Annotated in this window: 207 protein-coding genes, 3 tRNA genes and 2 pseudogenes (2 of these 212 only partly in view); 98 read left to right on the forward strand and 114 right to left on the reverse strand. The window is 65.1% G+C overall.

All coding sequences use genetic code 11. The features are described from left to right. Together U5A57_RS00505 and sap1 are read right to left on the reverse strand one after the other, a co-directional pair. A protein-coding gene (locus U5A57_RS00505; protein WP_321907254.1) for a YaeQ family protein crosses the window boundary here: on the reverse strand, positions 1–101 show its start. 454 nt of this gene lie to the left of the window's left edge; the window shows 101 of its 555 coding nt (coding positions 1–101); it begins with the start codon at positions 99–101; its stop codon lies off the left edge, out of view. Between the two features lie 316 nt (positions 102–417). Then, entirely contained in the window at positions 418–759 is a 342-nt protein-coding gene (gene sap1, locus U5A57_RS00510; protein WP_321907255.1) for a surface attachment protein Sap1, read from the reverse strand. Positions 760–1,254: 495 nt separating this feature from the next. Here sap1 and U5A57_RS00515 point away from each other — a divergent pair, with 495 nt between their 5' ends. The 4 genes from U5A57_RS00515 (at position 1,255) to U5A57_RS00530 (ending at position 2,991) form a co-directional block, all read left to right on the forward strand. Further along, a complete protein-coding gene (locus tag U5A57_RS00515; protein WP_321907257.1) occupies positions 1,255–1,881 on the forward strand; it encodes a LysE family translocator in 627 nt (208 codons plus the stop codon). Positions 1,882–2,068: 187 nt separating this feature from the next. Continuing rightward, a complete protein-coding gene (locus tag U5A57_RS00520; protein WP_176732878.1) occupies positions 2,069–2,233 on the forward strand; it encodes a hypothetical protein in 165 nt (54 codons plus the stop codon). A 43-nt stretch (positions 2,234–2,276) separates the two neighbouring features. Beyond that, a complete protein-coding gene (locus U5A57_RS00525) occupies positions 2,277–2,444 on the forward strand; it encodes a hypothetical protein (protein WP_321907260.1) in 168 nt (55 codons plus the stop codon). Between the two features lie 136 nt (positions 2,445–2,580). Next, a complete protein-coding gene (locus tag U5A57_RS00530; RefSeq protein WP_321907262.1) occupies positions 2,581–2,991 on the forward strand; it encodes an ecotin precursor in 411 nt (136 codons plus the stop codon). A 59-nt stretch (positions 2,992–3,050) separates the two neighbouring features. Here U5A57_RS00530 and U5A57_RS00535 read toward each other — a convergent pair whose 3' ends face one another. The 5 genes from U5A57_RS00535 to mnmE all read right to left on the reverse strand — a co-directional run bounded on the left by U5A57_RS00535 (position 3,051) and on the right by mnmE (position 7,266). Beyond that, positions 3,051–4,076 (reverse strand): S1C family serine protease, encoded by a 1,026-nt coding sequence (locus U5A57_RS00535; protein WP_415774566.1) that lies wholly within the window; start codon positions 4,074–4,076, stop codon positions 3,051–3,053. Between the two features lie 331 nt (positions 4,077–4,407). Then, positions 4,408–4,644, reverse strand: a complete 237-nt coding sequence (locus U5A57_RS00540; RefSeq protein WP_321907264.1) for a hypothetical protein — start codon at positions 4,642–4,644, stop codon at positions 4,408–4,410. A gap of 145 nt (positions 4,645–4,789) precedes the next feature. Next, entirely contained in the window at positions 4,790–4,978 is a 189-nt protein-coding gene (locus U5A57_RS00545) for a hypothetical protein (protein WP_321907266.1), read from the reverse strand. Between the two features lie 424 nt (positions 4,979–5,402). After that, positions 5,403–5,714, reverse strand: a complete 312-nt coding sequence (locus tag U5A57_RS00550) for a DUF4148 domain-containing protein (RefSeq protein ID WP_321907268.1) — start codon at positions 5,712–5,714, stop codon at positions 5,403–5,405. A gap of 151 nt (positions 5,715–5,865) precedes the next feature. Next, positions 5,866–7,266, reverse strand: coding sequence for a tRNA uridine-5-carboxymethylaminomethyl(34) synthesis GTPase MnmE (gene mnmE / locus U5A57_RS00555; RefSeq protein WP_321907269.1), 1,401 nt, complete (start codon positions 7,264–7,266; stop codon positions 5,866–5,868). A gap of 365 nt (positions 7,267–7,631) precedes the next feature. On the opposite strand from mnmE, the gene U5A57_RS00560 reads away from it, so the two are divergent. Further along, positions 7,632–8,051: a transcriptional regulator gene (locus tag U5A57_RS00560; RefSeq protein WP_321907272.1), complete on the forward strand. Its 420-nt coding sequence runs from the start codon at positions 7,632–7,634 to the stop codon at positions 8,049–8,051. A gap of 135 nt (positions 8,052–8,186) precedes the next feature. Here U5A57_RS00560 and yidC read toward each other — a convergent pair whose 3' ends face one another. The 4 genes and pseudogenes from yidC to rpmH form a co-directional block, all read right to left on the reverse strand. Beyond that, positions 8,187–9,863, reverse strand: coding sequence for a membrane protein insertase YidC (gene yidC, locus U5A57_RS00565; RefSeq protein WP_321907275.1), 1,677 nt, complete (start codon positions 9,861–9,863; stop codon positions 8,187–8,189). A 30-nt stretch (positions 9,864–9,893) separates the two neighbouring features. Beyond that, a complete protein-coding gene (yidD, locus tag U5A57_RS00570) occupies positions 9,894–10,124 on the reverse strand; it encodes a membrane protein insertion efficiency factor YidD (protein ID WP_091999750.1) in 231 nt (76 codons plus the stop codon). 203 nt (positions 10,125–10,327) lie between these two features. Beyond that, positions 10,328–10,750: pseudogene (rnpA, locus tag U5A57_RS00575) on the reverse strand (ribonuclease P protein component); the annotation flags it as partial. Between the two features lie 91 nt (positions 10,751–10,841). Further along, the gene (gene rpmH / locus U5A57_RS00580; RefSeq protein ID WP_026120950.1) at positions 10,842–10,976 is read right to left on the reverse strand and encodes a 50S ribosomal protein L34; all 135 of its coding nucleotides are present in this window, start codon (positions 10,974–10,976) and stop codon (positions 10,842–10,844) included. A gap of 423 nt (positions 10,977–11,399) precedes the next feature. Between rpmH and dnaA the strand changes: the two genes are divergently transcribed. From dnaA to gyrB, 3 genes are all read left to right on the forward strand, one after another. Beyond that, a complete protein-coding gene (gene dnaA, locus U5A57_RS00585; protein WP_321907278.1) occupies positions 11,400–12,968 on the forward strand; it encodes a chromosomal replication initiator protein DnaA in 1,569 nt (522 codons plus the stop codon). Between the two features lie 285 nt (positions 12,969–13,253). After that, positions 13,254–14,357, forward strand: a complete 1,104-nt coding sequence (dnaN, locus tag U5A57_RS00590; RefSeq protein ID WP_028203240.1) for a DNA polymerase III subunit beta — start codon at positions 13,254–13,256, stop codon at positions 14,355–14,357. A gap of 113 nt (positions 14,358–14,470) precedes the next feature. Beyond that, positions 14,471–16,942 carry a DNA topoisomerase (ATP-hydrolyzing) subunit B gene (gene gyrB / locus U5A57_RS00595; protein WP_321907280.1) on the forward strand — a complete coding sequence of 824 codons (2,472 nt, stop codon included), beginning with the start codon at positions 14,471–14,473 and terminating at the stop codon, positions 16,940–16,942. A gap of 488 nt (positions 16,943–17,430) precedes the next feature. Here gyrB and U5A57_RS00600 read toward each other — a convergent pair whose 3' ends face one another. The 3 genes from U5A57_RS00600 to adh all read right to left on the reverse strand — a co-directional run bounded on the left by U5A57_RS00600 (position 17,431) and on the right by adh (position 20,019). Beyond that, positions 17,431–17,910 (reverse strand): GyrI-like domain-containing protein, encoded by a 480-nt coding sequence (locus U5A57_RS00600; RefSeq protein ID WP_321907281.1) that lies wholly within the window; start codon positions 17,908–17,910, stop codon positions 17,431–17,433. A gap of 104 nt (positions 17,911–18,014) precedes the next feature. Beyond that, positions 18,015–18,395 carry a DUF779 domain-containing protein gene (locus tag U5A57_RS00605; RefSeq protein ID WP_321907282.1) on the reverse strand — a complete coding sequence of 127 codons (381 nt, stop codon included), beginning with the start codon at positions 18,393–18,395 and terminating at the stop codon, positions 18,015–18,017. A 103-nt stretch (positions 18,396–18,498) separates the two neighbouring features. Continuing rightward, positions 18,499–20,019 (reverse strand): aldehyde dehydrogenase, encoded by a 1,521-nt coding sequence (adh, locus tag U5A57_RS00610; RefSeq protein WP_321907283.1) that lies wholly within the window; start codon positions 20,017–20,019, stop codon positions 18,499–18,501. A 329-nt stretch (positions 20,020–20,348) separates the two neighbouring features. Here adh and U5A57_RS00615 point away from each other — a divergent pair, with 329 nt between their 5' ends. Next, entirely contained in the window at positions 20,349–20,543 is a 195-nt protein-coding gene (locus U5A57_RS00615) for a hypothetical protein (protein WP_069264575.1), read from the forward strand. Positions 20,544–20,553: 10 nt separating this feature from the next. Here the strand turns inward: U5A57_RS00615 and U5A57_RS00620 are convergent, their stop codons facing one another. Further along, a complete protein-coding gene (locus tag U5A57_RS00620; RefSeq protein WP_321907286.1) occupies positions 20,554–20,874 on the reverse strand; it encodes a hypothetical protein in 321 nt (106 codons plus the stop codon). Between the two features lie 353 nt (positions 20,875–21,227). Between U5A57_RS00620 and U5A57_RS00625 the strand changes: the two genes are divergently transcribed. Beyond that, positions 21,228–21,485: a hypothetical protein gene (locus U5A57_RS00625; protein WP_158756626.1), complete on the forward strand. Its 258-nt coding sequence runs from the start codon at positions 21,228–21,230 to the stop codon at positions 21,483–21,485. Between the two features lie 70 nt (positions 21,486–21,555). Here U5A57_RS00625 and U5A57_RS00630 read toward each other — a convergent pair. Beyond that, positions 21,556–21,631 (reverse strand) — tRNA-Lys (locus U5A57_RS00630). A gap of 269 nt (positions 21,632–21,900) precedes the next feature. Here U5A57_RS00630 and U5A57_RS00635 point away from each other — a divergent pair. Then, positions 21,901–22,305, forward strand: a complete 405-nt coding sequence (locus tag U5A57_RS00635; RefSeq protein ID WP_321907289.1) for a PaaI family thioesterase — start codon at positions 21,901–21,903, stop codon at positions 22,303–22,305. Positions 22,306–22,353: 48 nt separating this feature from the next. Next, on the forward strand, positions 22,354–23,232 hold the full coding sequence (locus U5A57_RS00640; RefSeq protein ID WP_321907290.1) for a patatin-like phospholipase family protein: 879 nt from the start codon (positions 22,354–22,356) through the stop codon (positions 23,230–23,232). A 74-nt stretch (positions 23,233–23,306) separates the two neighbouring features. On the opposite strand, the gene U5A57_RS00645 is transcribed toward U5A57_RS00640, so the two are convergent. Continuing rightward, entirely contained in the window at positions 23,307–24,320 is a 1,014-nt protein-coding gene (locus U5A57_RS00645; RefSeq protein ID WP_321907291.1) for a D-2-hydroxyacid dehydrogenase family protein, read from the reverse strand. Between the two features lie 427 nt (positions 24,321–24,747). On the opposite strand from U5A57_RS00645, the gene U5A57_RS00650 reads away from it, so the two are divergent. Both U5A57_RS00650 and U5A57_RS00655 read left to right on the forward strand, forming a co-directional pair. Then, positions 24,748–26,598, forward strand: a complete 1,851-nt coding sequence (locus tag U5A57_RS00650; protein ID WP_321907293.1) for a phosphoenolpyruvate carboxykinase (GTP) — start codon at positions 24,748–24,750, stop codon at positions 26,596–26,598. Between the two features lie 315 nt (positions 26,599–26,913). Beyond that, complete coding sequence (locus tag U5A57_RS00655; RefSeq protein ID WP_321907294.1) at positions 26,914–28,023, forward strand: LysR family transcriptional regulator; 1,110 nt, start codon at positions 26,914–26,916, stop codon at positions 28,021–28,023. Between the two features lie 113 nt (positions 28,024–28,136). Here the strand turns inward: U5A57_RS00655 and U5A57_RS00660 are convergent, their stop codons facing one another. From U5A57_RS00660 to dprA, 3 genes are all read right to left on the reverse strand, one after another. Next, positions 28,137–30,794, reverse strand: coding sequence for a DNA topoisomerase III (locus U5A57_RS00660; protein WP_321907295.1), 2,658 nt, complete (start codon positions 30,792–30,794; stop codon positions 28,137–28,139). Between the two features lie 257 nt (positions 30,795–31,051). Next, positions 31,052–31,429 carry a thioredoxin family protein gene (locus U5A57_RS00665; protein ID WP_321907297.1) on the reverse strand — a complete coding sequence of 126 codons (378 nt, stop codon included), beginning with the start codon at positions 31,427–31,429 and terminating at the stop codon, positions 31,052–31,054. 105 nt (positions 31,430–31,534) lie between these two features. Further along, positions 31,535–32,773 carry a DNA-processing protein DprA gene (gene dprA / locus U5A57_RS00670; RefSeq protein ID WP_321907299.1) on the reverse strand — a complete coding sequence of 413 codons (1,239 nt, stop codon included), beginning with the start codon at positions 32,771–32,773 and terminating at the stop codon, positions 31,535–31,537. A gap of 284 nt (positions 32,774–33,057) precedes the next feature. Here dprA and def point away from each other — a divergent pair, with 284 nt between their 5' ends. The 4 genes from def to htpX all read left to right on the forward strand — a co-directional run bounded on the left by def (position 33,058) and on the right by htpX (position 36,370). After that, on the forward strand, positions 33,058–33,561 hold the full coding sequence (def, locus tag U5A57_RS00675) for a peptide deformylase (protein ID WP_158756635.1): 504 nt from the start codon (positions 33,058–33,060) through the stop codon (positions 33,559–33,561). A 66-nt stretch (positions 33,562–33,627) separates the two neighbouring features. Next, on the forward strand, positions 33,628–34,623 hold the full coding sequence (fmt, locus tag U5A57_RS00680; RefSeq protein WP_321907301.1) for a methionyl-tRNA formyltransferase: 996 nt from the start codon (positions 33,628–33,630) through the stop codon (positions 34,621–34,623). A 111-nt stretch (positions 34,624–34,734) separates the two neighbouring features. Then, complete coding sequence (locus U5A57_RS00685) at positions 34,735–35,385, forward strand: LysE family translocator (RefSeq protein WP_321907303.1); 651 nt, start codon at positions 34,735–34,737, stop codon at positions 35,383–35,385. A 130-nt stretch (positions 35,386–35,515) separates the two neighbouring features. After that, the gene (gene htpX / locus U5A57_RS00690) at positions 35,516–36,370 is read left to right on the forward strand and encodes a zinc metalloprotease HtpX (RefSeq protein ID WP_321907305.1); all 855 of its coding nucleotides are present in this window, start codon (positions 35,516–35,518) and stop codon (positions 36,368–36,370) included. A 47-nt stretch (positions 36,371–36,417) separates the two neighbouring features. On the opposite strand, the gene U5A57_RS00695 is transcribed toward htpX, so the two are convergent. After that, positions 36,418–37,614, reverse strand: a complete 1,197-nt coding sequence (locus U5A57_RS00695) for a hypothetical protein (protein ID WP_321907307.1) — start codon at positions 37,612–37,614, stop codon at positions 36,418–36,420. A 231-nt stretch (positions 37,615–37,845) separates the two neighbouring features. Between U5A57_RS00695 and rsmB the strand changes: the two genes are divergently transcribed. The 10 genes from rsmB to U5A57_RS00745 all read left to right on the forward strand — a co-directional run bounded on the left by rsmB (position 37,846) and on the right by U5A57_RS00745 (position 47,320). Then, on the forward strand, positions 37,846–39,381 hold the full coding sequence (rsmB, locus tag U5A57_RS00700; RefSeq protein WP_321907309.1) for a 16S rRNA (cytosine(967)-C(5))-methyltransferase RsmB: 1,536 nt from the start codon (positions 37,846–37,848) through the stop codon (positions 39,379–39,381). Further along, positions 39,378–39,971, forward strand: a complete 594-nt coding sequence (locus tag U5A57_RS00705; protein WP_321907311.1) for a DUF4390 domain-containing protein — start codon at positions 39,378–39,380, stop codon at positions 39,969–39,971. The genes rsmB and U5A57_RS00705 overlap by 4 nt, the downstream gene beginning before the upstream one ends. Continuing rightward, positions 39,961–42,402 carry a PAS domain-containing sensor histidine kinase gene (locus U5A57_RS00710; protein WP_321907312.1) on the forward strand — a complete coding sequence of 814 codons (2,442 nt, stop codon included), beginning with the start codon at positions 39,961–39,963 and terminating at the stop codon, positions 42,400–42,402. The genes U5A57_RS00705 and U5A57_RS00710 overlap by 11 nt, the downstream gene beginning before the upstream one ends. Continuing rightward, entirely contained in the window at positions 42,403–43,107 is a 705-nt protein-coding gene (gene esaR / locus U5A57_RS00715) for a response regulator transcription factor EsaR (protein ID WP_321907313.1), read from the forward strand. Between the two features lie 87 nt (positions 43,108–43,194). Continuing rightward, positions 43,195–43,270 (forward strand) — tRNA-Phe (locus U5A57_RS00720). A gap of 269 nt (positions 43,271–43,539) precedes the next feature. Beyond that, positions 43,540–44,271 (forward strand): 7-cyano-7-deazaguanine synthase QueC, encoded by a 732-nt coding sequence (gene queC, locus U5A57_RS00725; protein ID WP_321907315.1) that lies wholly within the window; start codon positions 43,540–43,542, stop codon positions 44,269–44,271. 149 nt (positions 44,272–44,420) lie between these two features. Beyond that, positions 44,421–45,053: a 7-carboxy-7-deazaguanine synthase gene (queE, locus tag U5A57_RS00730; RefSeq protein ID WP_321907317.1), complete on the forward strand. Its 633-nt coding sequence runs from the start codon at positions 44,421–44,423 to the stop codon at positions 45,051–45,053. 31 nt (positions 45,054–45,084) lie between these two features. Beyond that, positions 45,085–45,528, forward strand: coding sequence for a 6-carboxytetrahydropterin synthase QueD (gene queD / locus U5A57_RS00735; RefSeq protein WP_321907800.1), 444 nt, complete (start codon positions 45,085–45,087; stop codon positions 45,526–45,528). A 248-nt stretch (positions 45,529–45,776) separates the two neighbouring features. Beyond that, the gene (locus U5A57_RS00740; RefSeq protein ID WP_321907319.1) at positions 45,777–46,559 is read left to right on the forward strand and encodes an HpcH/HpaI aldolase family protein; all 783 of its coding nucleotides are present in this window, start codon (positions 45,777–45,779) and stop codon (positions 46,557–46,559) included. Further along, positions 46,556–47,320 (forward strand): tetratricopeptide repeat protein, encoded by a 765-nt coding sequence (locus tag U5A57_RS00745; protein ID WP_321907320.1) that lies wholly within the window; start codon positions 46,556–46,558, stop codon positions 47,318–47,320. Before U5A57_RS00740 ends, U5A57_RS00745 begins: the two co-directional genes overlap by 4 nt. 100 nt (positions 47,321–47,420) lie before the next feature. Here U5A57_RS00745 and rodA read toward each other — a convergent pair whose 3' ends face one another. From rodA to U5A57_RS00770, 5 genes are all read right to left on the reverse strand, one after another. Beyond that, on the reverse strand, positions 47,421–48,587 hold the full coding sequence (gene rodA / locus U5A57_RS00750; RefSeq protein WP_158756648.1) for a rod shape-determining protein RodA: 1,167 nt from the start codon (positions 48,585–48,587) through the stop codon (positions 47,421–47,423). A gap of 9 nt (positions 48,588–48,596) precedes the next feature. Then, positions 48,597–51,062, reverse strand: a complete 2,466-nt coding sequence (gene mrdA, locus U5A57_RS00755) for a penicillin-binding protein 2 (RefSeq protein ID WP_321907323.1) — start codon at positions 51,060–51,062, stop codon at positions 48,597–48,599. 100 nt (positions 51,063–51,162) lie between these two features. Next, entirely contained in the window at positions 51,163–51,675 is a 513-nt protein-coding gene (gene mreD / locus U5A57_RS00760; protein WP_321907324.1) for a rod shape-determining protein MreD, read from the reverse strand. Further along, positions 51,675–52,817 carry a rod shape-determining protein MreC gene (gene mreC, locus U5A57_RS00765; RefSeq protein WP_321907326.1) on the reverse strand — a complete coding sequence of 381 codons (1,143 nt, stop codon included), beginning with the start codon at positions 52,815–52,817 and terminating at the stop codon, positions 51,675–51,677. The genes mreD and mreC overlap by 1 nt, the downstream gene beginning before the upstream one ends. Before the next feature lie 191 nt (positions 52,818–53,008). Beyond that, positions 53,009–54,052, reverse strand: a complete 1,044-nt coding sequence (locus U5A57_RS00770) for a rod shape-determining protein (RefSeq protein ID WP_004189550.1) — start codon at positions 54,050–54,052, stop codon at positions 53,009–53,011. Positions 54,053–54,482: 430 nt separating this feature from the next. On the opposite strand from U5A57_RS00770, the gene gatC reads away from it, so the two are divergent. The 5 genes from gatC (at position 54,483) to U5A57_RS00795 (ending at position 59,798) form a co-directional block, all read left to right on the forward strand. Beyond that, positions 54,483–54,782, forward strand: coding sequence for an Asp-tRNA(Asn)/Glu-tRNA(Gln) amidotransferase subunit GatC (gatC, locus tag U5A57_RS00775; protein WP_028203206.1), 300 nt, complete (start codon positions 54,483–54,485; stop codon positions 54,780–54,782). A gap of 193 nt (positions 54,783–54,975) precedes the next feature. Next, positions 54,976–56,466 (forward strand): Asp-tRNA(Asn)/Glu-tRNA(Gln) amidotransferase subunit GatA, encoded by a 1,491-nt coding sequence (gene gatA, locus U5A57_RS00780; protein WP_321907328.1) that lies wholly within the window; start codon positions 54,976–54,978, stop codon positions 56,464–56,466. 2 nt (positions 56,467–56,468) lie between these two features. Continuing rightward, complete coding sequence (gene gatB, locus U5A57_RS00785) at positions 56,469–57,944, forward strand: Asp-tRNA(Asn)/Glu-tRNA(Gln) amidotransferase subunit GatB (protein WP_321907330.1); 1,476 nt, start codon at positions 56,469–56,471, stop codon at positions 57,942–57,944. A gap of 142 nt (positions 57,945–58,086) precedes the next feature. Beyond that, positions 58,087–58,923 carry a polyphosphate kinase 2 family protein gene (locus U5A57_RS00790; protein ID WP_321907332.1) on the forward strand — a complete coding sequence of 279 codons (837 nt, stop codon included), beginning with the start codon at positions 58,087–58,089 and terminating at the stop codon, positions 58,921–58,923. 95 nt (positions 58,924–59,018) lie between these two features. After that, positions 59,019–59,798, forward strand: coding sequence for an exodeoxyribonuclease III (locus U5A57_RS00795; RefSeq protein ID WP_321907334.1), 780 nt, complete (start codon positions 59,019–59,021; stop codon positions 59,796–59,798). Between the two features lie 30 nt (positions 59,799–59,828). Here the strand turns inward: U5A57_RS00795 and U5A57_RS00800 are convergent, their stop codons facing one another. The 8 genes from U5A57_RS00800 to argB all read right to left on the reverse strand — a co-directional run bounded on the left by U5A57_RS00800 (position 59,829) and on the right by argB (position 67,645). Further along, on the reverse strand, positions 59,829–60,992 hold the full coding sequence (locus U5A57_RS00800) for a M48 family metallopeptidase (RefSeq protein ID WP_415774567.1): 1,164 nt from the start codon (positions 60,990–60,992) through the stop codon (positions 59,829–59,831). After that, complete coding sequence (locus U5A57_RS00805) at positions 60,989–62,395, reverse strand: AmpG family muropeptide MFS transporter (RefSeq protein WP_321907804.1); 1,407 nt, start codon at positions 62,393–62,395, stop codon at positions 60,989–60,991. Before U5A57_RS00805 ends, U5A57_RS00800 begins: the two co-directional genes overlap by 4 nt. Before the next feature lie 81 nt (positions 62,396–62,476). Next, positions 62,477–63,085 (reverse strand): methionine biosynthesis protein MetW, encoded by a 609-nt coding sequence (metW, locus tag U5A57_RS00810; protein ID WP_112170109.1) that lies wholly within the window; start codon positions 63,083–63,085, stop codon positions 62,477–62,479. After that, the gene (metX, locus tag U5A57_RS00815) at positions 63,082–64,227 is read right to left on the reverse strand and encodes a homoserine O-succinyltransferase MetX (protein WP_321907337.1); all 1,146 of its coding nucleotides are present in this window, start codon (positions 64,225–64,227) and stop codon (positions 63,082–63,084) included. Before metX ends, metW begins: the two co-directional genes overlap by 4 nt. 312 nt (positions 64,228–64,539) lie before the next feature. Beyond that, positions 64,540–65,130, reverse strand: a complete 591-nt coding sequence (locus U5A57_RS00820) for an HdeD family acid-resistance protein (protein WP_321907339.1) — start codon at positions 65,128–65,130, stop codon at positions 64,540–64,542. Between the two features lie 60 nt (positions 65,131–65,190). Next, positions 65,191–65,877: a nucleoid occlusion factor SlmA gene (slmA, locus tag U5A57_RS00825; protein ID WP_321907341.1), complete on the reverse strand. Its 687-nt coding sequence runs from the start codon at positions 65,875–65,877 to the stop codon at positions 65,191–65,193. A 30-nt stretch (positions 65,878–65,907) separates the two neighbouring features. Continuing rightward, positions 65,908–66,693 (reverse strand): pyrimidine 5'-nucleotidase, encoded by a 786-nt coding sequence (locus tag U5A57_RS00830; RefSeq protein ID WP_321907343.1) that lies wholly within the window; start codon positions 66,691–66,693, stop codon positions 65,908–65,910. Positions 66,694–66,745: 52 nt separating this feature from the next. After that, a complete protein-coding gene (argB, locus tag U5A57_RS00835; protein WP_233878880.1) occupies positions 66,746–67,645 on the reverse strand; it encodes an acetylglutamate kinase in 900 nt (299 codons plus the stop codon). A gap of 334 nt (positions 67,646–67,979) precedes the next feature. Here argB and U5A57_RS00840 point away from each other — a divergent pair, with 334 nt between their 5' ends. Further along, positions 67,980–68,216: a cysteine-rich CWC family protein gene (locus U5A57_RS00840; protein WP_415764966.1), complete on the forward strand. Its 237-nt coding sequence runs from the start codon at positions 67,980–67,982 to the stop codon at positions 68,214–68,216. On the opposite strand, the gene U5A57_RS00845 is transcribed toward U5A57_RS00840, so the two are convergent. Next, positions 68,206–69,879 (reverse strand): hypothetical protein, encoded by a 1,674-nt coding sequence (locus tag U5A57_RS00845; RefSeq protein WP_321907345.1) that lies wholly within the window; start codon positions 69,877–69,879, stop codon positions 68,206–68,208. The genes U5A57_RS00840 and U5A57_RS00845 overlap by 11 nt on opposite strands. A gap of 117 nt (positions 69,880–69,996) precedes the next feature. Between U5A57_RS00845 and U5A57_RS00850 the strand changes: the two genes are divergently transcribed. Continuing rightward, on the forward strand, positions 69,997–71,442 hold the full coding sequence (locus U5A57_RS00850; protein ID WP_321907346.1) for an ATP-binding protein: 1,446 nt from the start codon (positions 69,997–69,999) through the stop codon (positions 71,440–71,442). An 18-nt stretch (positions 71,443–71,460) separates the two neighbouring features. Then, a complete protein-coding gene (locus U5A57_RS00855) occupies positions 71,461–72,003 on the forward strand; it encodes a response regulator transcription factor (RefSeq protein WP_321907348.1) in 543 nt (180 codons plus the stop codon). A 67-nt stretch (positions 72,004–72,070) separates the two neighbouring features. Here U5A57_RS00855 and hslU read toward each other — a convergent pair whose 3' ends face one another. The 9 genes from hslU to U5A57_RS00900 form a co-directional block, all read right to left on the reverse strand. Next, positions 72,071–73,420 (reverse strand): ATP-dependent protease ATPase subunit HslU, encoded by a 1,350-nt coding sequence (hslU, locus tag U5A57_RS00860; protein WP_321907350.1) that lies wholly within the window; start codon positions 73,418–73,420, stop codon positions 72,071–72,073. Between the two features lie 36 nt (positions 73,421–73,456). Continuing rightward, positions 73,457–73,993, reverse strand: a complete 537-nt coding sequence (gene hslV, locus U5A57_RS00865; protein ID WP_321907352.1) for an ATP-dependent protease subunit HslV — start codon at positions 73,991–73,993, stop codon at positions 73,457–73,459. A gap of 378 nt (positions 73,994–74,371) precedes the next feature. Beyond that, positions 74,372–74,791 (reverse strand): RNA polymerase-binding protein DksA, encoded by a 420-nt coding sequence (gene dksA, locus U5A57_RS00870; RefSeq protein WP_028203189.1) that lies wholly within the window; start codon positions 74,789–74,791, stop codon positions 74,372–74,374. A gap of 604 nt (positions 74,792–75,395) precedes the next feature. Next, positions 75,396–76,484, reverse strand: coding sequence for a GTP-binding protein (locus tag U5A57_RS00875; protein ID WP_321907807.1), 1,089 nt, complete (start codon positions 76,482–76,484; stop codon positions 75,396–75,398). A 231-nt stretch (positions 76,485–76,715) separates the two neighbouring features. After that, positions 76,716–77,918, reverse strand: a complete 1,203-nt coding sequence (locus tag U5A57_RS00880) for a class I SAM-dependent rRNA methyltransferase (protein ID WP_321907354.1) — start codon at positions 77,916–77,918, stop codon at positions 76,716–76,718. 75 nt (positions 77,919–77,993) lie between these two features. Next, positions 77,994–78,896, reverse strand: coding sequence for a tyrosine recombinase XerC (gene xerC, locus U5A57_RS00885; protein ID WP_321907808.1), 903 nt, complete (start codon positions 78,894–78,896; stop codon positions 77,994–77,996). A 57-nt stretch (positions 78,897–78,953) separates the two neighbouring features. Beyond that, on the reverse strand, positions 78,954–79,637 hold the full coding sequence (locus tag U5A57_RS00890) for a DUF484 family protein (protein ID WP_321907356.1): 684 nt from the start codon (positions 79,635–79,637) through the stop codon (positions 78,954–78,956). Positions 79,638–79,774: 137 nt separating this feature from the next. Next, entirely contained in the window at positions 79,775–80,641 is an 867-nt protein-coding gene (gene dapF, locus U5A57_RS00895) for a diaminopimelate epimerase (RefSeq protein WP_321907358.1), read from the reverse strand. Positions 80,642–80,699: 58 nt separating this feature from the next. Continuing rightward, complete coding sequence (locus U5A57_RS00900) at positions 80,700–81,587, reverse strand: lipid A biosynthesis lauroyl acyltransferase (RefSeq protein ID WP_321907360.1); 888 nt, start codon at positions 81,585–81,587, stop codon at positions 80,700–80,702. 262 nt (positions 81,588–81,849) lie between these two features. On the opposite strand from U5A57_RS00900, the gene metK reads away from it, so the two are divergent. After that, positions 81,850–83,040 (forward strand): methionine adenosyltransferase, encoded by a 1,191-nt coding sequence (metK, locus tag U5A57_RS00905; protein WP_321907362.1) that lies wholly within the window; start codon positions 81,850–81,852, stop codon positions 83,038–83,040. A gap of 153 nt (positions 83,041–83,193) precedes the next feature. On the opposite strand, the gene U5A57_RS00910 is transcribed toward metK, so the two are convergent. Continuing rightward, positions 83,194–83,562 (reverse strand): hypothetical protein, encoded by a 369-nt coding sequence (locus U5A57_RS00910; RefSeq protein ID WP_321907364.1) that lies wholly within the window; start codon positions 83,560–83,562, stop codon positions 83,194–83,196. 539 nt (positions 83,563–84,101) lie between these two features. On the opposite strand from U5A57_RS00910, the gene U5A57_RS00915 reads away from it, so the two are divergent. Continuing rightward, a complete protein-coding gene (locus U5A57_RS00915; RefSeq protein WP_321907365.1) occupies positions 84,102–84,863 on the forward strand; it encodes a phytanoyl-CoA dioxygenase family protein in 762 nt (253 codons plus the stop codon). 34 nt (positions 84,864–84,897) lie between these two features. On the opposite strand, the gene U5A57_RS00920 is transcribed toward U5A57_RS00915, so the two are convergent. After that, positions 84,898–85,104, reverse strand: a complete 207-nt coding sequence (locus tag U5A57_RS00920) for a DUF3185 family protein (RefSeq protein WP_201698297.1) — start codon at positions 85,102–85,104, stop codon at positions 84,898–84,900. A gap of 242 nt (positions 85,105–85,346) precedes the next feature. On the opposite strand from U5A57_RS00920, the gene mgrA reads away from it, so the two are divergent. Continuing rightward, on the forward strand, positions 85,347–86,390 hold the full coding sequence (gene mgrA / locus U5A57_RS00925) for an L-glyceraldehyde 3-phosphate reductase (protein ID WP_321907368.1): 1,044 nt from the start codon (positions 85,347–85,349) through the stop codon (positions 86,388–86,390). Positions 86,391–86,550: 160 nt separating this feature from the next. After that, a complete protein-coding gene (locus U5A57_RS00930) occupies positions 86,551–87,588 on the forward strand; it encodes a fatty acid desaturase family protein (RefSeq protein ID WP_321907370.1) in 1,038 nt (345 codons plus the stop codon). 86 nt (positions 87,589–87,674) lie between these two features. On the opposite strand, the gene U5A57_RS00935 is transcribed toward U5A57_RS00930, so the two are convergent. The 5 genes from U5A57_RS00935 to U5A57_RS00955 form a co-directional block, all read right to left on the reverse strand. Further along, positions 87,675–87,860, reverse strand: coding sequence for a hypothetical protein (locus tag U5A57_RS00935; protein ID WP_028203177.1), 186 nt, complete (start codon positions 87,858–87,860; stop codon positions 87,675–87,677). A gap of 333 nt (positions 87,861–88,193) precedes the next feature. Further along, a complete protein-coding gene (locus U5A57_RS00940; protein ID WP_321907372.1) occupies positions 88,194–89,435 on the reverse strand; it encodes an MFS transporter in 1,242 nt (413 codons plus the stop codon). Positions 89,436–89,528: 93 nt separating this feature from the next. Then, complete coding sequence (locus U5A57_RS00945) at positions 89,529–91,070, reverse strand: efflux transporter outer membrane subunit (RefSeq protein ID WP_321907373.1); 1,542 nt, start codon at positions 91,068–91,070, stop codon at positions 89,529–89,531. Beyond that, positions 91,067–92,305 (reverse strand): efflux RND transporter periplasmic adaptor subunit, encoded by a 1,239-nt coding sequence (locus tag U5A57_RS00950; RefSeq protein WP_321907374.1) that lies wholly within the window; start codon positions 92,303–92,305, stop codon positions 91,067–91,069. Before U5A57_RS00950 ends, U5A57_RS00945 begins: the two co-directional genes overlap by 4 nt. 10 nt (positions 92,306–92,315) lie before the next feature. Beyond that, the gene (locus tag U5A57_RS00955; protein ID WP_321907376.1) at positions 92,316–95,489 is read right to left on the reverse strand and encodes an efflux RND transporter permease subunit; all 3,174 of its coding nucleotides are present in this window, start codon (positions 95,487–95,489) and stop codon (positions 92,316–92,318) included. A gap of 547 nt (positions 95,490–96,036) precedes the next feature. Here U5A57_RS00955 and U5A57_RS00960 point away from each other — a divergent pair. Both U5A57_RS00960 and U5A57_RS00965 read left to right on the forward strand, forming a co-directional pair. Next, entirely contained in the window at positions 96,037–96,249 is a 213-nt protein-coding gene (locus U5A57_RS00960; RefSeq protein WP_321907377.1) for a hypothetical protein, read from the forward strand. A gap of 126 nt (positions 96,250–96,375) precedes the next feature. Further along, positions 96,376–97,437, forward strand: coding sequence for a serine/threonine protein kinase (locus U5A57_RS00965; RefSeq protein WP_415765062.1), 1,062 nt, complete (start codon positions 96,376–96,378; stop codon positions 97,435–97,437). 22 nt (positions 97,438–97,459) lie between these two features. Here the strand turns inward: U5A57_RS00965 and U5A57_RS00970 are convergent, their stop codons facing one another. Next, on the reverse strand, positions 97,460–99,418 hold the full coding sequence (locus U5A57_RS00970) for a DUF3857 and transglutaminase domain-containing protein (RefSeq protein WP_321907382.1): 1,959 nt from the start codon (positions 99,416–99,418) through the stop codon (positions 97,460–97,462). A gap of 449 nt (positions 99,419–99,867) precedes the next feature. On the opposite strand from U5A57_RS00970, the gene U5A57_RS00975 reads away from it, so the two are divergent. From U5A57_RS00975 to U5A57_RS00985, 3 genes are all read left to right on the forward strand, one after another. Next, positions 99,868–101,268: an OFA family MFS transporter gene (locus U5A57_RS00975; RefSeq protein ID WP_321907384.1), complete on the forward strand. Its 1,401-nt coding sequence runs from the start codon at positions 99,868–99,870 to the stop codon at positions 101,266–101,268. Between the two features lie 13 nt (positions 101,269–101,281). Further along, positions 101,282–101,410 carry an MFS transporter small subunit gene (locus U5A57_RS00980; protein ID WP_321907385.1) on the forward strand — a complete coding sequence of 43 codons (129 nt, stop codon included), beginning with the start codon at positions 101,282–101,284 and terminating at the stop codon, positions 101,408–101,410. Between the two features lie 183 nt (positions 101,411–101,593). Then, positions 101,594–102,982 carry a DUF308 domain-containing protein gene (locus U5A57_RS00985; protein ID WP_321907386.1) on the forward strand — a complete coding sequence of 463 codons (1,389 nt, stop codon included), beginning with the start codon at positions 101,594–101,596 and terminating at the stop codon, positions 102,980–102,982. A 19-nt stretch (positions 102,983–103,001) separates the two neighbouring features. On the opposite strand, the gene U5A57_RS00990 is transcribed toward U5A57_RS00985, so the two are convergent. The 14 genes from U5A57_RS00990 to U5A57_RS01055 form a co-directional block, all read right to left on the reverse strand. Then, positions 103,002–104,024 carry an XdhC family protein gene (locus U5A57_RS00990; protein WP_321907387.1) on the reverse strand — a complete coding sequence of 341 codons (1,023 nt, stop codon included), beginning with the start codon at positions 104,022–104,024 and terminating at the stop codon, positions 103,002–103,004. Then, positions 103,997–104,569 carry a carbon monoxide dehydrogenase subunit G gene (locus U5A57_RS00995; RefSeq protein WP_321907389.1) on the reverse strand — a complete coding sequence of 191 codons (573 nt, stop codon included), beginning with the start codon at positions 104,567–104,569 and terminating at the stop codon, positions 103,997–103,999. Before U5A57_RS00995 ends, U5A57_RS00990 begins: the two co-directional genes overlap by 28 nt. Then, positions 104,560–105,792, reverse strand: coding sequence for a VWA domain-containing protein (locus tag U5A57_RS01000; protein WP_321907391.1), 1,233 nt, complete (start codon positions 105,790–105,792; stop codon positions 104,560–104,562). The genes U5A57_RS00995 and U5A57_RS01000 overlap by 10 nt, the downstream gene beginning before the upstream one ends. A gap of 5 nt (positions 105,793–105,797) precedes the next feature. Next, positions 105,798–106,685, reverse strand: a complete 888-nt coding sequence (locus tag U5A57_RS01005; protein ID WP_321907393.1) for a MoxR family ATPase — start codon at positions 106,683–106,685, stop codon at positions 105,798–105,800. A gap of 78 nt (positions 106,686–106,763) precedes the next feature. Beyond that, positions 106,764–107,561, reverse strand: a complete 798-nt coding sequence (locus tag U5A57_RS01010; protein WP_321907394.1) for a xanthine dehydrogenase family protein subunit M — start codon at positions 107,559–107,561, stop codon at positions 106,764–106,766. Positions 107,562–107,574: 13 nt separating this feature from the next. Further along, on the reverse strand, positions 107,575–109,965 hold the full coding sequence (locus tag U5A57_RS01015) for a xanthine dehydrogenase family protein molybdopterin-binding subunit (protein ID WP_321907395.1): 2,391 nt from the start codon (positions 109,963–109,965) through the stop codon (positions 107,575–107,577). A gap of 14 nt (positions 109,966–109,979) precedes the next feature. Then, positions 109,980–110,477: a (2Fe-2S)-binding protein gene (locus U5A57_RS01020; RefSeq protein WP_321907397.1), complete on the reverse strand. Its 498-nt coding sequence runs from the start codon at positions 110,475–110,477 to the stop codon at positions 109,980–109,982. Between the two features lie 436 nt (positions 110,478–110,913). Then, positions 110,914–112,332 carry an amino acid permease gene (locus U5A57_RS01025; RefSeq protein WP_321907399.1) on the reverse strand — a complete coding sequence of 473 codons (1,419 nt, stop codon included), beginning with the start codon at positions 112,330–112,332 and terminating at the stop codon, positions 110,914–110,916. Between the two features lie 300 nt (positions 112,333–112,632). Continuing rightward, a complete protein-coding gene (gene rqpR / locus U5A57_RS01030) occupies positions 112,633–113,289 on the reverse strand; it encodes a response regulator transcription factor RqpR (protein WP_321907401.1) in 657 nt (218 codons plus the stop codon). Further along, positions 113,286–114,251, reverse strand: a complete 966-nt coding sequence (locus tag U5A57_RS01035) for a sensor histidine kinase (RefSeq protein ID WP_321907403.1) — start codon at positions 114,249–114,251, stop codon at positions 113,286–113,288. The genes rqpR and U5A57_RS01035 overlap by 4 nt, the downstream gene beginning before the upstream one ends. Positions 114,252–114,668: 417 nt before the next feature. Continuing rightward, the gene (locus tag U5A57_RS01040; RefSeq protein ID WP_321907404.1) at positions 114,669–115,439 is read right to left on the reverse strand and encodes a ferredoxin--NADP reductase; all 771 of its coding nucleotides are present in this window, start codon (positions 115,437–115,439) and stop codon (positions 114,669–114,671) included. 660 nt (positions 115,440–116,099) lie between these two features. Further along, positions 116,100–116,744 (reverse strand): LysE family translocator, encoded by a 645-nt coding sequence (locus tag U5A57_RS01045; protein WP_158756696.1) that lies wholly within the window; start codon positions 116,742–116,744, stop codon positions 116,100–116,102. A 132-nt stretch (positions 116,745–116,876) separates the two neighbouring features. Further along, the gene (locus U5A57_RS01050) at positions 116,877–117,677 is read right to left on the reverse strand and encodes an endonuclease/exonuclease/phosphatase family protein (protein WP_321907407.1); all 801 of its coding nucleotides are present in this window, start codon (positions 117,675–117,677) and stop codon (positions 116,877–116,879) included. A 94-nt stretch (positions 117,678–117,771) separates the two neighbouring features. Next, positions 117,772–118,359, reverse strand: a complete 588-nt coding sequence (locus U5A57_RS01055; protein ID WP_415765063.1) for a hypothetical protein — start codon at positions 118,357–118,359, stop codon at positions 117,772–117,774. 392 nt (positions 118,360–118,751) lie between these two features. Between U5A57_RS01055 and U5A57_RS01060 the strand changes: the two genes are divergently transcribed. From U5A57_RS01060 to U5A57_RS01070, 3 genes are all read left to right on the forward strand, one after another. Further along, positions 118,752–119,069: a DUF4148 domain-containing protein gene (locus tag U5A57_RS01060; protein WP_321907410.1), complete on the forward strand. Its 318-nt coding sequence runs from the start codon at positions 118,752–118,754 to the stop codon at positions 119,067–119,069. A gap of 189 nt (positions 119,070–119,258) precedes the next feature. Then, positions 119,259–120,365 (forward strand): NAD(P)/FAD-dependent oxidoreductase, encoded by a 1,107-nt coding sequence (locus U5A57_RS01065; RefSeq protein ID WP_321907411.1) that lies wholly within the window; start codon positions 119,259–119,261, stop codon positions 120,363–120,365. A 203-nt stretch (positions 120,366–120,568) separates the two neighbouring features. After that, complete coding sequence (locus U5A57_RS01070) at positions 120,569–120,880, forward strand: high-potential iron-sulfur protein (RefSeq protein WP_028203157.1); 312 nt, start codon at positions 120,569–120,571, stop codon at positions 120,878–120,880. Positions 120,881–120,950: 70 nt separating this feature from the next. Here the strand turns inward: U5A57_RS01070 and U5A57_RS01075 are convergent, their stop codons facing one another. After that, positions 120,951–122,465, reverse strand: a complete 1,515-nt coding sequence (locus U5A57_RS01075; RefSeq protein WP_321907412.1) for an amidase — start codon at positions 122,463–122,465, stop codon at positions 120,951–120,953. Positions 122,466–122,647: 182 nt separating this feature from the next. Further along, on the reverse strand, positions 122,648–123,346 hold the full coding sequence (locus tag U5A57_RS01080; RefSeq protein ID WP_321907414.1) for a dienelactone hydrolase family protein: 699 nt from the start codon (positions 123,344–123,346) through the stop codon (positions 122,648–122,650). A gap of 266 nt (positions 123,347–123,612) precedes the next feature. On the opposite strand from U5A57_RS01080, the gene U5A57_RS01085 reads away from it, so the two are divergent. Continuing rightward, positions 123,613–124,779 carry a nitronate monooxygenase gene (locus U5A57_RS01085; protein ID WP_321907415.1) on the forward strand — a complete coding sequence of 389 codons (1,167 nt, stop codon included), beginning with the start codon at positions 123,613–123,615 and terminating at the stop codon, positions 124,777–124,779. A gap of 569 nt (positions 124,780–125,348) precedes the next feature. Beyond that, on the forward strand, positions 125,349–126,494 hold the full coding sequence (locus tag U5A57_RS01090) for a branched-chain amino acid ABC transporter substrate-binding protein (protein WP_321907416.1): 1,146 nt from the start codon (positions 125,349–125,351) through the stop codon (positions 126,492–126,494). Between the two features lie 115 nt (positions 126,495–126,609). On the opposite strand, the gene U5A57_RS01095 is transcribed toward U5A57_RS01090, so the two are convergent. Further along, a complete protein-coding gene (locus tag U5A57_RS01095) occupies positions 126,610–127,830 on the reverse strand; it encodes an MFS transporter (RefSeq protein ID WP_321907417.1) in 1,221 nt (406 codons plus the stop codon). A gap of 149 nt (positions 127,831–127,979) precedes the next feature. Here U5A57_RS01095 and U5A57_RS01100 point away from each other — a divergent pair, with 149 nt between their 5' ends. The 3 genes from U5A57_RS01100 to U5A57_RS01110 all read left to right on the forward strand — a co-directional run bounded on the left by U5A57_RS01100 (position 127,980) and on the right by U5A57_RS01110 (position 130,856). Beyond that, complete coding sequence (locus tag U5A57_RS01100) at positions 127,980–128,657, forward strand: HugZ family protein (protein ID WP_321907418.1); 678 nt, start codon at positions 127,980–127,982, stop codon at positions 128,655–128,657. A 414-nt stretch (positions 128,658–129,071) separates the two neighbouring features. After that, positions 129,072–129,380 carry an H-NS family nucleoid-associated regulatory protein gene (locus U5A57_RS01105; protein ID WP_069265202.1) on the forward strand — a complete coding sequence of 103 codons (309 nt, stop codon included), beginning with the start codon at positions 129,072–129,074 and terminating at the stop codon, positions 129,378–129,380. Between the two features lie 294 nt (positions 129,381–129,674). Then, positions 129,675–130,856: a cation diffusion facilitator family transporter gene (locus U5A57_RS01110; protein ID WP_321907421.1), complete on the forward strand. Its 1,182-nt coding sequence runs from the start codon at positions 129,675–129,677 to the stop codon at positions 130,854–130,856. Positions 130,857–130,914: 58 nt separating this feature from the next. Here the strand turns inward: U5A57_RS01110 and U5A57_RS01115 are convergent, their stop codons facing one another. From U5A57_RS01115 to U5A57_RS01125, 3 genes are all read right to left on the reverse strand, one after another. Continuing rightward, positions 130,915–131,385 (reverse strand): Lrp/AsnC family transcriptional regulator, encoded by a 471-nt coding sequence (locus U5A57_RS01115; protein ID WP_174479506.1) that lies wholly within the window; start codon positions 131,383–131,385, stop codon positions 130,915–130,917. A gap of 77 nt (positions 131,386–131,462) precedes the next feature. After that, positions 131,463–132,095 carry an exonuclease gene (locus U5A57_RS01120; RefSeq protein WP_321907423.1) on the reverse strand — a complete coding sequence of 211 codons (633 nt, stop codon included), beginning with the start codon at positions 132,093–132,095 and terminating at the stop codon, positions 131,463–131,465. Between the two features lie 14 nt (positions 132,096–132,109). After that, positions 132,110–132,754, reverse strand: coding sequence for an MBL fold metallo-hydrolase (locus U5A57_RS01125; RefSeq protein WP_321907425.1), 645 nt, complete (start codon positions 132,752–132,754; stop codon positions 132,110–132,112). Positions 132,755–133,539: 785 nt separating this feature from the next. Here U5A57_RS01125 and U5A57_RS01130 point away from each other — a divergent pair. Continuing rightward, positions 133,540–134,139 (forward strand): septal ring lytic transglycosylase RlpA family protein, encoded by a 600-nt coding sequence (locus U5A57_RS01130; protein ID WP_321907427.1) that lies wholly within the window; start codon positions 133,540–133,542, stop codon positions 134,137–134,139. Positions 134,140–134,294: 155 nt separating this feature from the next. Here U5A57_RS01130 and rsmI read toward each other — a convergent pair whose 3' ends face one another. Beyond that, the gene (gene rsmI, locus U5A57_RS01135) at positions 134,295–135,197 is read right to left on the reverse strand and encodes a 16S rRNA (cytidine(1402)-2'-O)-methyltransferase (protein ID WP_321907430.1); all 903 of its coding nucleotides are present in this window, start codon (positions 135,195–135,197) and stop codon (positions 134,295–134,297) included. Between the two features lie 37 nt (positions 135,198–135,234). Between rsmI and U5A57_RS01140 the strand changes: the two genes are divergently transcribed. The 9 genes from U5A57_RS01140 (at position 135,235) to U5A57_RS01180 (ending at position 142,179) form a co-directional block, all read left to right on the forward strand. Next, positions 135,235–135,711, forward strand: coding sequence for a YraN family protein (locus U5A57_RS01140; RefSeq protein WP_415765065.1), 477 nt, complete (start codon positions 135,235–135,237; stop codon positions 135,709–135,711). A gap of 113 nt (positions 135,712–135,824) precedes the next feature. Continuing rightward, the gene (locus tag U5A57_RS01145; protein WP_233878971.1) at positions 135,825–136,412 is read left to right on the forward strand and encodes a phosphoheptose isomerase; all 588 of its coding nucleotides are present in this window, start codon (positions 135,825–135,827) and stop codon (positions 136,410–136,412) included. Between the two features lie 28 nt (positions 136,413–136,440). Then, the gene (locus U5A57_RS01150; RefSeq protein ID WP_321907435.1) at positions 136,441–137,220 is read left to right on the forward strand and encodes a BON domain-containing protein; all 780 of its coding nucleotides are present in this window, start codon (positions 136,441–136,443) and stop codon (positions 137,218–137,220) included. After that, positions 137,220–137,567 (forward strand): c-type cytochrome, encoded by a 348-nt coding sequence (locus tag U5A57_RS01155; RefSeq protein ID WP_321907437.1) that lies wholly within the window; start codon positions 137,220–137,222, stop codon positions 137,565–137,567. Before U5A57_RS01150 ends, U5A57_RS01155 begins: the two co-directional genes overlap by 1 nt. 67 nt (positions 137,568–137,634) lie before the next feature. Beyond that, positions 137,635–137,710 (forward strand) — tRNA-Ala (locus U5A57_RS01160). Positions 137,711–138,018: 308 nt separating this feature from the next. Further along, positions 138,019–139,233, forward strand: a complete 1,215-nt coding sequence (locus U5A57_RS01165) for a tyrosine-type recombinase/integrase (RefSeq protein WP_321907439.1) — start codon at positions 138,019–138,021, stop codon at positions 139,231–139,233. A 199-nt stretch (positions 139,234–139,432) separates the two neighbouring features. Beyond that, entirely contained in the window at positions 139,433–139,642 is a 210-nt protein-coding gene (locus U5A57_RS01170; RefSeq protein WP_321907441.1) for a helix-turn-helix transcriptional regulator, read from the forward strand. Between the two features lie 432 nt (positions 139,643–140,074). Continuing rightward, positions 140,075–141,715, forward strand: coding sequence for a YfjI family protein (locus tag U5A57_RS01175; protein ID WP_321907443.1), 1,641 nt, complete (start codon positions 140,075–140,077; stop codon positions 141,713–141,715). Beyond that, a complete protein-coding gene (locus U5A57_RS01180) occupies positions 141,712–142,179 on the forward strand; it encodes a hypothetical protein (protein ID WP_321907444.1) in 468 nt (155 codons plus the stop codon). Before U5A57_RS01175 ends, U5A57_RS01180 begins: the two co-directional genes overlap by 4 nt. A gap of 372 nt (positions 142,180–142,551) precedes the next feature. Here the strand turns inward: U5A57_RS01180 and U5A57_RS01185 are convergent, their stop codons facing one another. From U5A57_RS01185 to U5A57_RS41640, 3 genes and pseudogenes are all read right to left on the reverse strand, one after another. Next, entirely contained in the window at positions 142,552–144,882 is a 2,331-nt protein-coding gene (locus U5A57_RS01185; RefSeq protein ID WP_321907446.1) for a hypothetical protein, read from the reverse strand. Between the two features lie 3 nt (positions 144,883–144,885). Beyond that, positions 144,886–146,841: a site-specific DNA-methyltransferase gene (locus U5A57_RS01190; RefSeq protein ID WP_321907449.1), complete on the reverse strand. Its 1,956-nt coding sequence runs from the start codon at positions 146,839–146,841 to the stop codon at positions 144,886–144,888. A gap of 444 nt (positions 146,842–147,285) precedes the next feature. Further along, a pseudogene (locus U5A57_RS41640) lies at positions 147,286–147,516 on the reverse strand (integrase core domain-containing protein); the annotation flags it as partial. 547 nt (positions 147,517–148,063) lie between these two features. On the opposite strand from U5A57_RS41640, the gene U5A57_RS01195 reads away from it, so the two are divergent. The 5 genes from U5A57_RS01195 to ggt all read left to right on the forward strand — a co-directional run bounded on the left by U5A57_RS01195 (position 148,064) and on the right by ggt (position 152,888). Further along, complete coding sequence (locus U5A57_RS01195; RefSeq protein ID WP_321907451.1) at positions 148,064–148,741, forward strand: GntR family transcriptional regulator; 678 nt, start codon at positions 148,064–148,066, stop codon at positions 148,739–148,741. A gap of 68 nt (positions 148,742–148,809) precedes the next feature. Further along, entirely contained in the window at positions 148,810–149,628 is an 819-nt protein-coding gene (locus U5A57_RS01200; RefSeq protein ID WP_321907453.1) for an ABC transporter substrate-binding protein, read from the forward strand. Between the two features lie 15 nt (positions 149,629–149,643). After that, a complete protein-coding gene (locus tag U5A57_RS01205) occupies positions 149,644–150,411 on the forward strand; it encodes an amino acid ABC transporter permease (protein ID WP_321907456.1) in 768 nt (255 codons plus the stop codon). Positions 150,412–150,424: 13 nt separating this feature from the next. Then, positions 150,425–151,225, forward strand: a complete 801-nt coding sequence (locus U5A57_RS01210) for an amino acid ABC transporter ATP-binding protein (protein WP_321907459.1) — start codon at positions 150,425–150,427, stop codon at positions 151,223–151,225. A 70-nt stretch (positions 151,226–151,295) separates the two neighbouring features. After that, positions 151,296–152,888, forward strand: coding sequence for a gamma-glutamyltransferase (ggt, locus tag U5A57_RS01215; protein ID WP_321907461.1), 1,593 nt, complete (start codon positions 151,296–151,298; stop codon positions 152,886–152,888). Between the two features lie 46 nt (positions 152,889–152,934). Here the strand turns inward: ggt and U5A57_RS01220 are convergent, their stop codons facing one another. Continuing rightward, positions 152,935–153,381: an SRPBCC family protein gene (locus U5A57_RS01220; RefSeq protein ID WP_158756736.1), complete on the reverse strand. Its 447-nt coding sequence runs from the start codon at positions 153,379–153,381 to the stop codon at positions 152,935–152,937. A gap of 149 nt (positions 153,382–153,530) precedes the next feature. Between U5A57_RS01220 and U5A57_RS01225 the strand changes: the two genes are divergently transcribed. Beyond that, entirely contained in the window at positions 153,531–153,824 is a 294-nt protein-coding gene (locus tag U5A57_RS01225) for a hypothetical protein (RefSeq protein WP_158756737.1), read from the forward strand. 253 nt (positions 153,825–154,077) lie between these two features. Here the strand turns inward: U5A57_RS01225 and U5A57_RS01230 are convergent, their stop codons facing one another. Continuing rightward, a complete protein-coding gene (locus U5A57_RS01230; protein WP_233879016.1) occupies positions 154,078–154,386 on the reverse strand; it encodes a DUF4148 domain-containing protein in 309 nt (102 codons plus the stop codon). Positions 154,387–154,659: 273 nt separating this feature from the next. On the opposite strand from U5A57_RS01230, the gene U5A57_RS01235 reads away from it, so the two are divergent. From U5A57_RS01235 to U5A57_RS01260, 6 genes are all read left to right on the forward strand, one after another. Then, positions 154,660–154,914, forward strand: a complete 255-nt coding sequence (locus U5A57_RS01235) for a DUF2282 domain-containing protein (RefSeq protein WP_321907464.1) — start codon at positions 154,660–154,662, stop codon at positions 154,912–154,914. Positions 154,915–154,933: 19 nt separating this feature from the next. Then, entirely contained in the window at positions 154,934–155,803 is an 870-nt protein-coding gene (locus U5A57_RS01240; RefSeq protein ID WP_321907465.1) for a DUF692 domain-containing protein, read from the forward strand. Further along, a complete protein-coding gene (locus tag U5A57_RS01245) occupies positions 155,800–156,579 on the forward strand; it encodes a putative DNA-binding domain-containing protein (RefSeq protein WP_321907467.1) in 780 nt (259 codons plus the stop codon). Before U5A57_RS01240 ends, U5A57_RS01245 begins: the two co-directional genes overlap by 4 nt. A gap of 335 nt (positions 156,580–156,914) precedes the next feature. After that, positions 156,915–158,429 carry a sensor domain-containing diguanylate cyclase gene (locus U5A57_RS01250; protein WP_321907469.1) on the forward strand — a complete coding sequence of 505 codons (1,515 nt, stop codon included), beginning with the start codon at positions 156,915–156,917 and terminating at the stop codon, positions 158,427–158,429. Between the two features lie 91 nt (positions 158,430–158,520). Next, the gene (locus U5A57_RS01255) at positions 158,521–159,144 is read left to right on the forward strand and encodes a DUF2239 family protein (RefSeq protein WP_321907470.1); all 624 of its coding nucleotides are present in this window, start codon (positions 158,521–158,523) and stop codon (positions 159,142–159,144) included. 395 nt (positions 159,145–159,539) lie between these two features. Continuing rightward, a complete protein-coding gene (locus tag U5A57_RS01260; RefSeq protein ID WP_321907472.1) occupies positions 159,540–160,844 on the forward strand; it encodes a solute carrier family 23 protein in 1,305 nt (434 codons plus the stop codon). Between the two features lie 75 nt (positions 160,845–160,919). On the opposite strand, the gene U5A57_RS01265 is transcribed toward U5A57_RS01260, so the two are convergent. Then, complete coding sequence (locus tag U5A57_RS01265; protein WP_321907473.1) at positions 160,920–162,587, reverse strand: Na+/H+ antiporter; 1,668 nt, start codon at positions 162,585–162,587, stop codon at positions 160,920–160,922. A 533-nt stretch (positions 162,588–163,120) separates the two neighbouring features. On the opposite strand from U5A57_RS01265, the gene U5A57_RS01270 reads away from it, so the two are divergent. Then, complete coding sequence (locus U5A57_RS01270) at positions 163,121–164,386, forward strand: EAL domain-containing protein (protein ID WP_321907476.1); 1,266 nt, start codon at positions 163,121–163,123, stop codon at positions 164,384–164,386. Between the two features lie 48 nt (positions 164,387–164,434). After that, a complete protein-coding gene (locus U5A57_RS01275) occupies positions 164,435–165,148 on the forward strand; it encodes a copper homeostasis protein CutC (protein WP_321907479.1) in 714 nt (237 codons plus the stop codon). Positions 165,149–165,211: 63 nt separating this feature from the next. On the opposite strand, the gene U5A57_RS01280 is transcribed toward U5A57_RS01275, so the two are convergent. The 7 genes from U5A57_RS01280 to U5A57_RS01310 all read right to left on the reverse strand — a co-directional run bounded on the left by U5A57_RS01280 (position 165,212) and on the right by U5A57_RS01310 (position 174,596). After that, entirely contained in the window at positions 165,212–168,817 is a 3,606-nt protein-coding gene (locus U5A57_RS01280) for an indolepyruvate ferredoxin oxidoreductase family protein (protein ID WP_321907481.1), read from the reverse strand. A gap of 213 nt (positions 168,818–169,030) precedes the next feature. Continuing rightward, positions 169,031–169,969 carry an ion channel gene (locus tag U5A57_RS01285; protein WP_321907809.1) on the reverse strand — a complete coding sequence of 313 codons (939 nt, stop codon included), beginning with the start codon at positions 169,967–169,969 and terminating at the stop codon, positions 169,031–169,033. Positions 169,970–170,256: 287 nt separating this feature from the next. Continuing rightward, the gene (locus U5A57_RS01290; RefSeq protein ID WP_042265602.1) at positions 170,257–170,502 is read right to left on the reverse strand and encodes a hypothetical protein; all 246 of its coding nucleotides are present in this window, start codon (positions 170,500–170,502) and stop codon (positions 170,257–170,259) included. A 157-nt stretch (positions 170,503–170,659) separates the two neighbouring features. Next, positions 170,660–170,881 carry a hypothetical protein gene (locus U5A57_RS01295; protein WP_028201740.1) on the reverse strand — a complete coding sequence of 74 codons (222 nt, stop codon included), beginning with the start codon at positions 170,879–170,881 and terminating at the stop codon, positions 170,660–170,662. A 261-nt stretch (positions 170,882–171,142) separates the two neighbouring features. Beyond that, positions 171,143–172,126 (reverse strand): carbohydrate kinase, encoded by a 984-nt coding sequence (locus U5A57_RS01300; protein ID WP_321907482.1) that lies wholly within the window; start codon positions 172,124–172,126, stop codon positions 171,143–171,145. A gap of 16 nt (positions 172,127–172,142) precedes the next feature. Further along, a complete protein-coding gene (locus U5A57_RS01305; RefSeq protein ID WP_321907484.1) occupies positions 172,143–173,468 on the reverse strand; it encodes an AGE family epimerase/isomerase in 1,326 nt (441 codons plus the stop codon). Positions 173,469–173,531: 63 nt separating this feature from the next. Then, a complete protein-coding gene (locus U5A57_RS01310; RefSeq protein WP_321907485.1) occupies positions 173,532–174,596 on the reverse strand; it encodes a LacI family DNA-binding transcriptional regulator in 1,065 nt (354 codons plus the stop codon). Between the two features lie 230 nt (positions 174,597–174,826). On the opposite strand from U5A57_RS01310, the gene U5A57_RS01315 reads away from it, so the two are divergent. Beyond that, positions 174,827–174,982 carry a DUF3309 family protein gene (locus tag U5A57_RS01315; protein ID WP_042296285.1) on the forward strand — a complete coding sequence of 52 codons (156 nt, stop codon included), beginning with the start codon at positions 174,827–174,829 and terminating at the stop codon, positions 174,980–174,982. Positions 174,983–175,090: 108 nt separating this feature from the next. Here U5A57_RS01315 and U5A57_RS01320 read toward each other — a convergent pair whose 3' ends face one another. Together U5A57_RS01320 and U5A57_RS01325 are read right to left on the reverse strand one after the other, a co-directional pair. Then, positions 175,091–176,947 (reverse strand): phosphodiesterase, encoded by a 1,857-nt coding sequence (locus U5A57_RS01320; protein ID WP_321907486.1) that lies wholly within the window; start codon positions 176,945–176,947, stop codon positions 175,091–175,093. Positions 176,948–177,169: 222 nt separating this feature from the next. After that, the gene (locus tag U5A57_RS01325; RefSeq protein ID WP_321907487.1) at positions 177,170–178,222 is read right to left on the reverse strand and encodes a bile acid:sodium symporter family protein; all 1,053 of its coding nucleotides are present in this window, start codon (positions 178,220–178,222) and stop codon (positions 177,170–177,172) included. Positions 178,223–178,813: 591 nt separating this feature from the next. On the opposite strand from U5A57_RS01325, the gene U5A57_RS01330 reads away from it, so the two are divergent. From U5A57_RS01330 to U5A57_RS01340, 3 genes are all read left to right on the forward strand, one after another. Continuing rightward, positions 178,814–179,368 carry a hypothetical protein gene (locus tag U5A57_RS01330; RefSeq protein WP_321907488.1) on the forward strand — a complete coding sequence of 185 codons (555 nt, stop codon included), beginning with the start codon at positions 178,814–178,816 and terminating at the stop codon, positions 179,366–179,368. A gap of 534 nt (positions 179,369–179,902) precedes the next feature. Beyond that, positions 179,903–181,000: a porin gene (locus U5A57_RS01335; protein ID WP_321907490.1), complete on the forward strand. Its 1,098-nt coding sequence runs from the start codon at positions 179,903–179,905 to the stop codon at positions 180,998–181,000. A gap of 193 nt (positions 181,001–181,193) precedes the next feature. Next, positions 181,194–182,168 carry a LysR family transcriptional regulator gene (locus U5A57_RS01340; protein WP_321907491.1) on the forward strand — a complete coding sequence of 325 codons (975 nt, stop codon included), beginning with the start codon at positions 181,194–181,196 and terminating at the stop codon, positions 182,166–182,168. Between the two features lie 12 nt (positions 182,169–182,180). Here the strand turns inward: U5A57_RS01340 and U5A57_RS01345 are convergent, their stop codons facing one another. Then, positions 182,181–183,152: a nitronate monooxygenase family protein gene (locus U5A57_RS01345; RefSeq protein ID WP_321907492.1), complete on the reverse strand. Its 972-nt coding sequence runs from the start codon at positions 183,150–183,152 to the stop codon at positions 182,181–182,183. 293 nt (positions 183,153–183,445) lie between these two features. Between U5A57_RS01345 and U5A57_RS01350 the strand changes: the two genes are divergently transcribed. Next, positions 183,446–184,339 carry an alpha/beta hydrolase gene (locus tag U5A57_RS01350; RefSeq protein ID WP_321907494.1) on the forward strand — a complete coding sequence of 298 codons (894 nt, stop codon included), beginning with the start codon at positions 183,446–183,448 and terminating at the stop codon, positions 184,337–184,339. A gap of 33 nt (positions 184,340–184,372) precedes the next feature. Here U5A57_RS01350 and U5A57_RS01355 read toward each other — a convergent pair whose 3' ends face one another. After that, the gene (locus U5A57_RS01355) at positions 184,373–184,846 is read right to left on the reverse strand and encodes an Lrp/AsnC family transcriptional regulator (RefSeq protein ID WP_321907495.1); all 474 of its coding nucleotides are present in this window, start codon (positions 184,844–184,846) and stop codon (positions 184,373–184,375) included. Positions 184,847–185,005: 159 nt separating this feature from the next. Here U5A57_RS01355 and U5A57_RS01360 point away from each other — a divergent pair, with 159 nt between their 5' ends. Both U5A57_RS01360 and U5A57_RS01365 read left to right on the forward strand, forming a co-directional pair. Then, entirely contained in the window at positions 185,006–185,914 is a 909-nt protein-coding gene (locus U5A57_RS01360; RefSeq protein ID WP_321907496.1) for a DMT family transporter, read from the forward strand. A 101-nt stretch (positions 185,915–186,015) separates the two neighbouring features. Beyond that, positions 186,016–187,317 carry a DUF445 domain-containing protein gene (locus U5A57_RS01365; protein ID WP_321907497.1) on the forward strand — a complete coding sequence of 434 codons (1,302 nt, stop codon included), beginning with the start codon at positions 186,016–186,018 and terminating at the stop codon, positions 187,315–187,317. A gap of 198 nt (positions 187,318–187,515) precedes the next feature. On the opposite strand, the gene U5A57_RS01370 is transcribed toward U5A57_RS01365, so the two are convergent. Genes U5A57_RS01370 through U5A57_RS01395 form a run of 6 tightly spaced genes read right to left on the reverse strand, consistent with a single transcriptional unit; the run spans position 187,516 to position 191,623 of the window. Next, positions 187,516–188,448 carry an MBL fold metallo-hydrolase gene (locus tag U5A57_RS01370; RefSeq protein ID WP_321907498.1) on the reverse strand — a complete coding sequence of 311 codons (933 nt, stop codon included), beginning with the start codon at positions 188,446–188,448 and terminating at the stop codon, positions 187,516–187,518. Beyond that, a complete protein-coding gene (locus tag U5A57_RS01375; protein WP_321907499.1) occupies positions 188,445–188,894 on the reverse strand; it encodes a MaoC family dehydratase in 450 nt (149 codons plus the stop codon). Before U5A57_RS01375 ends, U5A57_RS01370 begins: the two co-directional genes overlap by 4 nt. After that, on the reverse strand, positions 188,891–189,139 hold the full coding sequence (locus U5A57_RS01380; RefSeq protein WP_321907500.1) for a DUF1289 domain-containing protein: 249 nt from the start codon (positions 189,137–189,139) through the stop codon (positions 188,891–188,893). The genes U5A57_RS01375 and U5A57_RS01380 overlap by 4 nt, the downstream gene beginning before the upstream one ends. Before the next feature lie 2 nt (positions 189,140–189,141). Next, entirely contained in the window at positions 189,142–189,648 is a 507-nt protein-coding gene (locus U5A57_RS01385; RefSeq protein WP_321907503.1) for a YbaK/EbsC family protein, read from the reverse strand. A 47-nt stretch (positions 189,649–189,695) separates the two neighbouring features. After that, on the reverse strand, positions 189,696–190,619 hold the full coding sequence (locus U5A57_RS01390) for a hydroxymethylglutaryl-CoA lyase (RefSeq protein ID WP_321907504.1): 924 nt from the start codon (positions 190,617–190,619) through the stop codon (positions 189,696–189,698). A gap of 56 nt (positions 190,620–190,675) precedes the next feature. Then, positions 190,676–191,623, reverse strand: coding sequence for a glyoxylate/hydroxypyruvate reductase A (locus tag U5A57_RS01395; protein WP_321907505.1), 948 nt, complete (start codon positions 191,621–191,623; stop codon positions 190,676–190,678). A 235-nt stretch (positions 191,624–191,858) separates the two neighbouring features. On the opposite strand from U5A57_RS01395, the gene U5A57_RS01400 reads away from it, so the two are divergent. Continuing rightward, positions 191,859–192,470 (forward strand): alpha/beta hydrolase, encoded by a 612-nt coding sequence (locus tag U5A57_RS01400; RefSeq protein WP_321907507.1) that lies wholly within the window; start codon positions 191,859–191,861, stop codon positions 192,468–192,470. A gap of 39 nt (positions 192,471–192,509) precedes the next feature. Here U5A57_RS01400 and U5A57_RS01405 read toward each other — a convergent pair whose 3' ends face one another. Both U5A57_RS01405 and U5A57_RS01410 read right to left on the reverse strand, forming a co-directional pair. Continuing rightward, positions 192,510–193,766, reverse strand: coding sequence for an acetate/propionate family kinase (locus U5A57_RS01405; protein ID WP_321907509.1), 1,257 nt, complete (start codon positions 193,764–193,766; stop codon positions 192,510–192,512). Beyond that, a complete protein-coding gene (locus U5A57_RS01410) occupies positions 193,763–194,704 on the reverse strand; it encodes a bifunctional enoyl-CoA hydratase/phosphate acetyltransferase (RefSeq protein WP_321907510.1) in 942 nt (313 codons plus the stop codon). Before U5A57_RS01410 ends, U5A57_RS01405 begins: the two co-directional genes overlap by 4 nt. 516 nt (positions 194,705–195,220) lie before the next feature. On the opposite strand from U5A57_RS01410, the gene U5A57_RS01415 reads away from it, so the two are divergent. The 3 genes from U5A57_RS01415 to U5A57_RS01425 all read left to right on the forward strand — a co-directional run bounded on the left by U5A57_RS01415 (position 195,221) and on the right by U5A57_RS01425 (position 200,072). Beyond that, a complete protein-coding gene (locus U5A57_RS01415) occupies positions 195,221–197,968 on the forward strand; it encodes a DUF3141 domain-containing protein (RefSeq protein ID WP_321907512.1) in 2,748 nt (915 codons plus the stop codon). A gap of 150 nt (positions 197,969–198,118) precedes the next feature. Further along, on the forward strand, positions 198,119–198,898 hold the full coding sequence (gene fabI / locus U5A57_RS01420) for an enoyl-ACP reductase FabI (RefSeq protein ID WP_321907514.1): 780 nt from the start codon (positions 198,119–198,121) through the stop codon (positions 198,896–198,898). Positions 198,899–199,061: 163 nt separating this feature from the next. Next, positions 199,062–200,072: a sulfate ABC transporter substrate-binding protein gene (locus U5A57_RS01425; protein WP_321907516.1), complete on the forward strand. Its 1,011-nt coding sequence runs from the start codon at positions 199,062–199,064 to the stop codon at positions 200,070–200,072. 87 nt (positions 200,073–200,159) lie between these two features. Here U5A57_RS01425 and U5A57_RS01430 read toward each other — a convergent pair whose 3' ends face one another. The 6 genes from U5A57_RS01430 to argS form a co-directional block, all read right to left on the reverse strand. Beyond that, on the reverse strand, positions 200,160–200,468 hold the full coding sequence (locus U5A57_RS01430) for a hypothetical protein (protein ID WP_321907517.1): 309 nt from the start codon (positions 200,466–200,468) through the stop codon (positions 200,160–200,162). 255 nt (positions 200,469–200,723) lie between these two features. Beyond that, the gene (locus tag U5A57_RS01435) at positions 200,724–202,370 is read right to left on the reverse strand and encodes an ABC transporter substrate-binding protein (RefSeq protein ID WP_321907519.1); all 1,647 of its coding nucleotides are present in this window, start codon (positions 202,368–202,370) and stop codon (positions 200,724–200,726) included. 223 nt (positions 202,371–202,593) lie between these two features. Next, positions 202,594–203,370, reverse strand: coding sequence for an SDR family oxidoreductase (locus tag U5A57_RS01440; RefSeq protein WP_321907520.1), 777 nt, complete (start codon positions 203,368–203,370; stop codon positions 202,594–202,596). An 11-nt stretch (positions 203,371–203,381) separates the two neighbouring features. After that, the gene (locus U5A57_RS01445) at positions 203,382–204,035 is read right to left on the reverse strand and encodes a thiol:disulfide interchange protein DsbA/DsbL (protein ID WP_321907522.1); all 654 of its coding nucleotides are present in this window, start codon (positions 204,033–204,035) and stop codon (positions 203,382–203,384) included. 201 nt (positions 204,036–204,236) lie between these two features. After that, the gene (locus tag U5A57_RS01450; RefSeq protein WP_321907523.1) at positions 204,237–205,082 is read right to left on the reverse strand and encodes an SPOR domain-containing protein; all 846 of its coding nucleotides are present in this window, start codon (positions 205,080–205,082) and stop codon (positions 204,237–204,239) included. Positions 205,083–205,161: 79 nt separating this feature from the next. Then, on the reverse strand, positions 205,162–206,946 hold the full coding sequence (gene argS, locus U5A57_RS01455; protein ID WP_321907524.1) for an arginine--tRNA ligase: 1,785 nt from the start codon (positions 206,944–206,946) through the stop codon (positions 205,162–205,164). A 349-nt stretch (positions 206,947–207,295) separates the two neighbouring features. Between argS and U5A57_RS01460 the strand changes: the two genes are divergently transcribed. Next, positions 207,296–207,622 (forward strand): DUF1840 domain-containing protein, encoded by a 327-nt coding sequence (locus U5A57_RS01460; RefSeq protein ID WP_321907526.1) that lies wholly within the window; start codon positions 207,296–207,298, stop codon positions 207,620–207,622. A gap of 170 nt (positions 207,623–207,792) precedes the next feature. On the opposite strand, the gene U5A57_RS01465 is transcribed toward U5A57_RS01460, so the two are convergent. From U5A57_RS01465 to U5A57_RS01495, 7 genes are all read right to left on the reverse strand, one after another. After that, a complete protein-coding gene (locus tag U5A57_RS01465; protein ID WP_321907527.1) occupies positions 207,793–207,996 on the reverse strand; it encodes an acid-shock protein in 204 nt (67 codons plus the stop codon). A gap of 286 nt (positions 207,997–208,282) precedes the next feature. Further along, positions 208,283–211,093 carry a methionine synthase gene (gene metH / locus U5A57_RS01470; RefSeq protein WP_321907810.1) on the reverse strand — a complete coding sequence of 937 codons (2,811 nt, stop codon included), beginning with the start codon at positions 211,091–211,093 and terminating at the stop codon, positions 208,283–208,285. Next, positions 211,063–212,133, reverse strand: a complete 1,071-nt coding sequence (locus U5A57_RS01475; RefSeq protein ID WP_321907528.1) for a homocysteine S-methyltransferase family protein — start codon at positions 212,131–212,133, stop codon at positions 211,063–211,065. Before U5A57_RS01475 ends, metH begins: the two co-directional genes overlap by 31 nt. Positions 212,134–212,347: 214 nt before the next feature. Continuing rightward, on the reverse strand, positions 212,348–212,605 hold the full coding sequence (locus U5A57_RS01480; protein WP_158756783.1) for a DUF3567 domain-containing protein: 258 nt from the start codon (positions 212,603–212,605) through the stop codon (positions 212,348–212,350). Between the two features lie 189 nt (positions 212,606–212,794). Beyond that, the gene (gene pcaD, locus U5A57_RS01485) at positions 212,795–213,583 is read right to left on the reverse strand and encodes a 3-oxoadipate enol-lactonase (protein WP_321907530.1); all 789 of its coding nucleotides are present in this window, start codon (positions 213,581–213,583) and stop codon (positions 212,795–212,797) included. 417 nt (positions 213,584–214,000) lie between these two features. After that, positions 214,001–215,401: a DUF3108 domain-containing protein gene (locus tag U5A57_RS01490; protein ID WP_321907532.1), complete on the reverse strand. Its 1,401-nt coding sequence runs from the start codon at positions 215,399–215,401 to the stop codon at positions 214,001–214,003. A 120-nt stretch (positions 215,402–215,521) separates the two neighbouring features. Further along, positions 215,522–216,427 carry an IclR family transcriptional regulator gene (locus U5A57_RS01495; RefSeq protein ID WP_321907534.1) on the reverse strand — a complete coding sequence of 302 codons (906 nt, stop codon included), beginning with the start codon at positions 216,425–216,427 and terminating at the stop codon, positions 215,522–215,524. Positions 216,428–216,544: 117 nt separating this feature from the next. On the opposite strand from U5A57_RS01495, the gene U5A57_RS01500 reads away from it, so the two are divergent. The 7 genes from U5A57_RS01500 (at position 216,545) to rfaE2 (ending at position 223,963) form a co-directional block, all read left to right on the forward strand. Further along, positions 216,545–217,537 (forward strand): fumarylacetoacetate hydrolase family protein, encoded by a 993-nt coding sequence (locus U5A57_RS01500; protein ID WP_321907535.1) that lies wholly within the window; start codon positions 216,545–216,547, stop codon positions 217,535–217,537. 226 nt (positions 217,538–217,763) lie between these two features. Then, positions 217,764–218,894 (forward strand): ABC transporter substrate-binding protein, encoded by a 1,131-nt coding sequence (locus U5A57_RS01505; RefSeq protein ID WP_415774568.1) that lies wholly within the window; start codon positions 217,764–217,766, stop codon positions 218,892–218,894. Between the two features lie 59 nt (positions 218,895–218,953). After that, positions 218,954–219,778: an enoyl-CoA hydratase/isomerase family protein gene (locus tag U5A57_RS01510; RefSeq protein ID WP_321907539.1), complete on the forward strand. Its 825-nt coding sequence runs from the start codon at positions 218,954–218,956 to the stop codon at positions 219,776–219,778. A gap of 131 nt (positions 219,779–219,909) precedes the next feature. Further along, positions 219,910–220,659 carry a PhaM family polyhydroxyalkanoate granule multifunctional regulatory protein gene (locus U5A57_RS01515; protein WP_321907541.1) on the forward strand — a complete coding sequence of 250 codons (750 nt, stop codon included), beginning with the start codon at positions 219,910–219,912 and terminating at the stop codon, positions 220,657–220,659. A 97-nt stretch (positions 220,660–220,756) separates the two neighbouring features. Then, positions 220,757–221,962, forward strand: a complete 1,206-nt coding sequence (locus tag U5A57_RS01520) for a patatin-like phospholipase family protein (RefSeq protein WP_321907543.1) — start codon at positions 220,757–220,759, stop codon at positions 221,960–221,962. A 484-nt stretch (positions 221,963–222,446) separates the two neighbouring features. Beyond that, on the forward strand, positions 222,447–223,316 hold the full coding sequence (locus U5A57_RS01525; RefSeq protein ID WP_028201777.1) for an acyl-ACP desaturase: 870 nt from the start codon (positions 222,447–222,449) through the stop codon (positions 223,314–223,316). Between the two features lie 155 nt (positions 223,317–223,471). Next, positions 223,472–223,963, forward strand: coding sequence for a D-glycero-beta-D-manno-heptose 1-phosphate adenylyltransferase (rfaE2, locus tag U5A57_RS01530; RefSeq protein WP_321907545.1), 492 nt, complete (start codon positions 223,472–223,474; stop codon positions 223,961–223,963). A gap of 120 nt (positions 223,964–224,083) precedes the next feature. Here the strand turns inward: rfaE2 and U5A57_RS01535 are convergent, their stop codons facing one another. From U5A57_RS01535 to U5A57_RS01545, 3 genes are read right to left on the reverse strand one after another with little or no spacing between them, the layout of a single operon-like run. Beyond that, on the reverse strand, positions 224,084–224,323 hold the full coding sequence (locus tag U5A57_RS01535) for a hypothetical protein (RefSeq protein ID WP_321907546.1): 240 nt from the start codon (positions 224,321–224,323) through the stop codon (positions 224,084–224,086). Between the two features lie 53 nt (positions 224,324–224,376). Then, entirely contained in the window at positions 224,377–225,168 is a 792-nt protein-coding gene (locus tag U5A57_RS01540; RefSeq protein ID WP_321907547.1) for a type III pantothenate kinase, read from the reverse strand. Continuing rightward, entirely contained in the window at positions 225,165–226,076 is a 912-nt protein-coding gene (locus U5A57_RS01545; protein ID WP_321907549.1) for a biotin--[acetyl-CoA-carboxylase] ligase, read from the reverse strand. The genes U5A57_RS01540 and U5A57_RS01545 overlap by 4 nt, the downstream gene beginning before the upstream one ends. Positions 226,077–226,416: 340 nt before the next feature. On the opposite strand from U5A57_RS01545, the gene U5A57_RS01550 reads away from it, so the two are divergent. Both U5A57_RS01550 and U5A57_RS01555 read left to right on the forward strand, forming a co-directional pair. Continuing rightward, on the forward strand, positions 226,417–227,550 hold the full coding sequence (locus U5A57_RS01550; protein WP_321907550.1) for an ABC transporter permease: 1,134 nt from the start codon (positions 226,417–226,419) through the stop codon (positions 227,548–227,550). Positions 227,551–227,600: 50 nt separating this feature from the next. Further along, a protein-coding gene (locus U5A57_RS01555) for an ABC transporter ATP-binding protein (protein WP_321907811.1) crosses the window boundary here: on the forward strand, positions 227,601–228,379 show its 5' portion. The gene runs 103 nt beyond the window's last position; 779 of the gene's 882 nt are visible here — the first part of the coding sequence; the start codon lies at positions 227,601–227,603; its stop codon lies off the right edge, out of view.

Here is a 228,379-nt window from a genome sequence, read left to right on the forward strand (position 1 = left end):
GAAGGATGGCGCGCGATCGTGAGCGCATGGTCGGCGTAATAGTGCCGGTCCATGTCCGCGATCTGCAGTTCTGCCTTGTAGATGGTTGATTTGAGTGCCATACCGAATTCCGGGCGCGCGAAAGCCGCACATGATAGCGAAGTTTCAAGCAAGCGACGTGCCGGTCGAGTCGACATGCAGCGTGTGTCGAACGCGACGACGCAATGCGGATGGTCTGAGGAGAACGTGACGGGGGTTTGACAGCGGCGCGCGACGCGTTGGATCACGTCACGGCAGCGTGCCCCTCAATCACGATGGCCCGGCGCACGTGCGTCGGGCCACCTTGCGAGGGGCGCGTTGACACTTCACGAATATCTTCCGGGTGCGACTCGCACGCTTCGCGGGTGAGCGCAATCTCCGGCAGATGGGGATGCGAGCTTATTGCTTGATGAAGCGGTCGCTGGTCCAGAGACCTTGCTCATCGGCGTTCGCCGCGTTGACGAATTCGACGTCATGACCCACCACCTGTACGACGCGGAACGACTGGTTGTCGGGCGTGGACAGACACTGGAATCCGGTGAAGTACTCCTGCATCTGCTGACGCTCGCCCGCCTGCTCGTGCTGCGCGACGGCGTCGAGCTTGTCCTTCGAGAGGCAGCCATAGGAACCCGGCTTGAGCTGCACCGTTTGCTGCGGCTTCACGCCGACATCCTGAGCCTGAACCGCAAAGGCGCAAGCAAAGCTGGCCGCCACGGCGGCGATACCGGATAGCATTTTCATGTTTGCCTCCTGCGGGATTTTAGTCAGGTTAGCTATGTATTTAACTCTCATGCCGGACCCGCGTCTTTAAACATAGAAAACGGTTGAAAGACTGCAAGACCGACTTGTGTGCGCTTGCAACAGGCGTGGATGCTTGCAGCATGAAGTCGAGCGGCGCGATGGCATTCGGCTCGACGTCAAAGGGCGTCCAGCCGCACTCCGAAGCGTTGATTACAAGGCACCGTGCCTTATCCAACAAGCCGCAGCAGGTTATAGCCGGAATAGGACAATCGAACCGGCTTTGATTTAAGCGGTTTAGTAGACGCTTGAATGCGTAATGACGCGGCGCACCCAAAGTCGCCTGAGCACCAATTGCTAGCGGGCGCATTAATGGATTGGCGACAGAATAAAATCGATGCCAGGGCGCGCCTGAAGCTATCGAAAAAAGGTCGCACGCCCTGCTTGCGTACCGCAAAAGTTCGTGGATAAATCGGGCTTCCCAACGGAGGAACCCCCATGACTTTCGCTCACTGGCTGCCGTTCGCGATTGCTTCGGCCATTCTCGTTGCCATTCCCGGCCCCACCGTGCTGCTGGTCGTTTCCTACGCGCTCGGCCACGGCCGACGCTACGCGCTCGCCACCACGGCTGGCGTTGCGCTCGGCGACTTCACGGCGATGACCGCGTCCATGCTCGGGCTTGGCGTGGTCCTGGCGGCCTCCGCCACGCTGTTCTCGGTGCTGAAATGGGTGGGCGCGGCCTATCTGATCTACCTCGGCGTGAAGCTCTGGCGCGCGCCGGTTGGCGAAGGCGCCGCGCCGGACACGTCGGAGACGCGCACTGGCCGCATCTTCGCGCACGCGTATGCGGTCACCGCGCTCAACCCGAAGAGCATCATTTTCTTCGTCGCCTTCGTGCCGCAGTTCATCGACCCGCATGCGGCCATGACGCCGCAGATCGTCGTGTTCGAGGCCACGTTCCTCGTGCTCGCAACGCTCAACGCCGTCTTCTACGCACTGCTCGCAGCGGCCGCGCGCAAGGTCGTGCGCAGCCCGCGCGTGCAGCGCGCGATCAATCGCACCGGCGGCACGCTGCTCATCGGCGCTGGGCTCTTTGCCGCCGCGTGGAGAAAGTCGGCGGCATAACGGCCTCCTTTTTTGGCGCGATTGCGGCCGTGACGCGGGCCAGGTTTCGCGGCCCGCGAACCGGGCACGCAGGCTGCTCAGGCTGGCTTGTGATGGTTGGCGAACATTGTTTTGCGCACTGGATGTGCAAACTGTCGCGTCCCGGCTACAATGCAGTTGCAAACCGCTTGACAACCAGGAGGTTATCGTGATCGAACACGTAATACTGGGCGCGTTTCTGGTGATTCCCCTCGTCATTGTCGTCTTCCTGTTTTCCGACGAAATTCTCGAGGAGCATCGACAGCGCGTGGAAGCGGGCGACGGACACCATATGGACTGGCGTCATCCGTTGCGCAGCCTTTTGCATCACTGAGCGGGCGTACGCATCGCGCGGATGAACGCGCCGAAGCCTATGGGTGGCACTCGTGGAATTCGAGTTCTCCTGGATGGCGTACTTCGTCGCATTGTTCGTGCTGATGGTGCTATCCATTGCGCTCACCCTTCTCTGTCCGTCTGCTGGGCAGCGCGGCAGCACACCGCGCTCGCAGGAGGCCGACGCGCACGACGGCGAGCACGCACGCTGACGGGACTCGCTCCCGGCCAGCGCGCGCTGCCAGGCCACATCTTCCCGTAATTCGGCGTTACCACTTGCAGCACCTGTATCCAGTATTCGGGCTGACAATCGGCCGCATGTTTTCAAAGGTTCTCAGGGAGAACGACATGCGAAAGATGGCGGCCGTTTTGGTGCTGGCGGGGTGTGCGGTGGCGGCAGGCCCCGCGAGCGCGCACGATCACGGCGGTGATGTGGTGGGTGCGCTGGTGGGCGGTGCGTTGATTGGCGCCGCGGTCGGCGCCGTGCTGAACAGCGGCCCGGCGGTGGTGTACCCGGCTCAGCCGGCCTATGTGCAGCCCGCGCCAGTGTATGCGCAGCCCGCGCCAGTGTATGCGCAGCCCGCGCCGGTCTATGCCGCCGCTCCGGCCGGCGCGGCATGCTACGACCAGTATTCGGGCCGCTATGTACCCTGCGCGCCGGCGCAACCCGCGCCGCCTCCGCCGCAATACGACGACGGCTACGTGCAGTCCGGCTATGGACAACAGCCGGTTTATGCGCAGCCCGGCGGCGGCTGGTAATTCAGGCAGCGGCGCGTGTACCAAGGCGCGCCGCGCTTCACGCGGATCGTTGCCTGCGCTTAGCCCGTTTGCTCGACGGGCGTGACCCTCAGGTCAAGCCGCTGCGTCAAGCGGATCACACCGATATCCACGGCGCGATCAATGCGCGAAACGTCGAAGAGACGCTGCAGCGTGTCGATGCCGTCCACGGGCAGGCCGTCGATCGTCACGATCGTGTCGTCCACGCGCAGGCCGCCGAGCGCGGCTGGACTGCCCTTGACGATCTCCATCACCCGCACGCCGGTAGTTGCGCTCAGGTCGAAATAGCGCTGCACCCTGCGCGCGATCGGCACCGTGGTGCCGGCAATGCCGATATAGGCCCGGCGCACCCGGCCGTGCGCGAAGAGCTGCGTGATGACCCACTTTGCCGTGTCGATGGCCGTGGCGAAGCAAATGGCCTGCGCACCCGGAATGATCGCCGTATTCACGCCAATCACTTGTCCCGCCGAATTGATCAGCGGTCCACCCGAGTTGCCCGGATTGAGCGCGGCATCGGTCTGGATTACGTCGTAGATCATGCGGCCGGACTCGGAGCGTAGCGAGCGGCCGAGCGCCGACACGACGCCCGTCGTCACCGTTTGCGCGAGGCCCAGCGGGCTGCCCACGGCGATCGCGATCTGTCCGACGCGCAGGCCCGCCGAATCGCCCAGCTGCGCATGCGGCAGCGCCTCTGGCGCGCCGATGCGCAACACGGCGAGGTCTGTGCTCGGGTCGTCGCCGACCAGGTCTGCACTCTGCGTCGAGCCGTCCGCGAGCGTGACGCTGAGCTTGCTTGCTCCGTGCACCACGTGGCTATTCGTCAGCAAGTAGCCGTCCGGGGTGAACAGGAAGCCCGAGCCGCTGCCGCCGCGTGCGGGCGCTTGGCCCGATGCGCGCCGCTCGACAGCAATGTGCGCGACGGCCGGCTGCACGCGCTCCAGCGCGCCGATCACAGTGCGCGAATAGGCGTCGAGGAGCGCGCCGTCGTCGATGCCCGCACGCTGGCCCGCGCCGTCGGGAGGGACGCCGCGAGCCAGATCGTCAATGAAGGAAGGTCGTCTGCCCACGATTCTCAATCTCCGAAAAAGTGGGCTGTACATGCAGGGGGCGCGCGGCGTTTTCAAGAGCGCGAGCCGGACCCGTCAAAAGGTTAGGGATTGTTAAATCGGGGCGCAAACCGTTGCTGTGCAAGGGGCTGGCCGCGAGAATGGTGAGGCGGCGACAACCCCTCGGCGCCGCGTAGGATGCCTAATGGCAAGCTCTTGACCGCGGCCCCTGCCGCGGTCTTTTTTGTGCCTGCCGTCCCGGAAAAGAAAAAAGCCCGCTTGCGCGGGCTAATCCATGCTCGGGTGACATGGCGAGGTTAAGCGGGGCGAAGCAAAGTCGTGAACCGGCGAGTCATGCGGCCAGCGCCTCTCGTGCCTTCGTGCCGAAGGCAGCCTGGCGCGTTTCGAGCTCGAGCATGAGCGCGTCGACTGTACGGAACTGGGATGGCGTGATCTGGGCGAGGTCGAGCAGCGCGGAAAGGCGCTCGTACCAGTAATCGAATGAAAAGACGGCCGGTGTCGTGCCAGCGGATAACGAGGGCGCCATTGCGCGCGTGATGTGCGCGATCTCGTCGTCGATGAATCTCATGGTTGCCCCCGAGTGCCGGCCCAGCGTCTTGTGAAAGCGTGTCTCGCCACTTTAGTTCGGCGGTGGCGCGTGTACAGCTATCACATCGGATAGGTCAAGTTCAAAGATCAGACGTCAACCTTTCAAGGGCCTTGTTATGGTCCCCTTAATGTCGCCAGCCGTGACCGTAATAGCCGCCCAGGCCAACCCCGATATCCACCGAAGGCGCCGCATAGTAGCCCGGCGCGTAACCATAGGCTGGCGCAGGCGCGTACGCGTATGGCGGCGCCACCACACAACCCGTGAGGCCAGCCGACAAGGCAACCAGAGCCATTGCGCAGAAGAGTGTTTTCATAGTCGTTCTCCTATGGCACCGATTGTCGACGAGGCACGCCGGGGCAATGGTTTGGAAAAGCAACGATGTGTGTCCACAAATTACAGCCGCCCGCAATGGACGCCGTGGTTTGATGGTGGGAAGAGGGTCGTGTTAGCGAGCGGAAGAGACGGGGCGCGCCCGTTAAAGAATCGATTGTCAGTGAATCGCCAAATGAATCGCACTACGAAGTAAATGACGTTGCAGTTAGCTCGTAGTGCGCAAAGGAGAGGCTGAACAAGCGTTGCTTATGAGCGCGTCGCCAGGTTGCCTGACGGTCGCCGGAAAAAGCGCCCAGGCCGTGAGGCCCGAGCGAAGCCGTCGAGTCAACGACGGCGGAGGTATTCATTCAGGTATGCGAAGTGATTGCCGTGGATCATGCAAGCGTCTTAGCGGTATTGCTGTGTTACGGATGGTTATACATTGCGTTCCAGTCGGACTTGGGCACCGCCGGGCGGCCCGCATCCGAGTTGCCTGCTGCCGCGCCGCCATAGCCGCTCGTTGCGCCGTTCGCGGCGGCCACCTTGGCTTCGGCGGCGAGAAGGTCGTCGGGGTAGTGCGGGTCGGCCCCTGCGCCCGGACGCCAGCCTGCCTTCTCGAGCTGCACGAGCTCGGCGCGCACCTGGGCGCGGGTAATGGGCGCATTCGACTGCGCGAACGATGCCACCGGCACGACGAGGGCAACGGCAACGGCTACGGTCTGGATCAGGGACTTCATGCTAACTACCTCCTTTGGCTTTTGGTTCGGCGCGACAACATGTCTGCATCCGATGAGCGAAAGTCTAGGAGGATTGCCGCCGAGGGTTAACCCTCGTGCTTCGAAGGGATTGTTCCAGGCGGCGGAAGAATGGGTGGGGCGCGATGCGGGGTTACTTCCCGATACAAAACCGGCTGAAGATCACACCCAGCAGGTCATCGGACGTGAATTCACCGGTGATCGAATTCAGCGACTCCTGCGCGAGGCGCAGCTCTTCGGCGAACAGATCGAGCAATTGTGAATTCTGGTCGGCGTGCGCCGCCGCATGCGCGAGATGCTCGCGCGCAGCGCGCAGCGCGATGAGATGCCGCTCGCGTGCGAGATAGACGCTCTGCGCGTCCGCCTGCCAGCCTGCAATGCGCAGCAGCTCCGCGCGCAGCAGCCCGATGCCGTCGCCCTGTTTCGCCGAAAGACGCAACTCGCAGACTTCACTACCGCTAACCGCGCGACGCATCGCCACTTCGGGCGCTACGCCCGTCAGGTCGGTCTTGTTGAGCACGCGGACGACCGGCACACCGGCAGGAAAGCGCGCGGCGATCGCCTCGTCTTCGGCGTTCATGCCCGTGCGCGCATCGAGCAGATGCAGCACCACATCCGCGCGGCCGATTTCGCTCCACGTGCGCTCGATGCCGATCTTCTCGACCTCGTCCTCGGTGTCGCGCAAACCTGCTGTGTCGATCACATGCAGCGGAATGCCTTCGACCTGGATGGTTTGGGAAATCTTGTCGCGCGTCGTGCCGGCAACGGGCGTCACGATCGCGAGTTCTGCGCCTGCCAGCGCGTTCAGCAGCGACGACTTGCCCACGTTGGGCTGTCCTGCGAGCACGACGGAAAGTCCTTCGCGCAGCAAAGCACCCTGGCGCGCCTCGGAGAGCACGTGGTCGAGTTGTGCTCGAATGCGCGCGAGCTTGCCACGCGCGTCGGCAGCCTCGAGGAAGTCGATCTCCTCTTCGGGGAAATCGAGCGTCGCCTCAACGAGCATGCGCAACGTGACGACGTCGTCCACGAGCGCGTGGATGTCACGCGAGAATGCGCCGTCGAGCGAGCGGCCGGCCGAGCGCGCGGCCGCTTCCGTACTCGCCTCGATCAGGTCGGCCACGGCTTCCGCCTGGGCCAGATCGAGTTTGTCGTTGAGGAACGCGCGCCGCGTGAATTCGCCAGGCTCGGCGAGGCGTAATCCGAACTCGCGGCCGGCTTCGATACAGCGCTGCAAAACGAGCTGCAGCACGATCGGGCCGCCGTGCCCCTGCAGTTCGAGCACATGCTCGCCAGTGTACGAATGCGGCGCGGGAAAGGACAACGCGATACCGCGATCGAGCACGGTGCCAGCGCCGTCGAGGAAGGGCACGTAGCTCGCATGGCGCGCAACCAGGTTCTGGCCGGTGAGGGCCTGCATCAACGCTGCGGTCGCCGCCGCGCCCGCGCGGCCGGCCGAAACCCGCACGACGCCGATCCCGCCGCGTCCGGGCGCAGTTGCGATGGCGACGATGGGATCGGTATCGGTGGCGAGCATGATGGGTGTGGACCGTGGAGCAGGGCTGAAATCAGGACTAAGTGCGGGGACCGACTACGGTCGCGTGAGCACTCTCAAAACGCGAGGCATTGTAACGCGCCAGACAAAGCGCTTTCCGGCTGGGCAGCTAGCCGAGACTTCTCTGTTTTTATCTTGAATTAGATAAGATTGATCTCAACAAATTCTGTCAGAATTTGGATAACTGGAGCGGCAGAAGCCGCCAATGCCATGTACATAAGGGAATTTGCGAGGATCTCGACCGAAATCATAAGGCCGTCAGAAGCAGGCGAATTCTCCCCTAATTACGCTAAATATAGCCTAACTGGTTGTCATCTTCGCCGATTTCGGGCTGCACAATCTGGCCCATGCCGACATCCGACGAAAAAGCCGCCTTTGCCGAACGTCTCAAGTTCGCCATGAAGCGCGCGCCCGAAAAACTGCGCGGCAGTACCGACCTGGCTAACCGGTTCAACCTGCGCCATCACGGCGAGCATCCGGTGTCGCCGCAAACCGCTCACAAGTGGCTCAGCGGCCGCACGATACCCACGCACGACAAACTGGAGACGCTGGCGAAGTGGTTCGACGTGGATATTCACTGGCTGCACTATGGTCCGCCGGGCAACTCGGGTTCGACCGTGCCGCGGCCCCGCAAGCCTGACGACAAGTATCCGGTTTCCGAGGAAACGCTCGAACTGGCCTCGAAGATCGAGTCGCTCAGCGCCCATCACCGCTATCTCGTGCAGGAACTGGTCGCCCAATTTTATGGCGACGCGGAGAAGAACTAACGCGCGAGCGCGAACGCTGCGCTTTGCGGCGTCAAGGAAACGGCAATCCACTCAAGCAAAAAGCCGTCCGGTTCACACCGGACGGCTTTTTTTCGAGCCTTGATTCAAGTGGCGGCGTCACCGCCGCCACTGCACTCAGGCTGCCTTCTTCTTGTTTTTGCCCATCATGCGCGTGATGTAGTACTGCTGCGCGATCGAGAGCACGTTGTTCACGACGTAGTACAGCACGAGGCCCGCCGGGAAGAAGAAGAACATGACCGAGAACGCGATCGGCATGAACATCATCATCTTGGCCTGGACGGGGTCCGGCGGCGTCGGGTTCAGCTTCGTCTGCACGAACATCGAGACGGCCATCAGCACCGGCAGGATGAAGAACGGGTCTTGCTGCGAAAGGTCGTGAATCCAGAGAATCCACGGCGCGCCGCGCATTTCCACCGACGAGAGCAGCACCCAGTACAGCGAGATGAACACCGGAATCTGGATCACCACCGGCAGACAGCCGCCGAACGGATTCACCTTCTCGGTCTTGTAGAGCTCCATGAGCGCCGCGTTCATCTTCTGCGGGTCGCTCTTGAAGCGTTCGCGCAGCGCCTGCATGCGCGGCGTGATCTCCTTCATGCGCGCCATCGACTTGTAGCTGGCGGCGGAGAGCGGGAAGAACACGGCCTTGATGAGCAGCGTGAGCAGCACGATCGACCAGCCCCAGTTGCCCACGTAGCTGTGGATCTTCTCGAGCAGCCAGAAGAGCGGCTTGGCGATGATCGTCACCCAGCCGTAGTCCTTCACGAGTTCCAGACCCGGTGCGATGCCTTCGAGCATGCGCTCTTCCTGCGGACCCGCGAAGAGGCGCGCCTGCACGTTGTCCGTCGCACCCGGTGCGATCGTGCCGAGCGGCTGCTTCACACCCACGCGGTAGAGCGAGTTGTCGAACTTCTCGACGTAGATGCTGCGCTTGGCGCCTTGCTGCGGAATCCACGCGGTCGCGAAGTAGTGCTGCACCATCGCGATCCAGCCGTTGTCGGCCTGGGTCACGAAGTCAGCCTTGTTCTTGTCGATGTCGCCGAACGTGATCTTCTGGAAGTGATGCTCGTTCGAGTACACCGCCGGGCCGATGAAGGTGTGCGAGAAGCGCGGCGTTTCGACCGGCTCGCTGTCACGCACGATTTCCATGTAGAGCGTCGGCGAAACCGGCGCGCCGCTCACGTTCTGCACCTTCCAGTCCACGCCGATCACGTAGCTGCCGCGCGTGAACGTGTAGGTCTTGGTGACCTTCACGCCGCCTTTCTCGGGCGACTGAAGCGCGATCTGGAAGGTGTTGGCGTCGCCGGTCAGTTCGCGCGGGCCGTCGACTGCCGTGAACACGTCGTTGTGGTTCGGGAAGTCGCCGCCGAGCAGGCCCGTGCGTGCCAGGTACGTGTGGTCGTTCGTGTGGTCGAACAGCGTGATGTACTGGTCCGGACCCTTGCCGTCGGCGCTTTCCTTCACGAGCGACAGCTTCACGAGCGAACCGCCGCGCGTGTCGATCACGCCGTCGTAGACGTCGGTGCGGAAGTGGACGAGCTGGGCCGCGGCCGCAGCCGGCTGGGCGGTGTTCGTCGGCGCCTGGCCCTCGGCGGCAGCGGCCGCCGGCAGGTCGGACGCGCCGTTGGCGGCGCTAGCGGGCGCGGAGCCGCCCGCGGCGGTTTGCGTCTGCGTTTGCGTCGCGTTCGGGAAGAACATCGACTGGCGTCCATGGTCGCGCTGCCAGTTGTCGTACAGCATGACAGCTGACATGAAGAAGATGACCCATAGGACGGTGCGTTTGATATCCATGCGTTGTCTCAGTGTCGATGGAATGGCGCGTCAGCGCTTTTTCGGAGATACAGGCGGGACGAGATCGATGCCGCCCGCCGAAAACGGATGGCAGCGGCACAGCCGCCGCGCGGCGAGGTAAGTCCCACGCGCGGCGCCATGATACTGGATTGCCTCGCGCGCGTAATCCGAACAGGAAGGATAAAAACGGCACCGGCTGCCGAGGAGGGGACTCACGGCAAGCTTGTAGAAACGCAGCAGTGCGATCAATACCGTTTGCATGGCGTTGCGGCCTGACTGCGCCGCGCTCGATGACGAACCACGTGCCGCTTGCGCGGCGTCTACGTCGGATAAGCCGGACTCGCGCGCCCCGCTCATGATGTGCGGGAACTGCCGTGGTCCGGCGGCGGAACGCTACCGGCCTGGGCACGCGCCGGCTCCTCCGCTGGTTGCCCACTTGGTGCCGCGGCCTGTGCCGCGCAAGGGGTGCGCGCAGATGTCGCAGGCGTAGCACTGCCACGCCGCGTGACTTCGCGCGCGGCCTTTTCGAGCAGCGTCTCAATCTCGCCGCGGCACAAAGCTTTGAGCCCCGGCGAAGACGCGCCCGGCAGCGCCTTGCGGTCGAACTTCGTATGCAGGCGCAGCAGCAGGTCGAAACCTTCGAACTGCGCACGGCGCACACGAAACGCTTCGCGGGCAATCCGTCGCACCAGGTTGCGCGTTACCGCGCGCGGTGCGTACTTCTTGCCGATCACGAGTCCGAGCCGCGCCTCGTTGCCGGTGGGCCGGCCGTACACGACGAAGTGTTCGGTGCGGCGCCAGGGGCGCAAACGAAAAACGGATGAGAACTCATCCGTTTTCAGTAGCCTTGCGGCTTTCGGAAAAGCGGCTTGCGTTCGCGACGGCATGACGCCCCGATCAGTTACCGGGTTCGTCCTGTTCGCCGTGCTCGCGAGCGGGCCGCTACCCGTGATTTCGCTGATAGCGATGCTGCCCGACTTAGACGGCGAGGCGCTTGCGACCCTTCGCACGGCGTGCGTTGATCACTTTGCGGCCACCAGCGGTCTTCATGCGCACGCGGAAACCGTGGGTACGCTTGCGACGGGTAACGGAAGGTTGGAAAGTACGTTTCATGTTGCTCTCACTGTTGAGTTTTGACCGCGGCGAGCATCGCGGAAAAAGGCAATGGCCGGTGGTACTAGGGATTGGTTTTCGAGGAACCCGCTATTTAAGCCGGTTTTTCGTTGGCCGTCAATAGGTTAGGCGATCGAACCTTTTCAAGCCACCGCATCGCACCTGTAGTGACTGCTGTAAGGGAACGAACGAACGTGCGTTGATCCGTCCCTGTGGATAACTTCCTGGCGAGGGGATTTCGGCGTTAGAATCTCGCCTATCCCAAGAATCCTGCATGCCGCTCCGGCCCGCCTGCTTGCCGCAAGACCCTTGCCGCGCGGGCTTCCGGAGCAATTGCCGTCGCCTCGTCAGGGCCTCGTCGCGTGTGTGCGACAAGAGCGGAGCGACTGCAACGCATGCAAACAAAACGACCACAGCAACTCGATGAACGAATTCTGGCAACACTGTTCCGCACTACTGGAGCGTGAGCTAACGCCCCAGCAGTACGTGACGTGGATTAAACCGTTGGCCCCGGTTGCCTTCGATGCTGCGGCGAACACGCTGCAGATAGCCGCTCCCAACCGCTTCAAGCTCGACTGGGTCAAGAGCCAGTTCTCGGGCCGGATCACCGATCTGGCACGCGACTTCTGGCAGACCCCGGTCGACGTGCAGTTCGTCCTCGACCCGAAGGCGGGCATGCGCGCGCCTCACGTCGCGCCCGCTGCCGCACCGCGTGCGCCTCTGGCCAGTGCGCCTGCATCGGCTGTCGCCGCCGTCGCGCCGCAACCGGCCGCCGTCACTGGCGGTACGGGCCTCGCCGGCATGGTGCAAGCCGCGTCGGCCGCCGTCGCGCAGGCTAGCGCTGAAGACGCCGCCGATCTCGATCTGCCCAGCCTCGACGCCAACGAAGCCGCCGCCGGCCGCCGTACCTGGCGTCCGGGCCAGGGCGCGGCCGCGGCTGCCTCGAACGGCGAACCCGACCCGACCTACGAGCGCTCGAAGCTCAACCCGGTGCTCACGTTCGACAACTTCGTGACGGGTAAGGCGAACCAGCTCGCACGCGCCGCCGCCATTCAGGTGGCCGACAACCCGGGCATCTCGTACAACCCGCTGTTCCTGTACGGCGGCGTAGGGCTTGGCAAGACCCACTTGATCCACGCGATCGGCAACCAGCTGCTGCTCGACAAGCCGGGTGCGCGCATCCGCTACATCCACGCCGAACAGTATGTGTCCGACGTGGTGAAGGCCTACCAGCGCAAGGCGTTCGACGACTTCAAGCGTTACTACCACTCGCTCGACCTGCTGCTGATCGACGATATTCAGTTCTTCTCGGGCAAGTCGCGCACGCAGGAAGAGTTCTTCTACGCGTTCGAGGCGCTCGTCGCCAACAAGGCGCAGGTGATCATCACGAGCGATACGTATCCGAAGGAAATCTCGGGTATCGACGACCGTCTGATCTCGCGCTTCGACTCGGGCCTGACCGTGGCGATCGAGCCGCCCGAGCTGGAAATGCGCGTGGCCATTCTGATGCGCAAGGCGCAGTCGGAAGGCGTGAGCCTGAACGAGGACGTGGCGTTCTTCGTCGCGAAGCATCTGCGCTCGAACGTGCGCGAACTCGAAGGCGCGCTGCGCAAGATCCTCGCGTATTCGAAGTTCCACGGCCGCGAGATCTCGATCGAGCTGACCAAGGAAGCGCTCAAGGACCTGCTGACGGTTCAGAACCGCCAGATTTCTGTCGAAAACATCCAGAAGACGGTGGCTGACTTCTACAGCATCAAGGTCGCCGACATGTATTCGAAGAAGCGCCCGGCCAATATCGCGCGCCCGCGCCAGATCGCCATGTATCTGGCCAAGGAGCTGACGCAGAAGAGCCTGCCGGAAATTGGCGAGCTGTTCGGCGGTCGCGATCACACCACGGTGCTGCACGCCGTGCGCAAGATCGCCGACGAACGCACCAAGGACGCTCAGCTCAATCACGAGCTGCACGTGCTCGAGCAGACGCTGAAGGGGTAACACGCAGGCAAGCAGCACCTGAATGGCGGGGCGAGCGGTCGCATCCCGAACGGTTCGCCCTGTTTATTTCGCGGATCGCCCCCAATTTAGGGAAGTGGTCCGTTTTCAGGCACAATATGGGTTTAACCGCCCGGCGGTCCGGGGCGGGAAACACGCCGCGGCCTGTGCTGCATCAACCGTCTGAGCGGCGCCGAAGCCGCCGCCCACACATGCGATTCGTGGGGTCGCGTCGGCAAAACCGGCGCCAGGCGGGCGCGCAGACCGTCACATCAACGAAGGAACTCTATGCAACTGGTCAAGACCGAACGCGATAACCTGCTGAGGCCGCTGCAAACGGTGAGCGGCATTGTCGAACGCCGCCACACGTTGCCGATCCTCGCCAATCTGCTGATCACCAAAACCGGTTCCGACGTCTCGTTCCTGTCGACCGACCTCGAGTTGCAGATCACCACGACCGCCGACTTCGGCGTTGGCAACGACCAGGTGGCCACGACGGTCGCCGCGCGCAAGCTGCTCGACATCCTGCGCGCCATGCCCGACGGCCAGGTCACGCTCACGCTCGCCGACAAGCGCCTCACGGTGCAGTCGGGCAAGAGCCGCTTCGCCTTGCAAACGCTCGCCGCGGACGAGTTCCCCACGGTGGCGCAGGCCAAGGACTTCGGCGCGAACCTCGCGGTGCCGCAGAAAACGTTCCGCCAGTTGCTCGGCATGGTGTATTTCGCCATGGCGCAGCAGGACATCCGCTACTACCTGAACGGCATGCTGCTCGTCGTGGACGGCGACCAGCTCATGGCGGTCGCGACCGACGGCCACCGCCTCGCGTTCTCGTCGATGAAGATCGAAGGCTCGTTCGCGCGCCAGGAAGTCATCATCCCGCGCAAGACCATTCTCGAACTGCAGCGCCTGCTCGAAGACATCGACGACGTGCTGAAGATCGACATCGGTTCGACGCAGGTGAAGTTCACGTTCGGCCAGGTCGAACTGGTTTCGAAGCTCGTGGAGGGCAAGTTCCCCGACTTCCAGCGCGTGATCCCGAAGGCGCACAAGAACACCTTCCAGATCGGCCGCGAAGAACTGCAGCGCTCGCTGCAGCGCGCGGCGATTCTCACGTCCGACAAGTTCAAGGGCGTGCGCTGCATCATCGAGCCTGGCCAGCTCAAGATCATGTCGACCAACGCCGACCAGGAAGAGGCGCAGGAAGAACTGGAAATCGCCTACCAGGGCGACACCATCGACATCGGGTTCAACGTCACGTATCTGCTCGACGTCCTCGCGAACCTGAAGGTCGACACGCTGGAAGTGAGCCTCGGCGACGCCAGCTCCAGCGCGCTCATCACGATTCCCGAGAACGAGGAATTCAAGTACGTGGTGATGCCGATGCGCATCTAAAAAGCGCGACAGAAGAAGAACACCAGGGGGCGCTGCGCCCCTTTGGCGTTTTTATGGCTTTTTGAAAAAGTCTCGAGCAGTAACACAGGCAGTACGCAGAACCGGAAAATTCCATGACTGATACGAACAACTCGCAACCCGACAACAGCTACGGCGCCTCGTCGATCCAGATCCTCGAAGGTCTGGAGGCAGTGCGCAAGCGGCCCGGGATGTACATCGGCGACACGTCGGACGGCACCGGTCTGCACCATCTCGTCTTCGAAGTGCTGGACAACTCGATCGACGAAGCCCTCGCCGGCTACTGTAACGACATCCACGTGGTGATTCACGCGGACAACTCCATCTCGATCACCGATAACGGCCGCGGCATTCCCACGGACGTGAAGATGGACGACAAGCACGATCCGAAGCGCAGCGCCGCCGAAATCGTGATGACCGAGCTGCACGCGGGCGGCAAGTTCGACCAGAACAGCTACAAGGTCTCGGGCGGCCTGCACGGCGTGGGCGTGTCGTGCGTGAACGCACTCTCGAGCTTTCTGCGTCTGACCGTGCGCCGGGACGGCAAGAAGCACTTCATGGAATTTCACCGTGGCGTGCCGCAGAACCGCGTGCTCGAAGAGCGTGACGGCCACACGGTCTCGCCCATGCAACTGCTTGGCGACACCGAAAATCGTGGCACCGAAGTGCACTTCATGGCCGACGAAACCATCTTCGGCAGCGTGGAGTACCACTACGACATTCTCGCCAAGCGTATTCGCGAACTCTCGTTCCTGAACAACGGCGTGCGCATTCGCCTGACCGACCAACGCTCGGGCAAGGAAGACGATTTCGCCTTCGGTGGCGGCGTGAAGGGCTTTGTCGAGTACATCAACAAGGCGAAGACCGTCCTGCACCCGAACATCTTCTACGTGCAAAGCGAGAAGGACGGCGTGGGCGTCGAAGTGGCGATGCAGTGGAACGACAGCTACAACGAAAGCGTGCTGTGCTTCACGAACAACATCCCGCAGCGCGACGGCGGCACGCACTTGACCGGCCTGCGCGCGGCGATGACGCGCGTGATCAACAAGTACATCGCCGACAACGAAATCGCGAAGAAGGCCAAGGTCGAAACCTCGGGCGACGACATGCGCGAAGGGTTGTCGTGCGTGCTTTCCGTGAAGGTGCCGGAGCCGAAGTTCAGCTCGCAGACGAAGGACAAGCTGGTTTCCTCGGAAGTGCGTGCGCCGGTTGAAGAAGTCGTGGCGAAGGCGCTCGAGGAGTTTCTGCTGGAAACGCCGAACGACGCAAAGACAATTTGCAGCAAGATCGTCGACGCTGCACGCGCACGCGACGCCGCGCGCAAGGCGCGCGAGATGACGCGCCGCAAGGGCGTGCTCGACGGCGTGGGCCTGCCGGGCAAGCTCGCGGACTGCCAGGAGAAAGATCCGGCGAAGTCGGAAGTCTATATCGTCGAGGGCGACTCGGCAGGCGGCTCGGCCAAGCAAGGCCGTGACCGCAAGTTCCAGGCAATCCTGCCGCTGCGCGGCAAGGTGCTGAACGTCGAAAAGGCCCGCTACGACAAGCTGCTGTCTTCCGAGCAGATCGTCACGCTGATCACCGCGCTGGGCTGCGGTATCGGCAAGGACGACTACAACCTCGACAAGCTGCGTTATCACCGCATCATCATCATGACCGACGCGGACGTGGACGGCGCGCACATCCGCACGCTGCTGCTCACGTTCTTCTATCGCCAGATGCCCGAGATGATCGAGCGCGGCTACGTGTATATTGCGCAGCCGCCGCTGTACAAGCTGAAGGCGGGCAAGGACGAGCGCTATCTCAAGGACGATTCGGAGCTGAATGCGCATATGCTGCGTCTCGCGCTGCAGGGCTCGGAGCTCGTGCCGAACGAAGGCGCAACGCCAATCTCCGGTGACGCGCTTGGCGAGCTAGCACGCTCGTATCAGCTTGCACGCGGCGTGGTGGATCGTCTCTCGCGTCTGTACGACGAGCGCGCGCTCGAAGCAATCATGGACGGCGTGGCGATCGATTTGTCGAGTGAAGAATCGACCGAGGCTTCGGCGCGTGCACTCGAAGCGCAACTGCGCGACGATCCGCTCAAGCCGGAAGTGAGCGTGGTGCCGATGTACGACCAGGTGCGCGAGCAACGTTCGCTGCGCGTGGAGCGTCGCCATCACGGCAACGTGAAGGTCTCAGTGATCGACGAGGAGTTCCAGCTCACCGCCGACTATCAGCAGCTCGTGAACACGGCCAATACGTTCAAGGGCTTGATCGGCAAGAACGCCGTGATCAAGCGAGGCGAACGCAGCATGGCCGTGAACGACTTCAAGAGCGCGATGAAGTGGCTGATCGCCGATGCCGAGCGCAACGTGTCGAAGCAGCGCTATAAGGGGCTTGGCGAGATGAACCCCGGGCAGCTCTGGGAAACGACGATGGATCCGACTGTGCGACGTTTGCTGCGCGTGCAGATCGAGGACGCGATCGCCGCCGATGGCATCTTTACGACGCTCATGGGTGACGATGTCGAGCCGCGCCGTGCGTTCATTGAAAGCAATGCGCTGCGGGCGGGGAATATCGACGTTTGATCGTCCGATGCTGCCATTGAAAAGCAAACGCCCGGTTCCCCGGGCGTTTTTATTTGATGCCGCAGTTCGTGCCGCAAAGCCCACCGCGATGCGATGAAAGCGCCCTGAGAGGCGCTATTTTTTTGTCTGGAAGACAGCAAGAACTCGCGCCCGGAAGTATCCACAGCCCTCGGCGGATAACCCTCGGAAAACCCCAGGAAATCACTGTGCATGAATCGGGGATAACTTCGGCAGCGCAAAAAGTGTGGAAAAGTTGCCAGCAGCTGCCTGGCGTTGTCCCGTTAACACCCGCAAGGTTATGTTTTTTCCACAGCCTTGTTTACTCAATGGTTTTCCACGGTTATCCACAGAATACCCAGGGCCTTGTTAACTATTACTACGTTTACGTATACATACGTTATTAAAACCTTAGAACCCTCGCATCGGAAACGAAGATGCCGCCGTAAACCGTCCCGGCGGCATCGTCCTTACCCTGCCAATCGCACGGCTCAAGCCAGCGGGATATAAAGCTCTGTCTTCAGGTCCTCCGGCGCCGCCTCGTCAGGCGTATTCAGATAAACCTCGAACGAAGGCGCCGAAAAGTCCGGCTTGCGCCCGAGCTTCTGCAAGCCTTCGTTGTAAAGCCACATCCACGCTTGCTGCAGCCCCTCATACGGCCCCTTGTGAAGCACCATCGCGTGTTCGCCGCCACGCAGCTGAACCTTCTCGACAGGCGCCAGGATCTCCACATCGGTTTCTTGCCCCAGATGCAGTGCCGCTTTCGAGCGCAGCTTCGATTCTTCGACCGTCTTGGGATCGTCGTAAAAGATGCCAACCATCTTCGAACCGGACGTGCGCACGTTGCGCTCGCCAAGCCATTGCGCGAGCGTGTAGAACGCGTCGCTGATCTTCATGTACGGACCCACGTGGCTGACGGCGAGCAGATCCATTGGCTCGAGGGTGAGGAGCTTCACGTCGCGGTTTTGCATGATGGCGTCTCCAGGTGCACTGGCCACGCGAATGCGCGGCTGCATGCGCCCGAAGATAGCACCGTGCTCCGGTAGACGCCCTCGGCGTGCCGAGGACTCGAGCGTCACAAACTCACACGTGTTACCGGATGCGCCTCGAGCCACGCGTTCTCTTCGTCGTCGTAGAGCCGCGAGCGCGTGAGAAAGCGCAGGCCCGTGGGTCGTTCGAGCGAAAACATGCCGCCGTTGCCTGGCACGGCGTCGATGATGAGCTGGGTGTGCTGCCAGTACTCAAACTGCGCCTCCGTCATATAGAACGGCATCCTGCCGATTTCTCCCAACTGCACGTCGGCATTGCCGACCATGAAGTCACCGACGGGAAAGCACATGGGCGCGCTGCCGTCGCAGCAGCCGCCCGACTGGTGAAAGAGCACCGGGCCATGTTCGCGCGTTAGCTGCTCGATCAGCGCGAGCGCGGCCGGCGTGGCGGTGACGCGTTCGACCATCTCGTGACGCTCCTCAGAGGTTGCAACGAAGCAGGCGTCGCGCGCAGTGGCGGCTTCTGGGCCGCAAAAACACCGCGCGCGACGCGCAGGGCACGCAGTGGGATCAGAAGAACCCGAGCGGCTGCTCGCTATAGCTCACGAGCAAGTTCTTCGTTTGCTGGTAGTGGTCGAGCATCATCTTGTGGTTCTCGCGCCCGATGCCCGACTGCTTGTAGCCGCCAAACGCCGCGTGCGCCGGATACGCGTGGTAGCAGTTGGTCCACACACGCCCTGCCTGGATCGCGCGGCCGAAGCGGTAGGCGCGCGTACCATCGCGCGTCCACACGCCCGCGCCGAGGCCGTAGAGCGTGTCGTTGGCGATTTCCAGCGCTTCCTCTTCGGTCTTGAAGGTCGTGACGGACACGACGGGCCCAAAGATTTCCTCCTGGAAGATGCGCATCTTGTTGTGACCGCGGAAGACGGTGGGCTTCACGTAGTAGCCGTCGCCGAGTTCGCCGGTGAGTGTGTTGCGCTCGCCGCCAATCAGGCATTGCGCGCCTTCCTGCTTCCCGAGGTCGATATACGAGAGGATCTTCTCGAGCTGCTCCTGTGAGGCCTGTGCGCCGATCATCGTCTTCGTGTCGAGCGGGTGGCCTTGCTGGATCGCCGCCACGCGCTTGAGCGCGCGCTCCATGAAGCGGTCATAGATCTTTTCGTCGATGAGCACGCGCGACGGGCACGTGCACACTTCGCCCTGGTTGAGCGCGAACATCGCGAAGCCTTCGAGCGCCTTGTCGAAGTAGCTGTCGTCGTGGTCGAGCACGTCGGCGAAGAAGATGTTCGGGCTCTTGCCGCCCAGCTCCAGCGTCACCGGAATGATGTTCTGGCTCGCGTACTGCATGATGAGGCGGCCCGTGGTGGTTTCGCCCGTAAAGGCGATCTTCGCGATGCGCTTGTTCGAAGCGAGCGGCTTGCCGGCTTCGAGACCGAAGCCGTTCACCACGTTGAGCACGCCGGCCGGCAGCAGGTCCTGGATCAATTCGGTCAGCACGAGGAACGAAGCGGGCGTCTGCTCGGCGGGCTTGAGCACCACGCAGTTGCCGGCCGCGAGAGCGGGCGCGAGCTTCCACGCGGCCATGAGGATTGGGAAGTTCCACGGAATGATCTGGCCGACCACGCCGAGCGGCTCATGGAAGTGATACGCAACCGTGTCGTGGTCGATCTCGGAGATGCCGCCTTCCTGCGCACGCACACAGCCCGCGAAATAGCGGAAGTGGTCCGCGGCGAGCGGAATATCGGCGGCGAGCGTTTCACGCAGCGGCTTGCCGTTATCGATGGTCTCGGCCACGGCGAGCTTGTGGAGGTTCTGCTCGATGCGATCGGCGATGCGGTTCAGAATATTGGCGCGGTCGGTGGGCGAGGTCTTGCCCCATGCGGCTTTCGCTTTGTGTGCGGCGTCGAGTGCGAGTTCGACGTCGGCCTCGCGCGAGCGCGGAATGGACGTGAACGCGTGACCCGTGATGGGCGAGATGTCGTCGAAATACTCGCCGCCGAGCGGCGCCACCCACTCGCCGCCGATGAAGTTGCCATACTGCTTCTTGTACGGGAATTCGGTGGTCAGGAATTGCATGTCCGCGTGATTCATCTCCGTGCTCCTCTGTGTTCTCGATCTCGATATGGACGGGCGCAGCGAGGCCGCGCTACCGCGGGACGCTAACGCGAGAACCATGCCAGCGCGGCGGCGCAGCCGCGTCGCGCCATGCGGTAGCGGCTCGGCGCACGCGTACCCTGAAAATGCGTGATCTGCGGGCCATGCAGGCAATCGGCGGATTGCGTCAGCCCGGAACAGAGGGGCATTCAACTGCTCAAGAAGTGAACAGCCGGGAAGCGCAATATCGACGGGAGTTGGAGATTTGCGGCGCGCGGGCCGCACTTGAGGTAGGCTTTGCACCCGTAACAGTCAGGAGAGTCTGCATGTCGAGTACATTCGTTTGCCGCAACCAGTCGTGCGGCACCCCGTGGGAACAGAGCGAGGTCGTGATCAAGAACGAAGGGCAGGGGCCCTTGTTCCGGTGTCCGCTGTGCGGTGCCCGCAACTACCTTGAGCAGTTCGAAGACGACGATGGCAACGTCGTCTATGAGCAGGTGGACGGCAAGCCCTTCCTCTGAGCGCTGGCGGCTAGAGGATCTGCGTCGCGAGCGTGATGCCGAAGAAGAAGCCGCCAACCAGGCCAAGCGCACGGCCGACCAGTAGCTGGTTCAGATCCTCGTCCAGCATCATGGGGTCGCGCCGGTCGCGCAGCACCGTTTTCAGCAGCAAGGGGCGGATCAGGAGTGCGCAAGCGGCGATCACGACCGGCACTGCAAGGCGGATAGCCAGGCTGACGTGCTTCTCGGGCGGAATATCCAGCCAGACCAGGAGCAGGACCAGAAGCGTTGTGACGAGCGCACCGATGATTGCGCCTGCCACGAGCCGGTCGACAGGATGACCGTGCATCATGATTTACCTCGTTGGAACAGTTGACCTGACTATGATCAGCATTTAGTCAGAAAATCCCTATAGGAAGAGTCCGAAAGTGAGATAGGCTATTCGGGATCAAATCATTCGGATTCCGAAGTTTCTTGCCGCCGATGCCGTTGCGGACCCGGCAAATGTGGAAAGCGAATGGGCGGCTTGCGGGCGAACGAAGAAGCGTGAGAGCCGGGCGGCGAGGCGCCGGTTTCAGCGGCTACCATCCCCAATTTAGTCGGACGATTTGTTACCTATCCATACGGGTAGGCTGGCGAGCGCCCCGGAGCGTCCTACAGTACTTCATACGATAAGAAACCACGGCAGGACCAACGGGGAAAGCCATGACATTCGTCGAACAGGAAATCGCGCACATCGCGCGCGTGATGCCGCCGTCGCTGGCCGGCGATTTCGAGATGCCGGTGATGGGGGTCGCCTACTGGCGCAAGCGTCTGCACGCGCTTCTCAAGCAGAACCACCTGACTCACGTTCAGCTTTCGACCGTCGACACGCTGCTTCGCCAGCTCGACGGCTTCGAGGCGCTCAGCCGCTGGCTGCCGCGTCCGAAGCAGGCGTCGCGTCACGTGAGGCGGGTGAAGTAGCCCAAGAAAGTGCCCGGGGAGAAATGCAAAAAGCCCGATCGCAAGGATCGGGCTTTTTGACTGAATTGGCTGGTGGGGCGTGAGTGACTCGAACACTCGACCTACGGATTAAGAGTCCGCTGCTCTACCAACTGAGCTAACGCCCCCAACAGAAAAAAGATTATGCAGGACTTTTTGGGACTTGGCAAGACCTTTTCGCAAAATTCCTGAGAATAGTGTGTCGACGCGGCGCAAGCCCTGTCTGCGTGTGCGTTTGCGCCGTCACCGCCGGGGCCGTGCTGTCCCGGTATGATGTCGCCACCCCTGGCGTCAAACCAGGTCTCAAGCCAGTCGCTGTGCGCCGCCTGTTCACCGAGCTTGGCTGGTTGGCTGTAATCGGCCGCAATCGTCGCACGGCAATCCACAAAGGCAAACGATGGACGACAACGCAATCGACGCGCTGCTGGAGCGCGTACTGGCCCCGTGGGTGCGCGCGCTCGGGATGAAGCCCGTCGAGGTCTCCGAAGAGAGCGCCACCTTGCGCCTGCCGTTTTCGGGCGAGCTGCGCCACTCGGGCGGCGTGATCTGCGGTCAGGTTTTCATGGCGGCGGCGGATACGGCCATGATCGTCGCGATCACGGCCGCGCTCGGCGGCTTCAAGCCCATGACGACCGTTGCGCTGAACACGAACTTCATGCGCGCGGTGCGCAAGGGCGACGTGCTCGTCACAGCTCGCGTGCTGCGCATGGGCCGCAATCTGGTGTTCGGTGAAATAGAACTCTACGACGAAGATGGCCGGATGGCGGTTCACGCGACCTCGACTTACGCGCTGCTCGATTAAGCTTGGCGCTTCCGATCGTTTTCGGTCGCTTCGAAGGACGTAGAAGGCATGTTCGATCAGGTGGTTTTCGCCGGCGGCGGCAATCGCTGCTGGTGGCAGGCAGGGTTCTGGGACATCGTCCAGCCCGAGCTGCGCATTCGCCCGCGCGTCATTACGGGCATTTCGGCGGGCGCGGCCACCGCGTGCATGCTCTACACGCGCGACGCCGACTGGGTCATGCGCTATTACGAGGAAGCGCTGCGCCACAACAAGCGCAACGCCTACTGGGGCAATCTGCTGCGCGGCGAATCGGTGTTCCCGCATTACCGCATTTATCGGCAGGCGCTGCTCGACATCTACGGCGAGCCGTTCACGCAGCTCCAGAACGCGCCTGAGATCCGCATCGGCGTGTCGCATGTGCCGCGCTGGCTCGGCGCGCGCAGCGCCGTGGCGGCGGGTCTCATCGCGTACAACATCGAAAAGCACATTCGCAAGACGCTGCATCCCACGCTCGGGCGCAAGCTCGGGTTTCATCCGGAGTTCGTGACGGCGCAGGAATGCGCGAGCGTGGAGGATCTGGCTGATCTCATCCTGCAGTCGTCGTGCACGCCGCCGTTCACGCCGGTGCTGCGGCGCGACGGCCGTCCGGTGCTCGACGGCGGCATGGTCGACAACGTGCCGGTCGGCGCGCTCGACGAGACGCCCGGCCGTGTGCTGGTGATGGTGACGCGGCTTTATCCGCGTCCGCAGATGTTCGTGGTGCGGCACCAGGCGGCGCAGGGCGTGCAGCAGCGCCTGTACGTGCAGCCATCGGCGAAGGTGCCGATCTCGAGCTGGGACTACACGAGCCCGCAGCAGATGCAGCACGCCTACAACCTCGGCCGCGTGGACGGCGAGCGTTTCCTCACGCGTTTGCCAGACGTCATGGAATCGGCCGCGCACGCCTGAGCGCACGCGGCCGGATCAAAAGCAGCCGGAAAGATGCAGGAAGGGCGGCGCGCGCCGCCCGCGTGCGGTCGCGCTTACTTGCGGCGGCCGCCTTGCAGCGCTTCGGGGTTCGCGACGTTTGCGTGGTCGCCCGCATCGAACGCGAGGATGTTGCGGAACGCCGCGCCGAAGTACAGCTCGTAGCTCTCGCGCTCCACATAGCCGATGTGCGGCGTGCAGATCACGTTTTCCATGCGCAGCAGGCTGTAGCCCTGCAGGATCGGCTCGCTTTCGTACACGTCGATCGCGACCATGCCCGGCCGGTTTTGCGAGAGCGCGCCGAGCAGCGCGTTTTCTTCCATCAGCTCCGCGCGGCTCGTGTTGACGAGCAGCGACGTGGGCTTCATGCGCAGCAGGTCTTCCTGCTTCACGATCCCGCGAGTGTCATCGTGCAGGCGTAGATGTAGCGACAGCACGTCGCTCTCTTCGAAAATCGCCTCGCGGCTTGCGGCGGCTTCGTAGCCGTCGGCGCGCGCCGCTTCGAGCGAATGCTCGCGGCCCCACACCAGCACGCGCATGCCAAAGGCCTTGCCGTAGCCGGCCACGAGACGGCCGATCTTGCCGTAGCCCCAGATGCCGAGCGTCTGGCCGCGCATCACCGTGCCGAGGCCAAAGTTGGGCGGCATGGCCGACGTCTTGAGGCCCGACTGTTGCCACGCGCCCTGCTTGAGGTTGGCGACGTACTGCGGAATGCGCCGTTGCGCGGCCATGATGAGCGCCCACGTGAGTTCGGCGGGCGCGACGGGCGAGCCGGTGCCTTCGAGGACGGCGATGCCGCGCTCGGTGCAGGCGGGGATGTCGATGTGCGGACCGGCCTTGCCCGTCTGGCTGATCATGCGCAGATGCGGGAGCTTGTCGAGCAGTTGCGAGGTGATGCGGGTGCGTTCGCGAATCAGAACGAGCGCGTCGACTTCGGCGAGACGGCTGGCGAGCTGGCCGAGGCCTCGCACCGTGTTGTTGAAAACCTTGACCTCGTGGTCGGCGAGCAATTGAAAGCAGTCGAGCTTGCGGACGGCGTCCTGGTAGTCGTCAAGGATGGCAATTTTCATGGCGGCGGGTTGTTTTGCGTGTTTTGTATCGCGCCATGCGTGGCGCGACTTCGGTGTTCATCTGGTGGTTATCCCACTATGCAGCGCCGCGAAGGCTGGTATGAATATGGGGAGCCTTCACGTCGCTCGCCGCGTGCAGCATCGGGCATTGCAATTGCACCACCTCAAGGCTACGCACGCAGGATTTTTGACGCGGCAATCAGCCGCGAATTTGCAACTTTTAACAGCTTGTCGGGCTCCGATGCAAGCCGCTTTACAGACGGTTTCGAACCCCAGGCTAAAGGACCTTGACGACCTGCCCAACTGCGCGGACCGATTCGCATGTTGATCTGCCATCAACATTCGGTTCGCATGAGTTGCGCCTCTCGCGTGCAGCGTCTACAAGGGCCGATCCCCTTTTTACAGCCCTAAAAATGGAGACAGCTCGATGAACCATCCCGATTACCAAGCCCAGGCCGCCGCGCAGGTGCCCGCCTGGGTCCGGCACCGGAAATTGATCGATTGGGTGCATAAAATCGCTGCGCATACCCAGCCGGACCACATTGTCTGGTGCGACGGTTCGCAGGAGGAATACGACCGCCTGTGTGCGCAGATGGTCGAGGCGGGCACGATGCGCCGCCTCAATCCGCTCAAGCGCCCGAATTCGTATCTCGCCTGCTCCGATCCCTCGGACGTCGCGCGCGTGGAAGACCGCACCTTCATTTGCTCGCCCAACAAGGAAGACGTCGGCCCCACCAACAACTGGGTCGCGCCTGCAGAAATGCGCACGACGCTCGACGGCCTGTTCGCGGGCTCGATGCGCGGCCGCACGATGTACGTCGTGCCGTTCTCGATGGGCCCGCTCGGCTCGCCTATTGCGCATATCGGCGTGGAGCTTTCCGATAGTCCCTACGTGGCCGTGAACATGCGCATCATGACGCGCATGGGCCGCGCGGTGTACGACGTGCTCGGCGAAGACGGCGCGTTCGTGCCGTGCGTGCACAGCGTGGGCGCGCCGCTCGCGGCGGGCGAGAAGGACGTGCCGTGGCCGTGCAACCAGACGAAGTACATCGTCCACTTTCCGGAAACGCGCGAGATCTGGAGCTATGGCTCGGGTTACGGCGGCAATGCGCTGCTCGGCAAGAAATGCTTCGCGCTGCGCATCGCCTCGACGATGGGCCGTGACGAAGGCTGGCTCGCCGAACACATGCTGATTCTCGGCGTGCGCTCGCCGGAAGGCCGCAAGTACCACGTCGCGGCGGCGTTCCCTTCGGCGTGCGGCAAGACGAACTTCGCCATGCTGATTCCGCCGCCTGCCATGAACGGCTGGGAAATCACCACGATCGGCGACGATATCGCGTGGATCAAGCCCGGCGCCGACGGCCGCCTCTATGCGATCAATCCGGAGGCGGGTTACTTCGGCGTGGCGCCGGGCACCGGTGAAAAGACCAACTTCAACGCCATGGCGACGCTCAAGGAGAACGTGATCTTCACGAACGTCGCGCTCACCGACGACGGCGACGTCTGGTGGGAAGGCATGACCGACGAGCCGCCCGCACACGCAATCGACTGGATGGGCAACGACTGGACGCCTGCCATCGGCAAGGAAACCGGCCGTAAGGCCGCGCATCCGAACGCACGCTTCACGGCGCCGGCTTCCCAGTGCCCGTCGATCGATCCCGAATGGGAGAACCCGAAAGGCGTGGCCATCGACGCGTTCATCTTTGGCGGCCGCCGCTCGACCACGGTGCCGCTCGTGACCGAGGCGCGCGACTGGACCGAGGGCGTCTACATGGCCGCGACCATGGGCTCGGAAACCACGGCCGCTGCGGCGGGGCAGCAGGGCGTGGTGCGCCGCGATCCTTTCGCGATGCTGCCGTTCTGCGGCTACAACATGGCCGAGTATTTCGGCCATTGGCTCGACGTGGGCGAGCGCCTCGCCACGACCGGCGCGACGCTGCCGCGCATTTTCTGCGTGAACTGGTTCCGCAAGGGGCCGGATGGCAAGTTCGTGTGGCCGGGCTTCGGCGAGAACATGCGCGTGCTCGAATGGATGGTGCGCCGTATCGAAGGCAAGGCCACGGGCGACGAGCACGCATTCGGCGTGTCGCCGCGCTACGGCGATCTCGACTGGAGCGGTCTGAACTTCACGCAGGCGCAGTTCGAACAGGTGATCTCAGTGGACGCCAACGACTGGCGTGCCGAACTCGCGCTGCACGCCGAGCTGTTCGACAAACTCGCTCATGGTTTGCCGGAAGTGTTGAAGGACGCTCGCAAGACGCTGGAAGCACGCCTCTAATCATGTGACGTGAGCGCTCACTAACTGAGTGGCCGCCTTCGGGCGGCCATTTCTATTTCCGGGGTCGAATGCATTGGTGCAGTGCAGAGGCCCGTCTGTTCGGCGTCTGACTGGTTATCTCGCTGCGATGCGCAAAATTGTTTCGTTCGAGGTAACAATCGGACCTCTGTTAATGCATTTTGGGGCGCAGTCGCAGAATTCGTAAAGAAAATAAGGGCTTCGGAGGCAACTTCTGCACGATTTCTGCTGTCGTAGGAGAATTCGCGGTTTCCTCCGCTGATTAACAGCGGGGTAGTAACAGGCAGGAGTTGTCTCATGGATCATTTGCAGTCGATGCGAGTATTCGTCAAAGTGGCCGACCTCGGCAGTTTCGCCCGGGCCGCCTCCGCGATGGATATCTCCAACGCGGTTGCGACGCGGCACGTTGCCGACCTCGAAGGTCGGCTCGGCACGCGTTTGCTCAATCGCACGACCCGCAGTCTCTCCCTGACCGAATCGGGTCAGGTCTATCTCGAGCGCGCCCGCCAGATTCTCGATGAGCTCGAGGATGTCGAACAGATGGTCGTCGCGCGCAATCACGAACCCGTCGGCACGCTGCGTATCGTCGCGCCGGTCGTTTTCGGGCTCCACAATCTCGCTCCGGTGCTGCAGACGTACACGCAGCGTTATCCGCAAGTCATTCCCGACGTCACGCTGGTCGACCGTCAGGTGGATCTCGTCGAAGAAGGTTTCGATCTGGGCGTCGTGACCGCGCGCCAGATGCGTAGCGCGAGCATTGTCACGCGACGCCTCACGACCGGCTGCATGACGGTATGCGCGACGCCGGCGTACCTCGAAAAGCACGGTACGCCCACGCGCCCCGAGCACCTCATGGAGCACCCGAGCCTCTCGCTGCCCTCCGAGTACTGGGGCGACGAGCGCGTCTTCACGGGGCCTGAAGGCGAAGTCCGCGTGCGCCCGACCAATGTGATCGTGGCGAACAACACCGAGATGCTGCGCCAGTTCGCGCTGCTCGGCATGGGCATTGCGATCCTGCCGAGCTACCTGATTGGCCGCGACATGACGCGCGGGCGTCTCGTGCGGCTGCTTGGCGACTATCGTCTGCCGCAGGTGGAAATCAACGTCGCGTATCCGAGCCGCCGTCACCTGCCGGCCAAGGTGCGCACGTTCATCGACCACCTTGTCGAGCACTTCAGCCAGACGCCGAACAGCCAGCTTGGCGAGCAGTGGGTCAAGGACGGCCTTGCGCGCCCGGCCGTGGCGGGTCGCAATGGCGTGGCGAGCGACGACTACGACGGCGCGCAGCCCGTGCCGGGTGGGAGCCTGCACGACGGCGAGCACAACGGCGTGGAAGCCGATCGCGCACCGAAGGCGGCGCGCGCTTCGGCGGCGCGTACGCGGACGTCGGCGATCTCGCCGCTATAAGCTCGATATCGCCGGTCATCGGGCGATAAAAAAGGCGCAGCTTCGTGAGAAGCTGCGCCTTTTTGTTTGGCTGCGCCTTGGTCGAGGGCGGCCCCGGCCCTTGAACGGATCGCTTAGGAGCCCGTCTTGCGCGCCGGCGTCTTGCGGGCAGCCGTCTTGCGTGCCGGTGCGGCTTTGGCGGCCGCCGTTTTGCGTGCGGGCTTGGCCTTGCCTTCTTCTGCCGAATCCGCCGCGTCGTTCGCGGCATCGTCCTTAGCCTCAGCCGATGCGGCCGACTTCTTCGCGGCCGTCTTGGCCGCCGTCTTCGCGCTCGGCTCCTTCTTCTCGAACTCGAAGCCGATCTTGCCATCCGGCTGTTTGACGAGGAAAGCCTTGAAGTTGCGGCCCGTACGCGACGACTTGAAGTTCGTCAGCAAGTCGGTCCGGCCTTCGGCCAGCAGCTTCGCCATCTGGTCACGCGTGATTTCCTGCTGGAGGATCACCTTGCCCGAGCGGAAGTCGCAGGTCTTCGGATTCGCGACCGAGTGCTCGCACACATAGCTCATGCCGTGCTCGAACACGTGACCCTTGCACTTCGGGCAGGCACCCACCGGCTCCTGCTGCGAGAAGTCAGGCGCTTCGCCATCTTCGGTCCCCTGGTCCTGGCCGAAATCGAACTCAAGCTTGTAGTTCTTGATTTCGTCGTCGAACGAGAGCTTGAGGATGGCCGAGAACGGCCGGCCCATCTTGCTGCGGAAGCCCGAGAGCGGGCCGATCGTCTTGTTCTGCAGCAGCTCTTCCACTTCGGGGATTTCGAACTGGCGGCCACCCGGAATCTTCGAGATCGAGAACTCGCACTTCGTGCATGCGAAACGGCGATAGTTTTCCTTCACCTGGCCGCCGCAATTCGGGCACGGCGTGGTCAACGTCGCGTAGTCGCCGGGGATCGTGTCCGAGTCGTATTCCTTCGCGCGCTTCACGATGGTCTGCGTCATGCGGGCGATTTCCTGCATGAACGCGTCGCGCGGCAGCTTGCCGCGCTCCATCTGCGAAAGCTTGTACTCCCATTCGCCGGTGAGTTCCGGCGCGGTGAGTTCTTCCACGCCCAAGCCGCGCAGCAGTGTCATGAGCTGGAACGCCTTGGCCGTGGGAATCAGCTCTCGCCCTTCGCGCACGAGATACTTTTCGCCCAGCAGACCTTCGATGATGGCCGCGCGCGTGGCCGGCGTGCCAAGACCCTTGGCGGCCATGGCCTCGCGCAGCTCTTCGTCGTCCACGAGCTTGCCCGCGCCTTCCATCGCCGAAAGCAGCGTCGCTTCGTTGTAGCGCGCAGGCGGCTTGGTCACGAGTTGATGCGCTGCGATCTTGTCGGTCTTGACCTTCTCGTCCTTCTTCACCGGCACGAGGTTGGCGTCGTCGCCGGCCGCGTCGCGGCCATAGACCTGCAGCCAGCCCGGTTCGACCAGCACCTTGCCTTCAGTCTTGAAGTGATGACCGGCGACTTCGGTAATGCGCGTGGTGACGCGATATTCCGCGGCCGGGAAGAACACGGCGAGGAAGCGCTTCACCACGAGGTCGTAGAGCTTCTGCTCAGGCTCGGAAAGCGACTTCGGCGCCTGCAGCGTGGGGATGATGGCGAAGTGATCGCTGATCTTCGAGTTGTCGAAAATGCGCTTGTTCGGCTTCACCCAGCCCTTGTCGAGCACCTGCTTGGCGTGCGGCAGGTAGTTGTTGCTCTCCTTGAGCATCTCGAGCGTTTCTTTCACGGTGCCGAGGTAGTCCTCGGGCAGCGCGCGCGAATCGGTACGCGGGTAAGTGAGCACCTTGTGCTTTTCGTACAGCGCCTGAGCAAGACCCAGCGTGTTCTTGGCCGAAAAGCCGAAGCGGCCGTTGGCTTCGCGCTGCAGGCTCGTCAGGTCGAAGAGCGCGGGCGAGAGCTGCGTGGACGGCTTCGATTCTTCGGTGACCGTGCCTTCACGGCCGTGGCAGGCCGCGACGATGGTTTCGGCGGCCGGCAGGCTCCAGAGGCGCGAGTCGCGCTTTTCCGGATCGAACTCGTCCTTCTTGAATTTCGGGTCGTACCAGCGGCCTTCGTAGAAGCCGCCCGCACAGACGAACTCCGCGCGCACTTCCCAATAGTCGCGCGGAATGAAGCGGCGGATTTTCTCTTCACGTTCGACGACGATCGACAACGTTGGTGTCTGAACGCGGCCAACTGTCGTGAGGAAGAAGCCGCCGCCCTTGCTGTTGAAGGCGGTCATCGCGCGCGTGCCGTTGATGCCGACGAGCCAGTCGGCTTCCGAGCGGCAGCGGGCGGCGTCGGCAAGCGGCTGCATGTCGTGGTCGCTGCGCAGGTTCGCGAAACCGTCGCGAATCGCCTGCGGCGTCATCGACTGGAGCCACAAGCGCTGGACCGGCTGCTTCGCCTTCGCGTGCTGGGCGATGAGGCGGAAGATCAGCTCGCCCTCGCGCCCCGCGTCGCAGGCGTTGATGAGCTGCGTGACATCCTTGCGCTTCATCAGCTTGTTGAGCACCTTGAGCCGCGATTCGCTCTTGGCGATCGGGTTCAGGTCGAAGTGCGGCGGGATCACGGGCAGGTGAGCGAAGCTCCACTTGCCGCGCTTGACCTCGTATTCCTCGGGCGCTGCGATTTCCAGCAGATGGCCGACCGCCGACGAGAGCACGTAATCGTCGCTCTCGTAGTACTCGTCATGCTTGGTAAAACCGCCCAGAGCGCGCGCGATGTCGTTCGCGACGGATGGCTTCTCGGCGATGATCAGAGCTTTGGACATGACTGGTTGCTTGTGGGTGTATCCGGTTGGCGCCCCGGGGCCGATGCCGCCTGAATGGGCGCTTGGGCGCGATGCCCTGCGTTGCCGCCCCGCTCGGGGGGCCGTTCTCGACCGCTTTATAGCACATGGCGCGGCGGCGTCGATTTTTGCGTCATCTCTTGACGACACCTGCGCACGCGCCAGGGCGCCCAATCATAAGGGCGCGCTTGGTCGTGCGGCAAGCGGGGCGTCTGATCGGGGTCAGATGTTGGGTGCGCTCAAACGGCGCTCAGGGCGGGGCGCAGCTTGGGCGCGTCGGCCACGCCCGGTAGCGCCCTGAGGTCCGAGAGCATGCGCTCGACCACGGCGGCATGCGGCAGGACCGTGCCGAAAAAGCGCGTGGCGTGGCCGTCTTCGATCAGGATCGTCGGGAAGTTCTCGACGTCGAGATCGTCGAAGCGGTCGGCATGAGTTTCGATGTCGATGTACGCGAAGCAGACATCGGGATGCGCATCGGCGATACGGTCGAACGTGGCCCGGTAGTCGCGGCACGTCCCGCACCACTGCGCGCACAGGCACGCGACGAACAGCGTGTCCTGATTGCTGACACGCTCTGCGATCTTGTCGGCGTCGGTGTCGAGGTCTAGCGCGGGCATGGTCGTTCCTTGCGTTCTCTTATATATAGAGCGGGGTATTTGGCGCGAATGTATCACGGCGGCGCGCGGGCGGTGATGCTCCCTCAATCCACAGCATGAGCCGGCTCAGTTCTCGCGACTGGCCCGCACGAACCAGCCGCCGGGCAGGGCGTCGAGGTGCCCCGCGAGTTCGAGTTGCAGCAGCGTGCCTTGCAGCACCGCTTCAGCCATGTCGGTGCGTTGGGCAAGGATTTCAACCGTGGCTGGCGCGTGTCCGAGCGCGTGGAGCAGGCGCCGGGCCTCGGCCCCCAAGCTGGCGGGTGGTTTTCGTGCTTCCGCGCGCGGACGTTCGAGCGGCTGCGGTAGCGTCTCACCCGTGTCGCGCCGTGTGCGATCGAACGGAACCGAGACTTTCTGGCGGTGCGGCTCACGCCGTGACGCGAGCGCGCGCCCGGCACCAGAGGGTTGCCCGATGTTCAGCGCATCGAGCACTTCCTCGGGCGATTCGACCAGCTGAGCGCCCTGCTTGATGAGCCCGTGGCAGCCGCGCGTGAGCGGCGCGTGGATCGAGCCGGGCAGCGCGAATACGTCGCGCCCCATCTCGTTGGCGAGCCTTGCCGTGATGAGCGAGCCCGAACGTTGCGCGGCCTCGATCACCACTACGCCCTCCACGAGCGCGGCAATCACGCGATTGCGCTGCGGAAAGTTCGCGGAACGCGCCGGAGTGCCGAGCGGCCATTCGGAGACGAGCGCGCCGTGCGAGGCGATCTCCGTGGCGAGCGGATGATGGGCCGGGGGGTAGACGAGATCAGCGCCTGTGCCGATCACGGCGACGGTGCCGCCATGCTCGTGGAGCGCGCCGCGATGCGCGGCGCCGTCCACGCCGAGCGCGAGCCCCGAGACGACCGTGAGACCCGCCGCGGCGAGTGTGCGCGCGAAGCGCGCTGCGTCGTCGATGGCCTGCGGCGTGGCGCTGCGGCTGCCCACCACGGCTACTGCGCGCGCGTGAAGCAGCTCGAGCCGGCCCTTTGCGTAGAGCAGCGGCGGTGGATCGGGCATGTCGAGCAGGCGTGGCGGATAGGCCGGATCGGCGAGTGTGACGAGCGCGTTGCCGGGTGCCGCGCACCAGGCCTGCAACGCTTCTAGCTGTGCTGTGAAATCCGGGCGGGGCCCGGCCAGTGCAGCGTGCGCGGCTTGTGCTCCAGCCACCGCGGCGAGTGCGACGAACGGTTGAGCCAGCACGTTTTGAGGCAGGCCGAACGCGCCGAGCAGCGCACGCAGCGCAGCGGGCCTCAGGCCAGGCGCGAGGGCGAGGCGCAGCCAGGCGGCCAGTTCCTCGGGAGACAGCGGCAAGGTCGTCGGCATTGCGTTCCCCGGGCGCGGACGGTTTGCCGCACCTCGTGATAAAATTTTCACCATCCGAAATACACCGTGGCGTCTTTACCCGTGGCACTGCGCGCACGCCTTCTGGCGCGGCGCACTCGCACGGGCGAGCGCGCGTTCAACGTTGAATTGCGGCCGTTTCGTCCGAATATGTGTGCATATCCTCCGTATCCGGCATGGGACCCGCAAGCTGGCCGAATAGCCAGGCCGCGCATCGTTCCCTGTTCCTGGCTTTTTCAGGCGCCCAACGAGAAACCCGTTAAATCATGGCTCTACTGAACATTCTTCATTACCCGGACAAGCGTCTGCACAAGGTCGCGAAGCCGGTCGAGGTGGTCAACGACCGCATCCGCAAACTGGTCGCCGACATGGCCGAAACCATGTACGCCGCGCCGGGCGTCGGCCTCGCGGCCACCCAGGTCGACGTGCACGAGCGCGTCGTGGTGATCGACGTTTCCGACGCGCACGACGAGCTGCGCGTATTCATCAACCCGGAAATCATCTGGTCGAGCGCGGAGCGTGAAGTGCATGAGGAAGGCTGTCTTTCCGTGCCGGGCATCTACGACGAAGTCGAGCGCGCGGAAAAGGTGCGCGTGCGCGCGATGAACGAAAAGGGCGAGACGTACGAGGTGGACTGCGAAGGGCTGCTCGCGGTCTGCATCCAGCACGAAATGGATCACCTGATGGGCAAGGTGTTCGTCGAATACCTTTCTTCGCTCAAGCAAACGCGCATCCGCAGCAAGATGAAGAAGCTCGAACGCGCGATGTAATCGCGATTTGATCGCGTTACGTCGCGCCGTCTCTTTCTTCATCAACCAGCCACGCACCGAGCGCCCATGAGCCACACCCTTCGCGTTATCTTCGCCGGCACGCCGGAATTCGCCGCCGCGGCGCTCGCTGCGATTCACGAAGCGGGCTTTGCCGTGCCGCTCGTCCTCACCCAGCCGGACCGTCCCGCGGGCCGTGGCATGAAGCTCCAGGCAAGCCCGGTCAAGCGCTACGCGCAGGAGCACGGCATCGCCGTTGCCCAGCCGCCGTCGCTGCGCCGCACGGGCAAGTATCCGGAGGAAGCGGCCGCGGCGCTGGATCTGCTGCGCGCCACGCCGCACGACGTGATGGTGGTCGCAGCCTACGGGCTGCTGCTGCCGCAGGAAGTGCTGGACATCCCGCCGCGCGGCTGCATCAACATTCATGGGTCTATCCTGCCGCGCTGGCGCGGCGCCGCGCCGATTCACCGCGCGATCGAAGCCGGCGACGACGAGACCGGCATCACGCTCATGCAGATGGACGCGGGCCTCGACACCGGCCCGATGATCTCCGAGGTGCGCACGCCAATCGCGCCGGGCGACACCACGGCGACGCTGCACGACCGCCTGGCGCAACTCGGCGCGAAGCTGATCGTGGATGGGCTCGTCGCACTCGAGCGCGACGGCGCGCTGTCCAACACGCCGCAGCCGGCTGAGGGCGCGACCTACGCCGAAAAGATCGGCAAGCAGGAGGCGGCACTCGACTGGCGCCGGCCGGCCGTGGCGCTCGCGCGCCAGATTCGTGCGTTCGATCCGTTCCCGGGCGGCGCCGGCACGCTGGACGGCGCGCAACTGAAGCTGTGGGCCGGCGAGCCTGTGGAGCGTTTGGCCAGCGCGAGCGCCGAGCCGGGCGAGATTCTCGATGTGAGCCCGGCGGGCGTGGTGGTGGCGTGCGGCGAGGGCGCGCTGCGCCTCACGCAGCTGCAAAAGCCGGGCGGCAAGCGCCTGCCCGCGCGCGAATTCCTGGCCGGCATGCCGCTCGTGGCGGGCCAGCGTTTCCAGTTGCCCGAGGCCCCTGCGGCCTGAATCCGCGCTCGCGCCAGCGCCGGAAAATGGTCTTCAGGGCAAACGCCGCGCGGTGACCAGCGCGCTAGAATCAATGGCGTTTGAAGCGCGTGTTTCGATTTTGAGGTTGTCATGCCTGGCATCACCCATTTCGGTTTTTTCCTCGTCGCCGTGTTTCTCCTGAACGTGACGCCGGGCCCCGATACGGCCTATATCGTCGGCCGCAGCGTGGCGCAGGGCCGCGGCGCGGGCCTGGTTTCCGCACTGGGTATCTCGGCAGGCTGCTGCGTGCACACGCTCGCCTGTGCGTTCGGTTTGACGGCGCTGCTGGCAGCATCGGCCACGGCGTTCACGGTCATCAAGATCGTCGGCGCGATCTATCTCGTGTATCTGGGCGTGCGGCTCGTCCTCACGAAGCACGACGCCAAGCCGGCCGAAGGCGCCGCGCAAGCCACGCCGCCTGCCGCTGCCGCGCGGCCGCTGCGCCAGCTCTTCATTTCGGGTTTCTGCACCAACGTGCTCAACCCGAAGGTGGTGCTGTTCTTCGTTTCGTTCTTCCCGCAGTTCGTCACGACGGGAACTGAGCACAAGGCGCTCGCTTTCCTGACGCTCGGTGCCGTGTTCGTGCTGATGAGCACGGTCTGGAACGGCTTCGTCGCGTGGGTGGCGGGCAGTGTTACGCGGCGTTTTTCGGGCAAGGCTGGCGTGAAGAAGTGGCTCGACCGTACAGTCGGCTCGGCGTTTGTCGGCCTGGGCCTGAAGCTCGCGACGGCCACGCGCTGAGATTGAATTTTTCGCATCTGCCCATATCTAACAAATCGCTTACAATGCGCTCGCCCGCATATGGCTGACTGGCTGGCGGCGGGCGTTCAACGATCGATTGGATCCCCTGGTGGGTGAAGGAGCACAGCACATGTTCAACTGGGTCAAAACCGCGATGTTGATGGCCGCGATTACGGCCCTTTTCATCGTGATTGGCGGGCTGATCGGCGGGCATCGCGGGATGATGCTGGCGCTGTTCTTCGCGCTCGCCATGAACTTCTTCTCGTACTGGTATTCGGACAAGATGGTCCTGCGCATGTACAACGCGCAGGAAGTCGACGAGACCACGGCGCCGCAGTTCTATCGCATGGTCCGCGATCTGGCCACGCGTGCGGGCTTGCCGATGCCGCGCGTCTACCTCATCAACGAAGACGCGCCCAACGCCTTCGCTACCGGCCGCAACCCCGAGCACGCGGCGGTCGCGGCAACCACGGGTATCCTGCGCGTGCTGTCCGAGCGCGAAATGCGCGGCGTCATGGCGCACGAACTGGCGCACGTGAAGCACCGCGACATTCTGATCTCTACGATCTCGGCCACCATGGCCGGCGCGATCTCGGCGCTCGCCAACTTTGCGATGATCTTCGGCGGGCGCGACGAAAACGGTCGTCCGGCGAACCCCATCGCGAGCATAGCGGTGGCGCTGCTCGCGCCGATCGCGGGCGCGCTGATCCAGATGGCGATTTCGCGTGCGCGCGAGTTCGAAGCGGACCGTGGCGGCGCCGAGATTTCCGGCGATCCGCAGGCGCTCGCCTCGGCGCTCGACAAGATCCATCGCTATGCGCAGGGCATTCCGTTCCCGGCGGCCGAACAGCATCCGGCCACGGCGCAGATGATGATCATGAATCCGCTTTCGGGCGGCGGCTTGCAGAACCTCTTCAGCACGCACCCGTCCACGGAAGAGCGCATTCGCCGGTTGATGGAGATGGCCGCGGGCGGCAGACGCTAGTGCGCCAGGCAGTCACAAAAAACGCCTCTTCGGAGGCGTTTTTTTATTCAGCCCGTCGCCGCGGCGTCGCCGTCTACGTGTCGCATCTCTGTTCGAGCCGAAACCCGCAGTGTCCGTTGACGCAAGGAAACCACGAAGAACACGAAGTAGACGCCAACGAACCAGGACACATCGAGCGCGTAGTACACGTGTCCAAACTTGACGACGACCCACGCGGCGATGAACGCCAACGGTACGGCATAGAAGAACACGCGATCCATCCGGTTATCGCGGGTGCTGCTCTGGAATAGCGAAACGTAGCAGCACGCGAAAAACGGCGCGATGTCGTATTCCTTCATTCTTGGATTCAGCGCGAGACAGAATGCGAGGGCATAGAACAGCCGGCCAGGTAGGTTGGCGTTTTCGAGAACCATGAGTCGCCGCCCGCGCAACGGGTTGACCGCATACGCGAATAGCGCGACGACAACCCCTTCGTAGAACAGCACGTCCTCCAGCGTCGACAGCGTGCGGACGTGCTGTTCGAGTATCCCGAACAGCACGAGCCCGGAATCGTTCTGGGCGAGCATCTGCCAGCGCAGCAGGGTTTCGAAGTCGGTCCACAGACGCGGTTCCAGCACGAGCTGCGCGATGGTTGCGAGCGCAACACACAAAGGCACGGCGAAGAAATACCGCATGCCTTTGGGGATAAAAAAGAACACGAGGGCGTACGTGAGGAAGTAGATCTTGATGGAGGCGAAAAGGGCGATGAAAAACGCCAGCGCGCAATACTTCGCTGTCGCGCTAACGCTCGGCTGCGAGGCGTGCTGCGAACTACGCGGCGGTGCGTCCCCGGAAGCCGAATAAAAAAGCGCAATGATCAGCAAGTGACCGAAGATCGCGAAGTTTCCTGTCAGCATGCCTCCCACACCCGCGCCGCCGGTCAGAAAACCCAGCGCACCCGCGACGACGAAATCCGCATGCCTGACGCTCCAGGCGAGACAGATCAGCGACGCCAAAACGAACGCCAGATAGAGCCAGTGAAACGGAATGCGCGAGAAGAGGTTCAGGAAGATGGGCGGATACACGAACGGAAATCCGTGCGGGATATACGGATTTGCGCCGCGCTTGAACTGGTCCAGCGCGTACGCGTACACCTTGTAGTCCCAGAAAGGCGCGAACAGCTTTCCCCGCCCCTGCTGGTACACGGAAAAGAGCGCAACGAAGGCCAGGAACGCGAGGTCGTGTTTCTTCCCGAGTGGTTTCATGATGGCCGCGACGAAGCTTAAGGAGGCGTTTTCTGTCGCCATCATGCGGCGGGCCATTAGTCGGCATCCGCCAATATGTATCCAGACGAATTCATCGCCGCCGCCCTGCGCGCGCGGTGCGCCCAACCCGAATCGAACAGGGCAGGCAGTGTTGCGCGCTCGCCACGCTACAATGGCTCGCTTGTGCATCATTGACGCCGCGATTCACCGCGGCCCGCATCCGGTTTCTTCATGACAGCCAGCCCATCCCGGCGACCCAGCAAGCCGTCTCACGGCAAAAAGAGTTCCGCATCGTCTGCGCGCCAGGGCGCGGCGCCGGCACGCAGCCACGCTGTGCACCTGGCCCCCGATTCGCTCGGCTTCGCGCTCGACCAGGCTGCGCACGCGGTCGGCGCGGTGCGCGCCGGTGCGGCGCTGCCCGCCGCGCTCGCGAGCGCCTTCGCCGCCTTGCCCGCCGACTTCTCGCCACAGGCTCGCGGCGCCGTGCAGGACGTCGCGTATCGCACGATGCGGCGCCTGGGCACGGTCGACTGGCTGATCCGGCAGCGCGTGAGCAAGGCGCCCGCGCCGCACGTTGCGAATCTGCTCGCCTGCTCGCTGGCGTTGCTCGTGGAAGACGAAGCGAGCGCCGCCTACACGCCGTTTACGGTCGTCGATCAGGCCGTGCGCGCCGTGGGCGCGCGCCGCGAGATCGCCTTCGCGAAGGGGCTCGTCAATGCAGTGCTGCGCGGCTTTCTGCGCGAGCGCGACACGGCGCTGGCCGCCGCTCAGGCCGATGAAACCGTGCAGTGGAACTATCCGCGCTGGTGGATCGACGCGGTCCGCGCCGCGTGGCCCACGCAGTGGCAGGCAATTCTCACCGCTGGCAACACGCAAGGCCCGCTCACGCTGCGCGTGAACGCGCGCCGCTCGAGCGCCGCCGAATACGTCCAGCGGCTCGCCGCCGAAAACATCGCCGCCACGCAGATCGGCGAGCACGCCGTGCGTCTCGCCGCGCCGCTGCCGGTGGATCGCATTCCCGGCTTCATGGCGGGCGACGTGTCCGTGCAGGACGCCGGCGCACAGGTGGCCGCGCAAATTCTCGGCGTGCGCGACGGCATGCGCGTGCTCGACGCGTGCGCGGCGCCCGGCGGCAAGAGCGGTCATCTGCTCGAACTCGCCGACATCGATCTGATCGCGCTGGAGAGCGATGCCACACGCGCCGCGCGTATCGGCGAGAACTTCGCGCGCCTTGGCTTCGCGCAAGACGATCCCGCACATCCGGCGCGCCACGCAAGGATCGTGGTCGGCGACGCGGGCAATCCCGCCGCGTGGCACGACGGCGAGCGGTTCGATCGCATTCTCGCCGACGTGCCGTGCTCGGCCTCTGGCATCGTGCGCCGCCATCCGGACATCCGCTGGCTGCGCCGCGAGAGCGACATCGCGGCGCTGGCCGCCGAGCAGCGCCGCATCGTCGATGCGCTGTGGCCGCTCGTGAAGCCGGGCGGCGAGCTGCTCTACGTGACCTGCTCGATCTTCCCCGAGGAAGGCGAAGCGCAGGCGCGCTGGTTTGAAAGCACCCATGCGGATGCGGTACGATTGGACGCCCTGGGGCAACTGCTGCCCGAGGCGCTCGGCGCGCCGGCCCGGGGGCCGGGACGCGGCGCAGCCAAAGAGGCACGGCACGATGCCGATGCAAAGGCCGAAGTGACGGCAACCGGCTGCCCCGCTCCCGATCGCACCGCAGATCACGACGGATTCTTCTACGCGCGCTTTCAGAAACGGTGACCATCAAACGCTTCTTCCCGCTGCGGTTCGCGGCCCTGATCTGGCTGGTGCTCGCCGTCGTTGGCTTCGTGGCCGCAACGCCGGCGCGTGCCGACTCGATCGCGGTGCAGCGCGCGTCGCTCCAGGCCGACAGCAACGGCTGGAGCCTCGACGCCCGCTTCGACTTCGACCTCAACAGCAGCCTGGAAGACGCGGTCAACAAGGGCATTCCGCTCTACTTCACCACCGACTTCGAGCTCACGCGCGCGCGCTGGTACTGGTTCGACGAACAGCCGGTGAGCGTTTCGCAAAGCATTCGCCTGTCGTTCCAGCCGCTCACGCGCGAGTACCGCGTCTCGAGCGGCGGCCTGCAGCTCGGCTTCTCGTCGCTCGCGGAAGCGCTCGCGGTCATCAAGCACGTCACTTCGTGGCACGTGATCGACCCCAAAGACGTGCATGCCGGCGAAACGTACACGGCCTCGGTGCGCATGCAGCTCGACGTCGCGCTGATGCCCAAGCCGTTCCAGATCGACGCCGTGAACAACCGCGACTGGAACCTCGCTTCCGACTGGAAGCGCTTTAACTTCACGGTGACCGAACGTGCTAAATAAAGTGCGCCGCGCCACCAGCTTCAGCAGCGTCGTCGTCAAGCTGCTCGTTTCCACCGTCGCGTTCACCGCGACGCTGCTGCTCGTCCTGCTCGCCGCGGCGAGCGCGAACACCGAGTTCTTCGACCGCTACTACGGCTGGCTCTACGCGGCCAATATCGTCGTCGCGCTGATCTTCCTGTCGGTGGTCACGGCGCTGATGATCGTGATCGTCGTGCGCTTGAGGCGCGGCAAGTTCGGCACGCGCCTGCTGGCCAAGCTCGCGTTCTTCTTCGCGCTCGTGGGCGTGGTGCCGGGCGGCATCATCTATATCGTTTCGTATCAGTTCGTCTCGCGCTCGATCGAGTCCTGGTTCGACGTGAACGTGGAAACCGCGCTCACGGCAGGCCTGAATCTCGGGCGCGGCATGCTCGACGCCTCGCTGTCCGATCTGCAAACCAAGGGCCGTCTGATGGCCGAGCAGATCGCGAGCGGCGACGCCGCGGGCACGACGCTCACGCTGCTGCGCGCGCGCGACCAGTTCGGCGTGCAGGACGCGATGATCGTCGAGCCGGTGCGCAGCATGTCGGGCGCCGCGCCGGAAATGCACGTGGTGGCGCAGGCGTCGAGCAACTTCTCGTCGCTCATGCCCGCCGATATGCCCACCTCGCTCATGATCGATCAGGCGCGTGGGCGCGGCTATGCGGCGATCGAAGGCGAAGTGGACGGTGACCCGCATCAGCTTGGCTCGAAAGGCGCGCTGCGCTTGCGCGTGGTCACGCGCATTCCCGATGCGAACACAACGGATCTGCAGCCGGTCGAGCGCTTCCTGCAACTGGAGCAGCCGGTGCCGGCCGCGCTCGCGCGTAACGCCGACGCCGTGCAGCGCGCGTATCGCGAATATCAGGAGAAGGCGCTCGGCCGCACCGGCCTGCGCAAGATGTATATCGGCACGCTCACGCTGGCGCTCTTTCTCGCCACGTTCGTCGCGATGATGCTGGCGCTCGCGCTCGGCAACCAGCTTGCGAGACCGCTCTTCCTGCTCGCGCAGGGCACGAAGGAAGTGACCGAGGGCGACTACACACCGAAACGCGAGATCAAGTCGCGCGACGAACTGGGCTTTCTCACCCAGTCGTTCAACGCGATGACGCGCCAGCTTTCCGAAGCGCGCCAGGCCGTGGAGAAGAACCGCGTCGCGCTCGAGCATTCGAAGGCGTATCTCGAGAGCATTCTCGCGAACCTCACGGCGGGCGTGTTCGTGTTCGACCGGCAGTTCCGCCTCACGACGGCGAATCCCGGCGCGGAGCGCATCTTCCGTCAGCCGTTCCAGACGCAGCTCGGCGTCGCGCTCGACCATATCGGCGCGCTCACCGAGTTCGGCGCAATGGTGCGCAAGGCCTTCGCCGACCAGGAAGCTTCACGCACGGACCGCGAAGGCGACGATCAAGATCGCGGGCACTGGCAGCAGCAGTTCTCCGTGCCGATTCCGGGCGAGACCGATCCGCTCACGCTGCTCGTGCGCGGCGCGCGCCTCGTGTCCGATACGGGCCGCGACGCCGGCGACATGCAAACCTCGGGCTACGTCGTGGTGTTCGACGACATCTCCGACGTGATCTCGGCGCAGCGCTCGGTGGCGTGGGGCGAAGTCGCGCGGCGTCTTGCGCACGAGATCAAGAATCCGCTCACGCCGATCCAGCTCTCGGCCGAACGCCTGCAGATGAAGCTCTCCGACAAGCTCGCGCCAACCGACGCCGAAGTGCTCAAGCGCGGCGCGACCACCATCGTCAATCAGGTCGCGGCGATGAAGCAGATGGTCGACAACTTCCGCGATTACGCGCGCACGCCGCCTGCGGTGCTCGCGAACCTGCAGCTCAATGAACTCGTGAGCGAAGTGCTCACGCTCTACGGTGCGGGAGAAGGCAAGAGCGCGATCAAGGTCGAGCTCTCCGACTTGCCGGTCATACGGGGCGACGCCACGCAGTTGCGCCAGGTGATCCACAACCTGCTGCAAAACGCGCAGGACGCCGTGGCCGACACGCAGAATCCTCACGTGACGCTCGAGACCCGCGCCGTAGAATACGGAGACCCCGACGCGCAAGGCCGCACGCACGTGGCGGTGCGTCTCACGGTTTCGGACAACGGCCCGGGCTTCCCGGCGCGCATCCTCACGCGCGCGTTCGAACCCTATGTGACGACCAAGGCCAAAGGAACAGGACTCGGGCTTGCGATGGTCAAGAAGATCGTCGACGAGCACGGCGCGCGCATCGACATCCGCAATCGAATGAAAGCGGGCGATGTGATCGAAGGCGCGCAGATCTCGATTCTCTTTCTCCAGTTGGCAGACGACATCCCCCCGGATGCCGCCACGCCAGGACCCGGCCGAGCCGTGGCGGGGCAGGCGCGTGCCGACGCGGAGCAGGGATCAAAAGCAACAGTGCAGACAAGGGCAGCGTAAATGGCAACCATCCTGGTGGTAGATGATGAAATGGGCATCCGGGAATTGCTCTCGGAGATCCTCAGCGACGAAGGGCACGTCGTGGAGCTTGCGGAAGATGCGCAGCAGGCGCGCGACTTCCGGCAGCGCCAGGTGCCGGACCTCGTGCTGCTCGATATCTGGATGCCGGACACCGACGGCGTGACGCTGCTCAAGGAATGGGCCGCGCAGGGGCATCTCACGATGCCGGTCATCATGATGTCGGGGCACGCGACGATCGACACGGCGGTCGAGGCGACGAAAATCGGCGCGCTCAACTTCCTCGAAAAGCCGATCGCGCTGCAAAAGCTGTTGAAGGCGGTCGAGCAGGGGCTCGCGCGCGGCACGGCGGCGCCGGTCGCGCCGGCCACGGCGGCGGCAGCGGGGAAATCGGCGGCGGGCGGCCCGGCGGTCGTGGCATCGGCGGCGGCATTGCCGGTGCTGGGCGCCGACGGCGTGCATGGCATGCAGGCGGGCGCCACGGCCACGCAAACGGCTTCGATCTCGTTCGACATTCCGCTGCGCGACGCGCGCGACGCGTTCGAGCGCGCGTACTTCGAGTACCACCTCGCGCGCGAGAACGGCAGCATGACGCGTGTGGCCGAAAAAACGGGGCTTGAGCGCACGCACCTGTATCGCAAGCTCAAGCAGCTCGGCGTGGATCTCGGCAAGAGCAAGGGCGAGTGAGGGCCCGAGCGGCGTGGCCCGGCTAACGAATTTCGCGAAAGCACTTGGCAAACGCGGAATAGGTCGCTATACTCTTCTTTCTTCGTTGGCCCGGTAGCTCAGTTGGTAGAGCAGCGGATTGAAAATCCGCGTGTCGATGGTTCGATTCCGTCCCAGGCCACCAGAATGCAGCCCCAGGAGATCGTTCGATTCCTGGGGCTTTTTCGTTGTGCGCGCGTTGGGTTCATTGTCTTGCGGTTCGAATTCCCGACGTCGACGGTATCCAGGGTATAAGGGTGCGCCAATGCCCGTGCTGGGACCCCGGCCTATACTGCATGAGCCGGCGCGGGGTTGTCCCTGCCGGTCCGCCCGGACGCATCGAGCAACGCAGGCAAGCAGCGCTGGCAAGCAACGAAAGCATTCGCGCGGAAACCTCATACACGGAGTTTCACGGTGACTCGAACTGAAGCCAAGGGCGCGCTCGTACTGTTTTCCGGCGGCCAGGATTCGGCCACGTGCCTCGCATGGGCGCTCGACCGCTACGAGAGCGTCGAGACGCTCGGCTTCGATTATGGCCAGCGTCATCGCGTCGAACTGGAGTGCCGCGAAGGCTTTCGCGCGGCGATCGCCAGCACGTTCCCCGAGTGGGGCAAGCGTCTCGGCGACGATCACATGATCGATCTTTCGGTGCTCGGCTCGATCAGCGACACGGCCATGACGCGCGAGATCGAGATCGAAACGGCGGCGAGCGGCTTGCCGAACACCTTTGTGCCGGGCCGCAACCTGATGTTCATGCAGATCGCCGGGGCGATCGCGTATCGTCGCGGGCTCAAGGTGCTCGTGGGCGGGATGTGCGAGACCGACTTCTCGGGCTATCCCGACTGCCGCGACGACACCATGAAGGCGCTGCAAGTGACGCTCAATCTCGGCATGGACACGCGTTTCGTGCTGGAAACACCGCTCATGTGGCTCGACAAGGCCGACACGTGGCGGCTCGCCGAAAAGCTGGGTGGCGAAGCGCTGGTGGACATGGTGCGCGTGGAAACGCACACCTGCTACGTGGGCGAGCGCGCCGAGCTTCACCCATGGGGCTTCGGCTGCGGCGAGTGCCCGGCGTGCAAGCTGCGCAAGCGCGGGTATGAAGCGTATCTCGCTGGCGAGAACGTGACGGAAGCACCGGTCTGAGCGTAGGGCTCGGGCCGCGCACGACTTTCGCAGTGAAAATGCTCAGGGCCGCGCACGGGCGGCGCACCCTGCCAGCACGTTGAACACGCGCCCGAGACCAACCGGCTTTGTACGCGCGCTGCGCGCATGAGCCAGAACCAGGCTGCACCATGACTTACGCGGTAAAGGAAATTTTCTACACGTTGCAGGGCGAGGGCGCGAACGCCGGGCGTCCGGCCGTGTTCTGCCGGTTCGCCGGCTGCAATCTCTGGTCGGGCCGCGAGGAGGATCGCGAGGAAGCCGTTTGCCGCTTCTGCGACACCGACTTCGTCGGCACCGATGGCGAGAACGGCGGCAAATTCCGCACGCCTGAAGAACTCGTCGCGAAGATCGCATCGCTGTGGCCTGAAGGTGAAGGCAACCGCTTCGTGGTCTGCACGGGCGGCGAGCCCATGCTGCAGATCGACCCGCCGTTCGTCGACGCGCTGCACGCGGCCGGCTTCGAGATCGCGATCGAAACGAACGGCTCGCTGCCGGTGCTCGACACCATCGACTGGATCTGCGTGAGCCCGAAGGCCGACGCGCCGCTCGTCGTCACGAAGGGCAACGAGCTGAAGGTCGTCGTGCCGCAGGAAAACCAGCGCCTCGCCGAGTACGCGAAGCTCGATTTCGAGTATTTTCTCGTGCAGCCCATGGACGGCCCGTCGCGCGACCTGAACACGAAGCTCGCTATCGACTGGTGCAAGCGCCATCCGCAGTGGCGCCTGTCGATGCAGACCCACAAATACCTGAACATTCCCTGATTCACGCGAATTTTTCTGAAGAAGCGCCGTGCTGACGATCACCCGAAAACTCGAATTCGACGCGGGCCACCGCATCCCCGACCACCGCAGCCAGTGCCGTAACCTGCACGGCCATCGTTACGTGCTCGAAATCACGCTGGAAGGCGACCTCGTCGAAACCGAAGGCGCGCCCGACCGCGGCATGGTGATGGACTTCGCCGACGTGAAGTCGCTCGCGAACCAGCATCTCGTCGATCTGTGGGATCACGCGTTCCTCGTTTTTTCGGGCGACACGCAGGTGCGCGGCTTTCTCGAAACGCTGCCGGGCCACAAGACGGTCGTGATCGACCGCATTCCGACCGTGGAGAACCTCGCGGCCATCGCGTTCAATATTCTTGCGAACGTGTACGACGCGCACTACGGCGTGAATCTGCGCCTGCACAAGCTGCGCCTGTACGAGACGCCGAACTGCTGGGCCGAAGTCACGCGCAACTGACGCCCGCCAGTTCCGCCTAAGCCGCCTCACCGGCGGTCTCACCCTCGCTCCGACGACCCGCGCAAGGCGGGTTTTCCGCGCCGTCCGGCAAGTTTTTGTCGCGGTATGATCATTGCCGCAAGGCCTGCGCATCCCCGCGTGCGGCCCGACAAACACATAACGGAGCGAGACCTGCCGGCTGCTGCGCTGCCGGGCGACACACCGCCCGCGCCTCGCGCGCGCCCCGCAGCCTCGCCGGGAGCACGGCGATGAGCACCTTCACCAATCCCCTCAAGGAACGCCTCAAGGAGGCGGAGCCGCTATTCGGTCTATGGCTTTCGATGGGCAGCGAAACCGCTGCCGAGGCGCTCGCGCACGCCGGTTTCGACTGGCTATTGATCGACATGGAGCACACCCCGAACGACAGCGGCGACACGATCGCCCAACTGCGCGCCATTGCCGCCGCGCATATGCCCACCGAGCCCGTGGTGCGTGTGCCCGACAGCGAGCCGTGGCTCGTGAAGCATGTGCTCGACGCGGGCGCGCGCACGGTGATGTTCCCCAATGTGGCCTCGGCTGAAGAGGCCGCGCGCGCCGTGAGCCTCACGCAGTACCCCGACGCGAGCACCCCCGGCGGCCAGCGCGGCGTGGCGGGTGTGGTGCGCGCGGCGGCCTACGGCATGCGGCGCGATTATCTCCAGGGCGCGAACGCGCAGATCGCGACGATCGTGCAGATCGAATCGGCGGCGGCGCTGGCCGAAGTCGAGAAGATCGCGAAGGTGCCGGGCGTCGACTGTCTGTTCGTAGGGCCTGCCGATCTTGCGGCGAGCCTGGGCCATCTCGGCGACTCGAAGCATCCCGACGTGCTCGCCGCGATGCGGCGCATTGTGGCCGCCGCACGCGACGCGGGGGTGGCTGCGGGCATTTTCGCCATGGATCCGGCTGGCGCGAAGCAGTATCGCGAGATGGGTTTCAGCTTCATCGCTCTTGCCGCCGACGTGATCTGGCTCGTGCGCGCGACGCGCCAGGCGCTTCAGGAGGCGAGGTCATGAGGCATCCGGAAGCCCTTTTTGAGCGGCTACTTGCGCGGTTTTTTGCGCCGCGTTTTGGACGCGCGGCGCGCGCGGTCGCCATCGGCTGTCTGGCGGGCGCGGCGCTCGGCGTGAGCGGCTTCGCCGCAGCGGCCGACGGCGCTAGCGCCACGCCTGGCGCCGAATCCGATCCGCAAACGGCCAACGCCGTTGCCGACTACAACGCGGGCAATCTGAACGCGGCGCGCGCCGAGTTCCAGGCGGCGGCCGAGCGCGGCAACCGGCTGGCGGAGTTCAACTACGCGATGATGCTGGTGAACGGCGAAGGCGGGGCCGCCGACGTGGGCGAGGGCCGCAAGTGGCTGCGCAAGGCGGCGGACGCGAACATGTCGCACGCGCAGTATGTGTACGGGAAGATGTACGACGACGGCGACTTCGTCGAGCGCGATCCGGTCCAGGCGCACCAGTGGTTCCTCAAGGCGGCGAAGCAGGGCCATGTGCAGGCGGAGCTAGCGCTTGCGAATCAGTACCTGGACGGGCGCGGGACCACGCGCGACAACAAGCAGGCGTTCTACTGGTACAAGAAGGCCGCCGAGGGTGGCGACATGACGGCGCAATACGTGACCGGCTCGTTCTACGAGCGCGGCGGCGACGGCGTGCCGAAGAACCTCAACGTCGCGCGCGCGTACTATGCGGCGGCGGCCGCGCAGGGCGATCCCGTCGCGCGACTGAAGTATCAGCAGTTGAGCGCGCAACTGATGAAGTCGGCGCCCACGCAATAAGCACTCAAAAATCGCACGCTGAAACGACAACGCGCCGGACTCTGCCGGCGCGTTGTCATTTGGCGCATCGAAAAGGCGGGCGAGGCGGCCCGCTGCACCACTAACTCTGCATCAACCGCTTCTGGCGTCCCACGCTCATGATGAGCCCGATCGCCACGCCGAGTGTCGTGAGCGCCGTGCCGCCATAGCTCATGAACGGCAGCGGCACGCCCACCACGGGCAGGATGCCGCTCACCATGCCGATGTTGACGAACGCGTAGGTGAAGAACGCCATCGTGAGCGATCCGGCCAGTAATCGCCCGAAGAGCGTCGCGCCATTTGCGGCGATATAGAGCCCGCGCGCGATCAGACACATATAGAGCGTGAGCAGCACGAGGCCGCCCGCCATGCCGAACTCTTCGGAGAACACCGCGAAGATGAAGTCGGTGTGCTTTTCGGGGATGAATTCCAGATGCGACTGCGTACCCTTCAACCAGCCCTTGCCGAGCGGGCCGCCCGAGCCAATCGCGATCACCGCCTGGATGGTGTGGAAGCCCTTGCCGAGGGGATCGGACGTCGGGTCGAGCAGCGTGCAGATGCGGTGCTTCTGGTAGTCGTGCATGAGCGGCCAGTTCACCTGCGGCTGGCAGATCTTGTCCTGGAACGCGGCGATCGAGGCCACCGCGATCACGCCTGCGATCAGCACCGGCACGATCAGCTTGAACGAGAGCCCCGCGAAATAGATGACGAAGAGGCCCGACGCGAACACGAGCACGGCGGTGCCGAGATCGGGCTGCTTGGCGATCAGGCCGACCGGCACGAGCAGAATCACGAAACCGACGACGAAGTCGTACCAGCGCATCACGCCTTCGCGGCGCTGGTAGTACCACGCGAGCATGAGCGGCGTGGCGATCTTGAGGATTTCCGAGGGCTGAATCACCACACCCACGTTGATCCAGCGCTTCGCGCCCTTGCGCGTGAGGCCGAATAGCGCCACGGCAATCAGTAGCGCGATGCCGAAGGTATAGATCGGCACGGCGAAGCGCATGAGCGTATTGGGCGGCACATTGGCGAGCGCCCACATCAGCACGAAGGTGAGCATGATGTTGCGCAGCTGGTCTTCCACGCGGCCCGGCACGTCGAGGCTCGCGCTGTACAGCGTGACGATGCCCACGCACAGCAGCAGGAACACGGTGAGCGCGAGCGGGCGGTCGAAGCCGAGAAACATTTTGCGCAGCGTGTCGAGCACGGCGCGCTTGTCGATCTTGTCGAGCTGGAAGAAAGGCATGGTGACTCCTTACTCGTCGATGCCGCCCGTTGCGGGCTTGGGCGGCGGTGCGAGCGTGGCCGCGTCGCTCGCGCTGGCGGGGCGGCGCGGGCGATGGGGGCCAGGGCCGAAGTGGCGGGGCACGGAGGCGGGCGCGGGGCGGGCGGCGCCCATGCCGTCCGCGCTGGCGGTGCCGCCGTTCACGGCGTCGGTTGCAGAGGGCGCATCGGGGCTGACGTTCTGGCTGGGCTTGCGCGTCTTGCCGGCTGTGCTGCTGGCGGGCATGGGCCGCGCCGCTGCGCCGGCGGCCGAAGCCGGACCCGCAGCGGCCGCGCCCGAGGCTTCAGAGGCAGCCGCTGCAGCCGCTGCAGCCGAAGCCGCCTCGGCCGCCGATGCCGCGCCGGGAATCGGCAACGGCGTGAAACCGGCGGCGACCCGCACAGGCTGGACGACGGGCGTCGCGGGCGTGCCCGGCGCCGCGCCGGATGCCGCGCCGGACGCTGCAGCAGACGCAGCCTCGGGCGGCGCGCCGATCACCGGCGCGGATGCATCCTCCGTGGCCGAAGCCGCCGCAGCCACGGCCGCCTGCTGGACGCCCGGCTTCAGGCGGTCGACGAGATAGTAGTCGAGCACGCGGCGCGCGATCGGGCCTGCGGCCTGTGCGCCCCAGCCGCCGTTTTCGACGATCAGGGCGAGCGCGATCTGCGGCTTTTCGGCCGGTGCGAACGCGATGAAGAGCGCGTGGTCGCGCAGGTTTTCGGCCAGCGCATGCGCCTTGTACTTGCCGCCTTGCAGCGAAAACACCTGCGCCGTGCCGGTCTTGCCCGCCGACGTGTAGGGCGCGTTGCGGAAGACCTGGAACGCGGTGCCCGACTGGTTCATCGTCACGTTTTCCATGCCGCGCTTCACGACGTCGATGTCGGCCTGGCTCACGTTCAGGCGGCCGCTTTGGCTCGGCACCGTGAGACGCTCCTGCTTCGTGATCGGATTCTCGATCTCCTTCACGAGGTGGGGCTTCATGAGCACGCCGTTGTCGGCGAGCGTGGCCGTGGCGTGCGCGAGCTGCAGGATCGTGAACGAGTTGTAGCCCTGGCCGATGCCCAGACTGATCGTCTCGCCCTCGTACCACCTCTGCTGCTCGGGCTTGCGATACGCCTTGCGCTTCCATTCGGTGGAGGGCAGGATGCCGCGCGCCTCGCCCGCGATATCGATACCGGTGAGCTGGCCGAAGCCGAGCGGCTTCATGAAGTTCGCGATGTTGTCCACGCCCAGGTCGTGCGCGAGCATGAAGAAGTAGGTGTCGTTCGACACCATGATCGCGCGGTTCATGTCGACCCAGCCCTGGCCCGAGCGCACGTCGTTGTTGAAGCGGTGGCCGCCGAACATGTAGTAGCCGGGGTCCGAGAAGCCCCACTGCGGCGTGCGCTTGTGCAGCGTGAGCGCGGCGAGCGCCATGAACGGCTTGTAGGTCGAGCCCGGCGGATAGGTGCCGTGCAGCGGGCGGTTCAGCAGCGGGTGATCGGGCGAGTTGTTGAGCTCGTCCCAGGTCTGCTGGTCGATGCCGTCCACGAACGAGTTCGGGTCGAAGCTCGGCGCGGAGACGAACGCGAGAATGTCGCCGGTGGAAGGCTCGATCGCGACGAGCGCGCCGCGTTTGCCCGCGAAAGCCTGCTCCGCCACCTGCTGCAGGGCGATGTCGATCGAAAGCACGAGGTTGTTGCCAGGCGTTGCCTGGGTGCGCGAAAGCGTGCGCACGGGGCGGCCGCCCGCCGTCACTTCCACTTCCTCGAAGCCGGTCAGGCCGTGCAGCTCGGTTTCGTAGCTCTGCTCGACGCCGATCTTGCCGATGTAGTCGGTGCCGTTGTAGTTGTTCGCGTCGAGACGCGGATCGTAGTGCTCCTGATCGTTGTCGTTCTGGTCGCTGGCGTCGTCGATGCGCTCCTGATCGCGCTGCGAAATACGGCCGATATAGCCGATCACGTGCGCGGCCGTCGGACCGAGCGGGTATTGGCGGAACAGGCGCGCGCGCACTTCCACGCCGGGGAAGCGGAAGCGCTGGGCAGTGAAGCGCGCGACCTCGTCGTCGGTCAGGCGCGTGCGGATCGGCAGGCTCTCGAAATTCTTCGAGTCTTCGAGCAGCTTCTTGAAGCGGCGGCGGTCGCGCGCATCGATCGGGATCACGGTCGACAGCTGGTCGATCGTGTTGTCGAGCGTGTCGGTGAGCTTCGAGGGCGTGATTTCGAGCGTGTACGCGGAGTAGTTCTTCGCGAGCACGACGCCGTTGCGGTCCGTGATGATGCCGCGGTTCGGCACGATCGGCGCAACGGAAATGCGGTTTTCGTCCGCCTGCAGCGAGTATTTGCTGTGGTTCCAGACCTGCAGGTAGAGGAAGCGGAACGCGATCAGCCCGAAGCAGACGAACACGAACAGCCCCGCCGCCGCGACGCGCAGGCGGAACTTCGTGAGCTGCTGCTGGGTGTCCTTGAATTCGGTCATGCTGTCAGACCCTGGCCCCACTGTTCCATGCGCGAGGAACGGCGGGCCGGGGTGCGTAAGAGGTAGTCAAGCGAGTCGTCCAGCGGCGAGCGCGCGCCGCTCAAATGGGCCGGGTGTCGTCGGGATCGACGGGGCGGCGCTGCGGCAGGAGCAGCAGCACGCTCGCGACCGGCCAGAGGAGGGCCTCGACGAAGCCGCTGATGAGGTAACCCCAGCCGGGAAACGACGCGCCCATCAGCAGGCGGATCACGAACGGCACGACTTGCGCGCCGACCAGCATGGGCGTGACGGCGAACATTTGCAGGCCGATCGACATCCACAGCACGCGGCGGTGAATGGTGATCGCGCCATACGAAAGCAACGTGTACGCGAGCGCGTGCTCGCCGAGCAGGTTCGCGTTGTGGACGTCCATGAGGAGCCCGAGGAAGAACGCGACGCCCATGCCGACCTTGCGCGGCTGGTGAATGTTCCAGAACAGCAGCACGAGCACGACGAAATCCGGCACGCCGGGCATCTTGCCCCAAGGCAGCAGGTTCAGCAGGAACGCCGCCGCAAGGCTGAAAACGATGAAGTACGGATTGACCGGCTGGAGAATGTATTGCGGACGCGGCATCAATGGCCCCCTTGCTCAACGGCCTTCGCTGCCTCTTCCCGCAGGCTCTCCTTGGGCCTTTTCTCGGGCTGTTTTTTATCCGCCGGCTTCTTGTCGGCGGTGGGTGCGTTTGCTGCGGGCTTTGCCTGCTGCGCGGGGGCGGCCGGCGCCGCGGCGCCCGACGCGCCTGCCGCCGCGGCAGGCTTCGCCTTCGCGTCGTCGGCTTTCTTGTCGGCCTTCTTGTCTGCGGCCTTGGCGGGCTTCTTCTTCGCGTCCTTCGCCTCGGCGGCTGCCGCGGCTTCTTCGGCGATGATCGGGTTGGGCGGCACCTGCGGGACATAGTGCAGTACGAGCACCTGGCGCGCCCCGCGCACGGCGGCGAGCGGCAGGCAGACCACGCGGGCGAATGCCGTATCGGCCTGCTTGTCCACGCGCAGCACCTTCGCGACCGGCAGCCCTTGCGGATACACGCCGTCGAGCCCGCTCGTCACGAGTTCGTCGCCCACTTGCAGATCGGCGCTGATCGGCACGAAGCGCAGGTCGAGCAGGTCGCCCTTCGCCGTGCCGTAGATCACGCTGCGCAGGCCCGTGCGCACGACTTCGACCGGCACGGCCTGGTCTTTGTCGGTGACGAGCGTGACTTCGGATTGCATGGGGAACACGCGCGTGACCTGGCCGATCACGCCGTCTTCGCTCAATACCGGCGAGCCGTTCTGGATACCCTGCTGCGAACCGCCGCCGATCACGACCTTCTGCGTGAACGGGTCGCGCGTGTCGTACTGGATGTCGGCAGGCGTGGTTTGCGCGCCAATGCGCTGCGAGAGCTGCAGCAGCGCCCGCAGGTGTGCGTTTTCGGCTGCGAGCGAAGCGGCCGCGTTGGCCTGCTGCGAAAGCTGGAGATTGCGCACGTGCAGCTGCGTATTTTCGGTGCGCAGCGAGGAACTCGTCACGGCCAGATCGGCGGCGCCCATAAAGAAGTCGCGCGGCACGAGGGCCGCGCGTTGCAGCGGGTACAGGCCCGCGCCGAGCACGCCGCGCACGATCTCGAGCGTCTTGAAGCGCGCGTCTGAGACGAGGAGCGCGAGCGACAGCACGACGAAGAAGATCAGCCGTGCGAGTGCCGATGGGCCCTGTTTAAAGAGGGGCGGCGGACTGTATTCCATGGTCGGCGCCGGGGGCGTGTGCGGTTCGGTGAAACAGAGGGTGTAACGGAGGGCGCAACGAAGTGTGAAACATCGGCGCCCCGAAGGCCGCCCCGTTGCGGGCCCCGTGGCGGCGCGTGCGCCGCCACGCCATCAGTGGCGCAGCGACGCCGAAACCGCGCCGCGGGCGAGCGCAGCGGTGCGCGGCGCGCTTACTCGTACGAGAAGATGCTGCCAAGCTTGTCCATGCGCTCGAGCGCCATGCCCGAGCCGCGCACCACACAGGTGAGCGGGTCTTCGGCCACGAGCACCGGCAGACCGGTTTCTTCGGCGAGCAGGCGATCCAGGTCGCGCAGCAGCGCGCCGCCGCCCGTGAGCATCATGCCGCGCTCGGCGATGTCGGCGCCCAGTTCCGGCGGCGTTTGTTCGAGCGCGATCTTCACCGACGAGACGATCTGGTTCAGCGGGTCGGTGAGCGCTTCGAGAATTTCGTTGCTCGAAATCGTGAAGCTGCGCGGAATGCCTTCCGACAGGTTGCGGCCCTTCACTTCCATTTCCTTGACTTCGGAACCCGGGAAGGCCGAACCGATTTCCTTCTTGATGGCTTCGGCGGTTTGTTCGCCGATCAGCATGCCGTAGTTGCGGCGGATGTAGTTGACGATCGCTTCGTCGAACTTGTCGCCGCCCACGCGCACCGAGCCCTTGTAGACGATGCCGCCGAGCGAGATCACACCCACTTCGGTCGTGCCGCCGCCGATGTCGACGACCATCGAGCCCGTGGCTTCCGAAACCGGCAGGCCTGCGCCGATTGCGGCGGCCATCGGCTCTTCGATCAGGTAGACCTGCGAGGCGCCCGCGCCGTGCGCGGCTTCCTTGATCGCGCGGCGCTCGACCTGGGTCGAGCCGCACGGCACGCAGATGATGATGCGCGGCGACGGCGAGAACATGCGCGACTCGTGCGCCGTCTTGATGAACTGCTTGATCATCTGCTCGGTGACGGTGAAGTCGGCGATCACGCCGTCCTTCATCGGGCGGATGGCTTCGATGTTGCCCGGGACCTTGCCGAGCATCTGCTTGGCTTCCTTGCCGACTGCCTGAATCGTCTTCTTGCCGTTCGGGCCGCCTTCCTGGCGAATGGAGACGACCGAGGGTTCGTCGAGGACGATGCCCTTGCCGCGCATGTAGATCAGGGTGTTGGCGGTGCCGAGGTCGATCGCCAGGTCGTTGGAGAAGTAGCTACGCAGAAAACCGAACATTCAAAAATCCTGTCTCGCTTGTGGCCGACCTTCCAGCTTCGTGGGCGAGGGCGGCAGCGGATAAATTAACAGCCTCAGGGCGTCGTGCTCCGCCGCGAGAGCACTCCGGCATCGCTGCGGAGGGCGTCGCAAGGGGCGCCACGAGGGGCCTGAAACTGCGGGGATGGTTACCGGAGGCAGCCAGGCTGCACCGCCCGTTTGGTCTTGTCTGGCCGCATTGTGCTGCGGTCAGAACTGAAAGGCGGATGCAAGGCGGTCCGGGTTTGGGTCGAACGCGTAATGATACCTTATAATTTTGCCTGTTTTGCAGGATCCGGAAGGCAGTTTTTGACCTCATCGAAGCTTTCCTCCAGAGCCGGATCCGGCGCGATAAACCGCTGTTGCAGCACCGAATTTCCGCACTGCCGCAGCTTCTTTTTCCGGTGACCGCATGGCCCTGACCCTGAACGATGTGAAGCGCATCGCGCATCTTGCGCGCCTCGAACTGGCCGACGCCGAAGCCGGCAATACGCTCGAACGCCTGAACGACTTCTTCGGCCTCGTCGAGCAGATGCAGGCCGTGGACACGACTGGCATTGCGCCGCTCGCCCACCCGATCGAGCAGATCGAGGATGTTGCGCTGCGCCTGCGCGAGGACGCCGTGACCGAAATCGTCGATCGCGAAGCGCTCCAACGTCCCGCGCCCGCGGTGCAGGACGGACTTTACCTCGTACCGCGCGTGATTGAGTAAACGCGCAGCATTTTTTCGCCATTTTCGAATTCCTACGAGTCATCAGAACAGTTCGAAAAGGCACGGACGCCCGAGTTTTCGCGGGTTTTCCGAGAAGCGGCCCGCACGTTTGTCAACGTCCGTCGAGCCGCTTTTCGGACGGCGCAACGATCTGATTTCGACCACGCCGTGACGTTCTTCCAGGAATCACGCAATGCATGACAAAAGCTTGACCGAACTGCGCGCCGCGCTGGCTGCGAAGGAGTGCTCCGCAGTCGAGCTGGCCCAGCATTTTCTGGGCCGGATTGAGGCGCATCAAGACCTGAACGCTTTCGTCGACGTCAATCCCGAATTGACGCTCGCCCAGGCCAAAGCCGCCGACGCGCTGCTGCACTCGGGCCACGCGGGTCCGCTCGCGGGCATTCCGCTCGCGCACAAGGACGTGTTCGTCACGCGCGGCTGGCGCTCGACCGCCGGCTCGAAGATGCTCGCAAACTACGTGAGCCCGTTCGACGCGACTGTCGTCGAGCGGCTCGAGCGCGCGGGCATGGTCTGCCTCGGCAAGACCAACATGGACGAATTCGCGATGGGCTCGTCCAACGAGAACTCGCATTTCGGCGCCGTGAAGAACCCGTGGGACACCAAGGCCGTGCCGGGCGGCTCGTCGGGCGGTTCCGCCGCGGCCGTCGCCGCGCGCCTCGCGCCCGCCGCCACCGGCACCGACACCGGCGGCTCGATTCGCCAGCCGGCGTCGTTCACGGGCGTGACGGGCATCAAGCCCACGTACGGCCGCGTGTCGCGCTACGGCATGATCGCGTTCGCCTCGTCGCTCGACCAGGGCGGCCCGTTCGCGCAGAACGCCACCGATTGCGCGCTGCTCCTGAACGCCATGGGCGGTTTCGACGAGCGCGACTCCACGAGCCTCACGCACGAGCACGAGGACTACACGCGCTTCATCGGCCAGACGTGGAGCGCCGGCGCGAGCGCCGACAAGCCGCTCGCGGGCCTGCGCATCGGCCTGCCGAAGGAATATTTCGGCGCGGGCCTCGCCGACGACGTGCGCGCCGCCATCGACGCCGCGCTCAAGACGTACGAGTCGCTCGGTGCGACGCTCGTGGAAGTCACGCTGCCGAAGACCGAACTGTCGATTCCCGTGTATTACGTGATCGCTCCGGCGGAAGCCTCGTCGAACCTCTCGCGCTTCGACGGCGTGCGTTTCGGCCACCGTGCGGCCGAATATCGCGATCTGCTCGACATGTACAAGAAGTCGCGCGCCGAGGGCTTCGGCCCTGAGGTGAAACGCCGCATTCTGGTGGGCACCTACGTGCTTTCGCACGGCTACTACGACGCGTACTACCTGCAGGCGCAGAAAATCCGCCGCATCATTGCGCAAGATTTCCAGGAAGCGTTCAAGCAGTGCGACGTGATCATGGGTCCGGTGGCCCCGAGCGTGGCATGGGACCTCGGCGCGAAGGGCGACGATCCGCTGCAGATGTACCTCGCGGACATCTACACGCTTTCCACGAGCCTCGCGGGCCTGCCCGGCATGAGCGTGCCGTGCGGCTTCGGCGCGGGTGCGAACGCGCAGCGACCCGTCGGTCTGCAGATCGTCGGCAACTATTTCAACGAGGCCCGCATGCTGCAGGTCGCCGACGCTTTCCAGCGCGCGACCGACTGGCATCGCAAGGCGCCGGCAGGGGTGTGAACATGGCAACACAGTGGGAAGTCGTTATCGGTCTCGAAACGCACGCGCAATTGTCGACGGCGTCGAAGATCTTCTCGGGCGCATCGACGCAGTTCGGCGCCGCGCCCAACACGCAGGCCTGCCCCGTCGATCTCGCGCTGCCGGGCGTGCTGCCGGTCATGAACCGCGGCGCCGTTGAGCGCGCGATCCAGTTCGGCCTCGCGATCGGCTCGACGATCGCGCCGCGCAGCATCTTCGCGCGCAAGAACTACTTCTATCCGGATCTGCCGAAGGGCTATCAGATCAGCCAGTACGAGATTCCGGTCGTGCAGGGCGGTCAAATTACCATCCAGGTGCCGGCCAACGAAAAGGCAGGCACCGAGGCGTACGAGAAGACCGTCAATCTCACGCGCGCCCACCTGGAAGAAGACGCGGGCAAGTCGCTGCACGAGGACTTCGCGGGCATGACGGGCATCGACCTGAACCGCGCGGGCACGCCGCTGCTCGAAATCGTTACGGAACCCGAAATGCGCAGCGCGGCGGAAGCTGTGGCCTACGCGAAGTCGCTGCACACGCTCGTCGTGTGGCTCGGCATTTGCGACGGCAACATGCAGGAGGGCTCGTTCCGTTGCGACGCGAACGTCTCCGTGCGCCCGGTCGGCCAGAAGGAATTCGGCACGCGCGCCGAGATCAAGAACCTGAACTCGTTCCGCTTCCTCGAGGAAGCCATCCAGTACGAAGTGCGCCGCCAGATCGAGCTGATCGAAGACGGCGGCACGGTGGTGCAGGAAACGCGCCTCTACGATCCGGACAAGCGCGAGACGCGTTCGATGCGCAGCAAGGAAGACGCGCACGATTACCGCTATTTCCCCGACCCCGACCTCATGCCGCTCGTGATCGACGCAGCGTGGGTCGAGCGCGTGAAGGGCGGGATGCCCGAGCTGCCCGCGACGATGCAAACGCGCTTCGTCGAACAGTACGGTGTGACGCCGTATGACGCGAACGTGCTCACGTCGAGCAAGGCGATGGCGGTGTATTTCGAAGCCGTTGTCGCGAAGGCCGGCGCCGCGCAGGCCAAGGCCGCCGCCAACTGGCTGATGGGCGAAGTCTCGTCGCAGCTCAATCGCGAAGGCCTCGACATCGAAGCCTCGCCGGTCTCGGCTGCGCAGTTCGCCGTGCTGCTCGCGCGCATCGCCGACGGCACGATCTCGAACAAGATCGCCAAGGAAGTGTTCCAGGCGATGTGGGACGAGAAGGCAGCAGACGAAGGCGCCGCCGACCGCATCATCGAAGCGAAGGGCCTCAAGCAGATTTCGGATACCGGCGCGCTCGAAGCGATCATCGACGAGGTGCTCGCGGCGAACCAGAAGTCGGTGGAAGAATTCCGCGCGGGCAAGGAAAAGGCCTTCAACGCGCTGATCGGCCAGGCCATGAAGGCCACGAAGGGCAAGGCGAATCCGCAGCAGGTCAACGAACTGCTGAAGAAGAAGCTGGGCTGAGTCTGGGTGCGGCCCGCCTGATTCGGGCATGCTAGCGAGGCGGCGTCGTGCGTAGCAGTGCGGCGCCGCCTTGCCGCTTCAGGCGCGCGCAAGGGCACTAAGCTGTTTTGCCATCTGTATTCACGAGAGAGGAGAACAACGCATGTCCAAGGTCCCGAGTCTCGACGATTACCGCGTGCCGTACTTCGGCGACAAGAAGGCGCCGACGTTCTCGCTCAGCGCGCTCGACCCCGCCGCGAAGCCGTTTTCGAGCGGCAGCAAGGACGGCGACCGCGATCGTCTCTCTGAAGTCGGCAAGCAGCTCGACGTGCTGCAGGAGCGTTTGCACGCCCAGCGCCACCAGCGCGTGCTGCTCGTGCTGCAAGGCATGGACACGAGCGGCAAGGACGGCACGATCCGCGGCGTATTCCGCGAGGTCGACCCGCTCGGCCTGCGCATCGTGCCGTTTCGCGCGCCCACGCCGATCGAGGCCGCGCACGACTTTCTCTGGCGCGTGCACATGCAGGTGCCCGCTTCGGGGGAACTCGCGATCTTCAACCGCAGCCACTACGAAGACGTGCTCGTGCCGCGCGTGATCGGCCAGATCGACTCGGCCGAATGTGAGCGCCGTTACCGCCAGATCCGCGATTTCGAGGCGCTGCTGGCCGAGAGCGGCACGTCGATCATCAAGTGCATGCTGCATATCTCGAAGGACGAACAGAAGAGCCGCATCCAGGCGCGTATCGACGATCCGACCAAGCACTGGAAGTTCGACGTATCGGATCTCGAAGCGCGCAAGCACTGGGACGCCTACCAGGCCTCGTACCAGGACGCGCTCGCGGCCACGTCCACGGAATACGCGCCGTGGTTCGTGATTCCCGCCGATTCGAAGACGCATCGCAACGTCATGGTGGGCGAGTTGCTGCTGCGCCTGATGGAAAGCCTGAAGCTCGAATTCCCGCCGGCCAAGGCCGAGCTCAAGGGTGTCAAGATCGACTGAGCCCGATCGAATCCCCTCGCGCGGCGCAGTTCGGCGCGGCGCGAGAAAACGTAAAAACAGCGTAAAAGCAGCGCAAAACCAAGAGGAAAGAAGACATGTTGCGTGTGATCACCGCGAATCTGAACGGCATCCGCTCGGCGGCGAAGAAGGGCTTTTTCGAGTGGTTCGGCGAACAGAAGGCCGACGTGCTCTGCGTGCAGGAAATCAAGTGCTCGCAGGACGACATGACGCCCGAGTTTCTCGCGCCGCATGACTTCACGGGCTACTTCCAGCATGCGGTGAAGAAGGGCTATAGCGGCGCGGGCGTCTACTCGCGCCACGAGCCCGACGACGTCATCATCGGCTTTGGCAGCGAAGAGTTCGACCCGGAAGGGCGCTATGTGGAAACGCGCTACGGCAATCTCTCGGTGATTTCGGTGTACGTACCTTCAGGCTCGAGCGGCGAAGAACGCCAGGCCGCGAAGTACCGCTTCATGGACGAATTCATGCCGCATCTCGCGGAACTCAAGCGCGAGCGCGAAGTGATCGTGTGCGGCGACGTGAACATCGTCCACAAGGAAATCGACATCAAGAACTGGAAGGGCAACCAGAAGAACTCCGGTTGCCTGCCCGAAGAACGCGCGTGGCTCACAAGCCTCTTCGACGATGTGGGCTACGTGGACGTGTTCCGCACGCTCGACCCGCGCCCCGAGCAATACACGTGGTGGAGCAACCGCGGCCAGGCGTATGCGAAGAACGTAGGGTGGCGTATCGATTATCAGATCGCGACGCCCGGCATTGCGCACAAGGCGAAGAACACGTCGATCTTCAGGGACATCAAGTTCAGCGACCACGCGCCGCTGACCATCGACTACGACTACAAGGTCAAGCGCTGACGCTCGCCCCGGCGCGCCGCGAAACCGCTTTCAGGGCGCCGAAACCACCTTGCGCTTCTGCACGGCCGGGATGCCTTGGTAGTCGGGCAACTCGGCGAGCGGCTTGCCGATCGCCTTCGCATAGAGCGGCATCATGTCGGCGAGGCGCTTGGCAATATCGGCGCGCCGCGCCGGCGTGTACGGATGCACGTAGATGAAGCCCTGATCGCGGTCGGCGCGCGTCGCCGCCGCGAGCTTGTCCCAGAGCGTGAGCGCCGCGCGCGGATCGAAGCCCGCACGCGAGGCGATATCGCTGCCGATCACGTCGGCTTCGGTTTCGTCGGCGCGGCCATAGTGCATCTCCACGAGCTGCGAGCCGATGCCGAGCGGAAACACCCCGAGATCCGCGAGCCCGAAGAGTTGCGGCACGCTGCCCGATTCGATTTGCGCGGCTTGCTGCTCGCCCAGGCGCTCGCGCACGTGCTCGCGCACCGCATGCGCGATCTCGTGGCCGAGCAGCATGCCGAACTCGTTGTCGTTGAGCTTCACGCGGTCGAGCAGGCCGCCGTACACGACGATCTTGCCGCCCGGCAGCGCGTACATGCGAATGTCGTTCGAGCGGATCACCGCCACTTCCCACTTCCAGTTCTTGACGCGATCGCTCCACTTCAGCGCGTAAGGCGCGAGCCGGTCGACGAACGCGCGCACGCGCTGCACGTGCGGATCGCTTTCGGCATAGAGGCGGTTCGAATGGGCCGCGCCGCGCACGATCTCGTTGAATTCCGCAGTGGCCTGCGCTTCGAGCATCGGTGAGGGAATCAGGTTGCGGTACACCGCGGCATTGCCGAATCGCACCACGCGGCCGGTGTTCGGCACACCGGGGGAGAGGGTGCCCTGCGTCGCGTTCGCATTCGCATTCGCAGTGCTGTTTGCTGCGTTGTTTCCCGCGCTGTTCACCGCGCTGTTCACCGTACCGTTTGCGTTACTCGTTGGATTGACTGCGCCGTTGCTTGCACTCGCGGCGCTGCCCGTTGGCGGCGTTGCGGCGTTGCCCTGCACGGCCGCCGGGGCGCTCGTGGCGCCCGGGCTGTCGGCAGCCCACGCATGCCATGCGCCGAGGGCCGGCCAGGCCGCGGCAAGGGCCATCGCGAGCGCGCGCACACCGCGGCGCTGCGGCGCGCGCTGGCGTTGCACGGCGGTCTCATGCGTGCTCACGACCGGACTCTCCACGGGGCAATACGAATGAGCAGGAGCATACCCGGTACCGCGAGCACCGTGCAGACGATGAAATAGTCGAACCAGCCGATTCGCGCGACCACGTAGCCGCTCGCGGCGGAGGCGAGCGTACGCGGCACGGAGGCGAGACTCGTAAAGAGTGCGAACTGCGTGGCGGTGTAACGCGGATCGGTCGTGCTTGCGATATAGGCAGTGAACGCGGCGAGCGTGAGGCCTGTCGCAAAGGTCTCGAAACCGTACACGAGCGCGAGCGCTACCGCGCGCGGGTCGAGTGTGAATTGCACGTTCGCGCCGAAGAGACCTGCTGCCCACGAGACCGCGTGGCTCACGGCGATCACCGCATCGTAGATCGCCGCGAGCGAGGGCGAGCCTGCGCCGAGCTGCGCGAGCCACGCGAAGCCGAGCGTCGAAATCACCTGCAGGAAACCGAAGATCCAGAGCCCGCGCCCAATGCCGATCTTCACCAGCGCCACGCCGCCGATAATGCCGCCCGCGAGGCTCGCGCCAAACGCGGTCATCTTGGCGATCACGCCGATCTCGGTGCGCGAATAGCCGATGTCGAGGAAGAACGATGTGGACAGCGTGGTCGCCATCGTGTCGCCAAGCTTGTAGAGGAAGATGAAGGCGAGCACGAACAAGGCTGCGGCGAGGCCGTCGCGGTGTACGAACTCGGCGAACGGCTGCACGATCGCTTCACGCAGGTTCTTCGGCGGCGCGCCATGCACTTCGGGCTCTTTCACCACGAGCGTCATGATCATGCCGGGAATCATGAACGCCGCCGTGACCACGAACACGGTGCTCCACGGCAGGTGGTCGGAGAGGATCAGCGCGAGCGAGCCCGGCACGAGCGCCGCGATCTTGTACGCGTTCACATGTACTGCGTTGCCGAGACCCTGCTGCGTGTCGGTGAGCAGTTCGCGCCGGTAGGCGTCGATGGAGATGTCCTGGCTCGCGCCGAAGAACGCCACGAGCGCGGTGAGCGCGGCCACGGTCCAGATCGAATCTTTCGGCGAAACGTAGCCAAGTGTGCCGATGGCGAGCGCCACGAGAATTTGCGTGACGAGCATCCAGCCGCGCCGCCGCCCCGGGCGCCAGCCCGGCAGGCGCGGCACGTAGCGGTCCATGAGCGGCGCCCAGACGAACTTCCAGGTGTACGGGAACTGGATCAGCGCGAAGAGGCCGATCTCCTTGAGATTGACGCCTTCGGAGCGCAGCCACGCCTGCACCAGATAGACGAGCGTGAAGAGCGGCAGCCCGGAGGTAAAGCCGAGGAACACGCAGATCAGCATGTGCGTATTCAGATACGCACGCCAGCCGGGGTGGGATTCGTGAGCGGCGAGGTGATCGTTGCGGGCGGGTGCCTCGTGGGGCGGATTCTGCATGTCGTCGTTAGCGGCGGCGGTGTTGGGTGCGGTCACTGATGGACCGGTCGGTCAGAAAAACACACGACGCCGCGCACGGCGTCATTTTTTTCTCACGCGATAGACCGCAAGACTACCACGCCAGTTCACACCCCAACGCACGGTCTGACCCCCATGCAGCACGGCGCGGTCGAGAATTTCGATGCCCACCTCGGGCGCGAGCGCCTCGAAGTCCTTCACCGTGAGAACACGCACGTTCGGCGTGTTATGCCACTGGTAGGGCAGCGACTTCGAAACCGGCATGCGTCCGCGCAGCACCGAAAGCCGGTGCGGCCAGTAACCGAAGTTCGGGAACGAGACGATGCACTCCTTGCCCACGCGCGCCGTCTCGCGCAGGATGGCCGCCGTCTGGTGAATGGTCTGCAGCGTTTGCGAGAGGATCGCGAAGTCGAAGCTCGCGTCTTCGAACAGACGCAGGCCGTCTTCCAGGTTCTGCTGGATCACGTTGATGCCGTTCTTCACCGAAGCGAGCACGCCCGCGTCGTTGATCTCGATGCCGTAGCCCGTGCATTCCAGCTCTTCGGTGAGGAGCGAGAGCAGCGAGCCGTCGCCGCAGCCGAGGTCGAGCACCTTCGCGCGCGGTTCGATCCAGCGCGCGATGGTGCGAAAGTCGGGACGGGCGGAAAGACTGTCGAAAGCGCTCTGGTTCATGCGCCCACCTCAGCAGCAATGCGTTCGTAGTAAGCGCGCACCACATTGTGATAGCGCGCGTCGTCGAGCAGGAAGGCGTCGTGGCCGTGCGGCGCGTCGATTTCCGCGTAGGTCACCTGGCGCTTGTGATCGAGCAGCGCCTTCACGAGTTCGCGCGAGCGCGCGGGCGCGAAACGCCAGTCGGTCGCGAAGCTCGCCACGAGGTACTTCGCCTTCGTGTGCGCGAGCGCGCGCGTGAGGTCGCCGTCATACGCCTTGGCCGGGTCGAAGTAGTCGAGCGCGCGCGTGATCAGCAGGTAGGTGTTGGCGTCGAAGTAGTCGGCGAACTTGTCGCCCTGATAGCGCAGGTACGACTCCACTTCGAATTCCACGTCGAAGTTGAAGTTGTATTCGTCGACGGCGCCTTCCGCGCGACGCAGCGCGCGGCCGAATTTTTCGGCCATGTCGTCGTCGGACAGATAGGTGATGTGGCCGATCATGCGCGCCACGCGCAGGCCGCGGCGCGGCTTCACGTTGTGCGCGTAGTAGTCGCCGCCGTGGAAGTCGGGGTCCGAGAGGATGGCAGAGCGCGCGACCTCGTTGAACGCGATGTTCTGCGCCGAGAGCTTGGGCGTGGAAGCGACCACGATGCAGTGGCCCAGGCGCTCCGGATAGCGCAGGCTCCATGCAAGCGCCTGCATGCCGCCCAGGCTGCCGCCCATGACCGCGGCGAACTTATCAATGCCGAAGCGATCGGCCACGCGCGCCTGGGCGTCCACCCAGTCTTCGACGGTCACGACCGGAAACTTCGCGCCATAGGGCTGGCCGGTAGCCGGGTCGATGCTCATCGGGCCGGTCGAGCCAAAGCACGAGCCGAGGTTGTTCACACCGATCACGAAGAAGCGGTTGGTGTCGAGCGGCTTGCCCGGGCCGACCATGTTGTCCCACCAGCCCACATTTTTGGGATCGTCCTCATAGACGCCCGCCACGTGGTGCGAGGCGTTGAGCGCGTGACAGACGAGCACCGCGTTGCTGCGCGCGGCGTTGAGCGTGCCGTAGGTCTCGACCACGAGGTCGTACCCGGCCAGCGCCGTGCCGTTCTGCAGTTGCAGGGGCTCGTCGAAATGCAGTGTTTGAGGAGCGACGATGCCGATCGATTCCATTCGTTCCGCCTTGGTTGTTCGGGCGGCTAAACGGTGTCGGCGGGCGCGGAGTGCGAAAGGGTTGGCGCAGCTGACGACCTCTTTAGCCGCATTTATATCGAACTCCAGGCCAGAGGCTCTGGGAGTTCACGCGCCCGCAATCGAGTCAGCAAATCGGCGCGTGGGTATTGCATAAGGAACGCAGAGTATATCGGAAAAAGTGCAAAGCGACGCGCGGCGCACAGGAAGGCGCGCCGGGCGGCGTGGTATCGCCCGTCGCAGTTGCGTCCGCCCTTCACGTGTCCGCGCGCCGCGCGAGGCTGCGAAGCCTTATCACGTCTTCGGCGCGGAAGGATGCGCGTTGCGCCAGCGGCGCAGCTGCAAGGCCGCGATGATCATCAGGAGGCCGTAGAGTACCGCGTAAGCGGCGATCACCCAGATCAGCGAGAGCGCGCCCGCGCCGGGGAACATCGCGAAGAAAAAGCCCACCGTGGCCGAGAGCAGCCCCGAGATCCCGACCGCCCACGGATGGGCAATGGCGTGCCGGTACTGGATCGCGTAGACGATTTCGAAGATGCCCGTGAAGAACGCCCACACGCCGATGATCATTACGAGGACGATGGCGGTCTCGCCGGGCCAGAAGAACGCGACGAGCCCGGCGATCACGCCGATCAGACCGATGATGACGTAGGTCCAGCGCCGCGTGCCGCCGCCGCGCGCACCGTAGATGAGCGCGAACGCGCCGTCGACGATGGCGTAGGCGCCCCAGACGATGGCAAGCGTGAGCACGGTGAGCCCGGGCAGCGAGAAGGCGAGCACGCCAAAGACGATGGCGGCGATGCCGCGTGCAATGAGCCAGCCCCAATGGGCGGAGAGGCTCGTGAGGATGGGCGGCAGGCCGAAGGGAGGAACGGGACGGTTCATGCGGCGGTTCTCCTTGTAGCGACGCGAGCAGCCGCCACGGAAAAACGCCGCGCGGCCGCGCTATTGAAGAATGATGCGGATCTGCTCTTCGGCGTGCTCGCTCGGCGAACGCGTGAAACCGCTTTGCGCATAGCGATGCCAGCAGCCGATCACATAACGCACGACCAGATTCGCACGTACGGTTGGATCGTATCCCTTGGCGGCGGGCTTCGCGTTGACATGGTCAGACCCCGAGATCGCTTTACGCTCCGCCTCTTGTGCGAGGTCAACGCGCAGGCACTGGCGCAGCGACGCCTCGACGCGATCGAGCATCTGGTTCACGCGCTCGGCGAGGCGCTCGTGCTCGCCCACGAGGGCCTCGCAGGTCAGCACGCGGGTCATGCCCGCATTGCGCGTGGAAAAGTTGACGAGCATGAGAGCGATCGCGCGCGCCTGCAGGACGCCGCTCGGCTCTTTTTCGACGATCTGGTTGATGAGCCCGAAGAGCGTCTGCTCGATGAAATCGATCAGGCCCTCGTACATCTGGGCCTTGCTCGCGAAATGGCGATACAGCGCGGCTTCGGAAACGCCGAGGCGCGCGGCGAGTGCCGCCGTGGTGATTTTCTCGCCGCGCGGCGCCTCGAGCATGGTGGCGAGCGTCTGGAGAATGTGGATACGGCGTTCGCCCGGTTTCGGGCGGGGGGCGCGGCGGGCCGCGCCCGGCGATTCTGCTGCTTCGACTGCTTCACGCGTTTCTGTCGGCTGCATGGATATCGTCCCTGGCGTTGGCCCCTGGGCTTACGCTCCCCCGTTTGACTTCGAGCGTCCCGACTGCAGGCCTGGTTTCAGGGATTTTAGCGAACGAATGCGACGATCGACATAGTGAGGCCTGCCGGTGCCCGGCAGATGCGCCGGCAAATGCCCGGTGATCCAGACGGTGCGGATGCCAAGGCGCCGGTAACGCTTGAGGTGGCTGCGCGTGTCTTCGACCAGGATGGCGTCCGCGAGCGCCACGCCCGCGCGGCGCAGCGTGCCGCGCAACATCCCGCAGTCGGGCTTGGCGCGCCAGTGGCTGCGCGAGCGCATGCCTTCGATGGCGATCACACGTTCGAAGAGCCGCTCGATGCCGAGCGCTGCGAGCACCGCGTGCGCGTAGTCTTCGGGGCCGTTGGTGAGGACGATCTTGCGCCCGGGCAGCGCGGCGAGCGTGCGCGCGAGCCCGCGCTCGGCGTGCAGCATGCCGTGCAGGTCGTCGAACGTGTGCACGACCTTGAGAAAGTCGTGCGGGTCGATCGGATGGTGGCGCGCGAGGCCGAGCAGCGTCGCACCGTAGCGGCGCGTGTAGCTTGTGCGCAGGTGATTGGCTTCGTCGCGGCTCACGCCGAGCGCGTCGACGATGTACTGCGTCATCCCGGCGTTGATGGCTGGGAAGAGCGCGCGCGACGCGTTGTGCAGCGTGTTGTCGAGATCGAAGAGCCAGACGGGGGCGCCGTAGCCCGGGCCGCGAGAGGCGACGCCCGGCGTGCGGGCGACGCGGCGCGGCCGATGCCGGACACGCCTGGCATGAAGGCTGGAGTCGGTCATCTCGTGCGTGAGACGCGACGGCGGCACGCAGCCGCCGCCGGTGGGCGCTCGCTTAATGCGAGCGGATCATCGTGCCGAACGGCTGTTCGGTCAGGATTTCCAGCAGCACCGAGTGCTCGATGCGGCCGTCGATGATGTGCACCGAGCGCACGCCGCTCTTGGCCGCGTCGAGCGCCGACGAGATCTTCGGCAGCATGCCGCCCGAGATCGTGCCGTCTTCGAACAGGGCGTCGATCTCGCGGGCCGAGAGGTCGGTGAGCAGATTGCCCGCCTTGTCCATCACGCCGGGGATGTTCGTCATCATCACGAGCTTTTCGGCGTTGAGCACCACCGCGAGCTTGCCCGCCACGAGGTCGGCGTTGATGTTGTACGAGAGGCCGTCTTCGCCGAAACCGATCGGCGAGATCACCGGAATGAACGCGTCGTCCTGCAGCGCCTTCACGACTGCCGGGTTGATCGCCTCGACTTCGCCCACCTGGCCGATGTCGATGTACTGGCCGGGGTTGTCGCGGTCCGGCATCATCAGCTTGCGTGCGTGGATCAGGCCGCCGTCCTTGCCGGTCAGGCCGACCGCATGGCCGCCGAAGTGGTTGATGAGCGTGACGATGTCCTGCTGCACCTCGCCGCCGAGCACCCACTCGACGACTTCCATGGTTTCCTCGTCGGTCACGCGCATGCCCTGGATGAACGTGCCTTGCTTGCCGATCTTCTTGAGCGCCGTGTCGATCTGCGGGCCGCCGCCGTGCACGATGACCGGATTGATGCCCACGAGCTTGAGCAGGATGACGTCGCGCGCGAAGCCCTGCTTGAGACGCTCTTCGGTCATGGCGTTGCCGCCGTACTTGATGACGACGGTTTTACCGTGGTACTGGCGGATGTAAGGCAGCGCTTCGGCCAGAATTTCGGCTTTCAGGGTGGGTGCGATCTGCGAAAGGTCGAGAGGCTCGGACATGGCGGCGGAGACTGGACGAAAAACGGACGAAACTCGCGGACGAAGATCCGCGGACGAAAAACGCGGCCGCAAAACGGTCGAAACAGGCCGGATTGTACAGGACTGGCGCGGTGCAACAGGGAAAACGGCGGGGAAACGACGCACGTCGGACGGGCGGCGCGGCGCGTGCGCAACATGGACGCCATCGCGCCGGCAGCGCGGTAAAACGGGGCGAAATCGGGAGAAAGCGGCGGGTGGCGAAGGCGGCCCGTGGCGAACCCGGCGAAGGGCAAGCGCGCGGGCTGTGGCATCATCTCTGTGTCGCCAACCCATGGCTTCGAGAGGAGTGCGCGCCATGACCGCCTCCGCCGTGTCCGCCACAGGCATGAAAAGCGCCCGCTGCCCGCGCTGCGGGAAAAGCTTCGACTGCGGCAGGAACACCGAACCCTTCGATTGCTGGTGCAAGTCGCTGCCCGCCTTGCCTGTGAGCGAACTCGACCCGCGCGGGCGGTGCCTCTGCCCCGAATGCCTCGCGGCGGCGGCAGCTCCGGCCTTGGGAGCCGCGCCGAAGGGCAGGCGCGCTATGCCTTGACCCGCGCACCCGCTTGCGCACTGCGTTGCGAACCACGCGCAAGCGCCGCGAGATCGGCGCTGACCTCGTCGAGCACGGGCTCCCACTGTTTGAACGTCTTTTGCCGGTACAGCCGGGTATTCGGATACCACGGGCTGTCGCTGCGATCGAGCAGCCAGACCCAATGCGGATTCACGTCGAGCAACACCCAGGTGCGCTTGCCGAGCGCGCCCGCGAGGTGGGCGCTCGACGTGCACACGGAAATCACCAGATCGAGGGAGTCGATGAACGCCGCGGTGTCGTCGAAGGTTTTCCACTGCGCGCTGAAGTCGTCCACCTCGAAGCCGGCATGGCGTGCCGCGGCGATGTCTTCCTCTGCGCCGGGCTGCAGCGAGTAGAACGCCACGCCCTCGATGCCTGCGAAATGCCGGGCATACCGGCCGAGCCCGACGCGACGAAACGGATTGCGTTTGTGCGTGAGGCTGCCTGTCCACGCAAGCCCGACCTTCAGGCGCTTTTCGCCCGCCAGGCGTTCGCGCCAGTGCGCCGCCGCCTCGGGGGCGGCCTTGAGGTAACCGGTGGGTCCGGGGATCGTCGCTTCCTGAGTGCCGAAGATGAGCGGCAGGCTCAGCAGCGAGACTTCGCAATCGTACGGCGGCAGGTTTTCGACGGGGCCGCCCACGCTGTACAGGTCGCAATGACTGCCCAGGCTGCGCTCGAGCAGCGCACCCATCTGCGGGAACGAATTCCAGACGAGCCGGCCGCCTTCGCGATGCACGCGCTCGGCGAGCATGGGCACGTAGCGGCAGAACTGCAGCAGGTCGCCCATGCCCTGTTCGCCCCATACCAGCAACGTGCGTCCCGCGAGTGGCTCGCCGCGCCACTCAGGCTTCGGAAAGACCGGACGGCCCGCGGCCAGCTCGCTCGCCCCGCTCCAGCGCAACTCATGTCCGGGCCAGCCTTGCGCATAGTTGCCCCTTAGAAGCTGGGTCATCGACAGGTTCACGCGTAGCGATGCGTCGTTGGGCGCATACTGGCAACCGGCGCGCGCGGCGCGTTCGGCCTCGTCCCACTGCCGGGCTTCCTTGCAGGCCATCGCGTAGTTGTTCAGGGCAAGCGGGCTCTGAGGCGCGAGTTCGAGCGCCCGTCGGCTGGCTTCGATCGAACGCGCCGGGTCGCTATCCGTTGGGAATACGCGCGCAAGGTTGATCCAGGCATTGGCGTCACCGGGCACTTCGGTGACCGTTTCTTCCAGCAGCGGCAGAATCTGGGCATCTCCAAAATTGATCTGCATCAAAGCCGTTGCAAGATTGTTGCGCAGATTTGGAAACGTACGCGCGATCGCCAGCGCGTGACGGTAAGGTTCTACCGCTTCGGCATGACGGTTTGCAAACTGCAGCGCGAGGCCCGCGGCGAACCACGCGGCGGCCCGCTCCGGCGCGAGCCGGGCGAGCGCGGTACTCACGCGCACGGCTTCTTCCGCCAAGGCGCTATCCTGTGCGCGGGCCGCGATGAGCATGAGCGTGTCGTCGTCGAAGCCCCGCATCAAGGTGCGCGCGGCGGCCAGCAATTCGTGTGCGGACGCATCGGTTGCCTGCGCGGTCGCACCGGCGGCGGCCGCGTCGATGAAATCGAGAAAGAGACTGCGCACAGGTTGGAGCACGTCAGGAAGCGAGGTCTGCATGATTCGTTCTTGCTTGTCAGAAAGCGCCGACGCAAATGTCGTCGGCGGATGACATAGATTGAAGCAAACCTTTTCAAGATGATGAATCAGACAAGTCTTAACCGGTAAACTGACAGCATGCATCGCATAACCGTCAGTGCTCGTGTCAATCTCAGCCATCTGTTCTGGCTGCGCAGTCTCGCCATCATCGGCCAGCTCTGCACGATCGCGTTCGTGCAGCTCTTCATCGGCGTGCAGTTGCCGCTGCCCGCCATGCTGTTCGTGATCGCCATGGAAGTGGCGTTCAACGGCGTGACCTGGCTGCGCGTCACGCAGGATCGGCCCGAGTCGAATCTCGAGTTGTTCGGCCAGCTTTGGGTCGATCTCGGCGCGCTTTCCGCGCTGCTCTTCCTTTCCGGCGGCACGACCAATCCGTTCGTCTCGCTTTATCTGCCTTCGCTCGCCATCGCGGCCGCCGTGCTGCCGTGGTATCTGACCGCGTGGCTCGCGGCCTTCGCCGTGGCCTGCTACGTGCTGCTCGGCTTCGACAACGTGCCGCTCAATCTCGACAATCCCGCCAACCTGTTCGACTACTATCGCGCGGGCATGTGGGTGAACTTCATGGTGAGCGTGTGCCTGATCGTGTGGTTCGTCGCGCGTATGTCGCGCGCGCTGCGTCAACGTGACACAGCGCTTGGCGACGCGCAGCAGCGCCTGTTGCGCGACGAGCGCGCCGTGGCGCTGGGCGTGCAGGCCGCCACCGTGGCGCACGAGATCGGCACGCCGCTGTCGACCATCGCCATGCTCACCGAGGAACTGCGCGATGTCGCGCGCACCGACAAGGGCCTCGCGCCGTATTGCGCCGACCTCGAACTGCTCGACAAGCAGATCTCGCTTTGCACCTCGGCGCTCGCACGGCTCAGAAGCCGCGCTTCGTCCACGGGCGCGCGCCAGCTCGTGAGCGAATGGCTCGGGCCGTTCGTCGAGCAATGGCGCCTGCGCCATCCGCATGTGAAGTTCGAACTCCTCGACAATGGACCGGGCGACTTTGCGCTCGACGATACCGTCGCCGTTGGGCAGATTCTCACCATCCTGCTCGACAATGCCGCACGCGCCAGCCGCGATTTCGTGACCTTGCGCGCCTATGCGGCCGCGCGAGCCGGTTACGTCGATTTCGAAGTCTGCGATGCGGGGCCCGGCATTCCGTCATCGCTGCGCGCATCGCTTGGCGCCGCGCCTGTAGATAGCACCCAGGGCGGTCACGGCGTCGGACTGTATCTGGCGTTTTCGTCTGCGGCGCGGCTTGGCGGCTCGATCGAGCTCAACGATGTCACGTCGCCCGGCAGCGCGTCGGGCGACGTGAGCGGCGCAGACGACGAGACGCCGGCCGGCGCCGCGACCGGCAGCGGCATGCGCACGCGCCGCGCGCGCGGCACCCGTGCGGTGCTGCGCTTGCCGGCAAAGCAGGTCAAGGCGGGTGAGGCGGGTCAGGCGAACCCGGCAGCGGCGGCGCGAGAAGGCGCAGCGTCCGCGGGTTTGGAGATTGGATCAGGCGAGGGGCCTAGCCGGCCCGACGCCGCGTAACAACACGGAGAATTAGGCATGAGCGAAATGAGTTTTCTGGTCATCGACGACGACGAAGTGTTCTCGGACATCCTCACGCGCGGCCTCACGCGGCGCGGCTTCGAGGTGAAGCAGGCACACAATGCGGAAGAGGCGATTCGTTTCGCCAACCAGCAAAAGTTCTCGCAGATCACCGTGGACCTGCATCTCGGCAACGATTCAGGCCTGTCGCTCATCGCGCCGCTGCGCGAACTGCAGCCGGACTCGCGCATGCTCGTGCTCACGGGTTACGCGAGCATCGCCACGGCGGTGCAAGCCGTGAAGGACGGTGCGGACAACTATCTCGCCAAGCCCGCGAACGTCGAGATGATTCTCTCGGCACTCCAAAGCGATGCGAGCGCCATGCAGGCCGAAGAAGCCATCGAGCACCCCGCACCGCTCTCGGTGGCGCGCCTCGAATGGGAGCACATCCAGCGCGTGCTGGCCGAGCACAACGGCAACATCTCGGCCACGGCGCGCGCGCTCAACATGCACCGCCGCACGCTGCAGCGCAAGCTCGCGAAGCGCCCGGTGCGCCAGTAAGCACGCCAGAGGCGGCAAAAGAAAAGGGACCCCGCGGGGTCCCTTTTTCATGCGTCATGCTTCGCGCTTAGAGCACGTAGCGCGACAGGTCTTCGTCCTGCGCCACTTCGCCGAGCGCCTTGTCGACATAGGCCGCGTCGATCGTCACGCTCTTGCCCGCGTGATTGCCCGCTGCGAACGACACGTCTTCCAGCAGCTTTTCGATCACCGTGTACAGACGGCGCGCGCCGATATTCTCGGTCTTCTCGTTCACGGAGTAGGCGATCTCCGCGAGGCGGCGAATACCGTCTTCGGCGAAATCGAGCTGCACGTCCTCGGTTGCGAGCAGCGCCTGATACTGCTTGACGAGGCTCGCATCCGTCGCGACCAGGATCGCTTCGAAGTCCTTCACGGAGAGCGAGTCGAGTTCCACGCGAATCGGGAAACGGCCCTGCAGTTCGGGGATCAGATCGCTCGGCTTCGCGAGGTGGAATGCGCCACTCGCAATGAACAGGATGTGATCGGTCTTCACCATCCCGTACTTCGTGTTGATGGTCGTGCCTTCCACGAGCGGCAGCAGATCGCGCTGCACGCCCTGGCGCGAAACCTCACCGCCGCTGCCTTCGTTGTTGCGCGAGGCGATCTTGTCGATTTCGTCGAGGAACACGATGCCGTTCTGCTCGACGTTCTGCACGGCCTTGGTCTTGACCTCTTCGTCGTTGAGCATCTTCGATGCTTCTTCGTCGGTCAGGACCTTGAGCGCTTCCTTCACCTTGAGCTTGCGCCGCGTTTTCTTGCCGCCGCCGAGGTTGGCGAACATCGAGCGGATCTGCTCGGTCATGTCTTCCATGCCCGGCGGCCCCATGATGTCCATGCCCACTTGCGGCTGCTCGACATCGAGCTCGATTTCCTTGTCGTCGAGCTGGCCTTCGCGCAGGCGCTTGCGGAAGGTCTGACGTGTGGCATTGTCGCTGCCTTCGGCGTGGCTCGTTGCGTCGGACGAACCGAAGCCTACCGGACGCGCGCTCGGCAGCAAGATGTCGAGGATGCGGTCTTCGGCCTGGTCGGTGGCCTTGCTGCGCACCTTGCGCATTTCCGTTTCGCGCGTCTGCTTCACCGAAATCTCGATGAGATCGCGCACGATGCTGTCCACGTCGCGGCCCACGTAGCCCACTTCAGTGAACTTGGTCGCTTCGATCTTGATGAACGGCGCATCGGCGAGTTTCGCGAGGCGTCGCGCGATCTCGGTCTTGCCGACGCCCGTCGGCCCGATCATGAGGATGTTCTTCGGCGTGATTTCCTGGCGCAGCGGGTCGGCGACCTGCTGGCGGCGCCAGCGGTTGCGCAGCGCGACGGCCACGGCCTTCTTCGCGTTCGCCTGGCCGATGATGTGCTTGTCGAGTTCCGAGACGATCTCGGCGGGGGTCATGGTGCTCATCCTGATTCCTTCTCGTCTGTCCGGCGGTTTCGCGAGTTATTCGATGGTTTCGATCACGCGGTTGTGATTCGTGTAGATACACATGTCGCCCGCGATTTCGAGCGACTTTTCGACGATCTCGCGCGGCGAGAGTTCGGTGTTGTCCACGAGCGCGCGTGCCGCGGCCTGCGCATACGCGCCGCCCGAGCCGATCGCGCAGATGCCTTCTTCGGGGTCGAGCACGTCGCCGTTGCCGGTAATCACGAGCGTCGTGGTCGCGTCGGCGGCGATCAGCATGGCTTCGAGGCGGCGCAGCATGCGGTCGGTGCGCCAGTCTTTGGCGAGTTCGACGGCGGCGCGCGTGAGGTTGCCCTGATGCTTTTCGAGCTTGGCTTCGAAGCGGTCGAGCAGCGAGAACGCGTCGGCGGTGCCGCCGGCGAAGCCGACCATGACCTTGCCGCCGTAAATGCGCCGGACCTTCTTCGCGCCACCCTTCATGACGATGTTGCCGAGCGTGACCTGGCCGTCGCCGCCGAGCGCGACCTTGTCGCCGCGCCGCACGGATACGATCGTCGTGCCGTGAAATTGCTCCATGTGCGTTCCTTTTTACCGTTGATGCCGGGTTGGATGCGTAGGTGGAATGCCTGCCGCTTTCGGTGGGCGCAGCGGCGCTCGCGCGTTTTGCATTAGGGCGCCACTGCCCTGAATCCGGGTGCGCCGCGCGCGCCTGTGGCGCGCTGCGAGCGCATATCACCTGGAGTTTAGGGCGGCGCTGGGCATATCAAGGGCTGCGGGCGCAGAAAACGGCGCGGTGGCCTTGTGTGCAACGGCGCGGGCACGCACGCGCAACGGGCGGCGACGGCCGAAGAAAAACGCGCGCGCAAAAGAAAAAAGCGCACGGGGCTCCGTGCGCTTCGACAGGGAAGGCAAGTCGCTAGCCGCGCAAGCAGCGCTTCGCGGCCAGAAAAAAGCTCAATCGCCGAACAGCTTCTGGCGCAGTTCGCGCCGCTCCTGCGCTTCGAGCGAGAGCGTGGCGGTCGGGCGCGCGAGCAGACGCGGGATGCCGATCGGCTCGCCCGTTTCTTCGCACCAGCCGTAGTCGCCGGAATCGATGCGCGCGAGCGATTGCTGCACCTTCTTGAGCAGCTTGCGTTCGCGGTCGCGCGTGCGCAGCTCGAGCGCATGCTCTTCTTCGATCGTCGCGCGGTCGGCCGGATCGGGAACGATCACGGTTTCGCGCAGATTCTCAGTGGTCTGGCCCGCATTGCGGAGGATTTCCGCCTGCAGCTGTTCGAGCCGGTTCTTGAAGAAGGCGAGCTGATCCTCGTTCATGTAATCCTTGTCGCTCATCTTCAGGATTTCGGCTTCGGTCAAGAGTCGTTTCGTCGTCATCTGGCTTGCTTCTTCAATGAGTGAGGCAAAACTGGCACATCTTGCCTGCACTTTTGTGTTGCCCGCAGTGGCCGCGGTGGCCGTTACCAACCTTTACCACTTTGCCAGGCGCAGTTACCGCGCCGTTATTGCGCGCTGGCGGGCACGGACGATGAACTGTCGTGACGCCCGAAGCGCCGCTGCGGGGCCGAACTCCTCTGGAAACCGGTCTTCAGATGCTCCTGAGGCATATATCGTACCGACTGCGCGCTGCGACGCGATGCGCTGCCGGCGGGGCGTCCCTCGGCTGAAAACCGGGGCACCTCTCTTCCAGTGGGGCCGTATTGTAACCGAACCGCAAACTTGCGCCGCAAGCGGGAAATCCCTGCAGTGGCCCGCCTGTCACCAGGCCGTTTGCGGACCGGTCGATATCCAGAAAATATAACGCGCCAATCGTGAAAAAGCGATGGTCGGGTACGTTATTTGGCGCACGAAGCGGGAAGAGATCGTTGCGCAGGCCGCAGACGCAGCGCTAGCGCCACGTTGCGGCGCGCAAAATCCAGACGAAAACGCCCGGCTGTGGGCCGGGCGTATCTGAAAAAGCCTGGAAAACGGGAAGATTCCGTCAGGCGAGGCAGGCGTCGAGCCCGTCGGTGATGAGGTCCTGCGGCAGCTCGATGCCGATGAACACCATCTTGCTGCTCTTCTTCTCGATCGGCAGCCACTTGGCGGCCAGGTCGCTGCCCATCATCTGGTGCACGCCCTGGAACACCACCTTGCGGTCCACGCCCTTCATGTAGAGCACGCCCTTGTAGCGCAGGAGGCGCTCGCCGTAGATCTGCAGGATGCCGCCGAGGAAGTCCTCCAGGCGGTTCGGATCGAACGGGCGGTCGCTGCGATAGACGAACGACTTGATCTTGTCGTCGTGGTGCGCGTGATGGTGGTGGCCGTGGTCGTGGCCTTCGTGGCTGCACTGGCCGTGATCGTGGTCGCAGTCGGCGTGATCGTGATCATGCGCGTGATCATGCGCGTGCGCGTGCGCGTGACCGTGGTCGTGATCGTCTTCGGCGAGGAAGTCCGGGTCGATTTCGAGCTTGGCGTTCAGGTTGAAGCCGCGCAGGTCGAACACTTCCTTGATGTCGGCCTCGCCGAAATTCACCTGGCGGATCTGCGCCTTCGGGTTCATGTGCAGCACACGATGACGCAGGTCGGCGAGTTCCTGTTCGTCGACGAGGTCGGCCTTCGTGATGAACAGGCGGTCGGCGAAACCGACCTGGCGCTGCACCACTTCGTGTTCGTCGAGCTGATGGTTGCCGTGCTTGGCATCCACGAGCGTGATGATCGCGTCGAGCAGGAATTCGTCGGCGATCTCGTTGTCCATGAAGAACGTCTGCGCGACCGGGCCCGGATTTGCGAGACCCGTGGTTTCGATCACCACACGGTCGAAGTCCAGCTTGCCGTCGCGCTTTTGCTGCGCGAGGTCGCCGAGCACGCGCGAGAGATCGCCGCGGATCGTGCAGCAGATGCAGCCGTTGCTCATCTGGATGATCTGCTCGGTGCTGTCCTGCACAAGGATTTCGTTGTCGATGTTCTCTTCGCCGAACTCGTTCTCGATCACGGCGATCTTCATGCCGTGCTTCTCGTTCAGGATGCGCTTGAGCAGCGTGGTTTTGCCGCTGCCGAGAAAGCCGGTCAGGATGGTGACGGGAATCATGCTGGTTGCCATGCTGTCTGCCTGGTAGGTGTTCGGGGGTACGTTCGGGCGCGCCGCTTCATGCTGTCGCGGCCTTCGAGTGTTACAACATAACTTCCTATTGAAACATATCTGCGCCGCGCCCGCATGCGGCGGCCGGGTGCGAGACCGGCGAGCGCCATTCGGGGCGCGAACAGACGCCGCGAAAGCGGCGCTGCGGCGCGCCGCCGAAAGGGCTCAAATAAGGCCGCTTCAGGCGATTTGCAACAGCAGGCCCTTCAGATATTCGCCTTCCGGGAACGCCGTGAGCAGCGGGTGATCCACGCCGGCGCCCAGGCGCTTGAGGATGCGCGCGTCCACTCGGGCGTCGGCGGCGGCGCCCGCCACGATCTTCTGGAACAGCGCCGAATCGATCGCGCCCGAGCACGAATAGGTGAACAACAGACCGCCTGGACGCAGCAGCTTGAAACCCGTGAGATTGATGTCCTTGTAGGCGCGCGCGGCGCGGTCCACGTGCTCGCGCGAGGCCGCGAACTTGGGCGGATCGAGCACCACGAGGTCGAAGCGCTCGCCTTCGTCGTAGAGGCGGCGCAGCGTCTTGAAGGCGTCGGCGTCGAGCCAGGTGGCGAGCGCCGCATCGAAGCCGTTCGCCTCGACGTTTTTCTGCGCCGTGGTGAGCGCTTCGCCCGACGAGTCGATCGACACCACGCGTTTTGCGCCGCCCTTCATGGCCGCGAGCGAGAAGCCGCCGGTATAGCAGAAGCAGTTGAGCACCTCGCGCTCGCGCGCGTAGGTCTGCACGAGCGCGCGGTTGTCGCGCTGGTCCACGTAGAAGCCGGTCTTGTGGCCGTTGCGCACGTCCACGTGATAGCGCACGCCGTTCTCGCTCGTGATGATCGTTTCAGGCGGCTCGCTGCCGGCGAGCAGGCCGGTGATCTGTTCGAGCCCTTCCTTTTCGCGGATCGACACGTCCGAGCGCTCGTACACGTTCGGGCAGCCCGTTGCCGAGGTGAGCGCCGCCACGATCGCTTCCTTCCACGCCTCGACGCCCGCCGCCATGAACTGGCACACGAGCTGGCCGCGGCCTTCGCCACCGTCTTCGATGTAGTAATCGACGATCAGGCCCGGCAGGCCGTCGGCCTCGCCGAAGATCAGGCGCACCGCGCCCGTGCCGCTCACCATTGCGCGGCGGTCGGCCACGGCGCGCTGCACGCGGCGCTTGAAGAACGCATGGTCGATCGGCTCGTTTTCGTCGAAGCTCCACACGCGCGCGCGGATCTGCGAATGCGGGCTGTAGGCGGCGCGCCCGAGAAAGCGGCCGTCGGCCGCGCGCACGATGACGGTCGCGCCGGGCGCGGGCTTGCCTTCCACGCGCTCGATCGCGTTCGCGTAGACCCACGGATGGCGGCGCAGCAGGGATTTTTCTTTGGACGGCTTGAGGGTGACGATATTCATGATGGCTTCAATGCTGGGTGACGGGGCAGGCGCCGCGAGGCGTTGCGAGCCACACGGCGCATGCTCCGCGGCGCTTCAATCGCGCTTCTTGGCGCGCGGATGCGCGGTGTCGTAGACCTTCGCGAGATGCTGAAAGTCGAGCGACGTGTAGACCTGGGTGGCCGCGATGCTCGCGTGGCCGAGCAGTTCCTGCACGGCGCGCAGGTCGCCGCTCGACTGCAGCAGATGCGTGGCGAACGAGTGGCGCAGCACGTGCGGGTGCACGTTCGCCGGAATGCCCGCCGCGATGGCGGCGCGCTTCACGCGCTCGCGCACCACGCCCGGCGCCATGCGGTTGCCGCGCACGGAGAGAAAGAGCGGGGCGTCGTCGTGCTTCACGAAGGCGCTGCGGGCGGCGAGCCAGGCGTCGAGCGCGTCGAGCGCCTTGCGCCCGACCGGTACCATGCGGTGACGGTTGCCCTTGCCCAGCACCTCGACTTCGGCGGCGTCGCGCTTGAGCCAACCCGCCGATTCGTAGCCGTCGCGCTTCACGTAATGCACATCGAGCCCCACGAGTTCCGCGAGACGCAGCCCCGACGAGTAGAACAGCTCGAGCATGGCGCGGTCGCGCAACGCCTCGGGGCCGCCTGCTTCCACGCCGGCGATGGCGGGCGCTTCCATGAGATGCGTGGCATCGTCGACGGAAAGCGCCTTTGGCAGCGTTTTGGCGCGTTTGGGCGCACGCACGGCGGCCACGGGATTCGCGTCGATTTCGATGCGGCCCGCGAGCCAGCGATAGAAGGCGCGCCAGGCCGACAACCGGTGCGCGATGGAGCGCGCCGAAAGGCCACCCGCATGCGCGCGCGCCACCGCGCCGCGCACCTGCGCGGGCGTGACCGATTCGAGCGGCTTGCCGCCCGCGAGCTTCTTCAGCTCGTCGAGTTCATGCGTGTAGCCGCGCAGCGTGTGCTCCGAGAGCCGCCGCTCGTGTTCGAGCATCGCGAGGTAGTCGGCGATCGGATCGGTCGGGTTCACGTTGGGCGGCCTGGATGAGCGTCAGTGCGGCAGCAGGCGCGAGAGCGCCGCGCTCGCGAGTGCGCCGATCTGCGTGAGAAAGTCGGTGGCCATGCCGTCGTGGAAGCGGCGCGGGTCGGGCGAGCCCATCACCAGCAGGCCGAAGGCTTCGCCCGCTGGCGCATCGTTCGAGGCAACGGCGGGTACGCGCAGCGCGATAATCGCGACCGATTCAGCGGTGCCGTCGGTCGAGTCGAGCCATTGCGCGGCCTCGAAGCCGGTGTTCGCGCCGCAGTACGGCGTTTCGAGGCTGTTCGCGAAGATGCGCACTTCCTCGCCGGTCTGGCGCGCGAAATCGGCCTGCCCGTAGGCCTCCGCCACGTCCCACAGGCGCAGCGCGGCTTGCGGCATGTCGAACACGTCGCGCAGATTCTGCGTGATGGAGCGCGGCAGCGCGTGCGGGTCGCGCTCGGCGATCATGCGCGTGGTCCAGCGGTTGAACTTCGCGGCGATCGAATCGTTCTCGTGGCCGTAGCGCAGCAGTTCCGAAAGACGGCGCTCGAGATGCTTGTTCTTCTCGCGCAGCATTTCCATCTGGCGTTCCTGCAGCGAAACGGCAGCCTTGCCGTGCGGATTGCCTAGCTTGATCGTCGCGAGCAGTTCGGCGTGCTCAACGAAAAAATCGGGGTGGGCGAGCAGATAGTCGGCAACTTCGCGATCGTTCATGTTGTGGACGCGTTGTAGTTGTAAGGCGCGCACGGTGGCGCGCAGTCTGTCATGCGTTTGAGTTTTCGTGCGGCGCGACGTTCTCTCATTACGTGCGCCGCAAGGCCCGAAGCGAGCCGAATTCGGCCCGAAGCGCGCTAGTCGGCCAGCTCGATCTCGCCTTCGAACACGGTGGCGGCCGGGCCCGCCATGGTGAGCGCGGCGGATTCGTCGCGCGCGCCGTCCCAGGCGATGGTCAGCATGCCGCCATGCGTATGCACCTTCACGGGCGAGTCGAGCAGCCCGCGGCGAATGCCCGCCGCGACGGCCGCGCACGCGCCCGTGCCGCACGCGAGCGTTTCGCCTGCGCCGCGCTCGAATACGCGCAGCTTCACTTCGTTGCGCGAAACGATCTGCATGAAACCGGCGTTCACCTTGTTCGGGAAACGCGCGTGCGTTTCGATGGCCGCGCCTTCGGCCTTCACCGGGTACGCTTCGACGTCGTCGACAACCTGCACCGCGTGCGGGTTGCCCATCGAGACGACCGACACCCAGCGCCGCGCACCATTCACGTCGAGCGGCCAGAGCGTGTCGTTGCCTTCGCGGCGGCCTTCCAGGCCGTTCGCGTTGAACGGCACGAGCGCGGGTTCGAACTCGGGACGATCCATATCGACGACGACTTCACCGTTTTCCTGCACGACGAGCGTGATCGTGCCCTTCTGCACCTGCACTCGCACACGCTTCGAATCGGTGAGCTTGCGGTCGCGCACGAATTTCACGAAGCAGCGCGCGCCGTTGCCGCAGTGCTCGACCTCGCCGCCGTCGCAATTGAAGATGCGATAGCGGAAGTCCACGCCTTCCACGGTCGGCTTCTCGACGATCAGCAACTGGTCCGCGCCGATGCCGAAGTGGCGGTCGGCGAGCGCGCGCACACGCTCGGGCGTGAGCGCGAGGTCCTGGCTGTAGCCGTCGAGCACGACGAAGTCGTTGCCCGCGCCGTGCATCTTGGTGAATTTGAGTTTCATGCCGTTATTGTAAGCGAGGCCCGGGCGAAAACCCGGGCCTCGAGCGTGGGCGCAACGTTCAGCTGTAGACGCTCGGTTCGCCCGGCGGCCGCGTCTTGAAGCGCTTGTGGACCCAGTAATACTGCTCGGGAATGCGCGGAATCTGTTCTTCGAGGAAAGCGTTCATGCGGCGCGCGTCGAGATCGTCGTCGCCGGTTGGATAATTTTCCCAAGGTTTGAACACTTTCAGCCGATAACCCTTGTAATTGGGCAACACCTCGCCGATGAACGGTACGACCTGCGCATGACCCACCTTCGCCAGACGCCCGACCGCCGTGAGCGTGCACGCCGGCACGCCGAAGAAGGGTACGAACGTGGAGTTGCGCATGCCGTAGTCCATATCGGCGCCGAGCATCACGGGCTTCTTGTCGCGCAGCCAGCGCAGCACGGCGCGCGCGCTGTCCGCGCGGCTGACCATTTCCGCGCCGAAACGGCTGCGTCCCGCCTTCGCCGCAGCTTCGAACTCGGGGTTCGAGAACGGCTGGTAAAGCGAGCCGCAGGGCCGGTGCAGCGAGTAGTTGAGGAACATGGAACCCGCCTCGATGCCCACGAAATGCAAGCCGAGGAAGAGCGTGGGCGGCAGGTTCGGATCGGTGAGATCGATCTCGCTGTCGAGCTCGACGATCTTCTCGAGCTTCTTCGCCGAGGCGAACCATTGCACGCTGCGCTCCATGTAGCTGCGAATGGCGTGACGGAAGTGCTGCCCCGCCACTTCCTCGCGCTTTTCGTCGCTCCACTCGGGAAAGCACAGTCGCAGATTCGTATGAACAACGCGCTTGCGGCGGCTCGGAATCTTGTAGAGCAGCCAGCCGAGGCCGTCACCCAGACGCGCGACAAAGCCATAGGGCAGGATCGCGAACAGCTTGAGCAAGCCGATGGCGAAACGGGAGCCGAGTTTGCCTAGCATGCGTGAACTCCGCTGCAAGGCTTGCAAACGATGAGGAAGGAAACGAACGGCACGCGGGGGTACCCTGCGACAATTTAAGGAAGTCGCTATAATAAGGGCTTCGCCGAGTTAATAGACAACTTGCGGGGCGAAGCCGGATGCCTGTCAATGACTGAGTCACTGACAGCAACCGGGCAGCAATTCCGCTAAAGCGTCGCCGCTTCAAAGCTCCCGAAGCTGGCTACGTGAACTCAACCGTCACCAGCTACAAGGAGCCTGACACGTGGCAAACGACTATTTCTTCACCTCCGAATCCGTCTCCGAAGGCCATCCGGACAAGGTCGCCGACCAGATCTCGGACGCGATCCTCGACGCCATCCTCACGCAAGACAAGTACTCGCGCGTTGCAGCGGAAACGCTGTGCAACACGGGTCTCGTCGTGCTCGCCGGTGAAATCACCACCACGGCCAACGTCGACTACATCCAGGTCGCGCGCGACACGATCAAGCGCATCGGTTACGACAACACCGACTACGGCATCGACTACCGCGGCTGCGCGGTGCTCGTCGCTTATGACAAGCAGTCGCCGGACATCGCCCAGGGCGTGGACCGCGCGCACGACAACAACCTCGACCAGGGCGCCGGCGACCAGGGCCTGATGTTCGGCTATGCGTGCGACGAAACGCCCGAGCTGATGCCGCTGCCGATCCACCTTTCGCACCGTCTGGTCGAGCGCCAGTCGAACCTGCGCCGCGACGGCCGTCTGCCCTGGCTGCGTCCGGACGCGAAGTCGCAGGTCACGATCCGCTACGTCGACGGCAAGCCGCACGCCATCGACACGGTCGTGCTCTCGACGCAGCACTCGCCGGACATCGACCTCGGCACGCTGCGCGAAGCCGTGATCGAAGAAGTCATCAAGCCGGTGCTGCCGTCCGAACTCATCAAGGGCGACATCAAGTTCCTCGTGAATCCGACCGGTCGCTTCGTGATCGGCGGCCCGCAGGGCGATTGCGGCCTCACGGGCCGCAAGATCATCGTCGACACGTACGGCGGCGCAGCCCCGCACGGCGGCGGCGCATTCTCGGGCAAGGATCCGTCGAAGGTGGACCGTTCGGCCGCCTACGCAGGCCGTTACGTCGCGAAGAACATCGTGGCCGCCGGCCTCGCGTCGCGCTGCCTGATCCAGGTTTCGTACGCGATCGGCGTGGCTGAGCCGACTTCGGTCATGGTCAACACGTTCGGCACCGGCAAGGTGTCGGATGCGACCATCACGAAGCTCGTGCGCGAGCACTTCGACCTGCGTCCGAAGGGCATCATCCAGATGCTCGACCTGCTGCGCCCGATCTACGAAAAGACCGCCGCTTATGGCCACTTCGGCCGCGAAGAGCCGGAATTCTCGTGGGAAGCGACCGACCGCGCACTCGCGCTGGCCGAAGCCGCCGGCACGGAGCCGGTGAGCGCAGCCATCGCGTAAGCATTCGCAAGCTGGCATCGCGCTGGCCGGCGGCAACGCCGGTCAAGCGCGATGCAGTGCCGAAGAAAAACCCCGCAGGGCGCAAGCCCGTGCGGGGTTTTTGTTTTTTGCGGTGCCTGCTGCGAACCGCGCAGCGTGGGCCTGGCGCGGGTCTTAGCGCATGGCGAAGCCGAACCAGCCCGTGCTGCTCGCGCCCATGCGGCGCGGCTTGCGCGTGCTGCGCGCCACATGCACCGTGGTGGGCGCGGCGAGCGTGCGCAGCGGCGCGTTCGGGCGATAGAGCAGCGTGCGCAGCGAGAAGTGGCGCGAGCCCGAGCGCATGCGCAGTACGGCGAAGAACGAGTGGAACCAGGTGCGCATGCCGTCGACGGGCTTCGTCTCCCGAACCTGTTGTGCGAGCGCGCGGGTGCGCGCGGCGTGGTGTCGCAGTGCACGCACCAGATGACGGCGGGCCGGGCGGGCCGCTTTCAGGGCGGTGTGGGCGGCGTGAGACATGCGTTGAGTATCGAAGAGGGTATGCATGGCGGTTGAGCAATCGGGTTCGAGGTGCGCCTCGCGCGACGCTTTGCGTCGAGCAGCAAACGTGCCTGTCTTCCAGGGCATCACGAATTGGGTGGACGGGAGACGGGCCGCATGGCGCGGCGTGGGACGCGAAGCGACGGATTCTTCTGTTGGAGCGCCTTGTGCGGCAAGGCGTTCACGGCGATCGGTCGATGCGAAGAGAATTCGGCAATGTAAAACAACATGCGCAACAGGCTACACGCGAATCATGACCGCAGAAAGTCGGTTAATACCCGGCCCTGCGCGCCTTTGATGCACACGATCCCACCCTTTGTCCTCATCGCGGTGCGTGCGCGCCATTCGCGTGCGGCTCGCTCGACGCGGCGCATGGAGCCACCTCGTGTGGCCGCGTGGTCCTTCCCGCCGTGCCGGCACGCTTTACAATCGAAGCGTCGGCGCGCGCCGACGCCTCAGCCTCTTCGTTTCGCGGCATCGTGTAACGAAGCCACGAACGCAGGCTGCGGCCCTTGCTCGCATCGAGATCGCATAACGGAAGTCCCATGTCAGTCCAGTCAAAGAAAGAACAGGTGCAGGCGCTGCGCGAGCGCGGCTTCGTGGTCGTGCCGGGGCTCGTCTCGCCCGAGCGCTGCGAGGCGATCAAGCAGGTTGCGCAGGAGCAGTTGCAGGCGGCTGCCGCGCCGCTCGAATTCGAAGCCGATTTGCGCTACCCGGGCGCGCCCGAATCGAAGGACGCCCCGGGCGGCCATACGGTGCGGCGCCTGCTCGACGCCTACTCGCGCCACGCGCTGTATCGCGAATGGGCCACGTCGCCGGAAATCGCGGGGTGGATGGAGTTGTATTTCGGCGAGGAGCCGGTCCTCTCGTGCGCGCATCACAACTGCATGATGACGAAGCACCCGCACTACGGCAGCCTCACGGGCTGGCACCGCGACGTGCGCTACTGGTCGTTCGAGCGCGACGACCTCGTTTCGGTCTGGCTCGCGCTCGGGCCGGAGAAGATGGAAAACGGCGGCCTGTGGTTCGTGCCGGGCTCGCACGAGGCGCCGTTCACCTCGGAGCGCTTCGACGCCGCGAAATTCTTCCGCGCCGACCTGCCCGAGAACCAGGCGTGGATCGACCGCGCGATCGCCCCGACGCTCGCCGCTGGCGACGTGGTTTTCTTTCACTGCAACACGCTGCATTCGGCGGGGCAGAACCAGAGCGATCAGGTGAAGTTTTCGCTCGTGTACACGTACCACGGCGCGAGCAACGTGCCGCTGCCGGGCACGCGCTCGGCGGCCAAGCCCGAGGTGAAGTTCTGAGTAAAGTTCCGGGCCGGCGCTGCGTGGCGTTCGCCTAGCGCCGGCGCCCCGACATCGTGAGGCCGGTGATGCCCGCGAGCGTTGCCGCGATGCCGCCCCCGATCAGGAGGATCGTGCGGTTGGTGGGCGCGCCGGTGAAGAGACGCGACATGTCGTTCGCGAACGAATGGAGCGACTGGCCGCCGAAGTACAACAGGACGACGCCACAGGCGATAAGCGCGATCGAAATCGCTTTGGCCATGAACAACCTCTCGCAAAGGATGGACGCCGCAGTGTAGGCGAGCGGCCGCGGCGCGTCCAGGGTACGGTTTATCTGGCAGCCCGGCGTACGCGCTCGCCTACCTTACATCGCCTTTCCCGCATAGTGGGCATCTGCACGGCTCGGGCGGATTGGCTAACATAGCTGCCTCACGCGAGCAGCACGCCCCACAGCGCGCCCGCGCCCATCCCTTCGCTCACTACCCGTTTTCGCCGAGGATCACCATGGCTTACGAAGCAGCCTCAGAACGCTATTCGGACATGCAGTACCGCTTTTGCGGCAAGTCGGGGCTCAAGCTGCCCGCACTGTCGCTCGGTCTGTGGCACAACTTCGGCGATACCACGCCGATCTCGACCCAGCGCGACATCCTGCGCACCGCGTTCGATCTCGGCATCACGCACTTCGACCTCGCGAACAACTACGGCCCGCCGTACGGCAGCGCCGAAACGAACTTCGGCCGCATTTTCAAGGACGATTTCCGTCCGTACCGCGACGAGTTGCTGATCTCGTCGAAGGCAGGCTGGGACATGTGGCCGGGCCCGTACGGCCAGGGCGGCGGCTCGCGCAAGTACGTGCTCGCGAGCCTCGACCAGAGCCTGCAGCGCATGGGGCTCGACTACGTCGACATCTTCTACTCGCATCGCTTCGACGTGGAAACGCCGCTCGAGGAAACGGCTGGCGCGCTGGCGACGGCCGTGCAGCAGGGCAAGGCGCTGTATGTCGGCATCTCGTCGTATTCGCCAGCCAAGACGCGCGAAATGGCGAAGCTGCTCGCCGAATACAAGGTGCCGCTGCTCATTCACCAGCCGTCGTACAACATGCTCAACCGCTGGGTCGAGGAAGAACTGCTCGACACGCTCGAGGACCTCGGCACGGGCAGCATCGCGTTCACGCCGCTTGCGCAGGGCGTGCTCACGAACAAGTACCTGAACGGCGTGCCCGAAGACGCGCGCGTGAACCGCCCGGGCGGCGGCTCGCTCAAGAGCGAGCATCTGAGCACACAGAACATCGAGCACGTGCGCAAGCTCAACGACCTCGCGCTGCGCCGCGGCCAGAGCCTCGCGCAAATGGCGATTGCCTGGACGCTGCGCGGCGGCCGCGTGACCTCGGCGCTGATCGGCGCGAGCCGCGCGGAGCAGGTGCGCGAGAACGTTGCGGCGTTGAAGAACCTGGAGTTTTCGAAGGAAGAACTCGCGGAGATCGACCGCTATGCGACCGAAGGCGGCGTGAACCTGTGGGAGAAGCCGTCGACTGATCAGCACATCTGAACGGCACGCTTCCCGGCACAAAGAACCGCCTCCTTGCGAGGCGGTTTTTTTATGCGCGAAAGATCGGCAAAGTGCGTGCGGCGGCAGCGAGGCGCGCCATTCTTCGGTTTGTCATGTGGCCCTGCTAACGTCGCGGCAGCCTTTGCCGCGAGGAATTTCCATGGAGTCCTTGAGCGCCGAATCCGAAGCGCTTTCCCCCACCGCCACGCGCACCGAACCCGCCGGGCGGCCCGAACGTGCGATGCGCCCGCCGCAGCCCGCAACGTCGGCTCGCGCAAATGCCGCAATACTTGCGTTCGCGTTCACGGCGCTGTGCTACGAACTCGTGGGCTTGCCGCTTTTGCTGGACGCGGCAGGCGGCCCGACGTTCGCCCTGCTGGCAACGCTTGCGCCCGTCGTGCTCGCCACGCCGATCCATTGGGGGCTCATCCACGAAGGCATACACGGACAACTTTCGCGCGACCGGCGCGTGAACGAGTGGCTCGCGCGCGTGCTCGCGATCGGCCTGGCGATGCCGTTCGACGCCGTGCGTTTCGGACACCTGATGCATCACCGCTTCACACGTGAGCCGTTCGACCGCCCCGATGTGCTCGACCAGCATGACGCGAGCGGCCCGCGCTGGCGTCGCCGTGTTTCGTACTATGCGCGGTTGATGGGCGGCCTGTACGCGGCCGAATTGCTGCTGCCGCTGCTGGCTTTCATGCCCGTGCGCCTCGCACGCGCCATCATCGAGCATGGCGTGGGGGCGCACGGACGCGAAGGCGTGCAGGTGCAGCGGCTCTTCGCGAACCACGCCGCCGATCCCGTGAGGCGCAGCCGCGCGCGGCGCGACTGGCTCGCCTCGCTCGCGCTGTATGCCGCTTCGTTCGCGCTGTACGGCAAGGCTTGGCCCGTGCTGCTCGCGGCGATGTACCTGCGTGGACTGTGGCTATCGGTAGCCGATAACCTGCCGCACTACGGCGTCGCGCTCGACGAACCGGGCCGCGCGCGGGATTTCCGTGTGCCGCGCGTTCTGGGCGTGCTGCTCATGAATCATCACCTGCATCGCCAGCATCATCTGCATCCGACGCTGCCGTGGACGGCGCTGCCCGCAATCGCGCACGCCGAAGAGGCCGCAGGCGCGGCGGCGCGGGCGGACTATCTCGCCGCCGCGTTGCGTCAGTTCAAGGGATTGCAGCCGGGCGTCGATCCCGGCTGAGGTGGATGGTGCGAGCGAATGGCGCGCGTGCGCGCAAACCGCGGCGCGTTGCGCCGCGAGGATGCCGCTTCGTCAATTTGCGCCGGCTACATCAGCGCCGGCAGCGTCTCGACAAGCGCAACGGCTGCGAGCACGCCGATCAGCGCGCCGATCACGCGTAGCGTGTTGTGTCTGAATTCCGTCGCGCACGGCACCGCGCCAAGAAAGAGCGCGCCAGCGAGGGCCATCGGGATGATCATCACGAAATCGCCAATCGTGAAATAACCTTCCATGCTCGTCTCCTTATCGTATGGGCGACGCGGGCGCGCAATGGTTGTCGTTCTCGTTGCCATGCCAATGGCATGACGTTGCGGCCCCGGGCCTGAAATCGAGTATAGGTGAGGGCGGCGAGCGCGGCGGCGCGTGTGTGTGCCGTGACGCGCATCGTGAAGCGCATGCCGCGCCGCAAAAGCCCGCCAGAAGCGGCGTTGCGCTGCGGTGCGATGCGCGCGGGGCGCAATTCGCCAGTCGTCTAAATATTACGGACGCCTTTCGATTGCCGCGGCGCGCGGCACACAACGATGCAAGTGCGCATGTCGTGTTCCGCGTCGGGCGATATCGCGAACTCAGGCCGCCCCAGTGCGTTCGCGTGCCCGCAGCCTGAGCGCCAGCGCGAGCCCCACGACCAGCAGCACGATCACGAGGCCGGCCACGCCGGCCCAGCCCGCCGCAGTCCAGAAGTGCCCGCCGATGGAACCCATCACGCTCGAGCCGACGTAATAGGCCAGCAGGTACAGCGCGGCGGCCTGGCCCTTCGCTTCGCGCGCGAGCCGTCCAACCCAGCCGCTCGCCACCGCATGCCCGGCGAAGAAGCCAATGGTCAGGCAGGCGATGCCCGCCGCGATGGCCGCGAGCGGTGCGAACAGCGTGAGCACGACGCCCGTGAGCATCAGCGCGAGACTGGCGACCAGCACGCGGCCGCGCCCGAAGGTGTCGGCCATGCGGCCCGACCACGGCGAGGCGACCACGCCGGTCAGGTAGACAAGGAAAATCGCGCCGATCGCTGCCTGACTCATGCGATAGGGCGGCGCGATCAGCCGGTAGCCGATGTAGTTGTAGAGCGTGACGAAGCTGCCCATCAGCACGAAGCCCATGGCGAACAGCATGGGTAGCCCCGGCCCCGCGAAATGGCGCAGCAGGGCCGAGCGATGATGCGTCAAGCCGAGGCCGCTCTTCGGCACGAAGTGTCGCGAGGGCGGCAGGAGCGAGCGGAACGCCAACATGGAAGCGAGCCCGAGCACGCCGATCACGGCGACTGCCGCACGCCAGCCGAACAGGTCGGTGACGATGCCCGTGATCACGCGCCCCGCCATCCCGCCGATGGCCGTGCCGCCCACGTAGAGGCCCATCGAAAGGCCGAGGCCGTCCGGGTGCATTTCTTCGGCGAGCCAGGCCATGGCCACGGCGGGCACGCCACCGAGCGCAATGCCCTGCAGCGTGCGCAGCACGAGTAGCTGATGCCAGTGCGGCACGAAGGCGGTGGCGAGCGTGAGCAGCGACGACGCGCACAGCGACGCGGTCATCATGCCGCGCCGGCTCCAGCCTTCGGAGACAAAGCCCGCAATGAAGATCGCGATGGCGAGCGCCGCCGTGGTGAACGAGAGCGAGAGGCTGCTCTGCGCGGGGCTCACGCCGAAGGTTTCGGAGAACGCAGGCAGCAGCGGCTGCACGCAGTAGAGAAGCGAAAAAGTGGCGTAGCCGGCGAACAGAAGCGCGAGGCTCGCGCGCCAGAATTCGGGGGTGCCGCGTTCGATGTACGGAACGGCGGAGGGCGCGGAATTGCGCGAGGCGCCCGGTGATGCAGTCACGAGTGAATCTCCAGCAATATTACAAAGGCGCAACGATACGCCTGTTGGGCGATCAGCGTGGTCGAGCGCCGCAGGAGAGGCGGCGCCGGCGGCTTAGCCCGGCGAGCGGGCGGCGCTTGGTGCGCTCGCCGAAGCGCCTTGTGGCCCGCTGGCGGGCTGCGCTTTTTGCACGTCGTCCGGATGCACGAGCGCCGCATCGCTGGGCAGATCCGCCGCGCTCCAGCCGCCGCCCAGCGCCTTCACGAGCGCGACGCTTGCCGCCATGCGCCGGCGCGAGATCGCCACGGCCTGGCGTTCGTTGTTGAGCGCCGTGGTTTGCGCGACGACCACGTCGAGGTACGTAATCGCACCGCCGAGATAGCGATTGTTGATGGTGACGAGCGTGCGCTGCGCGGCGTCCACCGCGCGGTCCTGGGCCGTCGCCTCCTGCTCCAGCACGCGCAGCGCCGCGAGGTTGTCCTCGACGTCGCCAAAGGCGTCGAGCACCGTTTGGCGGTACTGCGCCACGTTCTCGTCGTACTGGGCGCGCGCTTCGTTGCGCACGGCCTCGCGCCCGCCGAAGTCGATCAGCGTGCCCGCGAGCGTCGGTCCGAGCGACCAGAAGCGCGCGGGCGCGACGAGCCACTGGCTGAAGTTGGTGGCCTCCAGGCCGCCCGTGACCGCGAGCATGAGGGTCGGGAAGAACGCCGCCGTCGCCACGCCCACTTGCGCGTTCGCGGCGGCCACGCGGCGCTCGGCAGCGGCAATGTCGGGGCGCCGTTCGAGCAGCGTGGATGGCACGCCCGGCGGGCTCGTGATCGCGCGCACCGTGTAGGCCTCCTTCGGTGCGACGGCGAGCGTGAACGTGGAAGGCGACTGCCCGATGAGAATCGCGATGGCATGTTCGAGCTGCGCGCGCTGCACGCCGAGATCGATCGCCTGCGCCTCGGTGGTCTGCAGCTGCGTTTGCGCCTGGCCCACGTCCGCGTCGGTGGCGATGCCGCCCGCGTAGCGATGCTGCGTCAGTTCGAGCGATTCGCGATAAGCCTGGATCGTGTCGTCGAGCAATTGCCGTTCGCGGTCGAGGCCGCGCAGCTCGAAGTAATCGGTCGCGAGTTCGGCCTGCATGGAGAGCAGCACGGCCTGCATGTCGGCAGCGCTTGCCTGTGCATTGGCCTTGGCCGCCTCGACGTTGCGCGCGACGCGGCCCCAGATATCGGGCTCCCATGTGGCGTCGATGCCGACGGCGTAATCGTTGATCGTTTGACCGGCCTTCGACGTGTACAGGACGTTCTGCGAGGTGCGGTAGCGCGAATAGTCGCCGCTCGCCGTCACGAGCGGAAAATAGCTCGAGCGCTGCTGCGCCACGTTCGCGCGCGCCGCGCGAAAGTGCGCCTGTGCGGCTTGCACGTTCTGGTTCGCGCTCTCGACCTGGGCTTCGAACTTGTCGAGCGTGGGGTCCTCGTAGATCGTCCACCACGCGCCGCGCGGCACGTTGTCGGCAGGCTGCGCAATCGTCCAGCCCGTGCCTTCGAGCTCCTTGAACGTCGCGGCCACGGGCATGCTGGGGCGTACGTAGTCGGGCCCGACCGTGCAGGCGCCGAGCGCCCCGAGCAGGGCCAACGCGAGAAGTCGAACGCGTGCGCGCCTCATCATTCGCCCTGCGCTTGCGCGTTGCTACCCGCACCGCTCGCGCCATGCGCCGCACCTGCCTCGTGCTGCGGCTGCACGATGCGCACGGGCGTACCGTCGACGATCGCGTCCTGCGGATTGACGATCACGCGCTCGTCTCCCGCGAGCCCCGCGGCCACAGCGACGCGGGTGCCGAAGTCGGTGCCGAGCGTGACCTTCACCAGCTTCACGCGGTTTTGCGCGTCGACGGTCGCCACCTTCACGCCGTCCGGGCGGAACAGGAAGGCGTTGCCGGGCAGTGTCATCGGCGTGCCCGAGCCGTCGAGCGCGAAGTGCACCTGCGCATACGCGCCGGGCAGCAGTTCGCCACTGCGGTTGTCGACATCGACTTCCACGAGCATCGTGCGCTGCTGCGCATCGACCGCGCCCGCCGTGCGCGCGACGATGCCAGGGAAGTGCTTGCCCTGCTCCTCGTTGAGTGTGAGATACGCATGCTGCTGCACGCGGATCTGCTGCGCGTAAGCCTGCGGCACGTTCGCGTACACGCGCAGCCGGTCGGCCTGCGCGAGATGAAACAGCTCTTTCTGCGAACTGCCGCCGTTGCCCGCGTCGATGAGCGCGCCCACGTCCACGTTGCGCGCGGTGACGATGCCGTCGAAGGGCGCCGTCACGCGTTCGTACGACTGCAGTTGCGAGAGCCGCGAGACGTTGAAGCGCGCGGAATCGAGCGTGGCCTTTTTCGCGAGCATGTCGCCGACTTTTTCGTCGGCGTCCTGTTTCGCCACCGAGCGCGTTTGCAGCATCTGCGTCCAGCGGTCGGCCGTGGTTTTCGCGAGCGCGTAATTGGCTTCGGCGTTGGCGAGATCGGCGCGCGCGGCACGCAGCTGGTCATCCACTTCGGGTGCGTCGATTTCGGCGAGCAACTGGCCCGCCTTCACGTGCGCGCCGATGTCGAAGTACCACTTGCGCAGATAGCCGTTGGTGCGCGCGTAGATCGGCGTGTCGAGAAACGCCTGCACATTGCCGGGCAACACGAGGTCGAGCGCGCGCGCCGAGCGCTGCGGCGTGACCACCTGCACGGAAAGCGTGCTCGCGGTTTTCGCGTCGCGCTCGAGCGCCGCATGCGCGCTATGGCGCGACCAGATGCCTTGCGCCGCGAGCCCGATCACGATGAGCGCAGCGAGCGCGATGGGCCAGCGCCGTGCTTTATGCGGGCTATGCGGCGCTTGCGGCGGAGGCGTTTGCGAATGATTCGTCATGACAGGGTATTCATGATTTGGGCACCACGTTTTCACTGGCGCGCTGGCGGCGCTCGCCGAGCTTGCGGTAGATGAGCGAGAACACCACGGGTACGAAGATCAGCGTGGCGAGCGTGCCCACCGCGAGGCCGCCGATCACGGCGCGCCCGAGCGGCGCATTTTGCTCGCCGCCTTCGCCAAGGCCAATGGCCATCGGCACCATGCCGATCACCATGGCGAGCGCGGTCATGAGCACCGGGCGAAAACGCGTGTAGCCCGCTTCGATCGCGGCGCGCGCCGCGTCGCCGTGCAGGCGCAACTGCTCGCGCGCGAAGCTGATGACGAGAATGGAGTTCGCCGTGGCAATGCCGATACACATGATCGCGCCCGTGAGCGCGGGAATGGACAGCGTGGTGTGCGTGAGGAACAGCATCCAGACGATGCCCGCAAGCGCGCCCGGCAGCGCCGTGATGATGATGAACGGATCGAGCCACGACTGGAAGTTCACGACGATCAGCAGATACACGAGCACAATCGCGAAGACGAGACCGCCTAAAAGTCCGGAGAACGAATCGTTCATCGTCTGCACCTGGCCGCGCAGCTTGACGGTGGAGGTTTTCGGCAGCGCGTCGCGCGTCTGGTCGATGATCTTCGCGATGTCGTCGGAAACGGCGCCGAGGTCGCGCCCGTCGGCGGTGCCGTAAATGTCGATGGTGGTCTGCGCGTTGTAGTGCGTGACCACCGCGTCGCCCGCCACGCGCTGCATGCTCGCGAGCGAGCCGAGAATATTGCTGCGGCCGTTCGCGGTGAGCGGAATGTTCGCAAGCGACTGCAGCGAATCGATCGTGTATTGCGGCGCTTCGGTCACGACGTTGTAGCTCACGCCGTTGACCGGGTTGAGCCAGAACGTGGGCGTGGTCTGCTGGCTGCCCGAGAGCGTGATGAGCAGATCGCTTGCCACGTCCTTCTGCGTGAAGCCCGCCTGCTGCGCGCGCGTGCGGTCCACGTCGATGAAGATGCGCGGCAGGTCCGCAGGCTGCTGGATGCGCGCGTCGACGAAGCCGGGCACGCCGCGCAGCCGCGCGAGCAGCTTCGCCGCGAACGCGCGGTTTCCCGCCACGTCGCGGCCCACGATCTGCACGTCGATAGGCGAGGGCATGCCGAAGTTCAGCGTCTGGCTCACGATATCGGCGGGCAGGAAGGCGAACTGCACGCCCGGGAACTCGTCGTTGAGCGTGCGGCGCAACAGGCGCACGTAATCCGCCGTGGCGTGATGGTCCTCGTTCAGCGAGATCAGCACGTCGGCGTCGGAGGTGCCGATGGTGCCCGTGTTGCTGTACGACAGGTTGATGCCCGAGACCGGCAGGCCGATGTTGTCGATGATCGAATGCAGCTCGCCCGGCGGAATCAATGTACGCACGCGCTTGTCGATCCGATCGACGAGCACCGCCGTTTCTTCCACACGCATGCCGGTTTTCGCGCGCACGTGCAGCGCGATGGTGCCGGCATCGACTTGCGGAAAGAAGTCGCGCCCGAGGAACGGCATGAGCAGCAGCGAGGCGCCGCAGCAGGCGAGAAACGCCACGACGAACCACACGGGGTGCTTCACGCGCGCCGCGAGAAACACGCGATAGCGCTCGCGCAGCCCCTCGAAGCCGCGCTCGAACGCGAGATGCACGCGCATGAACGGATTGCGCGTCGTGCGATGCAGGTCGGCGGCCTTGTGATGATGGCGCATCAGGTACTTCGCGAGCGTGGGCACGAGCGTACGCGAGAAGAAGTACGAGGCCAGCATGGCGAATACCACGGCTTCCGCGAGCGGGATGAAGAGGTAATGCGCCACGCCCGTGAGCAGGAACATCGGCACGAACACAATGCAGATGGAGAGCGTGGAGACGAGCGTGGGAATCGCGATCTGGTGCGCGCCGTCGAGAATCGCCTGTTCCAGCGTCTTGCCTTGCTCCAGCTGCTGGCTGATGTTCTCGATGGCGACCGTTGCGTCGTCAACGAGAATGCCCACCGCGAGCGCAAGCCCGCCGAGCGTCATGATGTTGATGGTCTCGCCGAGCGCCGCGAGCACGATGACCGAGGTGATCATCGAAAGCGGAATCGAGACCGCGATGATGAGCGTGGCGCGCCAGTTGCCGAGAAATAGCAGGATCATGAGCGCCGTGAGCGCGGCGGCGATGAGCGCTTCGCGCAGCACGCCCTGGACGGAGGCGCGCACGAAGAGAGACTGATCGGCGACCGGATCGATATTGAGCGACGACGGCACGAGATTGCGCAGCGTCGGCATCATCTCCTTGATGCGATCGACGATTTCGAGCGTGGACGTATTGCCGCTCTTGTTGATGGTGAGGAGCGAGGCGCGCTGACCGTCCACGCGCACGATGTTGGTTTGCGGCACGTAGCCGTCGCGCACGTGCGCGACGTCGCGGATATAGATCGTGCCGCTTGCCGTGGTTTTCACGGGAATGTCGTTCAAGCCCGCTAAGCTGTTGGGGCTTGCGTTCATCGTGACCGAATATTCGGTCGCGCCTATTTTCGCCGTGCCGGAGGGCAGGATGAGGTTCTGCGCGCTGATCGCGTTCACCACGTCCATGGGCGAGAGATTGTGCTGCTGCAGCGCGCGCTGGTTGATGTCGACCATGATCTGCCGCTGTTTGCCGCCATAGGGCAGCGGCGCGGAAGCGCCCGGCACGGTCGCGAGCTGCGTCTTCAGGAAGTTGTTGCCGTAGTCGAACAACTCCTGCTCGGTAAGTTGCGGTGAGGAAAGCGACAGGCGCAGGATCGGCACAGTCGAGGCGTTGTAGCGCAGAATGAAGGGCGGCTGGATGCCAGGCGGCAGCGAGCGCAACTGCGCTTGCGAAAGCGCCGTGACTTCGGCGAGCGCTTCCTGGATATTGGCGTGCGGCTGGAAGAAGATCTTCACGACCGCGATACCGTTGAGCGAGGTCGATTCGGTGTGCTCGATATCGTTGACCGCTACGGAAAGGCCGCGCTCGTAGTTGAGCACGATGCGCTTTTCCATTTCGTCGGCGGGCAGGCCCGTGTAGGTCCAGATCACCGAGAGCACCGGGATGTCGATGTTCGGGAAGATGTCCGTGGGCGTGCGCAGGATCGTCAGTGGCCCGACGATCAAGAGCAGCAACGCGAGCACGACGAACGTGTACGGGCGCTTGAGCGCGAGTCGAACGATCCACATGGAACGGCAGGTTCCTTCGCTGGTGGCGGAGTGTGGCTCGCGCGGCTGGTCTGGCCGCGATGGCGAGCGTTTAGGTTATCGGTACCGTGGCCGGCTATGATGGCGCGCTCGAGGTCTTTGCCTGTGCTGCGCCTGGCCTTTGTGGTGCACGGTTGGGACAGGACTATAGCGCCAGTCACGAGGCATCAGCGTACTTTTTCAGGGACTGCCCTAGCAAGGGCGCTGAGAATGGGGTTTACCATCTGTTACAGTCAGCTTTTCGTAAGTTGCGCGAACGAGGCAGGGCGGAGCAGTGACGGTGCAAGGCGGCGTCTGCACGGCGTCGTTGATACACCCCCCTATTTTTTCGCTTTGCGCATGCGCTCAAACAAGCAACAATGGGGATGCCAAGGGTCCGGCCGTGCTTAAGCGCGCGGAACGAGCGGGTCGCCCGAGGCACGTTTGGATGCGCGCGCAACCGTTGGTGCGCATCGGTTTTTTTGTCAGCATGCCGACCGGTTTTCCTTCGAGGGAGCCGGCGAAGGTAGCGAGGTAACGGGGAAACATCATGCAAATCGGTTCTATCGTCCGTTCCGTTCATATCGCCGTGCCACAGGGCGCGCGCGGCATCGTGATGCGCATTCTCGGCGACATGGCGATGGTGACCTGGTATGCCGGGGAGCCTGGCTCGTCGAAGCAACTCAGCACCGAGCCCTTTTTTCTCGAAGATCTGATCGATACGGGCGAGCACGTCATGCCCGCAGGCGCGCAGATCCACTGAGCCTGGGCTCTGTGACACGCTGACGAGGCGCGCCGCGCCTCGTCGCAGGGTTGCGCGCCGCGTTTGTGTTCATCGTGCCCGCCGTGGCGCACCGCGTGCTCGCAGCCACCGCCCGCAAGAGGCACAATTGCGGGTATGAATTACGATCCTTCTCCTCTTCCGGGCGAACCTTCCGGCCCCGGCGATTCCAGCGACCCGCAAGCCGCGCCCTACGCGCGTCTCACGCCTGAATGCGTGCTCGACGCCGTGGATGGCGTGCTGATGCCGGCCAACCGCCGCACGGATGGCCGCATGCTCGCGCTCAACAGCTACGAGAATCGCGTGTACCAGGTGGGCGTGGAAGACGAGGCGCCGCTCATCGCCAAGTTCTATCGCCCCGAGCGCTGGAGCGACGAGGCGATCCTCGAAGAGCACGCCTTCGTCGCCGAACTCGCCGCGCGCGAGATTCCCGCTGTGCCCGCGCTTGCCTTCGAAGGGCGCACGCTGCACGAGTTCGACGGGTTTCGCTTCTCGCTTTTCGAGCGCCGTGGCGGCCGCGCGCCGGATCTCGACCGCAGCGACACGCTCGAATGGCTGGGCCGTTTCATCGGCCGCATTCACGCGGTGGGCGCGACAAAACCCTACGCAGCACGCCCCACGCTCGACATTCAGACGTACGGCTACGAGCCGCGCACGTATCTGCTGGAACATGGCTTCGTGCCCTCCGATGTGCGCGAAGCGTGGCAGGCCGCGGTCAATCTCGCGCTCGAAGGCGTGGAGGCGGCATTCGAGCGTGCGGGCGACGTGCGTTCGCTGCGCCTGCACGGCGACTGCCATCCGAGCAACGTGCTCTGGACCGACGCCGGCCCGCATTTTGTGGACTTCGACGACAGCCGCATGGGTCCCGCTATCCAGGATTTGTGGCTGCTGCTGCCCGGCGATCGTGCGGGCGCCTCGCGTGCGATGGCGGATCTGCTCGCCGGTTATGAGGACTTCTGCGAATTCGAGCCGCGTGAGCTGCATCTCGTCGAGGCGCTGCGCACGCTGCGCCTCATCCACTACTCGGCGTGGCTCGCGCGCCGCTGGCACGATCCCGCGTTTCCGGCCGCCTTCCCGTGGTTCAACACGCAGCGTTACTGGGAAGAGCGCATTCTCGAACTGCGCGAGCAGATCGGCGCGATGCAGGAAGGGCCGCTCTGGCCCGTGTGAACGCTGAACGCGGCGCGCAGGCTCACTGCGCGCTCGCCGGACTGCCGGGCGAGGCGCCCTGAGCAGATGGCTTGACGATCAATTGCGCGCGCAGGTCGCGCGCCATCGTCTCGAACGCGGGGCGCATCTGTGCGAAATCGTCGGCGCTGCACACGTCGCTGGCGAAATGCGTCTGGCCCGTACGCGTGACGCGCAGCACGTTCGCCTCTGCGTCGAGCGCGTACTGCGAACTGAAATCGATGAAGCGGTTGTCGGCGTGCTGCGGCATGGGCACGTCGAGCACGCGCATGCCCGGCGGCAGGACGATGCGCGTGCGCTCGGTCATCACCACGTTGCGGCACATGAACGGCTGCGTGCGCCGCGGCTCGCCGAGCCAGTAGCGCAGATTCGCGTCGAGTCCACCCACGAAGCTCGTGAGCGTGGGCACAGGCGTGGTCATCTCAGGGTCGACGAAACCGTCGAAGGTGCCCGTGAGCGTGAGCACGAGCGGTCCCGCCGTGGCGTCGAGCGGGCTGGAGGCGAGCGTGGCGTTGCCGCGCAGGTTGGCGTTGTGCAGCTCCCATTGCAGCGACTCCTCGCGCTGCGCGGGCGTTTGCAGGCGCAGCACGCTGCGTGTCTGTTCGGCGGACCAGCCCTGCGCCTGCAAGCGGTAGATGAAATGCGCCGAGCCGTCGGGCGCGACCGTGATGTCGAGATCGCTTTCGCGCGTGGTCGAGGCCGTGGCGGGCGTGCGGACCTGCGTGCCGTCGCTGGCGAGCACGGCCACGCGGTCCATATCCGTCGACGGCAGGTAGCCGAACTCGATGTTGCTCGCGGTGGAGTCGGCGAACATCTGCAGATCGGGCAGCCAGGTGATGACGTGATTGATCACGCCGAAGCCCGGCACGCTCGGCAGCGTGTAGACCGTGCCGCTGTTCACGAGCGCCGGCATGCTGCGGATGCCGACGGCGTCGAGCAGCGCGCCGTAGAGCGCGACGTGGTCCTTGCAGTCGCCATAGCGGTTTGCGAGCACGTCGCTGGCGCGGTGCGGCACGATCTCGCCGCGCCCGATATTCATCGCCACGTAGCGGATGTTGCGGCGCACCCAGTCGTAGAGCGACTGCGCCTTCGCGCGCGGCGTGTCGTCGTGCGCCGTGAGCGTGAGCGCGAGACGCACGATGGCCGGGTCGCGCACGGTCGGATCGGCGGCCGCCTCGCGATAGACCTTTGCGAAGGCCGCGTAATCGGGGAAGGTGGACACCATCAGCCGGTCGCCGTAGCTCACGTAGGCCACCGAGCCGTATTCGAGGCGCTGAAAATTCGCCTTGTCGTAGCGATACTCATAGCGCGTGCGGCCGTTCACGGTGGCGGGCGGCAAAACGGTAAAGCCGCGCGCGTCGGCGTAGAGCGGCACTTTCGCGGGCAGGTCGTAGATCACGCGGAAGTTGTGCGTGGGCGCGAGGTCGGGCGGCGTGAAGTCGCTGAACCAGCCCGGCACGAGCGGCACGCGCTGGATCTTGCGCCACGTGAGATGCACGCGCGCGCCGGGCTCCACGGCCGGGAACACGATCACCTTGTCCTGCACGTCCTGGAACATCGGGGCGTCGAACGAGCGCACTTCCTGCACGTCGCGGATCTGCTCGGGCCGCACGTCGTGGCGGCCGCCCTGGGCGTCCTCGGTCCACGCTTCGAGCACCTCCACGTGGGCCATCTCGCGGTTGAACCACACGTAGTACTGGCCCGCGCGCGCAATGCCGGCCTCGGTGTTCACGCGCAGCGTGAGCGAGTCGAGCTTGGTGTACGAGCCGTCCGCGTTGACCGTGAAGGTCTGCGTTTCCGATTCGTTGGTGTAGGGCGCCTGCGCGGCGCTGCCCGCCGGATTCAGTTCGCCCGTTTCGAGGGGCACGGGCGTGAGCTGCGCCACGCCCGGGCGCAGGTCGGCGGCGAAGGTTCCCGTAGCGGGGCCGAGCACGGCTAGGCAAAGAGCGAGAGCGAGGCGCATTGGGGGGCTCGGCAGGGGTCGGGTCGCGGATGGGCGCTACTCCCGTCACTTAAAAGTCATGCAACCGGCTTGTCAAGCGGATGGCCCGCACACAGCCCGCAGGGGGCCCTGTATCGAGCATTGAGTCTAAATGCTGGGCCGCGCCATGAAACGCCCGCCTGCGTTGTTGTCCCTGGCGTCCTGCGGCGCCGCCGCCAGTTTGCTGCGCACGCAACAATCGGCCGAGCGCGACGGCGCGCGGGCCGCTGAAGGCCATATGTATGTTTACCTCATATTGCCAAGGCAGCGCCTGGGGTCTAAGGTTCGTGCAGCCGTCAAGCGGCAAATAAGTGTTCTGTGCGCTAACGCACAAAAGAGCACGTAAGACCACGCCTACCAACAGCCATTTTGGATGGGACCAGAGAGAGCGCCCACCCCTCGCTCCACCTCTGGTTGATTCGGGAGATCCCATGAGCAGCGTTGCAGATTCGACGCGCGGTGCGCAAAGCGCACCTTTCTTTTCCAAAGAGGCGACCGTCGCCCCGCCGGGCTTTTCGCGCTGGATGGTGCCGCCCGCAGCGCTGGCCGTGCATCTGTGCATCGGCCAGGCCTATGCGTTTTCCGTGTTCAACGCGCCGCTCACGAAGGTGATCGGCATTACGCAGTCCGCGCCCGATGACTGGTCGCTCACCACGCTTGGCTGGATTTTTTCGCTGGCCATCGTGTTTCTCGGCCTTTCCGCCGCCTTTGGCGGCAAATGGCTCGAACGTGTGGGCCCGCGCCGCACGATGTTTACCGCGGCATGCTGCTTTGGCGGCGGCTTCCTCGTTTCCGCGCTTGGCGTGTATCTGCATCAGATCGCGCTGCTCTATCTCGGCTACGGCGTGATTGGCGGCATCGGCCTTGGGCTCGGCTACGTCTCGCCGGTTTCGACGCTGATCCGCTGGTTCCCCGACCGCCGCGGCATGGCAACGGGCCTCGCGATCATGGGCTTCGGCGGCGGCGCGATGATCGCCGCGCCGCTCTCCGTCATGCTGATGAAGCACTTCGCGAGCGACACGAGCGCGGGCGTCGCCCAGACCTTCGTGGTGCTCGGCGTGGCGTACTTCATCTCGATGTCGATCGGCGCCCTCGCCATTCGTGTGCCCGCGCCCGACTGGAAGCCCGCGGGCTGGACGCCGCCGGTCGTCGCGAAGAAGCTCGTGTCGAACCAGCACGTGCACATCGACCAGGCGCTCAAGACGCCGCAGTTCTACCTGATCTGGCTCGTGCTGTTCCTCAACGTGACGGCCGGTATCGGCATTCTGGGTCAGGCCTCGGTCATGATTCAGGAAAGCTTCAAGGACACGGTGACCGCCGGAGCGGCGGCGGGCTTCGTGGGCCTGCTCTCGCTCTTCAACATGGGCGGGCGCTTCGTGTGGGCTTCGGCTTCCGACTGGGTGGGCCGCAAGAACACCTACTTCATTTTCTTCGTGTTCGGCGCGGTGCTCTATTACGCGGTGCCGCAGTTCGCGCAGAGCGGCAACATCGTGCTGTTCGTGCTGGCGTACTGCCTGATCCTCTCGATGTACGGCGGCGGCTTCGCGACCGTGCCCGCGTATCTCGCGGACATGTTCGGCACGGCGTTCGTCGGCGGCATTCACGGCCGTCTGCTGACTGCGTGGGCGGCGGCAGGCGTGGCGGGCCCGGTGCTCGTGAACTACGTGCGCGCCTATCAGGTCGCGAACGGCGTGGCGAAGGCCGACGCGTACACGATGACTGTGCACATCATGGCTTCGCTGCTCGTGCTCGGCTTCATCTGCAATCTGCTCGTGCGCCGCGTGGACGCGAAGCATCACATGAGCGAGACGCAACTCGCCGCCGGTAAATAAGGAGGAACGCGCAATGTCTAGTCAAGCTGCCCCGAAATCGTCAAACACGGCGCTGATGGCGATCTTCTGGCTTTACGTGCTGGTGCCGCTCGTGTGGGGCGTGACCAACACGCTCACGCAGGCGATGAAGCTGTTCGGCTGATGCCTCGACGTTGAAGTGAAGCGAGGCGGCGCGAGCCGCCCGCGAAAAACCCGTACTGCGGGCCGCCGACGCGAGTCGCGGCCCGCAGTTTTTTGGGGCGCGTAGTCGCGTGCACGCTTGTGGCGATCCCTCGCCGCACGGCAGTACGATGCGTTTTCGTAACGCGGCATCCGGAGACGGACGATGGTGCGGATCATGATGATCCTGCTAGGCGTGGAGTATCTGCGCGAGCGCTGGCGCGGCGTGATGGCCGTGGGCGTGATGAGCGCGCTCGTGGGCGCGGCGCTCTTTATCGACGCGCTCGACGGCGTGCTGTATTTCCATATCGCGCCGTTCGCGTGGCTGCTGCTGATCGAAGGCCTCGCCACGCTCGCGGTGGCATGGACCGGCATGGGCGGCCAGCGCACGCTGCGCTATGTGAAGGGCTTCGGTTTTTGCATCACTGCGGTGCTCGTGCTTTCGGGCTACCGGCACGCGTCGTTCATTATTTCGATGGTGTTCGCCACGCTCTTTCTCGCCGATGGCCTGCTGCAGATCGCGTCGGCCTGGGTCGTGCGCTATCGCACGTGGCGTCTCGCGCTGGCGGGCGGCGCGCTGCAGATCGCCATCGCCATTTTTCTCTATCAGCCTTATCCCACGCACTACAAGGGCACCGTGCCGTACTGCCTCGGGCTCATTCTGATGTTCGCCGGCTGGAACCTGCTGCTGCTCGCGTTGCGCGCGCGCCGGCTTGCCGTGAATCCGGCGGCGGCGCAGGGCGGCGCGGCAGCGCTCGTGGCGAGCGCGGTGGGCGCGGCGAATGCGGCCAAAGGCCAGGCGCAGAGACTCGCACAAACCGTGTTCGACGGGCCGCCCGCGCCGCACGAGCACGCGCTCACGGTACACGTGTGGACGCCAGTGGGCACTTCGAGAGCCGAGGCGCGGCGCCAGCCGCTCATCGACCGTTATATTGCCGCCGTCGATCGCGATGGCGTGATTTCCACGGGGCACGCCGCGCTCGAATCGCCCGAGCGTGTGTACATCAGCCTCTATCCGGCCGTGGAAATCGATCGTTCTCCCGATGAATTCACGCGCACGCTGCGCGCGACCCGCGAGAACGACGTGCCGGGCCTTTTCCAGCCCGACTACGTAACGGAGTCGCAGGCGTGGTGTCCGTCCACGCGTCAGGTGCGCATTCGTAACTACGATCCGCTTCGGCTGGAAAGCTTCTGGCAGCGCTATCGCGAGGACACGACCTATAACCTCACGCACCGCAATTGCTCGAGCACGGTTTCGCACGCGCTGGAGGCGGCGCTCGAAGGCGCGACGCCGCGTGTGTGGGGCCACGGGTGGCTCGCGTTCGCGCGCATGCTCACGACGCCGGAGCTATGGGTGGCGGCGCAGGTGCGCAAACGCGGCCAGACAATGGCGTGGACGCCGGGACTCACGCTCGACTACGCTCGCGCGCTGAGCATGCTGGCGGACCCGCGTCCTTCGGGATGGACGCGCATGCTCAGATCGCTGCGCGCGCGGATGTTAAGACGGGAGCGCAGGCACGAGGCCGATCGCGACGGGCGCTCGCCTCACGCGTGAAGCGACCAACAAACCGGCCTCACACGTCGCACGTCGATCCCGCACCCGCCGCGTGTTCGCGCGCGGCCTTGGCGCCTTCCACCTGGAGAATGGTCGGCAGCGACACACCGTTTTTCGCCGCCGTGACTTCCGCGAGGATCGACACTGCGATCTCCGGCGGCGTGCGGCTGCCGATGTAAATGCCCACCGGGCCATGCAGCCGCGCGAGTTCCGCTTCGCTCAGGTCGAACTCCTTGAGCCGCTCGCGCCGCGCCGCATTGTTGCGCCGTGAGCCCAGCGCGCCCACGTAGAACGCGGGCGTCTTGAGCGCTTCCATTAACGCGAGGTCGTCGAGCTTGGGGTCGTGCGTGAGTGCGATCACGGCGCAGCGTTCGTCGAGCTTCATGTCGAGCACGGTGTCGTCGGGCATGGTGCGCACGAGCGCCGTGCCGGGCACGTCCCAGATGTCGGTGTATTCCTCGCGCGGGTCGCACACGGTCACCTGGTAGTCGAGCCCCACCGCGATCTGGCAAAGATAGCGCGAGAGCTGCCCCGCGCCGATCACCAGCATGCGGTAGCGCGGGCCGTGAATCGTGAGCAGACGCGCGTCGTCGAAGTCCACGCCATCGGTCGCTTTTGCGGGGCCGAGCGTGGCGCGACCGGTCGCCATATCGAGTGTGCGCGCAACCAGATCGCCGCGCTCGACGGTTTCAAGCAGTTCGCGAATGCCCGAGGCCTCCGAGAGCGGCTCGAGCACGAGCTGGATCGTGCCGCCGCATGGCAGTCCGAAACGATGCGCCTCTTCGGCCGTGATGCCGTACTTCACCGCCTCGGGTCTGGCGATCGTGACGCCTTCGCGGCGCACGCGGTCGATCAGATCGTCCTCGATGCAGCCGCCCGAAACGGAGCCGACCACGTGGCCATCGTCTCGCACCACGAGCATCGCGCCCTCGGGGCGCGGCGACGAGCCCCACGTTTTCACCACTGTCACCAGCAACGCGCGGTGCCCTGCGTCGAGCCAGTTCACGCTGGATTTCAGGACTTCGAGATCCACGCTGTCCATGATCGTTTCCTCTTCGGTGTTTCCTCTGCGCTTTCGCCTTGCTGTTCGCCTTCTGCGTCGCTTCCGGCAGGCGTCGCCGCTTCGTCGGTATTGTGCTGCGCATCGCCGCCGAGCTGTTCCCCGAAACGCTTGAAAAACTCGCCTGCGATCTTGCGCGCCGCGCCGTCCACGAGGCGCGAGCCGATCTGGGCGAGCTTGCCGCCCACCTGGGCGTTCGCGGTGTACGTGAGCGTGGTCGACTCGTCGCCGGCGGATTCGAGCTTCACGTGCGCGTCGCCCTTGCCGAAGCCCGCTGCGCCGCCCTGGCCCTCGAAAACGATCGTATAGCTGTTTGGTGCTTCGATGTCGGCGAGCTGCATGCGCCCCTTGAAGCGCGCCTTCACCGGACCTACGGCGGCGGTCAGCGCGACGGCGTAGGCGTTCTCGCCATCGGCTTCGATGCTTTCGCAGCCCGGTATGCACGCCTTGAGGATCGCCGTGTCGTTGAGCGCTTCCCAGGCGCGCTGTTGCGGCACCGGCAGCGTGTGGCTTTCGGTCAACTCCATCGTGTGTCTCCTTGCGTACGTGCAACCGGCGCGGCTTCGCACAGGCTGCGCGCGAACGCTTCGAGGCTGTCGAGATTGTGGACGGGGTAATGCGCGTCGACGTGCGGCAGCATTGCCTGCACGCCACGCGCTTTGGGGGTGAAATCGCGGTAGCGCAAGAGCGGATTGAGCCAGGTCACGCGGTGCGCGAAGCGGTGCAGGCGCGCCATCTCCTCGCCGAGCAGGCTGCATTCATCGTGATCGAGCCCGTCGGTGACGATCAGCACCGTCGCGCGGCCGCCGAGCATGCGGCGCGCCCAGCGGCGGTTGAATTCGGCCAGCGTCGCGCCGATGCGCGTGCCGCCCGACCAGTCCGCAACCTGAGTGGCGAGCTGCGCAAGCGCGACATCGGGGTCGCGTTCGCGCAGCGCGCGCGTGGCGTGCGTGAGGCGCGTGCCGAACAGAAACACCTGTAGGCGTTCGCGCGATTGCAATAACGCGTGGCAGAAGTAGAGCACCGCGCGCGAATAGCTGCTCATGGAGCCCGAAATGTCGAGCAGCAGCACGAGCGGCAGCTTGCGCTCCACGGGCGCGCGATATTTCCACACCGTCCAGTCGCCGCCCGCGCGCACCGCGTGGCGCGCGCTCGCGCGCAAATCGGCATGCGTGCCGTGCGACGATGCCTTCAGGCGCCGCGTGCGTTCCGTGGCGAGCGGCAGGCGGCGCGCGCGGATCAGGTGGCGCAGCGCGCGCCATTCGTCGGCGGAAAGCGTGTCGAAGTCGCGCTGGCGCAGGCGTTCTTCGGCGCTGAACGTGGCGTGCGCGCGCAATTCATGTTCTTCGTGCGAGGGCGGCGGCTTCGCGCCGGGGCGTGCGGACGGGCGTGCGGCGAGCGCGTCGGCGAGGCGGTTGTTGCGGCGCGGCGGCGGCACGCCGCCTTGCACCTTCGGTAACAAGAGCGCGCGCAGCTTGCCTTCGAAATCGGGATCGCGCCAGAAGAGGGCGAAGGCGGCGTCGAAGATCTCGCGCTCGTCGGGCGCGCTCGTGAGGAGCGCGGCGAGCGCCGCATGCACGTCGTCGCGGCGGCCGAGGTCGATATGGCGCAGCGCTTCGATCGCGTCGACGGCGCGCGACGGCGACATCGGCAGGCCCGCGCCGCGCAGCACGCGCACGAAATGCACGACGTTGCGCGCGAACGTGGGCAGGGTGTTGATCGAGGCGGTTTCGTTCGCGGCTGCGGACATCGTGCTCACTCCGCGAGCGCGAGCGTTTGCGCGATGCGTTGCGCGTCGAGCTGAGCGAGGTCGTCCTGATACTTCAGCAGCACGCCCAGCGTGTCCTGCACCGATTGCGGATCGAGTTCCGTCACGGCGAGCGCGGAAAGCGCGCGGCACCAGTCGATCGTTTCGGCAATGCCGGGCGCCTTGAAAAGGTCCATGGTGCGCAATTGATGCACGAACGCCACGGCGCGATGCTGCAATTCCGGGGCGGTTTCAGGCGCGCGCGCAGCCACGATCGCGAGTTCGCGCGCGCGGTCGGGGTAGCCGAGCCATTGATAAAGACAGCGCCGCTTGAGCGCGTCGTGCACTTCGCGCGTGCGGTTCGAGGTGATGATGACAAGCGGCGGCGTACTCGCGCGCACGGTGCCGTACTCGGGAATCGATACCTGGAAGTCCGAAAGGAGTTCGAGCAGGAAAGCTTCGAACGGCTCGTCGGCACGGTCGATTTCGTCGATCAGCAACACGCGGCGTGCAGAAGGGTTCTGCGGATCGGGTTGCAGGGACTGCAGCAGCGGGCGCTTCAACAGAAATTCGTCGCGATAAAGCGTGTCGTTGCGTGGCTTTTCGCCGGCGGCTTCGGCAAGACGCAGCGCCATGATCTGGCGCGGGTAGTCCCACTCGTACAGCGCGCTTGCCGTGTCGAGCCCTTCGTAGCATTGCAGGCGCAAAACCGTCGTGCCGAGCATCGCCGCGGAGGCCTTCGCGAGTTCGGTCTTGCCCACGCCCGGCTCGCCTTCGAGAAAGAGCGGCCGCTCCATGCGCAGCGCGAGAAAGAGCGCCGTGGCGAGCTCGCGGCTCGCGAAATAGCCGCGCGCTTCGAGCTGCGCGAGGGTGTCGTCGATCGAGGCGGATTGCATGAGTCTGTCTTGCTGGCGCGGATCAAAGGCGGCGAGCGCTTCCGTGCAAAAGAGGAAGCGCTCGCCCTCGAGACAAGCCTAGCCGTTGGCCTTCGCCACCGCGCGCGCCGCGAGCACCGGTATGAGGTGCGCGCGATACGCCGCGCTCGCGTGCAGGTCGGTGTTGAGGTCGTCGGCGGCGACTTTTACCGCGCGTGCGGCTTCGGGCGCGAAGTTCGTCTTCAGCGCGCTTTCCAGCGCGCCTTCGCGGAACACCGATGGCCCGGCGCCCGTGACGGCCACACGCACCTCGCCGGGGTATTTCGCGACGAACACGCCCGTGAGCGCGAAGTGCGAGGCCGGATTGCAAAACTTCTCGTAGGCCGCGCGCTCGGGCACCTGGAATTCGACGGACACAATCAGCTCGTCGGGCTCCAGCGCCGTTTCGTACATGCCGAGGAAGAAGTCGTCGGCCGCGATGCGCCGCCGGTCCGTCACCACCGTCGCGTTCAACGCGAGCACCGCAGCCGGATAATCGGCGGCGGGGTCGTCGTTCGCGAGCGAGCCGCCGAGCGTGCCGAGCGCGCGCACCTGGCGGTCGCCGATCATGCCCGCGAGGTCCGCGAGCGCCGGCAGCGCGTTGCGGATCTGCGCATTTTCGGCGACGTCGGCATGGCACACGGCCGCGCCTATCTTCACCACCTTGCCGTCCACCTGCACGGCTTTGAGCTCGGGAATGCGGGTGACATCCACGAGCGTGGTGGGCTGCGCGAGGCGCAGCTTCATCGCCGCGAGCAGGCTCTGGCCGCCGCCGAGGAATTTAGCGTCGGCATCGGCCGCGAGGGCTTTCACGGCGCCTTGCGCGTCACTGGCGCGCTGATAGTCGAATGCGTACATGGAGCGCCTCCGCTCAAGGTTGTGAAGTGGCCTGCGCGGCCTGGATCGCTTGCCATACCCGATGCGGCGTGGCCGGCATCTGCAGGTCCTTCACGCCTAACGGCGAGAGTGCGTCCAGAATCGCGTTGATGACGGCGGGCGGCGAGCCGATCGCGCCGGCTTCGCCGCAGCCCTTCACGCCAAGCGGATTGTGCGTGCACGGCGTGCCTTTCGCGGTTTCCACCGTGTACGAAGGCACATCCGACGCGTGCGGCATCGCGTAGTCCATGTACGAGCCGGAGAGCAGCTGGCCGCTCTCGTTGTCGTACACGCACTGTTCGAGCATCGCCTGGCCGATGCCTTGGCCCAAGCCCCCATGCACCTGGCCTTCGACGATCATCGGATTGATGACGTTGCCGAAGTCGTCGACGGCGGTGAAGCGTTCGATGCGCGTTTCGCCCGTCTCGGGATCGACTTCGACTTCGCAGAGATACGCGCCCGACGGATACGTGAAGTTGGTCGGGTCGTAGAACGCGCTTTCGTCGAGGCCCGGTTCGAGCGTCTCCAGCGGATAGTTGTGCGGCACGTACGCGGCCAGCGAGATTTCCGCAAAGGTCTTCGTGCGGTCGGTGCCCGCCACGCGGAATACGCCGTCGACGAACTCGATGTCCTCCACGCCCGCTTCGAGCATATGCGCGGCGATCTTCTTCGCCTTCGCTTCGATCTTGTCGAGCGCCTTCATGATGGCCGAGCCGCCCACCGAGATCGAGCGCGAGCCGTAGGTGCCCATGCCGAACGGAATGCGGCCGGTGTCGCCATGCACGATCTCGACCTGCTCGATCGGCACGCCTAATCGATCGGATACGACCTGCGCGAAGGTCGTCTCGTGGCCTTGGCCGTGGCTGTGCGAGCCCGTGAACACCGTGACGGAACCGGTCGGGTTCACGCGGACCTCGCCCGCTTCGAACAGGCCCGCACGCGCGCCAAGCGCACCGGCGATGTTCGATGGCGCGAGCCCGCACGCCTCGATGTAGCACGAGTAGCCCAGACCTCGTAGCAAGCCTCGCGCCTTCGATGCGTCGCGCCGCGCGGCGAAGCCCTTGACGTCGGCGAGTTCGAGCGCGCGCCCGAGGCATGCTTCGTAGTCGCCTGTGTCATAGGTGAGGCCCACAGGCGTGGCATACGGGAAGCTCGTGATGAAGTTGCGGCGGCGGATCTCGGCGCGATCGATGTTCATCTCGCGTGCGGCCGTTTCCACGAGACGCTCGACCACGTAGGTGGCTTCCGGGCGCCCTGCGCCGCGATACGCATCCACCGGCACCGTGTTCGTGAACACGGCTTTCACTTCTGCGTAAATCGCGGGCGTGGTGTACTGGCCCGCGAGCAGCGTGGCGTAGAGAATGGTCGGCACGCTGGAAGCGAACGTCGAGAGATACGCGCCCATGTTCGCCGTGGTGTGCACGCGCATGGCGAGGAACTTGCCGTCCTTGTCGAGCGCGAGTTCGGCTTTGGTGACGTGGTCGCGGCCGTGTGCGTCGGATACGAAGGACTCCGATCGTTCGGCGGTCCACTTCACCGGACGGCGGATTTTCTTCGCGGCCCACGTGAGCGCAACATCTTCGGCATACAGAAAGATCTTCGAGCCAAAGCCGCCGCCCACGTCGGGCGCGACGATGCGCAGCTTCGTTTCGGGCAGCCCGAGCACGAACGCGGCCATGAGCAGGCGCTCGACGTGCGGGTTCTGGTTGGACACGTACACGGTGTAGCTGTCGTCGTGCTGCGAGTAGCTCGCGTTCACGGCGCGCGGCTCGATGGCGTTTGGAATGAGCCGGTTGTTGACGATGTCGAGCGTCGTTACGTGCGCGGCCTGTGCGAACGCGGCGTCGGTCGCGGCCTTGTCGCCGTGGCCCCACGTGTAGCAGGTGTTGTTCGCCACGCCGTCGTGCACGAGCGGTTGGCCCGCGTCGGCTGCGTGCGCCGTGTCGACGATGGCCGGCAGCTCTTCGTAATCGACTTCGATCAGTTCAGCGGCGTCCTTCGCGGCCTTGACCGAATCGGCGATCACGAGTGCGACCTGGTCGCCCACGTGGCGCGCTTTCTCGTGCGCGATCACAGGATGCGGCGGCTCGTTCATTGGCGTGCCGTCGATGCTGTGGATGAGCCAGCCGCACGGCAGGCCGCCCACGTTTTCCGCCGCGAGGTCCGCGCCGGTGAAAACGGCAACGACGCCGGGCGCGGCCTTTGCCGCGTTGGTGTCGATGCTCTTGATGCGCGCGTGCGCGTGCGGCGAGCGCACGAACACCGCGTAGGTTTGTGCGGGCAGCACGACGTCGTCGGTGTACTGGCCTACACCGGTGAGGAAGCGGTAGTCTTCCTTGCGCTTCACGGGCGCGCCGATCATGCGATTGGGTTCGGGTGCGTTCATGGTGGCCTCCCGAGTCACGCCGTCGTGGCGGCAGCGGTTGCGCCCGCGCGCATTTCCTGCGCGCCCGCGACCACGGCCTTCACGATGTTGTGATAGCCCGTACAGCGGCAGAAGTTGCCGTCGAGACCTTCGCGCACGTCCGCTTCGGTGAGGTCGGGCTTGTCGGCGGCGAGCGCGGTCGCGCACATCACCATGCCAGGCGTGCAGAAACCGCATTGCAGGCCGTGGCATTCGCGGAACGCGGCCTGCATCGGATGCAGCGTGCCGTTTTTCGCGAGGCCTTCGATCGTCGTCACTTCCATGCCGTCGCACTGCACGGCGAGCTGGTTGCACGACTTGATCGCGCGGCCGTTCAGGTGGACAGTGCAGGCCCCGCATTGCGCCGTGTCGCAGCCGACGTGCGTGCCGGTGAGACGCTGCTGTTCGCGCAGGAACTGGACGAGGAGCGTGTGGGGTTCGACCTCGGCGGTCACGGGCGCGCCGTTGACCGTGAGGCTAATACTGATCGTCATTGATTGTCTCCAATGTCGACCGGAGCCGGTGCTGCGCGTGACTCCGGTCCCATACCATGTGATGGGATAGAGACCTGCCTGGGCCCGCTTTTTTACACTGAATCGACCGCCATAACCGCCCGCAATCGAACTTGCCCGTCTCACGCATTGCGCCTCATTGCGCGCGCAACGCATGCCGCCGCGCAAAACGCGCGAGGCGATTCGGGCGAGTGGAACAAGTGCGGGTGGAGCGGAATCGGGGTCCGGCTGGTGCCTTGCTGTTCAGTGAAGCCTGGGGGTGACGCCCGGACAGTAAAGCACACTTTGCTGAATTCCGCTGCGCGGGGTTTTACCCTCCAGAATGCTTGCGAAGCGCGTAAAAAAACGGCCCGCCTCGATAACTCGGGGCGGGCCGTTTGCGTTGCAGTGCAGCGATTAAAGCAGGATCACGCGCTGATCAATCGTGATGCACCGACTCGTGCGGTGCGTGCGCGAGGCGCGAATGCCGGCGCGAATAGCCGAAGTAGACGATCAGGCCGAAGCCGGTCCAGACGAGGAACGCAACCCACGTGAGCGGCTGGAGGTTGATCATGAGAAAGAGGCATGAGGCCACCGCGAGAATCGGCACCACGGGCACGCCCGGGCAGCGGAACGCGCGTGGCAGGTGCGGGTGGGTCTTGCGCAGCACGAGCACGGCGATCGACACCATCGAGAACGCGGCGAGCGTGCCGATGTTGATGAGCTCGGCCAGCACGTTCAGCGGTACGAGCGCGCCGATCAAACCGAAGAAAATGCCCACGAGCCAGGTCGTGAAGAACGGTGTGGCGAAGCGCGGGTGCACCTTCGACAGTTTGGCGGGCAAGAGGCCGTCGCGCGACATCGCGTAGATGATGCGGGTCTGGCCGTAGCTCATCACGAGGATCACGGTGAGCATGCCGAGCACGGCGCCGAGATCGATGAAGCCCGCAACCCAGTTTTCACCCACCACCTGCAGCGCGAACGAGACCGGGTGGCCAACATGGGCGAAGCGCGGCGACGGCACGATGCCGGTCACGACCGCCGCCACGGCGACGTACAGCACCGCGCACACGGCGAGCGAGGCGATGATGCCGATAGGCAGATCGCGCTTGGGGTTCTTCACCTCCTCGGCGGCGGAAGACACCGAGTCGAAGCCGATGAACGCGAAGAACATCACGGCCGCCGCGCCGAACACGCCGCGCCAGCCGTTGGGCATGAACGGATGCCAGTTCGCGGGGGTGACGTGGAACACGCCCACGGCGATCACGAGCAGCACCACGGTCACCTTGATCGCCACCATGATGTTGTTGATGCGGGTGGATTCGCGCACGCCCACGGAGAGGAGCGCCGTGATCGCCATCATCACGAGGAAGGCGGGCAGGTTGAAGAGCGTGTGCACGCCGGGCACGGCGCCGGGTGCGGCCGTGAGCGCCGCGGGCAGCGTGAGGCCGAAGCCGGAGAGCAGCGACTGCAGGTAGCCCGACCAGCCCACCGAGACCGCCGAAGTGGCGAGCCCGTACTCGAGCATCAGGTCCCAGCCGATCACCCACGCGGCCAGCTCGCCGAGCGTGGCGTACGAGTAGGTGTAGATCGAGCCGGCCACGGGAATGGTCGAGGCGAATTCGGCATAGGCGAGCGCGGCGAAGCAGCAGGCCACCGCCGCGAACAGGAACGAGAGCATGAGGGCCGGGCCGGCCTGCACGGCGCCCGTGCCGGTCAGCACGAAAATGCCGGTGCCGATGATCGCGCCGATGCCGAGAAAGGTGAGGTCGAGCGCGCCGAGTGCTTTTTTCAGGCCGGCGCCCTTGGCGCTCGCCTGCAGCATGTGTTCGACGTTCTTCTTGCGAAAGAGGGACATTTGGCGGGGAACTCCACGTAAAACGCGCGAAGGCGAGGAACCGGCGCGGTGGGTCGACCCACCCCCGCCTTCGCCGGCTTCGCGTGCCGGATGTCTGGGGGAAACCCTAAATTTTAGCGGATGTACTGTGGGAGACCGGTTGAGCAGGGTCGCAAACGTACGTTTTGCGCGGACGATTCCGCCGCAAACCGGGACGCGCGAGCGCGATCCTTGCCGGGAGCCGCGCAAACGGCGAATTTCATTTCCGGATCAACGGGTTGTGGCGAGAAGGCAGCCTTGATGCCGCCATGTCGGCTGGGATCAGGCGCTGACGGTAGGCGAGAGGTCGACGAGCCGGTTGCTCATCACGTAGAAGGTCAGCTCGGCGTTGTTGGTGAGCTTCATTTTTTCGAGCAGGCGCGTGCGGTAGACGCTCACCGTCTTCACCGAAAGCGAGAGCGCGTGCGCGATGTCGGTGAGACGTTTGCCCGAGGCGAGCATGCACAGCGTCTGGTATTCGCGGTCGGAGAGCTTCTCGTGCGGCAGTTGTTCGCCGTCCACCAGCACGTAGTCGGCGAGTGCTTCGGCCATGGCCGGGCTCACGTACTTGCGGCCCGCGGCGACCTGCTGGATCGCCCCGATCATCTGCGCGGCGTCCACCGTCTTCGAGAGATAGCCCGCTGCACCCGCCTTGAGCGCGCGCACCGCGTATTGATCCTCGCGATACATCGAGAACATCAGCACCGGCACGCGCGGCGCCTTTTTCTTGGCGCGCTTGAGCACCTCCACGCCGTTCATGTCCGGCAGCGAGATGTCGAGCAGGACCACGTCGCACACATGCTTCGCGATCGCGGCGAGCGCTTCGGCGCCCGTTTGCGCCTCGATGACCTCGGTGGCGATGCCGCGGTCGAGCAGCAGCTGGCGAACGCCCTGGCGCACGACGGCATGGTCGTCGACGAGCAGGATGCGATGGGTCATGAGCGGGCGCCTTCTTTCATAAGGAGGGGCGAGGCGGAATGGGAGACGGCAAGCAGCGCGTCCCAGGCAAAGCGCGCGCGCACGGTCGTGCCGCGCTGGGGGGCTGCGTGCTGTGCGCCGTCGTGAACCGCGCGCGCGAGGCCGCCCTTGACGGCGCGCAGCGAGCCGCCGAAGGCGGCGCAGCGCTCGCGCATGCCGGCGAGGCCGTAGTGACCCGAGCGCGCGTCGCGCTTTTCGGTGCTGCCGTCGTTCTGACCGTACGCCGGGTTGCGGCGCGTGCGGCCGGCGCTGCGCACGAGGCCGATGCCGTCGTCGGCGACGGTGAGCGTGAGGTGGCGCGCGGTGCTTTCGAGCCGCACCTCGGCGCACGTGGCCTGCGCGTGGCGCGCCACGTTGGCGAGCGCTTCCTGGGCGACCCGGAACACGGCGAGCGCGGCCTCGGCAGGCAGACGTGCGAGGCGCGCGTCGTCGCTGGCGTTGGCCACGCGGGCGGCGAGGCCCGTGCGCGCGGCGAAGCCTCGCACCCAGCCCGAGAGCGCGGGAGCAAGGCCCGCATCGAGTTGCGGCGCGTGCAGGCCGTCTAGCACGTGGCGCATCGCGCCAGTCGCGGCTTCGAGCGAGCGGGCCACGAGCGCGAGCGCCTCGGCGCATTGCGGCGGGGCGTTGGCGGGCAGCCAGGTGTGAACGTTGGCGAGCGCGAAGTGCGTGGCGGCGAGCTCCGCGCCAACGCTGTCATGCAGGTCGCGCGCGAGACGGTGGCGCGCGGCTTCGTCGGCGTGAATGGATTGGGCGGCGCTGCGGTGGGACAGCGTCCTGTCGAGGTCTTCGAGCGCGGCCACCGTGGCCGCTTCGTCGGCGGCGGACCACGCGAGGAAAGCGAAAACGTCGACGCCATGAGCGGCGCGCGGCGCATCGCCGGCAGGCGTGCGCGCGTTCGGCGCGGCATATCTCGACGTTTCCATCCATCCCCCGTTCAGGAACCGGTTCCTGCTGTCAGACATCCGTCGGTATTGGACTCTCCGGCGTGACGGCAAACAGCACGGCGCAGCGTAACGAAATTTACAACCAGTAACAACCTGGCTCTGCCCCTGGACACGGTGCAGTGTATCCAATGTTGCGCTGCGATAATATCTTAAAAATAAAAAAACTTCAGGCTGGACAAGGGTTAGCGACAAAACCTCAGGTGTAGCATGAGGTCGCAGGTCTTTGTCATGTAGGAAAAATACTGACAGGAAAGGTATCGTATTTGTGTGACAACTGTAACTGCCTTTTCGGCAAATCCCCGACAAAATAAGGGGCCAAATTAAAGCGCGCGGGCGAAAAAAAACCGGAGCGCAAGGCTCCGGTTTTTCGAGTCGCGGGCGACGAGGGCGCGGCGCTCAGCCGACGAACGCCTTTTCCACCACGTAGTGACCCGGCTCGTTGTTGCTGCCTTCCTTGAGGCCGGCCTGTTCGAGCAGCTCGACGGTGTCGCGCAGCATGTGCGTGCTGCCGCAGAGCATGATGCGGTCGCGCTCCGGCGAGAACGGCGGCAGGTCGAGGTCTTCGAACAGCTTCTTCGTGTCGATCAGCTCGGTGATACGACCGCGGTTGTCGAACACTTCGCGCGTGACGGTCGGGTAATACACGAGCTTCTCGCGCACGATCTCGCCGAGGTATTCGTGCTCGCGCAGCTCTTGGGTGATGAAGTCCTTGTACGCGAGTTCGTCGACGAAACGGCAGGTGTGCGTGAGCACGATCTTGTCGAAGCGGTCGTAGATGTCCGGGTCCTTGATGATCGACATGAAGGGCGCGAGGCCCGTGCCAGTCGAGAGCATCCACAGCACCTTGCCGGGCAGCAGGTTGTCGGCCACCAGCGTGCCGACGGGCTTCTTGCCGATCAGAACCTTGTCGCCGACCTTCAGATGCTGCAGGCGCGACGTGAGCGGGCCGTCCGGCACCTTGATGCTCAGGAACTCGAGATGCTCTTCATAGTTCGCGCTCGCGAGCGAGTACGCGCGCATCAGCGGCTTGCCGTCCACTTCGAGGCCGACCATCGTGAACTGGCCGTTGTCGAACCGCAGGGCCTGGTCGCGCGTGCAGGTGAAGCTGAAAAGCGTGTCGGTCCAGTGATGGACGCTCAGAACGGTTTCTTCGGTGAATTTGCTCATGGTTCCTGAAGTGCGAAACAAGCGCCGCCTGACTGCGGCGATCCTGCCGGCCTGCTGTCCAGTACAGCGTAGTCTTTGACGATATGCCCGGGACCCGGATGCGCGAGTCCCTGTTGTGTTGCCAGTTCGCTTCGCTGCGAACGAAGCGCAATCCGCTATTTTACCGCGCTCGAGCCGCGAAGACCTGCGTGATCCCGCTCGATCCCGCTTGTCGATCCGCCTGAACCGGGTTGGGTTCCCCAAGCGCTGCAAGGGAGGGTGGCTCGCTGCGGCACTGTGTGCTGGCTCCCGCACGCGGGCGCACCACGTATCGGCGCGCATCGGCGGGGTCTGCTGGCGACGGCAAAAGGTGGCGGCGGGGTCAGCCGCGCGCTCACGCGGGCCCGCGCTGCATCTTGCCAAGACCCGCGAGAGCGGGTTTGTGCCGCTGGCAACGCGCGCCAGATCCCGATCAGGCGACCGGCGCGTGCGAATTTTCGGCTAGATGATACCGGAAGCTCTGACAGCCCGCAGCATTGACCCTGTTGGCGGGGCAGTTTCGGCGCCACTTTTAGGCGCCGATGCGTGCGTAATGGCGCCATTTTCGACGCTGCAGCAGTGGTGCGGCAGTGCGCCGCGGCGCGCGAAATGCATGAGGCGCGCGAGACCTGTGACCGCGCCCTAGCGGTCGGCCGCGAGCTTCACGCCGAGCCCGATCAGCGCAGCGCCGCAAAACGCGTCGATGGGACGGCGAAGGCGGCGGTAGCCGCGCTGGGTGCGGTCGTCGGCGAACAGGAAGGCGAGGCTGCAATGCCAGCCGAACGACATCGTGGCGACCGTGGCGAGCGCGACACCGTAGAACCACAGCGGCGGGTGCGCCGGAAACACGGCCGCGAACACGCTGGTCCAGAACACGCACGACTTGGGGTTCGTGAGGCAGGTAATGAGTCCGGCGCGCCAGGTGCGCAGCCAGGCGCGCCGGTCGGCAGGCGGCGGCGGTGCGACGACGGCTTGCGCCGCGGCGGCCAGTTCGCGCCGCACGCCCGAGCGCAGCAGCTTGAGCCCGAACCAGACGAGATAGAGCGCGCCCGCCACGCGCACGCCGTTGTAGAGCCAGCCAATGTGCTGCAGCACGGCCGCGAAGCCGAGCATGGCGAGCGCCGCCCAAAGTGTGGAGCCCACCCCCACGCCCGCGGCCGACGCTACGCCGAGGCCCCGGCGGCCGGCGAGCGAAAGCTGCGTGACCATGAAGAAGTTCGGGCCTGGGCTGATGAGCGCAAACAGATAGACGACAACGATCTGCAGCAGCGTGGCGAGGTAATGCATCTGAGGACACCTGACGAAACGCGCGGCGCGCGCGACCCGACATCTTAGCGTGGGCTCGCGCGGGCCGCTGGCCGCGATCGGGTGAGTGTCGCGCGGATGCTTCGGCTGGGCGGCGCGCCCAGGTTCAGCGCGTCAGTCTTCGAGGCGCAGGCGCGCCATGTACGGCAGGTGGTCGGAGAGCCAGGCGGTTTCCTGCGCGGGCTGGATCAGTTCGACGGGCTTCAGGCCCCGCACGAACATCTTGTCGAGCGCAAGCGCCGGGGAGAACGCCGGGAAGGTGCGCGCCGGTTCGCCAAGCAGCGTCGCGACTTCCTGCAGGCCATGCTCGGCAAACAGCGGCACGGAGTCGTTGCGCCAGTCATTGAAGTCGCCCGCCAGCACGAGCGGCCCCTGCGGCGCCTCCTTCACGATCCAGTGCGCGATCCAGTTCATCTGCCGCAGCCGCGCACTGCGCGTAAGCGCAAGATGCGCGCACAGCAGCGTGACGGACTGTCCGGCGACGTTTGCGCGCGCAACGAGCAGCCCGCGCCGCTCGAAGCGGTGCGCGGAGATGTCCCAGCGTCCGCCCAGATCGAGCGGATGCGGCGAGAGGATCGCATTGCCGTGCCGCCACGACGGCTTGAACACGTTGGGCCCGAGGGCGATCTGCAATTCGAGCGCGGTGGCGATTTCGGTGGCCTGGCAGTGCCAGACGTCGTCGAGCGGGTCGCCCAGCTGCGCGCCGAAGGCGGAGGCCAGCACCGGCTGCGGCAGGCGGCGCGCCATCGCTTCCTGCAGAAACCAGGCGTCGGCGTGGGTGGACTGCACCCAGCGCCGCATGGCCTCCCAGGCCTCGAAGCCCAGCGGCGAGCGGCCCTTGTGCAGATTCCAGCTCACGGCGACGAAGTCTTTGCTCTGCGAGGTGTCGATGAGCGGTTGTTCGGGATTTCGCATGCGTTTTTTCTAACGGATTGGGTCACGCCGGGTCGTGCTTAGCCTCTGCGCGTTCTCACTGTGCGGTATCACTGCGCGGTATCACTGCGCGGTATCACTGCGCGGACGCGGACGGCGGCGCCAGCGTTGCGCGCACCCGGTACGCAAGCGAGGGGTTCTGGTCGACGATCTGCCAGCTCACCCATTGCCCGTCCGGCACGATCAGTCCCGGATGGCTCGCATTCACCTGGCGCGGCTGCGGCGGCAGCCGGCAGCCTTCGGGCGTGCTCGGCGCGGCGTCGGTTTCGAGCGTTTCCTGCGCGTCGATCGACAGGATGACCTGGTTCGCGCGCACCTGCAGCGGCGAAACGGTGATCGTGCGCGACAGATCGATACTGCCTGCCGGCTGGTCCTTGCAGCCCACGCTGTGCGAGACGACCTTGTGATGCGTGTCGGTGTGCGCCTGGCCGATCGAGGTCGTGGCATTGAACGCGTCGATTTGCTGGCCGTCGCGCATGACTTGTAGTTCCCACTGGACTGCGCCCTGCGTGACAGGTGCGGTTGCTGGCGCCGCAGCAGACGCAGCGGAGGCGGTTTGCGGCGGGGGCGGCGGCGGTGAGGCCGTCGGGGCTTGCGCCGGCGCGCACGCGCTCGTTCCCGCGAGGGCGGCGAACAGCGTCACGGCAAGGCGATGTTTCCACAACTTCATAGGACTAGCTCCGTGCACGGCGCCGCGCGAAGCGACAGTGTCGGCAACGCTACGGTGGGGCGGATACGTTCTGACCATCGATCCTATACCGGGTTCGCAAACGCCGGACCGCAGCGGTTCATCGAAACATGGGGACGCGGCGGGCACGCTTCAACCGTGGCGCGTCGAGCGATTAGTTAATGAAGCGCAACAACCATAAGTGATATGGGGTGATTCGTCACAAATTGTTGTCGGGGCTGCAACGCAGACTTGTTCCTTATCGGGATGGTTTTTCGATAGCTCGTGTTTACACTGGCTTCGACGTGTCCAACACGTTGTTCGGAATCCGCCGGTTGGCCAGCATCTGTTGCAAAGCTTGCCGGGCATCGCTTCGAAGGAACCTCGCCATGAAGACGTCCGTTACGCTTGCTGCCCTGCTGGTCAGCGCCGCCACCGTCCTTGCCGCCGCGCCCGCATTCGCGAGCGGCGAGTCGGCGCCTGCAGCGGTTCAATCGCTGTCCGTCGCGGCCGTCGCCACGAACACCGCCCCGAAGACGCGCGCCGAAGTGAAGGCCGAACTGGCCAGCGCCCGTGCTCACGGCGGCGAACTGAGTCTGGACCCGAATTCCCCGGCGTATCCGCAGCAATATGCGATGGGCGGTTATACCGCGCCGCGCGAGCAGGTCGCGGCGGGCTTCTTCCACGTTCGCGGCGCCGCCAACTGACGCTCCAGCTGCCGCGTTCTTTGTTCCCTTCCGCTCTTTCCAGGCGAGAGTCTGGCGTAGCCTCGCCGCCGGGCAGCGTACAATTTTTGTCATACGGCGGCGCGATTTTTGCGCCGCTGGCCCCATGGCAGAGAGGATCGCGACGCAGCCGGCCAGTCTGCCGGCGCGGCGAAGGCGGGACGCAGGGACATGGACCAGATCGAATGCGTGGTGATCGGCGCGGGCGTGGTCGGCCTCGCCGTAGCGCGTGCGCTTGCCGCGCGCGGGCGCGAGGTGATCGTGCTCGAAGCCGCCGAGGCTATCGGCACCAGCACCAGCTCGCGCAATAGCGAGGTCATTCACGCCGGGCTCTACTACCCGCGCGGCTCGCTCAAGGCAACGCTCTGCGTGCGCGGGCGCGAAATGCTCTACGAGTACTGCGCGTCGCGCAACGTCGCGCATGCGCGCTGCGGCAAGCTGCTCGTCGCCACGGCGGCGAACCAGATTCCGCAACTCGAGGCGATCCGCGCGCGCGGCAAGGAAAACGGCGTGTTCGACCTCACGCGCATCAGCGGGAGCGAGGCGCTTGCGCTCGAACCGGCGCTCGAATGCGTGGCCGCCGTGTACTCGCCGCAAACCGGCATCGTCGACAGTCATCAGCTCATGCTCGCGCTGCAAGGCGACGCCGAGCGCGACGGCGCCATGATCGCGCTAAAGTCGCCCGTCGAGTCGATCGATGCGCTCGGCGGCGGGTTCACCGTGAGGACGGGCGGCGACGCGCCGATCGACATCCGCGCCGCCTGCGTGGTCAACAGCGCGGGCCTTTACGCCACGAAGCTCGCCAAGCGCATCCGCGGGCTCGACGCGCGCCACGTGCCGCCGTTCTATCTGGCGCGCGGCAATTACTTCAGCGTTTCGGGGCGCGTGCCGTTCACGCGCCTCATCTACCCGATGCCCAACGACGCCGGCCTCGGCGTGCATCTCACGCTCGACCTGGGCGGCCAGGCGCGCTTTGGCCCCGACGTCGAATGGATCGATGCGATCGATTACGACGTCGATCCGCGCCGCGCCGATTCTTTCTACGCGCAGATCCGCACCTACTGGCCCGCGCTCCCCGACGGCGCGCTGCAGCCGGCCTACGCGGGCATCCGCCCGAAACTCTCCGGCCCGGGCGAAGCCCCCGCCGACTTCATGATCCAGGGGGCGGCGTCGCATGGCGTGCGCGGGCTCGTGAACCTGTTCGGCATCGAGTCGCCGGGGCTCACGGCGTCGCTCGCGATCGCGCAGCGCGTGTGCGAGATGGCTTCGTTCGATTGATCGGTGGGCGCATTGCCGCCCCAAACGGCATCATGCCGCTGACTTATCTCCGGCATTGCAGCGCCACCGGGGCTTGCTTCGTTGTTAAGCTTCTTCGCGACGCCGCCACCAGAGCGGCTCAGAGGCATGCGCGGCGTGCGCCACACGAAAGTCGCCGCGCGAAAACCCAGCGAATGAATCGCCACAATACTGGAGTGAGTCACATGAAATCGTCCCGCCGCAGCTTTCTGATTACGAGCATCGGCGTCGCTTCGACGCTCGCGCTTTCGCGCCAGGCCTTCGCCGACGCGCCCAAGGCTGCCGAATCCGATCCCACCTCCCAGGCGCTCGGCTACAAGCTTGACGCGACCAAGGTCGACAAGGCGAAGTTCGCGAAGTACGCCGCCGGCCAGGACTGCAGCAACTGCACGTTCTACCAGGGCAAGGCCACCGACGCGTTCGCGCCGTGCCCGATGTTCGGCGGCAAGCAGGTCGCGGGCAAGGGCTGGTGCAGCGCCTACAACAAGAAGGCGTGATGAAACGGCGCGGGCGGCGCAGCGCGTAGACCCCACACGCCTGACTGCCCGCGCGTCGTCCGTAAGCGCGCTAGAGTCGCGCCTGCAGCAACGGCGGCCGGCGGTTGAACCACGGCCGCGCCGCCTCCAGTTGCGCAGCGAGGCGCAGCAACAAGGCGTCGTTGCCCTCGCGGGCGGCGAACTGAACGCCAATCGGCAGCCCGCGAGCGTTCCACGCGAGCGGCACCGACATCGACGGCTGGCCCGTCAGATTGAACAGCTCCGTGCACCCCGCCCACGCGAACGCCTTGTTCGAGGCTTCGGTCAGCAGCTTTCTCATCAGTACTTCCATCGGCATGGCCGTGACCGCGCGCATCTGGATGCGCTCGCTCTGGCTCGGCTTCAGTTCGCCGATCTTCACCGGCGGCGCGGCGAGCGTCGGGCACAGCAGCACGTCGTAGCGCTTCATCAGGTCGGCGAGCTGCGCCGTGATGCGCTGCTGCACGTCGAGTGCCGCGGGCAGCTCGCGCTCGCCGAGCTTCTGGCCGACGTGCGCCATGGCCCACGTCGAGATCTCGAACTCGCGGCGGCGCGGCTTCGTGCCCGTGATGTCGTCCGCGTGCAGCACGTACTGTTCGGCCACCACCGACCACAGCATGAGGAACGCCTCGCGTGCCTCCGCGTAATTCACGGGCAGCGAATACGGCTCCACGCGATGGCCGAGCGAGGTGAGCAGGGCGGCGGCATCGTCGAGCGCGCCGCGCACTTCGGGCGAGAGCGTGTCCGCGAACATCGGCTCGGTCAGCAGCGCGACGGCGAGCGGCTTCGAGCCGTCTAGCGGCGTGCGCGCGGCGTCGAGGAAGGTGCCGGGCGCACCGGCGGGCAGCGCGGGGTCGCCGGCGATCAAATCGAGCATGAGCGCGCTGTCACGCACGCTGCGCGAAACCGCGAGATCGACGCCGAGCGCACCGGGCGGCGGCGGCACGTCGGACGCCGGCTGGAACGCGCGCGAGGGTTTGAAGCCGAAGAGCCCGCAGCACGACGCCGGGATGCGGATCGACCCGCCGCCGTCGGACGCGTGCGCGAGCGGCACGATGCCCGCCGCGACCGAAGCGGCCGCGCCGCCGCTCGAGCCGCCGGGCGTGTGATCGAGGTTCCACGGGTTGCGGCACGGGCCGAACAGCTCGGGCTCGGTGTACGGCATCTGCCCGAGTTCGGAGGCGCTCGTCTTGCCGAAGATGTTCAGGCCCGCAGCGCGAAATCGCGCGACCACGGGCGCATCGGCGGTAGGGATGTAGTGGCGGTAGTGGCGGCTGCCGAGCGTCATGCGCAGCCCGGCCACCGCCGCGCCGAGGTCCTTCACGAGAAACGGTACGCCTGCGAGCGGGCCTTCGGTTAGCGCGTTCACGCCGTTGCCGGACGCCTCGATGCGCAGCGCACGCTCGCGCGCCGCCTCGTAGTCCTTCAGGACGATGGCGTTGATTGCGGGATTGGTGGCTTCCGCGCGGGAGATGGCGGTGTCGAGCAGTTCGCGCGCGCTCACTTCGCGGCGGCGCACGAGATCGGCGAGGCCGATGGCGTCGTATTCCAGATAGTCGGACTGCAAGGCGCGCACTCCTCGTCGTCGGGTTGGGGCTGGGTTTGCTCGAAACGGGCAGCGTACGCAAGGAGTGTAAGCGGGCGGCGCGTTCGCCGGGTGTGTCGTTGCGCGCGCATCGACGCATCAACGCGCGCGCATGACGGCAGACGGGCGGCGGCAAGACGGCCGCCGCCCGCGAGACAACGGTATTACAGATGCTCGGCGAGGAAGCTCAGCGTGCGGCCGTGCGCGAGCGCCGAAGCATGCTGGTTGTACGACGCGCGCACCGAGCAGTTGAAGCCGTGATCGGCGTTCGGGTACAGGTGGAATTCGGCGTTCGGACGGCCCGCGAAACGCTCCTTCACCTGGCCCACCGCCGAGAGCGGAATGCCGTGATCGAGTTCGGCGTAGTGGAAGAGGATCGGCTTGGTGACCTTGTCGGCGAGGTCGAGCTGATTCTGGATGCCGCCGCCGTAGTAGGACACCGCTGCATCCACCGAGCCGCTCGCGGCCGCGAGATAGGCGAGACGCCCGCCGAAGCAGTAGCCGATCGCCGCGACCTTGCCCGTGCACTCGGGCAGCGCGCGCAGCGTGGCCGCCGTCGCGGCGATGTCCTCGACCACGAGATTGACGTCCGTCTTCTGCATCAGCGCGATGCCGCGGTCGCGGTCCGCGCCCACGTATTCGAGCTCGACGCGCGGGGCCGCACGCCAGAACACGTCGGGGGCGATCGCCACGTAGCCGTCGAGCGCGTATTGCTCGACGACGTCGCGGATGTGCCCGTTCACGCCGAAGATTTCCTGCAGGATGACGATGCCCGGGCCCTTGCCGCCCTTGGGCAGCGCGAGATACGCGCCGAAGCTGTCATTGCCGGCGGGAATGTCGATCCATCTGGTCGAAACGCTCATGTTGTTTCTCCGTCTTCATTAAGGAGTCGTGCAACGCGCCGCGGTGGGCTGGCCGTGTGCAGGCAGCGGGTCAGCGCGCCGCCCGCGGCGCATCGCGAAATCGGGGAGCCAGTTTGCCATAGGCCCTTGACCCTCTGCAGCGCAGGTCAATCTCGCAAGCGGATCGTAATGATCTCGATTATTCATTTTTCGGGCAGGCGGGGTTTGGCTAGAGTCGGGAGCGATTTGCATCGTCACGCCTCATTCAGCCAGACAAGGATCGCGTCATGAATTCTGTTCCCGCGTTGCGCACGTCGCCCGACTTTTCCACCCCGTTCAGCCGCCGGTTCGGTTTGCGCCTGCCGCTCGTGCAAGGGCCGATGGCGGGCGGTCCGACCACGCCGGCGCTCGTCGCGGCGGTTTCGAACGCGGGGGGACTCGGCTTTCTCGCTGGGGCTGCGCTTGCGCCCGAGAAGATCGTGAGCGAAGTCGCCGCGATTCGCTCGCTCACGGACAAGCCCTTCGGCGTGAATCTCTTCGTGCTCGAGCCGGCGAATCCCGACGACGCCACCGTGCGCCGCGCACTCGAAGCCATCGATCCGGTGGCCGCGCACCTTGGCCTGCCGCCAGGCGAGGCGCTCGCACGCTACGCGCCGGACTTTCGCGCGCAGCTCGAAACGGTGATCGAGCTGCGCGTGCCGGTCGTGAGCTTTACGTTCGGCCTCTTGCCAGCAGCCGACGTCGCGCGCCTGCACGCGGCGGGCAGCTACGTGATGGGCACGGCGACGCACGTGGCCGAAGGCCTCGCGTGGCGCGACGCGGGCGCGGATGCCATCGTCGCGCAAGGCGCCGAAGCGGGCGGCCATCGCGGCACGTTCATCGGCGAGGCGCCGCACGCGCTCGTGGGCACGATGGCGCTCGTGCCGCAGCTTGTGGATGCGGTGGATGCCGCCGGCCTGCCCGTGCTGGCGGCGGGCGGAATCATGGACGGGCGCGGCATCGTCGCGGCGCTCGCGCTGGGTGCGCAAGGCGTGCAGATGGGCACCGCGTTTCTTGGCAGTGCGCAAAGCGCGATTCCCGCCGACTGGAAGGCGCGGCTGCGTGCATCGACGGATACGGCGACCTCGGTTACGCGCGCGATCACCGGGCGCCACGCGCGCGGCATTCGCAACGCACTCATGCAGCAACTCGAAGCGAAGCCCGAGACGGTCGCGCCGTACCCCGTGCAGAACGCGCTCACGCAACCGTTGCGGCAGCACGCGGCGCGCGCTAACGACGGCGATTATCTTTCGCTGTGGTCGGGCCAGGGCGCACCGCTCTCTCGCGCGCGCGAGGACGGTCTCGGCGCAGGCCAGATCGTCGAAGCGCTCGACGCCGAATGGCGCGCGGTGCTCGGCAAACTCAGCGGCGAAATCAGTGGCGAAATCAGCGGCAAACCCAGTCACGAATCGTGAGGCACGTAGCCGCATGAGATGGGCGCGGGCAACGCATCGGCATCCGAAATTAATCGAATACTTACTTGAACCGGCACGCGTCAAAAACGCGTGCCCGGCAGCAATACAACTCGCAAACGTTATCGCGAATGCGAGGGATTTTCATATCGTCGTAATGCGTCCTGGTGTATTCCCGGAACGCGTGCGCTAACACACCAATAACTCCCGTCAAATAATCTCAAAAATGATTCGCGCCGCGCGCCTCAGGGAATCTCCCAATAATTGGATCCAAAGTCGGGATGCCTTATTACATAAGCCTTGCGGTCGATTGATCAGGGTTTCGAACTGTTGTTGCAGGACGCATATTGGTACTCGCACCAATATCTGAAAAAAGTCCCCCAAATTAATTTGATCACCTACACTTGCGCGCAAGTATGGATGGGCGGCCCGCCATGAACGGGTCATTCGACATACTGGCCAGGTGCATCAAGGATGCATCCTGCGTGGTCGTCCGCACGGGGAGCGACACGTTCGGGGCGCGGGAGCACTGGGCGATTACGTAGCTTTTGGGTTCGAAACTGGAGACTTACATGAATATCAAGCTTCACAAGCTGTTGCCGATCAGCGCGGCGGCCATGCTGGCAGCGTCGTTCGCAACGGTGTCGAGCGCCGACGAAACGATCAAGATTGGTCACGTCGCGCCGCTTACGGGCGGTATTGCGCACCTCGGTAAAGACAACGAAAACGGCGCACGTCTCGCAGTCGAAGAGATCAACGCGAAGGGCCTCACGATCAACGGTCAGAAGATCACGCTCGTGCTCGACGCACAGGACGACGCAGCTGACCCGCGCACGGCTACCCAGGTTGCGCAGAAGCTCGTCGACGACAAGGTCGTTGCCGTTGTCGGCCACTTGAACTCGGGCACGTCGATCCCGGCATCGAAGATCTACAGCGATGCGGGCATCGTGCAGATCTCGCCGTCGGCCACGAACCCGGCCTACACGCAACAAGGCTTCAAGACGACCTATCGTGTCGTGGCGACCGACGCCCAGCAAGGCCCGGCGCTCGCGAACTACGCGGCGAAGAACCTGAAGGTCAAGACCGTTGCCGTGGTCGACGACTCGACGGCTTATGGCCAGGGTCTCGCGAACGAATTCGAGAAGACCGCCAAGGCGCTCGGCATGAACGTGGTGTCGCATGACGCGACCAACGACAAGGCCGTCGACTTCCGCGCCATTCTGACGAAGATCAAGGGCGAAAACCCCGACGCGATCATGTACGGCGGCATGGACGCCACCGGCGGCCCGTTCGCGAAGCAAGCCAAGCAGCTTGGCCTGCGCGCGAAGGTGCTCGCGGGTGACGGCGTCTGTACCGACAAGCTGGCCGACCTGGCCGGCGACGCGACCGACAACATCGTGTGTTCGGAAGCCGGCATGGCGCTCGAAAAGATGCCGGGCGGCAAGGAATTCGAAGCCAAGTTCGAGAAGCGCTTCGGCCAGCCGATCCAGATCTACGCACCGTTCACGTATGACGCCGTGTACATCATCGTCGACGCGATGAAGCGTGCGAACTCGACCGATCCGGCCAAGATCCTCGCCGCCATGCCGACGACGGATTACAAGGGCGTGATTGGCGAGACGACCTTCGACTCGAAGGGCGACCTCAAGCACGGCGTGATCTCGCTGTACAACTACAAGTCGGGCAAGAAGTCGCTGCTCGACGTCGTGAAGATGTAAGTCGCGTTTCGCGATTTCGCTCACGCGATTGGAAAAGCCCGCGGGTTTCGGCCCGTGGGCTTTTTTTCGTCCGGAGTTTCGCGTGACGCTTGAGTCGATGCGCTGCGTTGCGCTTTTAGATCCCCAGCCGCCGCAACACCTTCGGCCCCGCAAACGCCACGAGCGCCGCGCACAACGCGACGACGGCGAGCCCGACCGTGAGATTGGTCACCTGCGTAATGCCGCCGATCACCACCGGCCCGAACAGCAAGCCGAAATACGCGATGCCCGCCACGTGCGCGAGCCCTTCGGCTGCGTGGATGCCTTTCACGCGCGCGGCGGCCGCGAACAGCACCGGCATCATGTTGGCGAGGCCGAGGCCCATGAGCGTGAAGCCCGTGAGCGCCGTGAACGAGAACGGCAGCAGCAGCGCGCCGATCATGCCCGCGCATGCCAGCGAGGCGCTCGCCATCACGAGCTGCGGCGCGCCAAAGCGTGCGCGCACGGCGTCGCCGGCGAAGCGCGCCGCGGCCATGCCGCCCGAGAATGCCGCGTAAGCTGCGCTGGCGAGGGCAGGCGTTGCGAGCACGACGTCGCGCATATAGACCGTGGCCCAGTCATACATCGCGCCTTCGGCGATCAGCGCGATGAGCGCGATGGCGCCAAGCGCCCACAGCGCGGGCGTGCGCCAGCGGTTGCCGGTTTTCGCGTGCTCGCCGTGCGTGGTGTGCGGCACATGCGGCAGGACGGCCGGGCACGAGACAAAGAGCACGAGCGCCGCAAGCGCCGACGCCAGAAAGAGGTGCAGCGCCGGCGCCATGCCGTGCGCGAGCAGCGCGCCGCCAATCGCCGCGCCCGCCATGCCGCCCAGGCTGAACATGCCGTGCAGCCCCGACATGATCGGCTTGCCGACGGCTTCTTCCACGGCACTCGCTTCGGCGTTCATGGCGACGTCGAGCGTGGCCATGCCCACGCCGAAAAACGCGAGCACGACGATCAGCATCCAGTAGTACGGAACCACCAGGATCAGCGCGCCGCACACGGACATCGTGAGGCCGCCTGCGAGGCACGCGCGTCGCGAACCCACGCGCGCGATCCAGCCGCCGATGGTCGTCATCGCCGCGATCGAGCCGCCTGCCACCGCGAAAAGCGCGTAGGAAAGCAGCGCCGCGCTCAAATGGAACTTGTCGCGCACGGTCGGCACGTGCACGCCCCACGACGCGTACATCATGCCGGCGATGAAAAAGAGCGCCATGGTCGCGATGCGCGCACGATGACGCGTGGCGGCGGGCAGCGCCCGATGGTGGGCGGCGGGACTCGCCACGGAGATGGCGGGATCGGTCGTTCGGTCGGACACGGGAATTCCGGGCAGAAGGAAGAGAGGAGACCAGGAAGGCGTCTGAAAGCAAACGATGATTCTAACGAAGGTGCGACTCGGCTGTCGGAGCGCGTTTGCCGAGGCAACTGCTCTAATATCGAGAGGATCCGCCGTTCGAGGACGCGCCCTTGAAGATTCCTGCCCACGCCCCGCTGCATTTGCTGCATCAAACGCCCACCGGCACGCTCGCCACGCACTCGCGCGAGCCGCGCGGCTTCCCGTATCCCACGCTGCTGCCATTCGCACCCGACGCGCGGCACCGCCCGGTGATCCTCGTGAGCCGCCTCGCCGAGCACACGCGCAATCTGCTCGATGACCCGCGCGCGGGCTTTCTCGTCGCGCACGCGCCGGACGCCGACGTGCTGAACGCGCCGCGCGCCACGCTGCTCGGCCGCTTCGAACCGGTCGATGCTGCCGACCGCGAAGCGAACGAGGCGCTGGCGCGGCGCTACGTGCGCTATCACCCGGACGCCGAGCGTTATCTCGCACTCGGCGACTTCACCTTCTGGGTCATGCAGATTGAGCGGCTGCGTTATATCGGCGGGTTTGGCGCGATGGGCTGGATGGAGGGCGCCGATCTCGACACGCTGGAGCCACTCGCACCCGCCGACGAAACCACGCTGATCCGCTTTTTCGAAGCCCACCCCGCGCGCCGCGCCGGACTCGATCTGGCAGGGGTGGACCGCTACGGCGCCGATCTTGTGATCGACGGCGCGCGCACACGCTTCGTTTTCGATGCGCCGCAGTTTGATTTGCAAACCTTGCATGCGGTGCTAGCGGACTGCATTGAGCGCCATATGCCCTGACGGGATTTTGTGTTCCGTGTGGGCGTTATCCGCCCGTGTATATAGCGTGTCGTCTCATGCTGCTTCGCAGCAACCCGTTTCTGTCCCCGTTGATTGGCCCAAAGTTGTCATGGGATGAAATGTTTGACGTATTTCAAAGCATTTAATTTTCATCCGCTGCTAATTATGAGATGGGGATTTATCTGGCAAATGCGAGATTTAGTAAAAATACCGATTTGCACGAAATGACAATGAGTTAGACGCTTGCTGGAAGCGACAGGATTCGAAATTTGGTTTAAATTATTTTTATTCCTTACGCGCATCCCGGCATTCAATTCTGTGTTAATCTCGCCACCGATTTCCGAGGCGCGCATCTATCAATTGGCATACTGGCGCGAGATCAGTAGCCATTAAGATCAAACCACAAGGGCACCTATGTCTTCCTACAAGGAACTCCTCGCTCAGCGAGAAAAGCTGGAAAAGCAGATTGAAGAGGCGAAGGCTCGCGAATATGCCGAGGTCCTCGACGAAATCAAGCAGAAAATGGCCGACTACGGCATCACCCTGGCAGAACTCGGTGGCGGCCGCGCCAGCGCCAAGGCCGCAAAGGCAGCCAGCCGCTCGCGTGCAAGCGTCGCGCCGAAATACCGCGATCCCGACAGCGGCAGCACCTGGTCGGGCCGTGGCAAGCCGCCGCGCTGGATCGCCGGGCAAGACCGCGATCGTTTTCTGATCCAGAAGTAAATCAACTTGTCAGCGGCGCGTTTGAACGCGCTGCGCATGAGTCGAAGCAGAAGCGGAATCAGGCAAGGTATCGCCTGATTTCCGAAAAAAAGAAGCCGCGCAGTCCGGGGACGCGCGGCTTTTTGATTTTCTGCACCGCGCCAGGTGGGAACGCGCAGTACCCACGGCTTGAATGAGAATGCTTCCTGGTATTGTAGGCATCTGATTTAAAAGAGATTTTTAGGGGAATCCATAAAATCGACGCATCCGGTCGCTACAATCGCGGTTATTCCCTAATTTGCTCTCTCGCCGCGCATGACTGCTTCCGTCGCCCCACCGTTATCAGATAAACACGAAGTCGCGCGCCGGACCACGTGGGTCAGCGTTGGCGTCAATAGTGTTCTGGTGGTGCTGCAAATCGTCATCGGCGTGATTGCGCATTCGCAGGCGTTGATCGCCGACGGCGTACATTCACTGGCCGATATTGTTTCCGACTTTGTCGTGCTGCTGGCCAACCGGCATAGCGGCGCAAAGCCGGACGCCGATCATAACTACGGCCACAGCCGTTATGAAACGGTCGCGTCGTTATTCCTCGGCGCATTATTGATTGCGGTGGGCGTGGGCATGCTGGTGCGCGCCGGCACGCGCATCATGAATCTCGGCGATATTCCGGCGCTGCACGTGAGCGCGCTGGTCGTTGCACTCCTCGTGCTGGTTTCCAAGGAAGGGCTCTTTCGCTACATGCTGCGCGAGGCGCAGCGCGTGCGCTCGGCCATGCTGATCGCCAATGCGTGGCATGCGCGCTCGGACGCGGCTTCGTCACTCGTGGTGGCGATCGGTATTGTGGGTAGCCTCGCGGGCGTGCGGCTGCTCGATCCGATCGCGGCGGCCATTGTCGGCTTTATGGTCGCGCGCATGGGCTGGGTGTTCGGCTGGGACGCGCTGCAGGATCTCTCCGACCGCGCGCTCGACGAAGCCGCGGCCGCCGACTTGCGCGCGCTGCTGATGGGGACGCCCGGCGTTCTCGACGTGCACGAGATGCGCACGCGCAAGACCGGCGACCTCGCGCTCGTGGATGCGCACATCCTCGTCGATCCGCTGATTTCGGTTTCGGAAGGGCATTACATTGCGGAGACGGCGCGCGCTCGCCTGCTCACCGATCCACGCGTGCTCGACGCGCTGATACACGTTGATCCCGAAGACGACATGCATGTGCGCTCCGTGGCCAATCTGCCGCCGCGCGACGACGTGTCGGAGCGCTTGCGTAATGCGCTGGCGCAGCACGACGTGCATGTCGAAGCGGTGACGCTGCACTACTTGAGCACGGGGCTGGAAATTCAGGTGGTGCTGGCGGCGGCCGACGACGCGCGCCGCCTTGCCTCAGTGGACCTGGATGCGCTGCGCGCGCGCCTGGGCGCGAGCAAGCTCGACGTGATGCAGTCGCTCGATGCACACGGCACGCTGGCAACGCACGACAAACCGCGCGAGACAGATTGAATCGCGAATCGCGAAGAGTAAGCGGCGCGGCAAAAAACACCGCCGCGCCTTCGCGGCTTCAAAGCGGCAATTGCGTGTCGAACTTGATTTCCCGCAGCACGACGCTCGTGCGCACCTGCGCCACGGCGGGAATGCGGAAGATGCGCTCGTGCAGGAAGGCGTCATAGGCCTTGATGTCGGGCGCAACGATCTTGAGGATGTAGTCCGATTCGCCCGTGGTGCTGTAGCACTCGGTGACTTCGGGGCAGGTGGCGATCTCGCGCTCGAAGGCTTCGACGCCGCCTTCGGTGTGTCGCGTGAGATGGATATGCGCGAGCGCGCAGACGTGCAGGCCGAGCTTCTCGCGATCGAGCAGCGCCGTGTAGCGCTGGATCACGCCCGACTGTTCCATGTCCTTGATTCGGCGCCAGCACGGCGTGCTGGATAGCCCCACCTGGTCGGAGATTTCCTGCACCGAGCGGCGCGCGTCGAGCTGCAGCAGGCGCAGGATCTTCTGAGAGAACGTATCGAGTGTCAACTGCGCCTCCATTGCGTCGCTGTATTCCTGAATGTTAGAGGCCAGGAGAACAGAACGCAATGCGAAGCGCAAATGATGAGGGAGATTACCTAATTTGCCGGAGCGCTCGCGGCGTTTTGCCCTGAGTCGTCCCCATCAGCGGCTAGCGCGGCTTGCTGCGCGCGCAGGTCGGCCAACATGTTGCAGAAGAGGGCGCCTTGCTCGATCGCGTCGTCGAGCGCGACGTGCGTGTGCGGATGGTCGTCGAACCAGTGCTTCGGAAAGCGCGGCTTGATGCACTTGCGGTACGGCAGGCCCGTCATCGCGAAGGCAAGCGTCTTGATGTCGAGCGCCGACCACGAGAACGGGCAGCGCCCGGCGAAGCGCATCATGTACCAGAACATGAAGGTGAAATCGAAGCCCGCCGGCATGGCCACGAACACGGGCTTGCCGGGCAGCGCCTCCACCCATTCCACATAGGCGACGAGCGCCGCCGCCGGATCTTGCAGATCCTTGCGGCAAGCGGCCCACGCCTCGGGTTGCGTCTCCCACCAGGCGGCTTGCACCGGGTGCGGCGCGGCGCCTTCGAGCATCTCGAGATTGGCCGAGAACGTGGCGATCAAACGCTTGTCGGCGGTGTACGCCGCCGAAGCGAAACTCAGCATCGAGTGCGGGCCGGGAATGGGACCATCGGCCTCGACGTCGGTGCTGACGTAAATCTCCTCAATGGCAGCTTGATTCATCGTACTTTTCACTCTCATCCAGGTACGCCATCTGCGACGTAGGGGTTGGAGCGGCGCTCCTCGCCGAATGTCGAAACCGGGCCGTGGCCCGGCACGAACGTGACGTCGTCGCCGAGCGGCCAGAGCTTTTCACGGATCGAACGAATCAGGTCGGCATGATTGCCGCGCGGAAAGTCCGTGCGGCCGATCGAACCCGCGAACAGCACGTCGCCCACCGTGGCGACCCGGTGCTTGCGGCTAAAGAAGATCACATGACCCGGCGTGTGCCCGGGGCAGTGATAGACCTCGAGTTCTTCGTCGCCAAAGCGCACGGTGTCGCCGTCGTGAAGCCAGCGCGTGGGCTCGAACGCCTCGGCGTGACCGAAGCCGAAGCGCACGCTCTGCTGCGGCAACTGATCGATCCAGAAGCGCTCGTCTTCCTGCGGACCTTCGATCGGCACGCCGAACTTCACAGCGAGCGCCTTCGCGCCGGCGCAATGGTCGAGATGGCCATGCGTGAGCAGCACCTTCTCCAGTTGCACGCCCTGGCGCTCGATCTCGGCCTCGATGCGCTCGAGATCGCCGCCCGGATCGACGACGGCGGCACGGTTCGTCGTTTCGTCGACGAGCAGCGAGCAGTTTTGCTGGAACGGCGTGACGGGAATCAGCGTGATTTTCATGCGGGGTTCGTGGGCGGTTTTGTGCGACTTAGGTCTTGCGGAGCGCAAGCTGCGGCGCTTCGAAAGCGACGGTGCGCGCCGGTGGCCACAGCCAAAGGATCGATTGTACCGGGGTGCAGGAAGCGCCGCCGACGCTGCTCGCGGTGGCCTGAATCCCTTGTCAGACAAGGGATGCGGCGGCGCAAGACAAACGGCTTTGTTACATCAATAGTGAAAAATCATGGAGTTTTGTGGGGCATCGGCGTGACAGGAATAACTTTTGGGTATAATGCGATCCATCACGCACGGAATTCGTGCTTTCAAAGGGCGGTGTGACCTTCGCAAAAAAAGAGGTCGCGTACACCGCCGTCAAGCAGTGCTGTCGTTGAAGACGGGCCGAAGAAGGCTGCCTTACAACAAGATAGCAAATCAGGTGTCGAATACGTTCGACGCCGCACGTCTTGCCCAGCCAGGTGCCACGCGCCTGCAACGGCCTACATGCCGTGACGCTGGGTGGGGCCTACGCCGCCGTTCCTGTGCGCCGAGAGTTTCCGGCGCGCCTGAACGAGTTTCATCGTTCGATGGCGGCATGTGGGGTCTGGTCAGGCTGCCGGGGACAGGTTGCGCCAGACGTGAAAGATAACTAGCGGTTAGCGGCTAAATAGGGCTGCATCCGGGCATTGGCACGCGTTCGCCTTTTTCATTCCAGGCGAGCGATGGCGTAGCTTTGCCCGCGACCGCCGAAGCCTTTCCGACAACGCGCACACATGGCGCGGGACAGGCTTCGAACACGTGATGGCAATGTTATGAACCTTAGACTGACTCGACGAAGACTCGGGAGTCTCGCAGCCGTGTCCATTCTGGCCGGTTGTGCCATGCCGCCTGCCCAGCAGGACCAGGCATCCAGCGACGCTCTTCGCACGAAGGACGCCGCCTTCACCGCGCCGCAGGGCTACGGCTCCGCGCTCGCCGCGCTGCCCGCATCGGGCACCGCCAAGGACAACTCGCTCGCGAACGCCGATGCGATCGACGAGAACAGCCCGGACGTTCACTCGTTCCACCAGACCGGCCGCGCCTCGTGGTATGGCCGCGCGTTCCACGGCCGCCGCACTGCGAGCGGCGAGCGCTTCAACATGAAGGCGCTCACCGCTGCGCACCGCACGCTGCCGCTCGGCTCATACGTGCGCGTGAGCGTGCCCGGCACGTCGAAGTGGGTGGTGGTGAAGATCAACGACCGTGGCCCGTACGCGCGTGGCCGCGTGCTCGACCTCTCGTATGCCGCCGCCAGGCTCCTTGGCGTGCAGCACGCGGGTACGGCGAAGGTGGACATCGAAGGCCTCACGCGCCAGGAAGCGAAGGCCGCGCAAGCGGAGATGGTTGCCGCGAACTCGAGTATCGACAACTAAGCGCGTTCGTTTGGGCGTGGCGCTGAGTGCGCCGCGACGCGCCTGAGACTGAACCGCCTTGTAGCGTTGGATGTATATACGAAGGGCCGCCTGATTGACGCAGGCGGCCCTTCGGTTTTTCTGGCTCGTGTTTTTGGCTGTTATCGGCTGGCGGCTCAGTCGTCCGCGTCTTCCTCGCCTTCACCCTTCAATTCGAGCGCACGTGCGTAGAGCGCGTTACGCGACGCGCCCGTGAGCGCCGCCGCGATCTTCGCCGCGCCCTTCACCGGCACTTCCTGCAGCAGCACACGCAAGAGCGCGTCGTGATCGGCTTCGCCTTGCGCCTGCTCGCTCGCGCCTTCCACTGCGAGAACGAACTCGCCGCGCTGATGGTTTGCATCCGCAGCGAGCCACGTTGGCGCTTCGGCCAGGGTGCCGCTCCAGAGCGACTCGTGTAGCTTCGTCAATTCGCGGGCGATGAGGATGCGGCGCGCGGGGCCGAACGCATCGGCGAGCGACTGCACGGTTTCGACGATGCGATGCGGGGCTTCGTAAAACACCATCGCGTGCGTATGCGCGACGAGCGGCTGCAAAGCGGCTGCGCGTTGCTTGGGCTTGGGCGGCAGAAAACCGAGGAACGTGAACGTCGACACCCAGTCGCCGGCCGCGGAAAGCGCCGTTGCGAGCGCGCTTGCGCCGGGCAGCGGCACGACGTTCAGGCCGGCGGCGCGCACGGCGTCTACGAGCTTGGCACCCGGATCGGAAATGCCGGGCGTGCCCGCGTCGGAAACACAGGCCACGCGCTCGCCCGCGCGCAGAAACTCGATCACGCGTTGCGCCGCTTCACGCTCGTTGTGCTCGTGCACGGCGACGAGTGGCTTCGAAATACCGTAGCGCGCAAGAAGCTGGCCAGTGTTGCGCGTGTCTTCGGCGGCGATGCGATCGACGAGACCGAGCACGTGCAGCGCGCGCAAGGTGATGTCGGCGACATTGCCAATGGGCGTTGCCACGACGTACAGCGTGGCGGCCGGATACTGCTGGGCCTGTGCGAGTTCGAAGGGGGACGAGAGGGACGTCATGACACGGAACGCGCGAATGCAGGAAAAGAGGCCGACATTGTGCCACGCGGGCGCGAACGCACCCGAGCGAAGCGGCGCGAACGAACGCGTACGCGCAGACAACTTTAGTGCGCGAGCGCAGTCGAATGCCAAACGCCGCGCGACAGGTGCGCGTTTCGAAGCGCATGCGCTAGCGTTTTTGCGGCGCGAAGGGTTGGAGCTTGTCGCGCGCAACGTGAATTGTCGAGGTGGCGAACTCGATCTCGTGATGCGCGAGCGAGACGGCACGCTGGTGTTCGTGGAAGTCCGCGCACGCGCGCGGCCGGAATTCGGCGGCGCGGCGGCAAGCGTGGGGTGGCGCAAACAGCAGCGCGTTCTGCGCGCGGCGCGCTACTTTCTAGCGACGTGGCAACCCGCCGATGCAAGTGGTGAAGTGCTGACGGCGCCCGCGTGCCGCTTCGACGTGATCGCGTTCGAGAGCGGCCGGCTCGTGTGGCTGCGCGACGCGTTTCATGCAGAAGCCCACGACAGCTAAAACTGAGGCAATAAAAACAAGGGTGAAAATGAACGCCCTCGAGTGCGCTAAACTTGCGGCACGCCGCAATACGCGGAAATTTTGCGATACCCGCAGTACAGATTAGAGAGTCGATGTCCGTCGAACGCATTCAACAGCACTTCCGCGATAGCGCAGCCATTACGCTCGCGGCCATGGAAACCCTGGCGGTCCCAATTGCCGCCGCGGTCGATACGATGTTCGCCGCGCTGGCGAACAGCAACAAGATCCTTGCATGCGGCAATGGCGGCTCCGCTGCCAACGCCCAGCAACTCGCCGCCGAACTGATCGGCCGGTTCGAGCGCGAACGCCCGGGCCTGCCAGCGCTCGCGCTGACCACCGACGCCTCGGTGCTCACCGCCGTTGCCAACGACTACGCGTACGAGCAGGTATTCGCGAAGCAGGTGCGCGCGCTCGGCCAGCCGGGCGACGTGCTGCTCGCCATCACGACCTCTGGAAACTCGGTGAACGTGCTGGCCGCCATTCAGGAAGCGCACGAACGCGAGATGGTCGTGATCGCGCTGACCGGCAAGGGCGGCGGCGACGTGAACAGCGTGCTCGCCGATACCGACATTCAGCTGTGCGTGCCGAGCGATCGGACGGCGCGTATTCAGGAAGTGCATCAGTTAACACTCCACTGCCTGTGCGATGGCATCGACGCGATGCTGCTGGGCGAAGACTGACACCGTAAGACGAAGAGAGGGGAAGTTGATGAGCAGATACGGCATGACGCGCGCGCTGGCACGGACCACGCTCACGATCGGCTTCGCAGCCTCGCTCTGCGCAAGCCTGCAGGGCTGCTTCCTGGCGCTGGCGGGCGCGGCGGGCGGCACGGCGCTGGTGGCAACCGACCGCCGCACGGTAGGCTCGCAAACCGAGGACCGCGAGATCCAGGTGAAGGCGCTGGCCGATCTCGGCAAACAACTGCCCGATACGGCGCACGTGAACGTGGCGGTGTTCAACCAGCGCGTGCTGCTCACGGGCGAAGTGCCTGACGACGCCTCGAAGCAGAAGGCCGAGAGCATTGTGCGAGCCGTGACGAATGTTGGTTCGATCGTGAACGAACTGGCGGTGCAGCCGGCTAGCTCGTTTTCCTCGCGCGCGAACGACTCGTACCTCGAAGGACGCGTGAAGGCGGAGCTGATTGCCTATAAGGACATCTCCGCGAACAATTTCAAGGTGGTGAGCGAGCGCGGCACGGTTTATCTGATGGGGCTTGTGACGCCCGACGAAGGCAACATCGCTGCCAACGCGACCGCCGGAGTGATGGGCGTGACGCAGGTGGTGAAGTGCTATCAGTACATCGATCCGCAACAGGCGGTGGCGACGGCGGCTGCGGCCAGTGCGCCGGCGGCGGCGCCTGCCGCCGATGCGCCAACGGTGGGAGCGGTGCCGGATTCGGGGGTGACCTCGCAGCCTATTGAGCACCAGGCGCCCGCGCCAGTGACGAATTCTTCGGCTACGCGGCCGGGGAATGCGGGGGCTATGTGATGCGAGGTTTGGTTGGTGGTTTTCTTGCGGCGGCGGTGGTTGCTGGGGCGGGTTTTGGAATTGCGTCGCCGGCGTTAGCTGCTGTGGCGGATGGGTTGAAGGTGGCTCAGGCTAATGCTTGCATGGGGTGCCATGCGGTGGATCGCAAGCTTGTTGGACCTTCGTTCAAGGATGTCGCTGCGAAGTACAAAGGCGATGCCGCCGCGCAGGCCAAGCTGGAGAAGAAGGTGCGCGACGGTGGGGCCGGGGTTTGGGGGGCTATTCCTATGCCCTCTCACCCTGGGATGAGCGCCGGCGATATTCAGTCCGTTGTTGGCTGGGTGCTCGCTGGGGCGCCTTCGAAGTAGGTTTGCGAGGGGTCAAATTTGACGCTTGGCAAAACTGAAAATGTGTGTGTAGAATCGGTGGTTCGTTGGGGCGGTAGCTCAGCTGGGAGAGCGTCGCGTTCGCAATGCGAAGGTCGGGAGTTCGATCCTCCTCCGCTCCACCAAGAATACGTCTTAAGTAGTCTAAGAAAGTCCGCAAACCCCGCAGCCATCAAGGCTTGCGGGGTTTTTTGTTTCTAAGACTGTCTAGCATTTTCCATTGACATCTGCCCCCACCGGGGGAAAACTCTTGGGGCAACTATTGGCTTTGCCGGGGCAGTATTCCCCAATCGCCGCTGGCTGAGGCTGCCATAAAGGGACGAGCCAGGTTGGCGCCGGCGCGTATCGGTTTCCGCCGCGTACCTGGATACCAGAAACCGCTGAGCTGCGCACCGCACTTGGCGTCGCGGTGCGTACCCGTCAAGGAGTGACGATGGCATTGACCGACGTAGCCGTTCGCAACGCCAAGCCGAGGGACAAGCTTTATCGTCTGTTTGACGAGCGCGGCATGTACCTGGAAGTTTCCCCTACGGGCGGTAAGTGGTGGCGCCTTAAGTACCGGTTCGCAGGCAAAGAGAAGCGGCTGTCGCTCGGCGTGTATCCCGACGTGGGTTTGAAGGAAGCACGGAATCGCCGGGATGCCGCTCGCAAACATTTGGCCGACGGTCTCGATCCAAGTGTTGAGCGCAAGGTTCAGAAGGCAATGTCGGCCGAGCGCGCCGCCAATAGCTTTGAGGCCGTGGCCCGTGAGTGGTTTGCGCGACAGTTGCCTGGTTGGGCTTCCAGCCACTCCGACAAAATCATGGGGCGCTTGGAGAAGGATGTGTTTCCTTGGCTCGGCGAGCGGCCAATCGCCGAGATAAAGGCTCCTGAAGTGTTGGCGGTGTTGCGCCGAGTGGAAGCGCGCGGTGCCCTCGATACCGCTCACCGCGTCCATCAGAATTGCGGCCAGGTGTTCCGTTATGCCGTCGCAACCGGGCGGGCGGAGCGCGACATCAGTTCTGATCTACGCGGCGCGCTTTCGCCTGCGCGGCACACCCATTTCGCGTCCGTGACTGAGCCGGCCGATGTCGCGAGCCTCCTCCGGGCGCTCGATGGCTTTCGAGGAACATTTGTCGTTCAGTGCGCCCTGCGCCTCGCTCCGCTTCTGTTCGTTCGCCCGGGCGAGCTGCGTACCGCAGAGTGGGCGCAGTTTGACCTCGACCAAGCGGAATGGCGCTATACCGTTTCCAAGACGAAGACCGAGCACCTTGTGCCCTTGTCGACCCAAGCTGTTGCGATACTCCGCGACCTTCACGCGCTTACTGGACGTGGTAAATACGTCTTTCCGGGACGTGACGTCAAAAAGCCGATGAGCGGTGCCGCAATTAACGCCGCGTTGCGGCGTATGGGCTTCGACACCAAGACTGAAATCACCGGGCATGGATTTCGAGCGATGGCGCGCACCATCTTGCACGAACGGTTGCGGTTTCCCGGTGAGGTGATCGAGCAGCAGCTTGCGCATAAGGTACCCGACCCGCTCGGAAGGGCGTACATCCGCACGAAATTCATCGATGACCGAGTTGCGATGATGCAGAAGTGGGCCGACTATCTCGACGAACTCAAGGAGGTTGGGGCAGTCGCGAAAGGCGAAGGCACAGATGTCTGAGGAGTGCTTGACTGTTACAGACAGTGTGGTAGAGTGCCACTATCGAGGTATCGCTGAATAGGTGCTGCGAATACTTCTGATCTAGGCCCGCTAACGCGGGTCTTTTGCTTTGTAGAGGCCGGTGTGTCCATAGGGACCGCCGGCCTTTTTTCGTTAACGACCCGCCCAAAGTGGCGGGTTTTTTTTTGAGAGTCCAAAAATGGACGAGCAAAAGCAGACCCTTCTGACCGTCATCCGGCTCAAGCAAGTAATAACGGCTACTGGCTTGCCTCGCAGCACCATCTATGCGCGCATGAAAGCCGGAACGTTTCCCCGTTCGGTTCAACTGAGCGTACGTTCGGTGGGCTGGCGCCGTGGTGATATTGACTTGTGGCTCGCAAACCCGGCCGCATACAAGGCGGGGGAGTAGGCGATGGACTATCTCAGTTCGCCCGCATCGAAGCTGCTTGGCCGCCTCGAAGGTGTACGCGCCAAGGGACACAATCGCTGGGTCGCGCGGTGCCCGGCGCACGGCGACCGCACGCCCTCGCTTGCCGTTACCGCAAGAGACGATGGCGCCCTGTTGTTGCGCTGTTTCGCCGGTTGCTCTGTTGCCGAAGTCGTTGGCGCCGTGGGCCTTGACCTAGCCGATCTTTTTCCCCCGCAACAACCCGGCGTTCACGCTTCGAAGCCTTCAAGGCGCCCCTTTTCCGCCGAACAAATACTATCTGCGACCAGGTTGGAGCTTATGGAGGTGGTAGTAATCATCGGCGCTATTCAGCGGCGCGGACTCGTTACAGATGGCGAGCGTGCGCGGCTGCATCGGTCTGTTTCACGTCTCATGGTCGCAGGGGGCTAATTCATGACTAATCCGAGCGAAAGTGTAAATCTGGCCTTGCTTGACGACGCCGCTTACGCACTGGAGCAATTGAGGCACGAGCCGGCCGCGAGCGAAACGGTGCATGCTTCATGCGCCGCATCAGTGAATGTCGATGTCGTGAGGGCGAGCTCGGCAATCGAGCGGGAGTCGATGGAATGGCCCCAGCCGCAACCGCTTGTAGAAGCAGTTGTGCCGCTTCCATACCCGGCCGAAAGCCTGCCGCCGTGCATTCGCGAGGCCGTGAATGAGGTATGCAACTTCGTCCAGGCACCATTGCCGCTCGTTGCATCGTCCGCAATTGCGGCATTGAGCCTTGCGATTCAGTCCCATGTGGACGTTAAGCGCGCGGACCGCTTGGTTGGGCCTGTTGGCCTGTACTTGCTGACCATCGCGGATAGTGGCGAGCGCAAGTCGACCTGCGACGGCTTCTTCGTGAAGGCTATCCGTGACTACGAGGCCGAACAGGCGGATGCGCTGAAGCCAGTACTAACGGAGCACGCCGCCGATATGGCCGCATGGGACGCAAAACGAGGCGGGTTGACGGACAAAATCCGTACGGAAACGAAGAGCTGTAAGCCGACCGCCCCATTGGAGGCCGAACTGCGCGTTTTGGAGCAGTCGAAGCCTGAGCAGCCGAGGGGGCCGCGCCTGATCTACTCGGACGCCACACCTGAAGCGCTCGCCTATTCGCTTGGCCGGCAATGGCCGTCGGGCGGCGTAGTTTCGTCTGAGGCGGGCATTGTTTTCGGTTCGCACGGCATGAGTTCCGAGAGCGTAATGCGAAACTTGGCGATGCTAAATCAGCTATGGGATGGCGCCGCTTTGAGGATTGATCGGCGTACGTCCGATTCCTATTCGGTGCGCGGCGCAAGGCTGACGGTTGCGCTTCAGGTGCAAGCCGCGACTTTGGAGGCGTTCTTCGAGAAGTCTGGAGATTTGGCGCGTGGAACCGGCTTTTTAGCGCGGTTTCTTATCGCTTGGCCCGCGTCAACGCAAGGCTACAGATTGTTCCGCGAGGCGCCTGCGGACTGGCCGAATATGGCCGCGTTCAACAGGAGGATCGCGGAGCTCCTGCGCGCTCCGATCCCGATTGACGAAAGCGGTGCGCTTGATCCCCCTTTGCTGGAATTGTCGCCCGAAGCAAAGGCAGCATGGATCGAATACCACAACGCGATCGAGGTTCAGTTGAGGGATAGCGGCGATCTTGCCGACGTGCGTGACGTTGCGAGCAAGTCGGCGGACAACGCCGCGCGGATGGCGGCGCTCTTCCACGTGTTCAGCGGTGCGGCTGGACCGATCGGCGTGGATGCTTTCGATAGTGCATCAAGTATCGTTGCGTGGCACTTGAGCGAGTCTAAGCGCTTCTTCGCAGGAATGGCGGTCCCAGAGGTGGAAAGAGACGCAGCCCGCCTCGATGCATGGTTGATCGAGCGTTGTCGCGCTGAACACACTCCGGAAATCGATAAGAGTCGTGCAATGCAATACGGTCCGCTTCGCAAAGCAGACCCGTTGAGTGTGGCGTTGCGCACGCTGGAAGATCGGGAAAGGGTGCGCGTCGTGAAGAGAGGGAGGAAAACCGTGATTCACGTTAACCCTGCACTTCTAACCGGGAGCATGCAATGACTTTGGCTGATTTGATCTATAAGAAGCGTCGCATGATGGACGCTAGCGCTAGTGTCGCTAATCCTGCTAATCACGAATTCAATGCAGGGCAGACCGTTAGCGAGTTTAGCGACCTTAGCATTAGCAGCGCGACGCAGATCGACCTCCCGGATGAGACTAACACGGCTTCCGTCGACGAAGCGAAATCTGAGTGCGAGTCTTCTAGCGGTCTCTTTTTGCCCTGGGGGCCGTATCTCTCTGCCGATGATGTGATCCAGCTTCGCGGTGAGTTGGTGGGCATGATCGAACGGCTTTCGAATCTTGAGCGATGGCCGCATTCGACTCGCGATGCAATAGTTCGTCGTGCAATTTATGGGCCTTTAGCCGACCTTCTGCCAAACATTGCTCACTTTCGCGAGCGCGTTGAAGCTGCTCAAGCGAATGCGGCGGCTTTCACGCGATGGAGCAACGAACGTGGCACATGACGCATTCGATGGCAGGCACGATGCGTGTCCAAGAAACTGGCAATAGGCGACCGAGCGGCCCTTCATGTCGCATCATTGATCTTTTGAGTTAGGGGGCGAACAGTGGCTTGTGTCCGGCGCCTATGTCCGGCGCTTCTGTGGCCGGGCCCCCTAGGGGGTGCGCAATCGCTAATCCGCTTCACGACGCGATCGTGGGCATGGCCACATTTTTACGGCCGCGAAATTGACATAGGAGATACGGACATCGGAGTTTCAGCGTGGTTTGCGAACGGAGCCGGCGTCCCAATCCTGTATCCCTCGCTCGCCTCAGTCGGAGCAATCAAACGAGACAAGTAGGTGACGTCGGTTCCTTATGACGCCACCTACGCTCCTTCACTTAAGATCTGCTACCAACGCAGCCGGCGAATTGAAAGTTTTTGCGCGGACGCCAACATTCCGCTTCTGGATCAGGGTGCACCCTTCCTTCCCCCGCTGTTGCGGCCTACCGTTGGCTCCGATTACGTAGTTACCCTGTAAGACTAAGGCGACGCGAATCTTGAGCGGCAGGTCATCGATGTCGGAAACGCCCATCATCTTAGAAAAGATAGCGTCGTTAACCAAGTGAGAGCCTTTGGGGTCAATCGCCCAGATGCACGACGTTGACCAAAGGAGGAAATCGGGATAGAAATTAGTTGTCCCTTCCCCGATTTCAGGAATTGGGATGCCATATCCCGTTTTGGATGGATTGCGGCACCAAGGAGTACCGAGCGAATCCAACGCCTCTGCAATCGCTAGTTCGAACGGATTAAACCCGTTGTACTCGTGATGGAGCGCATGGGTGAAGGAGTGAACACGGTAGCGCGCCCGTCGGTCAGGATCATCCGATTGCAAGTCAGGTGAGACAAGGTTGAACGGCTTAACTTCGTAAACTTGGTCGGGCTCATAGACAAGTCGGAATTCGTCGTTGAGCTTAGCGACCATCGTCTCGACGTTTTGATTGAGCATTTGCATCGCACGCGATCCAAACTGCATTTTTTGCTTTAGGCGTGGATCTGCTTTGACAAACGGCGTAAAGCACGTGCCGTTTTTCTTGGCGATTCTGGCGTCTCGCGCGCCCAATCGCGCCACGAGATAGTCCCAGACGATAATCTCCGCGTTATCGTTTCTCAGCTCTTCTTTCTTCAGTTCTCCGTCTTCGGCATTCTGACTTAGGTCAAGAACGCGCGTCGAGACTTTCCCTGCTGCGTGCAGATCCTCTGGAGCGAAAAGCGGCACATTCGATAGAAGGATCTCATCAAGTACCTTCAAATCTTCGCCGAATGATTCTGCAACCTTCGGTATCACGATGGTTTTTTTTGCAGTCGACTCTCTCGAATCTTGAGGCCGGGAACTGGTACTTTTGATAGAGATTATCTCGTAGCCATCCGCGCCAAGTTCGCTCTGCGTAGTTCGTACTAGATCCGCAAATTCGCTGTCTGGCACGTTGAAATAGAAGTACGCAGAGTTTAAATCGCCATCGTCAAATGGTTCGGCATTCGGCTGCCTAAGAAAGCGACCAATCTTTTGACTAATGTCGATGTTGGATTTGCCCGCACCGTCAAGGTAAGCCACATAGGCCCACGGTTCGTCCCAACCCTCGCGCAACGAGAGATTCCAAATGATGTGGGTGTATCCCTCTCTATGAAGCGCTTCCGGTGTCTTTTTCGCCTTGTGAGTATCGATTAACGCGCCCCAAGGTGCATTGGGATTTGCGTTTGCAAGTGCTGCGTCGACATTTGCGAGGTGAACTGCGACCCGACGGGGATCGACTTTGAGACTCTGAGTTAGCGCCTCCCAAACCTCCAAGCCGTCGAGCGTAGAGTTCACGATGCAGCACATTATCGGCCAGTTGCTGTGTGCTCTAAGCTTTTCACTTAACTGAAACCATTTGTCGTTTGCCTCTTTGAGCGCGTCGAGACGTGTGGTATTGCAGTCCACTAGGTAGAGCCGAGTCTTAAGCAGCCCGGCCTTTACTACTTCCCGCGTCGGCACCGTGACTGTTTGCGCATTTAGGGACGCCGATTTTTCGGCGATCGTGTTCCCTGGCAGAAGATGTGCCAAGTCGTCTGAAAGATCAGAGGCGGAGGCCAAAATAAATGCCCGCGGATTGAGTTCAGAAAGGCGTGAAAATTGAGCTTTTGTGCCGCCATGCGCTTCGTCGTAAACGATATAGAGCGGGCGGTGACGCCCTTCGGCCGTGTTGCCGGCGAGCATGTCCCAGTGCGTTCCACCGCTGCGGTCCTTATGGACGTTTAGTGCGTCACCGTCGCGATTAAAGAGGGCGACGGTAGACAGCACTATAGTAAGCCCCCGTTTAGCGGTACAAATGCTAGCCCAGTCGGCCGTCGATAAATCTGATAGGTCAACGATCTCAACGTCTTCGGGTAGAAGCTGTGAATATCGCCCGCCGGAGCTCAGGTTATCGGCAGTTTGCGAAATGACAGCCCCACGATTCGTTGTCCAGAGAACGATCGCGTCGCCGAGCTTGCTTGCAGTAAGCGCAAGCATCGGAGTCTTTCCGCTGCCAGTTATAGCCCGAAGCCGACAGAGAAACGGAAGCGCATTTCCGGTGTCTGGGTCGAAGCGTCGCTTATAAGGCGGCGCAGGATACGTTGCTAGCATTTGACCGAGATCACCAGCGGCGCGCAGCTGGAATGGTTTTAGATTGTTCGAAGTGAGATTCACAGCTTAGTACTCTTCTTCCTCAAGAAGGTTGAGACGGGCCAAGATGGAATCAGGTATTTGCTGAAACCGATACAGCTCATCGTTCAGTGGCGACACGTTCGCGACCGCATAGATGTACACGGGTTTTGAAACGTTCGCTGCGGCGGCCTCGGCCATTATCTGGGTGCGGATTTCGCGCGTAAGAGCCTGATGCCCATTTGTTTTTCCTGCTTCCCAGACAAGTGCAATTCCAAAGCCGAGTCGGGTTTTACCTATTAGATACTTATAGCCGTCCATGCGGCAATCCATGCGGTTGGAATCTTCCTCGACGATTTGTAGGATGATGTCGGCTAGGTTTTCCCTAGTCGACTCCATAATCATCGTCTTGCTGACGTTGCGCTTCGCCTCGTAATACGTAAAGCCGCCGGGAATTGCAGGATGCACGGAACCGTCGGCCCATTGGCCAGAAAATACTCGCTTGAGACGTTCGGCGGTGAGGCGCTCCGTGTATTCGTCACGATCGATCTTCTTATTTGAAGGATCACCATTCTCGACGAGTACAAACCGGCGTTGGCCCCCATCTTCCGCGTTCATTGCCAGAACAGCATGCCCAGTGGTGCCGCTACCAGCGTACGGGTCAAAAATCAGTGCGTTCGGATCTCGCCACGTTACAAGATTGAACAGTTCGGCGAGTAACTCATGATCTTTTGGGTTTTCGAATACGCCCTTGCCAAGAATATTGGCGAGCGTCTCAACGCCGCGCTGACCCATTCGCCGGATTACCGACGTGGCAACCTCGGCCTCCATTTCGTGCAGGTACGTCTTCATACGGGGGATACCGGTATGGTCTTTTTTGAACGCTATCTTGTCGGCGTCAATTAGCTTCTGCATATCGGCTGGATCTGCAATCCGCCATCCAGACGCCGGAACCTTACACGCCTTACCGGTGACGTTATGCAGTACCGTATAACGAGGGCCACCCCCGCCCGGCCAATTAAGGTTTCCGTCGTCGTTGTATATGCCGTTACGATCGACTTTTTTGTACCGTATCTTCTTTGCGGGATGGTCTTCCGGCAGCTCTTTGAAAAAAGTGTTCATCGCACCCTGAATTTTCTTCGGGTCGTTCCCAAACTCACGCTTTGCTTCCGCGTATGCGGTCAAAATCTCATCCGCGCCTTCCTTGGGTTTTCGCCATTTTCCCTTGTAGCGACTCCACTCTTTTGTTTTTGCCATAAGTTTCATCTTCTCGTCGAGCGCATTTTTATCGCGCGCCCATACTAGAATGTACTCATGACCTTCAGAGAAATAACTCGCATCGTTCTTGCGGGCGCGTTCCCAAATGATTGTGGCGAGTCGATTTTTTTCGCCATACATTTCCTCAAGCAACATCCACAGACGCGGTAATTCATGTTCGTCAATCGAAATTATCAAGACACCGGTATGCTTCAGTAGTTTTCGCGCGGCCCACAAACGAGGAGCAATGTGATTAATCCATTTGGTATGGCGCGACGGGTCATCAAGCGAAACTCCTTTTTCGACGCGGCCCACGGCGTTTTTAAGTCGCTCTACTTCTGCTTTCGAAAAGCGATAGTTATCGTTATAGATAAACGTGTCCTTCCCGGTGTTATATGGAGGATCCATATAGATCACGTCGAAGCCCGTGCGTGGCCCCCCACGAAACTCGGTGAGCAATGATCGCATTACGGCCAAATTGTCACCGTCGATTACACGGTGCTCCCCACCTTTATTTTTTGGGAAGCTCCTTGCGCCGTCGCGCTTTATTGAGACTGGGGGCACATTTTCGGCTAGAAACCGATTGCGCCCTTGCCACACAAGCGTAGCGTCATTCGATCCGACATCGCTCACATTGGAAAACGCCCCGCGTACCATCTTGTCTTCGCGAAGCTCTTCGACAAGGCGGATGAGCTCGTCGCGGTCAAGTTCTTGTAGGGGCAAAGGGAAGTCTTTTTCTTGTTTCATGAAGCAGCGGAAATTCGATAGATGAGATTGCGCATAAATTCGGGTCCAATAGCGTTTGCGAAAGCACGCAAGCTTCAGGAGCCAACCGGATCCGATCGGTACTACACGTCCGCCGCAAGCCTCGTTGATCGTTCGCCGACAATTACGTTTTGCTGTCGGGGCGTCGTAGAGAGCTTGAATCAGGCGACGCAAGGATTGCGGAGGCGCAGCAATTCTTCGTATGTTCTCATACCCAAGGTCACCGGGCCAAGCTAGTGGCCGCATTGGCGGCGCGGGTGAGGTGAGCCGGACTTCGGCGATTTGCGCTGCAAAGGGGAGCCAAAGTCTCGCGAACTTGCCAGCTACCGGACTTTAGGCCACCGCGTACACCATTCGTAGGTTGGTGGCGTCGCCGGATTGCGGATGATGCAGTCGCCGGAATTAGTCCGGCGCTAGTTGCCCCTAGCTACCATGCGAGCTTACTGAGTTGTAGTCGGTGCGCCACGCTTCGATTCGTTTGCGCGCATCGCCGAGGCTGACGAATCCATGCTGGTTCAAACATTCCACATCGAGCGCCTTTGCTGACGAACTGAGGCCCGCTATCGACGTGAATCTGCTTCGGACAGCCGCCCAGTCCTTTTTTGTTTCCAACCAACCTCTCCAGGCGTAGCAGGATGTGCCGGCGAGGCGATCCAAATCGTGGATGTTCCTGCATCAACACCGTCCCTCGCTGCATATGTCTGCGGCCTTCATGCCTGGCGTCGGCTTCCTCCGGCCTCCCCAATTCTCTGTCCTTCAGTGAGCCGCGATTTCCTCATGGCAAGGTTTGTCCTGAGGCCTCGCCAGTAACTTCACCGTGGGATACTTCAGTGGGGGAAAGGTCGCAACGGACCCTGCAAAATTCGCGATCAGCCTATCGGGGGCAACTTTGGGGGCAACTGATATGAAAGAAAGCTTAAGATCCTTGTAGGGTAAGGATTTCATGGTCCAGTTTGATAGACCTCCGCACAACGTAATTCACGCTCACCGTCTCATACAGACTGAAGGCTGCGAATCCTTTGATTCACAGCCTTCTTCCTTTGATCGCTCGAATTTGCGAGCAGCGTGTCCAGAGATCTTCGCATTTGAGAGGCCGAGTTCGCCCCGCGCAAATCTTTTTTGAAAGACTGGATCCAAAAATCCACTCGTAGTACGCTGCCTCACAACAGCAACCCAAAGCGACGTCCTCCCGCACCGCACAAAAATGCCTGCCACCAGCGTCCGCAGCACCACCGGCCTAGCCTTAACGGCCGAAGAAGAGGCCTACCGCTTCCTGCTAGAAGCCATCATCGAAGGCCGCTACGCAGCAGGCCAGCGCATCGTCGCCGAAACGGTTGCCGAAGAACTCTCAATGAGCCGCATGCCGGTACGCGCAGCACTTAAAAGGCTCCACACTGAAGGCCTGATAATCCAGCGCCCGAACCGCGGCGCCATCGTCCGCGGCCTCACAGTAGAAGAAGTCCAGGACATCTTCGACATGCGCATCGCGCTCGAATGCCTGGCCATGCGCGTCGCCGCACCCCGCTGCACCGAAGCCCACCTAATCAAACTCCAGCGCCTGCTAGAAGACATGGACGCCTGCGTAGGCGACACAGACACCTGGGTTCAACGCCACTGCGCGTTCCACGAATACCTGTGTGAAATCAGCGGCCGCACGCGCCTCTACCAGCAAATCCACTCGCTCTACACGTTGATAGAAGGCCCCATGCGCCTGTGGATCGAGCAAGCCACCTTCAGACGCAAACGCGCACGCGACGCCCACCAGATCCTCATCGACGCACTGCGCACCCGCGACCCAGCGCAAGCCGAGCAAGCACTACGCGAGCACCTCGAATCAACCGTTCCCCAGATCATCAAGTTTCTAGAATCGCCCGCGTCATGAGCATGACGTGTCGGCATCCTAACTGTCGTCGCACCTCAAGCAGCTCATTTTCAGCCAGGAGCCTCCCGATGTCAGCAATTCAGTTCAAGCGTCTTCGTCTCGCCGCCTGCGCAGGCTTGGCGGTTCTGGCACAAGCAGCCGGAGCATCAGCAGCGCACGCCGCCGATCTGGGCCTCGTGAAAGGCGGCACGCTCACCTACTGTTCGAGCATGGACGCGCCGCCGCTCGCGTCCTACGACGAGAACCAGCAGCCGCGCGGCTTCTCCGTCGACGTGGCGCAAGACATCGCGAAGCAGCTCGGCAATCTCAAGGTCGAGTGGAAGGTCATGTCCTTTAGCGGGCAGATTCCGGCGCTGCAAGCGAAGCAATGCGATCTCGTGATCGGCCAGCTCTTCGACAAGCCGGAGCGCCGCCAGATCATCGACATCGTCGACTACATGTATTCGAGCCAGTCGATCATGGTGCCGCGCGGCAACCCGCGCCACGTGCGCTCGCTCGACGATCTCTCCGGCAAGAAGGTCGCGGTGCTCAACGGTACGACCATCAGCACGCTGCTCGACAAGGAGAACGAGAAGCTCAAAGCCGCAGGCAAGCAGCCCATGAACATCGTTGTCTATAGTTCGGATGCCGATGCATTTCAGGCCTTCCGTCTGAATCAGGTCGACGCTTACGGCACCACGGCGGAAAGCGCCGCGCACTTCCAGCAGGTCTCGGGCGACATGTTCGAGGAGGCGGTGCCGGGCTTCAATCGCATCGCAACGGGCATTGGCGCGCGCAAGGGCGAGCCGCTTTCTCCGGCGGTCGCGAAAGCCGTGGCCGATCTCGTGAAGAGCGATCGCTACAGCAAGATGCTCGCCACCTGGAAGCTCGAAAACGATCGCCTGTGAGCGCGGGGTGACGCCATGAATTTCAGTTGGGAAATCTTCCGGAAATTCCTGCTAGACCCGAGCCCGGCGTATCTGCACGGCTTGTGGCTCACGTTCTCGATCAGCGCCTGCGCGATCGTGTTCGGCGCCACGCTCGGCCTGATCGTCGCGCTCATGCGGCTTTCGTCGAGCTTGCCGGTGCAGTATCTCGCGCGCGGCTATATCTGGGTCATGCGCGGCACGCCGTTGCTCATGCAGATCGTGTTTCTGTACACCGCATTTGCCGCGGCGAACATCTTTCACTTTCACGATCTCGACTTCGGCATCATCTCGCTGCCGGGCAACATTCAGGCCGCCGTGCTCGCGCTCGGCATGAACTCGGCGGCATATCAGGCGGAAATCATTCGCGCGGGCTTGAGTTCGGTGGACAGAGGCCAGTACGAAGCGTCGCGCTCGCTTGGCATGACTTCGGTGCTGCTCATGCGCCGCGTCGTGCTGCCGCAAGCGTTCCGCATCATCGTGCCGCCGCTTGGCAACGAGTTCAACGTCATGCTGAAAAACACCACGCTCGTGAGCGTGATCGGCGTGCCGGAACTGCTGCTCAGCACGCAGATGATCACATCGGTGAACTTCCGCGTGTTCGAGCTGTATCTCGTGCTCGGCATTTACTTCCTCGCGCTCACCACGCTCTGGGGCTTCGTGCAGCGGCGGCTCGAAGCGCACTTCGGCCGCGGCGAGGCGAAGCCGGCTGCGAATACGCGTCTCTTTGGCGCGCAAACGATGAAACTGCTGCGGGGACGTTGACATGAGCGTTGACATGAACGAAGCACGCGAAATCGTCATCGAGGCGTCGGACATTCACAAGTCGTTCGGCGCGACCAAGGTGCTCAACGGCATTTCGTTGAGCGTTGCGAAGGGAGAGGTGGTGGTGCTAATCGGCTCGTCCGGGTCGGGCAAGACCACGTTCATTCGCTGCCTCAATCTGCTCGAGTCGTACGACAGCGGGCGGGTGCGCGTGAACGGGCATCTGCTCGGCTTTGTCGAGCGCCCGAACGGCACGCTGGTGCGCGATTCCGGGCGCCAGCTTGCACGGCAGCGTCGCGATATCGGCATGGTGTTCCAGCGCTTCAATCTGTTTCCGCACATGACGGCGCTGGAGAACGTGATCGAGGCGCCCATTCACGTGCTGAAGATGCCGCGCGAAGAAGCGGTCAAACAAGCAAAAGCGCTGATCGCGCGCGTGGGTCTTGCCGATCGCGCCGACCACTATCCGTCGCAGCTTTCCGGCGGCCAGCAGCAGCGTATCGCCATCGCTCGCGCGCTCGCCATGCAGCCGAAGGTGCTGCTCTTCGACGAGCCCACCAGTGCGCTCGATCCGGAAACCGTAGGCGAAGTGCTGCAGGTGATGAAAGAGCTTGCCGAAGACGGCATGACGATGGTCGTCGTCACGCACGAAATGGGCTTCGCTCGCGAGGTGGCCGACCGCGTGGTCGTGCTCGACCAGGGCGAGCTGATCGAAGAGGGCCCGCCCGAGCGCATCTTCACCGCGCCTTCGCATCCGCGCACGCAGACGTTCTTGAAGCGCACGTTGCGCACTGCAATGCCCGCGTCCGCGTAAAAGACGTAGCCGCGATGCAGCGTCACGTGAAATAAAACATCATCAGGACACCAAAGAGGAGAACGCTTCGATGCGTAACTTCGAAACGCCGGGCCGCTCGCTCGTCATGGCTCGCAATGGTATGGCCGCAACCTCGCATCCGAGCGCCACGCTCGCGGCCGTGCAGATTCTCGCTGCAGGCGGCAACGCCATGGACGCCGCAATTGCCGCGTGTGCGGTGCAGTGCGTAGTCGAACCGGGTTCAACTGGCGTGGGCGGCGACTGCTTCGCGCTCTATTCGCGCGGCGGCACGGATGACGTAATCGCCTATGACGGCTCGGGCTGGGCCCCCGCCGCAGCGAGCGCAGAGCGCTTGCGCGCAATGGGCATAGAAACGATTGCGCGCCACTCGCCGCACGCAGTCACGGTGCCGGGCGCGGTGGACGCATGGACCACGCTGCATCGCGACCACGGCCGCCTGCCGCTGCGCGACGTGCTCGCACCGGCAATCCGCTTCGCGGAGGAAGGCTACGTCGTCGCGCCGCGCACCGCGCACGACTGGGCCGCAGAGGTAGAAACGCTTTCGCGTGACGCCGTAGCGCGCACGACCATGCTCGTGGATGGCGCCGCGCCGCGCGCCGGCTCGACGCATCGTCAGCCGCGCCTCGCAAACACGCTGCGCGCCATCGCCGAAACGGGCCGCGACGCGTTCTACCGAGGCGCCATTGCCGCCGATCTCGTCGCGCAACTTCAGGCGCATGGCGGCTTGCACACGCTGGAAGACTTCGCGCAATTCCACGGCGAGTACGTCACGCCGATCCGCGCGAAATTCCAGGGCTATGACGTGATCGAATGTCCGCCTGCGGGGCAGGGCGTCATCGCGCTGCTGTTGCTGCGCCTGCTCGACAAATACGACGCCGAAGGCAGCCCGCTCGACGCCGACCGTCTGCATCGCGAGATCGAGGCGGCGAAGCTCGCGTACGCGGTGCGCGACGCCGTGCTAGGCGACCCGCGTCATGGTGCCGTCGACGTCGATCGCCTGCTGTCCGACGAATACGTCGACAAACTGCGCAGCCGCATCGACCTTGAAAGCGTGCTGGACCCGGCCGCCGCGATCTCCCAGGTCGAGCACCGCGACACGGTCTACATCACCGTAGTCGATCGCGACCGCAACTGCGTGAGCTTCATCAATTCGTTGTTCTATCCATTCGGCAGCGGGCTGATGGGCAAGGAATCCGGCGTGATGCTGCACAACCGCGGCATGAGCTTCTCGGTGGAGCCGGGTCATCCCAACGCCATCGCGCCGCACAAGCGTCCGCTGCACACCATCATCCCGGGGATGGTTGCACGCGACGGCCGCGTGCAGATGAGCTTCGGCGTGATGGGCGGCCACTATCAGGCGATGGGCCACGCGCATTTCCTCTCGAAGGTGCTGCATTACGGCCTCGACATGCAGGCCGCGATGGATCTGCCGCGCGTCTTCCCGCGCCCGGGTACCGGGACTGTGGAAATCGAATCGACATTGCCGGACAACACGCGTGCGGCGCTTGCCGATCGCGGCTTCAAGCTCGTGCCGGCAGCCGGCCCGATTGGCGGCTCGCAGGCTATTCGTATCGACTGGGAGCGTGGCGTGTTGACCGGTGCATCCGATCATCGCAAGGATGGCTGCGCGCTCGGGTATTGAACAAGCACGCGGTCGAGAAAAGAAAGGGGCGCGAGCCCCTTTCTACTTACTGGCTGATTTCGGCTTCAACGAGCTTCGCAAGCAACCCCAGCGACTCCTGCCAGCCGAGATAACACGCCTCGACCGGAATGATCTCCGGTATGCCTTCCTGCACGACGGTCATTTCCGCGCCGAAAAACACCGCGCGCAATTCCACCGTCGTTTGCATGGTGCCGGTCAGGTGCTCGTCCTCGAACACGCCGGTGTAACGCAATCGCTCGTTCGGCACGAGTTCGAGATATTCGCCGCCGAACGAATGACCGTGGCCGGCCGTGAAATTCTTGAACGACATCCGGTAACGGCCGCCGACTTTCGCGTCGAGTTCATGGACGGTGCACGTGAAGCCGTTGGGCGGCAGCCATTTCACGACCGCGCTGGCGTCGAGGAACGCGCGATAGATGCGCTCGGGCGGTGCGCGCAGCACGCGGTGCAGGCGGACGGTGTTCGATGCCATGGCTAAGCTCCCAGGGTGGTGGATCGCCCTGCAATAGTAGGCCACCCGCCCGGGGCCCATCGCCTAAACTTCCCAATACCGAACGCCCGGCTGCACACCCATCGGCCGGATAGCCCGCAGCCGCTCACCCGCGGCACCCGGAGGTCACCATGAGCGCTCAACCGCTTGCGATGCATCAGGTCGACTACGAAGGCTTCGAGATCCACGTCAGCGCCACGCCAACCGAAGAGGGCGCGAACCGCTACACCTATACGGCCTACGTGTGCCATCCCGGCGCGAATCCCGCGAAGCCGGGCCACACGGTCACCTATCACGCGGACGGCGACGAAACCTGGCGCAGCGAGCAGGACGCCACCGAAGAGGCGGTGCACGTGGGCCGCAGCATCATCGACGGCACGCACCCCGATCTTTCCGTGCTCTCGCTCGTGACCCACGGCTTTTGAGCCGGGCGGCCGCGCTGGGAAAGCGGGCCGCATGCGACGCGAGAGGGAAGGAGGAAAAAGGCCCGGACCGCAGTCCGGGCAAAGCCACCGGATTTCCGGCGGCGGAGGTTTTCGTGGGCGTGCCGCTCTTTCCGCCGGGCGCGTTGCACGCGCGGCTTAGAAATGAACGGCGGGCCCGCTCTCTCTCAATTGGGAGAGCGGGCCCGCCAAGCGAAGCTACGCGTCGTGCACTGGCACCACGCGTGCGCCGCGATTACTGGCCGAAGTAGGTCGGCTTGATGTTCGGGGCGCGGGTGCCGGACTGGACGCTGCCGTTCGTCGATGCGCCGTAAGCCGTGGCTTGCGCTGCGCCGTTCTGCTGGGCGACGCGCGCCTCGGCAGCCTGCAGGTCTTCCGGATAGTACGGGCTCGACAGGTTCGGACGGTAGCCGGCCTTTTCCAGCTGGACCAGTTCGGCGCGAACTTGAGCGCGCGTCACGGGCGCTTGCTCGGCTTGTGCGAACGACAGGGCCGGAGCGGCGAGGACGGTAGCGGCGAGTGCAGCAGCAATCAGATTCTTCATGGTAACAACCTCCGAAAATTATGTGGTCGGTTCGTAACAATCTTGTTGCTCGAATCGTTGGTGAGACTTTATTGCAGTGCACTTCAAAGAAAAACACCGCAATCCAGCAAACATCATTACTTGAACTGCAATAATTCCGTGAGCCTGCGGCGCTTCGGCCGGGCCGGGCGTCGCGTGGTGAGGCAAAATAGGGCGCGCGAGGCCGCGCGTTGCGACGGCTGCGTATCCCAATTGCTTGCTGCGAAACCATTTCGAAGTTCAAGGAGAAACGCAATGAAGAACTCTCTCGGCCGCCAGGCACTGATTGCCGCCGCGCTGGCGGGTCTTGCGACGGCCGGTGCGGGCGTGGCCCACGCGGACGACACCGTGAATTGCTACGGCGTCGCTAAGGCCGGCCAGAACGATTGTTCGAGCAAGACCGGCGTGCACGATTGCGCGGGCCAAGCCAAGGTCGATCACGACAAGGGCGACTTCAAGACCATGCCGAAGGGCACGTGCGCGAAGCTGGGCGGCACGCCGGAAAAATGAGCCTCGAGGCTGAGCGGGTGTGCCAAAAAGCGGGCGCAACGTGAGCGCGCGAGGCGCATTGAGTGGCGTGGGCATCGGCCTGCGTCACGCGCATTACGAGGCCTTCATGGCGGGGCCGCCTGCCGTCGACTGGGTCGAGGTCCACAGCGAGAACTACTTCGGTGGTGGCGGCTACGACCTGCATGTGCTCGAAACCGTACGGCGCGATTTGCCGGTGAGCCTGCACGGCGTGGGGCTTGGACTTGGCTCGGCTGCGCCGCTCGATGTGGCGCATCTCGCGAGGCTTGCGCAGTTGGTGGCGCGCATCGAGCCCGCTTTGGTGTCCGAGCATCTATGCTGGGGCGCGAGCGCACAAGGCGCGCTGCACGATCTGCTGCCAATGCCGCTCACGCAAGTCTCACTTGATCACTTGAGCGCGCGCGTCTCGCAGATGCAAGACGCGCTGGGCCGCGCTGTACTGATCGAAAATGTTTCGACCTACGTACGATTTCGCGGCGATACCTGCAGCGAGGCTGAATTCCTTGCGGCGCTCGCGCAGCGCACGGGCTGCGGCGTGCTGCTCGACGTGAACAATCTGTACGTGAATCAATGCAACCACGGTGAAGATGCACTGGCGGCAATGGCCGCACTGCCGCCGCAGATCGTCGGCGAGATTCATCTGGCGGGGCATCGCGCAACGCCTGCCGCCGTGATCGACGATCACGGCTCGCGCGTCGCGCCGGCGGTCTGGTCTCTGTATGAGACCGCGCTCGAACTGTTTGGCGCGACGCCCACACTCATCGAGTGGGACACGGCGGTACCGTCGCTCGAAGTGCTGCTCGACGAGGCACGTCTCGCGCGCGAACGGTTCGCGAAGCACGCACAAATCGCGCAGGAGTTGCGCTCATGACCGCGCGCGACACACTGGAAGCGATGCAGCAAACCTTCGCCGCCGCGTTGGACGATCCCGACGGCGATGCGGCGCTCGCCAACGAGATGCTTCCCGCCGATGCAGCACTGCTGCACGAGCGCATGGGCCTTTATCGCGGCAACGCTCGCGCGGCGCGGCGGCTTGCGCTCGCGAACGCCTATCCAGTCCTCGCGGCCCTAACTGGCGAGACCTACTTCGAAGCACTCGCGCTAGCGTACGCGCGCGCGTATCCTTCGCGCGATGCGGACCTGAACCGCTTCGGTGCGGAGTTGCCTGAATTCATCACGCGTTACGAGCCTGATGCGCGCTACGCGTATTTCGGCGATGTCGCGCGACTCGAATGGGCGTTGCATACGGCCAACTATGCAGCGAATGCTGCGCCGCTCGACGCGCAGCAATGGCAAGCGCTCGGCGCAGAGCGTCTTGCGCAATCGCATCTCGTGGTGCACCCGGCATGCGCTGCGCTCGCCTTGCGCTTCGACGCCGTGGCGATCTGGCGGGCGCATCAGCCGGACGGCGTATGGCCTGAGCGTGTGGACGTGCCCTCGTGGGCGCTCGTGGTCCGGCCGCAATGGCGGCCTACAGTGCTCGTGCACACGCACGCCGCGCACGCAGCGTTCGTCGCACTGCAAGACGGCGCCACGCTCGACAAGGCGCTTGCCGAGGCATTTGACATCGACCCGGCTTTCGACTTCGGTGGTCAATGGCGCGCGTGGATCGAGGCGCACGCAATCGTCGGCGTGCGCGGCGACTGACCACGCGGCATGACACGCTCATACGGAGTCTCGCCATAAAGCAGAGGAATCCAAAATAACAAAAACAATGCGCCTCTCGAAAACACACTTTATTCAGGAGAATAGGGCGCAAAAAACGAGCCCCGCCCCAAACAACCACCCCCAACCGGACTTGCCCGCATAGCAACGCATCACGCGGCATGCGAGGATGAATGCATACGCACAGCATGCGTCCGCCGGCCGTTGTACACTCGATTGCACCCCGGCGCGCGGGGCGCCGGACATCGTCCGCGGTCGGGCGCAGGCAAGCGCCTGGCAACCGGCGCCCGTGCAAGGCCAGCCCCCGAAGGCCCGAGATGATCATCCGCCGACCGAACGCCGTGCTTGCCATCGGCATTGCGCTCGCCGCAGTGCTGACGCTGGTCGCCGCGTGGGTCATGGCGCAAATGCGGCACGACGCGCTTGCGAGCGCCCGCGCGTCCGCCTCCAACATGGCACTGCTTTTCGAGCGCGACACCGCGCGCAATTTCGACGTCTACGACCTTTCGTTGCAAGCCGTCATCGACGCCATTGACGATCCGCGTCTCGCCGCGCTGCCCGCCGACATTCGCCAGAACGTGCTGTTCGACCGCTCGGCCACGGCAAAGAATCTCGGTGCGATCTTCGTCACCAACGCGGCGGGCGATGTGGTCTTCGATTCGCGCTCGGTGCCGCCGCGCGTGCTCAATGTGGCCGACCGCGACTATTTCATCGCGCAGCGCGACTCGCCGCACGCGGGACTCTTTCTGAGCCATCCGTTCATTCCACGCGACGGTCCCGCCAACGCGACGATTGGCATGAGCCGCCGTCTCTCGAACCCCGACGGCTCGTTCGCGGGCGTCGTGGTCGGCACGATGCGGCTCGATTATTTCCGGCACCTGTTCGGTGGCGTGAACATTGGCACGAACGGCACGGTGGCGCTCACGCTCGCAGACGGCACGCTGCTCATGCGCCGCCCGTACGATCCACAACTGATCGGCAAAAGCATTGCGGAATCCGAACTCTTCCGGCGTTTCCAGCGGTCGCAGGCTACCGGTTTTTTCTCGCTCGGCCCGATAGACGGCGTGCGGCGCTGGTTCGCGCTGCGACGCGTGGAAGGCTATCCGCTCGTGTTCAGCGTGGCGGTCGCGGCGGACGACATCTACCGCGAATGGCGCGTGCGCGCCTGGATCATCGGCACGCTCACGGCAGTGCTGGACGTTTCGTTGATCGCGCTCGCGTTGATGTTCACGCGCCAGTTGCGCCAGCGTGGCGCGGTGGAGGCGGAGTTGCGCGTGCAGGCGGGCACCGATGCGCTCACGTCGCTCGCGAACCGGCGCGCCTTCGAAACCCGCGCGGACCACGAATGGGCGCGCGCACGCCGCTCGGGCAGCCCGCTCGCGCTCGTGCTGATCGATGTGGACCGCTTCAAGCGCTACAACGACCGCTACGGCCACCTGGCGGGCGACGACGCGCTCGCAGCCGTTGCGCATGCGCTCGGCGCGCACGCACGCCGCGCGGCGGACTGTGCTGCGCGCTACGGCGGCGAGGAGTTCGTGCTGCTGCTGCCCGAAACGGGCGAGGCCCAGGCGCTCGCGCTGGCCGAGAAGGTGCGCGCCGCGATCGAGGCGCTGGCGCTGCCGCACGCCGATAGCCCCAACGGCGTGCTGACCGTGAGCGTGGGCGTGGCGTGCACGACGCAAAGCGGGTTTGCAGACTGGCGCGCGCTGACCGACGCCGCCGACGCGGCGCTTTACACGGCCAAGCGTTCGGGCCGCAACCGCGTAGCGGCATGGCTGCCGGCAGCGACCAACGACGCGCGCGGCGCGGATCTCGAAGGCCGCACCGGCTGACCACGATCAAATTTTACCCGGATGATATTGCGCGTCGTAATTTACCCGGGTAATATTCGCCCATCATTGGAAATCAAGAAGGAGAAAAACGATGGTGGTGGCGAACAGTTGCACGGCATTTGCGGGCACGCGTCTGATTGCGCGGGGCGCGCCGCTTCAGGTGGCGCTGGCGGTCAAGGCGGAACTCGAGCGTGAAGGCAACGAAAACGGTGCGGCAGTGCTGGTTTTCGACGACCGCGACGCGCGTCCGGTGGAGTTCGATCTGCGCGGCACGAAAAGAGAGATCGAGGCGCGACTCGTCGCGCAGGCAAGCAGCGAGCAGGCCGCAGCGGCGCTGAATGCTGTAGACGAAGAAGCGCAGGAAGACGCCCCGCGCGGCCGCGGCCGCCCGAAGCTTGGCGTGGTCGCTCGCGAGGTGACGCTGCTGCCGCGTCATTGGGACTGGCTCGGCGCGCAGCCCGGCGGCGCCTCCGTGGTGTTGCGCCGACTCGTGGATTCGGCACGCCACGCGAGCGAGGCACGCGAACGCGTGCGCGCGGCCCAGGAAGCCGCGCATCGCTTCATGACCGCGCTGGCCGGCAATCTACCGAATTATGAGGAGGCGTTGCGTGCGCTCTACGCGGGCGAGCGAAGCCGTTTCGAAGCGGCGAATGCACCCTGGCCGGAGGACGTGCGCGACTATGCGCGGGAGTTGGCGCAAGCCGCATTCGCCTGAACGCACGAACGGCCAAAGTGGGGCAAAGAGGAACTCAGATTGAGCGGGCAAAAAAAAACCGCTCAAGCGGGGGAGCGAGAGCGGAGAAGTCGGAGAGTTTACAACTTACAACCTACAACCTCTGCATGAACTGTCATGGGGTCACGCAGCAACGAAAGTCTAGGTCTCGTATCCTGCCCCGAATATAGGAGGAGTCTGAAACTCCATTCGGCATTCACTTAAGACCTCGTATCGGCGAACGCCGGCATGGTTTCGGACGCCTGACATCCGGCTTGCCACGCGGATTGCGGCTCCGTACACTCCCGCCTGATCTGCATCAAGGGCGGCCATTGCTTCGAGGCGCCAACAATCAAAACCAGAACCAAAACCGCAAATCACGCCGACAAGAGGAACCCATGTCCGACTCCTATTTCCCCCGCTGGCGCGCGCAGACGGGTGACACCCGCGGTGTCGTCGCCCCCGACGAGCGCCTCGCCTGGCCGCAGATGTTCGCCATGGGCGTGCAGCACGTCGTCGCCATGTTCGGCTCGACCGTGCTCGCGCCGCTGCTCATGGGCTTCGACCCGAACCTGTGCATCTTCATGTCGGGTGTCGGCACGCTGCTGTTCTTCGTGGTGGTGGGCGGCCGCGTGCCGAGCTATCTCGGTTCGAGCTTCGCGTTCATCGGCCTCGTGATCGCCGTGACGGGCTACGGCGGGCAGGGCGCCAATCCCAACATTCCCGTGGCGCTCGGCGGCATCATCGCGTGCGGCGTGGTGTATACGCTGATCGGCCTGCTCGTTTCGGCGGTCGGCACCAAGTGGATCGAAACGCTCATGCCGCCCGTGGTGACTGGCGCGATCGTCTGCGTGATCGGGCTCAATCTCGCGCCCATCGCCGTGAAGGGCGTGAGCAGTTCGACCTTCGACTCGTGGATGGCGATCGTCACCGTGCTCTGCGTGGGCGGTGTGGCCGTGTTCACGCGCGGCATGCTGCAGCGCCTGCTGATTCTCGTTGGCCTGCTGATCGCTTATGTGATTTACGCGATCATCACGAACGGCATGGGCCTCGGCAAGCCGATCGACTTTTCGATCGTCGCAAATGCCGCCTGGTTCGGCATGCCGAAGTTCACCGCGCCCGTGTTCGACCCGCACGCCATGACGCTGCTCGTGCCGATCGCCGTGATTCTGGTGGCGGAAAACCTCGGCCACATCAAGGCCGTTTCCGCCATGACGGGCTACAACCTCGACCGCTACGTGGGCCGCGCGTTCATCGGCGACGGCCTCGCCACGATCGTTTCGGGCTTCGCGGGCGGCACGGGCGTGACGACCTACGCGGAAAACATCGGCGTGATGGCCGTGACGAAAATCTACTCGACGCTCGTGTTCGTGATCGCCGCAGTCATCGCGCTCGTGCTCGGCTTCTCGCCGAAGTTCGGCGCGGTCATTCAGACGATTCCGGGCCCGGTGCTCGGCGGCGTTTCGATCGTCGTGTTCGGTCTGATTGCCGTGACGGGCGCGCGCATCTGGGTCGTCAACAAGGTGGACTTCTCGGACAACCGCAACCTCATCGTCGCCGCCGTCACGCTCGTGCTCGGCGCGGGCGACTTTTCGCTCAAGCTCGGCGGCTTTGGCCTCGGCGGCATCGGCACCGCCACGTTCGGTGCGATCATTCTCTACGCTCTGCTGCGCCGCAAGCCGGCGCAGGAAGCGGCGGTCTAAGCTTCACCGCTATTCCCCGCTAATGCGGCGCCGGTCCTCGGCGCCGCGTTTTCCTCACTCTCATCAGGCTCGCGCTTAGCTGCGATTGCGTCCGCGCGTCGTCATCGCCGTTTCCGAGAGATCGACTTCGCGCATCAGCTTCGCCAGCGTTTCGTCGTTGATCTGCATCTGGTTGCGCAGCTTGAGCAGCGTCGCGCGTTCGGCGCGCATGCCCGCGAGGCGCATTTCCAGCTCCAGCGCGTCCGAGCGGCGCGCGTGCGCGCTGCGGTCGCGGTCGGCGTCGAGCGAGGCGAGGCGCCGGCGGTAGGTGTCCATCACGCGCGCGGTCGTGTCGGCGGCGTAGGTGGCCTGCGATTCGTCGAGATCTTCGCTCACCTTTTCGTGCACCGCGTCCACGGCGCGGATGCCCGCCTGCGCCGCCTGGATGCGCGCCTGGCGCTCCTCGGCCGCGTGCGGCCCCTGCGCGCCGCGCCGCACGCCGCGCAGCAAGAGCGGCAGGCCGACGATCGCCACCAGCAGCGAAGCGAGGATCACGCCTGTCGCGATGAAAATGGCGCTGTCGCGCCCCGGCAGCGGACTGCCGTTGGCAAGCGCCACGGGCAGCGAGAGCACGCCCGCGAGCGTGACTGCGCCGCGCACGCCCGCCACCGTGGTGATCGCCACGGTGCGCAGCCCCGGCACCGCGTTCGCCACGCCGTGACGCGCCGCACCGCGGCTCGCCACCCAGCGCAGCAGCCACACCCAGCCAAAGCGCATGGCGTAGAGCGCCGCGAGCACGGCGGCGATATAGCCGATGAGGCGCAGCATCTGCACGTTGCTCGTGTGGTGCGCGTCGAGCAGCGCCTTGCCGAGAATGCCCGGGAACTGCAGGCCGAGCAGCGTGAACACCATGCCGTTGAAGACGAACTCGATCATCGACCACGTGCTCGTTGCGCGCACGCGCGTGGACACCGGTCCTTTGTGCGCGACGCTCGTGTAGTTCATCGTCATGCCGGCGGATACGGCCGCGAGCACGCCGGACACTTCGAGGTGCTCCGCGAACAGATACGCCGCGAACGGAATGAGCAAGGTCAGCACGACGCCGGGCGCGGGGTCGCCTTCTTCGGTCACGTTGAGAAAGCGCTCCGAAACGAAGCTGAAGAGCCAGCCGATCAGCGCCCCCAGTGCGAGACCGCCCGCCGCGATCAGCACGAAGCTCAGCGCCGCCGCGCGCAGCGAAAAATAGCCGGTGAGCGCGGCCGCCACGGCGAACTTGAGCGCGACGAGGCCCGAGGCGTCGTTCATCAGCGCTTCGCCTTCGAGGATGTGCATGAGCTGCGAGGGAATCCGGTCCTTGCCGGCAATGCCCGCGAGCGCCACGGCGTCGGTGGGCGAGAGCACGGCGGCGAGCGCGAAGGCGACGGGCAGCGAGATCTGCGGCACGAGCCAGTGCACGAAATAGCCTACGGCAACGACCGTCAGCAGCACGAGGCCGAGCGCGAGCATGAGAATCGCGCGGCGCTGCATGAAGAACTCGCGCTTGGGCATGCGCCAGCCGTCGGCGAACAGCAGCGGCGGAATGAACAGCGCCATGAAGATGTCGGGATCGAACGTGACGTGCGGATTCACGAGCGGAAACGTGAGCAGCGCGCCAATGCCGATCTGCACGAGCGGCAACGGCAGCTTGAGGGGCACGGTGCGCGCGATGACGCCGGACAGGGCGACAGCAAGCAGCAGAATGAGAACGGTGAAGAGGATGTCCATCGAAAAACTTGGCGGGGGCGAAACGGGACAAAAACGGGACGATGCGCAGGAGCGCCGAAGCGGGAAGCCGTGTTCTTCGTTCGCGCGCGGTACGGCACTGCGTTCTGGCGCGCATTACAGAGGGGCGGGCCGGTCGAGGGAGAGTGTAGCCTGACGCGTCTGTAAGCCGCCGCGAAGCGCGCAGAGTGTGTGCGTGGCGAGGCACACATCCAGCCTCCATTTGCCTGCGGCAAGGCGCCGGGAATGCGGCAATCTGTCCGCTGGAGCGCGCCACTACCGAAGCAAAGGCGCGTGGAAAGGCGCACGATATCGGTGCACCCCGCGATGCTTCGTACGGTGCATGGCGTGCCCAATCGCTGCGCACGCGACCGGCTAAAACGTATTTCGCGATGCGTGCCAGATCGCAGTGCGAGCGAGCACGGACCTTGCTTGATCCCTCCTGTGACGCAATGAAAAGCAGGCTACGGAGGAACGCGCAGACCGTGCAAAGGTTGTGCGGACGGCAGCGTCCTTCCTACGCGCTAGAGGATGGCATGATCACAGAGCAACAGGACAAAACGGCCGTGGCCCCTCACGGTTTCGATCTCAGCGTCACTTCGGGGCTGCAGCGCTACAGCGCACACCACGGCGACCTCACGCTCACGAGCGTGTTCCAGCCGGTGTTCAGCCTTTCGCACATGCGTGCGGTGGGCTACGAAGGGCTGCTGCGCGCGCACGATCCACTCGACCGCCCGGTTTCGCCGCTCGACGTGTTCGGCGACGCTGCGCGCGTGGGCGACGCGCTGCTGGTGGACCGGCTCGCCCAGGGGCTGCATCTGGAGAACTTCGCGCTGCTGGGCGCGGAGCGCGAGTGGCTTTTTCTCAACGTGCATCCGGGCACGCTGATCGAGGCGTATCACTCGGCGGCGCTGCTTGCGAACCTGCGGCGGCTGAACATCGCGCCGCGGCGTGTGGTGCTGGAAGTGCTCGAAGATGAAGGGACGGACCTCGAGGCCCTCGCGCAGGCCGTGGCGACGTTTCGCGAGCGCGGCTTTTTGGTGGCGCTCGACGACTTCGGCGCGGGCAACGTCGACATTGGCCGCGTGTGGCAGCTCAACCCCGACATCGTCAAGCTCGACCGCATCATGCTGATGCACGCGCAGCATCGCGCCGACATGGCCGCGACACTGCCCGCGCTCGTGGCGCTGCTGCACGACGCGGGCAAGCTCGTGCTGATCGAAGGAGTGGAGACGGAGCACGAGGCGCAGCTCGCGCTCGCGTGCAACGCGGACTTCGTGCAGGGCTTTTTCTTCGCGCGGCCGGCGCCCGGGCTCACCGACGCCGCGCAGGTGCAAGGCGTGATCGCCGAAGCGACGGAGCGCTTTCGTCAGCAGACCGAAACGCGCGAGCGCGGCGAGACCAGTCGCCTCGCGCCTTACCTGCGGGCATTCGAGCGCGCGGCAGAACGCCTTTCGGACGGCGAGCCGATGGAAGAGGTGTGCTGGAACTTCCTCGCGCTCGATCACGCGGCGCGCTGCTATCTGCTCGATTCGAACGGCCGGCAGGCGGGTCGCAACGTCGTGCTGCGCGTCGATCGCGCGGAGCGCGACGCGCGCTTCTTGCCGCTGGAAGACGCACAAGGGGCGAGCTGGCTGCGCAGGCCATACTTCCGCAGCGCGCTCATCACACCAGGGCGCGTGCACGTGACCGGACCATACCTGTCGATCAACGAGGCGCTCCCGTGTCTGACGCTGTCGATGGCGGTGCAGGTGGGCGATCGCCTGTGCGTGCTGTGCGGCGATATCGACTGGTTCGAGTAGGCGTGCATCTGCGATCATGTCGTGTTCTTCACGACATGGCGCGCAAACATGCCAATCACACAACAGCGTGAACGGGTGGTGCTGGAAGTCATCGCGACCACGGTCGCCGACGCGCAAGCCGCCGCGCGCGGCGGCGCGGATCGTCTCGAACTCATTACCGCCATGGGCGAGGGCGGCCTCACGCCGAGCATCGGCATGATCGAAGCCGTGGTCGAGGCCGTGACGATTCCCGTGAACGTGATCGTGCGGCCGCACAGCCGCTCCTTCGTTTACGATTCGAACGATTACGCGGTGATGCTGCGCGACGTGCGTGGCGCGAAGCTCGCGGGCGCGCATGCGGTCGTGATCGGCATGCTTACGCCATCGCATGAAGTGGATCGCGACGGCTTGCAGCGCGCGATCGACGCCGCCGATGGCATGCCGCTCACGTTTCACCGCGCGTTCGACGAAGCGCGCGATCTGCAGGAAGCGTTCGACGTGCTGCTTGGTTTCGAAGCCGTGACGAACGTGCTCACCTCGGGCGGCAAGCCTTCGGTGCTCGATGCGCAGGCGCAGATCGAAACGCTCGTGCAGCGTGCGGCGCACACGCATTGCACGGTGCTCGCGGGCGCAGGACTTACGGTCGATCGCGTGGCGGATTTCGTGAGCGCGACGCGGGTGCGCGCGGTTCACTTCGGCTCCGGCGTGCGCGTTGACGGTAAGGGGCTCGCTCCTGTCGACGAAAACAAGGTGCGGCGCGTGCGGACGCTGCTCGACGTCTGATGAATAAAAAAACGCGCGCCATTCAGAAGATGAACGGCGCGCGCTTCCTGACTTCGCTTCGGCTTACTTCGCCACCACCACCGGGATGCCGCGCAACGCGCCCACGCCCTTGAACGAAGCGAGTGCTTCCTGCACAGCAGCGCTTGTCTTCACCTCGATGGCAAGGCGCGCAGCCAGTTCGCGCTCGCTGCGCTTCACCGCCGCGAGGTTCGCAAGCTTCACGTGCCCATAGCCACGCACACGCTGATGCAGGTTGGCGAGCTTGGCGATGTCGTCGGCGTTTTCGGCGGTGAGGCTGGCGAACGCACCGCGCAGCGTCGCCTCGTAGTCGCCGGCCAGTGCGCGTTCCATGCGTCGCTCCAACGTCTTGCCGAACGGATCGAGCCACGTGCCGCGCACGCTGCGCCCCTTCTTCAGCAGCCCGAGCGCGCTCCACAGCCACTGGCCGAACTGCATCTTGCGCGGCGGCTGGCCGTTCTTCTCACGCGCGATGAGCGGCGGCGCGAGGTTGAACTTCACGGTGAAGTCGCTGCCCGCCGTGCCTTCGAACTGCGCTTCGAGCGCGGCGCGGAACGCCGGGTCGGTGTGCAGGCGCGCGACTTCGTATTCGTCCTTCACGGCGAGCAGCCGATAGAACGTGGTCGCGACGGCGCGAGCGAGCGTTTGCTCGGCGGTCTTGTCCGCGCTGCGAGCGGCATCGACCAGTGCACGATAGCGCTTCACGTAGCTCGCGCCACCGTAGGCGAGCAGACGCGTTTCGCGATCGGCGATCAGTTCGTCGAGCGTTTGCGTGAGCTTGCGCGCCGTGGCCTTGGCAGCCGCCGCGCGTTGCGAGTCGAGCGCTTCGAGCGCGGCTGGCTCGGCGGCAGCCATGCGGCCGATGGAGAACGCGAACAGGTTCGCCTTCACGGCCACGTTGTTCAGCTCGATGGCGCGCGTGAGCGCCGCAAGCGATACCGGCACGAGGCCCAGTTGCCACGCAAAACCGAGCATCACGATGTTCGCGCCGATCGTGTCGCCGAGATAGCGCTGTGCGAGCGCTTGCGCATCGCACGCGGCAAGCGGATCTTGCGCGGGCGTTGCGCCGTTGGTCGCCGCGTGACGCATCTTCGCGAGCAGCGCGTCGGCGTGCAGGTTCGCTTCGGGGTTCTGCACGAACGACGCATTCGGAATCTCATGCGTGTTCACGACAATGCGCGTGCGATCGTGACGCACCGTTTGCAGCGCGTCGGCGCTCGCGCCCACCACCATGTCGCAGGCGAGCAGCAGGTCGGCCTGCTGCGTGTCGATGCGCACCTGGTTGAGCAGCGCGTCGGTCGCCGCGAAGCGCACGAACGAGAGCACCGAGCCGCCTTTCTGCGCGAAGCCCATGAAGTCGAGCACCGAAGCGCTCTTGCCTTCCAGATGCGCGGCCATGCTGATGAGCGCGCCCACGGTCACGACACCCGTGCCGCCCACGCCCGTTACGAGAATGTCGTAGGGCGCGTTGTCCAGGTGCGTAGCCGGCATCGGCAGCGCATTGACGCGCGCAGTCAGCGCCTGCGGATCGAACGCGGCCCCCGCGGCCTTCTTGAGCTTGCCGCCCTCGATGGTCACGAAGCTCGGGCAGAAGCCGTTCACGCACGAATAGTCCTTGTTGCACGACGACTGGTCGATGCGGCGCTTGCGGCCCAGTTCCGTTTCCACCGGTTCGACCGAAAGACAGTTCGACTGCACGCCGCAGTCGCCGCAGCCTTCGCACACTTCCTCGTTGATGAAGAGGCGCTTGTCCGGGTCGGGGAATTCGCCTTTCTTGCGGCGGCGGCGCTTTTCAGCCGCGCACGTTTGATCGTAGATCAGCACGGTCACGCCCGGCGTTTCGCGCAGCTCGCGTTGCACGGTGTCCAGTTCGCTGCGGTGATGGAACGTCGTGCCCTTCGGGAACAGGCCGTGATGGCCGTCGTACTTCTCGGGCTCGTCGCTCACCACCACGAAGCGCGAGACGCCTTCGGCCTCCACCTGGCGCGCGATCTGCGGCACGGAGATGCTGCCGTCCACGGGCTGGCCGCCCGTCATCGCCACGGCGTCGTTGTAAAGGATCTTGTAGGTGATGTTGGTCTTCGCCGCCACGGCCTGACGGATAGCGAGGATCCCTGAATGAAAGTAGGTGCCGTCACCGAGATTCTGGAACACGTGCGGCATCTTCGTGAACATCGAATGCGCGGCCCAGTCCACGCCTTCGCCGCCCATCTGGATCAGGCCGGTGGTGTCGCGCTCCATCCACGAAGCCATGAAGTGGCAGCCAATGCCGGCCTGCGCGATCGAGCCTTCCGGCACCTTCGTCGACGTGTTGTGCGGGCAGCCCGAGCAGAAGTACGGTGTGCGGCGCACGGCATCGGCGGCGTTCGAGAGGATTTGCGGCGCGACGAGATCCACCACGCGCTCGCGGCGGTCGAGCGCCGGCCGGTGCTTCGCGAGCCACGCGGCGAACACCGGCAGGATGCGCGAGGGGCGCAGCTCGCCAAGCTCGGAGAGCAGCAGCGTGCCGTCCTCGGCGTGCTTGCCGATGACAGTGGGGCGCGCGCCTTCCTTGCGGTTGTAGAGGTAGTCCTTGATCTGCTGCTCGATCACCGGGCCTTTTTCTTCGATCACGAGCACGTCGGTGAGGCCCGCGACGAACGCGTCGATACGCGACATTTCCAGCGGGAACGACAGGCCCACCTTGTAGACGCGCACGCCGGCTTTATCGAGATCCTCGATGGTGAGATCGAGGCGGCGCAGCGTTTCCATCAGGTCGAGGTGCGCCTTGCCGCAGGTGACGATGCCCACGTTCGCGTGCGGGCTCGGCGCGATCCACTTGTCGATGCTGTTCATGCGCGCGAAGTGGCGCACGGCGTCGAGCTTGGCGGCCAGACGCTGCTCGATGGCGAGGCTCGGCAGATCGGGCCAGCGGTTGTGCAGGCCGCCGGGCGGCGCGGTGAAGCCCTCCGGTGCTTGCCAGTCGGTCTTGATGGCATCGAGATCGACGGTCGAGCCCGACTCCACCGTTTCCGAAATCGCCTTGTAGCCCACCCACGCGCCCGAGTAGCGCGAGAGCGCCCAGCCATACAGGCCGAATTCGAGCATGTCGGCGATGTTCGACGGATTCACGACCGGCATGTGCCACGACATCATCGCGAAGTCGCTCTGATGCGGCATGGACGACGACACGCAGCCGTGATCGTCGCCGGCCACGACCAGCACGCCGCCATGCGGCGACGAGCCGTAGGCGTTGCCGTGTTTGAGCGCGTCACCGGCGCGGTCCACGCCCGGGCCCTTGCCGTACCACATCGCGAACACGCCTTCGACGGTGCGCTCGGGGTCGGCTTCCACGCGCTGCGTGCCGAGCACGGCCGTGCCGCCCAGTTCCTCGTTGATGGCGGGCAGGAAGCGCACGTCGGCGGCTTCGAGCAGTTTCTTCGCCTTCCACGCCTGCTGGTCGACCATGCCGAGCGGCGAGCCGCGATAGCCGCTGATGAAGCCAGCCGTGTTCAGGCCATGCGCGCGGTCGAGCGCGCGCTGCATGAGCGGCAGGCGGATCAACGCCTGCGTGCCGGTCAGGAAGATGCGGCCGCGCGTGGCGGTGAGGTTGTCGGTGAGCTTGTAATCGGCGAGAGGCGGCGTGTCGCCAAACGCGGGGCGCGCGGTCATTGGGGGAGTCTCCGTTTCTAGTGCATTCGCATGGCCCCGATCACAGAGCGGCGAAAGAGACTCTATTTTTTCTCGCCAATGACGGAAATTTTTTGCTAACTCTCCGGCACGGCTGGTTATTCGCGCGAGAGCCTGCCCACGCCGGGCGAATTTGGAGAGAGATCTTCCCGGCCTCGGCGCGATCCCGTTTGCATCGGCCTTCGGGGAAGTCTGTCAGATCACGCGGGGCCCGAAGGCTCTCGCCCCGTCGAACGGCACGACATCGTGAAAGTGCGTGTAGTCCATCGTGCTCACGCCGTCCGCGTCGCTCATCAGGTCGACGTAGCGGTACTGCCAGCGGATCTGCCGGTCCGACCAGCTAAAGCGTGCCTGCATGGTCTGCGCGGTGGACTCGTCGGAGCCCTCGATCACGACATGCAGCGTGGCGTGCTGCTCGGCCAGCATCTCGGGCGTCGCGCCGTAAAGCGGGCTCGACTCGTCGATCACGTGCATGAGATTCCAGCCCAGCGTGAAGAGCGGATGCTGGTCGCGCACGAGCTTGAGGTCGTGAATGCGCCGCGCGCGAAAGCCGTCCGACGAGGTTTCGATGCGGATGAGCCGCAGCTTCGCGCCCGCTTCGGCGATCACGTTCTGACGCGCGTTGGCGGCGCGCACCATCAGCGTCATGCGGCCTTCGATGGGGTGCACCACCACCTGGCGCGCGAACATGATCTTCGCGCGCGGACGCGAGAAGCGCGCGAACACGAGACCCGTGGCCAAGGCGATGCCCGACATGCCGACGAAGATTTCAAGCGTGGCGACGATGTGCGCGTAGATCGTTTGCGGATGCATGTCGCCGTAGCCGACGGTCGCAAGCGTCTCCACGCTGAAGAAGAACGCGCCGAGAAAGCCCTTCGGGTACTGGTTGGCGATGGGTGCGGTGCCGAGCTGGTAGAGGCACGCGAACACGCCGTTCATGAACAGGAAGAGGGCCGCGAGCGAGGCGAAGAAGGTGGGCCAGCGCATGGTGAGCGCCGAGTGATAGAAGTCGCCCCAGGCCTGCGGCATGCCGTAGACGAGCACCTCGCGCGAGCCGACCATCAGCTTGCGCGGCGTGCCGCGCCGCGCTTTCTGCTTTGGTCCCGCAGGCGTTTCGGACGTGCAGGCGGCCATGTCCACACCCGGCGAATCCTGCGGCGCCGCCTCGGCTTGCTGGGCCGCTTCCTGGTTTGCGACGCGCTCCGGCGTTTCGGGCGTCATGGTGTTCCTGCGGTTCTGAATCGGGATAGGGAGCGTAGCCATGCCAAAGCGACGCGGCAACGACGCGACAACGACGCGACAACGACGCGACACGTCAAGCGTACCGCAAGACGGTATGGGGGAAGCGATGCTGGGACGATGCGCTAGCGCCTCACGCCCGCAGCGCGGGCGGGAGTGAGCGGTAGTGGCGCGCGTTGGGTTTACGGAAATCCGTGCGGCTTGGGAATGCCCGCGCCGTGTTCGATATCGGCGATAGCCTGGCGGCGTGCGGCGTCGACGGCTTGCGTGGGCGCGTCGAAGCCCGCGTTGCCGCCGACTGTGACCCACGGTTGCACGGCCTTGTCGCGATGCGTGATTTGATACTCGGCGTCCCAGCGAGCGCCCTGCAGTTCGAGCGGATGCACGTGGATGGCGTAGACGCCGTATAGAAAGAGCTGTTCGGACATGGCTAACCTCCTGTCGATCCGGAGTGAGCGCTTTAGCACTGACTCCGGTCCCATGCAGGGCTGTCGACCGCACACTGCGCGGCCCCATGCAGAGCACCCCCCGTCTCATCCAGCGCTGCCAGCCGTCCCTGAGCGGGCGCCGGCTTCAACGCGCGACCTACAGTTCGAGTTCGCCGAGAATGCGATGCGCCAGCGCCTTGGCTTCTTCGAGAGCCTCTTCCGGCGTGCCCGATGCGGCTTCGACTTCATACACCGCGTTTTCGAGTTCCTCGCCGTCGTCGCGCGCCAGGGAGACCAGGCCCTGGTACTGGCCGGCGTTCATGGGCCGTACTGAGGCGACGGCCGTGTAGATCCCCTTGGTGTAGCTGACGTCTTCCATAACGTGCTCCTCGTGGAAGGAAACCCCTCGACGGGCCGCTCGGATCGGGCCGCGCAGGGTGAAGCGCGCAAGTGTCGCGCCTCGCCCGCAACAAGAGGGAAATTCCATGCTAGCACGTTGCCCGCGCGGCTGCGGGACATGCAAATGACGGCGGCGCGGCGCTTTCGTGTCAGCGCCGCGCCGTGTCCTCGGCGTGTGCCTCGCAGTTCGCCTCGCAGTTCACCTTGCAGTTCGCCTCGCAGTTCACCTTGCCGTGCGCCTTCAGTCGGCGAGCAGCGCGACGACTTCGTCGAGCGTCGGCGAATACGCGCCGGGCCGGCGGCACGCGGCCGCGCCCGCGGCGAGCGCGAAGGCGAGATGCTGGCGCCAGTTGCGCTGCGGCGTGCTCATGAGGCTGAACAGCAGGCCGCCGATGGAGGCGTCGCCCGCACCCACCGTATCGGCCACTTCGACGCGCGGCGGCGCTGCCTCGATTACGTCGTTGCCCGCGTAGAGCGTGGCCGCCTGCGCGCCGCGCGTGACGAGCAGCGTGGCGGCCGGATTGAGCGCGCGCACGGCTTCGATGGCTTGCGCCTCGCTCTTGCCGGCGAACAGCATGCGCAGGTCTTCGTCGGAGACCTTGATGAGATCGGCGAGCGCGGCCATGCGGCGCAGGATCGGCTCGTAGCCGTGCGCCATGAGGTTGCGGTAGTTCGGATCGAAGCTGATCTTCACGCCGGCCGCGCGCAGTTCGGCGGCAAGCGTGGCGAGCGTTTCGCCGAGCGGCTGGCGCACGAGGCTGATGCAGCCGAAGTGCGCCCACTTCGCATGCGCGCGCCAGCCTTCGGGCAGCTTCGCGGGATCGAAGGCAAGGTCGGCGCTGTTGTCGCCGATGAAGTAGTACGCGGGCGGATGCGTCTGATGCACGATCGCGAGCAGCGGCGCGCGCTCCACGCGTTGCATGAAGCGCATGTCGAGCCCGGCGGCCACGCTTGCGTTCCAGAGCTCGTCAGAGAAGTTGTCCACGCCGAGCGCGCCCACGCTTGCCGTGGGCAGCCCGAGGCGCGCGACCGCGCGCGCAACGTTCCAGCCCGCGCCGCCAGGGTGCGCGCGCCAGTGCGAGTCCATGCCCGGCGCGCCCGGCGGCGAACTGTGCGGCGCGCCTTCGGGCGCAGGCGTGCGCACGAGATCGGTGAGGATGTCGCCGGCCGAGATGAAGGCCGGGAAGCCGGATGAGAAGTCCGGGCCGGTGCTGCAGGTGCTCATCGTCGTCTTCCTCTGTTTAGTTCTGGCCGCTTGTGCCCGTCATGCCGGCATCGGCGGCGGTCGCTTCCTCGCGGCCCACGACCGGCGCCATGCCGCGTCCGGGCAGCGCGTTCAGCGCTTCGTAGCACGCGCCCATGGTGTGATAGTCGGTCTTGCCCGCGGGGCTCTTCTCGTCACTGTACTTGCGGTTGTCGCAGGTGAGGATGCGATACCACGCACCGTAGCGATGATCGACGAAATTCGCCCAGCTGTAGCGCCAGATCTCGTCGTACCAGTCCCAGAAGCGCTCGTTGCCGGTGCGCTTGCCAAGCAGCGCCGCCGTGGCGAAGGTTTCCGCCTGCACCCAGAAGTACTTGTCGTGATCGCACACGGTGCCGTCCGGCCCGAAGCCGTAATAAAGGCCGCCGTGATCGTTGTCCCAGGCGTGCGCCATGGCGGCGTCGAAGAGCTCGATCGCGCGCGGCAGCAGCCAGGGCAGCGGGCGGTGACGCTCGAGCAGCAACAGCAGCTTCGCCCATTCCGTTTGATGGCCCGGCTGGAAGCCCCACGGGCGGAAGATATTCGAGCTGTCTTCCTCGTTGTAATGCCAGTCCACCGACCAGTCCGCGTGAAAGTGCTCCCACACGAGCCCTTGCGAGAGCTTCGCCTGGCGCAGCGTGACGTTCGACGCGACGCGCTCGGCGCGGTCGAGATACACGAGATGGCCCGTCGCCTCGTAGGCCGCGAGCAGCGCCTCGGTCGTGTGCATGTTGGCGTTCTGGCCGCGATAGCCCGAGACGATCCAGTCGGCGCTCGCCTCGTCGGCATAGAGGCCCGCCGCGCCGTCCCAGAAGCGGTGTTCCATCAGATCGAAGGTCGCGCCGATCATCGGCCGCGCTTCCTCGATGCCGGCCATTGCCGCATGCGCGTACGCGAGCAGCACGAACGCGAGGCCGTAGCAGTGGCGCGTGGCGTCGAGCACGCGCTTCTTGCCGTCGCGCCAGTCGATCTCCCAGTCGTAGCCTTGCAGTTGCGGGTCCCAGTGGCCTTCGCGCAGGAACTGCAGGCCGTGGCGCGCGTATTCCAGATGCTGCGGATCGCCGAACTCGCGATACGCCATCGCGTAGTTGAAGACGTAGCGGCAGCTGCTCACGAGGTGGCGCGAATGCGCGTTGTAGATCGAGCCGTCGTCGCGGAAGTAGTGGAAGAAGCCGCCCGACGGATCGAGCACGTTCGGCGCGTAGAAGCGCAGGGTGTCCTGCACGTGGCCGAGCAGGAAGCCGCGGTCGCGAAAGCTCGCGACGGCGGGCGCGGCAACGGGATGTGCGGTGGCGGAGGAGGCGGTGTCGGCGGTCGTCGTCATGGCGTTCTCTTCTGGCTTGGACGTGGCTTCAGCGTTGTTTCAACGTGTTTTCAGCGGAGCGCCTCAGGCGCTCTGCGGCGTGCTTGCAGTGTGACGGACAGCGTGCGCGGCGACGAGATTCGATGACGCCGCACCCAGGGTGCTCGCGCGCGCGACGAGCTGCACCGGCAAGCGGATCTCGCTCGTGGCAGGCGCTTCTTCGAGCAGCAGTTCGACGCCGCGCCGCCCGAGCGCTTCCTTGTCGACGGCGATCGTCGAGAGCGGCGGCGTGGCGTGCGTGGCGCCCGCGATATCGTCGAAACCGATGATCGCGATGTCCTCGGGCACGCGCAGGCCGTTGGCGAGGCACACGCGCATGGCGGCGAGCGCGGCGGCGTCGTTGTAGGCGAACAGGGCGTCGGGCGGCGGGCGCGGGGTTGGGTATCCGGCGCGCGCCGCATCGATCAGGCGCTGCATGGCGAGCGACGCGCCCGTGTCGGGGTCGAGGCCGCCGTCGATCGTCGTTTCGAGCGACGGGTCGAACAGCAGGCCCGCCTCGAAGAACGCGCGCCGGTAGCCGAGCGCGCGCTGCGCGATGCTGTAGTGCGCGAGCGACCCGCCGATGAACGCAATGCGCCGCCGCCCGAGTTCGAACAGATGCTGCATGGCGAGCGCGGCGCCCGCCGCATTGTCGATGTTCACCGAGCGCAGGCCCGGCGCCCACAGGTCGATCAGCACGAGCGGCCGCTGCAGCGCGACGAGCGCGGCGAGCATTTCCGGCTCGACGAAACCGGCCACGGCGATGGCGTCGGGCGCGTGCAGGCGCAACTGCTGGACGGTGTCGTCGGCGGGGCCGGCCGTGAGCAGCGCGGGCACGATGCCGTGTTCGCGGCAGGCGTCTTCCACGCCGTGCAGCACGTGCGAGAAGAACGGGCTTGCCGCGAAGTTGTTGTGCTGGCGATGGAGCAGGAAGGTGAGCCGGCGAATGCGCGGGCGCAGTTGCGCGCAGTCATAGCCGAGCGCGCGCGCGACTTCGACAATGCGTTCGCGCGTGGCTTCGGAAAGGCCTGGCTGGTTTTTCAACGCGCGCGACACGGTGCCGATCGACACGTTGGCGGCCTGCGCGACGTCACGAATGGTTGTCCCCATGGTTCCTGGCTTGCGGTGAACGCGGTGAGCGTTCCGGGAGTGGTCAGGTGTGCGGCGATTGTATAGTAAAAATTGGTCCAAAAAACCCGGATCTACGCTGAGAATTCCAGGTAAATACCAGTAAACAATGAAATAAACGCAAACTTGTGTGTTTAGTAAAAATAACTAAACGGTTGCGGGTACGGCGATTGCGGAAGCTCGGGCATTCACATTCGACGTACGGAGGCATCATGCTCGGCACCCTGCTTCTGGTCATTCTGATCCTGCTGCTCATTGGCGCGTTTCCAGCGTGGCCGCACAGCCGCTCGTGGGGCTACGCGCCTTCGGGCACGCTCGGCATCGTCGTTATCGTGGTGGTCGTGCTGGTGTTGATGGGGACGATCTAGCGACGGCGTAGCGGCGAGGAAACGAAAGCAGAACGGGCCGGCGCGCGGCATGAGCCGCGCGGCCGGCCCGCGCTTTTTTGGGGCTGCCGCCGGGGAAAATTCCGGCCGTTATGACGCGTTGGCGCCTTCGCCTGCCGTCGGGCCAAGCGTGGGGAGGAGGTCGGCGCTCGTGCTGCCGTCGATCACGACGAGTCCGCTGGCTTCCTGTTTCGCGCGGCGCTTGGCGAGGGCCGCGAGCGAAGCGATGGCGTCGCTGCTGTGCTGTGCGCCTTCGCCCGGCGCGACGCGCACGCAGCCTATCGCCATCGTCACGAAGGTAAAGAAGGTCGCGTTGCCATAGCGATCCTCGCCGTGAATGCCGCCCGCGAGCCGGTCGCCCGGCGCGTAGAAGCGCTGCGCGCCTTCGTTGAACGCTTCGATCGCCTGGCGCGCGCGCTCGCGCCACGTCTCGCTCTGGAACAGGATCAGGAAGTCGTCGCCGCCCACATGGCCGAGGAAGTCGCGTGTGGGGTCGCAGGCATCGGCGAGCACCGTCGCGGCGAACTTGAGCACCTCGTCGCCTTGCCAGTAGCCGTACTGATCGTTGAAGGGCTTGAACAGGTTCAGGTCGACGTAGCACGCGTGAAAGCCCGCGTCGTGCGAGAGCAGGCGCTCGATATGCGAGCTGATCGGAATGTTGCCCGGCAGGAAGGTGAGCGGATTCGCGTATCGCGCGGCCTGGATGCGCACCTCCGTCACCGCGCGCACGAGGCTCTCGCCCGTGCCGAGTCCGGCATAGCGCCCGTTGTCGGTGATCACGAAGCCATCGGCGAGATAACGCTGGTCGTCGCTCGCAAGGAGTGTAGCCATCTGCTCGACGCTCATCGACTGCTCGATCAGCACCGGCTGCGCGTTGGCGAATTGCAGGCAGGCCTTCTTGCCGAACAGCTCGCGGTGGTAGGGCAGCGCATAGCGGTCCATGAACGCGCGCCGGTTAATGAGCGCAACGGGCGCTTCGTCTTCCACCACGGCCACCGCGTGCAGATCGGGCTGGCCGTTGAACAGGTCGAGCACGTCGTTGTTGGTCGCGTGGCGCGGCAGCGCGGGCGCGCGCACGAGCATCTTGCTGGCGGGCGCGCCGCCGCCCGCCGGCTGCGTGGCGGCGCTGCGCGTGGCCTCGGGGAACACGGCGATATGGTCCGCGCGAATCGCCTCGCGCGCTTCGCGTGCGAGCACGCGCAGCGGCTCACCGTTGGGGCGGCCAAAGAAAAAGCCCTGGCCGCAGTCGATGCCCATGTCGCGCAGCACGATCAGGTCGGCGGCGTTCTCGATGCCTTCCGCCACGAGGCGCGCGCCGCTCGCCTGCGCGAAATGCTGCATGGCGCGCACGGCTTCGAACTTGAGCGCGTCGTGGGCGATGTCATGGATGAAGAAGCGATCGATCTTCACGACATCGGGCTGCAGCTGCACCCAGAGGTTGAGGCTGGCGTTGGCCGTGCCGTAGTCGTCGAGCGCGAACTGGGCGCCTGCCGCGCGCAACGTTTCCACCACGGGGGAGAAGTTGCGCAGGTCGTGGATGGCGCTCTGCTCGGTGAGTTCGATCACAAAGCGCGTCGGGTCGATCGGGCCGTCGAAGAGGGCGAGCGCGGCGTCGCCGGCGGCGGTGAGCTGGCGCAGCGCGTCGGCGCTGAAATTGAGGAACAGCTTGCCGGGGCAGTCGAGCCCTGCGAACGTTTCGATGCAGGTGCGGGCGGCCGCGCGTTCGAGCGCGGCGGTGCAGTGTTCGTCGCCGGCGCGCGCGAAGAGGGCGGCGGGCGTTTCGAGCGGCGAGCCGGCCGGCCCGCGAATGAGGCCCTCGTAGCCGAGGATCGCGCCACCGTCGAAATCGACAATGGGCTGGAAGACCGCGCGTAGCTGGCGCTGGGCGATCAGTGCCCCGACGCCGGGCGTGGCGTGATGGAGTGGCGCGCGAGCAGACGCAGACATGGACAGGCCAGAACGGGCGAAGACGTTGAACTTAACGGCATATCATCGGATGAATTAAATGAATTTTTGGTGACAGTGCAGCGAAGCCCACGTTTTGAACGTGTGGCGCATGCGTGGGGAGGGAGGCGGGCGGGAGAGAGGGGTGCGCCGCGGGGCTTGGCCGCGGCGTTTGCTGCAGCAGGGCGACGATTGCTCGCCCTGAACGAAGAAGCTCGTTGGCGCTTACCGGCGCGCGGCCGTAGCAGTCGTCGTGCGCTCACCCGCGCCGGCGCGCGATTCGTCGCCCGCGCTGGCGGCGCGCTCGGCGCTCATGTCGCGGGCGCCCCAGCGCTGGGCGAGCGCCGCGCACACCATGAGCTGGATCTGGTGGAACAGCATGAGCGGCAGCACGACCGCGCCCACGGCGTTCGAGGCGAAGATCACCTTCGCCATCGGCACGCCGGCCGCGAGGCTCTTTTTCGAGCCGCAGAAAATGATGGTGATCTGGTCGGCGCGCGAGAACCCGAGCTTCTTGCTCGTGTAAATCGTGATGCCAAGCGCGAGCGCGAGCAGCACCGCGTTCACGACGAGCAGCCCGCCGAGCGCGGCGAGCGGGATGTGATGCCAAAGCCCTTCGTTCACGGCCTCGGAAAATGCGCCGAACACCACGAGCAGGATCGAGCCCTGATCGACGAACTTGAGCACACCCTTGTTGCGCTCGATCCAGCGGCCGATCACCGGGCGCAGCAACTGGCCCGCCACGAACGGCACGAGCAGTTGCAGCACGATGTTCCACACGGTGTGCCAGGCCGAGCCGCCGCCCGCGTTCTGGTTCGTGACGATCAGGCTCACGAGCGCGGGCGTGACGAAGATCCCGATCAGGCTCGACGCCGAAGCGCTGCAAACGGCGGCGGGCACGTTGCCGCGCGCCATCGAGGTGAAGGCGATGGACGACTGCACCGTGGAAGGCAGCGTGCAGAGGAACAGCACGCCCGCGTAGAGCGCCGGGGTGACGAGCGGCGAAAGCACGGGCTTGAGCGCGAGCCCTAGCGCGGGAAAGAGCACGAAGGTGCTGAGCAGGACGACGATGTGCAGGCGCCAGTGCGTCGCACCGGCGACGATCGCCTCGCGCGAAAGCTTGGCGCCGTGCAGGAAGAACAGCAGGCCGACCGCTACATTGGTCAGCCAGTTGAAACCGGTGGCGGCCTGGCCGTGCACCGGGAACAGGCTCGCAAGAACCACCGTGCCGACAAGGCAAAGGGTGAAGTTATCGGGCAGGAATTTCGGACGTGCCATCGGACAATCTCTAGTGCGCGCCTGGGCGCTGGCTGCGCGCAATCGGTGTGCGTGCAACGAGTGAATCGGAACGCCTATTGTCGGCGCAAGCCGATTGAAAAAGCAAATTCATTTGAAGCATCGATTGATGACGGATACGCATGGATCGTCAAGATCGATGACTCCTTTATGCCGGATTCCTCATCGACGTGCGAGGAGCATTCGCGCGCCGCAAAAGTCGTCAGGAGTCCGCGCATTCTTCAGATGTTGAGCCCTTGCTCAAGCATCAAGCGGAGCGCTCCCCTGGCTGCCCGAAGAGCCTTGCCGGACGGCCTTCCCGGGCCGCGTCCGGAGCCAGAAAACCCAGCAGTAACATGGTGTTACAACCCTTCGGGCGGCATAACATCTTTTGGCTCGACACCCATTCGGCACGCCCATAAATTACCGTCAAAGGGACGCCCGGAATCGTTGTGGCGGCAATCGTTACGCGCTGCGCGGCGTGCGTCCCGGGACTGGCCCGCCATGGCCCGAGTGGCGGGTTGCCAAGCGCAAACGTCGGGCAGGCGAAACGTCACAATGCACGCAGGGTTGTCAAAACTGGGACAGTGGATCTTGGGGGCCGGATTAGCGGCCCTCGTTGCGCTCGCCCATGCTCAGCCCGGTTTTTCGGGGCACGGCGGCGGCGGCGGCTTTGCGCGCGCGCCTTCCATGCCCGCCATGCATTCGATGCCTGCCATGCATTCGATGCCCGCGCCGCGGGCCGGCATGTCGTGGGGCGGCGGCTACCACGGCGCTCCCGAGCGCGCCCGCGGCCCCGCCGCAGCGCCCATGCGCGTGGCCGATCAGGGCGGCCGCTATGAACGCGGCGGCAACCGTGCGCCGAACCAGTGGCAAGGGCAAGTCCAGCAACAGGCTCCCCGCCGCGACTACAGCTATGGCACGCCGTTCGGCGGCTACGGCGGCTATCCCCGCGGCAACCCCATCACGCCCGTGAGCGCGGAAACGCGCCAGGTGCCGCATCCGCCGGCGGACTCGCCGGTGCGCGCGGGCTCGATCCGCGAAGACGTTGCCCGGTACAACGAAGAGCGCGGCGGTACCTACCGGCCGTTCCCGCGCAACGGCGGCGAGGTCCCGCGCCCGCCCATGCCCTCGCCTTACCGCAATTGAGCGCTGCCCTCGCGGCCGCTTTCGCTTTCTCCCCGCCTCACGCTTTCTGCGCTTTTCTCCCGTTTTCTCCCGTTGATTCGCTTCAGGCACTGACCTGCTAGCGCCGCCGAAACACGTCCAAAACAAGCCCGGTTTGTCCACGTTACGAAAACTGACGCGTGGATACCACACTTTTTTGGAAATCTCTCGTCATACAGATCCCTTTCGTCTGAAATCTCGCTTTCGTTTCGGCGGCGCGTCACCGGCAGCCCCCGCGCGTGCGGGAGCGCCCCGCTGGGCGCGGCCCGGCAGGCTGCGCGTCGCGGTGATGCAGCGCAGCGCAAGGCAGAGTCGACAGCGATTAAACAGGTCTTTTGGACGGCAAACTAATCCGCCCGATATACCGGCAATAACACCGTTTATTTTTGACCACATAAATGGTCCGCAAAGATGGATCCGCCCAGAACGGCCACGCCTGCGAACGACGAAAAAACAAAGCTTTGCGCGAGCGCCTCAGCCGCCCGACACCTTTTTTTGACAAAGACTGGAGAACCCATGAATACAACGGTCAGCCGCGTGCTGCGCACCACCCTCAAGGCGAGCGCGCTCGCCGCTGTTCTTGCCGCCGCGTCCTCGTCGGCGTTTGCGCAGTCGAGCGTCCAGCTCTATGGCCAGGTTGACGAATGGGTCGGGGCGACGAAATTTCCGGGCGGCCAGACCGCCTGGAACGTGGGCGGCGGCGGCATGTCCACGTCGTACTGGGGCATGAAGGGCTCTGAGGATCTGGGTGGCGGCTACAAGGCGATCTTCACGCTGGAAAGCTTCTTCCGCGCACAGAACGGCCAGTTCGGCCGCTTCGAAGGCGACACGTTCTTCGCGCGCAACGCGTACGTCGGCCTCGAGTCGCCGTACGGCACGGTCACGGCAGGGCGCCTGACGACGCAACTGTTCGTCTCGACGATTCTCTTCAACCCGTTTGGCGATTCGTACACCTTCTCGCCGATGGTGTACCACGTGTACCTCGGCCTCTCGACGTTCCCGACCTACACGACGGACCAGGGCGTGGTGGGCGACTCGGGCTGGAACAACGCGGTCCAGTACTCCACGCCGAACTTCAACGGCCTCTCGGGCTCGGCGATGTACGCGTTCGGCAACCAGGCCGGCTCGAACGGCTCGAAGAAGTGGAGCGTGCAGGGTCTGTACTTCCATGGCCCGTTTGCTGCCACCGCCGTTTATCAGTACGTGAACTTCAACAACACGCCGGGCGACATTGGCAGCATCGTGAGCGGCGACACGACCATCGTCGGCCTGAAGAGCCAGGGCGTCGCACAGCTCGGTCTCTCGTACGATCTCAAGTTCGTGAAGTTCTTCGGCCAGTACATGTACACGGCGAACTGGCAGCAGGAAGGCAGCTGGCACGTGAACACGGCGCAGGGTGGCGTGACGGCGCCCGTCGGCCCGGGCACGGTCATGGCTTCGTACGCCTACTCGCGCAACGGCGGCGGCCTGAACCAGACGCGCCAGACGGCGGCCATCGGTTACGACTATCCGCTCTCGAAGCGCACCGACGTCTACGCGGCGTACATGTACGACCACTTCGACAACATGTCGAGCGGCCAGACCTACGGCGTGGGTCTGCGCGCGAAGTTCTGACCGGCGCTGCCGCTCAGGTCGACGTTCAAGGTTCGACAGCCAAACCCCGCGCTGCGTGCAGCGCGGGGTTTTTTGCTTTCTGGGCCGCCAGATGCCAGGCGTACCTGCGCGTTTCAACACCCGCAATTGATAAAACGAGGAAAATATCGACGATTGATTCCCGTTTATTTATGTTCGAGTTGAAGGCCGCACCATGGATACCCTCGTCAGCATGAAAGTGTTCCGCCAGGTGGTGGAGGCGGGCAGCTTCGTCGCGGCGGCCGAGCGCATGGACATGTCCGCCGCGATGGCGAGCAAGCATGTGATGCATCTGGAGCAGCAGCTTGGCGCGCGTTTGCTGAACCGCACCACGCGCCGCGTCGCGCCCACCGAGGCGGGGCGCGAGTATTACGAGCGCGTGGCGCTGGCGCTCACGGAGCTCGACGAAGCCGGCCAGGCGGTGGGCGCGGCGAGCGTCGTGCCGCAGGGGCGGCTGCGCGTGTCGTCGCTCACGGCGTTCGGGCTGCGTCATGTGATGGGCGCGGTTGCCGACTACGCAGCCGGATTCCCGCAGGTGACCGTCGACATCACGCTCTCCGACCGCGTGGTCGAGCTGATCGACGAGGGTTTCGACGTGGCGATCCGCGCCGCGCCTTCGGGGCTCAAGTCTTCATCGTTGATCGCGCGGCCGCTCGCCACCGCGCACATCGTGCTGTGCGCGTCGCCGGAGTACTTGCGCCGCCACGGCGTGCCGAAGACCGTGGCCGATCTCGCCCGGCACAACTTCGTTCAGTACGCGGGGGCGTCGGCCCAGGAACTCGCGCCGTTCGCGGAGGGCGCGGGCGGCGTGAAGCCGAAGCCGGGCGGCAACCTCATCGTCAATCACCTGGAGGCGCTGCGCGTGGTGGTGTTGCAGGGCGGCGGGCTCTCGATGCTCGGCACCGAGGTGGTGGGCGACGATATCGCCGAAGGGCGCCTCGTGCCGCTGCTCGTCGACGCGCTGCCGCCGCGCGAGCTGCCGATCTACGCCGTGTACGCGAGCCGCCGCCATCTTTCGGCGAAGGTGCGCTCGTTCGTCGACTTCCTGGCCGCGCGCTTTTCGGAGCGCGAACTGTGGCCGGGCGTGGAGGCGATCCGCGCGGCGGCGGTCAATGCCGACGCCGCACGAAGCGCCGCCACCGCGCGCTGACGTCAGCCCTCGCTACGCCGAGCGGCTCACGCCGAGCCGCGCTTTCGTCTCTTCATACTCACGCCTCAGGCGCTCGATGAGATCGGCCACGGAGGGCACGTCATCCATCAGGCCCACGCCCTGGCCTGCGCCCCACACGTCTTTCCAGGCTTTCGCCTTCGAGGTGCCCGCGCCGAAATCCATCTTCGTTTTGTCCGACTCGGGCAGCGCATCCGGATCGAGCCCGGCGTTCACGATGCTCTCGCGGATGTAGTTGCCGTGCACGCCCGTGAAGAGGTTCGTATAGACGATGTCGGCGGCCTTCGCTTCGAGAATGGCGTGCTTGTAGTCCTCCACCGCGTGCGCCTCTTTGGTCGCGATGAAGCGCGTGCCCATGTAGGCGAGATCCGCGCCCATGGCCTGGGCGGCCAGGATCGAGCCGCCGTTGGCGATCGCGCCCGACAGCACGATCGGGCCGTCGAAGATGCGCCGCACTTCGCCCACCAGCGCGAACGGCGAGATTGTGCCCGCATGGCCGCCCGCGCCCGCGGCCACGAGGATCAGGCCGTCCACGCCCGCTTCGAGCGCTTTGGCGGCATGGCGCAGGTTGATCACGTCGTGCAGCACGATGCCGCCGTAGCTGTGCACGGCGTCGAGCAGTTCGCGCGGCGGCGCGCGCAGGCTCGTGATGAAGATCGGCACGTGGTGCTCGACGCACACGCGCACGTCGTGCTCGAGCCGCGCATTCGACTGATGCACGATCTGGTTCACGGCGACCGGCCCGATGACGGCTTCGGGGTTCGCGGCCTTGTACGCGGTGAGTTCCTCCCGGATCTGCGTGAGCCAGACACCCAGCTCCTCGGCAGGTCGCGCGTTGAGCGCCGGAAACGACCCGACGATGCCCGCCTTGCACTGCGCGAGCACCAGCTGCGGGTAGCTGACGATAAACATCGGCGAGCCCACGACGGGCAGCGAGAGGTTTTGCAGGACGGCGGGGAGTGCCATGGGGAGGTCTCCTTGCGGCGCTTCGGCAGGTGGCGCGGCGGGCGCACGCGAACGGGGTGCCGGTATCGACTGGGCGTGATTTAACTTGATCAGGCGCAATCGCACAGGAAATCGCGACGTGATTCGATCGCGAAAACGGCCGTTCGATTATAGGCTTGGGGTCGTTCGGGCATCTCTCGCGCGGCATTCGAGGGAGTGTTCGGTTTCTACCGTTGTGGGCCCAAAAGCACGTTTGCGAGTTGTGCTCGCCTCATACAATGACCGCAGACCAACAAACACAAGAGACGAGCCCCATGCCCTTCGACGGATTCCAGCCTTTCACCGTTCGCACTGCGGGCGGCGTAGACATCTGCGGCGTGAAGGGCGGCGACGGACCGCCGCTATTGCTGCTGCACGGCCATCCGCAAACTCACATGATCTGGCACCGGTGCGCCACGGCGCTCGCACAGCATTTCACCGTCATCGCGACGGATCTGCGCGGCTACGGCGCCTCCTCGAAACCGGCCAGCGACGACACCCACGCCGCCTATTCGAAACGCACGATGGCGGCCGACCAGGTCGAGGTGATGCGCCACTTCGGTCACGAGCGCTTTCTGGTCTGCGCACACGACCGCGGCGCGCGCGTCGCGCATCGTATGGCGCTCGACCACCCGAACGCGGTCGAGCGGCTCATGCTGCTCGACATCGCACCCACGCTCGCCATGTACGAGCAAACCGACCGCGAATTCGCCACGCTCTACTTCCACTGGTTCTTCCTGATCCAGCCCGAGCCGTTGCCGGAAACGCTCATCGAAGCGAACCCCGACGTCTATATCGAACGCGTCATGGGCAGCCGCCACGCGGGCCTCGCACCCTTCGCGCCGAAGGCGCTCGGCGCCTACCGCGCGGCGCTGCGCCAGCCGGGCGCGGTGCACGCGATGTGCGAGGACTACCGCGCCTCCGCGACCATCGACCTCGAGCACGACCGCGCCGACCTCGAGCGCGGCAACAAGGTGGCGTGTCCGCTGCGTGTGCTGTGGGGCGCGGAAGGCGTGATCGAGCGCTGCTTCGACCCGCTCGCCGAATGGCGCAAGGTGGCGCGCGACGTGAGTGGGCGCGCGCTGCCGTGCGGCCACTACATTCCCGAGGAGGCGAGCGACGCGCTGGTCGAGGAGATGCTGGCGTTCTTCGAGACTACGGAGCAATGAGCGGCGGCGGCGCCTGGCCGCCGCACCACTGCATCAGCTCAGCGGCGGCAGTCGGCGCGGCACCGGTGTGGACTTGACGATGGCCGTGCTGGTTTCGGCGCGCTCGGTGACTTTCGCGAGAATCTCGTCGAGTTGTTCGATTGAATGCAGATAAAGCCGGGCGATGAAGCAGTCGTCGCCCGTGACCTTGTCGCACTCCACGAATTCGGGAATGCGCCGCAGCACCTCTTCCACCAGATGCAATTGCCCGGGCAGCGGCTTCACGCGCACGATGGCCTGCAGCGTGTAGCCAAGCGCGCGCGGATCGATCTGCACCGTATAGCCGCCGATCACACCTTGCGCTTCGAGCCGGCGCAGCCGCTCGGACGTGCTCGGCGCCGAAAGCCCCACGTGCTTGGCCAGTTCGGCGACGCTCGCCCGGGCGTCCTCGGCGAGCGCCGCGAGCAGCATGCGGTCGATGTCGTCGAGCGGCGCGGCGGCGGGCGTTGGGTTGGGACGTCGGTTCATGATCGCGCGGGTGCTCCGCCAGGTTAGCCTTTCAATCGAAGGCAAGTGTTGCCTTTCGCCTAAGTTTAGCCATGTATTCCCCGCCTTGCAGCCGATAAACTGGCTGGCAGATGCGAAGGGCTGCGCGCCCTTTGTCCGCCATATAGAGGATGCAAGCTGATGTCTTCCACCACTCCCGAAATTCGCCGCGGCGCGGCCGAGATGATCGTCGCGATGCTGATGTCCGGCACCATCGGCTGGCTCGTGGTCGCCTCGCGGCAGGCCCCGATCAATATCGCCTTCTTGCGCTGCGTGCTCGGCGGCGCGACGCTCACGCTCGTATGCGCCGCGCTCGGCCTGCTGCGCCGCAAGCATCTGCCGCTGCGCACGCTTGCGCTCGCCGTGCTGGGGGGCGCAGCCATCGTCGCGAACTGGGTGCTGCTGTTCGCCGCCTATTCGCGTGCTTCGATCTCCATGGCTACGGCCGTCTACAACACGCAGCCCTTCATGCTCGTCGGTCTCGGCGTGGTCATTTTGCGCGAGCGCGTGAGCGCCTCGACGCTCGCGTGGCTCGCGGTGGCCTTCCTTGGCCTCGTGTGCGTGGTCGAGGTACAGCCCGCCGTGCTCGCGGTGCCCGGCGAGTATCTGCAAGGCGTGGCCTACGCGGCGGGCGCGGCGTTTCTCTACGCGATCTCGTCGATCATCACGCGGCATCTGAAGGGCACGCCGCCGCATCTCCTCGCGCTCGTGCAACTCGCCTTCGGCGCGCTCGCGCTCGCGCCGTTCATCCACTACGGCACGCTGCCGGCCACGCCGCTGCACTGGGCGCAGCTCGTCACGCTCGGCGTCGTGCACACGGGCATCATGTACGTGCTGCTCTACGGCGCGATCCAGAAGCTGCCCACAGCGATGACGGGCGCGCTCTCGTTCATCTACCCGGTGGTCGCGATCCTCGTGGACTGGTTCGCGTTCGGTCAGCGCCTCGCGTGGATCCAGGTGGTGGGCGCCGCGCTGATCCTGGTCGCAGCGGCAGGCGTGAATCTCGGCTGGCGGATCGTGCCGCAACGGCGCGACACGCGTTCGGCGTGACCGGCGCCTGAGGCGCGCCTGACGCACCTGTGCTTCGTCATGTGGGGGTGGCCGCCCTGGCCGCATAATGGCGCGGTTCGAACCCGCGACCTTTTCCCCGCATGACGCAATTTCCCGCCAACCAGGACGAAGCCGAACTCGCGCGCGCCAAGCGCCGCGCGCTGCTGCTGCTGCTCGGTGCGGCGGCCGTGTTCGTCGGCACGGCGCTGTCGCCGCCCGGCATCGTGATCGATGGCGTGAAGGCCGTGAGCGAAGCCGCCATGGTCGGCGCGCTCGCCGACTGGTTCGCCGTAGTCGCGCTGTTTCGCCGCGTGCCGATTCCGTTCGTTTCGGCGCGCACGGGCGTGATTCCGCGCAACAAGGATCGCATTGCCGACGAGCTTGCCAACTTCGTGCGCGACAAATTTCTCGACGTGGGCTCGCTCGTCGGTCTGATCCGCCGTCACGACCCGGTCGAGCGGCTTGGCACGTGGCTGAGCGCGCCGATCAACGCGCAGCGCCTGGGCAATTACGCGGTGCGCATGATGTCGGGCGTGCTCGGCCTCACCGACGACGCGCGCATCCAGAACTTCATCCGCGAGGGCCTGCATGCCGCACTCGAGCGCGTTGATCTCTCGAAGTCGGCGGGCGCGATTCTCGACACGCTCACCAAAGACGGCCGCCACCAGGAACTGCTTGACCAGGTGCTCGACCAGCTCGGCGCGCTGCTGCGCGACGAGGGCACGCGCGCGTTCGTCGCAACGGCCATCGTCGACTGGCTCAAGAGCGACTATCCGACGACCGAGAAGTTTCTGCCAACAGAGTGGATTGGCGAGAGCGGCGCGCGTGTGGTGGAGAGCGCGGTGAACCGGCTGCTGCTGCAGGTGAGCGGGGATCGCGAGCATCATCTGCGTCGCAAGTTCGATGAAGTGGTGGAAAAGCTGATCGTGCAGCTCAAGAGCGATCCGGCTTTCCTGCGCAAAGGCGAGGAGCTGAAGGCGAGCCTGCGCGAGGGCAGCGCGCTCAACGAGTACACGCGCGCGCTGTGGGACAGTCTGCGCGCGTGGCTGCGCGACGATCTCGCGCGAGAGGACTCCGAACTGCACGCGAAGGTGGCCGCAACGGGCCGGTGGCTAGGCGAGACGCTCGCCGCCGACGCCGAGCTGCGCGCCTCGCTCAACGGTCACCTCGAGGACGCCGCGCGCGCCATGGCGCCCGACTTCGCGCGCTATCTCACGCATCACATCCGCGACACCGTGCAGAACTGGGACACGCGCGAAACGGCGCGGCTCATCGAGCTCAAAATCGGCAAGGATCTGCAAGAAATTCGCGTGAACGGCACGGTGATCGGCGGCGCGATCGGCTTGGGGCTCTATCTGTGCTCGCATCTGTTCGAGCTTGCGCGGCTGAAGATGGGTTACTGATTTGATTCGTATTCCAGATCAATCACCCGGGCAGAGGCGCGTGAAACCGCAGCCGTAGGTCATCTGTAGGGAAATCACCGATGCTTCGGGATTTTTGGCGCGAGTATCATGGTTTGACAGTTTGATCACGTCAGAGCTAATTCAAACGCTCGTTCGGAAACGGACGAGCGTTTTTTTTCGCCTTTTTATGCGGCCCGGCTAGACCGCTGCCGCCGGGGCTTCGAGTCGCTCGCCATTCGCGATCAGCGCGCCGCTCTTCGCCAGCTCCCCGGCCAGCTCGCGCAGCAGCGCCGGCCACGCGCCACGCGGGGCGAGCTGCTGCGCCGCGGCGCGCAGGGAGGCGGCACTTTCGAGCATCGTCATGAGCGAGTCGAAAGTCATCGCACGTACCTCGAGCAGCTTGAAGACGATCAGCACCTTGAGCGCGTTCTTCGCGTTGCGTGTCGGGTCGGCGCGCAGCCACGCAAGGCGCGAAAACGCGCGCTCGAGCGCCGCTTCGACGTTAGCGAACGGCTTGCCGTGGCCGGGAATGACTGTGCGCACGTCGAGCTTCGCAATGGCTTCCAGCACCGCTTGCTGCTCGGCGAAACCGCTTGCGCCGTCGAGCTCGGGAAAAATCACGCCGAAGCCGTGTTCCCAAAGCGCATCGGCGCTGATGAGCAGGCGCGGCTCGGCGGCATAGAGCATCACCGAGTCGGGGTCGTGTCCCGGTGCGCCGATCACCTCCCATTCGAAGCCGCCCAGCGTGAGCCGTTCGCCCGCCCCGAGCGTGCCTGTGAACGCGAATCGCTCGCAGGTCTGCCCGGTGGCGAGAAAGCTCAAACGCGGTTCGTCCCAGTCGCGCACGATCGCCGCACTCGCAGCCGGAATGAGCGTCGCGCAGGGCCAGTGCGCCTGCAGCTGCGCGTTGCCGCCGCAATGGTCCGAATGCAGGTGCGTATTGACGATCAGGTCGAGCGCTCGTGGGCCCAGCGCGTGGCGCACGAGCGCGAGGGTTTGTTCGGCGTGCGTGGCGTAGCCGGTATCGACGAGTGCGGCGCGCGCCTCGTCGATGAGCAGCACGTTGTTCGACGAGAGCCAGCCGCGCTCGAAAACGCGAATCGATTCAGGGAGTGCGGGCGTTGCACTCATGCTTGCGCGTGCTCCGGTTTCGGCATGACGAGGATCGTCGCGCGGCCCACCACGAGCAGTTCGCCTTTCTGGTTCACAGCCTCGCCCACAAGCTTCACGAGGTCGCCATTCAGGCTCGGCTTCCACCACGCTTCTTCCACGCGCCATTCGAACGTGATCGTGTCGTGCGCGTGTGCGGCGCGCTTGAGCTTCATGTCGAATTCGAGCCCGAGCGGCTGCGCGTACTGCGAGTAGTGCGTGGCGAGCAGCGCCATGAAATGCGCGGTGGGTTGCGTGCCCGAAGCGATCAGGCCGCCAAAGCGGCTTTGTGCGGCGTACGCTTCGTCGTGGTGCAGCGGGTTCAGGTCGTTCACGAGCAGTCCGAACGATTTCACCGATTCGGGCGTGAGCTGAAGCGTCGAGCGGAACGTTTCCCCGAGCGTGACGACGCGGGCGGGCGCGTTCATTGTTTTTCTCCTTGCGCTCGCCCTTGCGATTCGAAGCGCTGCGCAACCCATTCGGCGTGCCGCGCGTCGATCGCGTCCCAGACGGCGCGCTTTGCCGCTTCGTCGAGCGTGGACCAGCTGGCAATTTCGTCGATGGTGCGCAGGCACCCCTCGCACAAGCCGCTGCGCTCATCCATGCGGCAGATGTTGATGCAAGGCGAGGGCGGCGGCACTACGTTGTCCAGGCTGTCGCGAGTCGCGGTCATGCTCACGCGTCGCGCAGCGCGACGTCCACCACGGGCGCGCCGGTCAGCGCTTCCAGCTCCTGCGGCGAGAGGTTGAACACCGCATGCGGATGGCCTGCAGCGGCCCACAGGCTTTCGAGTTCGAACAGATCGGCGTCGATCAGCGTGACGGGCGTCGTGGCGTGGCCGATCGGGCACACGCCGCCAATCGCGTAGCCGGTTTTCTCGCGCACGAACTTCGCGTCGGCGCGGCCGATTTCGCCCACGTGCGCAGCCACTTTCTTTTCGTCCACGCGGTTTGCGCCGCTCGCGATCACGAGCACGGGCGCATCGTCTTTGCGGCGGCGGAACAGGATCGACTTGGCGATCTGCGCGACTTCGCAGCCAAGGCCCGCGGCGGCTTCGGCGGAAGTCTTGCCGGTTTCCGGCAGCATCACGACCGGCTTGGCGTGGCCGCGCTCGCGCAGCATCAGGGCCACACGGCGCGCGGAGTCAGGCAGGGCGTCGAGGTTGTCGAGGGTTTCCGTCATGAGTTGATTTCCTTCGTACTGCGATTCGATAGTCGATGCATCGCGCTTCACGAGCAGGCGGCTTCGCTGCGCGCTTTCGCGAGCAACGCCTTGCCCGCGCGCGAGACGTTCGCCCGGCCGATAGCCGTCGAGATGAAGTCGCCCGCCGCCACCACCTGGTTCAGGTCGATGCCGGTTTGAATGCCGAGGCCGTTCATGAGGTACAGCACGTCTTCGGTCGCGACGTTGCCCGTGGCGCCCTTCGCGTACGGGCAGCCGCCAAGCCCCGCGACCGACGCGTGGAAAATCGCGATGCCTTCTTCGAGCGCCGCGTAGATGTTGGCGAGCGCCTGGCCGTAGGTGTCGTGGAAGTGGCCCGAGAGCCGCTCGCGCGGAAACACCTTCGTCACCGCTTCGAACACTTCGTGCACGCGCCTGGCCGTGCCCACGCCGATGGTGTCGGCAATGTCGATCTCATCGCAGCCGAGCGCCGCGAAGCGCTCCACCACGTCGACGACCGAAGCGACCGGTACTTCGCCCTGGTACGGGCAACCGAGCGAGCACGACACGCTGCCGCGAATGCGCACGCCGTGTTCCTTCGCGGCTTGGGCCACGGGCGCAAAGCGCTCGATGCTTTCCGCGATCGAGCAGTTGATGTTCTTCTGCGAGAACGCCTCGCTCGCTGCGCCGAAGATCACGATTTCGTCCGCACGCGCGGCGAGCGCGCCTTCGAAGCCGCGCAAATTCGGCGTGAGGACCGAGTAGATCGCGCCCGCGCGGCGCTCGATGCCGGCCATGACTTCGGCGCCGTCGGCCATCTGCGGGACCCACTTGGGCGAGACGAACGAGGCGGCTTCGATGTTCGGAAAGCCAGCGGCCGATAGCCGGTTGATGAGCTCGATCTTCGTGGCGGTGGGAACGAATTCCTTCTCGTTTTGCAGGCCGTCGCGCGGCCCGACTTCGACGATCTTCACTGCGGTGGGTAATGCCATTGCCGTGTCTCCAACGAATATTTGAAATGCCTTGCGATGCTTCGATGTTCTCGCGTTCAGTAACCGCGCCCGACGTGCACCACGCCGCTCACGGTTTCGCCGCGAGCGAGCGCGCCGATCTTGTCGGCGACCTGCGAAATCGCTTCGTCGCGCAACGTGAGCGCCGAACTGTGCGGCGTGATCGTGATGCGCGGCTCGCGCCAGAAGAGATGATCGGGCGGTAGCGGCTCTTCGCGGAACACGTCGAGCGTGGCCGCCGCGAGCGTGCCGTTGGCGAGCGCGTCGAGCAGGTCCTGTTCGTCCAGATGCGTGCCGCGCGCCACGTTCACCAGATACGCGCCGCGCGGGAGCTTGCCGAAGGTGCGCGCGTTGAGCACGCTTTCGGTGTCGGGCGTGGCGGGCAGCAGGTTCACGAGCACCTTGACGCCGTCGAGGAAAGCGTCGAACTGCTCGCTATGCAGCTCGCCCGAAAACGTTTCGATGCCCGCGATCGTCTTCGCGCTGCGCGAAAAGCCGCGCACCGGCACGCCGAGCGCGGCGACCGCGTGCGCGACCTGCGCGCCCAGCACGCCAAGGCCGAGCACGCCGACCGTGAAGGTTTCGTGCGGATGCGGCGCGAGCACGTGCCATTCGCGGCGCGCCTGCGCGAGCGCGTATTCGTCGAAGCGGCGCAGGTAGCGCAGCACGGCGTGCTGCACGTACTCGCTCATTTGCCGGCCCATGCCCGAGTCTTCGAGCCGCACGAGCATGGCGGTGCCCGGCAGTGTGCCCGGCCGCTCGCGTTCGTGGGCGAGGATCGCGTCGACGCCCGCGCCCAGATTGAAGATGGCGCGCAGGCCCGGCACGCCGAAAAGCTCGCGCGGCGGGTGCCAGACGACTGCGTAATCGGCGGGATCGGTGTCGCCGGGCTGCCACTCGCGCAACTCGGCGTCGGGCAGGGCGCGCGCGAGGCCGTGCAGCCATGTGGAGGCGTCGGTCTGCGGGAACCAGAAAATGATCTTCATGATGGGTGAACCTGTCCCTGGTATGCGGGTGTGGCTGCCAACGGCACGGTAGCGCCGCGTGCACTGGCACCATTCTACTTTTTCGGGCCTGCGGCCGCCGGGCAAATCGCGGCGCGGCGTGCCTCCCGCCGGGCCGCTGCGAGGGCGCGGAAAAGCTAAGCAAAAAAAATTGGTTCGGCGCGCGCGGCTTGCAAGCCACAATCCCTTCACGCCGTGTTCCAGCGAGGAAAAAATCATGCTTTCGTGCGCGCAAATGCGTTGGCCGCCCCGCCTCGTCACCGTGCCGGGCCTGCACGGCAGCGACGGCGCTCACTGGCAGAGCTGGCTCGAACGGCAGTTCGCGCGCTCGCTGCGCGCGGAGCAGGACGATTGGGACGCGCCGGATCTCGCGGTTTGGGGTGCGGCGCTCGCGCGGCGGCTCGCCGGGGAGCGCGGGCCGTTCCTGCTGGCCGCGCACAGCTTCGGCTGCCTTGTGACGGCGCATGCGCTGCATACGGGGGTGCTGGGGGAAAACGGCGCCGACATTGCGGGCGTGCTGTTCGTCGCGCCCGCGAGTCCTGAGAAGTTCCGCTTTGCCGGCGCATTCGAGGCGCGGCAGCTTCCCGTGCCGTCCATCCTCATCGGCAGCGAAACCGATCCGTGGATGCCGCTCGAAGGCGCCCGCGCGCTTGCGCAGCAGTTGGGCAGCACGTTCGTGAACCTCGGCGATGCAGGACACATCAACACGGCGGCAGGCTTCGGCCCATGGCCGCGCGCCAAGTATTTCGTCGATACGCTGATCCACGGCGCAGCACCAGGGCGGCTGCGCGACGAGGCGTTCGACCAGAGCGGTCCGGCGTACGCCTGAGCCGAGCCGCAGCAAACTGCGGTTCAGCGTTCCTTGCGCTCAGTGCTTGAGCGCTGAGCGCAACAACCGCGCCGTGTGGAGTGCGATCATCCCTTCTTCGTCGGTGCGGATCGCGAATACCGGCACGCGGCTTTCGCGCGCGCTCACCCGTTCATTGCCCTGACTGCTGCCCACCTCGTTGGCTTGCGCGTCGAGCACGGTGCCGAAAATCGGCGCGAGCCGTTCGCACACCTGCGCGCGTATGGGCGCGGCGTGTTCGCCAATGCCCGCCGTGAACACGAGGCCATCGAGGCCGCCCAGCACCACCGCGAGCTTGCCCACCTCCTGTGCGATGCGATACGTATAGAAGTCGATCGCGAGCTTCGCCCGGTCGCTGCCGCTCGCGAGCAGCTCACGCATGTCGCTGCTCAGTCCCGACAAGCCCTTGAGGCCCGACTCCTGATACAGCACCTTCTCGATGGCGTGGTAATCCATGCCCTTCGCGATCATCCAGAGCACGGCGCCCGCGTCGAGCGCGCCGCAGCGCGTGCCCATGGGCAGGCCGTCGAGCGCGGTGAGGCCCATGGTCGTCTCCACGCTCTTGCCGTCCTTCATCGCGCACAGGCTCGCGCCGTTGCCCAGGTGCGCGACGATCACGCGCCCGCGCGCAATGTCGGGCGCGACCTGATGCATGTGCTTGGCGATGTACTCGTATGAGAGGCCATGAAAGCCGTAGCGCCGCACGCCCTCGCCGTAATAGCTGTAGGGCAGTGCGAAAAGCTGCGCCATGATGTCGTTGCCCGCATGGAACGCGGTGTCGAAGCACGCGACCTGCGGCAGTTCGGGCGCGGCCTGGCGCACCGCGCGAATCGCGGCGAGATTGTGCGGCTGATGCAGGGGGGCGAGCGGCGTGAGGGCATCGAGCTCCTGGATCACTTCGTCGTTGATGAGCACGGCGTCGGCGTAGCGCGCGCCGCCGTGAACCACGCGGTGACCGATCGCGGCGGGCGGCGTGTCGCGCAGTCCCACGGCGAGCACGAGGCGCAGAAGCCGAAACGCGGCGTCGTGATCGGCGACCTGGGCGACCGGAAACTTCTCGTCGACGATCAGGCGACCGTCGGCCATATGCGCGACCACGCGCGGCGCGACGCCGATGCCCTCGATCTGGCCGCCCGCGCCATGCAGCGCGCGCGCACCGCCTTCCACGTGGTCGTCTTCGATCACGCGATACACCGAACACTTGATGCTCGACGAACCCGCATTCACGACGAGCACGACATGGCCTTGATCGGCCGGCTGGGCTTGGACGCTGCTCACAGGATCTCCGTCGCTTTGCGCGCGCGCCGTGCGTGTGCGAGCAGCACGGCGATCGCGCAGCTGCCGATGCGCGAGCGCACGCTGTCGGCGCGGCTCGTGAGGATGATCGGCACGCGCGCGCCGAGGACGATGCCGGCCGCTTCTGCACCGGCAAGGAAGGTGAGTTGCTTGGCGAGCATGTTGCCCGCTTCGAGGTCGGGCACGAGCAGGATGTCGGGGTCGCCGGCCACGGGCGAGGTGATGCCCTTGATGCGCGCGGCCTCGGCGCTGATCGCGTTGTCGAAGGCAAGCGGCCCGTCGAGCAGGCCGCCCGTGATCTGGCCGCGGTCGGCCATCTTGCAGAGCGCGGCGGCGTCGATGGTGGAGGGCATCTTTTCGGACACGGTTTCGACCGCGCCGAGAATGGCGACCTTGGGCGTGCCGACGCCCAGCGCCTGCACGAGATCGATCGCGTTGCGCACGATGTCGGCCTTGTCGGCGAGCTTCGGGAAGATGTTGACGGCCGCGTCCGTAATGAAGATCGGCTTGTGGTACGACGGCACGTCCATCGCGAACACGTGCGAGAGGCGGCGCTCGGTGCGCAGGCCGTTCGCGCCGAGCGCGACTTCGTGCAGCAGCTCGTCGCTGTGCAGGCTGCCCTTCATGAGCAGTTCGGCCTCGCCTTCGCGCACGGCGCGCACCGCGAGTTCGGCGGCGGCGTGGCTGTGCGGCGCGTCGATGATGGTGATGCCGTCGAGGCGCAGGTCGGCTTCCTCGGCCACCGCGCGGATCTTCGCTTCGGGGCCCACCAGGATCGGCACGATCAAGCCGAGGTTGGCGGCGTCGAGCGCGCCCGTGAGCGAGGACACGTCGCACGGATGCGCTACGGCGGTGGGCACGGGCGCGAGGCCGCCGCAACGGGCGAGCAGAACCGAATACTTGTCGGGCGATGACGTCATGGCGGTCTCCACGAGGACCTGCGTTTGAACCACTGCGTTCGAACCATGCTGCGGCGCGCAAAGCCGTAACAGTGTAGACCAGCGTGAGTGACGCAGTCGGCCAGATGCGCGCCAGCGTGCCGCGACATCGTGACACGCCACGCGAAGCGTTGTCCGGCGCGCCTGTCACGCTTCGTTCACAGCGCGGGGTGATCATGGAGCAGGCACTTGGGGCCGCGGTGTGCCTTGACTTTCGGCATGTCGCCGCCTAACTTTTTAGATGCCGCAGTGCAACATGATCTGGCTCTTTTCATGTCGCGGCCGCGAGGCGCAAGGAACGCGCGCGCGGCCGTGCATGTCCGCCGTGAATATCTTTGCCGGCCCCGTCGTCCGCAATGCCGCCCGCGCGAGGGCGGCGCGGGCAACGGTCAGGCCTCGCGCGCCATCCGTCGTGAAGGCGCGCGTCCACAACCCGCGCCGGCCTGGCGCTTGCTTGCCGCGAGGCGAGCAGGCGCTCCCTTAAAGGAGATTCGTCTCGTGGCAGTTTCCCCCTCCTCGCCGCAGCTTTCGTCGCCGTTTTCCTTTTTGCCCGCACTCGCATCGGGCGCGTCTTTCTGGCCCTTCGCGTCTTTCTGGCCCCTCGCGGGCGCGTCCGACGAGGCGTCATCGCCCCGCACGCCGCTGACCGAAGCGGCTTCGGCTGTCTCTTCGGTTGTCACCCAGGCCATCGAGTCGGCGCAGGCCACGCCTATGCCCGCGCAACCGCTCTACGACTACCTCTACGACGCCTGGCAGCGCAGCGTCCTGTTCCTCGACGTGCTGCGCGAGCGCGGCAACCAGACGTATGTGCACGAGCAGGCGGGCATGCCGCCCGTGCTCGCGTTCGACTACGAAGTGGTTGTCGACGGCCGCGAACTCGACGATCCCTGCAACTACGCTCTCCTGCGCATCAAGCCCGAAGAGGGCGTGCCGACCGACCCGCGCATGCGCCCGTTCGTCGTGATCGATCCGCGTGCGGGCCACGGCCCCGGCATTGCCGGGTTCAAGATGGACAGCGAAGTCGGCATCGCGCTGCGCAAGGGGCACCCGTGCTACTTCGTGACCTTCTTCCCGGTGCCCTGCGAAACGCAGACGATCCAGTCGGTCGCGCAGGCCGAGGGCGTGTTCGTGCAACGCGTGCGCGACCTGCATCCCGACGCGGACGGTCTGCCGTTCATCATCGGCAACTGCCAGGGCGGCTGGGCCGCGGCGCTGCTCGCGGCTTCCGCGCCCGCGCTGGTCGGCCCGCTCATGCTCGCCGGCTCGCCGCTGTCGTACTGGGCCGGCGTGCGCGGCAAGAACCCCATGCGCTATTCGGGCGGCATGCTGGGCGGCTCGTGGATGTCGTCGCTCGCCGCGGATCTCGGCGACGGCCGCTTCGACGGCGCGTATCTCGTGCAGAACTTCGAGTACCTGAATCCGGCCAACACGTACTGGGGCAAGCTCTACAACCTCTATTCGAGGGTCGATTCCGAGCGCGAGCGCTTCCTCGAATTCGAGCGCTGGTGGGGCGGCCATTTCCAGTTGAACCGCGCCGAGATCGACTGGATCGTGCAAAACCTGTTCGTGGGCAATCACCTCACGCGCAACGAAGTGTTCGCGAAGAACGCGCGTTCGCCGGTGGATCTGCGCAACATCCGCACGCCGATCATCGTGCTCGCCTCCTGGGGCGACAACATCACGCCGCCGCAGCAGGCGCTGAACTGGATTCCCGACCTGTATGCGAGCGTCGACGAGATCGTCGCCAACGAGCAGGTGATCGTGTACTGCCTGCACGACAAGGTGGGGCACCTCGGCATCTTCGTTTCGGCGAGCGTGGCCAATAAGGAGCACACCGAACTATTCTCGGCGCTCGACCTGATCGACGTGCTGCCACCGGGCCTTTACGAAGCGAAGATCACCGACTCGACGCCGGAAGCCGGGCGGCTCGAAGCGCTCGAAGGGCGCTACGAGATCCGCTTCGAGCGCCGCACGATCGAAGACATTCTCTCGCTCGACGACGGCCGCGACGACGAGCAGCCCTTCGAAGTGGTGCGCCGTTTTGCGGAAAACAACCAGCGTCTCTATGACCTGGTCGTTTCGCCGTTCGTGCGCGCGTCGAGCAATGCGTACAGCGCGCATGCGCTGCGCGAGTCGCACCCGTCGCGCGTGGAGCGCAGCGTGATCAGCGACGCGAACCCCGCGCTGGGCGTGCTGCCTGCCGTCGCGCAAGCGGTGCGGGAACATCGCAAGCCGGTCGCCCCCGACAATCCGTTCACGCTGCTCGAAAAGCAGGCTTCGGCCACCATCGAGGCGTCGTTGGACGCGTACCGCGACGCGCGCGACGCCTGGATCGAAAGCACCTTCTACAACGTCTACACCGCGCCGTGGGTGCAGGCCTGGGTGGGCGTGACGCCGAACCAGCCGCTCGAGCCGATTGCGCCGCCGCTCATGGCGCTGCGCAAGGAACTTGCGCAGTACCGCCTGCGCGCGGCGCGCGCACACCTCACGAAGGGCACGCTCGTCGACGCGTTCATGCGCATTGCCGCGTACATCGTCGACGAAATGCATACCGTGCAGTACCGGCCGTTCCAGCGCATGCGTGAACTCGCGCGCGAGTATCTCGGGGATCGTCAGCCGAGCATTGCCGAGCTCAAGGAAGCGGCGCGCCGCCAGGGCGCGATCGTGCAACTCGACCCGCAGGCGGCGATCGAGGCCTTGCCCGAGATCGTGCCCGACATGAAGTTGCGCCGCGCGCTGCTCGCGGCCGTGTACCGCATCGCGACCGTGTCCGGGCCGCTCGAAGGCGAGCGGCGCGAGCGCTATCGCGACGTGCAGCGCGCGCTGGGCGTCGAGCCGGGCAGCGAGAAGACGGGCTTGCCGCCGCTCGATGGCGGCGGGTCGTCGTCGGATGGCGGCGGCGTTTCTGGCGCTGGCGGCGGTGCGGCGGGCGACACTAGCCTGGAGCCGGGCGTCAAGGCATCCGCCGCCGCACAAGCTGATGAACTTGAAGCGCCGGCGGGTCCCGCGAGGGCCTCCCGCGCGAAGGCCGCCGCAGCGAGCGAAAGCGCGGCCCCGGCAAAACACATTCGTGCGGCGCGCGCCGGCGTGAAGGTGAAGGCGGCGGAACCGGCCGAAGCGAAGAAGGCGCCGGCTGCCGCCAAATCGGCGGCGCGCCGCTCGCGCGCGGCGTCTACGCCCACCGCTACGCGCGCCGCGGGCGCGACGGCCACGCGCCGCCGCGCGACGCGCAGCGCGGGCGAGTAAGGAAGAGCAAAGAGCAGTCCATTCCAGTGTCGCCTCGACGCGCCGCATCCCCGCCGATGCGGCGCGTCGTTTTGATGCCGGCACATCGGCCGCCAGATCGGCAACTGCATCCGCAGCCATCACAGGCCGTCATCCACTGCGAGGTCAGCCATGCATACCCCTCCCGAACGGCCGCTTGCCGGCATGCGCGCGCTCGTCACCGGCATCGCGAACGCGGATTCAATCGCTTACGGCTGCGCCCGCGCATTTGCCGATCTTGGCGCGCAACTCGCCATCACCTATCTCAACGACAAGGCCAGGCCCTACGTCGAACCGCTCGCCAACGAACTGGGTGCGCAGTTGCTGCTGCCGCTGAACGTCGAGGAGGACGGGCAACTGGATGCCGTGTTCGATGCCGTGCACGACACGTGGGGCGCGCTCGACATCGTGCTGCACTCCATCGCCTATGCGCCGAAGGAAGATCTGCAGGGCGGTTTGCTCGATTCGTCGGCGCAGGGCTTCGCCTATGCGATGGACGTGTCGTGCCACTCGTTCATCCGTATGGCCAGGCGCGCCGCACCGCTCATGCCGCACGGCGGCACACTGTTCGCCATGAGCTACGACGGCGCGAACCGCGTCGTGCCCAACTACAACCTCATGGGCCCGGTGAAGGCGGCGCTCGAAGCGTCGTGCCGCTATCTCGCGTTTGAACTCGGGCCGCTCGGCATTCGCGTGCACGCCATCTCGCCGGGGCCGCTCAAGACGCGCGCGGCCTCGGGCCTGCCCGACTTCGACCGCATGCTCGCGGAGGCCGTGGACCGCGCGCCACTTGGCGAACTCGTCGACATCATGGACGTGGGTTATGCCACCGCGTATCTGGCCACGCGCTACGCGCGCCGCATGAGCGGCAACACCGTGTACATCGACGGCGGCGCGCACATCATGGCGTGACAGCGCATTAAGCACACTTCGCACGCTTAGCACGAAAGCCGAATAGCAAAGCTCGCATCGGTATAAGCCGTGCGTCCCGGCTCGCTAGAATCGAGCGTTCGGCCTGCTTACGAAAATCACGCAAGCAGGCCGAAACGCCTTTCAACGACAGACGGGGATCACCATGGCAGGTTTGGGACGCACGGCGCGCTGGCTCGGCGCGGGCATCATCGCATTGAGCGCGGCGGCGGCGCATGCCGAAACGTCGCTCTTGAACGTCTCGTACGACGTGACGCGCGAGCTGTACAAGGACATCAACGCGAGCTTCATCGCCGACTATCAGAAGAAGACCGGCGAGACCCTGTCGATCAAGCAGTCGCACGGCGCTTCGAGCGCGCAGGCGCTCTCGGTGCTGCAAGGTCTGCAAGCCGATGTCGTGACGATGAACCAGCCCAACGACATCGACCTGCTCGCGCAGCAGGGCCATCTCGTGCCCGCGAACTGGCGTACGCGTCTGCCCGACGCGAGCGCGCCCTATACGACGACGATGGTGTTCCTCGTGCGCAAGGGCAATCCCAAACACATCAAGGACTGGGACGATCTCGCGAAGCCCGGCGTGCAGGTCGTGATCGCCAACCCGAAGACCTCGGGCAATGGCCGCTACGCGTATCTGGCCGCGTGGGGCTACCGCAAGCAACAAGGCGCAAGCGACGCGCAGGCGCTCGACTTCGAGCGCGCCCTGCTGAAGAACGTGCCGGTGCTCGACGCGGGCGGCCGGGGCGCAACGACGACGTTCACGCAACGCGGCATCGGCGACGTGCTCGTGACCTTCGAAAACGAAGTGGCGCTCATCGATACGGGCGTGGGTGCGAAGGACTTCGAAGCGGTCTATCCCTCGGTGAGCTTGCTGGCGGAGCCGCCGGTGACGATCGTCGACAAGGTCGTGGACAAGCGCGGCACGCGCAAGACCGCGCAGGCATATCTCGACTATCTGTATTCGCCCGCCGCACAGGAGATCATCGCGCAGCACCATCTGCGTCCGCGCGATGCCGCCGTGCTCGCGAAGCACGCAAGCGAGTTCAAGCCGATCAAGACATTCACGGTCGAGCAGGTGTTCGGCAGCTGGCAGAACGCGCAGGCCACGCATTTCGCCGACGGCGGCACGTTCGATCAGATCGTGGCGGACCGCAAGTAACTCTCTTCCCCCGCGCACGAAAAAACGCCTCGCAAATCATCTGCGAGGCGTTTTCGTTTGTGGCGCCGGTTGCAGCGCTAAACCGGCTTAGTACCAGCCGCGACGGCCGTACCCATCGCGGCGGCCGTACCAGCGATGGCCGTCCCAGTAGCGGTCGCCGTGCCAGCCGACCACGATAGTCGGCGGCGCGTAGCCCACGCGCACGGGCGGCGCGACGTAGACCGGACGCGGCGCGACATAAACCGGCTGTGGCGCGACATACACCGGCGCGGGTGCAACATAAACCGGAGCGGGCACGCCGACATTCAGGCCGACTACCACACCGGCCATCGCGGTTTGCGAGGCGGCCAGGACAAGCGCTCCAGCACCCAGTGCGGCAAAGAGTTTGGTTTTCATTTTGAGCCCCTTCGGTTGAAGATTCGTTGGGTTCAATGTAGCCAGGCGCTCGCCCGCTTGAGTTACCAAACTGCAACAAACTGCGCGCGAATTTTACGGGCGGTAATGGGAGGAAAGGTCGCGCGCCCGCCTGTGGCGGGGCTCTCGCATGTTTCGCGCATGCGGCGGTGTTTCAATTCGTGATCGTCAGGGCAGGTCTGTAATCGGCGAGCCGGGCGCGAAACGCCCGGCTCGCACTCGCAGTGAATGCTGCCGTTACTGCACCGCGACGCTTGCGAAGTTCTGGCGGCCGAACGGGCTCACCTGATAGCCGCTCACGTTCGTACGCGTGATCGCGGCGGCGGTCGGGTAGCCAAGCGGAATCCACAGCGCCTGGTCGTGGATGATCTGCTGGGCGGTTTCGTAGAACTTCACGCGCTTGGCCTGATCGGCGGTGGCCTTGCCGTCGGCGATCAGCTTGTCGAGCTGCGGATCGCAAAAGCGCGCGAAGTTGATGCCCGACTGCACCGCATTGCAGCTAAAGAGCGGCGAGAGATAGTTGTCGGGGTCGCCGTTGTCGCCGGCCCAGCCCATGAAAAGCGTGTCGTGCTGGCCCTGCTTCGCTTGCTTGATCAGCTCGCCCCACTCGATCACCTTGATCTCGGCCTTCACGCCGATCTTCGCGAAATCGGCCTGCAGCAGCTCGGCGCCCGCGCGCGGGTTCGGGTTCAGCACGCTGCCGTTCGGGCGCACCCAGAGCGTCGTCGAGAAGCCGCCCGCCAAGCCCGCGTCGGCGAGCAGTTGCTTCGCCTTCGCCGGGTCATACGGGTACGGCTGGATCGACTTGTCGTAGCCCCAGGTGATGGGCGGCCACGGGTTTGTCGCGGGCGTGGCCGTGTTGTCGAACACCGTCTTCAGGTAGGTGGTGCGGTCGAACGCCATGTTCAGCGCCTGGCGCACCTTCTGGTTGTCGAGCGGCTTCTTCTGCGTGTTGAGCGCAACGAATGCCGTCATGAACGCGGGCGTTTCCACCACCTTGAGCGCGCTGTCCTGCTTCGCCGCGCTCACGTCCTGGGGCTTGGGCGAGAGCGCGATCTGGCATTCGCCGGCCTTCACCTTCTGCGCGCGCACGGCGGCGTCGGGCGTGATCGCGTAGATCAGGCGGTCTACCTTCGGCTTCGGCCCCCAGTAGGCCGGGTTCACGTCGTAGCGGATCAGCGCGTCTTTCGTGTAGCTCTTGAGCACGAACGGGCCCGTGCCCACCGGCTTCGCGTTGAGGTCGACCTGCTTGCCGGCCTTGAGCAACTGGTCGGCGTACTCGGACGAATAGATCGACGCGAAGCCCATCGTGAGGATCGAGAGGAACGTGGCGTTCGGCTCGTTGAGCTCGAACTTGACCGTGTTCGCATCGACCTTCGTGACCGACTTCACGAGCTTCACGAGGCCCATCGACTGCGCGTGCGGGAAGCCGCTCGCGCCAGCCACCTTGTGCCACGGATTGTTCGCGTCGAGCATGCGCTCGAACGTGAAGACCACGTCGTCGGCGTCGAGCGCGCGCGTGGGCTTGAACCATTCGGTCGTCTGGAACGCCACGTTGGGCCGCAGATGGAACGTGTAGGTCAGGCCGTCGGCGCTCACATCCCACTTGTCCGCGAGCGAGGGCACGACCTTCTTTTGCGCTTCGTCGTAGGCCACGAGCGAATTGAAGATGACGTCGGCGGAAGCGTTGGTCGTGACGAGCGAGTTGAACTGCACGACGTCGAAGCCATCAGGGCTCGACTCGGTGCAGACCGTCAGCGGCTTGGCGAGCGCGGGCGTGGCCGCGAACGCGCAGGCGGCGCCAAGCGCGGCTGCGAGCACGAGTCCAGATACTCCAGGTACGCCTGGTACAAGCGCGCGCGCGGTGGGCGAGGTAAAGCGCATGGGATCTCCGTGGTTCTTCGGTGGCGGGCGGCGCCCCGTTTTGTTTGCGGCTTGGTTTGATTCGGGAGAGGCGGGAAGGCCAGGAAGGGCGCCCGGACGAGGCAAGCTTATCGAAGGGAAAATGCCGAGACAACAATTTAATCCACATACCCATATGGCATGGGCTCGCCGTGCGAGTGTCCGGCGCGCGGGCCAGGAGGCGGCCCGCGCCATGAGACGAGCCTCAGTGGCTCGCGGTGCGCGGCTTGCGCGGCGCCTTTTCGAACACGCGGTCGTAGACCCAGCGCGGCAGCGCGCGCAGCATCGTGGCGGCCACGCGCATCGGCCAGGGGAACACCGCGAACGCGGTGCCGCGCGCGATGGCTTGCGCGGCCTTTGCCGCGAACTGGTCCGCATCCATCAGGAAGGGCATGCGGTAGGGGTTCTTCGCCGTCATGGGCGTGCGGATATAGCCGGGCGCGATCGTGACCACCGGCACGCCGAACGGACGCATTTCCACACGCAGCGCTTCGAGATAAGCGAGTGCTGCGGCCTTCGAGGCGCTGTATGCGCCCGAGCCCGGCAGCCCGCGCACGCCCGCCACGCTCGCAATGCCCACCAGCGTGCCGCGTTTCGCTTTCGCCATGGCGGAGGCGAACGGCTCGAAGGTGGCGACCATGCCGAAGTAGTTGGTGTCCATCACATCGCGGAACGTGGCGAGGTCGCCTTCGCCCGTCAGCACGCCGCGGCTCACGCCCGCGTTGGCGATGACGATGTCGGGCATGCCGTGCTGTGCGATGAAGTCGCGCGCGGCGGCGGCGAGCGCATCGGCGTCGCGCACGTCGGCGGGATAGATGGAGATGGGGTGATCGGGGTGGGACTGCCGGAAGCCGGCAAGGGCTTCGCCGCGGCGCGCGACGAGCCCGAGTACGGCGCCCTGCCGCGCGTATTCGGCGGCGAGCGCGGCGCCAATGCCGCTCGACGCGCCGGTGATGAAGACCTTCAGTGGCGCGTCTTGCATGGCGCTGTGCATTACATCTTCTTCGAACGGACCTGCGAGACGATGAAGTCCATCACCTGCAGCGTGCCCGGCAGCGCCTTGTCTTCCGGACCCTGGACCATGGCCGGACCGGTTTCGTACTTGCCCTGGATGGCGATGGTCGGCACGCCGTCGATCTTGTACGAATCGAGCAGGGCCTTGTCACGCTGCAGCGCGCTCTGCGTCGAGAACGAGTTGTACGCTTCCATGTACTTCTTCGAATCGACGCCCTGCGTGGCGAGGAACTTCGCCTGCTCTTCCGGCGTGAGCAGGTAGTTCTTGTTCACGTGGATTTCGTGGAACACGACCGGCGTGAGCTTCTGGGCGAGGCCGAGCGCGTCGAGCGCGTAGTACATCTTCGAATGCGGGATGAAATCGTCACGGAATGCCACCGGCACGCGCTTGAACACGACGTCCGGTCCTTGCTTCTTGATCCACGATTCGAGGAACGGGTCGAACGCGTTGCAGTGCGGGCAGCCGTACCAGAAGAACTCGATCACCTCGATCTTGCCCGCAGGCACGTCGAGCGCCTGAGGCGTTTTCAGGACCGTGTAGTCCTTGCCGGCCACGGGGGCGTCGGCGGAGGCGTGTGCGACGCCGGCGATCAGCGAAAGCGAGAGAAAAAGCGTACCGAGAAGTCGTTTCATGGCGTAGGAATCCACTGTTCTTGGACCGGCGGCGGCCGGTTGTTTGCCGCAGGACGCCGTTCGCGCGAACGAGGCGCGGGCGGGTGCTGCGCGAGTTTTGCCTGGGTGTTGCCTGGTTGTTGCCGGGTTGTTGCCGGGGTGCTGCCGGGGTGCTGCTCGTAGAGGACGCCGCGCCGCGGGCTGCGCGGCGCGGAACGGCGATTACTGCTTCGTGAAGCGGATGACGGCGGTATCGATACCGGCATCGGACAGGCGCTGACGCGTCGAGTTCATGTCGTCGAACTTCGTGAACGGACCGATGCGCACGCGATAGTACGTCACACCGCCGGCGTCGCGCTGCGTCACCTTCGACTCGAACCCCTGGAACGCGAGGCGTGCGCGCTGCTGCTCGGCGTCGCCGGAAGTCTTGTACGCGCCCACTTGCAGGAAGTAGCCGGTGTTGGCGTCGCCCGGTGCGGGCGTGGCGCTGCCGGGCTTGGCGGCCGGGGGCGTCGGCACCGCGTTGGCGGGCTTCTGCGGCTGGTTGCCCGCGAGAATCTGCGCCGGGTTGGTCGCGCTGTTCGAGTTGCTGGCCGACTGCGGCTTCTTCGCGATGGCCGTGCCGCCCGTGACGGTTTCACCCGTCGACGGCTGCGGCGCGACGGCCACGCCATTGGCGCTGTTGTTGTTCGCACCCGAGGGCGGCACTTCGACGATTTGCGGCTCTTCGAGCATGCCCGAGGACTGCGACTGGTTCGTGGTCTGGCCCGGCGCCGTGTTGGGCGGCGTGCTTTGCGCCGCCTGCGGCACCGGCTGGCCAGGCGACTTGCCCTGCAGCGCGCGGTTCGGGTCGACCTGCTCGTTGTTCTGGCTGACGTCGGAGGCGGCCGGCGGCGCGACCTTCGAGACGAACGGCGTGGGCGCGCGCGTGATGTAGAGCGCCACCACCACCGCGATCGCAAGGCCGACGATCAGGCCCAGCACGATGCCGAGAAAGGTTCCCCCGGACTGCTTCGACTGCTGTTTTGTAGTGCGGCGCGGTTTTGCCATCGTCTGAATCACCTGCAAACAAGAGAATCCTGGAATGGCCGTCCGCGCGAGGCGGCGGCCCCAAACATGTTTCTGTGCGCGGGTCTCGCGCGTCTCGTTACATGCGCTCCGGCGCGGATACGCCGATCACGGCCAGGCCGTTCGCGAGCACCCGGCGCGTGGCCGCGAGGAGGGCGACGCGGGCGTCGCGCTCGGCGGCGGCGTCGACGAGAACGCGTTCGGCATTGTAGAACGAGTGAAACTCAGCGGCGAGTTCGCGCAGGTAGAACGCCACCGCGTGCGGCGCGAGTTCGCTGGCGGCATGCGTGAGCATGTCGGGGAACTCGCCGAGTTTCGCGATGAGCGCGAGCGCGCGCTCGCTCGACAGCGGCGCGAGATCGACCATGGGCAGCGCGGCCAGATTGCCGCCGAACTTGCCCTGCCAGTCGCCGAGGATCGACGAGATGCGCGCATGCGCGTACTGCACGTAGTACACCGGGTTTTCGTCGTTTTCCTTCAGCGCGAGGTCGATGTCGAACACGAATTCGGTGTCGGCCTTGCGCGAGATCAGGAAGAACCGCACCGCGTCGCGGCCGCGGCGGATGGTGGCCTCGTCGAGCAGGTCCGGCGAAACTTCGCTGCCGGGGTTCGCGCCGCCCGACCATTCGATCAGGTCGCGCACCGTTACGTAGCTGCCCGCGCGCTTGGAGATCTTCACCTCCTGGCCGTCGCGCATCACCGTCACCATCTTGTGCAGCACGTAGTCGGGGTATCCCTTCGGAATGCCGATGCCGAGCGCCTGCAGGCCCGCGCGCACGCGTGCAATGGTGCCGTGGTGATCGGAGCCCTGGATATTGATGACCTTCGTGAAGCCGCGCTCCCACTTCGTGACGTGGTAGGCCACATCCGGCAGGAAGTAGGTGTAGGTGCCGTCGGACTTGCGCATCACGCGGTCCTTGTCGTCACCGTAGTCCGTGGTCTTGAGCCACAGCGCGCCTTCCTGCTCGTAGGTCTCGCCCGACGCGACCAGCGCCTCGACGGTCTTCTCGACGCGGCCTTCCGTGTACAGCGACGACTCGAGGTAGTAGCGATCGAACTTCACGCCGAACGCCTGCAAATCGAGATCCTGCTCGTGGCGCAGATAGGCCACGGCGAAGCGGCGGATCGCTTCGAGGTTCTCCGGATCCTTCTCGCCCGTGACGGGCTCGCCGTCCTTGGCCGCGACGGTTTCGCCCGCGAGATAGTCGCGCGCGATGTCGGCGATGTATTCGCCGTTGTAGGCGGCTTCGGGCCACTCGGCGTCGCCGGGCTTGAAGCCGCGTGCGCGCGCCTGGGTGGAGACGGCGAGGTTGCCGATCTGCACGCCCGCGTCGTTGTAGTAGAACTCGCGATGCACGTCGTAGCCCTGCGAGGCGAGCACGTTCGAGATGGCGTCGCCGAGCGCGGCCTGACGGCCGTGGCCTACGTGCAGCGGGCCCGTGGGATTGGCCGAGACGAACTCGACGAGCACGTGCCGGCCGGCTTCGCGCTGCGAACGGCCGAATGCCTCGCCCTGCTCGAACACGGCGCCGATCACGGCGCGCTTCGCGTTCGCGGTGAGACGCAGGTTGATGAAGCCGGGGCCGGCCACTTCGGCCGCCTCGACGAGGCCTGCGGCCTCGGGCTGGGCGAGCACGGCGTCGACGATCTGCTGGGCGAGCTGGCGCGGGTTCGCGCGCATGGGCTTGGCGAGCTGCATCGCGACGTTGCAGGCGACGTCGCCGTGCGCGGCGACTTTCGGGCGCTCGAGCGTGATCGCGGGCACGACGAATGCGGCTTCGCTCGCGCCTTCGGTGGCCTTCGCCACCTGGGCTACGGCTTGCGCGAGCAGGGTCTCCAGGGTGTGTTTCTGTGCGGGCAGCATGCTGGTTGCAAGTCCTGTGCGGGTAATGGGATGCGGGGCCGGCGCTTCAGGCATGTGGCCTCTGGCTGCCGGCGTGGACCGCCGAATACGGGTGAGGGCGCGTCAGCCTTGCGGCAGGCCGCCTACCGTGCGCCAATGCGCGGGCGGCCTCGTTGCGGCAGGCGGCGTGGCGGCGTCTTCGACGCCAGAACGTCCGGGTGCCGCGCCCTGCGGGTAATTCCGTCCTGACGGATTTTAGCAGGTGCTAATATGTGAAATGAGGTAGCGCGACACGGGCCGCCTTGGCCCATCAGGCTTCGCAGGGCTGAACGTCACGCGCAGATCCGAAAAAATCATAAAGGGAACAGACATGCTGGTTACTTTCAAATGTCACGCGGCGCCTGACGTCACGATGCTGGAGAACCTCGCACAGTACCTTCTCGGCATCATTGGCAAGCGGCTCGGTCCGCGCGGGGTGATTACCCACGACGAACTCGACACCGCCATCAGCAAGCTCGAAGCGGCTATCGCCACGGACAAGAAAGAGCGCCACGAGCAGGAAGGCCACTTTCACGAAGGCGAGGACGACCACGCCCATCACGAACTGCCGGTCGGCCTCGCGCAACGCGCCTTTCCTTTCCTCGACATGCTGCGCGCCGCGAAGAAGGAAGACAACGACGTTCTGTGGGGCATTTGAGCTTCCTGTTCGATGTCCCTGAGCGTGGAAGCGCGTGGTCGCGCTGCGTCCAATACGCGCGCTGGCTAGCTTGTGGTGCCCGCCTGGGCACCCCCGCCTGATCCGATGCTCCAAAAGCAAAGAGCCCGCAATGTTGCGGGCTCTTTGCTTTTGTTCACCTTAGGCGCACGTTACTCGCTGGCGGCCGCCGGCTCGGCAGCGGAGGCCTCCGACTTCTTCACCTTCTTTTTCTTCGGCTTCTTCACGTGCTTTTCGGTGGGCGCCGAATACGACGTTACCGGGCTCGCCTGCTCCGGCGCGGCCGGCTGGGCGAACGACGGCTGCGCAAGCGCCGCCACGCCGAAGGCGGTCAACATCAACATCAGCTTCTTCATACGATTTCTCCGTCGAGGTTGCTTCGATTTTGCGTTTTAAGGATTTGCTGATGATCGAGCCGGCGCGGCGTTGCCGCGTGTGGCCGGGCGTCATGCAGGTGCTGCCGGGTCATACGAGGGTCTTGCCGGGCCATCTTACAAAGCCGAAAAATTGCGCGCGCGTAATTTTCACCTTGCCGGATGGCGTATGTCGGGCGGTGACAACGGGGGTAGTGAAGCGGAGGGGCGCAGCAGGAAGAAGCGCGCCGCACAAGGGCGGCGCGCAGTACCGTCTGTGAATTGAAGCTTAAAGCTGCGGCGCGAGCGCGCGGCGGGCGTCCTCGTCGGAGAGCGACATGCGGCGCGCGTAGTCGGCGAGCTGGTCCTGGCCGATCTTGCCCACCGAGAAGTACGTGCTGTCCGGGTGCGCGAGGTAGAAGCCCGAAACGCTCGCAGCCGGCAGCATGGCGAGCGATTCCGTCACGCTCATGCCGACTTCGCCCGCCTGCAGGAAGTCGAACATGTCGCGCTTCACGAGGTGGTCCGGGCAGGCCGGGTAGCCGGGAGCCGGGCGAATGCCCGCGTACTTCTCGGCGATCAGCGCGTCGTTGTCGAGCGTTTCGCTGGCCGCATAGCCCCACAGGTCGCGGCGCACGCGCGCGTGCATCGCTTCGGCGTACGCTTCCGCGAAGCGGTCGGCGAGCGCCTTGAGCATGATCGCGCTGTAGTCGTCGTGGTCCTTCTCGAACTGCGCTTCCTTCGCGTCCACGCCAATGCCCGCCGTGACCGCGAACATGCCGATGTAGTCGGCCACGCCCGAGTCCTTCGGCGCGATGAAATCGGCAAGCGACCGGTTCGGGCGCATCACGCCGTCCACCACGGGGCGCACCGACTGCTGGCGCAGATTGCGCCACGTGAGCGCGACTTCGCTGCGCGATTCGTCGGTATAGATTTCGATGTCGTCGTCGTTGACCGTGTTGGCGGGCAGCAGCGCGATCACGCCGTTGGCCTGCAGCCAGCGGCCCTGGATCAGGCGCGCAAGCATCGACTTCGCGTCGGAAAACACGCGGCGCGCCGACTCGCCCACGATCTCGTCGTTGAGGATCTGCGGATAGGGACCTGCGAGATCCCACGTCTGGAAGAACGGACCCCAGTCGATATAGTTCGCCAGTTCGTTCAGGTCGAAGTTCCTGAACACGCGGCGGCCGATGAACTTCGGCTTCACGGGCTGGAAGTTCGCCCAGTCGATCTTCGTCTTGTTCGCGCGCGCTTCTTCGAGCGTCACGAGCGGTTGCGCCTTCTTGTTGGCGTGCTGCTCGCGAATGCGCTCGTAGTCGGTCTTCAGTTCGTCGATGTACTTCGTCGCGCCTTCGTCCGAAAGCAGGCTCGACGCCACGGAAACCGAGCGCGACGCGTCCGGCACGTACACGACCGGGCCTTCGTAGTGCGGCGCGATCTTCACCGCGGTATGCACGCGCGAGGTGGTCGCGCCGCCGATCAGCAGCGGAATCTTCTTCACGCGGAAATAGTCGTCGCGCTGCATTTCGCTCGCGACGTAGGCCATTTCCTCGAGCGAGGGCGTAATGAGCCCCGAGAGGCCGACGATATCCGCGCCTTCGACCTTCGCCTTCGCGAGAATCTCGTTGCACGGGACCATCACGCCCATGTTGACCACTTCGAAGTTATTGCACTGGAGCACGACCGACACGATGTTCTTGCCGATGTCGTGCACGTCGCCCTTCACGGTCGCGATGACGATCTTGCCTTTCGCGCGCACGTCGGCGCCCGATTCGGCGAGCAGGCGCTTTTCTTCCTCGATGAACGGAATCAGGTGCGCCACGGCCTGCTTCATCACGCGCGCCGACTTCACGACCTGCGGCAGGAACATCTTGCCCTGGCCGAACAGGTCGCCGACGATGTTCATGCCGTCCATGAGCGGGCCTTCGATCACGTTGATCGGCCGGCCGCCGTCGCCCATGATCTTCTCGCGCGCTTCTTCGGTGTCCTCGACGATGAAGTTCGTGATGCCGTGCACGAGCGCGTGCGCGAGACGCTTCTCGACGGGCTGGTTGCGCCACTCGAGGTTCTCTTCCTTCTTCGCGGCGCCGGCCTTGAACTTGTCGGCGATTTCGAGCAGACGGTCAGTCGCGTCGTCGCGGCGGTTGAGCACCACGTCTTCCACGCGCTCGCGCAACTCGGCGTCGAGGTCGGCGTACACGCCGAGCTGGCCCGCGTTGACGATGCCCATGTCCATGCCCGCCTGGATGGCGTGATAGAGGAACACCGTGTGGATGGCCTCGCGCACCGGGTCGTTGCCGCGGAACGAGAACGACACGTTCGACACGCCGCCGCTCACCTTCGCGTAGGGCAGGTTCTGCTTGATCCAGCGCGTGGCTTCGATGAAGTCCACCGCGTAGTTGTTGTGCTCTTCGATGCCCGTTGCCACCGCGAAGATGTTCGGGTCGAAGATGATGTCCTCGGGTGCAAAGCCCGCTTCGTTCACGAGGATGTCGTAGGAGCGCTTGCAGATCTCGGTCTTGCGCGCGAACGTGTCGGCCTGGCCCTGCTCGTCGAACGCCATCACCACGCTCGCCGCGCCGTAGCGGCGAATCAGCTTCGCGTGATGCACGAACTGCTCCTTGCCTTCCTTGAGCGAGATCGAGTTGACGATGGCCTTGCCCTGCACGCACTGCAAGCCCGCCTCGATCACGTCCCACTTCGACGAGTCGATCATGATCGGCACGCGCGCGATGTCGGGCTCGGAGGCGATGAGGTTCATGAAGCGCACCATCGCCGCCTTCGAGTCGAGCATGGCTTCGTCCATGTTGACGTCGATGACCTGCGCGCCGTTTTCGACCTGCTGGCGCGCAACCGCGAGCGCCTCGTCGAACTGGCCGTTGAGGATCATCCGCGCGAAGGCCTTCGAGCCGGTCACGTTGGTGCGCTCGCCCACGTTGATGAACAGCGTGCCTTCGGTCACGTTGAAGGGTTCGAGGCCGGAAAGGCGCAGGGTATGGTCAGTCATGGCGTGGGACCGGATCGTATGTTGTTTGGAGCGGGACTCGGAAGCAGCGGTCGAACGTGTTCTCAGGCGGCGTCGCGGTACTGGCCGGGCCAGCGGCGCGGCTTGATTTCAGCGAGCGCCCGGGCGATGGCCGCGATGTGCTCGGGCGTCGTGCCGCAGCAGCCACCCGCCACGTTCACGAGACCGGCGCTTGCGAACTCCTTGAGCAGCGTCGAGGTGTCGGCGGGCGTTTCGTCGAAGCCCGTGTCGCTCATCGGATTGGGCAGGCCCGCGTTCGGATAGCACGAGACGTACGTGTCGCACAGCTTCGCAAGCTCGGCGATGTACGGACGCATGAGCGCCGCGCCCAGCGCGCAGTTCAGGCCGAACGTGAGCGGCTTCGCGTGGCGCAGCGAGTTCCAGAACGCCTCGACGGTCTGGCCCGAGAGAATACGGCCCGAGGCGTCGGTGACGGTGCCCGAGATCATGATCGGCAGATTCTCGCCCGTGTCTTCGAAGAGCTGGTCGAGCGCGAAGAGCGCGGCCTTGGCGTTGAGCGTGTCGAAGATCGTCTCGACGAGAAAGAGGTCGCAGCCGCCATCCATGAGCGCCTTCGCCTGTTCGTAGTACGCGCGGCGAAGCTCTTCGAACGTGACGTTGCGCGCGCCCGGATCGTTCACGTCGGGCGAGATGCTCGCTGTTTTCGGCGTCGGTCCGATTGCGCCTGCGGCGAAGCGCGGCTTGTCCGGCGTCGAATACTTCTCGCACGCGGCGCGCGCGAGTTTCGCCGACTCGATGTTCATCTCGACGGCCAGCTCGCCCATGCCGTAGTCGTCCTGAGCCACCGTGGTCGCGCCGAACGTGTTGGTCTCGATGATGTCCGCGCCCGCCGCAAGATACTGCTCGTGAATCTCGCTGATGATCTGCGGTTGCGTAAGCGAGAGCAGCTCGTTGTTGCCCTTGATGTCGCGCGGGTAGTCCTTGAAGCGCTCGCCGCGGTATGCCGCTTCGTCGAGCTTGTAGCGCTGGATCATCGTGCCCATTGCGCCGTCGAGGATCACGATACGCGAGGCGAGCAGCGCGGGAAGCGCTGCGCCGCGCGTGTATTTGGCGTCCCCGGCGGGGCGCGAGGCAAGGGCTGCGGGCTGGTTCATGGATCGCGGGCGGGCGTGGTGCCGGTTGAACTGGGAAACCTCATATTGTAGCCGCTGCGGCAATGGGCCGCTGCCCGCGGCGTCGCGCGCGAGCAACCGTGGCGGCGTGCGCGCAAGGGCAAACGAAGCGGCCAAAAGAAAACCCCGCCAGGCAAGCCGGGCGGGGTTTCGTGTGAAGGACGCTGCGCGTTGAGTGCCGCGGGGTGCGCTAGCGTCAGTGAAGCACAACGGGTTGCTGCATGAGGCTGTCGAACTGTCCGAGGAATTCGTCGACTTCGTCGAGCGACTGGTCTGCGTCCATCAGTTTTTGCACGTCTTCGCGAAAACGTGCCGCCATCACGCCGTCGATGAAGATCTCGCGGCGTGCGTTTTTGTCGACGATCTCGTAGCCGCCTGCGCGCATGGCGCTGTGGCCGTCCTGCGGTGGGAACTCGACGACGCAATAGTTGGGACTGTTGTAGATCATTTGCATGGCGACACTCCTTTTTCCTGTGCTCCCTGACCTTCTCGGTCAATACTTGGAGCGTTCGTTCTGGAATTCAAGGGGTGGGTCCCGCATCACCTCTTATGTGGACTGCTCTCCCTTTTTATACTTCACTTCTCAACTGCGTCTGCTGCCACTGCCATGATGCATTTGCTTCGAACTATTACTTCGAACTGCTTAGACCAACTGCTTGAGAAACGTTTCGAGCAACGCGGTGAAACGGTGAGACTCCTCTACCGGGGCCAGATGCGCGGCATCGAGCACCACGAAATGCGACCCTTCTATCGCTCTTGCCAGCGCCTGCGTCATGGCCATCGGCGTGCCGCTGTCATGGCGGCCTGCCACGGCGAGCGTCGGCACGCGCAGTTGTGCGAGCCTCTTTTCCACGTCGAAATCGCGTAGCGCCTCGCAGGCCATCGCATAGCCTTCTGCAGGGGTCCGTAATAAAACGTCACAAATTCGCTCGACAGTCGGCGCATGCGTGTGCCGGAAGTCGGCGGTGAACCAGCGCGCCATCGTCGCGTCGACGAGCGCGCCAAGACCGTCGCTGCGCACGGTGGCGGCGCGCTCGTTCCACGTTTCGCGCGCTTGTGCCGGCGTATGGCTCGCCGTGTCGCAAAGCGTGAGCGTCGTTACGCGTTCGGGGTAATCGAGCGCGAACTGCTGCGCGATCATGCCGCCCATCGACATGCCAACGAGATGGGCATGCTCGACACCCGTTGCGTCGAAAAGCGCATCGAGGTCGGCGGCGAGATCCACGAAGCCGAAGGGCTCGCTTGCGACCGCACTTGCGCCATGCCCGCGCACGTCATAGCGCAGCACGCTGTGACGATGGCGGAAATGTCCGGCGAGCGTGTCCCACACGCCAAGGTCGCCGCCCAGTTGATGAATGAACGCCAGCGCGGGCCCACCGCTCCTGTCGTCGAAGACATAGTGCGTATCGATGCCGTTGACAGTCACTTGCATGGGTTCCTCCTTCGCCTTCCAGGCTGGGAGTCAAGCCGTTTGCGAGGTACTGCATGCACGCGATGCTGGTGGAGCAATCCGCGCGCCTGGGGCGCGCAGACGATGCGCGATGCGATGTTCGTTAGCTTGTGTGTCGCGTCCCTGTTTGCTGCGCTGTTTATTGTGTTGTGCCGATTTTGTCCGTCTTTTGCAGCGTTGTATCGGTTTGCTGGTGCTGGTCCGTTCGTTGATTCGCTAGTTGCGCGCGGTGTCGTGTTGCCGTGTTTCGTCTGCTTGTTTTTGGCCCTTCATGCTGCGCGCAACGCCTTGCGATCCTTGACGCATGGCTCGATTCCAGTATGCGCCATTTCACGCGTTTGTGTCGTGAAGCGGGCCGGCTGGATCGAGCGATGCGTGCGTTTGCGTGCGGTGGCGCGCTCAGGGATGCTCGGGCGCGGCGCCCGGCGAGGCGGGGGACGGTTCGTCATCCGCGGACGGTTGCGACGTTGATTCTGTCTGCGCATTGGCGGGTGGCGCCGGTTGCTCTGGCGATTGCGGCTGCGGCGCAGAGTCTGGCGCAGTCTGCGGTGTTGCGGATTGTGGCGATGTTGTGTCGGGTGTGGCGTTGGGCGTCGCGGCGGTCGTGGGCGCGGCCGTCGAGGGCTCGGACGTCGGCGCGTTCGCAGCGCTCGGCACCGTCAGCGCGCCACGCCACACCAGTTCGAACTGGTTGCCACTCGGCTCGGTCTGCACGAGGCGCACGGGCAGCCAGCCGAGCGCTGGCGCGAGCCACACGTCGATGCGCCGCTTGTCGCCCTCGCGGCGCGGCAGGCGCATGAAGTGGCGAGCCGTGACGTAGCCATGATCCGTGCTCACGGTTTCGTCGCCGATCGTGGTGATGGGCCAGGTCTCGCCGCTGTCGTTGTCCGCGACATAGAACTCGCGCGTGACGCCCGGTTTGTACGCGTCGGGGTCGCCGCGCACGAGGCTCGCGAGCTGCATCACCATGCTGAAGCGGTCCTGCGCGCCGTCGGTCAGCGCGAGCGAGTTGGGCGTGCGCGTGAACACGATCTGCTTGTCGGTGCGATTGAAAATCGTCACATCCGAAGGGCGATGGCCGCGCTTTTCGATGTACTGATCGGGCGCGAGGCCGAAGGCGTCCACGCGGCCCTTGCTCGTCCAGCTGAACTCGCCGACGAAGGGCAGCGGCACGCGCACGACCATCTCGTAGGCTTGCCCGTCGCTTGACCAGTGGATCGTGCCGGGCTGATTGCGCACGCCGTTATAGAACGTGTCGTACTGCAGTTCGCCCGATGGGGGCACCGAAAACTTCAGCCCATGCGAGGCCTGCGTGGCTTGCGCCGAAGGCTGCTTGCCGTTGCCGGGCGCGGTGCTTGCCGTGCCGTTTTTGTCACTCGAGCCGTCGGCGCTCGCGGCGGCTTCTGAAGCGGCTGCGGGCGTAGGCGCCGCTTGCGTATCCGGCGGCGAGGCAGGCGCTTTGGGGTGCGGTTTCGGCGGCGCGACAGCATGCAGCGTATGCGGCTCGGCAGGCTTTGGCGCGGGTTTGGGCGCGGCATGCGCGGGCGCCGCCGCCGGGCCCGCGGGCCGTGCCTCGCGCTCGATGCGCTCTGGCTTGAGAAGCGCCACCTGCACCGGCACACGCACGTGCGCGACCGGCGGCGGCGCGCCGTGATGCCGCTCGAACCATTCAGCCGCGAGCCAATGGAGCGCCGTGACCGCGACGAACACGCCGACCCAGCGCCACGCGCGCGAGCGCTGCGAGCTGCGTGAGTCGGTGTCGAGGCGGCGAGCCTCGCGCGGGGCGGCGGGGGTGGACATCGGCGGTTCGTCAGTCTGTATCTGTCGGACGTTACTGTGACACAACGTGCCGGGGACGCGCAGAAAGCCCGACGCCGCGCGAGGCGGGGTCACATGCAACCCGCCCGGGCTGTCCAGCGTTCAGCGCGGCGTCGGACTGTACCCCAATTCGTACGACAGTTTCTCGGCGCAACCGCGCAACGCGGTGTCCACGGCGCCGTTCCAGGCGATATCGAACGCGCCTTCGTGACCGAGCGCGATGAGCCCGAGCGCGAGTTCGCCGCTCGCGTCGAACACGGGTGTGCAGAACGCGTGGATGGTCGGCAGCAGCATGCCTTCCACGCGGGCGGCGCCATGCTCGCGCACTTGCGCGAGTGCGCGTTCGAGCGCTTCTGCCGTGCGCGGCGTGGAACCGTACGAGTAGTGCTGCGCGCCCGCGAGTTCGCGCTCGATCATCGGGGCGGTCTTGCTGCGCGGCAGGTAGGCGGCGAACAGCAGGCCCGTGGCGGAACTGAGCATCGGCATGACGTCGCCGAGCTTGAGCGACGCTTTCGCCGGGTGGCTCGATTCCAGCCAGTGCACGACGGTCGGCCCCTGGTTGCCCCACACGGCGATGCCCACGGTAATGTCGAGCGCGTCGCGCAATTCGGTGAGCGCGATGCGCGCGAGTTTGACGCCGTCCACGCGCGCCAGACGGGCAAGGCCAAGCTGCAAGGCGAAGCCGCCCAGTTCGTAGCGGCCCGAAAGCGGGTCCTGCGCAACGACGCCGAGGCGCATGAAGCTCACGAGATAGCGATGCGCCTTCGCCGGGCTCATGCCCGCACGCTGCGCGAGGTCGCGCAGCATCATCGCGCGCGGCTCGCTGGTAAGCACTTCTAGCAGGCGAAAGCCCACTTCGATCGACTGGATGCCCGAGCGCAGCTTTTCTTCGCCGGCTTCGGGGCCTTCCGGGGCTTCGGCGGTGTCGAGGGCGTCGGCGAGATCTTCGGCGTTCGTGGCGTCTGTGGCGCTCGCGCGTGGCGAGGCGGATCGGACGGTAGGCGGCATGGAGGCGTTGTGGTGTTCGATGTACGGCAACTGAGGGCGTGCGGCGCGCCCCGCTTGGGCCCCGCCGATTCACCATCGTAGAATACATTTCCCTTATCGTCACTCACGTCTGATTCCATGAAACTTGCCACGCTGAAGGACGGCACCCGCGACGGGCAACTGATCGTCGTTTCCCGCGACCTGCGCAGCGCCGCCATCGCCGACGCGATCGCGCCCACGCTGCAGCGCGTGCTCGACGACTGGCGCTTCTACGCGCCGCAGCTCGCCGAGCTGTATGACGCGTTGAACTACGGGCGCGCGCGCAACGCGTTCAGCTTCGACGCGCGCGACTGCATGGCGCCGCTGCCGCGTGCGTACCAATGGGCGGATGGCTCGTCGTACGTGAATCACGTCGAACTCGTGCGCCGCGCGCGCGGTGCCGAAATGCCCGCCGAGTTCTGGACCGACCCGCTCATGTACCAGGGCGGCAGCGACGACTTCATCGGACCGTGCGACGACATCGTGTGCGCATCCGAGGCGTTCGGCATCGACTTCGAGGCCGAAGTCGCCGTCGTGACGGGCGACGTGCCGATGGGCGCGAGCCCCGACGAAGCGCTCAGGGCCGTGCGGCTCGTCACGCTCGTCAACGACGTCTCGCTGCGCAACCTCATTCCCGCGGAACTCGCGAAAGGCTTCGGCTTTTTCCAGAGCAAGCCGGCCAGCGCGTTCGCCCCGGTGATGGTTACGCCCGACGAACTCGGCGAACACTGGCGCGAAGGGCGCGTGCATCTGCCGCTCATCGTGCACTGGAACGGCAAGAAGGTCGGTCAGCCCGATGCGGGCACGGACATGGTGTTCCACTTCGGCCAGTTGATCGCTCACGCCGCGAAAACGCGCAATCTGCGCGCGGGCGCCATCGTGGGTTCGGGCACGGTCTCGAACAAGGACGCCAAGCGCGGCTACTGCTGCATCGCCGAGAAGCGTTGCCTCGAAATGATCGAAAGCGGCCAGGCGAACACCGAATTCATGAAGTTCGGCGACAGCGTGAAGATCGAAATGCTCGACGAAGCGGGCAAGTCGATTTTCGGTGCGATCGATCAGGCGGTGGCGTCGCTCCACGGCGAGCAGTGACGCAGCAGTGACACGCAAGCGCTGAAGGGTTTCGCCGGATGCCGCGCGCCACGCGTGCGGCTACACTGGCGAACGCCCTTTTTTCTTCGAGAGAAGTCGGGGAGACCAGTCAAAGTACGAGCCGTAGAAGCACGCAGCATCCGCATGCAGAAAAAAACGCAAAACGAATGCATAACGACAAGGAGACATCGTGAACGCTTCTCGCCCCAGCCGTCTTGCTGCACGCATCGCCCTGCTGTTCAGTATCGGTGTGCCTACGCTTGCGCTCGCGCAGGTCAAGATCGGCCTCGTGCTGTCGCTCACGGGCCCGGCCGCCTCGCTCGGCATTCCTGCGCGCGACACCGCCACGATGTTCCCCACCGAGATCGCGGGCCAGAAAGTCCAGTACATCGTGCTCGACGACGCCTCCGACACGACCCAGGCCGTGCAGGACACGAAGAAGCTCATCGACGAACAGCATGTCGATGCGATCATCGGCTCGTCGATCACGCCCAATTCGCTCGCGATGCTCGACGTGATCGCGCAGGGCGAGACGCCCACCATTTCGCTGGCTTCGTCGGCGAAGATCATCGAGCCCGTCGATGACAAGCGTCACTGGATGTTCAAGACGCCCCAAACCGACGCGATGATGGCCGGCGCGATCATGGAGCACGCCGCCGCGCACAACGTGAAGACGCTCGCCTATATCGGTCAGGCCGACGCGCTCGGCGAGACGTTCTATGCGGAGATCGCGAAGGCCGCGCAGCAGCGCAACATCAAGCTCGTCGCTAACGAGCGCTTCAATCGCACCGACCCGAGCGTGACGGGGCAGGTGCTCAAGATCGTCGCGGCCCACCCCGACGCCGTCGTGGTGGGCGCCGCCGGCACGCCTGCCGCGCTGCCGCCGAAGGCGCTCAAGGAGCGTGGCTACAAGGGCGTCATCTATCACAACCACGGCGTGGGCAATCGCGACTTCCTGCGCGTGTGCGGCGCCGACTGCAACGGCACGTTCCTGCCCGCGAGCCAGGTGCTAGTGGCCACGCAGCTGCCCGAAGATGCGCCTGGCCGTCGCCTCGCGCTCGACTATATTTCGCGCTACGAAGCACGCAACGGCGCGGGCACGGTGTCGGCGTTCGGTGCATACACGTGGGACGCGGGCCTCCTGCTGCAGAACGCAATACCCGTTGCGCTCAAGGCGGCGGCGCCCGGCACGCCCGCGTTTCGCCACGCGCTGCGCGACGCGCTCGAAGCGACGCACGATCTGCACGACACCAATGGCGTCGTCAACATGAGCGCCACCGATCACCTCGGCCTCGATGCGCGAGCGCGCGTGATGGTCGAGATCCGCGATGGCAAGTGGGTGTATCAGCCGCATTGATGAGCCGCACGGTCATCGCATTCATGTAATCAGCAATCCGAAGCAAAGGAGGTCCGCCGATGAACGATCCTTTTTACGCCCACTATCATGCGCTGCGCGTGCGGCGGCATGAACACGGCATCGTCGAGATCGTGATGAGCGGCGAGGGCGCGAACAAGAGCGGCCTCGCGACCGCCGACGCGAATATGCACCGCGAACTCGCCGAAATCTGGCGCGACGTGGACCGCGATCCCGACGCGCGCGTCGCCGTGATTCGCGGCGAGGGCAAGGGCTTTTCGGCGGGCGGCGACCTGCAGCTCGTCGAAGACATGGCCACGCATTTCGACGTGCGCGCGCGCGTGTGGCGCGAGGCGCGCGACCTCGTCTACAACGTGATCAACTGCGGCAAGCCGATCGTCTCGGCCATGCACGGCCCGGCAGTGGGCGCGGGGCTCGTCGCGGGGCTGCTGGCCGACATTTCCATTGCGACGAAAACGGCGCGCATCATCGACGGCCATACGCGCCTCGGCGTCGCGGCGGGCGATCATGCCGCGATCGTGTGGCCGTTGCTGTGCGGCATGGCGAAGGCGAAGTACTACCTGCTGCTGTGCGAGCCGGTGAGCGGCGAGGAAGCGGAGCGCATCGGCCTCGTCTCGCTGGCCGTGGACGAGAACGACTTGCTGCCGAAGGCGTTCGAAGTGGCGAAACGTCTTGCGGGTGGTTCGCAAACCGCGGTGCGCTGGACCAAGTACGCGCTCAACAACTGGCTGCGCATGGCGGGGCCGACCTTCGACACGTCGCTCGCGCTCGAATTCATGGGTTTCGCGGGACCGGACGTGCGCGAGGGCGTGCAGTCGCTGCGCGAGCGCCGCGCGCCCGATTTTCCAGGCGGCGATCCGTTCTGACGCGCGTTGGTTCGAGCGTTGGTTGGCGCTTTATGCCGATTTCTACTTTTGCGCGCGCTATTATCGAAGAGATCGTTTTGCGCCGCCGCCGCGTGCGCATTTGACCACCTATCTATGCGAGGGAGATCCGCATGACCGACCCAGCAGGCACCTTGCCGCCGTTCCCGGGGTTTCCCGGCTTTCCGCCGGCCGAAATGCTCGACCGCATGTGGGGGATGATGCGCCTTACGCCGTTCGGCGGCGCATTTCCGGGTACTGAACCGGGCGTGGCGCAAGCCTTCGGCCCGTCGCTTTCGATGATGTCCGACATGATGACGCCGCTCACCAACATCGAGGAACTCGACAAGCGCATCACCGATCTGCGCGCCGTTGAGCAGTGGCTCAAGCTCAATCTCGGCATGCTGCAGTCCGCCATCCAGGCGCTCGAAGTGCAACGCGCGACGCTTTCCACGCTGCGCGCGTTCGGCGCATTCGCGCAGGCGCAGATGACGCCAACGCACGCCGAGTCCGAAGCGCCGAGAGCGGGCGCCTCGCGCGAGCGAGCCGCCGAGCCGGAAGGCGCGAGCGCCGGCGATGCGGCCGAGGGCGCCGCATCCGCGCCGCCGGGCTTCGACGCGGGTTCGTGGTGGAATCTCGTGCAGGCGCAGTTCAACCAGCTCGCGCAGTTCGCGATGGCGCAGCCGGCCGCCGCCGCGGAGGCGGCGCAAGCCGCAGCCGAAGCGGTGAGCGAGGCGCAAGCGAAGACCGCGGCCGCGGCGGCCAAGCGTAGCAGCGGCAGCGCCAAACGCGCCGGCAGCGCCAGCGGCGGCAACGGCAACAGCAGCGGGGCGGCCCGCAGCGCGCCGCGCGGCGCGAAGAAGGCACCGGCGCAGCCGGAATAAGGCGCGCGGCGTCACGTTACGAAGAACGGTCCCGGGGGACGCAGCAGAAAGGCAACGCCGGGACAAAAGCTGCACAACAGCGGGGAGCGTCGGCATCATGCGGCTTGCGCTCGTGATGATGGGCGGCGGGGCGCGTGCGGCCTACCAGGCCGGCGCGTTGCGCGCGCTAGCCGAACTGGCCAGCCACGCCGAGCCGGCGCGCCGCGCCATGCCCTTCACCGTAATCTGCGGCACCTCGGCGGGCGCGATCAACGCCACCTCGATCGCGAGTCACGCCGACCAGTTCACGCAGGGTGCAGCGCACCTCGTCGAGATCTGGTCGGACATGCGCGCAAGCCAGATCTATCGCACCGACTGGCCGGGCGTCGCGGCCGCGGGCGCGCGCTGGCTGGCCGCGCTCGCGTTTGGCTGGGCCGCCTCCAGCGTGGGCGCGCGCACCGCGCCGCGCACCTTGTTCGACAGCACGCCGCTCGCGCGGATGCTCCCGCACTCGCTCAACTTCCACCGCATCGCGCAGATGCTCGACGAGCGGCGGCTCCATGCGCTCGCCGTCACCGCGCTCAGCTATTCGTCGGGGCGGCACGTCACGTTCTACCAGGCGAGTGAGCCGATCACCGCCTGGCGGCGCGCGCAGCGTACCGCGCGCATGGTCGCGCTCACGCCCGCTCATCTGCTCGCATCGGCGGCGATTCCGTTCCTCTTTCCGGCTGTGCGCCTCGAACTCGACGGCCGCCACGAATATTTCGGCGACGGCTCGATCCGGCAGATTGCGCCGCTCTCGCCCGCCATCCATTTCGGCGCGCAGCGCATCGTCGTGCTCGGCGCGGCCACGCCTACGCCGGAAGTGCCCGCGGCGCGAGGCGATAAAGACACGTATCCGACGCTCGCGCAGATCGGCCAGCAGGTGCTCGCAAGCGTGTTCCTCGACGCGCTCGGCGCCGATATCGAGCGCATCGAACACGTGAACCGCATGGTGCTGCAGCTGCCGCATGCGGTGGAGCCGGAAAGCGGCTGGCGGCATGTCGAGGTGCTCGCGATCGCGCCGAGCGAGCGCATCGAGCTGGTCGCCGCGCGCCATTTGCAGCAGTTGCCGCGCTCGGTGCGCATGCTGCTGGGTGCGATGGGCGGCAACCGCGCATCCGGCGCGGCATTCGCGAGCTATTTGCTGTTCGAGCGCGAATTCACGCGCGAATTGATTGAACTGGGTTATCGCGACACGCTAGCGCAAAGCGATGTTCTTTTGACTTGGCTCAAAGCTCCGACGGACGGCGCGATCGCGGATTTGGAGGCGCGGCGGAACTGAAAGACCGGCATGCTATTATTGTGTAAGGTTTTTCTGGTCATTTGTGGGAATTGCGGGCGGCGATGCGCTGCTTCGCCGTACAAGGTCCACGGCCTTGACGGGCGGGGTGTTCGTCCGTTGAAAAATCAGCCGGCAAGGTGCGGCAAAGGGACGTCGAGCGCGGGGCACCAGAGTGCGACATTGTGTCGCATGACCCGCGGCGATGGTTCGCACGCCTCGCGGGCATCGGAAGTGATCAGCGGTATTAGGCGGCCGGGTTCGAGGCACGGAGCAGCTACCCAGAATCCACGACGGCGCCTTCATTCCGGTTGGCTGGATTGTCGTGGGGCAACGCGTATTGCGTTCGCCGGTCTGCGATTGCGTCCAGAGGGCCGGATACCGCGTAAAATTAAATGCTTTTTGCCTGCGCGACCGCGTTTATGCGGGCACGCGGCACGCTACGAATTCGTCATGCGCGCGTTTTGCGCAGATCAGGGGCGGGACTATGAACACGATGCTTTATCCGGAACTTTACAAATCGCTCGAATCGGTCCGATGGGACATGGAAAAGGACATTCCATGGGACAAGTTCGATGCGTCGCTCCTCACCGACGAGCAGGCCGCGACCATCAAGATGAACGCGATCACCGAATGGTCGGCGCTGCCGGCCACGGAAATGTTCCTGCGCGACAACCACCACGACAGCGACTTTTCGGCGTTCATGAGTGTGTGGTTCTTCGAGGAGCAAAAGCATTCGCTCGTGCTCATGGAATACCTGCGCCGCTTCAAGCCGGAAATGGTGCCGACCGAAGAAGAGCTGCACGCCGTGCGCTTCGAGTTCGATCCGGCGCCGCCGCTCGAAACGCTCATGCTGCACTTCTGCGGTGAAATCCGCCTGAACCACTGGTATCGCCGCGCTGCCGAATGGCACACGGAGCCGGTCATCAAGGCCATCTACGAAACGATTTCGCGCGATGAAGCGCGCCATGGCGGCGCGTATCTGCGCTACATGAAGAAGGCGCTCAATAATTTCGGCGACGTCGCGCGCGCGGCGTTCGCGAAGATCGGCGTGCTGATGGCGTCGGCGCGCCGCACCGAAAAGCCGCTGCACCCCACGAACCTGCACGTGAACCAGGCGCTGTTCCCGCGCGACACCGTGCAGTCGCGCCTGCCCGACCCGGAATGGCTCGAGCGCTGGCTCGACGAGCAGATCCGTTTCGACGACGGCTGGGAAAAGAAGGTCATCGAGCGTATCCTGCACAACCTCTCGATCCTGTTCGAGCGCACGTTCACCACGGCGCAGGAACTGAACCGCTATCGCAAGGAAGTGGTGCAGCGCCTGCAGGCCGAGCAAGGCACGCAACAGCCGGCCTGATGCGCCGGGACATCTCGCGTGCGCGCCTTTCGTGGCGCGCCGCGATCGGGACGGCCCGAAGCGCTTTTCGCGTGACGGGCCGTTTTCATTGGGGCGTTCGGTAACGGCCTTGCCTGAACCGACTCACGCCCGTTTTCTTAGCCGAGCCTCATTCCATGCCCGCTTCCTTCGAACGCAAGATCACGACCCGCGACGCGCTCGCGCAACTGCGCGCCTCGCTGCCGGGCCCCGTGGTGTTCACCAACGGCGTCTTCGACATCCTGCATCGCGGACACGTGACCTATCTCGCCGATGCCAAGGCGCTCGGCGCCACGCTGATCGTCGGCGTGAATAGCGATGCTTCGGTGAAGAGGCTCGGCAAGGGCGACGACCGCCCCATCAACAACGAGAACGACCGCATGGCGCTGCTCGCGGCGCTGGAGAGCGTGGACTGGGTGGTGCAGTTCGGTGAGCAAACACCCGTCGAACTGATCGAGGCCGTGCGTCCGGACATTCTCGTGAAGGGCGGCGACTACGACATGGACGCGCTGCCCGAGTCGGCACTGGTGCGCGGGTGGGGCGGGCGCGCGCTCGCGATCGCCTTCGAGCACGACCGCTCCACGACGAAGCTGCTGCAGAAAGTGCGCGCGCAGGAAGGATCGAAGTAAGTTCTGGCGTCCGGGTGCACGTTCACACCGTGCGCTCGGCAGATGCAAAACCGGCCGGAGGCCGGGCCGCCCGAGGCTTGGGCGCGCCCGGTCTCCGGCCGGTTGCGTTTGAAGCGCTGCTTACTGCGTCAGGGTCGACGCCTGCACCGCCGGGTCCGTCACCGGGCCGCCGACGGTCGGCACGTCGGCCGATTCGGAGGGCCGGATCGCCTTCACCACGAGCCGCTCGGGGTGGATCTGCCGGTTCAGGTGCTGGGTTTCGCGCGTGCCCGACGCGGGCGTCGGGCCGAACACGCCGCCAATGGCCGCAAAAGCCAGTCCGTTGGCGAGAATCAGAATGGCGATCAGCCAGCGCAGCATCGTGTGAAGCTCCTTCGAAATCGTTCGTTCAGTTTCAGGGCCGGGGTCGCAGCTCAGCACTGCGCCGCGATGAGCGCCAGGCCCGACAGCACCAGTGCGTCGTGGCGAGTATGCGGCACCTTGAGCGCCGCTGTCACTTCGGCTGCGGCGCCGCCGCTCACCACGAGCCGCACCGGGATTCTCCACGCGTCCTGTAAATCGGCCAAGGCGCGCTCGACGAGCGCGGCCTGCGCGAGCGCGCATCCCGCCGAGATCGAGCTTCGCGTGTCGGTGGCGAAGGCAATGCCCGGGTGGGCAGCATCCGCCATGCCGCCGGCGACCACGGGCAGTTGCGCGGTGTGCTCGCCGAGCGAGCGCATCATGAGCGTGAAGCCCGGCGCGATCATGCCGCCCACGAACGTGCCGTCGGCGCGCAGGGCTTCGAGTGTGGTGGCCGTGCCGAATGTCGCGATCAGGAGCGGTTCGTCCGGATAGGCCGCGTGTGCGCCGATCATGCCGGCCCAGCGGTCGCTGCCGAGCGCGTCGGGCGTGGCATAGCTGTTCGTCACGCCGCATTGCTGCGCGCTCGCCCGCACGACGGTGCGCGCGAGGCCCGGCCAGTGCGCCTCGACTAGCGCGTCGAGCCGCTGCGCGACCGCCGCGCCCGCGACGTTCGAGATCCACGCACCAGCGGGCCGGGGCAGCGCCGCCCATTCCTCGCAACGGGTGTCAGACGTGGCTTGCGTGGCGTCGGCGGGAACGTGATCGATGGTGCCCGCATGCAGGCGCGACCCGTCCGACGCGACGAGCGCCCATTTGATCCGGCTGTTGCCTGCGTCGATCAGGAGGAAGGGGCCTCGGCTCATGCTCCGCCGTCCGCGAGCCGCAGCGACACGTCGCCGGTCGTGACGGTTTCGCGCCCGTTCGGCGTATCGACGAGTAGCTGGCCGCTCTCGTCCACACCGGCCGCCGTGCCGCGCAGCAGCTCCTTGCCTTGCTCGTAGATGGCGACCATGCGGCCCGCGTAAGCGTGGCACGCGTTCCAGCGCGCCTGGAAGGGCGCAAAGCCCGCGGCGCCGAAGCGTTGCAGCGCGGCTTCGAGCGCGTTGAGTTCGGCGGCGAGCGTGTCGGTGAGGTTGGCGTTCGGCCACGCGCGCGAGAGCGCCGTGGGTGTCGTGCCGGGCACGATCGCTGCGCTGCCGCCGGCGGCGTTGAGCGCCTCGACCTTGGCGGCGAGCGCATCTTCGCCGCGCACGTTCGTGCCGATGCCGATCACGACCGCCGTGGCGTCGGCGGTCGTCCAGGCCGTCTCCACAAGAATTCCCACCAGCTTGTCGCCTTCCAGCAGCACGTCATTGGGCCACTTGAGCGCGATTTGCCCCGGCGCGGTCACGGGCAGCGTGCGCAGGCCGTCCACCAGCGCCGAGCCGATGGCGAGGCTCAAGCCCGCGAGCCCATCGATCGGACGCGGCAGCACGCAGCCGATCGAGAACAGCAGCGCGTCGCCGGGCTGCGCGACCCAGGTGCGGCCGCGCCGGCCGCGGCCGGCCGTTTGCAGATAGGCCACGCGCACGATGGGGCGCTCGAGTGCGTCGCGTTTTTGCGGCAGCGCCTTCAGGCGCGCCATCAGGTCGGCGTTGGTCGAGCCGGTTTCCTCGACGATCTCGATGGGCCAGTCGTGCGCGGCCGGGCCGAACAGCGTGATCGCACGGTTGCGGTCGATGCGCCAGTCGCCGGCGCTCGGAGTATCGGGGGTGGGGGGCGTCGCATTCATGTCTCATATTGTAGTGGCTGGGGCGTGAACAGCAGGACGCAACGCCCGTTTCGGCCCGAAATGCGGGTATCCACATGCCGCCCACAGCCAGCCCACAGGTTATCCACGGATTCATCCACAGGCGCTGCGGTGCTGGGCGCTGACCACCGCACCGCCGAATCCCGCGTAATTTGCTTAATCTTTAGGCAATTCACAGGCCGCCCACAGGCAGTCCACAAGTTATCCAGAGTGTTACCCACAGTTCGCCTCGCGTTTGCATGTCGGCCGTGCGCTTTCGGACCGACGAAACGGGGCGCGTTCGCTACAATGTTTGCTCACCCTGCCTGTCGAGTGCTTACCCTTGAATCAAGCCACGCCGCCCGGCATTGAAGTCTCGGCCGGCACCCACGGAAAGACCGTGCGCCTGTCTGGCCAGTGGACGGCGCTCGCGCTCGCGCGCGACCGCGAAGAGGGCGGCGCCGCCCGGCGTCTGCGCGCGCTCGCGCAAGAGCGCATTGGGGAATGGGACCTCTCGCGCGTGGAGCGCATGGATCACGTGGGTGGACAGGCGCTCTGGAGCGTCTGGGGCCACAAGCTGCCCACCGATCTCGTCGACCTCACGCAAACGCAGCGCGACATCTTCGAGCGCATCGCGCTGCTCGATTCCGTGCGCGAGCCGGCGGAGCGCGTCGTGCGCGTCGACCCGGTCACGCAGCTCGGCCTTGCGATCTTCTCGTTCTTCGACCACCTGTACGGCGGCATCGCCATGTTCGGGCGCGTGATCCTCGACTTGCTGCTCGTGCTGCGCAAGCCCAAGGTCACGCCGTGGATCGAGATTTCGGCGAACATATACAACGCCGGCGCGCGCGCGCTGCCTATCACGGCGCTCGTCGCGTTTCTGATCGGCATCGTGCTGTCGTACCTCTCGGCGCAGCAATTGCGCCTTTTCGGCGCGAACCAGTTCATCGTCAACATTCTCGGTCTCGCGGTGATCCGCGAACTCGGGCCCGTGCTCTCGGCGATTCTCGTGGCGGGGCGCTCGGGCTCGGCCATCACTGCGCAGATCGGCGTCATGCGCGTGACCGAGGAACTCGACGCCATGCGCGTGATGGGCATCTCGCACGGGCTGCGGCTCATCCTGCCGCGCGTCATCGCGCTCGGCGTCGCCATGCCGCTGCTCGTGATCTGGACCGACATCATTGCGTTGCTAGGCGGCGCGATCGCGGCGAAGATCGTGCTGGGCATCGACATTTCGTGGTTCATGCGCTCGTTGCCCAGCGTCGTGCCGATCGCCAACGTGTGGATCGGCCTCGGCAAAGGGGTGGCGTTCGGCATGCTGGTGGCGATCGTGGGCTGTCACTTCGGCTTTCGCATCAAGGCGAACTCGCAGAGCCTGGGCGAGGGCACGACCACATCGGTCGTCACGTCGATCACGATCGTGATCCTCGCCGACGCCGTGTTCGCGATCCTGTTCCAGAACGTGGGGTTGTCATGAGCACGACGGGCACGACGGTAACGACGATCGAGACGAAAACGACCGGTACGATCACCACGCCGCTCAAGGAGGTCGTGCAGGACTTGCCGCTGCCGACCATCGGCGAGCCGGTGATCGAAGTCCACAACCTCTCGAAGCGCTACGGGCGCAACATCGTCCACCAGCATCTGAACCTCGAAATCCGCCGCGGCGAGATCGTCACGCTCGTGGGCGGCTCGGGCTCGGGCAAGACCACGCTCGTGCGCCAGATCCTCGGGCTCGAAAAGCCGACCTCGGGCAGCATCAAGATGTTCGGCGAAAACATCTCGACCGTCGACCCCGAGCGCGCCCGCCTCATGCGCACGCGCACCGGCATGCTGTTCCAGCAAGGCGCGCTGTTCTCGTCGCTCACGGTGTTCGACAACATCGCGCAGCCGGTGCGCGAGCTTGGCAAGGTGCCGGCCGCGCTGCTGCGCGACATCGTCATGCTCAAGCTCGAAATGGTCGGGCTGCCGTGCAAGCACGCCTCCAAAATGCCGGCGGCGCTCTCGGGCGGCATGATCAAGCGCGTGGGACTTGCGCGCGCGATCGTGCTGGAGCCGGAACTGCTCTTTCTCGACGAGCCCACGGCCGGGCTCGACCCGCGCTCCTCCGACGAAGTGGTGGAACTGATCAGCACGCTGCATCGGGCCCTCGGGCTCACCGTCGTGCTCGTCACGCACGACCTCGACGCCATGGTCGCGCTCTCCACGCGCGTAGCCGTGCTCGCCGAGCGCCGCGTGCTCGTGGCGGCGCCCGTGGAGGAGGCGGCGAGCGTCGATCATCCGTTTATCCGCGAGTATTTTCTGGG

The sequence above is a fragment of the Paraburkholderia sp. J11-2 genome, assembly GCF_905220185.1.
Taxonomy (GTDB): Bacteria; Pseudomonadota; Gammaproteobacteria; order Burkholderiales; family Burkholderiaceae; genus Paraburkholderia.

Coding starts and splice junctions, on each gene's coding strand:
- U5A57_RS01435 (WP_321907519.1), bottom strand. CDS start 202,370: ATGCGCTTTACCTCGCCCACCGCGCGCGCGCTTGTACCAGGCGTACCT.
- rqpR (WP_321907401.1), bottom strand. CDS start 113,289: ATGACCCATCGCATCCTGCTCGTCGACGACCATGCCGTCGTGCGCCAG.
- U5A57_RS00740 (WP_321907319.1), top strand. CDS start 45,777: ATGAGCACCTTCACCAATCCCCTCAAGGAACGCCTCAAGGAGGCGGAG.
- U5A57_RS01035 (WP_321907403.1), bottom strand. CDS start 114,251: ATGGAAACGTCGAGATATGCCGCGCCGAACGCGCGCACGCCTGCCGGC.
- yidD (WP_091999750.1), bottom strand. CDS start 10,124: ATGCAAACGGTATTGATCGCACTGCTGCGTTTCTACAAGCTTGCCGTG.
- U5A57_RS00790 (WP_321907332.1), top strand. CDS start 58,087: ATGTCCAAGGTCCCGAGTCTCGACGATTACCGCGTGCCGTACTTCGGC.
- queE (WP_321907317.1), top strand. CDS start 44,421: ATGACTTACGCGGTAAAGGAAATTTTCTACACGTTGCAGGGCGAGGGC.
- U5A57_RS00890 (WP_321907356.1), bottom strand. CDS start 79,637: ATGAACGATCGCGAAGTTGCCGACTATCTGCTCGCCCACCCCGATTTT.
- U5A57_RS00990 (WP_321907387.1), bottom strand. CDS start 104,024: ATGGACAGCGTGGATCTCGAAGTCCTGAAATCCAGCGTGAACTGGCTC.
- U5A57_RS01225 (WP_158756737.1), top strand. CDS start 153,531: ATGAGCGCTCAACCGCTTGCGATGCATCAGGTCGACTACGAAGGCTTC.
- adh (WP_321907283.1), bottom strand. CDS start 20,019: ATGAATCACGCGGACATGCAATTCCTGACCACCGAATTCCCGTACAAG.
- U5A57_RS00980 (WP_321907385.1), top strand. CDS start 101,282: ATGTCTAGTCAAGCTGCCCCGAAATCGTCAAACACGGCGCTGATGGCG.
- U5A57_RS00695 (WP_321907307.1), bottom strand. CDS start 37,614: ATGAAACCACTCGGGAAGAAACACGACCTCGCGTTCCTGGCCTTCGTT.
- U5A57_RS01430 (WP_321907517.1), bottom strand. CDS start 200,468: ATGAAAACCAAACTCTTTGCCGCACTGGGTGCTGGAGCGCTTGTCCTG.
- U5A57_RS00920 (WP_201698297.1), bottom strand. CDS start 85,104: ATGGCCAAAGCGATTTCGATCGCGCTTATCGCCTGTGGCGTCGTCCTG.
- mnmE (WP_321907269.1), bottom strand. CDS start 7,266: ATGCTCGCCACCGATACCGATCCCATCGTCGCCATCGCAACTGCGCCC.
- U5A57_RS00665 (WP_321907297.1), bottom strand. CDS start 31,429: ATGCCCGCGCTAGACCTCGACACCGACGCCGACAAGATCGCAGAGCGT.
- U5A57_RS01175 (WP_321907443.1), top strand. CDS start 140,075: ATGACTAATCCGAGCGAAAGTGTAAATCTGGCCTTGCTTGACGACGCC.
- U5A57_RS01480 (WP_158756783.1), bottom strand. CDS start 212,605: ATGCAAATGATCTACAACAGTCCCAACTATTGCGTCGTCGAGTTCCCA.
- U5A57_RS00560 (WP_321907272.1), top strand. CDS start 7,632: ATGCCGACATCCGACGAAAAAGCCGCCTTTGCCGAACGTCTCAAGTTC.
- U5A57_RS01340 (WP_321907491.1), top strand. CDS start 181,194: ATGGATACCCTCGTCAGCATGAAAGTGTTCCGCCAGGTGGTGGAGGCG.
- mreD (WP_321907324.1), bottom strand. CDS start 51,675: ATGCCGCGTCCGCAATACATTCTCCAGCCGGTCAATCCGTACTTCATC.
- U5A57_RS01490 (WP_321907532.1), bottom strand. CDS start 215,401: ATGTCCACCCCCGCCGCCCCGCGCGAGGCTCGCCGCCTCGACACCGAC.
- U5A57_RS01460 (WP_321907526.1), top strand. CDS start 207,296: ATGCTGGTTACTTTCAAATGTCACGCGGCGCCTGACGTCACGATGCTG.
- U5A57_RS01210 (WP_321907459.1), top strand. CDS start 150,425: ATGAACGAAGCACGCGAAATCGTCATCGAGGCGTCGGACATTCACAAG.
- U5A57_RS01445 (WP_321907522.1), bottom strand. CDS start 204,035: ATGAAACGACTTCTCGGTACGCTTTTTCTCTCGCTTTCGCTGATCGCC.
- U5A57_RS01070 (WP_028203157.1), top strand. CDS start 120,569: ATGAAATCGTCCCGCCGCAGCTTTCTGATTACGAGCATCGGCGTCGCT.
- U5A57_RS01335 (WP_321907490.1), top strand. CDS start 179,903: ATGAATACAACGGTCAGCCGCGTGCTGCGCACCACCCTCAAGGCGAGC.
- rfaE2 (WP_321907545.1), top strand. CDS start 223,472: ATGCCCGCTTCCTTCGAACGCAAGATCACGACCCGCGACGCGCTCGCG.
- U5A57_RS01015 (WP_321907395.1), bottom strand. CDS start 109,965: ATGAACGCACCCGAACCCAATCGCATGATCGGCGCGCCCGTGAAGCGC.
- U5A57_RS01050 (WP_321907407.1), bottom strand. CDS start 117,677: ATGCGAAATCCCGAACAACCGCTCATCGACACCTCGCAGAGCAAAGAC.
- U5A57_RS01130 (WP_321907427.1), top strand. CDS start 133,540: ATGAACCTTAGACTGACTCGACGAAGACTCGGGAGTCTCGCAGCCGTG.
- rsmB (WP_321907309.1), top strand. CDS start 37,846: ATGACAGCCAGCCCATCCCGGCGACCCAGCAAGCCGTCTCACGGCAAA.
- U5A57_RS01040 (WP_321907404.1), bottom strand. CDS start 115,439: ATGAGCAAATTCACCGAAGAAACCGTTCTGAGCGTCCATCACTGGACC.
- U5A57_RS01475 (WP_321907528.1), bottom strand. CDS start 212,133: ATGAACCAGCCCGCAGCCCTTGCCTCGCGCCCCGCCGGGGACGCCAAA.
- gatA (WP_321907328.1), top strand. CDS start 54,976: ATGCATGACAAAAGCTTGACCGAACTGCGCGCCGCGCTGGCTGCGAAG.
- U5A57_RS00640 (WP_321907290.1), top strand. CDS start 22,354: ATGTTCGATCAGGTGGTTTTCGCCGGCGGCGGCAATCGCTGCTGGTGG.
- U5A57_RS00770 (WP_004189550.1), bottom strand. CDS start 54,052: ATGTTCGGTTTTCTGCGTAGCTACTTCTCCAACGACCTGGCGATCGAC.
- U5A57_RS00850 (WP_321907346.1), top strand. CDS start 69,997: ATGCATCGCATAACCGTCAGTGCTCGTGTCAATCTCAGCCATCTGTTC.
- U5A57_RS01425 (WP_321907516.1), top strand. CDS start 199,062: ATGGCAGGTTTGGGACGCACGGCGCGCTGGCTCGGCGCGGGCATCATC.
- U5A57_RS01065 (WP_321907411.1), top strand. CDS start 119,259: ATGGACCAGATCGAATGCGTGGTGATCGGCGCGGGCGTGGTCGGCCTC.
- U5A57_RS01090 (WP_321907416.1), top strand. CDS start 125,349: ATGAATATCAAGCTTCACAAGCTGTTGCCGATCAGCGCGGCGGCCATG.
- U5A57_RS01105 (WP_069265202.1), top strand. CDS start 129,072: ATGTCTTCCTACAAGGAACTCCTCGCTCAGCGAGAAAAGCTGGAAAAG.
- U5A57_RS01395 (WP_321907505.1), bottom strand. CDS start 191,623: ATGAAGATCATTTTCTGGTTCCCGCAGACCGACGCCTCCACATGGCTG.
- U5A57_RS00875 (WP_321907807.1), bottom strand. CDS start 76,484: ATGATTCCCGTCACCATCCTGACCGGCTTTCTCGGCAGCGGCAAAACC.
- U5A57_RS00950 (WP_321907374.1), bottom strand. CDS start 92,305: ATGACGAATCATTCGCAAACGCCTCCGCCGCAAGCGCCGCATAGCCCG.
- U5A57_RS01190 (WP_321907449.1), bottom strand. CDS start 146,841: ATGAAACAAGAAAAAGACTTCCCTTTGCCCCTACAAGAACTTGACCGC.
- U5A57_RS01005 (WP_321907393.1), bottom strand. CDS start 106,685: ATGCAATCCGCCTCGATCGACGACACCCTCGCGCAGCTCGAAGCGCGC.
- U5A57_RS00985 (WP_321907386.1), top strand. CDS start 101,594: ATGGTGCGGATCATGATGATCCTGCTAGGCGTGGAGTATCTGCGCGAG.
- mgrA (WP_321907368.1), top strand. CDS start 85,347: ATGGCTTACGAAGCAGCCTCAGAACGCTATTCGGACATGCAGTACCGC.
- U5A57_RS00605 (WP_321907282.1), bottom strand. CDS start 18,395: ATGGTCGAACGCGTCACCGCCACGCCGGCCGCGCTCGCGCTGATCGAG.
- U5A57_RS00960 (WP_321907377.1), top strand. CDS start 96,037: ATGCAAATCGGTTCTATCGTCCGTTCCGTTCATATCGCCGTGCCACAG.
- dksA (WP_028203189.1), bottom strand. CDS start 74,791: ATGACGACGAAACGACTCTTGACCGAAGCCGAAATCCTGAAGATGAGC.
- U5A57_RS00645 (WP_321907291.1), bottom strand. CDS start 24,320: ATGAAAATTGCCATCCTTGACGACTACCAGGACGCCGTCCGCAAGCTC.
- U5A57_RS01440 (WP_321907520.1), bottom strand. CDS start 203,370: ATGCAAGACGCGCCACTGAAGGTCTTCATCACCGGCGCGTCGAGCGGC.
- U5A57_RS01085 (WP_321907415.1), top strand. CDS start 123,613: ATGAATTCTGTTCCCGCGTTGCGCACGTCGCCCGACTTTTCCACCCCG.
- U5A57_RS01150 (WP_321907435.1), top strand. CDS start 136,441: ATGAGCAGATACGGCATGACGCGCGCGCTGGCACGGACCACGCTCACG.
- U5A57_RS00910 (WP_321907364.1), bottom strand. CDS start 83,562: ATGCATACCCTCTTCGATACTCAACGCATGTCTCACGCCGCCCACACC.
- U5A57_RS01265 (WP_321907473.1), bottom strand. CDS start 162,587: ATGGACATCCTCTTCACCGTTCTCATTCTGCTGCTTGCTGTCGCCCTG.
- U5A57_RS01380 (WP_321907500.1), bottom strand. CDS start 189,139: ATGACCGCGACTCGCGACAGCCTGGACAACGTAGTGCCGCCGCCCTCG.
- U5A57_RS01510 (WP_321907539.1), top strand. CDS start 218,954: ATGAACGATCCTTTTTACGCCCACTATCATGCGCTGCGCGTGCGGCGG.
- U5A57_RS00650 (WP_321907293.1), top strand. CDS start 24,748: ATGAACCATCCCGATTACCAAGCCCAGGCCGCCGCGCAGGTGCCCGCC.
- U5A57_RS01285 (WP_321907809.1), bottom strand. CDS start 169,969: ATGGCCGCCTGCACGTCCGAAACGCCTGCGGGACCAAAGCAGAAAGCG.
- U5A57_RS00515 (WP_321907257.1), top strand. CDS start 1,255: ATGACTTTCGCTCACTGGCTGCCGTTCGCGATTGCTTCGGCCATTCTC.
- U5A57_RS01365 (WP_321907497.1), top strand. CDS start 186,016: ATGACGCAATTTCCCGCCAACCAGGACGAAGCCGAACTCGCGCGCGCC.
- htpX (WP_321907305.1), top strand. CDS start 35,516: ATGTTCAACTGGGTCAAAACCGCGATGTTGATGGCCGCGATTACGGCC.
- U5A57_RS01315 (WP_042296285.1), top strand. CDS start 174,827: ATGCTCGGCACCCTGCTTCTGGTCATTCTGATCCTGCTGCTCATTGGC.
- U5A57_RS01345 (WP_321907492.1), bottom strand. CDS start 183,152: ATGGCACTCCCCGCCGTCCTGCAAAACCTCTCGCTGCCCGTCGTGGGC.
- U5A57_RS00830 (WP_321907343.1), bottom strand. CDS start 66,693: ATGACCGACTCCAGCCTTCATGCCAGGCGTGTCCGGCATCGGCCGCGC.
- U5A57_RS00540 (WP_321907264.1), bottom strand. CDS start 4,644: ATGAGATTCATCGACGACGAGATCGCGCACATCACGCGCGCAATGGCG.
- hslV (WP_321907352.1), bottom strand. CDS start 73,993: ATGGAGCAATTTCACGGCACGACGATCGTATCCGTGCGGCGCGGCGAC.
- U5A57_RS01310 (WP_321907485.1), bottom strand. CDS start 174,596: ATGGGGACAACCATTCGTGACGTCGCGCAGGCCGCCAACGTGTCGATC.
- U5A57_RS01465 (WP_321907527.1), bottom strand. CDS start 207,996: ATGAAGAAGCTGATGTTGATGTTGACCGCCTTCGGCGTGGCGGCGCTT.
- U5A57_RS00550 (WP_321907268.1), bottom strand. CDS start 5,714: ATGAAGTCCCTGATCCAGACCGTAGCCGTTGCCGTTGCCCTCGTCGTG.
- gatB (WP_321907330.1), top strand. CDS start 56,469: ATGGCAACACAGTGGGAAGTCGTTATCGGTCTCGAAACGCACGCGCAA.
- U5A57_RS00970 (WP_321907382.1), bottom strand. CDS start 99,418: ATGCGCCTCGCTCTCGCTCTTTGCCTAGCCGTGCTCGGCCCCGCTACG.
- U5A57_RS01295 (WP_028201740.1), bottom strand. CDS start 170,881: ATGGAAGACGTCAGCTACACCAAGGGGATCTACACGGCCGTCGCCTCA.
- U5A57_RS00530 (WP_321907262.1), top strand. CDS start 2,581: ATGCGAAAGATGGCGGCCGTTTTGGTGCTGGCGGGGTGTGCGGTGGCG.
- U5A57_RS00635 (WP_321907289.1), top strand. CDS start 21,901: ATGGACGACAACGCAATCGACGCGCTGCTGGAGCGCGTACTGGCCCCG.
- U5A57_RS01125 (WP_321907425.1), bottom strand. CDS start 132,754: ATGAAAATCACGCTGATTCCCGTCACGCCGTTCCAGCAAAACTGCTCG.
- U5A57_RS00685 (WP_321907303.1), top strand. CDS start 34,735: ATGCCTGGCATCACCCATTTCGGTTTTTTCCTCGTCGCCGTGTTTCTC.
- U5A57_RS00880 (WP_321907354.1), bottom strand. CDS start 77,918: ATGAATATCGTCACCCTCAAGCCGTCCAAAGAAAAATCCCTGCTGCGC.
- U5A57_RS00805 (WP_321907804.1), bottom strand. CDS start 62,395: ATGCAGAATCCGCCCCACGAGGCACCCGCCCGCAACGATCACCTCGCC.
- U5A57_RS01390 (WP_321907504.1), bottom strand. CDS start 190,619: ATGGCATTACCCACCGCAGTGAAGATCGTCGAAGTCGGGCCGCGCGAC.
- ggt (WP_321907461.1), top strand. CDS start 151,296: ATGCGTAACTTCGAAACGCCGGGCCGCTCGCTCGTCATGGCTCGCAAT.
- xerC (WP_321907808.1), bottom strand. CDS start 78,896: ATGCTCGAACACGAGCGGCGGCTCTCGGAGCACACGCTGCGCGGCTAC.
- U5A57_RS01355 (WP_321907495.1), bottom strand. CDS start 184,846: ATGAACCGACGTCCCAACCCAACGCCCGCCGCCGCGCCGCTCGACGAC.
- U5A57_RS01260 (WP_321907472.1), top strand. CDS start 159,540: ATGTCCGACTCCTATTTCCCCCGCTGGCGCGCGCAGACGGGTGACACC.
- U5A57_RS01385 (WP_321907503.1), bottom strand. CDS start 189,648: ATGACGGAAACCCTCGACAACCTCGACGCCCTGCCTGACTCCGCGCGC.
- U5A57_RS01145 (WP_233878971.1), top strand. CDS start 135,825: ATGTCCGTCGAACGCATTCAACAGCACTTCCGCGATAGCGCAGCCATT.
- U5A57_RS00820 (WP_321907339.1), bottom strand. CDS start 65,130: ATGAACCGTCCCGTTCCTCCCTTCGGCCTGCCGCCCATCCTCACGAGC.
- U5A57_RS00615 (WP_069264575.1), top strand. CDS start 20,349: ATGTCGAGTACATTCGTTTGCCGCAACCAGTCGTGCGGCACCCCGTGG.
- U5A57_RS00620 (WP_321907286.1), bottom strand. CDS start 20,874: ATGATGCACGGTCATCCTGTCGACCGGCTCGTGGCAGGCGCAATCATC.
- yidC (WP_321907275.1), bottom strand. CDS start 9,863: ATGGATATCAAACGCACCGTCCTATGGGTCATCTTCTTCATGTCAGCT.
- U5A57_RS00660 (WP_321907295.1), bottom strand. CDS start 30,794: ATGTCCAAAGCTCTGATCATCGCCGAGAAGCCATCCGTCGCGAACGAC.
- dapF (WP_321907358.1), bottom strand. CDS start 80,641: ATGAAACTCAAATTCACCAAGATGCACGGCGCGGGCAACGACTTCGTC.
- U5A57_RS01500 (WP_321907535.1), top strand. CDS start 216,545: ATGAAACTTGCCACGCTGAAGGACGGCACCCGCGACGGGCAACTGATC.
- U5A57_RS00655 (WP_321907294.1), top strand. CDS start 26,914: ATGGATCATTTGCAGTCGATGCGAGTATTCGTCAAAGTGGCCGACCTC.
- U5A57_RS00745 (WP_321907320.1), top strand. CDS start 46,556: ATGAGGCATCCGGAAGCCCTTTTTGAGCGGCTACTTGCGCGGTTTTTT.
- U5A57_RS01370 (WP_321907498.1), bottom strand. CDS start 188,448: ATGAGTGCAACGCCCGCACTCCCTGAATCGATTCGCGTTTTCGAGCGC.
- U5A57_RS01080 (WP_321907414.1), bottom strand. CDS start 123,346: ATGAGCGTTTCGACCAGATGGATCGACATTCCCGCCGGCAATGACAGC.
- U5A57_RS01110 (WP_321907421.1), top strand. CDS start 129,675: ATGACTGCTTCCGTCGCCCCACCGTTATCAGATAAACACGAAGTCGCG.
- U5A57_RS01120 (WP_321907423.1), bottom strand. CDS start 132,095: ATGAATCAAGCTGCCATTGAGGAGATTTACGTCAGCACCGACGTCGAG.
- U5A57_RS01235 (WP_321907464.1), top strand. CDS start 154,660: ATGAAGAACTCTCTCGGCCGCCAGGCACTGATTGCCGCCGCGCTGGCG.
- U5A57_RS01280 (WP_321907481.1), bottom strand. CDS start 168,817: ATGACCGCGCGCCCCGCGTTTGGCGACACGCCGCCTCTCGCCGATTAC.
- U5A57_RS00945 (WP_321907373.1), bottom strand. CDS start 91,070: ATGATGAGGCGCGCACGCGTTCGACTTCTCGCGTTGGCCCTGCTCGGG.
- U5A57_RS00845 (WP_321907345.1), bottom strand. CDS start 69,879: ATGCAGACCTCGCTTCCTGACGTGCTCCAACCTGTGCGCAGTCTCTTT.
- U5A57_RS01230 (WP_233879016.1), bottom strand. CDS start 154,386: ATGAAGAATCTGATTGCTGCTGCACTCGCCGCTACCGTCCTCGCCGCT.
- pcaD (WP_321907530.1), bottom strand. CDS start 213,583: ATGCAAGTGACTGTCAACGGCATCGATACGCACTATGTCTTCGACGAC.
- U5A57_RS01545 (WP_321907549.1), bottom strand. CDS start 226,076: ATGAATGCGACGCCCCCCACCCCCGATACTCCGAGCGCCGGCGACTGG.
- gyrB (WP_321907280.1), top strand. CDS start 14,471: ATGACTGATACGAACAACTCGCAACCCGACAACAGCTACGGCGCCTCG.
- U5A57_RS00975 (WP_321907384.1), top strand. CDS start 99,868: ATGAGCAGCGTTGCAGATTCGACGCGCGGTGCGCAAAGCGCACCTTTC.
- U5A57_RS01525 (WP_028201777.1), top strand. CDS start 222,447: ATGAACACGATGCTTTATCCGGAACTTTACAAATCGCTCGAATCGGTC.
- U5A57_RS01205 (WP_321907456.1), top strand. CDS start 149,644: ATGAATTTCAGTTGGGAAATCTTCCGGAAATTCCTGCTAGACCCGAGC.
- U5A57_RS01300 (WP_321907482.1), bottom strand. CDS start 172,126: ATGAGCACCTGCAGCACCGGCCCGGACTTCTCATCCGGCTTCCCGGCC.
- U5A57_RS01320 (WP_321907486.1), bottom strand. CDS start 176,947: ATGTCTGCGTCTGCTCGCGCGCCACTCCATCACGCCACGCCCGGCGTC.
- fabI (WP_321907514.1), top strand. CDS start 198,119: ATGCATACCCCTCCCGAACGGCCGCTTGCCGGCATGCGCGCGCTCGTC.
- U5A57_RS00995 (WP_321907389.1), bottom strand. CDS start 104,569: ATGGAGTTGACCGAAAGCCACACGCTGCCGGTGCCGCAACAGCGCGCC.
- hslU (WP_321907350.1), bottom strand. CDS start 73,420: ATGAGCACCATGACCCCCGCCGAGATCGTCTCGGAACTCGACAAGCAC.
- U5A57_RS01245 (WP_321907467.1), top strand. CDS start 155,800: ATGACCGCGCGCGACACACTGGAAGCGATGCAGCAAACCTTCGCCGCC.
- U5A57_RS00600 (WP_321907281.1), bottom strand. CDS start 17,910: ATGCAAAACCGCGACGTGAAGCTCCTCACCCTCGAGCCAATGGATCTG.
- U5A57_RS00900 (WP_321907360.1), bottom strand. CDS start 81,587: ATGCTAGGCAAACTCGGCTCCCGTTTCGCCATCGGCTTGCTCAAGCTG.
- slmA (WP_321907341.1), bottom strand. CDS start 65,877: ATGCAGCCGACAGAAACGCGTGAAGCAGTCGAAGCAGCAGAATCGCCG.
- U5A57_RS01020 (WP_321907397.1), bottom strand. CDS start 110,477: ATGACGATCAGTATTAGCCTCACGGTCAACGGCGCGCCCGTGACCGCC.
- argB (WP_233878880.1), bottom strand. CDS start 67,645: ATGTCCGAGCCTCTCGACCTTTCGCAGATCGCACCCACCCTGAAAGCC.
- mrdA (WP_321907323.1), bottom strand. CDS start 51,062: ATGACCGAATTCAAGGACACCCAGCAGCAGCTCACGAAGTTCCGCCTG.
- U5A57_RS00625 (WP_158756626.1), top strand. CDS start 21,228: ATGACATTCGTCGAACAGGAAATCGCGCACATCGCGCGCGTGATGCCG.
- mreC (WP_321907326.1), bottom strand. CDS start 52,817: ATGGAATACAGTCCGCCGCCCCTCTTTAAACAGGGCCCATCGGCACTC.
- U5A57_RS01155 (WP_321907437.1), top strand. CDS start 137,220: ATGCGAGGTTTGGTTGGTGGTTTTCTTGCGGCGGCGGTGGTTGCTGGG.
- U5A57_RS00915 (WP_321907365.1), top strand. CDS start 84,102: ATGTCAGTCCAGTCAAAGAAAGAACAGGTGCAGGCGCTGCGCGAGCGC.
- U5A57_RS01410 (WP_321907510.1), bottom strand. CDS start 194,704: ATGACGTCATCGCCCGACAAGTATTCGGTTCTGCTCGCCCGTTGCGGC.
- U5A57_RS01255 (WP_321907470.1), top strand. CDS start 158,521: ATGGTGGTGGCGAACAGTTGCACGGCATTTGCGGGCACGCGTCTGATT.
- rodA (WP_158756648.1), bottom strand. CDS start 48,587: ATGCCTTTCTTCCAGCTCGACAAGATCGACAAGCGCGCCGTGCTCGAC.
- sap1 (WP_321907255.1), bottom strand. CDS start 759: ATGAAAATGCTATCCGGTATCGCCGCCGTGGCGGCCAGCTTTGCTTGC.
- dnaN (WP_028203240.1), top strand. CDS start 13,254: ATGCAACTGGTCAAGACCGAACGCGATAACCTGCTGAGGCCGCTGCAA.
- U5A57_RS01325 (WP_321907487.1), bottom strand. CDS start 178,222: ATGGCACGTCCGAAATTCCTGCCCGATAACTTCACCCTTTGCCTTGTC.
- U5A57_RS01180 (WP_321907444.1), top strand. CDS start 141,712: ATGACTTTGGCTGATTTGATCTATAAGAAGCGTCGCATGATGGACGCT.
- dnaA (WP_321907278.1), top strand. CDS start 11,400: ATGAACGAATTCTGGCAACACTGTTCCGCACTACTGGAGCGTGAGCTA.
- U5A57_RS01270 (WP_321907476.1), top strand. CDS start 163,121: ATGATCACAGAGCAACAGGACAAAACGGCCGTGGCCCCTCACGGTTTC.
- U5A57_RS00935 (WP_028203177.1), bottom strand. CDS start 87,860: ATGGAAGGTTATTTCACGATTGGCGATTTCGTGATGATCATCCCGATG.
- U5A57_RS01060 (WP_321907410.1), top strand. CDS start 118,752: ATGAAGACGTCCGTTACGCTTGCTGCCCTGCTGGTCAGCGCCGCCACC.
- U5A57_RS01045 (WP_158756696.1), bottom strand. CDS start 116,744: ATGCATTACCTCGCCACGCTGCTGCAGATCGTTGTCGTCTATCTGTTT.
- U5A57_RS01115 (WP_174479506.1), bottom strand. CDS start 131,385: ATGGAGGCGCAGTTGACACTCGATACGTTCTCTCAGAAGATCCTGCGC.
- U5A57_RS01195 (WP_321907451.1), top strand. CDS start 148,064: ATGCCTGCCACCAGCGTCCGCAGCACCACCGGCCTAGCCTTAACGGCC.
- gatC (WP_028203206.1), top strand. CDS start 54,483: ATGGCCCTGACCCTGAACGATGTGAAGCGCATCGCGCATCTTGCGCGC.
- U5A57_RS01520 (WP_321907543.1), top strand. CDS start 220,757: ATGCGGCTTGCGCTCGTGATGATGGGCGGCGGGGCGCGTGCGGCCTAC.
- esaR (WP_321907313.1), top strand. CDS start 42,403: ATGGCAACCATCCTGGTGGTAGATGATGAAATGGGCATCCGGGAATTG.
- U5A57_RS00955 (WP_321907376.1), bottom strand. CDS start 95,489: ATGTGGATCGTTCGACTCGCGCTCAAGCGCCCGTACACGTTCGTCGTG.
- U5A57_RS00840 (WP_415764966.1), top strand. CDS start 67,980: ATGACCGCCTCCGCCGTGTCCGCCACAGGCATGAAAAGCGCCCGCTGC.
- U5A57_RS01540 (WP_321907547.1), bottom strand. CDS start 225,168: ATGAGCCGAGGCCCCTTCCTCCTGATCGACGCAGGCAACAGCCGGATC.
- U5A57_RS01170 (WP_321907441.1), top strand. CDS start 139,433: ATGGACGAGCAAAAGCAGACCCTTCTGACCGTCATCCGGCTCAAGCAA.
- rpmH (WP_026120950.1), bottom strand. CDS start 10,976: ATGAAACGTACTTTCCAACCTTCCGTTACCCGTCGCAAGCGTACCCAC.
- U5A57_RS01495 (WP_321907534.1), bottom strand. CDS start 216,427: ATGCCGCCTACCGTCCGATCCGCCTCGCCACGCGCGAGCGCCACAGAC.
- U5A57_RS01200 (WP_321907453.1), top strand. CDS start 148,810: ATGTCAGCAATTCAGTTCAAGCGTCTTCGTCTCGCCGCCTGCGCAGGC.
- U5A57_RS01515 (WP_321907541.1), top strand. CDS start 219,910: ATGACCGACCCAGCAGGCACCTTGCCGCCGTTCCCGGGGTTTCCCGGC.
- U5A57_RS01290 (WP_042265602.1), bottom strand. CDS start 170,502: ATGTCCGAACAGCTCTTTCTATACGGCGTCTACGCCATCCACGTGCAT.
- U5A57_RS01305 (WP_321907484.1), bottom strand. CDS start 173,468: ATGACGACGACCGCCGACACCGCCTCCTCCGCCACCGCACATCCCGTT.
- metW (WP_112170109.1), bottom strand. CDS start 63,085: ATGAACCAGAGCGCTTTCGACAGTCTTTCCGCCCGTCCCGACTTTCGC.
- U5A57_RS01375 (WP_321907499.1), bottom strand. CDS start 188,894: ATGAACGCGCCCGCCCGCGTCGTCACGCTCGGGGAAACGTTCCGCTCG.
- fmt (WP_321907301.1), top strand. CDS start 33,628: ATGAGCCACACCCTTCGCGTTATCTTCGCCGGCACGCCGGAATTCGCC.
- U5A57_RS00795 (WP_321907334.1), top strand. CDS start 59,019: ATGTTGCGTGTGATCACCGCGAATCTGAACGGCATCCGCTCGGCGGCG.
- U5A57_RS00930 (WP_321907370.1), top strand. CDS start 86,551: ATGGAGTCCTTGAGCGCCGAATCCGAAGCGCTTTCCCCCACCGCCACG.
- U5A57_RS01535 (WP_321907546.1), bottom strand. CDS start 224,323: ATGCTGCGCTGGCTGATCGCCATTCTGATTCTCGCCAACGGACTGGCT.
- metX (WP_321907337.1), bottom strand. CDS start 64,227: ATGGAATCGATCGGCATCGTCGCTCCTCAAACACTGCATTTCGACGAG.
- U5A57_RS01400 (WP_321907507.1), top strand. CDS start 191,859: ATGCTTTCGTGCGCGCAAATGCGTTGGCCGCCCCGCCTCGTCACCGTG.
- U5A57_RS01000 (WP_321907391.1), bottom strand. CDS start 105,792: ATGTCCGCAGCCGCGAACGAAACCGCCTCGATCAACACCCTGCCCACG.
- U5A57_RS01010 (WP_321907394.1), bottom strand. CDS start 107,561: ATGTACGCATTCGACTATCAGCGCGCCAGTGACGCGCAAGGCGCCGTG.
- U5A57_RS01250 (WP_321907469.1), top strand. CDS start 156,915: ATGATCATCCGCCGACCGAACGCCGTGCTTGCCATCGGCATTGCGCTC.
- U5A57_RS01025 (WP_321907399.1), bottom strand. CDS start 112,332: ATGTCCCTCTTTCGCAAGAAGAACGTCGAACACATGCTGCAGGCGAGC.
- dprA (WP_321907299.1), bottom strand. CDS start 32,773: ATGCCGACGACCTTGCCGCTGTCTCCCGAGGAACTGGCCGCCTGGCTG.
- U5A57_RS01275 (WP_321907479.1), top strand. CDS start 164,435: ATGCCAATCACACAACAGCGTGAACGGGTGGTGCTGGAAGTCATCGCG.
- U5A57_RS01360 (WP_321907496.1), top strand. CDS start 185,006: ATGTCTTCCACCACTCCCGAAATTCGCCGCGGCGCGGCCGAGATGATC.
- U5A57_RS00855 (WP_321907348.1), top strand. CDS start 71,461: ATGAGCGAAATGAGTTTTCTGGTCATCGACGACGACGAAGTGTTCTCG.
- U5A57_RS00545 (WP_321907266.1), bottom strand. CDS start 4,978: ATGAAAACACTCTTCTGCGCAATGGCTCTGGTTGCCTTGTCGGCTGGC.
- argS (WP_321907524.1), bottom strand. CDS start 206,946: ATGCTGCCCGCACAGAAACACACCCTGGAGACCCTGCTCGCGCAAGCC.
- rsmI (WP_321907430.1), bottom strand. CDS start 135,197: ATGACGTCCCTCTCGTCCCCCTTCGAACTCGCACAGGCCCAGCAGTAT.
- U5A57_RS01220 (WP_158756736.1), bottom strand. CDS start 153,381: ATGGCATCGAACACCGTCCGCCTGCACCGCGTGCTGCGCGCACCGCCC.
- U5A57_RS01350 (WP_321907494.1), top strand. CDS start 183,446: ATGCCCTTCGACGGATTCCAGCCTTTCACCGTTCGCACTGCGGGCGGC.
- U5A57_RS01165 (WP_321907439.1), top strand. CDS start 138,019: ATGGCATTGACCGACGTAGCCGTTCGCAACGCCAAGCCGAGGGACAAG.
- def (WP_158756635.1), top strand. CDS start 33,058: ATGGCTCTACTGAACATTCTTCATTACCCGGACAAGCGTCTGCACAAG.